Genomic DNA, 225547 nt, shown 5'->3' with positions numbered 1-225547 from the left:
CTTTGTCGAGAAGGCCCGGGCGATGTCGCCTTTCGCCGCAGGACAGCGCGGGCGGCTGGTGTTCGCGCTTGACGCCACCATGAGCCGGCAGCCGACCTGGGACATGGCGTGCACCCTGCAAGCCGATATGTTCCGCGAGGCGGCCTCGCTCGGCCGCCTCGACATCCGCCTGGTCTATTATCGCGGGTTCAACGAATGCCGCGCCAGCAAGTGGATCTCCGATTCAGCCGAGCTCGCCCGCCTGATGGGCAAGATCGATTGCCGTGGCGGCAATACCCAGATCGGGCGCGTATTGTCAGAGGCGCGGCGCGAGGCGGCGGGTGCAGGCGTGCGCGCAGTCGTATTCGTCGGCGACGCCATGGAAGAAAGCGTCGACGATCTCTGCGCCAGGGCGGGCGAGCTCGGCATGCTCAAGGTGCCGGTGTTCATGTTCCAGGAAGGCCATGATCCCACGGCCGAGCAGGCGTTCCGCGAGATCGCACGCCTCTCTGGCGGGGCGTGGTGCCGCTTCGATCCGGGCGCAGCCGCGCAATTGCGTGAATTGCTACGGGCGGCGGCCGCCTATGCCGCCGGCGGGCGCGAAGCGCTGAAGCGGCTCTCGGCGCGCGACGGTGGCGCGGCCAGGCTGCTCGCCCAGATCAAGTGAAGCGGCTGCAACTGATCCCTCAAACTGGTTCTGCCTTTTTGCCACCGATCTCATTATATTGTCAGTCATGCCGACCCTGATCGCGGGCGCCGTCGCCGTCCTGGTTCTTTATTTGCTGCTGCAGATGTTCCGCGCTGCCAATCCGACCATGCTGGCGCGGGCGCTCAAGATTACGGGCGGCATCCTGGCGCTGGCGGTCGCAGCCTTTCTCGGCCTGCGCGGCGGGTTGGCGGTTGCCATTCCGCTCGGCGTGTTCGGCGCGGGCCTGTTGGGCTGGTCGCCGTTCGGCGGGCAAACCGGCTTTGGCAATTTCGGCAGGATCGGCGAAATGTTCGGCGCGAGATCGCGCTCGTCGGGTCAGAGCTCGCAGGTGCGCTCACAATTCCTGGACATGATGCTCGATCATGACAGCGGCGAGCTGAAGGGCACGATCATCGCCGGGCCCTATGCCGGGCGTGCGCTCGATTCCTTCGACCTGTCGCAGCTCACCGCGATGATGGCCAATTTCGATGCGGAGAGCATTCCCTTACTTGAAAGCTATCTGGACCGCCGGTTTCCCGCTTGGCGACAGAACGCGCAGGGCAACGGGGCAGGGCGGCAGGGCCGCGCGCCTGCGAGCGGAAAAATGACGGAGGAGGAGGCCTATCAGATCCTTGGCCTGCAGCCTGGCGCGGGGCGGGACGAAATCAGTCGCGCTCACCGTGCGCTCATGAAGAAACTGCATCCCGACCAGGGGGGCTCGACGTACCTCGCCGCCCGTGTAAACGAGGCCAAGGATACTTTGCTTCGCACGCATAACGGCTAACTCCGGCAACGCCTACAAACGCAACGAACCGATGAGCCTGCTTCTCTGGATGACGCCGACGTCGTCCGCCGCCAGGCGGCGCGGTCGTGATTTGTTGCAGAAAGTTTTAACCGCAAATTCTTGACGAGAGGTTTGCAGGCCGTGCTGCGCCTGCAACACCCGCCCGCGAAAAAAGCCCGCGGCCAGTTGTGGCGCGGGCTTTTGGGCGTGTCTCTAAAGTATGATCCGGAAAAGTGTTTAGCGGTTTTCCGAAAAGATCATGCTCAATCAAAGACCTGAAGCGCGATGACGCTTCAACCAAATCTCATCGCGCTTTAGGTGGGTCTCAGATCAGTTGCGCATGGTGATGCAAGAGATTTCGGAGCGCTTGAGCGCCTTGCAGACGGCTTCGGCCTGGTCGCGATCAAGGCCGGCAAAGCGGGCGCGGTAGAGCTTGCGGTCGCCCTTGGCGATGACAGTCTCCGTGAAGGGATCGGCCTTGGCGAGCAGCCCGTGGGCGCCGTTGCGCGCCGCCTCGATGCGCGCCTGCGCTTCGTTCTCGCTCTCGAGCGCGCCGACCTGGACGATCCAGCCGGTGTGCACCGCAGGTTTGCTGCTGGCGGTGCTCTGGATGGCGGGCTGCGGTGCCGGTGTCAGCGCGGCCATGGCCTGCTGGGCGGCCGGCGAAGCGGCGGCCTGGCTCGGTGGCAGGCTCGAGGCTGGAAGCACGCCCAAGATGCCGTTGCCGGTGCCGTGGCCGGGCGGCTGCCGCGGCAAATCGTTGCGCGCCACGTCGGGCGACGGTTCGCTCTTGCTGGTTTCGGCCCGGGCGACGACCGCGTTGGAGGTTTCGGCGACTTCAGGCCGCGCGGAGGGAATCGCGCTGGTGACGGGCGGCGCCGGCTGGGAGGGCCCGGCGGAGGCAAGCTTCATCGGGCCGGCCTTGACCTGGACCGTCTTCACCCTCACCGGCTTCATCGGCTCGGTCGAGCCGGGGATGCTGGCGAGCGCCTGGGTCTGGATCACGCCTGATGTGAGGGGAGCGGGGTCGGACTTGGGCTGCGCCGGCGGCACGGCCGCCGTGGCCTGGGCGAGGACGGACATACGCGGCGCCGGCATCGGCACCGGTGCAGGCGCCTGCGCGGCCGCAGCCGGCTCGGAGGTGGCGGCCTGTGCCACGGTCGGACGCGCATCGTCGGTGTCAGCAGTCATATCCTGCCCTGCATTCTCGGTGATCGCCGCAGCCGTGCGGGTGGTGGAGGCTTTTTCAAGGTTTTCTGCCAGCAGGCTGCGCATGGTGGCGTCGCGCGAGCCGCCGCTGCGGCCGCCCATGACCACGCCGATCAGGAAGCGATTGCCGCGATGCATCGAGGTCACGAGGTTGAAGCCGGAGGCGCGGGTATAGCCGGTCTTGATCCCGTCGACGCCCTCGACGCTGCCGAGTAGGTGATTGTGCCCGGTGATGGTGTGGCCGCGAAAATTGAAGGCGGTGGTTGAGAAGTAACGATAGTAGCGCGGGAAGCGGTCCTGCAGCGCCCGGCCCAGGATCGACTGATCGCGCGCGGTTGTGACCTGTTCGTCATTCGGCAGACCGGAGGCGTTGCGATAGATGGTACGGCTCATGCCGAGTCCATGCGCCTTGTGCGTCATCATCTTCGCGAAATTGTCCTCACTGCCTCCGAGCGCCTCGGCGATCACGACGGCCGCGTCGTTGGCGGAACGCGTAATCAAGCCCTTGATCGCGTCCTCAACGCGGATGGTCTGGCCGGCACGCAGGCCGAGCTTGGTCGGGTCCTGGTCGGAGGCGTGCTCCGAAACCTGCATCTCGGTGTCGAGCTTGATCTTGCCGGCGTCGAGACGCTCGAACAGGAGATAAAGCGTCATCATCTTGGTGAGCGAAGCCGGGTGGCGCAGGCCGTCGGGGCTGTTTGCGGTCAACACCGAGCCGGAATTGCCGTCCACGATGATGGACGAGAATTTCGGGCTGTAATCGTCGTCCGAATCGTGGCTGTGGGAGACTTGGTGGTGGCGAGAGTGCCGACGCGCCTGCGCATCGGTCGTGCAAATCGCCGCGGAAGTGACTGCAACCAGCCCGAAAACGCCAACCCGCACCAAGCGCGAGGACGCCAAGTTTTTGCGAAGCATGAAATCCCCGTCCCAGTTTCCGACTTGATCACCGGCTCGTGAGGCGAAATTGTGCCCAATCTCCGCCGATCATTCCCCTGCGCGGAACCCGCAAAACCACTGCTTGGCCGTCGAGTGGTTCGGCAAGTCCAGGCCGCCTTTCTAGCTAAGGCTCTGTTCACAAACAGTTTTTTGACTGCCTGCGGAAGGATGAACAGGTCCAGGAATCAGGGTAGGTGGCGAGTCTTGCCAAAACATTAAGGAACCCTTGCGGGAACCCCCAGTATTCGGTCGAAAACTGACGATGTTTGTGCGGCGCACAAGATTCCTTGACATATTTGTGCATTGCACTATGTCTATTTTGCGTCAGGGAGCCGGGACTCTCCCGGCACTTCAAGCAGTCTGGGAAAAAGGGATTCCATGATGTTCAAGGTTGAGGACTTTCAGAACTACGGCAAAGAGCAGTTCGAGAATGCGGTGGCCTCGGCCACTACCGTTCAGAACGGCCTGAGTGCGATCGCGACCGCCTATGGCGACTACAGTAAGAAGTCGTATGAGGACACCAAGTCCTTCGTCGAGAAGCTCTCCGGCGTGAAGTCGCTGGACAAGGCCCTCGAGGCGCAGAGCGAATACGCCAAGACGGCTTACGAGACCTTCGTCGCGGACTCGCAGAAGATCGCGGGCCTCTATGGCGATCTCGCCAAGCAGGTGTTCAAGCCGCTCGAATCGATGGTCGCGAAGTACGCGCCGCAGGCGCAGTAACGGCCGCGAACAGCGCCTGTTATCGCAGAAAGCCCGGCCGATTCGCCGGGCTTTTATTTTGTGCTCCTCTTGCTCGTTCGTCCGCCCGGCGGTCTCCGTGGTTCTACGGTGGACGCGTGCCGCCATTGTTCCGCCCGGTCGCAGCTTTTTGTCACCGGGGCTCGCGCGATTTGCTTTTGTCAAACCGCGCCGGATTGATTAACCTTCGATGTTGATCGCCGGGTTCGGGAATCGGCCCTGCGGCATGCGCGTGGCGTCCTGCCGGCGCTTGCGGCGAGCCGGCGACCGACCCATATGTGCAACGTTCGGACCGGCCGGCCCGAGCGCAGCAGCGATTTTCGAAAGTTTGAGTGGGTTACCGGGATAGCTTCGGCTGCGCCACGCGGATCCGCTATCCGGCCTCGCCGTCTGCCTCCTGTGGGGATTTTTTGAACGCTTGTGCCATGTCGCGACCAACTCCCAGCCCTGATCCGCAACCAAAGCCTCCAATCGTTCTCCATGCTGTCTGCATGAGCAATGACGAGAACCGTCCGCCGAACACCAGCGGCCCCTCCACCTCCGTCATCACCAAGGTCAAGCCCAAAACCAAGCGGCCCAATCTCTACCGCGTCCTGATCCTCAACGACGACTACACGCCGATGGAGTTCGTCGTTCATGTGCTGGAGAAGTTCTTCAACAAGGACGCGGAAGCGGCGACCAAGATCATGCTCCATGTCCACCACCACGGGATCGGCGAGTGCGGCGTTTTTACCTATGAGATTGCCGAGACCAAAGTGACCCAGGTAATGGATTTTGCGCGTAAGCATCAGCACCCCCTGCAGTGCGTGATGGAAAAAAAATGAAAACATAACGCCGGCGGTCGCGCGACACGGGCGGACATGGCTGGCGGAACGGGATTTGCATCGTCCCTTTGTGCAGGGATAGCTATTTCCGGGAAGATTTGGGGTACGCTGCGCGGGTGGCGGAACAGGCCTTTTTGCCGAGACTTGAATAACTATATGGTGACGAAGGTTGTTGTTGCCTCGACAGGCAACGGCGATCATGATGGCGGGGGGCCACAGGAGCGCGAATGCCGACTTTTTCCCAGAGCCTTGAGCAGTCCTTGCACCGAGCGCTGGCGATTGCGAATGAGCGACACCACCAATACGCGACGCTCGAGCATTTGCTGCTCTCGCTGATCGACGACTCCGATGCGGCAGCGGTGATGCGCGCCTGCAGCGTCGATCTCGACAAGCTGCGTACGAGCCTCGTCAATTATCTCGAAACCGAATTCGAAAACCTGGTCACCGATGGCGCCGATGACGCCAAGCCGACCGCGGGCTTCCAGCGCGTGATCCAGCGCGCGGTGATCCATGTGCAGTCGTCGGGCCGCGAAGAGGTGACCGGCGCCAATGTGCTGATCGCAATCTTCGCCGAGCGCGAGAGCCATGCCGCGTATTTCCTGCAGGAGCAGGACATGACGCGCTATGACGCGGTCAACTATATCAGCCACGGGATCGCCAAGCGCCCCGGCGTGTCCGAAGCGCGTCCCGTGCGCGGCGTCGACGAGGAGACCGAGACCAAGGGCAACGAAGACTCCAAGAAAAAGGGCGAAGCGCTCGACACCTATTGCGTCAACCTCAACAAGAAGGCGCGCGAGGGCAAGATCGATCCCGTCATCGGCCGCAACTCAGAGATCAACCGCGCGATTCAGGTGCTCTGCCGCCGGCAGAAGAACAATCCCTTGTTCGTCGGTGAGGCCGGCGTCGGCAAGACCGCGATCGCGGAAGGTCTGGCAAAGCGCATCGTCGACAGCGAGGTGCCGGAAGTGCTGGCGGCCGCCACTGTGTTCTCACTCGACATGGGCACGCTGCTTGCCGGCACGCGCTATCGCGGCGACTTCGAGGAGCGTCTGAAGCAGGTCTTGAAGGAGCTGGAGGCCCATCCGAACGCCATCCTGTTCATCGACGAGATCCACACCGTGATCGGCGCCGGCGCCACCTCCGGCGGTGCCATGGACGCGTCCAATCTTTTGAAGCCGGCACTCGCCTCGGGCACCATCCGCTGCATGGGCTCGACGACCTACAAGGAATACCGCCAGCATTTCGAGAAGGACCGCGCGCTGGTGCGCCGCTTCCAGAAGATCGACATCAACGAGCCGTCGGTCGATGATGCAATCGCGATCCTCAAGGGTTTGAAGCCCTATTTCGAGGACTATCACCGGCTGAAATACACCAACGAGGCGATCGAGGCCGCAGTGCAGCTGTCCTCGCGCTACATCCATGACCGCAAGCTGCCGGACAAGGCGATCGACGTGATCGACGAGTCGGGCGCGGCGCAGATGCTGGTGGCCGAGAACAAGCGCAAGAAGACCATCGGCATCAAGGAGATCGAGACCACGATCGCCACCATGGCGCGCATTCCACCGAAGAGCGTGTCCAAGGACGACGCCGAGGTGCTCAAGCACCTCGAGCAGACGTTGAAGCGCGTGGTGTTCGGCCAGGACCGGGCGATCGAGTCACTCTCCGCCTCGATCAAGCTGGCGCGCGCCGGCTTGCGCGAGCCGGAGAAGCCGATCGGCTGCTACCTGTTCTCGGGTCCCACCGGCGTCGGCAAGACCGAAGTTGCAAAGCAGCTCGCGGCGACGCTCGGCGTGGAGCTCCTGCGCTTCGATATGTCCGAGTACATGGAGCGGCACACGGTGTCGCGCCTGATCGGCGCGCCTCCGGGCTATGTCGGCTTCGACCAGGGCGGCCTGCTCACCGACGGCGTCGACCAGCATCCGCACTGCGTGGTGTTGCTCGACGAAATCGAGAAGGCGCATCCCGATCTCTACAACGTGCTGTTGCAGATCATGGATCATGGCCGGCTCACCGACCACAACGGCAAGCAGGTCAATTTCCGCAACGTGATCCTGATCATGACCACGAACGCGGGCGCGGCGGATCTTGCGAAGCAGGCCTTCGGCTTCACCCGCTCGAAGCGGGAAGGCGACGACCACGAGGCGATCAACCGGCAGTTCGCGCCGGAATTCCGCAACCGCCTCGATGCCGTCATCTCCTTCGCGCATCTCAATGTCGACGTGATCGGCATGGTGGTGGAGAAGTTCGTGCTGCAGCTGGAAGCCCAGCTCGCCGACCGCGACGTCACCATCGAGCTGTCGGAGCCCGCCAAGGCCTGGTTGATCGAGCACGGCTACGACCAGCAGATGGGCGCACGCCCGATGGCGCGCGTGATCCAGGAACACATCAAGAAGCCTCTGGCCGACGAGGTGCTGTTCGGCAAGCTCAAGGGCGGCGGCCATGTCCGCGTGGTCCTTGTCAAGGACGAGGCCACCGCGCTCGACAAGATCGGCTTCGAGTTCGTCGAAGGCCCGGTCACGCCCAAGCCGGAGAAGCTGCCCGGCGCGCGCAAGCGCAAGCCGCCGAAGTCCGGCGGTGGCGGCGGTACCAAGGGCCCGACCTCGAAGGGGCCGCTGGTCAAGGCGTGACGAGAAATCCAAGAATGAGAGACTAAAAGAGGCCGGCTTCAGCGCCGGCCTCTTTGCTGTCCGCAGTTGGAGGCGAGCCCGCTCACTCGCCCTTGAGCCGTTGGCCCTCCTGCACCTGTACATGCTCGGCGCCGCGGGCGCCGGCTTCCGACAGCCGCAGCATGCTCAGCATGGCGCCGACCAGCGCTGCGCCGACAGCGGCAAGCAGGGAGATGTGGGTGCCGTCGTCCGGATAACGCGCCAGGAACAGTGCGACCAGCGCTGCGCCCGTGGTCTGTCCCAATAGCCGCGCTGTGCCGAGCATGCCGCTGGCGCCACCCGAGCGTTCGCGCGGCGCGGCCGCCAGCATGGTGCGGTTGTTGGGCGTCTGGAACAGGCCGAAGCCGAAGCCCGCGAGCGCCATGCGCCAGATCACATCGCTCGGGGTCGGACGATCTGGAAGAAACGCCAGTGCCGCGAGTCCCAGCGCAAATATGAGCAGGCCGATACCGCCGAGCAGGCCGGCCGGGTAGCGCTCCACGAGCCGGCCGGCCAATGGGGCAGCGACGCCGACCGCAAGCGGCCAGGGCGTGATCAGAAGGCCCATCTGCACCGCCGAGTAGCCGAAACGGTGTTGCAGGTAGAAGGGCAGCGCGGTGAACGCCAGCATCTGGCCGCAGAAGGAGGCAATCGAGGTCGCAATCGACAGCGCAAAGATCGGGATGCGCAAGAGATCCACCGGCAACAGCGGCGGGGTCGTCATATGCGTCCCGCGATAGAGCAGCGCGCCGCCGGCACAGGCTGCGATGGCAAATTGCAGCAGGCACGTGGCGAGCGCCTCGCCATGGCCGACGCTATCGATCGCGGCGATGCCAACCCCGAAGGTCACGGCGCTGAGCGCGGCACTTTGCCAATCGAAGGCGTGCTCGGCGGGCCGCGTATGCGGCAGCGAACGCCACGCCAGGACGAAGGTGACGAGGCCGATCGGCACATTGATAGCGAACAGGTAGGGCCAGCTCAGAAACGCAAGAATGCCGGCCGCGATCGTCGGGCCGACTGCGGCTGAAGTGGCGACCACCATGGCATTGATGCCGATGCCGCGGCCGAGCTGGTCGTGCGGATAGGTGTAACGTACCAGCGCCGAGTTGACGCTCAGGATGCCGGCGGCGCCGAAGCCCTGCAGGATGCGCGCGACCGTCAACAGCAGCAGCGTATGTGCCAGCGCGCAGAACAGCGACGCCAGCGTGAACAGCACGAGCCCCGCGAGATAGACGCGCCGATAGCCGATGATCTCGCCAAGCGAGGCCAGCGGCAAAAGCGAGATCGTGACGGCGAGCTGATAGCCGTTGACGATCCAGATCGAGAAGGCAGGAGATGCATCAAGATCGGTCGCAATGGTCGGCAGCGCGACGTTGGCGATGGAGCCGTCGACCACCGCCATGACGATGCCGAGAGCAATGGTGAGGATCGCCCAATACCGCTGCGGCAGCGGCAGGCCATCCGCGTGTTCAACTGCTGTAATTGACATTCTCTCTTGGAAACGGGCTTCTTCGATTTGATTGCGGCAAGATAGCCGCCCAGTGGCCAACCGGGCAGGGTGGCCATGGTTCCTCAGCCATGCGCGCTCCCTATTGCTTGATCGCCCAATCCGCGATCTCGATCGCTTCCGCCGAGGTTTTGGCCTTTCAGGCGGCGATGGGCTGCGGGGCGGCCTCGCGCCGCGCCGCGATCAGGCCTGGTGGCGCCGGTTCGATGATGCTGACGCCGTTGGCGCGCATCCGCGCATAATTTCCGCCGTGCGGTTGATCTTTGCCTCGTTGTCGAACGCGATCGTGGCCGTCACCTGGCCGCCGGTATGTGCGGTCACCAACCTCGCGAAAGTCGAATTGAAGCTACGCCTCAGCCTTCGCCGATCAATTGCTTGATGCGGCGCTGCAGCTCGCGCTTCTTCTTTTCGCTGGCGCGGAGCCGGGCGTCGAGATCGGAGGAGCCGGGGTCGGTGATCATCGCGCGGAAGGCAAGCCCGAGCCGATTGGCTTCGCGCCAGACCACCTGTGCAAGGTAGGAGCGGCCCTTGCGGGCGATGGTGAGGTTGATCTCTTGGGGCACGCGGGCGTCGCCATCGACCTCGACGCATGCGCCGTTCTCGCTGAGATTGCGCACCACGCAGTTCATGCTCGAACGCGCGTCGACAGCGGCACGCCCGCCGAAAAGCACTTTGTCGCGCGCGTTTGCCCGCCGATCCTGCATCTCTCTCCTCCGGAAAAATACGGTGAAGTCTACGCAGAGAGCGATCTCGATGAGAAGGCCGGCCCGGCGGCTTCCTTGCGTTAACGTAAATCCCTTGGCTGCAAGTTTAACCGTATCCGGGCGCAATGCCGCCGCAATTCGACCCAACGCGGCTCAGTGGGCGAGCTTATTCTGCCGCCATTCGCGCGGCGAGGCGCCGTAATGCTCGCGGAAGACCCGCCCGAAATGGGAGAGGTCATTGAAGCCCCAGGCAAAGGCAATTTCACCGACCTGGCGGTGGGCGAGCATCGGCGACGCAAGATCGCGTGCACATCGCGAAAGCCGCTCTTTCAGCACATGGCGCTGGAATGAGGTCGCCTCATCGGAGAGAAGATCGTTGACATAGCGCGGCGAGATGCCGAGCGCCCCGGCGGTCTCGGCCAGCGAGAGGTCGGGATCGGAAAGATGCGCGCGGATATAGGCCTTGAGCCGGTAGAGCAGCGCCGCGCGATGGGTCGAGGCCGCAGGCTGCGCCGGAAGCCGCTCGGCAAGCGCCATCGCAACCAGATCGACCGCCTGCTCGGACAGCCGCGTCGCCTGCGCGGGCGCAATTCGGTCGGCGCTCTGGCAGAGCTGACAGACAAAGTCATGGGCAAGCTTCGACAGCGGACGGTCGGAGCCGAAGCTGATCGCGGTCAGGGCTTCGGTGCCGGCGATGCAGCGGTTTAGCATGTCGCGTGGCACCTGCAGGATCGTCTGCGTGAAGGCGTCGTCGAAGCGCAGTTCGTAAGGGCGGGTGGTGTCGTAGATCGCGAACTCGCCGGGATGGATCACCGTCTCGCGGCCGTCCTGCGCGACGCTTCCGACACCATGCTTGCCGAGTGCGATCAGGACGTACTCCTCGTGCGAGCGGGCGATCCGCGCCGGCGTGCGGCGGACGCGCTGCTGGTCCGAGGAGACTTCCGAGCAGGCAGCCCGGCCGAGCGGCGTGCGCGTCACCGCGCCGTGAAAATCGCTGCCGCGCGACGAGGTGCAGTCGAGCCCGACATAGACGTCGCAGACGATGTCCTGCCAGAGCGCCAACCGCCGGTATCCCGGCGCGGCATCGGTGGTGAAATGGACCGACATCAGGCCCGTCTCCCTTCACGTCGGCTGCAGGCAATGCCCTCTTGCTTCGCCGCCGCCACGAGCCGCTGCCTCCGCAGTCGAATTCTTGTTCCCGGGCAGACGAGCGAGCGGCCGCGCCCGCAGGCAAAACAGACTGCAACGGACGCAGGCTTCGATCAACGGGAAACCGCCCGTCGGTGGGGCCGGCTCTTAGCGATGGAGGCAGCGATGGGCATTTCGCATCCCAGATACAAGGTGGCCGTGGTGCAGGCGGCGCCAGCCTTTCTCGATCTCGACGGTTCGATCGGGAAGACTATCGCGCTGATCGAGGAGGCGGCCGAAAAGGGTGCCAAGCTGATCGCTTTCCCGGAGGTCTTCATTCCCGGCTATCCTTGGCACATCTGGCTGGATTCGCCCGCCTGGGCGATCGGCCGCGGCTTTGTGCAGCGCTATTTCGACAATTCGCTGGCCTATGACAGCCCAGAGGCCGAGACGCTGCGCGCCGCGGTGAAAAAGGCAAAGCTCACCGCCGTCATCGGCCTGTCCGAGCGGGACGGCGGCAGCCTCTACATCGCGCAATGGCTGATCGGGCCCGATGGCGAGACCATCGCCAAGCGGCGCAAGCTGCGGCCGACCCATGCCGAGCGCACGGTCTATGGCGAGGGCGACGGCAGCGACCTCGCGGTGCATGACCGCCCGGGCATCGGGCGGCTCGGTGCCTTGTGCTGCTGGGAGCATCTGCAGCCGCTGTCGAAATACGCCATGTACGCCCAGAACGAGCAGGTTCACGTCGCCTCATGGCCGAGCTTCTCGCTCTACGATCCCTTTGCGCCGGCGCTGGGCGCGGAGGTGAACAATGCCGCCTCCCGCGTCTATGCGGTGGAGGGCTCCTGCTTCGTGCTGGCACCGTGTGCGACCGTCTCGCAAGCCATGATCGAGGAGCTTTGCGACCGCCCCGACAAGCATGGCCTGTTGCACGCCGGCGGCGGACATGCCGCGATCTATGGCCCCGATGGCAGCTCGCTCGCGGAGAAGCTGGCGCCGGACGCGGAGGGCCTCCTGATGGCCGAGATCGATCTCGGCGCTATCGGTGTCGCCAAGAACGCGGCCGATCCGGCCGGGCATTATTCGCGACCCGACGTGACGCGGCTGCTCCTGAACAAGACGCCGCTGAACCGGGTTGAGCCGTTCGCGCTGCCGCTCGATACGACGGCACCGGAAGAGGCTGAGCCTGCGCCCGCGAGGTCCACCCAGGCCGCGTGAGGAGGGCGCCATGGAATCCGCTATTCCCGCGCATCTGAAGACCGCTCGCTCTCGCCATCGCCGCGTCCCCGATGACTACCATCCGCCATATCCGTCTTTCGTGGCGCGGCACAAACCTGATGTCACCCGGGTCGTGATGGCTTATTTCGGCCTGCAATATCGCGGTCAGGCACCGGCAGGTGCGTCAAGCTCGCTCGGCGATATCGCTGCGCGCTTTGCGGGCGCACATGCGCCTTCGCATTGGGATCGCGCGCACTACGTCGACCAGGCCGGATTCTCGAACGTGGTTTCGGTCGCCTATTGGGATGATGTCGCGAAGTTCGACGCCTGGTTTGCGCCGGCGCGGGAGGCTTGGACCGGCGACGGCGAAGAGGGCGTCGGCCGCTACATCGAGGTGCTGCGGCCGGCCGTGGCACGCTACGAGACTCTGTTCTCCTCGCCGGATCGCGCCGAAGGTGTTGCGGTCATTGCCGAGGGTATGAGCGACGAGGTGCAGGAGCACGCTTATTGGGGCGGCATGCGCGATCGCATCCCGCTGTCGCAGACGGACGAGATGGCGCCCGGCGGAAATCCGACGCTAAGGCGCGATGGCGCGCGCCTGCGCGTGGTCGCCCATGACAATCTCTGCCTGATCCGCTCCGGCCAGGACTGGAGCGACACGGAAGCTGCCGAGCGCAAACTCTATCTCGAAGAGGTCGAGCCGGTGTTGCGCGAAGGCATGGATTTCCTGCGTGACGATGGCCGTGGCATCGGGTGCTATGCCAACCGCTATATGCGCGTGCTTGGTGCTGACGGTGTGCCGACCGAAAAATCCTACGGGCAGAGCTGGTGGCGCAGCCTCGCGGCACTGGAGCGCTGGGCGGAATCGCACCCGACCCATGTCAGGATCTTTGGTGCGGCGATGAAGTATCTCTCGACCCTCGGGCCCGCGGCGAAGCTCAGGCTCTATCACGAGGTCACGGTCGCGGCTGCGGGCGAACAGTTTTTTGAATATCGCGACTGTCATCCGAGAACCGGCATGCTGGCGGCGGTGGCGGCCACCTGATCAAGGTCTGGTACGATTTCCCGGGATGGGTAGACTGCCGTTCTCTCGAACGGGCTCTCGGGAACCAGCATGGGCTTGCCGACTTCTGTCCGGATGCGTGCCGCGCCCTGTCTCGTTGTTGCGCTGCTGCTGCCGCTCTTTGGCGCGGCGGCGGCCGATGATGCTTCGACACAGACACGTGACAGGACCGGCGTCGCGGTTCCGAGCGTCGAGGAACTGGCGACCCCGAGCCAGCCGCCAAAGCCATCCGAGACGGAGAGCGCGACCCGCGAGGCGATCTGCCTGATGGTGGAATCGGCTGCGCGTGCCAACGATCTGCCGCTGGAGTTTTTCGCCCGTGTGATCTGGCAGGAGAGCCGCTTTCAATCCGATGCCGTCGGACCCATGACCCGCAGCGGCCAGCGCGCGCAGGGCATTGCGCAGTTCATGCCGGGCACGGCGAGCGAGCGGCGGCTGCTTGATCCCTTCGATCCGGTGCAGGCGCTGCCGAAGTCGGCCGAGTTCTTGAACGAGCTGCGCAATCAGTTCGGCAATCTCGGGCTCGCTGCAGCCGCTTACAACGCCGGCCCGCGCCGGGTGCAGGATTGGCTCGCCGGGACAGGCCCTATGCCGCAGGAAACTCGCAACTATGTTTCGGCGATCACGGGCTCGTCGATCGACGAATGGGCGAAGGCGGGTAAGGGCGGTGTCAAGCCGCCGCCGAGCGCGCCGCCGACGAGCTGTCATGATCTGATCGCGCTCTTGAAGCGCGCACCGAATCCGTTTGTCGCCCAGCTCGAGCAGCATGTAGAACTGGCGGCCGCAAAACTTTGGGGCGTGCAGCTTGCCGCCGGCTTTGACCGCAACAAGGCGCTCGCGATGTACGCCCGCGCCATCAAGGGCCTGTCTGCCGTCATCGGCGACCGCGATCCGAGCCTCTTGTCCTCGGTGATGCGCAACCGCGGCACGCGCGCCTTCTACCAGGTACGCATCGGCGCCGACACGAGGCCTGAGGCGGATGACCTCTGCAACCGCATCCGCCGCGCCGGGGGCGCGTGCTTTGTGTTGAGGAATATGGGAGTGAGGGGGTGAAGGAGGCGCGTCATTCCGGGTCTGGTCCTGTCGGACGCCCCGGATAACTGGACTCTGCGCATAACAGCCCCACCCCCGCGTTGCTTGACGCAGCTCTCGTTCATCCGCCTTATCGCGGCACGATTCACTCCGTCCCATTTCGCCGTGCCGTTTCCGCCGCTCGATTCACCCCAATGGCATCCGCCCCTGCGCGCCTTCGCGATCGGGATGGGCGCGGTTCGCTCGACCATTCTCTCGCTGGTGCTGTTCGTCACCTATGTTGGGATCGGCGCGCTCGCCCATGACACGCATTTTTCGCTCGCCTGGGCGATGATGGGCACGCTGCTGGTGTGGGCGGGGCCGGCGCAGATCATTCTCATCTCCACGCTCGCCTCCGGTGCTTCCATCGTGCAGTCGGCGATCGCGGTGACCGTGAGCGCGATCAGGCTGTTTCCGATGGTGGTTGCGGTGCTGCCGATGATGCGCGCGCCGGAGACGAAACGGCGGCAGCTGGTGCTGGTTGCGCATTTCACGGCGGTGACGCTGTGGGTCGAATGCTATCGCTTCCTGCCGCATGTGCCGCGCGACAAGCGCATCGCCTTCGTCCATGGGCTCGGATGCGGGCTTGTCCTGATCGGTCTGGTCGCCACCGTGATCGGCTATGAGCTTGCCGCCAACCTGACGCAGACCTTCGGCTCGGCGATCCTCTTGCTGACGCCGCTGTCTTTTCTGTTCTCCACCGCGCGCAACTCGAAGGAGCTTGCGGACGTGCTGGCGCTGGGACTCGGACTTGCCTTCTATCCGCTGGCGTCGTTGCTCAACAGCGGTCTCGATATCCTGGTCAGTGGCGTCGCCGCCGGTACCATCGCCTTTGCCGTCCACAAATGGCGGGAGGGGCCATGAGCACGACATGAGCGGTACCATGAGCGAATTCTTCGGCGACTGGCACGCGCTACTGGTCCTGCTGCTGGCAGGTGTAATCCCGAACCAGATCTGGCGTATGCTTGGCCTGTGGCTCGGCGGCGGGCTGGACGAGGGATCGGACCTCCTGATGTGGGTGAAGGCGGTGGCGACCGCTATCCTCGCCGGCGTGATTGCGCAGATCCTTGTGCAGCCGCCGGGAGCTTTGGCCAGCGTGCCCGGCTTCTTGCGCTACGGCGCGCTGGTGGTGGGTTTTGCCGCCTTCATGCTGACGCGGCGCTCGATCTTTGCCGGCGTCCTCTGCGGCGAAATCTTCATGCTGACGGGCAGATGGTTCCTTGGCTAGAGAGCGTTTTCGAGCGAAGTGGACACCGGTTCGCGTGAAGAAAACGCGTCAAAACAAGAATCCGGAGCTTCGGTTCTGATTCAATCAGAACCGGAAATGCTCTAAGGTCCGCAATTTGCAGTGTCGCCATAATTCGCTAGACTCGCTGGCGGACTTACGGGACTGATCGAGATGGTACGAGAAAACGAAATTCGCGAGGGCGAGCGCGCGGTTGATATGCCCGAGACGACCGATGCGGGGCTCGTCTTCATCGGCCGCATCCGTACGCCCTGGACCTCGCGGCTGGAGACGCCGCGGCAAGGCCGGCATGACGGGCCGATCTGCCGGCTGGAGATCTTCGAGCCCTGGGTGCCCGCCATCAAGGGCGTCGACTTCTATTCCAACCTCGAGGTGATCTATTGGCTCGACCAGTCGCGCCGTGACCTCGTGCTGCAGAGCCCGAAGAACAACAAATCGACCCGCGGCACCTTCTCGCTACGCTCGCCGGTGCGTCCCAACCCGATCGGGACGTCAATCGTGAAACTGGAGCGCATCGAAGGCAACATGATCCTGGTGCGAGGGCTCGATTGCCTCGACGGCACCCCGCTCCTGGACGTGAAGCCCGACCGTTGCGAGTTCACCCCGCTGGCCGCACCGCAACCGGGCGATTTTCAGACGGAGTAGCCGCCGTCATTGCGAGGAGCGGAGCGACGAAGCAATCCAGAGTCGTGGCGTGGCCCTGGATTGCTTTGCGTCGCTCGCAATGACGGTGAAGACGGCGAGGACCTACATCCCCTCCAACGCAGCCATGAGCTTCGTCGCGTTGTCTTCCAGGACCTTCACATCTTCCTTTCGAGATGCCGGCGGCAACAGCGCGATGCCGTCGTAGCGGGGCATGACGTGAACATGGAGGTGAAACACCACCTGGCCTCCGGCTGGCTCGTTGAACTGCTGGATGGTGATGCCGTCGGCGTCGAATGCGTCCTTGGCCGCACGCGCGATGAGGCGGGTGGCGCGGCCGACATGGAGGTAGTCCTCCTCCGTGATGTCGAGGATGTTACGGGCAGGGGCCTTGGGGATCACCAGCGTATGGCCGGGTACGCGCGGCATGATGTCGAGGAAGGCGAGCACATGCTCGTTCTCATAGACCTTGTGGCAGGGAAACTCACCGCGCAGGATTTTGGCGAACGCGTTGTTGTTGTCGTAGGCAGTCATAGCGGCTCTCCCGGCGGCTTCTCAGAAAATTGGCGGCAATTTCGCCGTGCGCTGGCGCGCGGTCAAGACGCTTCGTCGGAGCTTTTGCGGAACGGTACGGCTTCCGCAAGCTCGCGGCCGGCCTCGGCCACATAGGCGCGCTCGCGCCTGAGATATTCGTCGATCGCGCGGTGCAGGCCGGCGTCTGCAATGTAATGCGCCGAATAGGTCGTGCGCGGTTCATAGCCGCGGGCAAGCTTGTGCTCGCCTTGCGCGCCGGCCTCGACGACCTTCAGGCCATGCTTGATGGCGTAGTCGATCGCCTGGTAGTAGCAGACCTCGAAATGCAGGAACGGGTGATGCTCGATCGCGCCCCAATGCCGGCCGAACAGCGTGTCCGAGCCGATGAAATTGATCGCGCCCGCGATCCAGCGATGATTGCGGCGGACCATTACGAGCAACACGTCCTTCGCCATGCTGCTGCCGATCAGCGAATAGAATGAGCGGGTGAGATAGGGCCGGCCCCATTTACGCGAGCCGGTCTCCATGTAGAATTGAAAGAACGCATCCCACGCGTCCTCGGTGATGGCGGCACCGGTCAGCCAATGAATGCTGACGCCGGCGGCGACCGCCTCGCGCCGCTCGCGCTTGATCGCCTTGCGGTGGCGCGAGTTGAGCGTGGCGAGAAAGTCGTCGAAGCTGGCAAAGCCCTGGTTCTGCCAGTGGAATTGCTGGTCGGTCCGCTGCAGGAAACCGTGCTTTGCGAGCAGCCTCCATTCTTCCTCGCGCGCAAAGGTCACGTGCGCCGACGACGCCTTGCTCACACCCGTCAGCGCGATCAGGCCGCTCGCAAGGGCCGACGCAATCTCGTCGCGGTTCACACCGTCGCGGATCAGAAGGCGCGGGCCGGTCGCGGGCGTGAAGGGAACCGAGGCTTGCAGCTTCGGATAATAGCGCCCGCCGGCTCGCTCATAGGCATCGGCCCAACCGCGGTCGAAGACATATTCGCCTTGCGAATGCGATTTCAGATAGCAGGGGACGATGCCGGCGGCCTTGCCGTCGATCTTGGCGATCAGATGCCGCGCTCCCCAGCCGGTGCGCGGTGCGGCCGAGCCGGAGGCTTCCAGCGCCGAGAAAAACGCGTGGGAAACGAAGGGGTTGTAGGCGCGTTTTGTGGTCGCGCAAGAGCCGGCGAGAGGATCGGCGCCGTTGCCGTGGCTGTTGCTCACGTCCGGATTGGCGCACGCATTCCATTCCTCCGCCGGGACTTCGGCGACCGAGGGAACTGCTTCAAGGGTGATTTCAGACGACGCCATCTGCTTCAAAGATCGTGCATTGCAGCAGCGAGTTCAAGGGGGCGCTCTGTCGACCGTTCAGGGCACAAACCCCTCAAAAATCATCTGGTCCGCATATTGCCGGGCATGGGCACGCTGGGCCGGCGTACGCACCGTCCAGGTAAGCAGCGGACAGCGGAAGACATTGCGCGCAAGCCAGGGTGCGAACGCGGGCAGCTCGTCGACGTAATAGGCGACGAAATCCGGCCTGGTGCGGAGGACATGCCGCAAATGTGTCATGTCGCGGCGTTGTGCGGGCGAGGCTTCCGGCCAATCTTTGGCCGTGTAGTGCCGCTCAGCGACGATGCCGCGCGGGCGCGATGGGATCAGCTCGCGCAGCGCCATCACCTGGTCGGGATCGAAGGACATGCCGACCGCCGGGCCCCGATAGGATGACAACACCTGCGACATCCGCGCCACCAGCTTGCGGTCGCCGTCAAAAACGCTCTTCACCTCGATCACCAGCGGTACGCGGCCGGCGACGAGTTCGCAGAGCTCAGAGAGCGTCATCATCCGCTCGGCGGTCCCCTTGAAGGGCACGGATTTCAGCTCCGCCGCGGTCTTCTCGCGCAGCCGCCCGCTGCCCTCGGTGAGACGACCGAGCGCGCCATCATGATGCACCATGGCTTCGCCATCGGCCGATAACTGGATGTCGCACTCGATGGCGAAGTTGCCGTCGATGGCGGCTTGTGCCGCCGCCGGCATGTTCTCGATGATGCCGCGCGCGGCATTGTGCAGGCCGCGGTGAGCGACGGGACGCGCCGTCAGCCAATCGGGGGCGCTCAAGGTTTAAGCAACCTCGAACAGGCCCTCGACTTCAACCGACGCATCCGCCGGCAGCGAAGCGACGCCGACCGTGGTGCGGGCATGGCGGCCCTTGTCGCCGAACACCTCGACCATCAGGTCCGAGGCGCCGTTGAGCACCTTCGGCCCATCGAGGAAGTCCGGCGCCGAATTGACGAAGCCGCCGAGGCGCACCACGCGCACCACCTTGTCCAGATCGCCGATCGCGGCCTTGACCTGGGCCAACAGGTTGATGCCGCAGCCACGCGCCGCCGCAGCGCCTTGCTCGACGGTGACGCCGCCCCCCAGCTTGCCCTTGGCGATCAGCTTGCCGGCGCCATCGAAGCAGACCTGGCCCGACACGAACAGGAGATTGCCGGTGCGGACGAAGCCGACATAGTTCGCCACCGGCGCCGCAGGCGCGTGCAGGGTGATACCCAGGGATGCCAATTTCTGTTCGATCGTGCCCGCCATCTGAACGTCCTCGCTTTTTTTATACCATCATCCGGCCGGGATGCGGTCGGGTGCGGCCCTGTTTCGCCGATTGCGCTATGACATGCAAGCCGCCCCGGGGCGCGCGCTCGCTTGCGATTTCACGCCGGAAAACAAAGCCATGCGCGCCAAATTTGCACTTTTCCGTGAGGGCGCCCCAGTTGCGACGCAATAGGGCGGCCATTAGAGTGCCGAATCTTCGCTTGCAAGGATCAGCCAGCCATGGGTTTTGCGCTTCCTCGGTTCAGGACTTCGCTCGGTGTGCTGGCAGTCGCTGCCATGGCTTGCGGACCGGCGGTCGCGGCTGCCACCGTGCCGTTTCTGCCGCATCAGGCGCTGTATGATTTGAGCCTCGTCAAGTCGCGCGGCTCCAACCCCGTCAACAGCGCGCGCGGCCGCATCCTCTATAATTTCTCCGGCAATGCCTGCGAGGGCTACACCTCCGAATTTCGCCAGGTCTCCGAGCTCGAGATCGGCGAGGGCAAGATGATGCTGTCCGATCTGCGCTCGACGTCCTGGGAGGATGGCGCTGGCAAGAGCTACCGCTTCAAGATCGAGACGCGCACCAATGATTCCGATCCCGCGCCGGTCGACGGCATTGCCGAGCGCACCGGCGATCACATCACGGTCAAGCTGAAGCAGCCGGAGAACAAGACGTTTACGATCGACGGCGCGACCGTTTTCCCAACCGAGCAGATCCAGCGCATCATCGCAGCCGCCAAGGAAGGCAAGTCGCTGCTGGAATTGACCGTCTATGACGGCTCCGACAATGGCGAGAAGATCTACAACACGCTGACCGTGATCGGGCAGCAGGTGCCCGCCGACAAGACCGTGGCTTCGCCCGATCCTTCGACCGAGAACGACCAGATGAAGTCGCTGGCGCGATGGCCTGTCACGGTGAGCTATTACGACCGCGACGCCAAGGCCAAGGAAGGCGAGCAGACGCCGGTCTATGCAATGTCGTTCGAATTGTACGAGAACGGCGTTTCGCGCGCGCTGGTGCTCGACTACAACGATTTCGTGATCTCGGGCACGATGGGCAAATTCGACATCAAGGACGCCAAGCCCTGTAATTGATGCGTATTCGATGCGCCTTTTTGAATGACGCATGTCAGTTAAATGACGCATCGGAACTGAATCTAGCTCGCGCGTCCTTGAAATAACGTGAGCGGCTGTCCTCTTTAAATGGTGTGCTCGCTTTCTCATCTCTCTCGATGGGGCTGAACTTTGTGTCGGCTTCCTCAACGGAGAAACAAGATGGCCAACCTGAAATTGCTATCGGCTGCGCTGTTCGCTGCGGCCGTGATCGCTGCCCCCGCCTTGGCGCGCGAGCACCATGCGAGTTCGCGGTCTGTCGCCCAGGATACCTATGCCGCCGCTGCGCCTGATGCCGCCTATGCCGGCCCGGTCTACGGCAACGGCTATCGTTGCATCCCGGCACCGCGCGTCGGCGCATTCGCGGGTGCGCCCTGGACCAACAGCGTGCCCTGTGAGCCGGCCTTCGTGTCGCCGCAGGCCTACTACTGAGCGCTCTTCGTTCGTCATTGCGAGCGTAAGCGAAGCAATCCAGGGCCACGACGAGGACCCTGGATTGCGTCGTCGCGTTGTTTCAGGTCGCGTTGTTTCTCACAATGACGCAGATCGCTGTCAATCCGCCTTTTCCGGCCCGTCATAGGCGATGCCGCGGATCACTGCGGTTTGCCCGAATTTCTTGCGCAAATTGTCCATTGCACGCTCGGCATGCGCGGCGCGGCGGTCCAGCATGTCGGTATCGTCGCCTCGCGAGCCCGCGCGCAGCGCACTGACCCCGGTGCCCATCAGGCGAAAGGCGGTGCCGTCGATCTCTTTCGAGAGCAGCTCGCGCGATATCGCGAATATCTTGGACGCCAGCTGCGTCGGCGCGTTGATCGATTGCGAGCGCGTGCGCTGGCGGAAGTCGGCGGTCTTCAGCTTCAGCGTGACGGTCGAGCCCGCCAGCTCGGCGTTTTTCAGCCGCGAGGAGAGCTTCTCCGACAGCCGCCACAACAGTTTTTCCAGCGTGGCAAAATCGCGGATGTCGGTCTCGAAGGTGGTTTCGCTGGAGATCGTCTTGGCGCCGCGATCGGCCTCCACCTTGCGCTGGTCGATGCCGCGCGCGAGCCGCCAGAGCCTGCGGCCGTCGGACGGAAACTGCTTCATCATCTCGATCTCGTCGGCGCGCTGCAGATCGGCGATGGTGCGGAAGCCGCGGTTGACGAGCTTCTCCTGGGTCGCAGGTCCGACGCCGAAGATGAAGCCGACGGGCTTGTCCGCGAGCAGGTTACGCGCCTGCTCCTGGTCGAGCGCGGCAAAGCCGCGCGGCTTGTCGAGGTCGGAGGCGATCTTGGCCAGGAACTTGTTGCAGGACAGCCCGACCGAGACCGTGATGCCGATATTGCGCTCGACGTCTCGGGCAAAACGCGCCAGCACCTTTGCCGGGATCATGCCATGCACGCGTTCGGTGCCGGCAAGGTCGAGAAAAGCCTCGTCGATCGAGAGCGGCTCGACCAGCGGCGTCAGCGCCTGCATGGCCTCACGCACCTCGCGTCCGACCCGGACGTATTTGGCCATGTCGGGCCGCACCACCGTCGCGTCAGGGCAAAGCTCCAACGCTTTGAACATCGGCATCGCCGAGCGCACGCCATAGGTGCGTGCGACATAGCAGGCCGCCGACACCACGCCGCGCTTGCCTCCACCGATGATCACGGGTCTGTCGGCAATATCGGGGTTGTCGCGCTTCTCGACGGTCGCATAGAACGCGTCGCAGTCGATATGGGCGAGCGACAGGGTCGGCAACGCACGATGACGCACGAGGCGAGGGGAGCCGCACGCGCTGCAGCGCCGGGCCCGCGCGTCCAGGTCGGCGAGGCAGTCCCGGCAGAAGCAGGTCGGCCCGCTCGACGCTGGCGCAATGTCGCTCACGGCACGTCGCGCTCCCATTTGGGATCGCCGAGCACCTGGCGGGCGGCTGCGATGTTGGTCGGATGCAGCTCGGAGGCCTCGGCGAATGCCTTCACGGTTGCGTCATCGCGCAGCACGAAATCGAGCACACTGGCCAGGAACCGTGGATCGGCGGCGGATTTGCGCAGGGTGTCCGGGCCGATTCCGGTCTCGGCCAGGAACCCGCCCAGCCGCTCGGGATCGCCCGCAATGAAGCTCAACGCCTGAATCGCAACGATTTCAGCCACTTCTCGGGGGTTTTGAACAGGCTTTTTCAATTGAATGGTTTGCCTTTCTGTTAACTTATGGTCTCTAATTCCAAAACGATCATGCCCGAGTCTTCCGAAGCTGTTCAAGCAAGTGGAAACCAAGACCAAGAAGAAGGCGCGCGGACTTAACGGGTTAGAGCGAATCTGCGGCTATTTTGAATTAGATTTCGAGATGGCGCGTGAGCGTGGTCGAGTGTGCTTGAAGACCGGATGTGCTCTTTGAGATGGATTGGGAGGACGGGATGGCCAAGACCGTCCTGATCGTCGAAGACAACGAGCTCAACATGAAGCTCTTCCGTGACCTCCTGGAGGCGCACGGCTATCAAACCTCGGGAACCAGCAACGGTTTCGAGGCGCTCAATCTCGTACGCAAGATGCGCCCCGACTTGATCCTGATGGACATTCAATTGCCGCAGGTGTCGGGTCTCGAAGTCACGCGCTGGATCAAGGACGATCCGGAGCTGCGCGCGATTCCCGTCGTGGCCGTCACTGCTTTTGCCATGAAGGGCGATGAAGAACGCATCCGCGAAGGCGGCTGCGAGGCCTATCTTTCCAAGCCGATCTCGGTCGGCAAATTCATTGAGACAGTCCGGCGTTTTATCGGGTAGGAGTGAGTTTCGGTGTCTGCGCGTATCCTGGTGGTCGACGACGTCCCCGCCAACGTCAAGCTTTTGGAAGCCCGCCTGTCGGCCGAATATTTCGATGTGCTGACGGCAAGCAACGGTACCGAAGCGCTGAAGATGTGCCAGCGCGCGGAATGCGACATCATCCTGCTCGACGTGATGATGCCTGACATCGACGGTTTTGAAGTCTGCCGCCGGCTGAAATCCGATCCGTTGACCCACCACATTCCCGTCGTCATGGTCACCGCGCTCGACAGTCCCGCCGACCGCGTGCGCGGGCTCGAGGCCGGCGCCGACGATTTTCTCACCAAGCCGGTCTCCGACATCGTGTTGCTGACGCGCGTGCGCTCGCTGACGCGGCTGAAGATGATGACAGATGAATTGCGCATGCGCGCGCTCACGTCGCTGGAGATCGGCGTGCAGACGCCGGAGCGCAGCGCAGTGGCCGACACGGGCAAGGGCGGGCGCGTCCTGCTGGTCGACGATCGCCAGTCTTCCTATGAGCGGATTGCGCCGCTGCTGTCCAGAGAGCACACGGTGGATGTCGAGACCAACCCGGCCGAGGCGCTGTTTCACGCCGCCGAGGGCAATTACGACCTCCTGATCGTCTCGCTCGACCTCGACAATTTCGATGGCCTGAGGCTCGCGAGCCAGGCGCGTTCGCTGGAGCGCACCCGCCATGTGCCGATTCTCGCGATCGCCGACCCCGAGAGTAACACGCGCCTGCTGCGCGGGCTCGAGATCGGGGTCAACGACTATCTGTTGCGTCCGATCGACAAGAACGAGTTGCTGGCGCGCGCCCGCACGCAGGTCCGCCGCCGCCGCTACACCGATCATCTGCGCGACAATGTGCAGAACTCGATCGAGATGGCGATCACGGACGCGCTGACCGGCCTGCATAACCGCCGCTACATGGAGAGCCATCTGGCGACGCTCGCCGAGCAGGCCGCATCCCGCGGCAAGCCGCTGGCGCTGATGATGCTCGACATCGACTATTTCAAGTCGATCAACGACACCTATGGCCACGACGCCGGCGACGACGTGCTGCGCGAATTCGCCGTGCGCATCCGCAAGTCGATCCGCGGCATCGATCTCGCCTGCCGCTATGGCGGCGAGGAGTTCGTGATCGTGATGCCGGAAACGGACTTGCACGTCGCGGGCATGGTGGCCGAGCGGCTGCGCCGCGCCATCGCCGGCGAGCCCTTCGCCGTCAACAAGGGCGGCAAGCGCATCGAGGTCACGATTTCGGTCGGGCTCGCGACCCTCGAAAGCAAGGGCGAACCCATCGCCGACGTGCTCAAGCGCGCCGACAAGGCTCTCTACCGCGCCAAGCACGACGGCCGCAACCGCGTGGTCTCGCAGGCGGCATAGGCCTTCCTTTGGTGTCTTCCCGGTGCCTCTTGCTCGGTGCGGAAACGGAAGAGCAAGAGTTCGATAAAAACGAAATAAAAATATTCTAGCGCAAGGAGCTGGACGCGATTTTCGTAGCGGTGCCGCCCGTCCGGGCAAATCAGTTACTGGGCCGTTTGCCCATAAACGCGTTGGCACGACGCGACGAGGCTACGTCGCTTTGCCCAGTTGGCGGCCAAGTTAACGTGTCGGCGCAATATTTCGCGAAGGACCACTAACCGACTCAGGCGCCGCAGCAGTTGTCGGCCTTTTCGATTATGATGTATCGCGGAAGAGTGCAGCGGAAAATCGGTACGCCGAACACATCAAAAAGGCCCGCCAACCGTGGGACCGTAGTAGCCGCCCCAGTGGCCCCACACGTCGCGGTCCCCGTAACCGCAGAATTCACCGCGCAAGCCGCTAGCGCGGTTACCGTAGCAAGAACTCCAGTCGTTATGACCCGCGCCGATAGTGGTATTTCCGTCGGCGTGCCGCGAGGTCATATGGTTCTCGCGAGCCAGAGCGGGAGTTGCGAGCATGGCTACGGTGATCAATGCGGCCGAGAGAAGTTCAAGCTTTCTCATTCAATTTCTCCATCGGATAGGAAGCCTGTGTTCTCTATCAAAATGGAGAGGCGATCGACCGATTAAAGGAACCTATCGTCACATCGTTTCAACTATACGCGACTCGACGCGCCGTATGATGTCGATATCACTCCGACCACGGCGCACGCCAGCTTCGGGTCACACGCGAAGAACTCAGGTTGAGCATATCGGGTCTGCTTCCAGTTATTGGGCCGTTTGCTCATAAGGTCGGTTCGGCGCGACGAGGCTACGTCGCTTTGCTCAGTCAGCGACCAAGTCAGCGCGGCGGCGCGACATGTCGCGAAAGGCCATTTGCAGACATCGCTCATTGGGGAATTCGTCAGGAGCTCGCACATACGGCTTTGGCGTTTGATCAACGCAATTGTCGATGCGCATCCCATGCCTTCGAAGGCACGATCATCTTCAAATCAAAAGGGTTGGTGTGAGCCAGCTCACACATCTACCGCGAGAAATTCGTGCAGTATGCACCTGCGAACCATGGAAGGTCTTAAATATCGATCCCGTTCCTTCGAGAGACAATTGGGAAGATATCTCGAACCGAGGTATTTGTCATGTCTGCGACGCGAACCACCATCGCCTTTGCCATGCTGTCTGTGATTTGCGCGACGCCAGTAAGCGCACAAGACATCTATTTGAGCCGTCAAAAACAGGCTTTAGGTGTGATCCTGGAGACAGCTAATTCGTTGTGTTATACGCTGAACCAGCAAGGACGTATGGTCGAAGGCGACGTTTCGGGGACCACCAAAGCCACGCTGGACGATGCAGTTTCACGTATAAAGAGTTTGGATCTCATTGGTACCGGTAAGCTCACCGAGAGGGACTATCAGGGAGTACAGCAGGACGCCCTGCCAGACGCGCTAGAAAGTTCGCAGGCCTGTAAACGCGCGATCTTCGACAGGCTAGTCGTTGTAATGGTTCCTGGCGTGGCAGATACCGGGCTTCCTATCTCTAGAAGCGTCCACCTGAATCCGCGCCGGCCCGAACATAAGCCAAGCATTGACTGCTCAAATACCAATGAGCCTCTTGAGGAACTGCTGTGTGCAGATGACGATTTGGCTCAATGGGACGGACGAATGGGCCAACTTTATTGGACCCAGATGCGACAGCTGTCTTCTGATGGACGGCGAGCGCTAAAGCAACAGCAGGTTAGTTGGATACGGAGCAGAAATCTCACCTGCAACTATACCCCATATGAAAGCTATTCGCTCGATCAGCTTTCCCCGGCAAAGCCGTGTATCTTGCAAATGACCAGACGGCGGGTAGAGGAATTGGGCAACTAAGCAACTAAAAAGGATTGCAAAGCCATCTCTGGAGGCAAGCCGATGAGGGCTCTTGGAACGCTAGGGCGGCTATCCGCAATGGGATTCTTCCTGCTGCTCATACAACCGCTAAAAGCTCAGGATCTTGAGGGGCAGACAAAGGCGTTGAGAGCCATCAGCGCTTTCGCGGCGGAAACCTGCGGCAATCCTCTCGCGTTGGAAGGAAACGCGACTAATTTGGAGCTTTCGGGTGACGTAAAGGCCCAATTGCAAGGATTGGTTGCGCGAGTCGCCGACCTTGGAATGACTGGAGCTGGAAAATACAGAAGCGACACTTTTAAGAATGTGCTGCATGATCAGCTAGCGAATGCTCTCAAGGATAACGCGACGTGTAAGCTCAAGGTATTTGAGCTCTTACAGGAAAAGATGGTCCCTCAACGTTAGAATGGTCACTCCAGAGGAGAGGGCTGGTCCACTGCCGAGAGAGCGATATCAGCGGGCGATGCTGGCTGTTGTGCTCGCAGCTCTGAGTATTTCTTGCGCGCCGGCGGGCGCCATCGCAGCCCCCGACATCGCGCCTAGCCCTGACACAGGAGTTGATCGAAATCCCAGCTGCCGACGCGAGGACTTCAGAATTGCGATTGACGTCGGCCACACACCCGACGCGCCGGGCGCATTGAGCGCCCGGGGTAGGCCGGAGTATGAATTTAATCACCAGCTTGCGCAGGAGATGAACGACACTTTTCGTCGGGCCGGCTTTGCAAAAACGTTGCTAATTCTAATGCGAGGTGAAGGTAAGACACAGTTGCGAGAACGCTCGGTCCTGGCAAGCTCATTTAAGGCCGACCTGTTCCTCTCCATACACCACGACGATGTGCAACCAATCTTCTATGACGAATGGACGTACAATGGTAGATTTCATCACTTCAGTGACAAGTACGCCGGGTTTTCCATTTTCGTGTCAAGACGAAATCGATTCGCGGATCAAAGCGTCCAGTTCGCCACGTTACTTGGAGCAGAATTGAAGAAGAGAGGTATGACATTCACTGCGCACCACGCAGAGGATATCCGCGGAGAGCGCCGTCAAATCTTGGATCACGAGCGAGGGGTGTACCGATACGACCAGCTCATGGTTCTGAAAAATACCGAAGCTCCCGCTGTGCTGCTCGAGGCCGGAGTCATCGTGAACAGGGACGAGGAGTCCGTGTTGAGTTCTCCGAACCGACGGAAACAGATCAGTGAGGCAGCACTTGCGGCTGCGGTTCGATTTTGCAGCGAAGCACAGGACGCGCAACCTCGCGAGAAGCGGTAGTTTCCAAACTGAGGAAAGACCCCTTTAAGGTCAAAGGCGGCGGTCGCGGTCCGTTCGCTAGATCTCTAGATCTTTGCCTATCCGCTGAGAGCGACGGCATAGCAGACATCCCTTCACCAGCCCTTGGGCTAGTTTCGGGCGTTGCTGACCACACGAAAAAGTCAGTCAGAAAATCGCAACCAATCGAAACGTGTCCAATAGCACGCCGAGTCGTTGACGGGTTTCACACATCGGAAGAACTGATATCGCCGGGCTCAACCGGGGACGACAAGTGGTAGGCGCACCCTCATTCAACATCGGCTCCCGCATTCCGCAGCAACACCGTCGCGGCCGCCTTCGCCGCGCGTGCCATGGCGGGATCGTCACGCACCAGGTCCTGCGCGATCGCGCCGTCGACCAGCACCACGAGCTGCGTGGCTAGTGCTTCCTTGTCTTCCACATCGAGCAACGCCAGCAGATCGCGAAACCACAGCCTGCGTGCTTCCTTGAACGCCGCCGCGATCTTCTTCACCGAACGATCCTCGGGGCCGAGTTCGGCCACCGCGTTGACGAAGGGGCAGCCGCGGAAATCCTTGGCGGAGAAGCGGCGTTCCAGTGCGTCGAAATAGCCGAGGATCTGGTCTGTGGCCGGCCTTTCGGTCGGGCTTGCCACCACGAAGCGTCGCTTCAGGTAGGCCGCGATCAATTCGTCCTTGGAGGGGAAGTGGTTGTAGAGCGTGCGTTTGGAAATGCCGATCTCGGCCGCGATGGTGTCGACGCCGATGGCGCGGATGCCCTTGAGATAGAACAGCCGGTCGGCGGTCTGCAATATCCGCTCTTTCATGTCGCGTTTGTTCGCGGCCGTCTTGTCCGCGCCAGGCTTGTCGATACGGGGCTTGGAAACGCGCGTCTTGTAAAGGCGAGACTTGGCGGCGGCGAGCATATTACACAGACCTGTTTACTTTGTCCTTGACAAGCGGTGGCGCTTCGCATGTTAATTACACAGACTTGTGTAATCAAGCGGCGCCTCGGCTGAGAAGCAGGCCAGTGCGCTCCGTCATTCCGGGTTCGATGCTTCGCGTTGCCCCCGGAACAACGGAGCGACAGGCACAAAAGCGGAGAAGAACAACCATGCCCCTCGCCAGGAGCCTGCCCAAGGCCTCGTTCGCCAAGACCCTTGGTCCCGCGCTGCCCATCCTGATCGGAACCTCGCTGATGCTGACGCTCAGCATGGGCCTGAGGCAATCGCTCGGCATTTTCATGCAGCCACTCACGCATGATGTCGGCATTTCCATCTCCGAGTTCACGCTCGCGATCGCCGTGCAGAACCTCGCCTGGGGCTTCCTGCAGCCACTCGCCGGCGCGCTCACCGTGCGCTACGGGTTCCGCGCCATCATGGTTGGCGGTGCGGTGCTCTATATCGCAGGGCTCGTGCTGCTGGCGTCCGCCCATGGCCTCATCAGCGTGCTGATCGGAGCAGGGGTCCTGATCGGGACGTCGCTCGCCTGCACCGCGGCGGCGATTGCGATGTCGGTCGCGGCGCGCGCCGTGCCTGAAACCGTGCGCTCGACGGTGCTCGGCATCGTCTCGGCGGCGGGATCGCTGGGGGCGCTGCTGTCGGCGCCGATCGGGCAGGTGCTCAGCGAAGATTTCGGCTGGCGCTTTGGCCTGGCAAGCTTTGTGGTGCTGGCGCTGGTCATGCTGCCGGCCGCCTGGCTTGCGGGCCGTGTCGACAGGATCGAGCTGCCGAAGCCGTCATCCGACCAGATCGGCAACATCTCCGCCGGTGCCGCGGTGGGCATGGCCTTTTCCAACGCCTCATTCGTGGTGATGACGCTGGCCTACTTCGTCTGCGGCATGCAACTGGTGTTCATCACCACGCATCTGCCGTCCTATCTGCTGATCTGCGGTATGGATCCGATGCTTAGCGCACAGACGCTTGGCGTGATCGGCGGCTTCAACGTGCTGGGCAGTCTCTTTTTCGGTTGGGCCGGCGGTCGGTGGAACAAGCTCGCGCTGCTCGGCGGCATCTATGTTTGCCGCTCGCTGGTGCTCGCCTGGTACTTCATGCTGCCGCCGACCCCTGCGACCACGCTGGTATTCGGCGCGCTGATGGGTTTCCTCTGGCTTGGCGTCGGTCCGCTGGTGGCGGGCGCGGTCGCCGAAATGTTTGGCCTGCAATGGCAGGCAATGATCCAGGGGCTTGCCTTCATGAGCCACCAGATCGGCAGCTTTGTCGGCGCCTATGGCGGCGGGCTGATCTACGATGCGCTGGGCTCCTACGGGCTCGCCTGGCGGATCGGCGTCGCAGTGGGGCTGGCCGCCGGCCTTATCCAGGTGGCGTTCGCGCTGATCCGTCCCACGGCGCCGCCCATGCTGCGCACAGCCTGAGGCTGTGGCGCATTTTTGAACGGCAGTCTGCTTACGAAATCGGCAGTATCGGCCTAATCCCTGTGCGATTGTTGCCAAATCCGCGACGGATCAAGCCGTTAGTTTGATCCTTGGTATGGCACGAATCTTGACTGACCTTGGCTAAGAATTGGTTCGGGAACCGTCATCGACGTGTCCCGGCTTTGGGAGATTCCCAGGGAAGAACCAAGGGAAAGGCCGGTCAGCCATGGGGCTCGTCGCCGCCAATCCTGGGCTGGTTCAGCTCGACCGCCGCGTCGCGGCGCCGGGCACGGTGGTATCTGTGCCAGATCGGCTGCGGCACGGCCCTGGCCGCCAGACAACAGAAATCCAGACAACACACGGCTCGAGACGACGGCGCGATGGCCTGTTTGGGCCAGACGCGGCGGTCGCTCGCCTTTGCTTCGGACAATGAAGGAGCTCGAAGAAGCCTGCACTGAAGACGCAACTGGACAAGCTACTTGGGACAAGGAGGACGACAATGGACTCGGGGAAATTCACGCGCAGTCAGCTCATGACGTGGCTGGTGGCGCTCGCAGGGATCGCGTTCGTCTGGCTCGCGCTGTCAGGTGCAGCGCTGGCCGACGATGCGCCGCCGGCCTGCGGCGGCAAGATCCTGGAGAAATGCACGCCCAATTCCGGCGATACCGCGTGGATGCTGACATCCGTTGCGCTGGTCCTGATGATGACCATCCCCGGCCTCGGCCTGTTCTACGGCGGCATGGTGCGCAAGAAGAATGTCGGCGACACCGTGATGACGAGCTTCGCGGTGACCTGCCTCGTCACCATCCTGTTTGCGGTTCTCACCTACAGCATGGCCTTCCGCGCCGGCTCGCCCTTTATCGGCGGGCTCGACCGCATGTTCCTGAAGGACATCCTGAGCGACATCGGCGCCGGCGGCATCGGCAATCCCAATCCGCTCGCGGCGACCATCCCTGAAAGCGTCTACATCTGCTTCCAGATGACGTTCGCCATCATCACACCGGCGCTGATTGCCGGCGCCTTTGCCGAGCGCATGAAATTCTCGGCCATGCTGTGGTTCATCGGGCTGTGGGCGATCTTCGTCTATGCGCCGATCGCGCACTGGGTCTGGGGACCGGATGGCATCTTCTCCTCCGGCAATGACGACGCCTGGGTCAAGGTGCTCGATTTCGCCGGCGGCACGGTGGTGCATATCAATGCAGGCGTGGCGGGGCTGATGTGCGCCATCATGCTTGGCAGGCGAGTCGACACGGCGCCGGCACACAACATGGTGCTCACCTTCATCGGCGCCTCGCTGCTGTGGGTCGGCTGGTTCGGCTTCAATGCCGGTTCCGCCGTCACCGCAGGCATGCAGGCTGGCATGGCCATGCTGGTGACCCAGATCGCGACCGCCGTTGCCGGTTTCACCTGGATGCTGGTGGAGTGGGCGCTGAAGGGCAAGCCGACCGTGGTCGGCATCTGCTCCGGCGCGGTCGCAGGTCTTGTCGCCATTACGCCGGCCTCGGGCTTTGTCGGGCCGGTCGGCGCCTTTGCCATCGGCGTCGCCGCTGGTATCGCTTGCTACTGGGGCTGCACGGGCTTGAAGCACATGTTCAGCTATGACGACGCGTTGGACTGCTTCGGCGTGCATGCACTGGGCGGCATCGTTGGCGCGTTGCTGACCGGCATTTTTGCAGTGAAGCAATATGGCGGCACCGCGGGACTGCTGGAGGGCAATCCCGGCCAGTTCGTCAACCAGTGCATCGGCGTTGCCACGGTGTTCGTCTATGACGCGGTGGTCAGCCTGATCATCCTGTTCGTAATCAAGATCTTCGTGGGCCTGCGCGTCTCCGAGGATGCCGAGCGGGAAGGTCTCGATCTCTCCCTGCATGGTGAGGTGGTGCACTGAAGCCTTGCTTGAGATCACGCGCAATCAAAAGGCCTGAAGCGCGACGATGATTCAAACCTAATCTCGTCGCGCTTCAGAGAGACGTGCTATACTGTCGCGATCCAAGGACAGGCCTCGCACGGAAACGTAAGAAGACCTGTCCGAAAACAAGAATTGGGTGGAACAGAGAGCACCCAGCACATCGCCGGGTGCTATTTGCGCACAAGGAGATGGCGATGGCAGAGATCTTCGCACAAGGCGACCTGTTGCTCGAGCGGGTCGCCGATGTTCCGGCGTCGGGAAGAATCGCGGAAAATCTCGACGGTGTGGCGATGGTGCTGGCCGAGGGCGAGGAAACCGGCCACCGCCATGCGATCAAGGAACGGGTCACTCTGTTTCACGATGAAGCGCTGGCAACCGATATCCCGAAGGGACTTTATATCGGGCATGTGAAGGTCGCCTCCGACTATGCGCGGGTGACGCATGAGGAGCATGCGCCGGTCACGCTGCCGCGTGGAACCTACCGCGTGCGCCGGCAGCGCGAGCTCGGCCCGCTGGATGCGCGCGTCCTTGCCGACTAGAGCGGCGTTGACGGCGGAGCAGACGGCTGCGCTCGACCGCTACCGCGCGCGCTGGCTTGCGATCCGGCGTTCGACCGAGCCGGCCGATCGTGGCGCGGCAGAGGAGGGCGTGCGCCAGGCCTATCGGGCGGTGGGGTTGCCGCATCCCGACCGCTTCGTCTGGTGCGAAAGCCCAATCGCGCTCTCGCATCGCGCCTGCGCGGCGTCGCCCGCGGACGGGGCGAATGTCAGGTCGCAGCTCCTCGATCGCACGCGCAGGCGTGCCGCGCGGCTGGTGCGAAAGCGCCTCGGCCGGCGATTGCTGGCCGAGGTCGCAGATGCGGTGAATCCGGCCGACGGACTCATCGCCTCGGTCTCCGAGATGGTGCTGCAGCACGCCAACCAGGACGAGGTTTCGCTCGCGGCACGGCTGCGCCGGTCGCGCCCGCTGTCGCTGCGGCGGATCCTCACTGCGCTGCTCGCGCCACAGAATTTCAGCGAAAGCGTGGCTGGTCCCGCCGAACTGTCCTGGCTCGGTCCCTATGAATTTGTCCGCGGCGTGCTTGGCCTGAAGGCCGAGACCGCGCCGCTGCTCGGCCTCATGCAGGTCGCGGCGAATGTCGGCTGGCTGCAGCCGCATGAGCGCACCTGCTGGCTGTCCGAACGGCCGCGCCTGTTGCGTGGCGATATCGAGGGACGGCTGCATGAGGCGCGCGGGCCCGCGCTTTGCTTTGGCGACGGCTGGTCGGCCTTTGCCTGGAAGGGCGTCGAGATCCCCGCCTGGCTGATCGAGCAGAGAGGGGCTATCACACTCGCCACTGTTGACGCGGAGTCCAATGTGCAGGTGCGACGCTGCATGATCGAGATCATGACGCCCGCGCGCTATGTGGCGCTTGGCGGCGCGCGAAAGGTCGCCCAGGACGAGACCGGCGTGCTCTGGCGCAAGATCTGGCTCAATTACGACATCTGGACCGCGGTCGAGGTGATCAACGCCACGCCGGAGCCTGACGGCACGCACAGGCACTATTTCCTGCAGGTGCCCGCCAATATCAACTCCGCACGCGAAGCCGTGGCCTGGACCTACGGCATGCAGCCGGACGACTATTCAAAGCTCGTGGTGCGGACGTGAGCGCCGTCTCTTAGCTCGCCCCGCTTGCGGGGAGAGGTCGGATCGCATCGAAGATGCGATCCGGGTGAGGGGGAGTTTCCGTGCGCTCATCTGTTTCCGAATTTGCGGAGATTGCCGCTCAAGCCAGTCCTCTCGCCGCGAAGTGCGGGGAGAGGGAGGGACAGCACCTAACTCCGATAAAACCGCCACATCCGCAGGAACGTGCGGTGGATCGCGTCGGGCGGCTGGTCGAACGGCTCGATATCGATGCGTACCATGTTGTTGTGTGTCATCCGCCAGGGCAGCCGCATGAAGCGGCGCCAGTTGGGCTGCTTGCGCCAGTCGGCGACGAGTGCGCTGGAGAGTGGCGCGTTCAGCGTGATCTGCAGCTCATGCACGGTCATGGCGCGTTCGGCGATCTCGACCAGGTCGATGCGCTCGACGGCACGCCAGCGCAACAGCCCGAAGGCCTGGATGAAGATGCCGTATTGGTTGGCGCCGATGGTGGGCCGGCCCGTCTCGAGCAGGGGGATGTTGTAATAGGTGAAGGCGGCGGCGGCGAACGCCAGCGGAAGCCAATAGAGCGCGCCGGTGATCCAGCCGGCGGCGAGGAAGATCAGCGCAAGCGCCGCGGTGATGTAGACAGGAAAATAGCTGTCATCGCGGCCATAGGCGACCGAGTAGCCCCCGACATTGCTTTCGTCCGAGATTGCGACCATTCCGAACCCTTGCGGCCTTCAGGCAGGATATTGACGCAAGGATTGTGCCCGAACGCGGTGGGCGAAGACCGCAAAATAAGAACGGGGCCACAAGGGCCCCGTCGAAGTCTATAGCATTCCCGCGATGTTACTTGATCTTGGCTTCGCGGAACTCGACGTGCTTGCGCGCGACGGGATCGTACTTCTTCTTTACCAGCTTGTCGGTCATCGTGCGCGAATTCTTCTTGGCGACGTAGTAGTAGCCGGTGTCGGCCGTGGACACGAGCTTGATCTTTATGGTGACCGCTTTGGCCATTGTCTTGAGACCTTCGATAGTTCGATTTTGGGGGCAGGGCGCCCGCCAAACCGGACGCGTGTTTGGTGCGCAACGTAGCCAGAAAAGCCCTGATGTCAAGGTTTTCGCACCCGAAAACGGACCAATTCGGGGTGATTATGCCTCGAAAAACCGGTTTTTCGGCCGCGGCAGCCCCAGATTCTCCCGCAGCGTCTTGCCCTCATATTCGCGGCGGAAGATCTCCCGCCGTTGCAGCTCCGGGACCACCTTGTCGACGAAGTCGCTCAGGCCCTGCGGCAGGTAGGGGAACATGATGTTGAATCCATCGGAGCCGCGGGTCGTGAGCCACTCCTCCATCTGGTCGGCGATGGATTTCGGTGTGCCGACGAACGACAGTCCCCCATAGCCGCCGACCCGCTGCGCGAGCTGACGCACGGTGAGTTTTTCGCGCGCGGCAAGATCGACCAGCCGCTGGCGACCGCTTTTCGACGCATTGGTCTCGGGGATTTCAGGCAGCTGACCGTCGGGATCGAAGCCGGAGGCATCAGTGCCGAGGATCACGGAGAGGGAAGCAATCGCACTGTCGTAATGCACGCGGCTGTCGAGCAGCGCTCGTTTCTCCTTGGCTTCCTCGACGCTGTCGCCGACCACGACAAAGGCGCCGGGCAGGATCTTCAGATGCTCGGGGTCGCGGCCGATCTTCTCCATGCGGCCCTTGATGTCGGCATAGAGCTTTTGTCCATCGGCGAGGCTGCCGCCGCCGGTGAACACGGCTTCCGCCGTCTCGGCCGCGAGCTGCCTGCCGTCCTCGGAGGCGCCGGCCTGCACGATGACCGGCCAGCCCTGCACAGGGCGGCCGATATTGAGCGGCCCGCGCACCTTCAGAAATTCGCCTTTGTGATCGAGCACATGCATGCGCTCCGGATCGAAATAGAGGCCGCTTTCGACATCGCGCACAAAGGCGTCGTCGGCGAAGGAGTCCCACAGGCCGGTGACGACATCATAGAACTCGCGGGCGCGGCGATAGCGCTCGGCATGCTCCATGTGGTCATCGAGGCCGAAATTGAGCGCGGCATCCGGATTGGACGTGGTGACGATATTCCAGCCCGCACGGCCGCCCGAGATGTGGTCGAGCGAGGCAAAGCGGCGGGCGACGTGATAGGGCGCATCGAACGTGGTCGAGCCGGTCGCGATCAGGCCGATATGCTCGGTGACGGCCGACAGCGCCGAGAGCAAGGTGAATGGTTCGAACGAGGTCACCGTGTGGCTGCGCTTGAGCGCATTGACCGGCATGTTGAGCACGGCGAGGTGATCGGCCATGAAGAAGGCGTCGAACTTGCCGGCTTCCAGCTTGCGGATCAGGTCTTTCAAATGGGCGAAGTTGAAATTGGCGTCGGGCCACGCCCCGGGATAGCGCCAGGCGCCGGTGTGAATGCTGACCGGGCGCATGAACGCGCCAAGCTTGAGTTGACGTTTTGCCATGAGCCCGTTGGTCCCCGGAAAGTTGCTGGTCCAACTGAGATAGGCATGGCGTGGGGCGGCGCCATCGTGGGGCAGTGGAAGATTATTCTGTTTTGGGCCTGCCCTCCGACATGCCCATCATTCCGGGCCGCTCTAGGTTGTCCATTCGGTCCGTGCGGCGAACGCTGATGTCGCCAAACATACAGTCGTCCGCGGCAGACCGAATGGACACTCACAAGGATACGAGAGGGGCGCTCGATGCTGACTTCGAGAAGCCTCAGCGCGTCACAGGCAACGCCGTGCTGCCGCCAAATTTGGACGGATCGTTGTAGCTCGGGGTCGAGTCGTATTGGACCGGCGGTCGAGGCGCTGCGTAGGACCATCGCGGAATGGCGTAGCCTTGGCTGGGACGAACGATGTTGATGTAACGCGGCGCTTTATGGGCGTGGCGATGCTCCTTGGCGAAGACCATCGGGGTCGCCGTCAGCGCCGACAGAACGACAGCGGCGGCGAAAATTAAGCGGGACATTCGGACACTCCTTCATTTGAATCGAGCAACGATTGCGGAGTGAACGTAACGTCCTGAGATCAGACCCTGAATGCTAGCGAGTGTCGTCTACATGCTGGATGGTCTCGACCTTGAGTTCGTGCAGCGTATTCGAAACGGGGTCGGCAGCTTCGAGTGGGACGCTCGGCGTCGTCACGCTCGCCCAAATTACCAAGCGTTCAGTGTCGCGTTAGAACGATTAATTCGAACGATCGACCGCGGCTGACGCGACCAGCGTCGGAACGCGCGACTGAATAAAGCCGAATGGGCGTGCTACCGCGAGATCTTCAGCGCGGCGAGTGAGCGGCTATGCTACTGCAGGTTTGATCTTCCGATTGGCTTCGAGCCTTCGATCGACCAACGCCACGATCTCATCGAGAGCCGGATGGCTCATGCCCTTCTGCTTGGCTACAAGCTGGACGAGTCTGTCCGCGCGCTCGATGTTCGGGGCACCGTTGTTCAAAGCGCGAGCGGCGGAGGCGGGACGTGACAGGCTCTCCGCAGCGGCGGCGTACTTTTCGAAAGGCACCAGGTCGTTGCGCGAGGCCCCTATCTTGATGCAAACATCGAGAACAAAATCGTAAATCGAACGCGACGCTGCCAGATCCGAGTGAACCGCCTCTCGTGCGGTCCGCATACCCTGCTCGGTTATGCACCGGTAGTTGCCGGCCATCAGCATGGCCCATTTCGCCAGCGGCACGAAGATAGAGTTGTAGAATCGCAGCTTTACCGGCAACTCGATCTCGGCTTCGGGCGTATTGAAGCGCGCAACATCGATCTCCTTCTCCAGCTGCCGGACGATTTCGCTCCCCTTTTCGAGGTCGAAGCGCGCCACTTTGAAGTTCGTTGGCAGAGTCACCTGCAGCACGTTGGCCTTCTCGTCTGCCGGCCTTATTGCTTGGGGATCTGGACTGCAAAGCGTCATTGTCGCGGGGTCGAAGTCTTCCCAAACCTCGGGCGCGGTGTAAGCAGGCTTGAGCAGCTCGGCATCGATCCCCGGAATGCGCCTCATATACGGAAGCGGCGGCATGTTCATGATCGACATGCACGGCACTCGCGACTTGGCCACAGCGCTCATAAGCTCCCGCACCCCGGGCGATCCGTACTGGGGTTCCTGCATCGCAAGTCCGATGAGGTCATAATCCTTCGGATCGACGCCCGCCGCTCCTGTTGCCGACACGCGGCCGTGCAGCTTGCGTGAATCAAGCTCGACAGGTTCGCTCCGCCCGCGGACCGGAATCCGAACACGAAAGCCCTCGGAATTGATGAGGTCTGCCTCGGCCGGAAGGCAGACGAGCTTTACCGAATGACCTCCAAGAAGAATTTTCGACGCAAGCAACGAGCCGTACGAAGCGCCCAGGATCAAGATGTTGTACTTCAGCATCGGCAGCTATCCTCCAATGAGATTGATTTGGGTTCGGCGCGATCTCCCTTATGTCCTCCACGAGTCCGACACCCATAGTTACGTAGGCGCCGGCGAGGTCTGCACCGGCCCGGACAACAGCCTTTTTGCAAACGCCGAGAGTCCGTGCACACGGTAATCCGGCGCCAAACCGAGTTCGTCCATTTGCATGCGAAGTGCTTTGAACATCGTCAGCGGCGGGATGAGATCGCTGTTCCGGGAGCTCTCCGCCATCGCCTCCGGCGTGACGCGTTCGATCCACGCGCTGTTGAACCCAACCGCCTTTGCTCCGATCGCATCCCACGGGTTTGATGAAACGAAGATAACTTCAGCAGGCGCAATCCCGAGGCGCGCCTCGACCAATGAATACGCCTCGGGGCTCGGCTTGAAGACTCGTTTCGAGTCGATGCTGATCGTGGCATGGAGGACCTTGTCCAGGCCGGTATTGCGGACCAGCGCGGCCAGCATATCGGTGCTGCCGTTGGAAAGGATCGCCAGCTTATAGTCCTTCAGGTCGGCAAGCACCTGTCTCGCGTCGGGATAAAGATCGAGGTGGACGTATTTGTCCATGATCCGCTCGAGAACCCTGGTGTCGTACTTCAGGCCCAGCGCCCGAAGCGTGTAGACCAGCGCGTCGCGCGTAATCACGGAAAAATCCTCGTACCGGCGCATCAGCGAACGGTGCCAGGTATATTCTAGCTGCTTGAGCCGCCAGATCTGCGTGATCATTTCACCGTAGCCAGGGAACGCCTCGTCCGTAACCGTTGCGACGGACTGAGTGTCGTACAGGGTGCCGTAGGCGTCGAAGACAACTGCCTTGATGGTCATTGACGGTCCTCGTTCGGATTAGGATCTACTTTTCGCAATGGTTCGCCTGTCGAGGGACTCCGGTTCGATGCCGGTATGAACCTGGAAGAGGAACGCGTCGAAGCGCTTTTCGTTGGCGAGGTCGCGCCCCGCGACCAAGGTCCCGAGCACGCCGCCGAGGAAACCCAGGGGCAGTGACACGATGGTCGGATTGACGAGCGGCCAGAGCGCATCCGTACCCCGCATCGCAGGTCCTATCATCGCCAGCACGACGGAAGACGTCAGACCAAGCACCATTCCGCCGACCACGCCGCCGGTGTTAAAGCGACGCCAGAACAGCGAAAGGACCAAGACCGGGAAATTTGCGCTTGCGGCGACGCAGATTGCGAGGATGACCAGCACCGCGACGTTGACGCCTTGTGCGAGAATTCCGAGCGCGATGGCCAAAGCTCCGATAAGGACCGCGACTGTGCGCGCAACCCATACCTCCTGCCTGCTATCGACCTGCCCCCGCTTGATCCAGTTGGCGTAGAAGTCGTGCGCGATCGCGGTTGATGTTGAAAGCGTCAGGCCCGAAACCACGGCCAGGATCGAAGCCGTCGCGACTGCGGCGACGAGGCCGAGCATCAAGTCACCACCAAAGCTTCCCTTGCCTCCACCGAGGTGCTGCGCCAACAAGGGCAGCGTGAGATTGCCGCCGCTGTCCGCGGCCCGAATCGCGTCCTGCCCCACAAAGTCCGCCGCGGCCAAGCCGAACAATGTCGTACTCGCAAAGAAGGCCCCTGCCAGAAACATCACCCACACGACGGAACGTCGGGCCGTCTTGGCGTCGGGCACTGTAAAAAATCGCGTCATCACATGCGGCAGACCGGCGAGACCCAAGACGTAACCCAATCCCAGCGAAATCTGGTCGAAGGGATTCTTCAGGTAATTGCCGGGTAGGAGATAAGCGGCGCCGTATCTCTTTTCTGCCTCTGAGAACAAGACGAGCGGATCGAAGTGCACCACCAGAAGGACCATCAGCAAGATGATCGCGCCGGCACTCAGCATGAGGACCGCCTTCACGATCTGGACCCAAGTAGTGGCAAGCATTCCACCGAAAGCGACATAAACGATCATGCTGGCGCCAACAAAGACCACGGCCCGATCGTAGGAAATCCCCGTTAGCAGGCGCACCAGAACTCCCGCCCCGGCCATTTGTGGCATGAGGTAAGCGAAATTGACGACGACGGTCCCCGCAATGACGGCGAGAAGCGATGTCCGGGTCTGCATCCGGCCGCGCACGATATCACCGATGGTGTACTTTCCGGCATTTCGCATCGGCTCCGCGATCAGAAAGAGCACCGTGCAAAAGGCGACCAGAGGACCGAGCGCGTAAAATCCTCCATCCATGCCGTAGAGCGCGGTTAATCCGCTGAAGCCGAGGAATGCCGCGGCGCTGGCCCAGTCGCCGGCCAAAGCGAGGCCGTTCTGTGCGGCCGTAAGTGCGCCGTCAGCCGCGTAGAAACCGCTGGTGGTCATGGTGCGCCGCGCAGCCCAATACGTTATCCCGAGCGTAATCAGCAGGATCACGGCGAATATCGCGAGCGTCGTGCTCATTTCCGTACTCCCTCAGAAGCGGCCGATGCGGCACGTGCGGCTAACGGATCGAACTTGGACTGCGCGATGTGGCCATAAAGGATCGCAAGCAGCCAGGACAGCAGGTAGTTGAGGGCGATAAGCACGAACCCGAGATTGACCGAGCCGATGACCTTCATTCCGACCAGGCCCTTCGCGAAGCCCGCAAGCGCCGTCAAGCCGACGTAACACGTCATGAAAACGACGGTCATCGGCACCAGGTATTTGAGCTTCTCTGCTATCAGAGCCCTGACCGAGGCATGCGCAGCCTCGAGCGATGCTCTGTTGGAGGCCATCGACCTCCCCTGACTGCGATCGCAAGCACTTCGACACGCGAGGCTTCGATTACGATATCGTGACAGCATTGCGCAGGCGCCATTTTGATTGCGGGATGGCTGATGATTATTCAGCCGAGTTGTTTCGAGTACGGGTCCCTTTGGTTGATAGGCTTTGGCGTTTCTCGGGTCGTCAACCAAGGAGTGCGTCGGCAAACTCGCGGTTCTGAACGCGACCGTTGGTAGAGAAGCGGCAATACTTATGCTGATGCTCGCTCGCTTCTGCTGAGTTCTAATGGGCGCGCGCCCCAGCCGAGGTCTTGCTTAGAAAAGCGAATGCGATTAACGCGGGAAACGCGAGTGCGATTAATCTGGAAAGCGCGTGTGTGTGTTTCGGCTCCGAACGTTGACCCCTTTCGGCGTCCAACATTGGCTCCAGCGTGCAATGGGTTTCGACGGCTGTTCGAACGCTTGAGTGATCTGCAAAGCGGACATTCAGACTCTCCTTGGGTCGCTCTTTTTTGTTTGCGCTAAGCAACGCTTGCGGAGCGACTCTATGAGCCCGACACGAGAGTCTGAATGTCAGTCGGGATCATCTATGTGCTGGATCGTCTCAACTTGGAGGTCTGCTTCTCGAGGCCACGGCGGGCTGAATGCACGCAACCGGCGGCGGGCAATTCTCGATCGCACTCGATCAGCAGGCTTGGCTTGGTCGGGAAAAACCTCTTGAGGCTCCAGCGAGCCGCGCTGTCATTGCGAGCGCAGGGAAGCAATCCAGACTGCTTCCGCGGAGGCGGTCGGGATTGCCGCGTCGCTTCGCTCCTCGTAATGACGGGGAGCGAGCCTGCACCCCTTAGTGCCCCCTGGCGTGGCGGTCGAACGCGCTCAAGACCGCCAGCGTCATTGCCTCGACGCCGGTCTCGATGGTCGGCTTCGGCACCGGCGCGAACAAAGGCGAGTGGTTGGCGGGCAGTTGCGGGCCAGTGTCATTGCGGGCGGCGGCGACGCGCTCGGGCTCGTAGACGCCGATGTTGAAGAACATCGAGGGCACGCCCGCGTTGATGAACTCCGAATAGTCCTCGCTCGGCGTGCCCGGCGGCGAGGTGCGGAATTTGTCGCCGAATGCGGTTTTCAACACCTTCTCGGCAGTCCCGACCACCTCTGCATCATTGACCACGGCCTTGGCGCCTTCGGTGATCTTGATCTCGGGCTCCGGAGCGTTCGACATCGCGGCCACCGCCTTTGCGGTGCGCGCGATGCCTTCGAGCATCTTGGCGCGCACCTCCGGCTTGAAGGTTCTGATCGTGCCGAACAGGACGACATCGTCGGGGATGATGTTCTCCGCGGTGCCGCCATGGATCGCGCCGATGCTGACCACGCCGAATTCGGTCGGGTCCTTTTCGCGGCTGATCACGCTCTGCACATCCACGACAAAGCGCGAAGCCATCATCACGGGATCGATGGTCGCCTGCGGCACCGCGCCATGCCCGCCGCGGCCGCGGAATTTGACGTAAAGGCTGTCGGAATTCGAGGAGCCGACGCCGACCCGATAGAGCACGGTGCCGTAGGCGAAGGGCCCGTCATGCAGCGCGAAGCCGAAATCGGGCTTTGGAAAGCGCGTGAACAGGCCATCCTCCAGCATCGCCTTGGCGCCTGAGCCGATCTCTTCGGCAGGCTGGCCGATGAACATCAGCGTGCCCTTCCACTGGTCCTTCAGGCCGACCAGCGTCTTTGCAGCGCCGATCCAGCTCGCCATGTGGATGTCGTGGCCGCAGCTATGGTCCACGAAGGTTTCGCGGCCCTGCCAGATGGTCTTGTCGTGGCTCGCATAGGGCAGGCCGGTTTTCTCCTCCATCGGCAGCGCGTCGAGCTCGGTGCGCACCATGATGGTTGGGCCGTCGCCGTTCTTGTAGATCGCGACCAAACCGGTCTTGCCCACATGCTCGGTGACCTCGAAGCCCAGCGCGCGCATTTCGGCGGCAAGCTTGGCGGCGGTCTTTTCCTCCTGGAAGGCGATCTCGGGGTGGGCGTGGATGTCCTTGTAGAGCGCGTCGAGCTTCGGGTAGTCGCTCTCGAGCGACTTCTCGATTTTCGTCTTCAGGGCGGGGCCGTCGAGCTCCGCATGGGCATATTGGGGCAACGACGCGCTTAGCGCCGCCGAGGCGAGCAACGCCGCAAAGTACCTGCTCATAATAAAAACCCTAGACTAAGTCTCGGGCGTTTCCGCCCAAAACATCCCGGTGCATTCGGCCGCCATAAAAATGGAAGAACGGCACGTCAGCATCGTGCCGGAGGGGCCCGGTGGCAAGCCGCTTCTGCAATTCGCCCAGGACATTCTTGGTCATTGCATGCAGATCGGCCAGCGGCTGCGAGCCGAGCTCGACCCAAACGAGTTCCACCAGCTCGGCATCAGCATGCACCACGCCCTCGACGCGGTGGGTGATGGCCGACGCATCGGCGGTAAAAAAGCGGGTGTCGAAGCGGCGCACACGGCCGGGCGGGGTGATCGCGCGCGCGATCAGGAACAACCCGGATGGATCGGGCAGCAGGCCCGCATCCGCAAACGGCTTCCAGGCACCCTCAAGCTTAGGTAGCGCGCTCTCGGTCTTGCGTCCAAGGCACAGGCCGGTCTCCTCGCAGGCCTCGCGGATCGCAGCGATCGCAAGCGATTTGGCGCGCGCCGCATTGATCTTCGGGCTGCCCTTGAGGAGATTCGTCTCCAGCTCGTTCGAAATGGGTGCAGCCACTGGCACGCGGTTGTCGGTCTTGTCGACGCGGCCGCCCGGGAAGACGAACTTGCCGGGCATGAACACGACCTTGTCGTGACGCTTGCCGACCAGCACTTTCGGAATGGGACCCGCGCGATCGACCAGGATCAGGGTCGCGGCGTCCTTCGGCCGGTAATAGGGATGGTGGTCGGCCTCTTTCTCTTCCGGCTTTTCCGCTTGTTGTGCTTTCGCTGTATCAGTCATTTCCATCCCGCGAAATTCTTTCTCTTATCGTTGGATTTGGCCACGCTGGCGGATCATCATTATAGCCTTCTTCGCTGTCATCGAAGCCGTGCATACGCAGAGCCCATTGCAGACCGACAACGGCTCCTTTAACCGGCTGCAGCAGCAAGAGCGAGAGGATCAGCGTCACCGGCAGGTAAATCGATAATTGGAGCGCGACCGGCGGCGAATATTCGGTTTCGATCATCAACGCCAGCGGCACCACGAGATGGCCGACAATGACGATGACGAGATAAGCCGGCAAGTCGTCGGCGCGATGCGGGGTGAAGTCGAGGCCACAGGCCGAGCAATTATTGGCAACCTTCAGGTACGCGCGAAACAGCTTGCCCTCGCCGCAGCGCGGACAGCGGCCACGGAAGCCGCGCTTCATCGCAAGCCAGAGGTCGCGCTTTTCGACAGGAGCGGCTGCGATGCCGTCGCGGGTCCACACTTCCGTGGTGTGCTTGGTGCCTTCCATGGCTAGCCTCTGTTGCTCTTGCCCCGCTTGCCGCCGCCTTTCTTGTTCCTGCCGGGCTTCGTCCGGTCCTGCTTGCGATCCTTCTTGCGCGCGGCGCGGCGCAGTTGCGCCTCGCGCATTCTGCCGGCATCGCGCCTTCGTTCGCGGGGCGCAACCTCGCCCTCGGAGAGCAGTTCAAAGCGCAAGGCGCCTGCAATCGGCTGAGCTTCGACCAGACGGACGTCGACGACATCCCCCAACCGGTGCGTGGCACCGCTGCGCGAGCCGATCAAGGCGTGGCGGGTCTCGTCGTAATTGTAGTACTCGCTGCCAAGTGAGCGGATCGGGATGAAACCGTCGGCGCCGGTATCACTGAGCTTCACGAACAGGCCGGCGCGGGTGACGCCGGAAATCCGGCCCTGGAAGGTCGCCCCGATCCGGTCGGCGAGGTGATGGGCGATCAGCCGGTCGGCGGTCTCGCGCTCGGCCTTCATGGCGCGGCGTTCGGTTGCGGAAATCTGGGCTGCGATCTCGCTCAATGTTTCCAGCGACTCGCCGTCGGGGAGGGCGCCTTCGCCAAGACCAAGGCCGCGGATCAGCGCGCGGTGCACGATCAGGTCGGCATAACGGCGGATCGGCGAGGTGAAATGCGCATAACGGCGCAGGTTCAGGCCGAAATGGCCGTAATTCTCGGCCGAATATTCCGCCTGCGCCTGCGAGCGCAGCACGACCTCGTTGACGAGCTGCTCATAGTCCTGGCCCTGGACCTGCGCGAGCACGCCGTTGAACAGCGAAGGCCGCAGCGAGCCGCCTTTGGCGAAGGGAAGATCGAGCGTGCGCAGGAACTCCTGCAACGCCTGCACCTTCTCCACGCTCGGTTCGTCATGCACGCGATAGATCAAAGGCAGCGCCTTCTTCTCCAGCATCTCGGCGGCTGCGACATTGGCGAGGATCATGAACTCCTCGATCAATTTGTGCGCATCGAGCCGTTGCGGCACGACCACCCGATCGACCGTGCCGTCGGGCTTCAGAAGGATCTTGCGCTCGGGAATGTCGAGATCGAGCGGATCGCGCTCCTCGCGCGCACGCTTGGCCGCCGCATAGGCCGCATAAAGCGGCTTCAGGATGGGATCGAGCAGGGGACCCGTGGTGTCATCGGGGCGTCCGTCGATCGCGGCTTGCGCCTGTGCGTAATGCAGCTTCGCGGCCGAGCGCATCAGGATGCGGTGAAAACTGTGCGAGCGCTTGCGCCCATCAGCGCCGATCACCATGCGCACGGCGAGCGCGCCGCGCGGCTCGCCCGGCACCAGCGAGCAGAGATTGTTGGAGATGCGCTCCGGCAGCATCGGCACCACGCGGTCAGGGAAATAGACCGAGTTGCCGCGAACGAGTGCGTCGCGGTCGAGCGCCGAGCCGGGGCGGACATAGAAGGCGACGTCGGCGATGGCGACATTGACGATGAAGCCGCCCTGGTTCTTGGGGTCGGGATCGGCTTCTGCATGCACCGCGTCGTCATGGTCCTTGGCGTCGGGCGGATCGATGGTGACGAGCGGCACCTCGCGCCAATCCTCGCGGCCCTTCAGCGTCGCTGGCCTGGCCTCTTCGGCCTCCGCCAGCGCCGCCTTCGAAAACGCAAGCGGGATTTCGTGGGCGTGGATCGCGATCAGGCTGATCGCCTTTTCCGACTTGATCGGGCCGAGCCTCTCCTTCACCCGTGCTGAGCCGAGGCCGAAAATACGGGTACGGACTAGGTCGACGCTGACGAGGTCACCGTCCTGCGCACCATGTTTGTCCGCTTCCGCAATGTTCAGCTCGCGTCCGGCCTGCTTGCGGTCGATGGGGACGAGCCGGCCGCCGCCGTCGGGCAGGCTTCGGAAGATGCCGAGCGTCCGGCCCTTGGCATGATCCAGCACCTTGATGATGCGGCCACGATAGGCGGCGCCATCGGCCTCATCCGAGAGCTCGACGCGGAGCAGCACGCGGTCGCCGACACCGCCCGTGGCGGCCGGCCGTGCCTTGCGAGCGAGATGAATGCGGATCTTGGGCGGTTCGCCGTTTTCGACCTCGTCCCATTCGGTGGGCGTCGCGATCAACTCGCCGTCGCGGTCGCGGCCGGTGACGTCGGCGACCAAGGTCGGCGGCAGCGCCGAGGTCTCGCTGATCTTCCGTCCCTGCTTCCGGATAGTGCCGTCGTCGGCGAGCTCGCGTAAGAGGCGTTTCAGTTCGACGCGATCGGCGTTCTTCAGGCCGAATTCGCGGGCGATCTCCTTGGTCCCGACCTTGCTGGGATTGTTGCTGATGAAGGCGACAATGGCCTTTCGGTCTGGAAAGCCATTGTCAGGGGTTTTCTTCACCTGTTTCAGCGTGCCTTTCCGGCGCTCTTCTTCGCCTCGGTCTTAGGAGTGGCTGCAGGCTTGGCTGCGGACGTCTTGGCCGCCTTTGCCACCGGCGCGCGCGCCTTGCTGGCGGCGTCGGACTTCGGCTTGGCAGTCGTCTTCTTCGCCGCCTTCTTAGGCGGCTTCGCCGCATCTGCCTCGTCCGAGGCGGCTGCCTTCGAGGCCTTCGCTGATTTGGTCTTCGCAGCCTTGGTCTTCCCCGGCTTGGTCTTCTCGGGCTTGGTCTTCGCAACCTTGCCCTTACCGCCGCCCTTGGCCGCGCGCTCGTCGATCAGCGCGATTGCCTGTTCGAGGGTGAGGCTGTCCTTCTCGAACTCAGCCGGAATGGTGGCATTAACGCCGCCGGCCGTGACATAGGCCCCGTAGCGGCCGTTCTTCAGCGCGACCGCGCCGAGGCTCGGATGATCACCCAGCGCCTTGCCGGGATCCGAACCGAAGCGCCGGCTCGGCCCCTTCGCAGCCTTCTCGGCGATCAGGGTCACGGCACGGTTGAGACCGATGTCAAAGACCTCGTCGCCCGCTTCCAGGCTCGCATAGGTCTTGTCATGGCGCACGAACGGCCCGAAGCGGCCGATACCGGCCGTGATCGGCTGTCCGGTCTCCGGATGCTTGCCGATCTCGCGCGGCAGCGACAACAGTTTCAGCGCGAGCTCAAGTTCGACATCCGCGGGCGAGGTGCCCTTGGGGATGCCGGCGCGCCGGGGCTTTTCACCCTCCGCATAATCCTTCTGCTCGCCGAGCTGGATGTAGGGGCCGAATCGCCCAGCCTTGACGGTGACATCGAGCCCGGAATCGGGGTCCTGGCCCAGCACGCGATCGGCGCTGGCCTCGCTGTCGGCGGCGAGCGGGCGGGTGTAGCGGCACTCCGGATAGTTCGAGCAGCCGACAAAGGCCCCGAACTTGCCGGCCTTCAGATGCAACTTGCCATTGCCGCAGGTCGGGCACTGGCGCGGGTCGCCGCCATCCGCGCGCGGTGGATAGATGTGCGGGCCCAGCATTTCGTCCAGCGCCGACAGCACTTCGGCGACGCGCAGCTCCTTGATGTCGTCGACGGCGCCGATGAAGTCGCGCCAGAAATCCTTCAGCACCTGCTGCCAGGAAATCTCATTGTTGGAGATGCGGTCGAGCTGCTCCTCGAGATCAGCCGTGAAGTCGTACTCGACATAGCGGCGGAAGAAGTTTTCCAGGAACGCAATGACGACGCGGCCCTTATCGTCGCCATAGAGCCGCTTCTTCTCCAGCCGCACATAGCCGCGATCCTTCAGAACCTGCAGGATCGAGGCATAGGTCGAGGGTCGGCCGATGCCGAGCTCTTCCATGCGCTTGACGAGCGAGGCTTCCGAGAAGCGCGGCGGCGGCTCGGTAAAATGCTGGGTGACGGCAAGGTCCTTGCGTTTGAGGTTCTCGCCCTGGCTCATGGCGGGCAGGCGGCCGTCCTCCTCGTCGCCGTCGTCGTCATGGCCTTCCTGATAGAGCGCGAGAAAGCCGTCGAACTTGATGACCTGGCCGGTGGCACGCAGCTCCAGCATGCGCGAGCCGGCCTTTGCGGTGATGTCGACGGTGGTGCGCTCGAGCTCGGCGGATTCCATCTGGCTCGCAATGGTGCGCTTCCAGATCAGCTCGTAGAGCCGCGCCTGGTCGTTATCGAGCTTGCGGCGCATGGCGTCCGGCCGCCGCGTCATGTCGGTCGGACGGATCGCTTCGTGCGCTTCCTGCGCGTTCTTGGCGCGGGTCTGATACTGGCGCGGGGCATCCGGCACATAGGCATTGCCGTAGTCCTCGCCGACCACCTTGCGCGCCTGGGTGATGGCCTCGTTCGCAATCTGCACGCCGTCGGTACGCATATAAGTAATGAGACCGGTGGTCTCGCCGCCGATATCGATACCTTCATAGAGGCGCTGGGCGATGCGCATGGTGTGCGCCGGGGCAAAGCCGAGCTTGCGGCTTGCTTCCTGCTGCAGGGTCGAGGTCGTGAAGGGTGCCTGCGGGTTGCGCCGCGCGGGCTTGGCATCGACCGTGGTGACGGTGTAACCGGCCGTTTCCAGCGCTTTCTTGAACTCCTCGGCCTCGGCACCCGAGCCGATGTCGAGTCTCTGGATCTTCTTGCCGTCGGCGCCGACCAGTCGCGCCTCGAAGGCCTCGCCGCGCGGAGTCAACAGCGTCGCGACCAGCGACCAGTATTCGCGGGCAACGAACTTCTCGATCTCCATCTCGCGGTCGCAAACCAGCCGTAGCGCCACCGACTGCACGCGGCCGGCCGAGCGCGCGCCCGGCAGCTTGCGCCACAGCACGGGGGAGAGGGTGAAGCCGACCAGATAATCCAGCGCGCGGCGCGCCATATAGGCATCGACCAGCGCGCCGTCGATCTGGCGCGGGCTCTTCATGGCGTCGGTGATCGCTTGTTTGGTGATCGCGTTGAAGACCACGCGCTCGATCTTCTGGTCCTTCAGCGCGCGCTTTTCCTTGAGAACCTCCAGCACGTGCCAGGAGATCGCCTCGCCCTCGCGGTCAGGGTCGGTCGCCAGGATCAGGCGGTCGGCGCCCTTCAGGGATTTGGCAATGTCATTGAGCCGGCCGGCCGCCTTGGCGTCGACCTCCCAAATCATTTTGAAATTGTCCTCCGGATCGACCGATCCGTTCTTTGCTGGGAGGTCGCGGACATGGCCAAACGAGGCCAGAACCTCATAGGACGAGCCCAAATATTTGTTGATCGTCTTGGCTTTCGCCGGCGACTCCACAATGACGATATTCATGTAATTCCAGTGACTTACGGGAGAACATGGGGCGATTTCCTGAAGATTCGAACCGCACCCTTCCGGCCCGAACATGGGTGCAGCGGGCCCCTCTGTCAAATCGCCAGATGTTGAAAGTAGGGCGGGGCAATGGAACCCCACCTCATGTCGGTTGTAAAATGCGCCCTATAAGTTGCGCTCTCAATGGGAGTATCTGCAAAGAAATGCACGCAACGAAAGCTCTTCACGCCGCCGGGCGCCGCGCGCGCTTCGCGGAGGGCCGTGGCTTTAGGTCGATATCACCGACTTTCAACAGCCGGCCATCCTCGGCTCGGAGTTCAAGCGTCCTGACCGGCGCGCCGGTCTTCCGATCGACCATGATGGTCGCTATCTGGTCCGGATGGGCGTCGAATGCCTCGCTCCACTGCCGCAGCGCGACCAGGATCGGAAACACGCCGCGCCCTTTATCGGTCAGGACATATTCCTGATAGGCGCTGCCGTCGGCGGCGGGCACGGTAGACAGGATTCCTTCATCCACCAGCATCCGCAGCCGCGTGGACAGGATGTTCTTGGCGAGCCCCAGGCTCTTCTGAAACTCGCCAAACCGCCGCAGGCCCATCAGGGCGTCGCGGATGATCAGCATCGACCACCAGTCGCCGATCACGTCAAGCGCGCGTGCAACCGGGCAGCCATCGCCTGCAAAACTCGTTCGTTTCACCATGGCCCTTAAATATGCGCTTTCCGGCCCGTCTCGGCGGCCATCACGGGCTTGTGTAGTTGCATTATAGGACTGGATACCCTAGATCGCAAGCATCGAGTTTAATGATTAAACCATATATCGGATGGAGGCAGCTATGAGGCTCGCTAACAAGACGGCATTGATCACTGGCGGCAACAGCGGCATCGGGCTTGCGACCGCGAAGCTGTTCGTGGCCGAGGGCGCCAAGGTGACGGTCACCGGTCGCAACAGGGACACGCTCGAGGAAGCGGCAAGGGAACTGGGGCCGAACGCGCTCGCGGTGGTGGCCGATGCCACCGATATCGCGGCCACCGAGGCCGCGATCAAGAAGGCGGCGGAGAAATTCGGCAAGCTCGACATCGTATTCGCCAATGCCGGCATTCCCGGCGATACGCCACTTGGCGCCACCTCGCTGGAAGCCTTCGAGAAAGTGTTGAGGACCAACATCACCTCGGTGTTCTTCACCGTGCAGTCGGCGCTGCCTTATCTGAATGACAACGCCTCGATCATCCTCAATGGCTCGGTGATCTCGGTGCTCGGCAATCCCGGCTATTCCGCCTATGCGGCCAGCAAGGCCGGCGTGCGCGCGATGGCGCGGGTGATGGCTTCCGAACTGTCGCCGCGCGGCATCAGGGTGAATGTCGTGGCACCGGGCGGCGCGCGCACACCGATCTGGAACGGCCGGGCCCCGACTGCGGACGCTTTTGCCGTGCTGGAAAAGCGTATTTCGATGACGACGCCGCTCGGGCGGATGGCCGACGCCGATCATATCGCCAAGACGGTGCTATTCCTCGCCTCTGACGATGCGGCCCACGTGCAGAGCGCGGAGATCTTTGTCGACGGCGGCGCCACCGGCTCGCCGGCCGGCGCACCGATCTTCCGCGGTTGAGCTCGGGAATCCGGTTTTGAAACGTATCATCGGCCGGTGCGCGCATGGAAGCTCCAGCGGGCCGCGCCGGCCGATGTTGTTTTGTCGACGAGATTTCGCGGGCCAACCTTGAGCGTCGCTGCAAAGACAATTTTTACGGTCGGGGATTTTTAAGAAGAAGAATTGGAGTGTCCGGCGATGCCGAAGGCCATTCATTCATTCCCATCGCTAGCCGTTCCACCCGTTGCGATTGACCAAACCGACAAGCAGTCCTCTCATTTCGGCAGTTACGAGTTTGTCTCGGTTGCGCTGTTTTCTATTGTTGGATTTCTCATCTCGCTCGTTGCGATCATCCTCGGCATGAAGATCGGCTGGTACTGATCCCGCTGCCGCCCAGTCGCAAGCGGCAGCGGGTTCGTTCGCACCTATGCCGCGCGTAGCGCGGTCACGGCCTCAAGCGCGCCTGCGAGCGCCTTTTCGCGTTGTCCCGGCCCAGCCTGGATGCCGTCAGCCGAGATGAACTCGGGCGCCGTCACGCCGATGAAGCGGAACACGCCGCGCAAATAGGATTCGAGATGCTCTAGCGCCGCCGCGGGCATGCCGGGGCCGTAGAAGCCGCCGCGCGAGATCGCCACGATCACACGCTTGTTGCCGACCAGTCCCTCAGGTCCGTTCTCGTCGTATTTGAAGGTCTTGCCGACGATGACGATGCGATCGATCCAGGCCTTGAGCTGGCTTGAAACGGTAAAATTGTACATCGGGGCGCCGAGCACCAAGGTGTCTGCGGCCAGGAACTCTTCGAGGACGGCCTGGCTCGTGGCGACGTCTTGCTGCACGGACAGGTCCGAGTTGCCGGCGCCTTGCGCCGCCGCAAGGTGTGCTCCGGAAAGGTGTGCCAAAGGAGTAGCACTGAGGTCACGATAGGTGAGCTCGAGATCGGGGGTCGCCTGGCGTAGCCTCTCGACAATGGCGGCGGACAGTTGCCGGCTGACGGAGTGGGGGCCGAGCACGCTGGAATCGATGTGAAGGAGTTTTTTCATCTGGACGGTCACCTTGGTGTAGGATTGTAACTGGCGCTATATGAGTGACCGTCCAGAAATCACGCAAGAACGCACTTTTTTGAAACACAGGCACATTCTTGAAACCTGAGCACAGCAGAGTTCCTTCTCTCCCACCGCCTCCGGATCCGCAGCATGCGGATTGCCGCGGCGTCGCTTCCATTCTCGCACGGGTCGGCGACAAGTGGAGCGTCTTCGTCATCATGATGTTGTTCGACGGGCCGAAGCGTTTCAACGAGATCAAGCGCATGATCTCCGGCATCTCCCAGCGCATGCTGACGTTGACGCTGCGCGGTCTGGAGCGCGATGGCTTGGTGACGCGCACCGTCTTCCCGACCATTCCGCCACGGGTCGATTATGAGCTGACCGATCTCGGGCGCGGCCTGAGCCAGCCAGTGATTGCGCTCGGCATGTGGGCCCAACAGCATCAGGCCGAGATCGAATCCGCACGAGCCCGCTTCGATGGACGCAAGGACGCGGCCGAATAGTCAGATAAGCGACACTAGGCCGCCGCCGTGACGCTCGAGCTTGCCGGCAAGCTCGAGCTCGAGCAGCACGGTGCGCACCACGGCGGGCGACAGCTCCGCCATCCGGATCAGATCGTCGATCGACACCGGTGTCGGCCCGAGCAGGCCGACGATGCGCATCCGCTCGACGCTTTCCGGTTCGTCGGCGAGGTCATCGCTGTCGTCCTCGCGCAGCTGCAGCGGTGGCGGCCGCTCCATGATCGGCGCCACCGCCTGGATGATGTCGTTAGCCTCGGTGACCAGCGTCGCGCCCTGCTTGATCAGCCCGTTGGTGCCGGCCGCGCGCGGATCAAGCGGGGAACCCGGCACGGCAAACACTTCGCGGCCCTGTTCGGCCGCCATGCGCGCCGTGATCAGCGAGCCCGAGCGCTGCGCGGCTTCGACAATGACCACGCCTAGCGAGGCGCCGGAGATCAGGCGGTTGCGGCGGGGGAAATCCCGCGCCCGCGGCTCGTGGCCGAGCGGCATTTCCGAGATCGCCGCGCCCCCGGCCTCGATGATCGCGGCGAGAAGGCTCTCATGCTCGCTTGGATAGATGCAGTCGTGCCCGCCGGCCAGCACCGCGACCGTCCCGCTTGCGATGCTTGCGCGATGCGCCGCCCGGTCGATGCCGCGTGCGAGTCCGGAAATGACGATGAAGCCGGCTTCGCCGAGGTCATGGGCGAGGGCTTGCGCGAATTTCAGCCCGGCGGCTGAGGCGTTGCGCGAGCCGACGATCCCGATCATGGGCTGCATCAATGTATCAGCCGCTCCGCGCACGGCGAGCAGGGGAGGCGCATCGTCGATCGTGCCGAGCCGCGCCGGATAGCCTGCTTCGCCCGGTACCAGCAGGCTGATGCCGTGCCTTGCACAGGCCAAAAGCTCGGCGCGTGCCTCGTCCTCGCCGCAGATCCGCAGGCGGCCCGCGCCGCCCCGGCGCGCCAGCCCCGGCAGCCGTTGCAGCGCCTCCTGCGCGCTGCTGCAATGGGCCAGCAGCGAGCGAAAGGTGCGCGGCCCGACATTCTCCGAGCGGATCAGCCTGAGACGGTCGAGCCGCTCGGCGTCGGTGATTTCGATCTCAGTGTTGGTGGCGTCCACGCGAGCTCTCCTTGCGTCGCCACCATGACGCAACCTGAGCGCGCAGGGAAGGGGATTGTGCTTCGTTCGAAAGCTTAAGGCGCCACCTTTGCATTCGTGGACCCGCCGGCGTCGAGGGCATGGCGCACCGTGCCGTCGGCCTTGGCGTCGTTCAGGAATTGAGCGGCCCACGCTCCGGCCGCAGCGTGACCTTTGGGTACGACGACGACAACACCGGTCGATTGCACGATGTCGTCCAGCACGCGCGTGCCGGGAAGTTTCCGCGACAGGTCTTCCACCGCTTCGGTGCCCATGGCGAGCGCATCGAGCTCGCTTTTGCCAATCAATTCCGCCGCGGCTTCGGGCTTTGCAAAGGTCGTGACGGTGGCGTGTTTCAATGATTTCGCGACCGTGCGCGACGTCGATGTGCCCTCGATGCAGCCGACCCGGATGCCGTCGCGATCGACATCCGCGCCCACGCGAATGTCGGAGCCGGCGCGCACCAGGTAACTGCTGGTGTAGGCCACATAGGCAGGCCCCTGGTCCACGAACTGCGCGCGCCGGGCCTCGGCCGGCATGAACGAGATATCCCATGCATCCTTGCTGCCGGCGGCTGCGATGTCGTCGGAGCTCAGATACTCCACGAGCTGCAGCGGCACGTGCAGCCTGTCGGCGGCGGCCTTGGCGAGCTCGACGGTTACGCCACGGGGCTTGCCGCTCGCCGGATCGCGTGTGGCCCAAAAGGCCGAGGCCGCGGGACCGACCGCGACCGCCACGCGGAGCGCGCCCGTGGGCGCGATATCGTGCGCGTTCTGCGCTGCCGCCTTGAAGGCGCAGGTCGCGACGAGCAGCGAGGTGACGGCAATCAAACTGGTTCGCAACATCATCGCATCTCCCGAGGTCCGCGATCTTAACCCGGTCGAGGGGTTCTTCAACGTTGTGATCAGCCGGATGACGGAGTTTTGGGTTGCTAGCGCCGCGCCGACGTGATCGCTAACATCCGGCATTATCGCAAGGAGCACGCGCCATGATCTCTCTGTCCGACCTCACGCGCCGCATCGATCGTGGCGAGCTGTCGCCGGAGGCGGCGCTGGCGGAGTCGCTTGGGGTCATCGAGGCACAGGAGCCGACCATCGGCGCCTTTGTCCACCGTGCGAGGAATCCGCGCGCTGCAGGCGAGGGGCCTCTGCGCGGCATTGCCGTCGCCATCAAGGATATCATCGACACCTCGGACCTTCCGACCGAGATGGGCTCTTCGATCTACAAAGGCTGGCAGCCGCGCGCTGACGCGTCCGTCGTGATTATGCTCAAGCGCGCTGGTGCCACTGTCGTGGGCAAGACCACGACCACCGCCTTTGCCGCGCTCGATCCGACCGCCACGCTCAATCCGCGCAACCATGGCCACACGCCGGGCGGCTCCTCCGCAGGCTCGGCGGCGGCGGTGGCGGCCGGCATGGTGCCGCTGGCGCTCGGCACGCAGACTGCGGGCTCGGTGATCCGGCCCGCTTCGTTCTGCGGCGTAGCGGCCATAAAGCCGTCCTACCGGCTGCTGCCGTCGGTCGGCGTCAAATGCTACTCGTGGACGCTGGACACGGTTGGCCTGTTCGCCGCCGGCGTCGAGGACCTCGCGGTTGCGCTCGCGGCCATGACCGAACGGCCGGAGCTCGCGCGTTACCCGCTGACAGAGCCGTTGCGGATTGGTGTGGTCACGCAGGATTTCGCCGGCTCCGTCGAGGCAGCGAGCGATGCCGCCTTGCGCATCGCCGCCGCAGCCGCCGACAAGGCTGGCGCCGGTGTCCGCGTGCTCGAGCTTGCCGAGGTTTTCGCCGAGGCTTGGGACGCCCAGGCCATCATCCAGGATTTCGAGGCGCATCGCGCGCTGGCCTGGGAATACCAGACCCACCACGACGAGATCGCGCCCAAGCTGCGGGCCAAGATGGACGAGACCGCGGGCATCGCACCGTCCGCGCATGTCCAGGCGCTGGCGGTGGCAAACCGCGCCCGCGCTGCCTTCGATGGCGCGCTGGCCGATGCCGACGTCATCCTCACTTATTCTGCGCCTGGCGTGGCGCCGAAGGGCCTCGCCTCGACCGGCGAGCCGCGCTTCAACCGGCTCTGGACCTTGCTGGGCGTGCCCTGTGTCAACGTCACGGCCGATATCGCCGATGGCGGCCTGTCGGTCGGCGTCCAGATCGTCGCCCGCTTCGGCGAAGATGCAAAGGCGCTCGCCGCAGCACGCTTTCTTGAGGACGCGCTGCGGAAGTAACGGCTCGCCTACACCAATTCGGGTGCGAGCGAAGTCTGCACCGGAACGGACTCCTGCGGCGCCGGGGCCGGCTTTGAGCCCCCCCGCAACCAGCGATCGGCGGCGGTTCGTCCGCTCCGGTGCAAGGCCATGACGAAGGCGCGCCCGAGATCGACGGCGCTGCGCTGGGCGAGCCCCTCGATCTCGTCCTCCGCCGCGATCCGCGCAATCCGCGGGACGAGCGCGCCGAGGCTTTCCGCCCATTGCAAGGCCGCGAGCTCGGCGTTCAGCGCGGTGGCGGCGGTGATCTGGTCGAGCCGGCGGTCGATCGCGGCGCCTGTGATCGGCACGTAACTGTCGCGCGATGGCGTTGCCTGGACGACCAGGAGATTGGCAGCGGAAGACTCCTGGACCAAGGCGACCAGCGGCGGGTTGGCCGCATAGCCACCATCCCAATGGGCGTCGCCGTCGATATCGACAGCGCAATGCACCAGCGGCGGACAGGTCGAGGCCAGCACCACGTCGGCGGTCAGCTCCGAATTGCGGAACAGGCGCGCCGCGCCGTCGCGCACTCGGGTCGCCGCGATCAGGAGTTTTGGCGCGTCAGGTGCCCGCAGTGCATCGAAATTGATGTGCTTTGCCAGCACGCGTCGCAAGGGATCGAGGTCGAGCGGATCGAACTGGCCGGAGCGCAGCGCGGCGCCGAAAGCGACCGAGCTTCCCGCCGGCGAGAAGCCGCCAAGCAGCATCAGCGAGCGGAACGAGGCCTCGTTCACCATCCGGTTCCAGAATTGCGCAAGACGCGAGCGTGCGCGCTCGCGACCGCCTTCGGCGAGGCCGGAGGCGAGCAGCACGGCATTGACGCTGCCGGCGCTGGCGCCGCTGATCGCATCGAACGCGCAATTCGGCTCTTCCAGCAGCCGTTCCAGCACACCCCAGGTGAAAGCGGCAAACGAGCCGCCGCCCTGCAGGGCCAGAGACAACCTTTGCGGCGGCCAGCTTGACGGCGGCGCATCCCTGGTTTCAGGCACGACGGGCTTTGCAGGCGGCGGAGGCGCGGCAACGTGCTGCGTCACCACGCGTGCAGATTTGGCTTCTGCAACCGCGGGCGGCACTTGCACAACTTCCGCCGGCTGCTCCGGCGATTTTGCGGCGTCGGGCGTCTCGCTTGCGGCCGGCCGGCTGTCAGCCGTCGACCAGATATTGACCGCGGCGAGCAACGCGCTCGTTCCGCTGCGGAACACGGCAGCGCCCGTTTCAGGCGAAGCGGCGCGGTCTTGTTCAAACCCCCGATCCGCGCCTGATGAATCGTTCTGGTTCATCTTCGGCAACCAATTGACGCGAACTACCCCGCATCAAAATGACAGGCGCAAAATCGTTCCGCCAGCGTCTCACACGGTTTGCGAACAGGATTTGCGGCGGTGTGGTAACTTTGTCGCGGCGCTGATGTGGCGGCGTCATCCGCGGCGGTGCGCAGCCGAACCCGGAATGACGGCAGTGATTACTTCTGCCCGATCTTACCCTCAGTTCTCGCCCGCAGCCGCTGGATGTTGGCGCGGTGCATGTAGATCAGCAACAGCGTCAGCACGGCGAACAGAGCGGCGAGCGCGGGATGGCCCAACAACAACAGAAACAGCGGCGCGACGATGCTTGCGACCAGCGCGGCGAGCGAGGAGTAGCGCGTCAGCAAGGCGACGGCTAGCCAGATCACGCAGAAGACGATCGCGCCCGGCCAGAACAACCCAAGCAAGATGCCGATATAGACGGCCACCCCCTTGCCGCCCTTGAATTGCAGCCAGACCGGGAAAAGGTGGCCCAGAAAAGCGCCGAGCCCAGCCAGCATCGCCGCGTCAGGCCCGCCAATTGAGCCGGCGATGATCACGGCAGCCGTGCCCTTGAGCGCATCGAGCACGAGTGTCCCAACCGCCAACCCCTTGCGGCCGGTGCGCAGCACATTGGTGGCGCCGATATTGCCCGAGCCGATTGAGCGCAGGTCGGGCGTGCCCGCAAGCTTGGTCAGTATCAGTCCGAACGGGATCGAGCCGAGCAGATAGCCGATCACGATCGCGAGGGGCAGGGCAACTTCAGGTCCCATTGCAGCGGCTCCCGAAACCTATTTGCCGTGCGTCACACATGCTCATAGACCGTGCGGCCGCCGACGATGGTGCGCACCACGCGGCCCGAGAAGCGCGCTTCATCGAAGGGCGTATTCTTGCACAGCGACTTCAGATCGGCCGGATCGACGATCCAGGGCGTATCGGGATCGATCACGATCACGTCCGCTGGAGCACCCGGGCGAAGCGAGCCAGACGGCAGCCCCATGAGCTCGGCCGGGCGGGTCGACATGGCGCGGATCAGCGTCTTCCAGTCCATGTCGCCATTGTGGATCAGCCGCAAGGCAGCCGGCAACATGGTTTGCAGGCCGACCGCGCCGGAGGCGGCCTCCGCAAACGGCAGCCGCTTGACCTCGACATCCTGCGGATTGTGATCGGACATGATGACGTCGATCAACCCCGAAGCCACCGCCTGTACCAGCGCCTGCCGGTCGGTCTCCGTGCGCAGCGGCGGGGCAAGTTTCAGGAAGGTCCGGTAAGGGCCAATGTCGTTTTCGTTCAACGCGAGGTGATTGATCGAGACGGAGGCGCTGACGGAGAGGCCGGCATCGCGGGCGCGCTTCAGGATGTCGAGCGACGCGATGCAGGACAGTGACGCCGCGTGATAGCGACCGCCGGTCAGCGCGACGAGGCGCATGTCACGCTCCAGCATCACCGCTTCCGCCGCATCCGGAATGCCCATCAGCCCTAGCCGCGCGGCGAACTCGCCCTCGTTCATCACGCCTTCGCCGACGAGATCGGGATCCTCGGTGTGATGCACGATCAGGGCGTCGAAATCGCGGGCGTAGGTCAGGGCGCGGCGCATGACCTGCGCATTCGTCACGCTCTTCGCGCCATCGCTGAAGGCGACAGCGCCGGCCGCTTTCAACAGCCCGATCTCGGTCATCTCATGGCCGGCGAGGCCTTTTGTCAGCGCCGCCATGGGATGGATATTGACGATCGCGGTGTCGCGGGCGCGGCGCAACACGAAATCGACCGTGGCCGAATTGTCGATCACGGGCTCGGTGTCGGGCTGGCAGATGATGGTGGTGATGCCGCCGCTCGCAGCCGCCTGGCTCGCAGACGCAAACGTCTCGCGATGGCTGTAGCCGGGCTCACCGACGAAGGCGCGCATGTCGACGAGGCCGGGCGCGACGATCTTGCCGCCGCAATTGACGATGTCGGTGCCTTCGGGCACGCCGGCCGCGCCGATGCCGCGTCGCATCTCGCGGACCAGGCCGTCCGCAATCAGCACGTCTCCGGGGCCGTCGAAATCGCGCGACGGATCGACCACGCGTGCATTCGCGAGCAGGATCGGGCGGCGGTCGGTCAGCATCGGCATGGGGTAGTCTTTTGTTGCTGCATGTTCTTGTCGGAAAACCGGTGTCCACTTTTCGCTGACGCGGCCGTGTCGGTCCGGATCATGCGCTACGCGTTAGGTAAGTTGCGGGCGAGCGCTTCGAGAACCGCCATGCGCACGGCGACGCCCATCTCAACCTGCTCGCGGATTAACGACTGCGCGCCGTCGGCCACGATGGAGTCGATCTCGACGCCGCGGTTCATCGGTCCCGGATGCATCACGAGCGCATCGGGCTTGGCGTAGGCGAGCTTCTTCTGGTCGAGCCCGAAATAGTGGAAATATTCGCTGGAGGACGGCACGAAGGAGCCGTTCATGCGTTCGCGCTGCAGGCGCAGCATCATCACAATATCGGCGCCTTCCAGCCCCTCGCGCATGTCGCGCGCGACCTCGACGCCCATCCGCTCGATGCCCATAGGCAGGAGCGTGGAGGGCGCCACCACGCGCACCCGCGCGCCCATGGTGTTGAGCAGGAGGATGTTGGAGCGCGCCACGCGTGAGTGCAGCACGTCGCCGCAGATCGCGACCTTGAGCCCCTCGATCCGGCCCTTGTTGCGGCGGATGGTGAGCGCATCGAGCAGCGCCTGGGTCGGGTGCTCGTGCGCGCCATCGCCGGCATTGATCACGGAACCGTCAACCTTGCGCGCCAAAAGTTCCACCGCGCCCGACGCATGGTGCCGTACCACCAGGATATCAGGGTGCATGGCGTTCAGCGTCACGGCGGTGTCAATCAGCGTCTCGCCCTTGCGCATGGAGGAGGAGGAGACCGACATGTTCATGACGTCGGCGCCCAGGCGTTTGCCCGCGATTTCGAACGACGATTGCGTGCGGGTCGAGGCCTCGAAGAAGAGGTTGACCTGCGTGCGCCCCCGTAAGGACGTGCGCTTCTTGTCGATCTGGCGGTTGAGCTCGACATATTCTTCTGAAAGGTCGAGCAGGCCGGTAATGTCGGCAGCGGAAAGGCCCTCGATTCCCAGCAAATGCCGGTGACCGAGGACAAAGGTCGATTTCGTTGGCGATGTCATTAAAGCGAGAGCTATAGGCGGGGATGGGGGGTAGGGCAAGGGCCAATGGCAGTCACAAGAGTTATCCCCCGATCAGTCGCGGACAGCGTGAACGAGGATTTGCCGGTGCGGCCGCAATCAGGCTCGTGCCATTCCGCCGTCATTCCGGGGCGATGCGCAGCATCGAACCCGGAATCTCGGGATTCCGGGTCTGGTCCTTCGGACCATCCCGGAATGACGGAGCAACTGACGATCACACGAGCTAACCTCGCCATGCAAGCTGCTATCCTTATCAGCTTGATCGGCCAGGTGACGTCGCTCCACGCCCAGCCGCTACCAGGCGATTTCGTCTATCTTCGCGACATCGACCCGACCATCATCCAGGACATCCGCTACGCCACATCTAACAATTTCACCGGCCACCGCCTTGCGGGCTACGATGCTCCTGAATGCGTGGTGAAGCGCGAGGTGGGGCTTAGGCTCAAAGCCGTTCAGCAAGAGCTGGCCAAGCAAAATCTCTCCCTGAAAATGTTCGATTGCTACCGGCCGACCCGCGCAGTTGCCGACATGGTCACCTGGTCGAAGAACGGCAAGGAAACGGCAGCGGAACACCGCTACAATCCGTCATTTGCCAAGGCCGACCTGTTCCGTCGCGGCTTTATCGCCCACCATTCCGGCCATTCCACGGGTGCCGCGCTGGACTTGACCCTGGTCGACCTCAAAGTCGACAATTCGGCCGTCTTTGATCCGAACAAGGACTATGCCGATTGCACGGCGCCGGAGGCTGCGCGGGCGCCGGAGGGCAGTGTTGACATGGGCACGGGTTACGACTGTGCGGATCCCAGGGGGTATACGGCGGCAACCTCGATCACGCCGGCCCAGCGGCGCTGGCGCGGCCTCCTTGTCGCCGCCATGGGGCGGCAAGGCTTTGTGAACTATGCCAAGGAGTGGTGGCACTTTTCGCTGCCGGGCGTGGGCAGGGCAGCCTATGATTTCCCGATTTCGCCGCGCCGGCAGTGACTCCCGGACAGGAAAACGGCCATGACCAAGCCCGCCTTTGCCACGCATGAGGTGTTCAACCAGTCGCCGCCGTTCGAGGATGTGGATCTCTTCACCCTCGATGCGCCGCTGGTCGCAGCAGTCGCGGCCAATGGTGGCGCCGATGCCACCTCGGAACTCTCCGAGTTCGGCAAGCATTGGGGCTCGGCTGCGATGGCCGCGCGCGGTCGGCTCGCCAATGAGAACACGCCGAAGCTCAGGACGTTCGACTCGCGCGGCAACCGCCGCGACGAGATCGAGTTTCATCCATCCTATCACGAGTTGATGGCGCATTCGGCCCATGCCGGCGTGCATAATTCGACATGGACGGCCGACGGCCGCCCCGCGGGCGCGCCGAGCGAGGTGGTGCGCGCGACAAGGTTCTATATCGCGTCGCAAGTCGAAACCGGCCATCTCTGCCCGATCACCATGACGCGCGCCTCGATCGCGGCGCTGGCTACACAGCCGGACCTGCTCGCCAAGGTGATGCCTGTGATTTCGCAAGCCGCCTACGATCCGACCTTTGCGCCATACTGGACCAAGCGCGGCATGACGCTCGGCATGGGCATGACGGAGAAGCAGGGCGGCACCGACGTGCGCGCCAACATGACCCGCGCGGAGCGGACTGGTGACGGCTACCGCATCACCGGCCACAAATGGTTCATGTCGGCGCCGATGTGCGACGCGTTCCTGGTGTTGGCTCAGGCCGAGGGCGGGCTCACCTGCTTCTTCATGCCGCGCTTTGCGCCCGACGGCTCCGTCAACGCCATCCAGTTCCAGCGTCTCAAGGACAAGCTCGGCAACCGCTCCAATGCTTCGTCGGAAGTCGAATTCATCGGCGCCCATGCGACGCCGGTTGGGGAAGAAGGCAAGGGCATCCGCACCATCATCCAGATGGTGCAGCTGACGCGGCAGGATTGCGCGATTGCCTCCGCCGGCCTGATGCGCTCGGGGCTTGCGCATGCGCTGCATCACACACGCCATCGCAGCGTATTCCAGAAGCATCTCGCCGATCAGCCGCTGATGCGGGCGGTGCTTGCCGACATGGCGCTGCATGTGGAAGCGACGGTTGCGCTGGTCATGCGGCTCTGCCGCGCCTTCGACCGCACGCCATCGGATGCCCGCGAGGCCGCCTATATGCGGCTGCTGACGCCTGCCATCAAATACTGGGTCTGCAAGAGCGCACCGCCGTTTCTCTACGAGGCCATGGAGTGCCTCGGCGGCAACGGCTATGTGGAAGAGGGCATATTGGCGCGACATTATCGGGAATCCCCCGTTAATGCGATCTGGGAAGGCTCGGGCAATGTGATGTGTCTCGACGTCTTGCGTGCCTTGTCGCGCGAGGCGGATGCGGCGCTTGCGGTGCTGCGCGAGCTTGCCGAGGAAACGCAGGGCTTGCCGGGAGCAGGCGAGGCGGTCGCCTTCATCGGCCAGACCTTCCGCCGGCCGGACAGTGAGCGCGTCGCGCGCCTTGCGGTGGAGAAGCTGGCGCTGCTTGCCGCCGCCGCCGCGCTGAGCAAGGCCGCGCCGCGGAGTGCAGAGCTGTTCGCCGCAACGCGGCTTGCAGCCAATCACACCGCCATGTATGGCGCGGTCGATCTCGCCAATGACGATGTGCGCGTGCTTCTGGAACGGGCGCTGCCGTGAACCGAGAAATGAAAGCCGACTAATGGATTCCCTTACCCCCGAAACTTCACCCGAGCTTGCTGCCTCCGCGCCGCCCAGGCGGCATGTCTGGAAATTCTGGGGCACCGCGCTGTGGGGCGTGTTCGCCTTTGCCGCACTGTTCGCCGGCCAGGCCCTGGTGCTGGTCTATGAGGTTTTGCGCAACCGCGAAGCGACCGACATCGCCGAAACCGTGCGCGCCGCCGCCAGCAGCGGGCTGACCATCTCGCTGTCGGTCATCATGGGCCTGCCGGCGGTGGTTGCCGCGCTGTGGTTTGCGATCAGCTTCACTGACACGTCCTTCGCCAACTATCTCGCGCTGCGCCGGACATCCTGGAAGAATCTCGCAATCGGCATCGTCGGCCTCGTGGCCGTGATTGGGATCTGGGAGGTGTTGTCACGTGTGTCGGGTCACGAATCCGAGCCCGGATTCATGGTGGATGTGTTGAAGTCCGCGCGCGCCGACGGTGCAGTATTGCTTCTCACCGTGGCCTTCTGCGTCGCCGCGCCGATCTCGGAGGAGTTTTTTGCCCGCGGCTTTCTTTATCGCGGCTGGTCCGAGACGCGGCTCGGCCCTATCGGTGCCATCGTGCTGTCGTCGCTGGTGTGGACCGGACTGCATCTGCAATACAACTGGTTCTTCTTCGGCGAGGTGTTCACGCTCGGTCTGTGGTTCGGCTACCTGCGCTACCGCAGCGGCTCGATCTGGCTGACTATCGTGCTGCATGGCCTGAACAATCTTGCTGCGGTCGCGCAAACGATCTGGCTCGCGGGGCAGGGCTAGCTATCTGTTCAAATTCGCCAGCCGGTCGAGCGCGCCCTGCAGGATGAAGATCGCGGCGTGCTCGTCGATCACCTCGGCGCGCTTGGCGCGGCTGACGTCCATGCCGATCAATTCGCGCTCCACTGCCGCGGTCGAGAGACGCTCGTCCCACAGCGCGATTGCAAGCTCGGTCAGTTGCGCCAGGTTGCGGGCAAAGGCGCGGGTCGATTGCGCGCGGGGGCCTTCGCTGCCGTCCATGTTGATCGGCAATCCCAGCACGAAGCCGGCCGCCTTCCGCTCCGCGGCGACGGCGAGCAGGCGGGCGGCGTCAAGCTTGAACGCCTTGCGCTTGACCGTCTCGACCCCGATCGCGAGCCGGCGATCGGGATCGGATACGGCAACGCCGATGGTCTTGGTGCCGAGGTCGAGCCCAATCAGCGCACCGCGCGCGGGCCAATGCGTGATCGCTTCGGTCAGGGGAAGGATTGGAGCGGGCATGGCGCGGCATAACATGTGCCGGCAGGCCGAGGCAAAGCCGCAATGCGCGGGCGGTGCGTGCCTGACTTGTTCTCATTGCAGGATCGAGATCGGAACATTCTCAATTATTGAATTTCCGGCAGGCGCGGAGAGGGCTACTCTCTCGTCCGGGCGCGCAACGCTGCTCGCTTATTGCCTCAAAGCGAAAGAACAGAACATGTGGCCGGATCGCCGCCTCACGGACTTGTTGAAGATCGAACATCCGATCCTGCTCGCGCCGATGGCGAGCGCCATCGATGCCGAGATCGCGATTGCGGTGGCGCAAGGCGGCGGGCTCCCCTCGGTGCCGTGTGCCATGCTCTCGGTGGAGAAAGCGCGCGAACAGGTCAACATCATCCGCCAGCGTGTTGCGGCGCCGATTAATGTCAATTTTTTCTGTCATCGGCCGGTCGAAGCCGACGCTAGCCGGGAGGCCGGCTGGCGACAGCGGCTCGCACCGTATTACAGGGAGATGGGGCTCGACCCTGCCGCATCGGTCAATGCCGCCAGCCGCGCGCCGTTCGATGCGGCAATGTGTGAGCTGATGGAGGAATTGAAGCCCGAGGTCGTCAGCTTCCATTTCGGCCTGCCGGAGCCCGCGCTGCTCAAGCGCGTCAAGGCGGCCGGCTGCCTTGTGATGGGATCGGCGACCATCGTGAAGGAGGCCATCTGGCTCGAGGCCAACGGTTCCGACATCATCATCGCGCAAGGCGCCGAGGCCGGCGGTCATCGCGGCATGTTCCTGACCGATAATATCGCGCACCAGCCCGGCACGTTCGCGCTGGTGCCGCAGGTGGTCGATGCCGTGAAGGTGCCGGTTGTCGCTGCCGGCGGCATCGCCGACGGGCGGGGGATCGCGGCGGCCTTCGCGCTGGGCGCGGCCGGCGTCCAGATCGGCAGCGCATATCTGCGCTGCCCCGAATCCAAGGTCAGCGCTGTCGCACGGGGCGCGCTGGCGCAAGCCTCTGACGATTCGACCGTGATCACCAATGTGATGACCGGGCGGCCGGCACGCGGTGTCGCCAACCGTGCCATGCGCGAGGTGGGTCCGATTTCGCCCGATGCACCGGCTTTTCCCCATGCGGCAACCGCCTTCGTTCTGTTGCGGCAGGCCGCCGAGAAGCGAGGCAACGCCGATTTCACCAATCTTTGGGCAGGCCAGGCGGTGGCGATGGGGCGCGAACTGCCCGCCGCCGAGCTGACCCGTTCGCTCGCCGAGGCCGCGCAGGCGCAAATGCGTAAATTGGCCGGATAGGCGCCTCCAGCCGCGGTTGCGGTGCAAAAGCGGCCTCTGCTATACGGCAGGCTGAAACTGCCGTCCGAGGCCCTATATAATGTCAGTCGACGCCGATACCGTCCGCCGGATCGCGCATCTCGCGCGCATTGCGGTGAATGATGCCGAGGTTCCGCATCTGCAGGGCGAGCTCAATGCCATGCTGAGCTTTGTCGAGCAGTTATCGGAGGTGGATGTCTCCGGCGTCGAGCCGATGACGTCTGTCATGCCGATGGAGATGAAGAAGCGCGCCGACGTGGTCAATGATGGCGAGATCTCCGACGACATCGTGAAGAATGCGCCGGCGACCGAGAACCACTTCTTCCTGGTGCCGAAGGTCGTCGAATAACCCCTTCCTGGAATAGCGGGACGTTGCGATGTGTATGCTCTGCGACGATGAAAAGGCCTACCAAGCCTATATGAACTATCTCGACACGATGGAGCGCCAGGGCAAGGCAGCCGATCCCGAGGCCGCGGTCAATGCCGTGCTCGATGGGCTCGAGGCTGCGGACAAGGCCCGCGCCAAAACGCTTAACAACGACGATCCCAAAAACGACAAGACCCTGTCTCCGTTCTTTTGCAGCCCGATCAATAAATGACCGACTTTACATCGCTGACGATCGCCGAGGCCCGTGACGGCCTCGCGAACAAATCATTCACTTCGCTTGAGCTGACGGATGCGCATCTCAAGGCGATCGAGGACGCGCGCGCGCTCAACGCCTTCGTGCTTGAAACGCCGGACAAAGCCCGCGACATGGCGCGCGAGGCGGACGGCAAGATTGGCAAAGGCGAGGGCGGGCCGCTTGCCGGAATTCCGCTCGGGATCAAGGACCTGTTCGCGACCAAGGGCGTGCGCACCACGGCCTGCTCAAAGATCCTGGATGACTTCGTGCCGACCTATGAGTCGACCGTGACGTCCCAGCTTTGGCGCGATGGCGCCGTCATGCTCGGCAAGCTCAACAATGACGAGTTCGCCATGGGCTCGTCGAACGAGACCTCCTGCTTCGGCCCGGTCGCCAATCCCTGGCGGCGCGAGGGCTCGAACACCAACCTGGTGCCGGGCGGCTCGTCCGGCGGCTCGGCGTCGGCAGTGGCGGCTCTCCTTTGCATGGGCGCGACCGCGACCGACACCGGCGGCTCGATCCGCCAACCGGCCGCGTTCACCGCGACCGTCGGCATCAAGCCGACCTATGGCCGCTGCTCACGCTGGGGTATCGTGGCGTTCGCATCCTCGCTGGACCAGGCCGGTCCGATCGGGCGCACCGTGCGCGACAGCGCGATCCTGTTGCGCTCGATGGCCGGATACGATCCCAAGGACACCACCTCGGTGGACACGCCGGTGCCGGACTACGAGGCCGCGATCGGCAAGTCCGTGAAGGGGATGAAGATCGGCATCCCCAAAGAGTATCGCCTCGACGGCATGCCGACCGAGATCGAAAAGCTCTGGAGCGAGGGCGCGGCCTGGCTGAAGGCCGCCGGCGCCGAACTTGTCGAAGTGTCGCTGCCGTACACCAAATACGCGCTGCCGGCCTATTACATCGTGGCGCCGGCGGAGGCGTCGTCGAACCTCGCACGCTACGACGGCGTGCGTTACGGCCTGCGCGTGCCCGGCCGCTCGATCGGCGAGATGTATGAGGGTACCCGCGCCGCCGGCTTCGGTGCCGAGGTGCGCCGCCGCGTCATGATAGGCACCTATGTGCTTTCGGCCGGTTATTACGATGCCTATTATCTGCGGGCGCAGAAGGTGCGCACGCTGATCAAGAAGGACTTCGAGGACTGCTTTGCCAAGGGCGTGAACGCGATCCTGACGCCGGCGACGCCGTCGGCCGCCTTCGGCGTCGGCGAGAAGGGTGGCGCCGATCCGATCGAGATGTATCTCAACGACATCTTCACGGTGACCGTAAACATGGCGGGGCTGCCGGGCATCGCGGTGCCCGCGGGCAAGGATGCGCAGGGGTTGCCGCTGGCGCTGCAGCTGATCGGCAAGCCCTTTGACGAGGACACGCTGTTCTCGCTCGGCGAGGTGATCGAGCAGGCGGCGGGGCGCTTCACACCCGCGAGGTGGTGGTGAGGTTAGCCGACCTCAAGGCAAGCCTGTCGGGCGCAGCGCCCACGCCTTCACTTGCGCCGTCGCTCGCCGGGCTCTGGTGGGCGGCAAAAGGCGATTGGGACAAGGCGCACAGGATCGTGCAGGACGAGCCGACGCGCGAGGCGGCCTGGGTGCATGCCTATCTGCACCGCGTCGAGGGCGATCTCGGCAATGCGGCCTACTGGTATCGGCAGGCCGGCCAGCCGGTCGCGAAAGAGACTCTGGAAGCCGAATGGGAGCGGATCGCATTCGCCCTGATTGAGGATGACAAGGCATGACGGCAACGAGCGGCAAGCTTCTCAAGGGCGCAACCGGCGACTGGGAGGTCGTGATCGGCATGGAGGTGCATGCCCAGGTCACCTCGAAGTCGAAACTGTTTTCCGGTGCGTCCACCGCCTTCGGCGGCGAGCCGAACAGTCATGTCTCGCTGGTCGATGCGGCGATGCCAGGCATGCTGCCTGTTATCAACGAGGAGTGCGTCAAGCAGGCGGTGCGCACCGGGCTTGGCCTGAACGCGAAGATCAATCTGCGCTCGGTGTTCGACCGCAAGAATTATTTCTACCCCGACCTGCCGCAAGGCTACCAGATCAGCCAGCACAAGTCGCCGGTCGTGGGCGAGGGCGAGGTCACCGTCGAACTCGACGGCGGCAAGACGGCGACCATCGGCATCGAGCGGCTGCATCTGGAGCAGGACGCCGGCAAGTTGGTGCACGATCAGTCACCGACCATGTCCTTTGTCGATCTCAACCGTTCGGGCGTCGCGCTGATGGAGATCGTCTCCAAGCCTGACGTCCGTGACGCAGAGCAGGCCAAGGCGTACGTGACCAAGCTGCGCTCGATCCTGCGCTATCTCGGTACCTGCGACGGCGACATGGAGAAGGGCAACCTGCGCGCCGACGTCAACGTCTCCGTGCGCAAGGTGGGCGGCCCGCTCGGCACCCGCTGCGAGATCAAGAACATGAACTCGATCAACTTCATCGGCCAGGCGATCGAGTACGAGGCGCGCCGCCAGATCGAGATCATCGAGGACGGTGGCGCGATCGAGCAGGAGACCCGCCTGTTCGACCCCAACAAGGGCGAGACGCGTTCGATGCGCTCCAAGGAGGAGGCGCACGACTACCGTTACTTCCCCGATCCCGACCTCTTGCCGCTGGAGTTTTCGCAAAGCTTCGTCGACGAGCTGAAGGCGGGGCTGCCCGAGCTGCCGGACCAGAAGCGCGCGCGTTTCGTCGCTGACCTCGGTCTGTCGCCCTATGACGCCAGCGTGCTGGTGGCCGAGCGTGAGAGCGCCGACTTCTACGAAACCGTGCTGGGCAAGCTCGGCAGCGCCAAACGTGACGGCAAGGTCGCCGCCAACTGGGTGATCAACGAGCTGTTCGGCCGCCTCAACAAGGAAGGCAAGGACATCGCGACCTCGCCGGTCTCCGCCGCGCAATTGGCTGCCATTGTCGACCTGATCGGAGAGGGCACCATCTCCGGCAAGATCGCCAAGGACCTGTTCGAGATCGTCTGGCAGGACGGCGGCGACCCGAAGCGCCTGGTCGAAGAGCGCGGCATGAAGCAGGTCACCGACGTGAGCGCCATCGAGAAGGTGGTCGACGACATCGTTGCCGCCAATCCCGACAAGGTGGAGCAGGCAAAGGCCAAGCCCGCCGCGATCCAGTGGTTCGTCGGCCAGGTGATGAAGTCGACCGGCGGCAAGGCTGATCCGAAAGCTGTCAACGCGCTGCTGAAGTCCAAGCTCGGCGTCTGAGGCCGAAGACCGAAGACGGTCTTTCGTCATCGCGAGGAGCCTCGGCGACGACCGCTCACTCTGGCAATGACGACGGGCGGCCATGCGCCGATCCGAATCGGCGATCCACGATTCGGCTCGTCAGCCGCCGTCGGCACTCCCGGCGGAAGCCCCGGCGGCGTTAATCATGAAAATTTTTTCATTGCCAAAACGAGCGACTCAGAGTCCGCGCAACGGTGTTTTTCACATGCGTCGCGACAAACGGAGATGGCGCGACGATTTCGCAAGCATCAAACATCAATCCGAGAAAGTACTGCAGCGCAGGCATTTCCTGCATTCTTGAAAAGCGCGGACTGCGAAAATTCTCACACGCTTCGCCTGGTCTTGCGCGCGTCCTACACGATCGCGAGTCGAAGTGCTCTGCGCGGACACGTCTTTGCTCGTCAACACTTCTTTAAGCGGGACGCTGTTTTTTTCGGTGTGTTGGTGTATTCGGGATGTCGTGCATCTCGATTCCCGAGTGCACGCAGCATTGAACAGCCATCTCACTAATCGGAGGGCACTATGGCTAAGAAAGCGAAGAAGGCGAAGAAGGCGAAGAGCGCAGTGAAGAAGACTGCGAAGAAGACCCGCAAGGTCGCCAAGAAGAAGAAGTAAGTCTCGTCTGACTTACTAAAATGCCGGCAGGCTTCTTTGCCGGCACGTCATTGGAGCCGATGGGACAAACCAGAGCGCTCCGGTTGACGAAAGAGGGTGTCGGCGAGACATCAGGTCAAGCGGCTGGACCGTCGTTTTGAAAGCCTCGGCTCGAGAGCCGGTCCAGTAGAAGAGACAAGCTTTCTTCGTTCGGTGCGGATCCTTCCCTCTCAGGAGGGACCGCAGTTTCACCGGAAGCTCCTTCCGGTTCGAAATTTGGTCCTGACGTGTTCGCCGACGCCCTCGTTCCCAGCGAGCCGGGTCAAGCTGCCGGCACTTTCTCATTCCCCCGACATCGATGGCAGGTATCCCGGCGGCGCCAGCACGGCTCGGCCTTCGTCCGGCTTGCGACCAGCGGCGCGTTGCTCCGTCCCATTCAATGTCATCATCCCGCGCCTTCGCCGAGCCCGATCGCCGCCGTGAGCGCCTGATCCAGGTTCGACCCACCGTCGTCATGACCGAGTAGCCGCCTGTTGCCGGGTCGCAGGCACGCACATGGCGAGGGAGAGAAGGGCGGTTGAGCCCTGCGGTCCTCTCGCACCACGTCCAGCAATGGTTATCGCCAGCCCAACCAGCACGGTAAACCGAACGTCACGCGCCGGCACAAATCCTTGAAATACAGGCACTTCTTGCAACCGCCGGCTTATCGCGTTTACGTCTGGTTCATCGCACCTCTTAAACTGCCCTTCAAATTTGAACGGCCATGATCAGCGTCAACAGGCCCGAAGCGGCTTGGGGGATAGCAGGGATCAAGTGGACAGGAGCCGCGCTCGGCAAAAGGGCGGCGGCGCTAAGAAAAAGGGGAGCTACTTATGTTTCAGGGTATGATCGATCAGGGTCTGGCGATGCCGGTTGCCGAGACCGCGATCCCGGACGTGCTGTTTGACCGCGGGCTTTACTGGGCGAGCGGCCGCTCTGGCCTCGTCGATCTCGTCGCCGCGCATAAATGGTTCAACCTCGCCGCACTCAAGGGGCGGGCGGACGCGATTGCGCTACGCCGCGAGGTCGCCGAGCAGATGTCTGACGATGAGATCGCCCGCGCCCAGCGCGAGGCCCGCGCCTGGATCGCGACGCATTGAGCGGTGGCGCTCTTTCGATCGCGCGACCAAAAGCTTTATCCGGATCGCGATGGACTGCCATGGCGATCCGGATTTTTTGTCGGTGGCATGGCCGGCATGCAAGCCCGCCCGTCGTGGCCACGGCGCCGTCGGCTCATCGCCGACCGGGCGGAGTATGATGAAAGTCCGCCGGCGGCTGTGAAGGGCACGCCGTATCGATGAGGGCGTAACCGCATTGCTGCTACCGGTCGCGTCCTGCATATATCCGATCAGCGGACCAACTGTGCCGCCAGAGCGCCAGCGAAGCCCAGCACGAGAATGGCCGAGGCTGTTACAGCGACCAAGTCAATGGTCCATGGGGGATCGCCTTCGACTATGATGTCAAAATGTCTGGAGCAGCTTTCGTCCCGATATGTGTGAAGGCGCATTGCAGTGGCCTCCGTCTCCGCACGACAAGACCCCCCGTCTTGGCCACGCAGACTACCACATTCTCAGGCCGCATGGACGGATGTGATGAAAAATACCGACCCCTCCGCCCTCTGAAATTGCTGCCCCGCAGCCGCCGCTCCCACGCTGCGCTGCCCGCAGACCTGAAATGGTGCGTTCCGCTTGGCCAGAGGCTGGAAAATTCGCATTTCCGAGTGCATATTCCGGGCATGTCGACAATTGTTCAATGCAATTGCGGCGCTGAGTACCGGCGCACCGAAGAGAAGTTCTTGGTGCCGCATACGGGTGACGCGATCTGCGCGGTCTGCGGCGCTGCGCTAGAATCGTGGCATGAAAGTACCCACGTCCCCTCGTACGAGCTTGTCGAGCGTCCGGACAGAAAGCCGGAGTGACAAAGCTGTCCCGAACGCCCTCCGGGCTGGCTGTGGTGTTCAACAATCTCGTCGTCTTCGACCAGCACAAGCCGCAGGTCAGCCTCGAGACCACAGTCTCTGATCTGCCGACAAGCCGGCGCATGGAGGATGTCTGGCTAGACAAGTAGAGGGATCCGCTCATAAGGAAATGCCGGCGCGCTACCCCAGCCAATATTGTCGGGTCGACGCCTAGTTTACCTGGCCCGGCTCGTCCTGCCACACAACTGTGGTGCACTTACCGCAGCCGAAGACGCGAGTCGGTTTCCCGCTTTTGGTCACAAGGAGTACGCCACCCAGTTTTGTCCTGGCCCCACAGCGGGGACATAGTGGTGGCTCTTTTCGCCTCTGCTCGTCGCTCATTCTTCGCCTATTCCGCAGCCGGAGCGTTTGAGTTGTCTGACCAACGCCGCGAACGGTTCCGTGGTTCCATCCGGATCGTGGCCGCCCGGTGACCACCCGGGTGCGTCGGGCATCGGCGCTCTTGCTCACAAGCGCTACGTTTTGAGCAAACAAATGCCCGATTCGGCGCGCTGTGTTGCGCGTCTAGGTGCTTTTTCGTTTTTCTCGTACCTAGACTTTTTTGAGTGCGCATTATTTTCACATCCACTTATTTCGGAGCCGCACTGTGTCCGCCGTACCTTTTCAGCTCATAATTGCCAAGCTTGGCGATCGGGCCGCGCGCTGGGTCGTGAACCTCCTTCAGTCCGCATTGCCCATCGCATTGGTTCTTTACGTCGGCTTATTCGCGCGAATGACGAGTGTCGCGGAAGCCCTCTTGATCTTCTTCGTGTGCGGCGCCTTTGTCTGTTTCAGCATGTTTACCGCATCTGTCGTAGAACTATTCGAGCGCTCTTGATCGGGATCCCGGAAAGCCGTGCCGGTCGAAATCAAGGAACATGCGCCGGAGCGGCGGTAAGAACAGATTGGCCGCGGCCGGGCAGTTGCGACTGGTCGGAGGGTCACCTCGACAGCCAGGCTCGCAGTTGGTCACGTCCTTCGACCGTCCAGAGTATCATCTGCCCATCTACCAGTCGGGCTGAAATCTTCAGGCGCCTCTTCAGCAGCCTTCGGGCAATCACCTTCGCTTCAGTCTCATCGCGGCAGTCAACGATCTGATGCCCATACAAGACTTGCCAGCGGCCGACTTCGATGGAGCGTCTCGTCGGTGATTGTTTTCCGGGCGTCAGGAGTCGCGCGAGTGCCGCTTCGGCAGCATCGCGAGACAAACGAACGAGTTTTCGATCATCGAGGCTTGCCGCACCTCGCGTAACGCGATCCCAGATCATCCAATCGCCCTTGCCTCCTGCCCTGATGAGAAAACGCGGCATTTGTCATTGATTGCGAAGACGGACGACGTTGTTCTGGGAGGTGAGCGCGCGGACCTCTACCTCGGCATCGAGGTCAACCAGGACCTCTTCACAGGCCGTAATGACCTGCTGAAGTGCAGCGATCTGCATCAGTTGCCAACCGCTAATCGGCCCCCGTGTTCTTTGCAGGGAGACGATAAGGTCCCGCCTTTGTTCTTTGAGCCGCACGAGCGGGAGGCCGTGGTCGGCCAAGCTGTTCATCTAATTCCCCTTGCCGGAAGGTTCGGCATTCAAATCAAAAAATTCTGCGAACTTGGTTGCTGGTTTTGAGAAGATTTTAGCGACCCCGATAGATGCTGATCTCAGCCCAAGAAAAAGGTCGGCGGGCATTACGCCGCCGACCTCCTCTTGCAACTGCCGGCTCGGTCGACAGGCCGGTTCCGCTGCATTCCAGGCGCCTAAGCGTGCTACGGTGTGGTTAACCGGAATTTAATGAATTCGGGCTGCCTCTAGGCCTTTCGGGGGCGAAACGCAGGCCGTCCGTTCACCGGCCTCGCCACGCACCTCTGGTGCTGATCTTGAACCGCGGGAGATGCTTTGGAATGGTTTTGAGCACCCACGCTATCGTTGGCGGCGCGATAGCCAGCCTGTTCCCGTCTGATCCCATACTGGCGGCGGCGGCGGGCTTCGCCAGCCACTTTGCAATCGACGCTATTCCACATTGGGACTATCCGCTTCGATCCATCTCCGTCGGGAAGGGCGCCGATAACCGGCGCCTTAAGTTGACCCGAACCGTGATGATCGATCTGATTTGTATTGGACTTGACGCCTGTGCAGGCCTTGCGCTTGCGATCTGGTTGTTTGCCACGCCTGCTTCGGCGTGGGTTGTTTCGCTCGGCGCGATCGCTGCAATGCTGCCTGATCCGCTTCAGTTCTTACATAGCGTTCATCCGCGGGAGCCGCTTGTCTCACTCCAGCGCTTTCATGGGTGGATCCACTCCAAGCGTAAGTTGGCTTGGCGATTAGGCGTCGGCTCGCAGATAGCGTTCGCGGTTGCAGTGTCTGCGGCGGCTGGCGCCTTCCGCTGAGCGAAGGGCAGAGGTCGATCTTGGTGTTACGTCTGAAGCGATGGACAGCGCGGTGATCGCGATGAAAAGGCCGGCGGGTGATATGCCGCCGGCCTTCCGAACGCTGCCTTGGGGCTGGGGGGCGAATTAGGCAGCGTGGTCCTCGATCGAGTAAGCGTAAGACTGCCGCTTGCCGTTTAACAATCCGTTAAGCAATTTGGGCAGGCTCTCGACCTTTCGCAGGCGATAAAGCGGTCGCCTGTCTTGCAGCTCGCATTTTGGGTCAGGGCGAAGAGGCGCTCCAGCGCCTCGTCGTGCAAGATGTCGGGGGGAGGGGGGCCACGTGCAGCGCCGGTGGGGTTCTTTGAAACCTGGGTCGTCCGGCTGAAAAAGCACAGCGCCGCCCGAGCGGAATATATTCGCTTGGCGGCGCTGCGTTACGCACTGGATAACTGAAATTCCCCAGCCTTATCTTTGGTGCGTTCATGGCGGAAGAGAGTTCATCCACTTCAAGGGCCGCGGCGGCAATTTGGAGGTACCTCTTTCGCATGACTCAATTTCCCACGCGCAGTGCAATAAAAGTTAACGCGCCCGCTGGACCGATAGCCCCCCAGCCCTCGACAGTTCAGTGGGTGAGCGACCCTGCGGCGGCAGGGGCGTTCGGGGCTATTCCCAATCCTCTCGACGACGAAGCTCGCGGGCCTTTCGGGCAGCTCCGATTGCAGACCGGGCGGAGCTCGCCAGGTGCGCCGCAGCTGCGCTCCTATGATCGCCAGCCGTTCGCACCCGGCTCGACCGCTTCCGGCACGGTCTAGGTCGTGGAGCTTAGCACCAGCGGCAGCGTCCCCAGCGCGCGCAGCAGCCACCGCAGCCACCGCAACCACCGCACCGGCAGCCACGCCAAGCTCCGCAGGCACGGCAGCCACCGCAGCCTCGGCAGCCGCGAACAACGACGGCGAGCTGCACATCGCCGCCAGCCTGTTCCTTATCGAAGAGATGGAAGGTGGCGAGGCTGACGTCAGCCATTTCCTCCTCGTCAAGGACGAAGCGCTGATTGGGCGGCGGGAGATTCGATGACTGCGGATGAGCGGTTGGCATCGTCGATGCCGACGCGCTCCCCGCCAGCGAAAGACCCAGTCCCGTGGCGCCGAGTGCCGTGACGGCGGCGGCGTTAGTTGCAAATTTCTGCTGTTTCACCTGTGACATTAGCATTCTCCGCCTAGCTTGCCCCAACCTTAAGCGGTGAGCTCGCGCTTCGTTCCTGTTTATCTTCATGAATGAGATCAATGGCGGCGGGTGAGGGGGCATCGCCGATGATTCTGCCAGGCTGGCTCATTCAAAGCGCGACCATGGTTAAGCCGCGCTGCCGCCGCCGCGCCGCCCGTCAGGGCTTTTGAGCGCACTCGCGCAGCATCGCGGTGACTTCCTGTCCGGGCATCCCGATCATTCCATTTTTCCGAATCTTCGCCGATGCTCAGCGCGACCTCATCGAGGCGCGAGTGCATGGCTTGCTGTAGGCGCAGACGATCGCCGCAGCACCGACAAGGGATGAAGGCGCTTTTCCGACCTCGCATCCCACTCGGATTGTTCGTATGCAGCGCTGAGGCGGTCATCACTCAAGGCGAAGCGCGCGCCTGAGATACCGCCACGCTTTTCAAGAAAGCTGCAGCTTCGGCTCGGTTGCGGTGGTCGATAAATGCCTGTCCCGTGACGAGCAATACGGCCGCAAAGACAACCGTCAGCATCATCATGAAAAGCTCATCTTTCATCGCGACGTCCCGCAACGGCCTATCTAGCCAACAATGCAGGCACAGCCACGGTTGTTCCGGAGCGAGTGCAGTCATATGCAACGGAAAGACACCGAAGTTGAATTTGGAACTCTTCTAATTGGTTCTAGGATCATGGCCGAGGGTGCGTGCAGGATGGGCTCGGGGCGCATGTCAGTGTACAAGGTTTATGTTCTGGGCGGCGACGGGCGCGTCGACGCGCCACCGCATGTCATTGAATGTGACGACGATGGCGAAGCGATCCGCCAAGCGCGTCGGTACGCCGTTGGGACGGCGATCGAGGTCTGGCAAGACGCAACGCTCGTTGCCCGGCTTGACCCGAAGTAGCACTCACAATCAAGTCCACTGAAATGCCCAGCTCCCCGCCGTGGGGTTCAAAGTTCAGTTGTGAACAGACCTGCGCCGCGCTCGTGCGTAGTTTGGGGGAGCTCCGGTAAGGATCAGAGAACCAGAGTTACTCGCTTACTAACCCCGTTTGCGATCCCACAGCCGCGACGGGGATTTCTTGATTGGTTCAATTCGCCTGGTCTGCGGCCGCCGGAATGGGAGGCAGCTACGAAGGATGAAGCTGAGCCTTCTGGTTTCGCATTTCGTCGATCAGGAGCTTGATGCGATCAACGGTCCATTGATCGGTTATCCCCTGCGCGATGCGGTTATAGCGTTCGATCCTTTGGTCGAGATCCCTGCACTTCTCACACATGTTCAGTTCCGCGCGATCGGCGCCCTCTCAAGAAGTAGACTGCCGAACTGCGGATTGGTTCATAATCGAATTAGAACATCGCGGCGGGCATTAGTTGCGCGCTCGGGTCAATGCCCCATTATTGTCTGTGGTCATCGGTATGCGCCCTCCATTGACAGCGGAGAGAGTGCCGCAATGTTTCGGAGGATGTCCTCCCGCTCATATGACAATATCGAGCATGGACCTTCGGACTAAGCCACGAGTCGGAACCTTGTAGCCTCGCGCAAAGAGGCCGGCGCCGGCCTCGGTCAGCCGGACACAGGTGCCGCTCCCGTGCATCTTGAGCCAGTCTTTGGCGGTTAGCGGATCAGTTTGATTGCGGCGCGCGCGGGGTGGAACTTGCGCAACGACGTCGGTGCAGCGGCAGAAAAGGCGTTGTCTTTAATTTTGGGCGGCCTCAACTGCTCAGGCGCACTGCGTCTCTAGCTTTATGATCCCAGCGCCAGTCGGGCATTCCCGTTCCGATCTGCACGCCGCCAACCCAACGGCTCGGTGGTGTCAGCGACATGAAATCAAACCCGCCCTTCAGGACCGCGCGCCCGAGATCGGTGATGCTCAGTATATCCGTCCAGGGCGGCCGCGAGTTACCGTCGGGTCCGACGCCGGCGCGGCGCTCGAAAACGCGAGCACTCGCGCCTTCCATATTGAGCACGCGATCTCGCACATGAAGGTCGCCTTGCCCGGGAAGCGGATCGAGGTCCCAGTGCATCGCTGAATAGATCTTTGCGAGATTGACGTTGCCGCCCCAGCGCGGGAGCGGCTGCGCCATCAACGTTAGCGCCATCTCCTCTGTGAGCGACAGGCCATTGATGCTGGAGGGCAGCTCGCGCAGATGGCGATGGAGGGCACAAGCGAGCAACGGCAGCGCGGGGGTAGCGCTGCGCATGATCGCGGCGAGCGGAAGCGGGTCGGGGCTGGCTAATGCGCGCCAGGCGTCTAGGCCCAACCGCAACTGCGCCGCGCTGACGGGCTTGCGGGTCATCCACAGCAGGCGCAACGCTTCGGGCGGCAACTCTCCCAATCCGGTGAAGCGCCTGGCGCCCGGGAAGTCGCTGATGCTGACCAGTTCCAGTCGCGATGGACGCCGATGTGTTGCGTAATGTCCCAGCAGGTGGATCAGGGACAGCTGGTCGGTGACATCGTGTTCGAACCAGAGCACGACGCGCCCGTAATCGGCGGAATCGTGGAGCTCTCGCTCCTTGTCCTTAAGAGATCGAAGTTGCCCTTCGTATTCCAGTGGCGGATCGAATTGATCGCCGTAACAGTCGACAATGTGGCGCGCACGCTGCTCGAGGTACCCCGCGCCCTCGCGTACAGGCCCAATGATATAGGGGTAGATATCGACGTAGTAATCGCCGCCGAAGCCGGCTTCCTTCAGCTGCTCCTGCAGATCATGACCGCAACGGATATGGAGCGTTGGAAGATCGCTGTCGGGCGCCGAAGCATTCATTGCCTCGCGCGCCAGAGTCATTTCACTGATATGACGCTTCATTGAGGCCCAGTTGTCGAAGCGCAACTCCCGCGCAATCAGGTACTGGGCCTCGGCGAGCCTTGGGGGCGTCTTGAAGCGCGCGAGCGCTTCGGCCTCGCCGGCGCGCGCTGCCTTGAGCAAATCCTTGGCGCGTTTGCCCTGCTGTTCGAAATTGAGACGAAATTGCGGATAGGACCCGAGCGCGTCGGCCATAACTGCTTCCCTTATCGGTTACCTGCGTTCGCTCAGGCAGATAAGGGGGGACCGTAGACCTGCATCGGTAGGTCTTCTGTCGTGGGCGCAGCCCTTTCCGCGAACGTGGATGCTCCGACCGAGCGCAGACATGTTGAACCATTTCGGCCAAAAGGGTCAAGGTAGAGTTCAATTTTCACTTTGCTGGAATGAACCCTGACCCGTCCAGGATCGATCGTAGCCGTCGACCAAGGTCTGATGGAAGGAAAGGTTTCTCCACAATTGGGAACTCACCAAGCCCGTCGTGTCGTTCAAGTACGTTTGTCCCATAGCCGGAGGATAGAAGGACTTTAATATCTCTTCTCGTTCGCTTCGCTTCGCGAGCAAGCTCAACACCGTTCACTCCATTTGGCATTATTACATCGCTGAGCAGGAGTTCAAAAGGTTGACCGCTGTGGAGGATGCGAAGTGCCTCCGCGCCGTCGCGAGCACGAGAGACCCGATAGCCCAATGACGTCAATGTTTCTGACGTGACTTCGAGTAGATCATCATCGTCTTCAACGATTAAGATCCGCTCCGTGCCTGTCGGTACGCTTTGACATTGAAGGTATTCCGGTTCAGTTTCAGGGGCCTGCGTGGCCTTCGGTAGATACAGATCCACGGTGGTGCCTGCTCCGAGCGCACTTTTAACAGCAATATGGCCGCCAGACTGTCGAACAAAGCCATAGACCATGCTGAGACCAAGCCCGGTGCCCTTGCCGACATCCTTAGTCGTGAAGAATGGTTCAAACACCCGATCCCGCACCTCGGGAGTCATCCCGCAACCTGTGTCTGCGACCGAGAGTCTCACATATGAACCGGGGGGACACTCCGGTACCAAGCTCCCGTCTTCTACAACGTTCCGGGTCTCGATCTGGAGTACACCTCCATCTGGCATGGCGTCTCGCGCATTTAGCGCCAGGTTGAGGACAGCTGTCTCCAGCAGCGTCGGATCCACGTGGCACGGCCACAATCGATCATCGAACTGCAGTTTGACTTCACATACCTCTCCAACAGCTTGGTGAACCAGTTCCTTGAACTCCGAGAGAAGTTGGTTGGCGTCGATCAATTTTGGCTTTAGCGCTTGGCGACGGGAAAAAGCGAGAAGTTGTGCGGTGAGCTTGGTTCCGCGACTAATGGCGCGTCGTGCCGCGGCGGCGCATCGACGAACCCTGCCAATGTCAGCGTCATGCTCGATCAATTCAAGGTTCGCAGAGATCACAGTAAGCAAGTTGTTGAAATCGTGCGCGACGCCGCCGGTAAGTTGTCCGACCGATTCCATCTTTTGGCTCTGAAAGAGCTGCTCCTCGATCAGGCGACGTGCTTCCATGGCATGCTTGTGGTCGGTGATATCTCGGATGAAGATCGCCATCCCCTGGCTCGAGGGGAATGCGTTAATTGCGTACCAGATGTTTGTGCGTGGACAGAGAGTTTCGAGGAATGCCGGACGCTGTTCTGATGTGGCATTTTGAATTTGTTCTAAGGCCTCCATGCCGGCGGCGACGGGGAACGCTTCCGAAAGGGACATGCCCACGATGTCTCGTCCTTCGGCGAGTTGCACCCCGGCTGGACCGTTGAGGTAGCTAACGCGCCAGTTGCGGTCGACGATTAGCACACTGTCGGTGGTGCTCTCGAAGATCATCGTGATCCGAGCCGCTGCTTCCTCAGTTTTCTCCTTCGACAGGGACAACTCATGATCGCGACGTTCCAAACCATCGGCCATTGTGTTGAACGCATCGGCTACCCGCGTGATTTCTGACGGCCCGCGAATGTCCACACGTCCCGCGAACTTGCCGAGCCGCCACTGGTTCGCCCCTTTGACCAACTCGCCAAGCGGGCGATGGATGTATCGTCGAGCACCCAACAATGTCAGGACCAGCACGAGTACGGTGCTTAGGACCATTAGAAAGATGCCTCGGCGGGTTTCCGACTGAATCCCGGCGAACGCTCGCGCCTTGTCGAGGCCATAGCCGACAAGGAGTCCTGCATCCGGTAACGATGAATAGCCAATAATTCGGCTAGCACCGTCGAGGTCGACCCCCTCGACAGGGCCCCGAGCGGGTTTGCCGATCATCTTCTGGCCAACGAAAGTCGCGTTGTCCGGATAGCGGGCGAGGTAGGTTCCGTTGCGGTCAATGACAGCAAGAGCAGCCCCTGGAGGCACATTTTGCTGACCAAGTGTATCTGCGAGCCAATTCAAGCTCAAAGCGGCAATAACAACGCCGCCAAGACGGTCCCCGTCGTCGTAGAAAGGCAACGCAAAATGGAGGACTTTGCGGCCGGTTTTTCGACCGAACGCAAACTCTCCAACGGTAAATTCCTCGGTCTTCAGGACTGTGGCGAAGTAGGGTCTCCCCGCAGCGGTTGTTGGTTTATTATCGTCGCTCGCGTCGCAGATCGACGTGCCGTTGGTGTCGACAACAACAAAGCTGACGAAACCCGGATACCGCTTCTTGATCCTCGCAAGGTAGGAGTTGCACTCTTCCGCGTCCTTAGCCTTTATGGCGGGAAGCTCTGATAGTGCGATCAGTGCCTGATGAATTCCCTGAACGATTTCACGCTGCTCTGCCGCAGCAAGCCGAGCCATGTAGAGCGCTTGATTTTCGACCTCGACTCGACTTGCGTGGCGTAACGCGAGTTCGCTGTGTGCTTGAAAGGCGATGGCGGGCAGCAACGCGATTGCGACCAACACCAGTAGATATGATAAAAGAGAGGCTTCCTTCACAAAGGTGTTCTGGCGATCCTGCATTAGCGCCCTCGTACTCTACTTTCATCGAATATCGGCGAGCCCTGTTACCAGATCTCGCTACCTAATAAATGAAGGGTTACAATTGCCGCTCTATGCGTCGGCCTCCGGCTTGCACTCTGCCGATTTTTCGATTTCCAGGACAAGAACCTCGTGTGAATTCAGAGTTCACCGCACGACGAAATGTTCGCAGGGCAGGGAGTTTTCGAGCAAAGTGCTTTCGAGCACGCGTATTTGCGCGAGCCATTGCTCGGTGGTCGTCCGCCCGATGCCGGACAGGTCGCCAATCGCCCATGCAACGTTGCCGTCCAAGACGTCCGTTTTCGGCCGATACATAGTCCGAATGTACAGAACTAGGCGGTCGGCGCATGGATGAAAACGCCCTCATTTGCGGACTCGCGCGCACTCCTCGACATGCAGCGCAGGGCATCCGGGCGTCTGAAGCCGGCTCGGCCTCAGACGAACCGAAAGTCATGTCATCTGGTTGATCTCACGAAACAGCCGAGGGAAGCTTCCCTAATCGTCCGGCAATAACAATTGCCTCACAAACGAGATTGCAATCCATGTGTATCAAGTAACTTCGCGGACGCTTTGCAGCACGCAAGCAACAAAGGTGGCGAACGCGTTCGCGGTGGCCAGCGAGACAATTCTTTTCGAGGAGCGCGTGGTTTTCAGATCGCCAGACAGCTGTGAGACCAAGGGCCATTCGAGGAGCAATTGTTGGCGACCAGCGCTCGGCCGTTGGTCCAGAAGCTGACCCTGCCGGTCACATCGCCTCGTCGAGGGCCTTTCGACGTTGCCCAATGTCCGCGCGGGCTCGTGCGTTGTCGTTACCGGGGACGCCCTGCTCCGGCGGCGCCCGGCGCGGAGCCGAAACGGCGGCGGAATCCGCGCGCAAAATACGTGTAGTCGCGAAAGCCGCAGGCGTAGGCAATATCGCTGAGAGGCTGACCTGTCTTCATCAACGCGTGGCGTTCGATCAGGTGCGCCGCATGATCCAGACGAAGCGAAGATATGTACTTACTGTATGTCGACCCGCGGACCGTGAACAGCTTCTGCAAATAGCGCAGCGAAATTCCCGTCTCGGCAGCCACCTCGTGCGGAGAGATGTCCGGATCGGCAAACCGGTCCTTGATGATACCGCACACGCGCATGAACAGCTTGTCGTTGTGGCGGGAGCAAAGCGGGGTGGGGGGCGCAAACAGTGCGCCGAGAAGGTCATAGACCACAAGACCCATAAAATTATCGGCCGACGCGCACGCCGGTTCTGTATCGCTGACGGAGTCAGCAGCGAGTTGACAGAGCAGACGTGCCGCTTGCGCCTGCCGGCGACCGCATGCGCCACCTTGCGGTTCGAAGCCGAGATGCGACGCCAGGGTCTGGCGCGGCACTTGTAGACCAAGCCATTTCGCGCTGTCTTGGGCCGGCGAGATGAAAGTCACGGGTCTCGTGGAATCGAGCAAGATGACATCGCCAGCAGTGATATTTACGACTCGGTCGTTGTGAATGATGGTCGAGCCGCCGGTATCCTGAACTGTGACGTAATAGTACTCCATGTTATCACGGCGAATGTCCAGTTCCGTCCGATCAAGGCGGGTAGCGTTGCAGGTGAGATCCACTGCAGCGAATCCGTAAACGCGCCGCGTGCGCACCTTGCTGGCGAAGATGTTGGTTTCGCGAGCGGGAGTAAACCATCCCCAATCCTTACTCATTGCAGTTCGGAAACCGTCATAGTCCAATTCTTGAGCGCTGAGAAAATCGTCGTTCGGGTGCATCATCGCCTCCACGCGGAGATAATCTTGCAAGCCTATCGTATGGTTTGTAACGGCCCGCGCTAGAGCACGGGCAGACGTTGGTCAAGCTAGCGTGGCCCCGAGACAGGTGCCGCTCAATTCCGCGTCACGCCAAATCACGCCCCCGAGATTGTGTCAGCACCGCCGCGCGGCGCGTCAGGTGGTGCGCGCTAGTACGGAAGATCGGGCGCATCGCCTCACGACACCCGAGGTCCCGCCGCCTAGAATTGGGATCATGGCAGTCACGAGTTGCAAAGATCGGAGACAAGGAATGGAAGTTTCCAAGCGCGGTTGATCGAGGACTTAGACAATTCCGGTGTCAACTATTACAGAGGCGGAGATTTCAATGACGCTAACGGGAAAACGAGCTCTTGTGACAGGAGCAAGCAGAGGTATTGGCGCGGCGATCGCAAAGGCGCTTGCGAGCACGATGGCTCAATACATCACCCGTGCGACGCTCACCATCGACGGCGGCGCGAACGCCTAGATGCCGAAAGAGGCCAGGTGGACGTAGTACCGGCCGGCTGGCCCGTCGCAGTGCTCTTCAGCCTCTACGTTTTACAGACTTTATGTCGCAACCCAACGGAGATCGCTATGTCGATCCGTAGCATGCTTGTTGCCGCAGCATTTGCCTTGGCCTCTCTGGAGCCCGCCCGCGCCGATGGCCTGCGTCCGATTGATGCCATGGGCATCGACTTTGGTGAAGTGTCCGGTGTCGCCTACTACACCGTCGAGCGCGACGGTTTCCATATCGTCGCGACCCTTGCGCAGGGCATAACGGGTACGCCGATCCGTGTTGTGTGTGTTCTTGCACCGGGTCAGAGGGTGGCTTTCTCAACGCCGCATCAGTTAGGTGCACTCGAAATCAGCCGGAACGCCGACAGCGTGCTCGTCCGCAAGGTGAAATCGGTCGCGAACTAATTTCGAGCGCATTGTCACTGATTCGATGCCTCCAATGCGAGGACGCTTGGCTCACTCCAAGCCGATCGTGAACTAAACCCAGTGAAAGGACGATATCCATGAGTAAGGACGAGACTGCGGTGCCAACGGGAATCGCGCTGACCCACCTGGATGCTGTCTTCCGCGAGCGGCCGCACGAATATCTGGATATGCTGAGGTCGCGGGAGCCGGTGCACCGGGATCGGATGTTCGATCGGGTCGTGCTGACCCGTGCAGTCGATGTCGATGCCGTCATGAATAATCGCAAGCTGGCATCCGATCCACGGAAATCCCGCCCAGGTTCGTTCTCTCGGGTGCAACTGAAGGTCGATGAGACATTTCGGCCGCTCATACTGCATATGGACGACCCGGACCATAAGCGCCTGCGCAACCTCGTCGTCAAGGCGTTCAACCAGATCGCAGTCGATGCCATGCGCCCGCGTATCACTGAGGTCGCATGTGGCTTGCTGGATGATATCGACGATCCATCCTGCTTCGATATCATGGACGCTTATGCCCGACCGTTGCCGACGATAGCCATCGCGCTGATGTTGGGCGTCGATACCGCCCGCTGCCATGACTTCAAGCAGTGGTCTGACGGCAAAATGCTGATGTTCAACCCACAACGCACGCCAGAGCAGGAGGCCGTCCTGGCGTCGTGCGACGCCGCTCTCACCGGCTACTTCACCGAATTGATCCAAAAGCGTCGTAAGGAACGCCGGGCCGATCTGATCAGCAGCCTGATCGACGCCGAAGAGAACGGCGAGCAACTCGACGAAGCGGAGATCATTGGCGTTTGCATTGCTCTGCTCATTGCGGGCAACGTGACGACAACTGACCTTATCGGCAACGCCGTACTGGCACTGCTGCAGCATCCAAGTGAACTCAGCAAACTGCTCGCTGAGCCGAACCTGGTCCGTAGCACCGTCGAGGAGGTATTGCGCTATGACTCGCCAGTCATGCAAGGCACTCGGGTCGCAACCGAGGCGATGCAGATCGGCGGCTGCCCGGTCGCCGCGGGGCAGACGATCAATGCAATGCTTTATGCGGCGAATCATGATCCGGAGGCGCATCCCGATCCAAAGCGGTTTGACATCGAACGACCAGATAAGCGTCACAATTCATTTGGCGGGGGCGCTCATTTCTGCCTTGGCGCGCCATTGGCCCGGGCGGAGACACAGATCGCTCTTTCGATGCTTTTCGAGCATTTCCCGAAGCTGCGCCTGAGAACCGAACGCCCCGTGGAGCGCCGGGCGATGCTGAACTTCAATGGACTAGAAGCGCTTTGGGTGCGTGCGGACTAGTCCCGAGTCCCAGCGATGATGGCTGTTTGTCCTACCGCCGACCTGATCGCTAAGCGGGCGCGATACCGGCGGAAGAAGAGAATGCCAATCAGGAGGCAACTATGTCCGAGCGCGTAAAGCAAATCGTTCCTGACTTGATCGAAGCGGTCCGCAATGTTCTTCGTGACCACAAGGTCACCTTCGATGAATATCGAGCCGGTTTCGGCTATATGATCGGGGTGCAGGAAGCGAAGGAAATCCCGCTGCTACTGGACGCGTTGCTGAACTCAACCATTGTCGAAATCGAAAACCAGACCCGCGGCGGCACCAAGGCCGATATCCAAGGACCGTATTATCTGGACGAGAATTACCCGTTGGTCACAAAAGCGCTTGCGGTCCGTCCGGAGGATGCTGACGCCGAAGACATGATCATTCGCGGCTGCGTCACGGATCTAGCCGGCCAGCCCGTGTCTGGTGCCGAGATCGATATCTGGCATTCAACTCCCGACGGGCTCTATTCCGGCATTCATGACAACATCGACCGCAAATATTATCGTGGTCGCGTGTTAACCGATGCGGACGGACATTATTCAGTCACGTCCAAGACTCCCGTCGCCTATCAAATCCCTAATCAAGGGCCGACGGGCGAGTTACTCGAAAAGCATCTTGGTCGCCACTCATGGCGTCCGGCCCACATTCACTTCTGGGTTCGATGCGTAGGTAAGCGCGATCTCATCAACCAAGCTTATTTTGAAGGCGGAGACTATGTCGGGAACGATTGCTGCGAGACCGATCATTTGGATCTGGTCGTCCCCAAGATCTATGAGAACGGTAAGCGGGTCATGCAAGTGAACTTCGTGCTTGAGCCTGCCTACACGATCTCTGCCGGATAGGCCTTTGCTCGTCCTGGACGATTAGAAAACGGAGAGGCTCGTGCTCCTTGTTCTCATCGTTGTTCGTGAATGATCCGGGAGCGATTGAGTAAACGTTACTCTTGATCGTGGATCGGTGCGCTCCGGCTCGAATGTGAACTTGGCTAGTTCGTCGCTGCCGCTTCGGCAAAGCCGACGATAAACGAACCGCGTCGACGACTGAGACGGGAGGAGGGCTTGTAAGTAGCTCGGCTCTCCCAACTACGCGCCCTTCAGCTCGGCGCGCGGCCATCTTGTGCATGGCCGCGGAAAGCGTAATGCCCATCGGCATTCGGACCGATTAGTGCGCTTTGGTCTCGGCCCTGGTTAGCTTTCATGAGAAAGCAACTTTCCAAATCTTCCTTTGTGAAACATCAGCGGAGCTTTTTCGGGATCGACATGTATGTGGCTAACCCGACCCACAAAAATAACATGATCGCCCGCTGCAACCTCTTGCTCGACTTCAGCGGCGAGAACGGTACAAGCGTCCTTGACGCCCGGCAGATCGTCAAAATCGAAAAATGGCTCCGCGACCGATCCGTCGGGCCGCCCTGCGAAATGCAGCGCCAATGCTTCACAGCTCTCCTCTAGGATCGATACTGCGAACCGGCCGGACTGTCGGATTCGAACGAGCATATTGGTCGTATTGGCCACGGAGACGGCAATCAGTGGAGGCGCCAGTGATATCGACATGAAGGCATTTGCAGTCATGCCGTAGTCCACGCCGTCGCTACGCGTCGTGATCACGGTGACACCGGTGCCAAACATACCGCACGCATTACGGAATGCGCCGGGTCGAATTGAAGCCATAGAATGAACGGAGGAACTGGTCTGGCTTTGCATACTATTGACCGTCGATGTTATGTGTTTCCCCGTAGTTTCGGTCATTTCAACCACAGACCTTCCGACTCGCCTCCAAAACTACGTCGGTGCTGGCGGGCACTTCGGCGTGTGAGTTGATCATAAGCCTCAATCGGAAGCGGCCAGCAGCTCGCTTTCGAATCAAACCTGTCTTGGCAAGTCCATTGAGAAGTTCATGAGCGGATGAACGCGCCATTTCGAGACTCTCGGCTACTTCGGACGTGCTCGGCGTCGGCCGAAGCGCTGTAAACAGGCAAAGCAATTCTACGACTCTGTCCGTCGCTTTCATCGCACCTCCCCGCATGCCTGCCATTAGAGCGGTCCGAAATTTCATTTAGGTGTAGACGAAGTTGCCACATCGGTTGCGCTTTAGCATTCGAGAGTTACGAACACAGATCAAGGTATGACGCGATACCTTACAAAAACGCCAAATCGCGTTAACACTCCACCTGGGAATTGCGGGAAAACAACAAGCTTGAGCCCGGGAAATGCCGACGGGAAGGGGACCGAAAATCTCGCCATAGCGCGCCATTGGGATAGGAACAGAATAATGACTAGCAGCAAAGCCGCGGCCAAGAGCGCACCGATTTTGCCCTATACCGGTGCCGAGTACCTCTCCAGTCTCAACGATGGCCGCTGCGTTTATCTTCATGGCGAGCGTGTCAAGGACATCGTAAACCATCCCGCCTTCCGCAATTCAGCACGGATGATCGCCCGCTGGTACGACGCACTGCATGAAAAGAGGGAACAGATCTGTGTGCGAACTGATACCGGATCCAGCGGCTTTACGCATCCGTTCTTCCTCGGCAGTAAGTCTGTAGATGATTTGGCAAAGTCGCGCGACGCCATCGCCGAACTTCAGCGCACATCCTACGGTTGGATGGGGCGGACGCCGGACTACAAGGGATCGTTTCTAGGAACGCTCGGCGCCAATTGCGAGTTCTACGGTGACTACAAGCAGAACGCCCTAAACTGGTACGCCAAGGCGCAAGAGCGCCTGGATTATTGGAACCACGCCATCGTCCATCCGCCGATCGACCGTGGCAAGGCTATCGAAGACATTCGCGATGTAATCATCCACGTCGAAAAGGAAACGGACGCTGGTCTGATCGTTTCCGGTGCCAAGGTCGTCGCGACGGGTTCGGCCCTGACGCACTTCAACTTCATCGCCCATTATGGCGTGCCGGTAAAGGACAAAGCCTTCGCATTGATATTTACCACACCGACGGCCTCGAAGGGCGTTAAGCTGATTTCACGAAGCTCATATGAGCTAAATGCCGCGATCACCGGATCCCCGTTCGACTATCCGCTGTCGAGCCGGTTCGATGAAAATGACGCGATCCTTGTTTTCGACAAAGTGCTAGTGCCGTGGGAGAACGTCTTCGTTTACGGCGATCTGGACAAGGCCAACAATTTTTTTCCGATGAGCGGGTTCTTTCCGCGCTACACCATGCATGGTGCAACCCGGCTAGCGGTGAAACTCGAATTCATCGCTGGCCTTTTCAGCAAGGCCGTCGAAGCGACCGGCACCAAGGATTTTCGTGGCGTGCAGACCGCGGTCGGTGAAGTGATTGCTTGGGCCAACCTATTCAAGGGGCTAACTGACGCGATGGTTCTTAGCCCGGTGCCCTGGCGCGGAACGGATGGATATATACTTCCCAACATGTTCTCGGCCGCGGCCTATCGCGTATTCGCTCCGATGGCCTACCAGCGCATTAAGCTGTTAATCGAGCGTCATGTTGCATCAGGGCTGATCTACCTGCCTGGCTCGGTCCAGGACCTCCAGAGCCCCGAGGTCCGACCCTATATCGATCGTTTTGTTCGCGGTTCAAACGGATATGCCGCGATTGACCGGATCAAGCTCTTAAAACTGCTCTGGGACGCCATCGGTACGGAGTTCGGAGGTCGCCACGAACTTTATGAAATCAATTATGGCGGTAACCACGAGGCCATCAGGATCGAAACTTTGGCGATGTCGGAGGCAACCGGTCAGCTTGCCGGAATGCGAGCCTTCGCCGAAAAATGCATGTCGGAATACGATCTTGGCGGATGGACTAGCCACGGCCTGGTCAATCCCGATGACGTGAATATTCTCAAGCGCATCGCGAAATAAGCGGGCGGTACGCAGAAGCCAATAAGATGCAGGAGCTCCTCACATTGCGCGGGCTCGACAATGTTATGCCCGGCGGTTCTGCTTCTTGAAGGTCTTCAACAGGCCAAAGAAGTTTGACACGTGTCGGGACTGATTATCAAGACGGGCGTGAATCGAGAGCGACGTTCCCGGATTCTCGCCTATGTAGGGGCGGAAGGCGATACCCGAAATATTAGATTGCGAGACACTCTCGGGCACGACAGAGATACCAACGCCAACCGAGACCAAACTGATGGCCGTTTGAAAGTCTTGCGACATCACAGGCTGCTTCGGGGTGAACCCTTCCTTTTGGCAAGCCTCCAAAATGCGGTCGCAGTAGGCCGGTCTTGGCCGTCTAGGAAACAGCACGAACACTTCGTCATGCAAATCGGCCAGCGCGACTTTTTCGACCTCGCTCCATTTGGAGTCCTCTGGCAGCGCCAGGATGAACGGCTCAGAATTCAGAATATCCGTACGGAACTCATTGCCTGACAGCCACGGCCGCGCGACTGCGATATCGATTTCCCGCTGGACGAGCGCGCGCTCGGACTCGGCATTGTTCATTGTAAAAAGGGCGAGATCGACCGTCGGATAATTGGAACGAAAGGCCTTGATCAACCTGGGCAGGGGGCCATGGGTGGCTGAACCCACAAAGCCTATTCGGAGCATGCCTGCGCCCCCTTTGCCGATCAGCGTTGTCTCGCGACAGGTGCTATCGAGCAGTTCGAGAAGCTCCCGCGCGCGTTCAAAGAGAGCTTCGCCAGCCTGGGTCAGGCGGATCTGACTGCGCGAGCGGTCGAACAAAAGCACGTCGAGATCGCGCTCAAGCTGCGCGATCTGCCGCGAGAGCGGTGGTTGGGCTATTTCCAGGCGTTCCGCCGCTCTGCCAAAATGCAGTTCTTCCGCAACCGCGACAAAGTATTTGAGGTGCTTGAAATCCATACTCTTAGCCCCAGCGCGATGTCATCACCGGATGGCTTGACAGAGCCGGCAGGCGAACTGGAACGCTGACCGCCACGCGGGTCACTTTCGACGGCAGCGTGGACCCGCTTCCGCTGATGACCCGAGAGCGACACGCGCATGATTGAAGCAGGATAAGATCTCTCAAATACATGTTGGCGGCGGCAGCTCCAGGGGAGCCGCCGCACACTGCCAATGCTGACATCACCAGCCGTAAGCGTAGCCGGGATAGGAGTAGTAATAAGTCGGATGGCTCCAATATGAATTATAGGCCGGATAGCCCCAATACGAATTATAGCTCGGATAAACTCCATACGAATAATAGATGGGATAGCCCCCGTCCGGATAATCCCGACGTACCCGATAGCGCACGTCCGTCGTCGCAGCTGGTACCGCAGCCTTGATCGACATGCCATTGATCGGCGCAGCAAATGATTTGGCCGTGGTAGCCGAAGCGAGAGGACCGGCAATCGCGAGTGCAACCACGAGCCTGCGGACTTGAATCTTCATGGTAACTCCTGTTCGCGTTAGAGGTGACTATTCACCACGTGACGATGATGAGGCAGGATGGCTACAGAGAAGTTGCAACCATCGGGAAATTAGTTACCTGGGTAACGAGCGATCTGCTCGTTGCATGCTCAGGTGGATGGTGGCGCAAAGCCAAGTCCCGCGACCCGCCACTCGATCGGAACTGGCTGGGACACATCACATCGCCTCTCAACCCTGGCTCTGTGAAAAGTCGCGAGTGAGCCAGAATTCTTCCGTTGCCTGATGGGGAGATACGGATGGGCGCTTCGTTGAAGGCAAACCGCCGAGCTGTTTTCGCGAGTACTCAATCGCACCTCCGAGATCGTGTCAGCGGCGCGGCGCGCCAGGCAGTGCGCGCTAGTATGGACGATTGGGCGCGTCACCTGTCGACATCTGGGGCCAGCCGTCGAGATTCCGGTCTCGGCAGCACAAGTTGCAGAGATCGGAATGGAAAGTTTTCAAACTCGAAAGCAAGGTTTGGGGGCACGTTGTAGATCGTTACTCTCAAGCAGGCTCGTGAGGTCGGCGGCCAGATTATATGGGCTATGCGCGGGTGAGCCGTTCGATCGTTATCTGAACCGCATGATCGAGAGATCGGCATACAGAAGCGCGTTCGCCGATATAGATCGATTTGTGCTGCAGGTGCCTGAGGATTCGCCTGTAGTAACGATGTTCACGGGTTAACCAGCTAAGAGCGGCGCTGGGCATAACGAACTTCGGACGGCCTGGGCGGAGCTTTTCGGACGCGGCCGGCGCCACGACTTGAGGACCCGGCAAGCCATCGAGGCGCACCTCAAGCGCCGCGGTGGGTGGGTTTATGCGTGGGTAGAGAATCGAAACGCTTCGACTTCTCGGGGATTTTGCTCATATTCTGGCGGAGACGGAGGGATTCGAACCCTCGATAGGGCTTTACAACCCTATAACGGTTTAGCAAACCGCCGCCTTCAGCCACTCGGCCACGTCTCCGGCTGTCGCCGATATGCCCGACGCGGCCCCGCGCCGCAAGCACCAGATTTGCTGTATCCCGCCTGCGTGATCGTAAAGTTCGGCTACGCCGGCTCCGTTGGATTCCAGCCATCAGGAGGGGCCTGGTTGGCGGCTGTCTTGCGCTGCACGTCCCCGGCTCACCGACTCAATATTATGTAGGCGCGTGGACACGCGACTCTTTGCCGGTCTCGTTCGATTCGAGGTCACCACCGGTTGTTTGCAGAGGAAAACCGGATCGTCGGTTGCCTACGGGGCGATCGAGCCACAAAATGGAACCGTTTTTAAAAGTCATTTGATAACAATGACTTATTGAAGCCGCTCTATCACGTTTGCGTGTTGTTTGTGCAACACCCGTCTGAAAACGCGCTGCAGCAAGCCGTTTGACGCGGTTCCTTTGTTGCTTGTGCAAGGTGCTTCGGTAATTCTCAAGGTGCGACGGAGGGGGGCATCCCGATGTCGTCCCGTGTTTTGAGCTTTGTCGCTTAAGTCCCTCGCGTTCAGCGGGTGTGTCCGAAGGCGCGATGGAACTTAAGCGCGGGTCCCACGGGGACTAAGGAACCAGCCTTAAGGGTGTCAGCACCCAGCGGATCCGGAACCTTCCCTGATAGAGCAACTTGGAGGTTTAACATGAAGTTGGTTAAGAGCCTTATGCTCGGCTCAGCGGCGGGTCTTATCGCCATGAGCGGGGCACAGGCAGCCGACCTTCCCGTCAAGGCCAAAGCGGTCGAGTACGTGAGGATCTGCTCCCTGTATGGTGCTGGGTTCTGGTACATCCCTGGCACCGATACCTGCATCAAGATCGGCGGTTATCTGCGCGTTGACACCACGTTCAACGGCGGCATCTACGGCCAGCCAGCCTGGAACGGCGGCCTCGGCACCGGCGACCGGTTCACCGATCGCCTGAACAGCCGCTCCCGTATGGCGCTGACGGTTGATACCCGTACCGCCACTGAATATGGCGTCGTCCGCACCTTCGCTCAGGGCGACTTCCAGTTCAATAACTTCGGCACCACCAACCCGACCGTGCTTGGCGCGGCCCCGACTGCACTCGGCGGCAGCAACTCGTCGCTGCTCGACGGCGTGGGCGGCGGTTACGTCGCGGTTGAATACGTCTTCATCCAGTTCGCCGGCTTCACCTTCGGTAAGTCGTCCTCGGCCTACGCGACGCCTTGGAACGGTTATCCGGGCAACAACAACTCGTTCCTGATCGGTGGCAACGACTCCGTCACCGGCGTGAACAACATCCAGTACACCGCTCAGTTCGGCAACGGCGTGTCGGCCACCGTCGGTCTCGACGATCCGACGCTGTTCAACCGCACCACGCTGGCGAACCTCTCGGTGCCTCTCGGCACACCGCTTACGACCGGTTTCGCCCTCTCCAACGCCTATGGCGGCTTCGTCATGCCTGACGTGGTCGGCAACGTGCGCGTCGATCAGGCCTGGGGTCTGTTCCAGGCGTCAGGCGCGATACATATGGTCAACGCATCGTATAACCTCCTTGGCGCTGGCGGCGCTCCAGTGTCGGGCGCGACGGCTCTGACCGACTCGATCCTGTCGGGCCATCCGGAGACCAAGATCGGTGGTTCGGCGATGCTCGCGTTGCAGATCAAGAACATCCCAACCGGTCCCGGCGACGACTTCAAGATCGACGCCAGCTGGTCGAAGGGTGACACCAAGAACGTGGTCTCCACCTCGGGTGCTTCGCCGAGCTTCCTGATGATGGGCGGCGTTCCCAACCAGTTCGCTGGCAGCGGAACGATCGGCCTCGGTGCGACCACCGACGGTGTCTTCCTGCCGGTGGCTAACGGTGGCGATGGCAACATCCATCTGACCACGGCCTACGGTGTCCGCGGTGCCTTCAACCACAACTGGGACCCCTACTGGTCAACCAGCTTGTGGGGTGGCGCCGCTTGGGTGCGGTATGACGGCGTGGCTCGGGCCGAGATGTGCGCAGCCTTCGGCGCCTTGGTTCCCGGCTTGGGCGTGACCTACAGCTGTAACCCGAACTACACTGCCGCGATGGCGGGTGTGGTGACCCGCTGGACCCCGGTCAAGAACTTCACGTTCTCGGCCGAAGTCGGCTGGTTTGGCCTGCAGCAGAACTGGTCGGGTACTGCGACCTTCTCGCCTGGCGCGCCGCAGCCGATCCAGGCTTTGACGTTCGCCAACCAGAACACCATGTTCTTGAACGTCCGCGTTCAGCGCAACTTCTGACCGAGGCCTCCTAACGGAGGATCTCACCAGACCCCCGGCAGGCAACTGCCGGGGGTTTTGCTTTGTTAGCCTGGATTTACAGTGCACTGAGTGACATGTGGAGGAGCCGCTGGCCCCGCAAATCCGCTCAACTCTCCTGTTGTAGCGAAGCGAGCCCAGCCAGGTGCCGCCGGCCTTCCTCGGTCAGAGACACCATCGCGGCCCCGGGTTTTTCGCCGGATGCCTTCAGCCGAATGAGGCCCTTGTTCTCCAGAAACCTCGCATGCGAGGTCACGAAGGTCGGGTTGACCTGCAGCGCATCGGCGATCGCCTGTACGCTTGCGCCGTCGCCCTGGTCGAGCGGCCGCAAGGCCATCACGATCATCCATTGCGGGCCGGGGACGCCCAGCACCTGCGTCCAGAAGTTGCGAAACTCTTCCAACTGCACGGGCGATTCTCCGAACGCAAATCGCCAGACAAGGTCTTGGCTCGGCGGTGCGAATGGTCTCACGCCGATGTTGCCGCTTCAAGACCGCGATCACGAGCACCGCGCGCGATTGTGAGCGACCGGCGGATTGCTGGCGCGGATCTCGATCGCTAGCCTCCTGTTGCATACCCGCCAAACACGCTGTTGCGGGGCATAACAAGATTCTCGTTCAAGGGAGCAGTTAAGGCCGTGGCCGATCTCACACCGCCCGCCATGCTGGAATTCCGCTGCCCGGCCGAATTGCACGGCGTCATTCCTGCGCCTCAGCCTGCGAGCCTGGCGCTGCCGGATTGGCTGAAAGCAATGCCGGCGCAGGCCTTCCACACGCTGAACGCCCGGGAGGAAAGCACGGTCAAGCGCTGCCCGCCCTTTATCGATGCGATGACGTCCGGTTTCCTGATTCCCCTGATGTGCGATGTCAGAATCGAGAACGGCGAGTTCATCTGGGACAATGAGTTGCCGCCGGGCGGCTCGCTTTCATTCGTGCGCTCGCCGATCAGCTTCCACGATTCGAGCCAGGTGACCGGCTCGCCCCTGTTTGCCGACGATCGTTTCCTGATCAAGTTTCACAATCTTTGGACCATTCGGGCGCCGGAAGGCTATGCGATCCTGTTCACCCACCCGTTCAACCGCTTCGATCTGCCTTTCACGACCCTGACCGGCATGGTCGATTGCGACCGTTATAGCGACAACTGGATCCATTTCCCGGCGCACTGGCACGATCTGGATTTCACCGGCGTGCTGCCGAAAGGCACGCCGATCGCTCAATGCATGCCGGTCAAGAGGGAGACGTGGAAGGCAAGCTTTGCGGCCTTCACCGACGAGGATACCAGGAGCGTGCACGAATTGACGACAGCCGTCGGGCAGGAGCCCGGACTGTACCGCCGCAAGTTTCGCGCCTGACCTCATCGCGCTTTAGCGCAAGTCGGATGACTTGTTGAGGAAGTTCACCGCCGCGCTTCTACGCAGGAAGAAGCGCCCATGGCTTGGCGCGGCCAGCGAGTGAATGGCGCGCCCGATCATGTCGGGGCGCCCGCGCACAGCCTCGCGGAGCTTCATTTCTCCCTGGTCTCGCTCGCCCATCTCGAGCAGACACACCGCAAGATTGGCGCGGCTCATCGCATCGTCCGGCCGCAATGCGAGCGCCTGCTGATAGCGCGTTGCGGCCGCGTCATAGGCCCCGTCAAGACACAGCGCTCGCCCCAGTTCGGCAAGAATGTCGGGCCTGTTTGGCGCAAGCGCCGCGGCGCGCTCGAGCAGTGCCCGCGCGTGATGGCGGGCATTCTGCTGCAGCTGCAGCGAGCCAAGGTCGAGCAACAGCTCGACCACATCGGGAAGCAGGAGAAGGCCGCGCTCCAGCACCGCTACCGCCTGATCGAGCTCGCCCTTGTTTGAGAGCAGGCTCGCAAGCTCGCGGAAGGCCGGCGCGAACGGCGGCCGCTGCCTCGTGGTCCGTTCCAGCTGGCCGATCGCCTCGTCGCGATGTCCCGATTTCGCAAGCGCAATCGCCAGAAACGTTTCCAGGCGCGGGTCCTGGCTTCGCTTCGCGGCTTGACGGAGTGCCGCGGCGGCTTCCTCAAAGCGTGCCTGCTGCAGCAGCACTTGTGCCAGGATCGACGCGGCGGCGGAATTGGCCTTGTCCGCGCGCAAGACGGAAGAGGCAAGCCGCTCAGCCTCGTCCTGCCGCCCGGCGCGCAGCGCCCAGGATGCGCGCTCGACCTTCTCGTCCGCCGCGCTGCGCCGCGTCGTTGCGCCGGACGCCGGTTGCTTGGTCTTCATTCCCGCAGTCTTCTTGCTTTTGTCCGGCACACGGCATTGCCGCGCGGCGTCACCAAGGAATCGCAGTCACCGGGGATGACGACAACCTTCGCGTCCGCAACGGTGCGATGCGCCGCGCCCAGGAATAATCATTCAGGGAAGGGGTTTAGGCGCAGCGACGGCGTCCCGATCGCGCGGCAGAATAACCGTGGCTATTCCACCGCGCCGCGACGCAGGTCGGCCTCGATCTGCAGATGCATGCCGCCGCCGAAGCGGGCCCGGTAGACCTGCAGGTTTTCCATCACCCGCTGCACATAGTTGCGGGTCTCGGAGAAGGGGATCAATTCCACCCAGTCGACCGCGTCCACCTTCGGATCGCGCGGATCGCCATAGCGGTCGACCCATTTCTTGAGGCTGCCGCGGCCGGCATTGTAGGCGGCAAAGGTCATAATGTAGGAGCCGCGATAGTCCTCGATCAGCCCGCCAAGCTCGGCGGCGCCGAGCGCGGTGTTGTAGACGGAATCGCTCTTCATCCGCCTGAGGTCGAAGGTGACGCCGGCGCGCTTGCAGACATATTGGCCGGCATCAGGGGTCACCTGCATCAACCCATAGGCCTGTGCCGGCGACACCACGGCCGGATTGAAGGCGCTTTCCTGCCGCGCAATCGCGAAGATCACGCTGTGCTCGACCTCCGGTCCGATCGCGCGGTACTGCGGAATGCCGTTGAGCGGGTAGGCGTAATGATCGAACGGCAGGCCGCGGTTGAGCGCGGCCTTGCCGACCAGGAGCATGCCGCGCGCGTCGCCATAGTGCTCGGCGAGCTCGCCAAGCCCGACCAGCGCCTCGGGATCGCCGTTCTCGCCCTCGTCGGCAAGGACCGGCACCGCGAGCTCGCGCTCATCGAGCTCATAGAGCAGTTGCACGGCGCGCACGATCTCCAGCCGCTCAGCGGCGCGGCTATGCGGGGCGGGGCGCAAGCCAAGCTGCGGCAGGCCGAGCCTGGCGCGGGCCAATTGACCGTAGTAGCTGGTCGATTGCTCGGCAGCGGACTGATAGGCCGCGCGGGCCTCCTGCACGCGGCCTGCAGCATCCGCGGCGCGGCCCTGCCAATAGCCGGCCCGCGCCAGCGTGGTCGGATTGGCGCTGCCGATCCCGATGCGAGCGAAATGCTGAGCGGCGACGGTGGGATCGTTGAGGAAGCGCAGCGCGATCCAGCCCGCGGTGAACTCCTGCTCGGTCTTGTAGATGTCGCGGTTGGGAAGTGCGGAATCGCGGGCGATCAGGTAGGCGGTACGGTTCTCGCCGGCGTCGATCATCTTGCGTGCGAGCAGCCGTCGCTCGATCCACCATTCGTCGACATTGTAGAGGCGGCCCGGGTCGCGCGGCGCACTGAGCATCAGCTGCGCGGCTTCCGTAAATTTCTCCTCCCGCCGCAGCAGCTGGATCTTGGCAAAGAGGTAGCCGACATCGCCATGCAGCTCGTACGGCACGGCCTCCAGCAGCGCGCGCAGGTTGGGCGCCTTCCCGCTGGCTGCGATGCGCGCTTTGGCGAGCGCGACGTAACCCGCGCCGAGCCGCTTCGCCTCCCGCATGCCGCCTGCCTGCTGCTCGCTGCCGTAGAGCAGCGTGTCCATGCGCGCCTTGTGATCGGCGCCCGTGAGCAGGGCGCCGAACATGTCGAGCGCGGTGCTCTCGGTGTCCTCGCTCATCCCGTCATTGCGCCAGGCTTCGCGCACCAGCCGCTCGGCATTGGTTCGGTCACCGCGCGCGAGCATTGCCTTGGCGAGCGCCAGGCGGCCCTTCGCAGACAGCGGCGATTCATTCTCGAACCAGGACCAGACGACGGAATCCTCGCGCTTGTCGTCCCACATGGCGGCTTCGAGCCGCCGCCGCAGGAAGCTCTGCGAGGGCCAGCTCGGATTGGCCTCGATGAAGGCACGGTAGCGCTCCACGCTCGCGCCATTGTCATCGCTGCGCAGGATGATCCATTCGGCAAGTTTTCGGGCGACAGGATCGGAAATCGAGGCCTCGGCCTGGGTGGCGTCGCCCGGGTTGTGCTTGCGGAGGAGCTCGATGACGTTCTCCAGCGCGTTCTTGTCGCCTTGCGAGGTCGATGACGTCGCGGCGACCGCGGCAGGCGTGACCGGCTTGCGCGGCGGCGTCGCGGGCAAGCCTGGCCGCAGCCGCGGCGCCGGAGCCATCGGCACGGCCGAGGCAATGCTGGCCGTCATCTTGGGCGGCGCTGCGGGCACGGCGATGGCGGTCGCGGGCGCAGCGGCGGGAATCGGTTTCGGCACGACGCTGCGGGCGACCGGACGCGGCTTCGGCAGCGGAACCTTCTGGGCCATCAGCTCGTTTGCGGCAAAGGCCGTCACGGCGACCGAGACGGTCAGCGCGCCCGCCAACATGGCGGAGAGCGCGGCGCGACTTGTTGACCGCAGTGCGGCTGCGAGTGGAGAAGGGGGCACGGCGTTCCTTCGCGGCGAATCGTGGGGTCGCCTAAGGGTTAGCTGCAATTGACTGAATATTTCGGAAAGGAACAGTAAACGCTCGACCAGCCGCGGTTTTTCTGCTCCCGCACCGCGGCAAAATCGCGACCGAATGGCCCCGTCGCCTTACGGTGAACATCGGCCGCCGCTACGGTGCCGGGTCTTTCGCCTGGCAGCCAGACCCGATATGAAGGGCCTTTCGTACGAGCAGCGCGGCCTTTGGCCGGCGTTTCGGAGGAGTTCCATGGCAGCCAAGACGAAATTCCGGGGTTCCTTCACAGCCCTCGTGACACCGTTCAAGAACGGCTCTCTGGACGAGGCGGCGTTTCGCGCCCTGGTCGGCTGGCAGATCTCGGAAGGTACCCACGGCCTGGTCCCGGTCGGCACGACAGGCGAGAGCCCGACCTTGAGCCATGACGAGCACAAGCGCGTCGTGGAGTGGTGCATCGACGAGGCCAAGGGCCGCGTGCCCGTGATTGCGGGAGCCGGCTCGAACTCGACCAAGGAAGCCATCGAGCTCGCAGAGCATGCCGAGAAGGCGGGCGCCGCAGCCGTGCTGGTGGTGACGCCCTATTACAACAAGCCGACCCAGGAAGGGCTCTACCAGCACTTCAAGGCGATCAATGACGCGATCGGAATCCCGATCATCATCTACAACATCCCGCCGCGCTCGGTGATCGACATGTCCGTCGACACCATGAAGCGGCTGTTCGAGTTGAAGAACATCGCAGGCGTCAAGGACGCGACCGCGAGCATGGTGCGCGTGTCGCAGCAGCGCGCGGCAATGGGCGAGGAGTTCAACCAGCTCTCCGGCGAGGACGCCACCGTGCTCGGCTACATGGCGCATGGCGGCCATGGCTGCATTTCCGTCACCTCGAACGTCGCGCCGCGGCTGTGCTCGGAGTTCCACACCGCCTGGCAGCGCGGCGATCACGCTACCGCCTTGAAGCTGCACGATAAGCTGATGCCGCTGCACATGAACCTGTTCATTGAAAGCAATCCGGCGCCAGTGAAATATGCGCTGTCGTTGCTCGGCAAGCTCGAGGAGAAGCTGCGGCTGCCGATGGTGCCGGTGACCGAGCCGACCCGCGTCGCCGTGCGCAACGCCATGGTTCATGCCGGACTGATCAACTGACCAGTCGTTGCGCAGAAGCGCAGCAAGAAGGGGACAGGGGCGATGCTGAAGGAGTTCCGCGAATTTGCGATGAAGGGCAATGTCGTCGACCTCGCGGTTGGCGTCATCATCGGTGCGGCCTTCGGCGCTATCGTCAACTCGCTGGTTGGCGACATCATCATGCCGATCATCGGCGCGGTCACGGGTGGCCTGGATTTCTCGAACTACTACGTCCCGCTTGCGAAGTCGGTCACCGCCAGCAATTTGGCCGACGCGAAAAAGCAAGGCGCCGTATTGGCCTGGGGCAATTTCATCACGCTTACGCTGAACTTCCTGATCATCGCGGTCGTGTTGTTCGTGGTGGTTCGCGCCATGAACCAGCTCAAGCGGCACGAGGCCGCGGCCCCGGCCGCGCCGCCGAAGCCGTCGCGTGAGGAAGAGCTTTTGACCGAAATCCGGGATTTGCTGAAGAAGGCTTGATGTGGCCGAGAAAAACGAGCGAGCGATCAAGGTCGTCGCGGAAAACCGCAAGGCACGGTTCAACTACGCGATCGAGGATACTGTGGAGGCGGGGCTCGCGCTGACCGGTACCGAGGTGAAGTCGATCCGCTCCGGCAAGAGCACGATCGCTGAATCCTATGCGGACGCGCGGGACGGCGAGATCTGGCTGATCAACGCCAATATCCCCGAATATCTGCAGGCCAACCGTTTCAATCACCTGCCGAAGCGGCCACGCAAGCTGCTGCTGCACAGAAAGCAGATCAACAAGTTGATCGGCGCCGTCGACCGCGAAGGCATGACGCTGATCCCGTTGAAGCTTTACTTCAACGAACGTGGCCGCGCCAAGCTGCAACTCGCGCTCGCCAAGGGCAAGAAGCTGCACGACAAGCGCGAGACCGTGAAGAAGCGCGACTGGGGCCGGGAGAAGGGCCGCCTGATGCGGGCGAGGGGATGATCTTGGCGCCATGCGGATGCGCGCTTATCTAAGCGGTCGCGCCTTGTGCGCGGAGGAAACCACGCGATGAACCAGCGAAATCTACAAGAAGTCGATTGGAGCAAGATCCCGGCACCCGTCGATGACGGCGCCACCGCGCATCTGGTCGGCATGCGCCTGCCGCCAGTGTCCTTGCGCGCCACCGACGATACCATGGTGACGCTGTCGTCGCTTGCCGGCCGCACGGTCGTGTTCGGCTATCCGCGCACCGGCGAGCCGGGCAAGATCGCACTTGTGGACGATTGGGATATGATTCCGGGCGCCCGCGGCTGCACGCCGCAGACCTGCTCGTTTCGAGATCTCTTTGCCGAACTGAAGGCGGCGGGCGCTTCGCAGGTATTCGGCCTGTCGACGCAGGACAACATCTATCAGACCGAGATGGCTTCGCGGCTGCATCTGCCGTTTCCTGTGCTGTCAGACGAGAAGCTCGAACTGACCCGCGCTCTGCGACTGCCCGTCATGGAGGTGGCCGGGCTCACGCTGATCAAGCGGCTCGCGCTGATCATCGACGACGCCCGCATTGCGCACGTGTTCTATCCGGTGTTCCCGCCGGACCGGAACGCCGCCGAAGTGCTGGCCTGGCTGAAGCAAAATCAGGTCTGAGAGCGTTTTCGAGCGAAGTGGACACCGGTTCGCGTGAAGAAAACGCGTCAAAACAAGAATCTAGAGCTCCGGTTCTGATTCAATCAGAACCGGAAATGCTCTTGTGTCCCGAGTCTGAAGTTTGGCGGACTCCAAATCGACTCGATGATAGCGGAATCTTCTCATTTTGGAGAGGATTGGCTCATGGGTCGACGCTTCGCTCCGCTGCAACTGAATGAGATTGAGCTCGCCGAGCATCGTTCGTCGTCGTGGCTGTGATCGGCCGGCGCGCTATCATCGCAGGGCGCGCTATCATCGCAGATTGCTTACGGATGCAACACTTCGCAAGCGTACTTATACCTTTCAGATACCTTTTCTTTTTCGTTCGGATACGATCGGCAGTACCTTGAATGTGCCCCTGAGGTTAGCCGATGGTAGGTTCGATCCGCCCGAGTGTCGAGACTATTGGAAACGCTGATCCGGAGCTGGGCGGTCTCGATCCTGCCCTTGCCTCAGATGCAGCCGAAGAGGCTCAGGCGTGGCAACGGCAGTTGGCGGATGGCTCAAAAACCGTCCATCCGGAAGAAGCTGCAACTGTCCAGCCGGAAGAAGCTGCGCTCGAACCAGAGACCCTTCCGGCGGAAATTGCCAACCCGCTCGACCCGGATGTAAACGCTTCGCAAAATATTCGGCTCGAACCTCTGCGCAGGATCCCCACGCCAGTGGGCGACGGTGCCGGGGATCCGAAACCAGCCAGCTTTAACCTGTTCGACGGAAAGATAGGGAGTGAATTAAGCAACCTTTTAGCTGAAGTGGCGACCCTTGCCGGCGTTGACCAAGTGGGAATAGTCGGTGAGAGCCTGTTTGCGGTAGGAGGTGCATCGCAAGCCCAGAAAGTCACGAAGCTTCTGCAATCGGGCTCTCTTCAGCAGACCGAGGAGCTTCTCGATGCGGGTGTACAGTTTGTGAGGGGGATCGGAAACGTAGCTTCGGGAATAGCCGGCATTGCTGGTTTCAGCGGACATGTCGCGGCCGGTAAGGCATCTTCGGGTCTCTGGTCTTTCACAGAAGCACTGAATGCGTTGAAGCAGGCCTATCACTTAATCAAAGCAGGCAAGAAGCTTACACCTGATCAACAGGTCCGCGTCGGGGAGATAATCGGCAGTATTCTAAAATCCGTTGGAGCTGCTGCATCGACGCGAGTTCCGGGACCCGGGCCAACCATTACCCAGGTCGTCGGGACAGGAATCAGCATAGGCAGCGGTTTCCTCAATGCCCGCAACAAAAATATTGATGTGAGCCTTACCGCAAAAGAACTCTACGTTAACTTAAAAAATCTTTTGGGTGCCCTCCAGACGCCGCACGGCCAGAGTCGATCCGAACCGGTATCGGAGCAATTCAACCCCGATGCTCACGGGACGGTCTGACGCCGCCAGTACCGCCGGCGCACGTACGGTGCCTGCGGGATTGAGCCTCTCGAGCTCTTCCTGCGCTGTCGGCATCCCGCGATCGTCCCCAAGCATTGAGATCGGAAACAAGGTCCGCTGGCCGCTGTAGCCCGGTGCGGTTAGCACGGCGGAACACCGCCGATCCGGCATTATTTGGTTGCAAATGACATGGGCCGCACTTGCCGGTGAAATCGACATTCGCCGATGCCTGCGGCCGTTTGCGTAATTCACGAGCTGGTTGGAGATTGTTTCTTCGCCTTGGTCCCTTTGTCGACCATCACGACAGCCATGGAGTTCTTATGCCGAAGCTTGCACTAGCAGCCTCGCTCACACATGGTCCGACTTGTGGCTGGACGAGCGGGAGGAACGCGAGGTGAGGAGCAGCTGCTTCAGGGCTAATCCAGATCCGCCTTCACCTTCGCAAACACGCTGCGGAACATTTCCGGTGTCAGCACACCCGTATTCGTGTTGTAGCGCGAGCAGTGATAGCTGTCGTAAAGTTTGAAGCGGCCGGCCTGGTGCACGGCGCCATGCCCAAAGGGCACCGTCGAGCCGCGCAGCTTCAGGACCTTCGCAACCGTCTCATGCGCGATGCGCCCGAGCGCCACGATCGCGCGCACTCGGGGCAGGGCTTCGATAGTCAGTCCCAGGAAGCTGCGGCAGGTGTTGATCTCCGCCGGCAGCGGCTTGTTCTGCGGCGGCACGCAACGCACCGCGTTGCTGATCAGGCAGTCGACCAGCGTCATCCCGTCATCGGGGCGCGCCTCGTAACTGCCGCGCGCAAATCCGTAACTCAGCAGCGTCGCATAGAGCAGGTCGCCGGCATAGTCGCCGGTGAACGGCCGTCCCGTGCGATTCGCGCCCTGCATGCCCGGCGCAAGGCCGACGATCAGAAGTCGCGCCTGCGGATCGCCAAAGGACGACACCGGGGCGTTGTACCAGGCCGGCTCCTTCGCGCGCGCCTGCGCACGGAAATCGGCCAGCCGCGGGCACAGCTGGCAGTTGCGATCGGGCTCGGTCGAGAGCAACGTGGCAGGCGGGATCTGGCCGTTCGCCTGTCGCTTCTCAATCGTCGAAGTCTTCATCGGCACCGCCCCGAGGCGCCACGGTCGTCGCGCGCTGCAGGAATTGCGGCGCATGATGGCGTGGCTCGCGCGGCGCCGGACGCTCGGACGGATCGCGGCCGAGCTTCGACTGCAGCTCCACGAGATCGGTAAAGACGTCGGCCTGACGGCGCAGCTCGTCGGCGATCATCGGCGGCTGGCTGGAGATGGTCGAGATGACCGTCACCCGCACGCCGCGGCGCTGCACGGCTTCGACCAGCGAACGGAAATCGCCGTCGCCGGAGAACAGCACCATCTGGTCGATATGCTCGGCGAGTTCCATGGCATCGACCGCGAGCTCGATGTCCATGTTACCCTTGACCTTGCGGCGGCCCGAGGCGTCGATGAACTCCTTGGTCGCCTTGGTGACGACGGTGTAGCCGTTATAGTCGAGCCAATCGATCAGGGGGCGGATCGAGGAGTATTCCTGATCTTCGATGATCGCCGTGTAGTAGAACGCCCGCACCAGATTGCCGCGGCCCTGGAATTCCTTGAGCAGGCGCTTGTAGTCAATGTCGAAACCGAGCGTCTTGGCCGTCGCGTAAAGATTGGCGCCGTCGATAAAGAGCGCGATCTTATTGGTAGAAGATGACATCAGTGGGTTACTCGCTTGAGTTGGTATCCATTTTTGGCGCGATGGCAGCGACCGCGCTTTTCAAAGCACTGCCAAGACCGGGTACTGCCGAGACTCATCATGCCAAGACTTATACTGCCGACACCTAGCGGTCATTCCGGTAAGATTACCGCACATCCGGCGGGGTGGGGGCAATAAGGGTATGTTTATGACGACGCAAGAAAGCGCTTTTTTGTCCGAATCCGCCAAACGCGGCCTTCGCACTTTGCGTCTCGAGCGTCTACATATGGGGTTAGCAAACCGGCCGGCAGGGGCCAAATCACAAATTTGTCTTGCGAACTGGCACCAGCCTCTATAACTACCCGACAAAATCCGCATTTTGGGCCCTCAAAACAACGGAGCGACAAGCGATGGCGCGCGTCACGGTCGAAGATTGCATCGACAAAGTGGACAACCGGTTCGACCTGGTCCTGCTGGCGGCCCACCGGGCCCGCATGATCTCGTCCGGCTCACAACTAACAGTTGACCGAGATAACGACAAGAACCCTGTAGTATCGCTGCGCGAGATCGCAGACGCTACCATCTCGCCGGAAGATTTGCGCGAGGAACTGGTGCATTCCCTGCAGAAATTCGTCGAGGTTGACGAACCGGAGCCTGACACCGTTCCACTGATCGGCTCGGCCGGCGCCAGCGTCGATGCAGACGATACCGAGGTGGCGGTTGAGCGCATGACGGAAGAGGAACTCCTCAAAGGTCTGGAAGGCCTGGCGCCGCCGGAAGAGCAGCCGGAAGAGGACGAATAGGCAAGGCCCGTTTTGTTTCGTCCTGTTACGGCCTAACGGCTCGGCAGTTCTTGGAAGCCGCGACACGCGCTGCAACATGGCGCTAAAATTTAAGGCCCGGATGTCCATCCGGGCCTTTGCTTTTGTTGACCTTTTCGTGGTTACCATAGAGCCTTCACGGCTCCCGGACATCGGCAGTCTTATCTGTCCCCGATTTGATCGGCGGACAGGCTGTTCGGCGTTACACTGGAGGCGAAAACGAGCAGGGCCGCCGTCTCAGGAGGTCCCGCGACATGGTCAAGAGGCGGTTTTTCGATGGCGTATCGGCGCCAGAGCCCTCCCCAGATGCAGGCTGCAACCGAATCGGTTGCTGCGGCCCCGTCGTCGCCCGTGAGGGCGTCGCCCAAGGCGTCGCGGGCGCGCATGATGCGCCAATATGATCTGGTCGAGCGGGTCCGTTCCTACAACCCCGATACAAACGAGGATCTGCTCAACCGCGCCTATGTCTACGCCATGAAGGCGCACGGCTCGCAGACCCGCGCCTCCGGCGATCCCTATTTTTCCCATCCGCTCGAAGTCGCCGCCATCCTCACCGATTTGAAGCTCGACGACGCCACCATCGTGGCGGCGCTGCTGCACGATACCATCGAGGATACCGAAGCGACGCGCGCCGAGATCGACCAGATATTCGGCGCCGAGATCGGCGCCCTGGTCGAGGGCCTTACCAAGCTGAAGCGGCTGGAGCTGGTGTCGCGGGAGGCCAAGCAGGCGGAAAACCTGCGCAAGCTCCTGCTCGCGATCTCCGACGACGTGCGCGTGCTTCTGGTCAAGCTCGCCGACCGCCTGCACAACATGCGCACGCTGGAATTCGTGCCGCCGGAGTCGCGCAAGCGCATCGCCGAGGAGACGCTCGACATCTACGCCCCGCTCGCCGGTCGCATGGGCATGCAGGAACTGCGCGAGGAGCTCGAGGACCTGTCGTTCCGCACTCTCGATCCCGAGGCTCATGCGGTGGTGAAGCAGCGCCTCGATGCGCTGGCCGAGCGCAACCGCAACCTGATCGGCGAGATCGAGACCCAGCTCACCACCAATCTGCGCAAGAACGGGCTGAGCGCGAAGGTCTATGGAAGACGCAAGAAGCCGTTCTCGATCTGGACAAAGATGGAGCGCAAATCGGTCGGCTTCGAGCAGTTGTCCGACATCTTTGCATTCCGTGTCATCGTCAGCGATGTGGAGGCCTGCTATCGCGCGCTCGGCATCGTGCATACCACCTGGCCGGTCGTGCCGGGGCGTTTCAAGGATTACATCTCGACGCCCAAGCAGAACGATTATCGCTCGATCCACACCACCGTGATCGGCCCCGGCAACCAGCGCGTTGAACTCCAGATCCGCACCGAGGAGATGCACCGCATCGCCGAATTCGGTATCGCCGCGCATGTGCTTTACAAGGACGGGGCCGGCTCGCCGAACGAGCGGTTGAAGCACGAATCCAATGCATTTGCCTGGCTGCGCTCAACCATCGCCATCCTCTCCGAAGGCGCCAATCCGGAAGAGTTTCTGGAGCACACCAAGCTCGAGCTGTTCCACGACCAGGTGTTCTGCTTCACCCCGAAGGGCAAGCTGATCGCGCTACCGCGGCACGCCAATGTGATCGACTTTGCCTATGCCGTGCATACCGATGTCGGCAACAGCGCGGTGGGCTGCAAGATCAACGGCAAGTTCGCGCCATTGTCGTCCGAGTTGCAGAACGGCGACGAAGTCGAGGTCATGACCTCGGAGGCGCAATCCGCGCCGCCCTCGGCCTGGGAAGCGCTCGCACGCACCGGCAAGGCGCGCGCGGCGATCCGCCGTGCCACCCGCACGGCGGTGCGCGATCAATATGCCGGCCTCGGCCGGCGCATCGTCGAGCGCCTGTTCGAGCGCGCCAAGCTGGAATATGCCGACGACAAGCTGAAGGGGGCGCTGCCGCGCCTAGCGCGGAACTCGATCGACGACGTAATGGCCGCTGTCGGTCGCGGCGAGATGAAGGCCTCCAACGTCGCCCGGGCGATGTATCCCGACTACAAGGAAGAGCGCGGCGCTCGCTATGGCGGCAAGAAGAGCCTTTCAATTAAATCGCCTGCGGATCCGCACCGTAGCCCGTCGGCGATCCCGATCCGCGGCATCAATTCCGACCTGCCGGTGAAGTTCGCGCCCAATGGGGGCGCGGTGCCGGGCGACCGCATCGTCGGCATCGTCACGCCAGGGGAGGGCATCACGATCTATCCGATCCAGTCCCCGGCCCTGAAGGATTTCGAGGAGGAACCGGAGCGCTGGCTCGACGTACGCTGGGATGTCGACGACTCCACGCCGCAGCGCTTTCCGGCGCGCATTCTCATTCAGAACGTCAACGAGCCCGGCAGCCTTGCCCAGGTGGCGACCGTGATTGCCGAGCACGACGGCAATATCGACAATATCAGCATGCACCGCCGTTCGCCTGACTTCACGGAGCTGACCATCGATCTGGAGGTCTATGACCTCAAGCATCTCAGCGCTATTATCGCGCAGCTGCGCGCCAAATCCGTGGTCGCCCGGGTGGAGCGCGTGAACGGTTAGTTCTTTTAGAATTCTTGTGAGTGCCAATATGCCCGCTTCCCCGCTGCGCCTTGGCGTCAATGTCGATCATGTCGCGACCTTGCGTAACGCGCGGAGCGGCGCGCGGCCCGATCCGGTCCGCGCCGCGTTGCTTGCGATCGAGGCGGGCGCCGACGGCATCACTGCGCATCTGCGCGAAGACCGCCGCCATATCCGCGATGCCGACATGGCGCGGCTGAAGGCGGAGATTTCAAAGCCGCTGAATTTCGAGATGGCGGCGACCGAGGACATGCTGCGGATCTCGCTCGCGACCAGGCCGCATGCGGTCTGCCTGGTGCCGGAGCGGCGCGAGGAACTGACCACCGAGGGCGGGCTCGACGTGGTCGGCCAGCACAATGCGCTCGCCCCCTTCATCGCCAAACTGACCGACGGCGGCATCAGGGTGTCGCTGTTCATCGCCGCCGACGTCAGGCAGATCGAGATGGCGGCGAAGCTGCGCGCGCCGGTGGTGGAACTGCACACCGGGGCTTGGTGTGATGCCGTCGTCGATGGCCATGCCGAGAAGGCCGAGGCCGAGTGGCAGCGGATCGTGACCGGCGCCAGGCTTGCCAAAGCGGCCGGACTGGAGGTCCATGCCGGACACGGGCTGGATTATGCGACCGCCGAGACGATCTCCGCACTGCCGGAGCTTGCCGAACTCAACATCGGCTATTTCATGATCGGCGAGGCCATCTTCGTCGGCCTGGCCGAGACGGTGAAGGCCATGCGCGCTGCGATGAACCGGGGGCGGAGCAGGGCATGATCATCGGCATCGGTTCCGACCTGATCGACATCCGCCGCGTCGCCCAGGTCATCGAGCGCCATGGCGACCGCTTCCTGGAGCGCATCTTCACTGCCGAGGAGCGCGCCAAGGCCGCGCGCCGGGCCAAGAACGAGAAGATGCTGGTCGCGACCTACGCCAAGCGATTCGCCGCGAAGGAGGCCTGTTCCAAGGCGCTCGGCACCGGCATCCGGCTCGGCGTCTGGTGGCGCGACATGGGAGTCGTCAACCTGCCGGGCGGGCGCCCAACCATGCGCCTGACCGGCGGGGCGCTGGCGCGGCTTGAGAAGCTGACGCCGCCCGGCCTTCAGGCACGGATCGACCTCTCCATTACTGACGACTGGCCTTTGGCCCAGGCCTTTGTGGTCATTTCGGCCGCGGCCGCCGCGCCGTCCTAGCCAAAAGCCGTCAAAAACAAAAAGTCAAACAATTCCAATTGCTTGTAAGTTTCTAGTGCGGCTGTTGATTGCGAAGCAGCGCGCAACCGTCTAAAACCGGTACTCCAACGTGGGCGAATTCGGGTTTGCGCCGGAATTGGCCCTCACTATCAAAAAACCAGAACCAATTCCTCATGAACGCGAGGCGAAGCGCTGTTCGCGTGGGGATTTTCTGCTACCGCGAGCGGCGGTGGGCTGCGACGGAATCAGGATGCGATGAGCGTGACATCTCCGACCAAAACTGAGAGCGGCCTAGGCGAAACCATCCGCGTCATCATTCACGCTCTCCTGATCGCGCTTGTCATCCGTACCTTCCTGTTCCAGCCGTTCAACATCCCCTCGGGATCGATGAAGGCGACGCTGCTGGTCGGTGACTATCTGTTCGTCTCCAAATATTCTTACGGCTACAGCCATTATTCGATCCCGCTGTCGCCGCCCTTGTTCACCGGCCGCATCTTCGGCTCCGAGCCCAACCGCGGCGACGTCGTGGTGTTTCGGCTGCCGAAGGACGACTCCACCGACTTCATCAAGCGTGTGATCGGGCTGCCCGGCGACCGTATCCAGGTGAAGGAAGGGCTGCTCTACATCAACGATCAGCCGATCCAGCGCGAGCGCCTGAGCGACTTCATCGGCGAGGACCCTTGCGGCTCGGAAGCGACCGCGCGGGTCAAACGCTGGAAGGAGACGCTGCCGAATGGGGTAAGCTACGAGACGCTCGACTGCGTCGACAACGGTTTCTACGACAACACCAATATCTACACGGTGCCGCCCGGTCACTTCTTCATGATGGGCGACAACCGCGACAATTCGACCGACAGCCGCGTGCTGTCGGCAGTTGGCTACGTCCCGCTCGAAAACATCGTCGGCCGCGCCCAGATGATCTTCTTCTCGGTGTCTGAAAACGAGCATGCCTGGATGTTTTGGCGCTGGCCGTGGACCGTCCGCTGGAATCGTCTGTTCAAAATCGTGCGATGACCGACGACACGCCTGACATCAACACCGCCTCGATCGCTCCCGCCTTGAGCGAAGGGCCCGAGGCCGTGCCCGAAGGCAAGGTGGCGAAGAAGAGGCGCAGCAAGCCCCGCGCCAAGGGGCAGGCGAGCAAGGCGGCAGCGAAGTCCGCGCATGCCGAAATCGAGGCGCGGATCGGCCACAGCTTCAGCGACCCGAACCTCCTGATCACCGCCTTCACCCATGTCTCGGCCTTGAAGCCGCAGCGCAAGCGTGCCGACAGCTACCAGCGCCTGGAGTTTCTTGGCGACCACGTGCTCGGGCTCATCGTCTCCGACATGCTCTACCGCGCCTTTCCCAATGCGGACGAGGGCGAATTGTCCAAGCGTCTCGCCGAGCTCGTGCGCAAGGAGAGCTGCGCCGACGTTGCGCGCCTGCTTGGGCTGGCCGACGACATCAAGCTCGGCGCCGTCGGCGCGAGTGCGGGCGCGAGGTTGCGCAAATCCGTGCTCGGCGACGTCTGCGAGGCCGTGATCGGCGCGATCTATCTCGATGGCGGTTATGTTGCGGCCGCCGACTTTGTTGCGCGCAACTGGACCGAGCGGATGCAGAAGCCGCGACGGCCGTTGCGCGATCCCAAGACGGTCCTGCAGGAATGGGCGCAAGGCAAGGGCCTGCCGACCCCCGTCTATCGTGAAGTCGAGCGCACCGGTCCCCATCACGATCCGCAGTTCCGCGTTGCTGTGGACCTGCCTGGGCTCGCGCCGGCCGAGGGAATCGGCAGCTCCAAGCGCGCGGCCGAGAAGGTCGCGGCATCCGTCATGATCGAGCGCGAAGGCGTTGGCGGCGGCAATGACGGATGATGCACCCGCGGCTGGGGCACCAGACGCGACGCGCTGCGGCTTCGTCGCGCTGATCGGCGCGCCCAATGTCGGCAAATCCACCCTCGTCAATGGGCTGGTCGGCTCCAAGGTCACGATCGTCTCGCGCAAGGTGCAGACCACGCGCGCGCTGATCCGCGGCATCGTGGTCGAGGACAACGCCCAGATCATCCTGGTCGACACGCCCGGCATCTTCTCGCCCAAGCGCCGGCTCGACCGCGCCATGGTCAAGACAGCCTGGAGCGGTGCGCATGATGCCGACCTCGTCTGCGTGCTGCTCGACGCCAAAAGCGGGCTCGACGAGGAGGCCGACAGCATCCTGAGCAAACTGGCCTCCGTCGACCATGAGAAGATTCTGATCCTGAACAAGATCGATCTCGTCCCGCGGGAAAAGCTCCTGGCGCTGGCGCAGGCTGCCAACGAGCGTCTGAAGTTTGCCAACACCTTCATGATCTCGGCCCTGTCGGGCGACGGCGTCGACGATCTGCGCAAAGCGCTGGCCGCGGCGGTTCCGCCCGGCCCGTTCCTCTATCCCGAGGACCAGATGTCGGACGCGCCGCTGCGCAGCCTTGCGGCGGAAATCACCCGGGAGAAGATCTTCCAGCAGCTGCACCAGGAGCTGCCGTACCAATCCACCGTCGAGACCGACAGCTGGACCGAGCGCAAGGACAAGTCGGTTCGCATCGAGCAGACGGTTTTTGTCGAGCGGGAAGGACAGCGCAAGATCGTGCTCGGCAAGGGCGGTGCGACCATCAAGTCGATCGGCGCCGAGGCGCGCAAGGAGATCGCCGAGATCCTTGGCGTGCCGGTACACCTGTTCCTGTTCGTCAAAGTGCGCGAGAATTGGGGCGATGATCCCGATCGCTACCGGGAGATGGGGCTGGAGTTTCCCAAGGAATGACGTGAAGCAATGATTTGCCTGTTACGATGAACGTCCCGAACAATGTGCTGTGGTTCCAGCTTCTGCTCTATCTGTCCTTGATTCTGGACGCGGTGTCGGTTGCGTTTAACGACCGCACGCCGACCCCTGACGCGACCGATGCCATGATCGCGGCAAACACGCTTCTCAATGGCGGCCTGATCCTGCTCTTGGTCTACTTCGTCCATCTCGCCGCCCGCCGCCGCAAGAACTGGCCGCGCTGGGTGCTGGTCGCAGCGCTCGTGCTGTCGGTGATCTCGCTGGTCGACGTCATCGGCACGAGGGGCCTGGAACTCGACAGCGGCATCGAGATTGTCTCCTGCGTGCTGACGGCTTTGGGGCTGTATTTCTCCTTCACTGGCGATGCCAAAGGCTGGTTCAACGCGTGATGCTCGCTCCGTCAGTCCGGGTTCGATGCTCTGCATCGCCCCGGAATGACCGGTAAAAGCGGAGCCCACTGGACAGATCGGTTGAGCTCGCTTCGCTTAACGGACCCCACATGGTAGTTTCCCACCCATGGAATGGACCGACGAGGGCATTGTGCTGGGCGTGCGGCGGCACGGCGAGGCCTCCGCCATTGTCGAACTCCTGACCCGCAGCCATGGCCGCCATCTTGGGTTGGTCCGGGGCGCGGCCAGCGCGCGGATGCGGCCATGGCTGCAGCCTGGCAACAGCGTGAGCGCGGTGTGGCGGGCGCGGCTCGACGAACATCTCGGCACTTATGCCATCGAGGGGACGCGGTTGCGTGCCGCCGGCCTGCTTGCCTCATCGCATGCGGTCTACGGCGTGACCCATCTCGCGTCGCTCGCGCGGCTGTTGCCGGAGCGCGATCCACATGAGGATCTCTACGAGATGCTGGAGCGCACGCTCGACGATTTCGACGATGCCGGCGAGGCCGCGGTGCACCTGGTGCGTTTCGAGCTTGCGATGCTGACCGAGCTCGGCTTCGGCCTTGACCTCGCCAATTGCGCCGCGACCGGCGAGACCGAGGACCTCGTCTACGTCTCGCCGAAATCCGGCAGCGCGGTGTCGCGCTCCGCCGGTGAGCCCTGGCGCGACCGCCTGTTGCGATTGCCGTCCTTCCTGCGCGAGGAGGAGGGCGGCGAGGCCAGCTTCTCCGATCAGGATCTGCTCGACGGTTTCCAGCTCACCGGCCTGTTCCTGCTTCGCCATGTGCTGGAGCCGCGCGGCCAGCACCATTCCGACGCCCGCGAAGGCTTCATCGGCGCGGTGGCACGGCAGCGTGCGAAGCGGGCCATTTCGTCGTCCTGAGGCGTGGTCCCTGGCGCGACCGATGGCGAGGTCACCCGGTACTGCCGGAAGGACGGCCAGCCAACGATCCAGGCCGCGCATTTCGGCGGGTAGTCAACGGGCGGGTTGGAGTCTTCCGCCTCACGGCCTTGGCGAGATCTGCAGCTCCAGGAGCGCAATCCGCTGCAGCGCTGTGACGTCGCGCTCGCCCGCCTTGGCCGAGCGGAGGATTGATTGCGCGAGAAGGTTCACCTGGGTCGAGCTGACCGGCTCCGGCAGGGTGGCAACCGAGGCCTCGAGCGCTGCCGTCATGAGTTCAATGATTTCTGGAGCGAAAACGGCGTCCGAGAAGTCCTTCATCGCCATGAACTCCTCTCACGCGGTGCAACGCCAGGGGACGATGCGGGGTTCCACGACGGAGACATTGGCAAACAAGCTGAAATATCCTTGGCTTGGACGGGTAGTCTCGCACCTGCCGTGAGCGGTGAACAGCACTGATTCGAAGCCTTGCCGCCGGCTGCCGGAGCGTTTAACCAGCAGCCCATGGGAAAAACACTGATTCCGCCCGAGCCGGACCGGTCGAAGATCGACGAGATCCAGCTGCGGGACGCGCTGGAAGAGCGCTATCTCTCCTATGCGCTATCCACCATCATGCATCGTGCGCTGCCGGACGCCCGCGACGGGCTGAAGCCGGTGCACCGGCGCATCCTTTACGGTATGCGGTTGCTGCGGCTCGATCCGAGCTCGGCCTTCAAGAAATCGGCCAAGATCGTTGGCGACGTGATGGGTTCGTTCCATCCGCATGGCGACCAGGCGATCTACGACGCCATGGTCCGTCTCGCACAGGATTTCTCCTCGCGCTATCCCTTGGTCGACGGCCAGGGCAATTTCGGCAATATCGACGGCGACAATGCCGCCGCCTACCGCTACACCGAAGCCCGCATGACCGATGTTGCGCAGCTCCTGCTCGACGGCATCGACGAGGACGCGGTCGACTTCCGCCCGAACTATGACGGCCAGTCCAAGGAGCCTGTGGTTCTGCCGGGCGGATTCCCGAACCTGCTCGCCAACGGCGCGCAGGGCATCGCGGTCGGCATGGCAACCGCGATTCCGCCGCACAACGCCGCCGAGCTCTGCGAGGCCGCGCTGCATCTGATCGAGAAACCGACGGCGAAGTCGCGCGCTCTGATGCGCTGGGTCAAGGGCCCGGATTTCCCGACCGGCGGCATCATCGTCGATTCCAAGGAATCGATCGCGGAAGCCTATGCGACCGGGCGTGGCTCGTTCCGCACCCGCGCCAAGTGGGTGCAGGAGGAGGGGGCGCGCGGCACCTGGCAGATCGTCATCACCGAGATCCCCTGGCTGGTGCAGAAGTCGCGGCTGGTCGAGAAGATCGCCGAGCTTCTGAATGAGAAGAAGCTGCCGCTGGTTGGTGACGTTCGCGACGAATCCGCCGAGGACGTCCGCCTCGTCATCGAGCCAAAGTCGCGCACGGTCGATCCCGAACTGATGATGGAATCGCTGTTCCGGCTCACGGAGCTGGAAAGCCGCATTCCCTTGAACCTCAACGTGCTGGTGAAGGGCCGGGTGCCGAAGGTGCTCGGGCTCGCGGAATGCCTGCGCGAATGGCTCGACCATTTGCGCGACGTGCTGATCCGCCGCTCCAACTTCCGCAAAGGCCAGATCGAGCATCGGCTGGAGATCCTTGGCGGCTACCTGATCGCCTATCTGAACATCGACAAGGTGATCAAGATCATCCGCACCGAGGATGAGCCCAAGCCGGTGCTGATGAAGACCTTCAAGCTCAGTGAGGTACAGGCCGAAGCCATCCTCAACATGCGCCTGCGTTCGTTGCGCAAGCTGGAGGAGATGGAGATCCGCACCGAGGACAAGGAGCTTCGCAAGGAGCTGAAAGGCCTCGAGGCGCTGCTCGCCTCGGAGACCGAGCAATGGTCCAAGGTTGGCGAGCAGATCAGGAAGGTCCGCGACATCTTCGGACCCAAGACCCCGCTCGGCAAGCGCCGCACGCAATTCGCCGACGCACCCGAGCATGACCTTGCCGCGATCGAGGAAGCCTTCGTCGAGCGCGAGCCGGTCACCATCGTCGTGTCCGAAAAGGGCTGGGTGCGCACGCTGAAAGGCCATGTCGCCGATCTCTCGAGCCTTGCCTTCAAAACCGACGACAAGCTCGACCACGCCTTCTTCGCCGAGACGACGTCGAAGCTTTTGCTGTTTGCGACCAACGGCAAGTTCTATTCCCTCGACGTCGCGAAGCTGCCGGGCGGGCGCGGCCATGGCGAGCCGATCCGCATGTTCGTCGACATGGAGCAGGATGCGGCGATCGTCTCGCTGTTCGTCAACAAGGGCGAGCGCAAATTCCTGATCGCGAGCACTGAAGGTCAGGGTTTTGTCGTCAAGGAAGAGGACTGCGTCGGCACCACCCGCAAGGGCAAGCAGGTGCTCAATGTGCAGATGCCGGTCGAAGCGCGCGCGATTTCGACCGTCACTGGCGACACGGTCGCGGTGATCGGCTCCAACCACAAGATGGTGGTCTTCCCGCTCGACCAGATCCCGGAAATGGCGCGCGGCCGCGGCGTGCGGTTGCAGAAATACACCAGCGCTACGCTCTCCGACGTCACCACCTTCGATGCCAAGACCGGCCTTGCCTGGAAGGATTCGGCCGGCCGTGAGCAGGGCCTCTCCATGAAGGAATTGGCGGACTGGCGCGGCAACCGCGCCGACGCCGGCCGGCTCGCGCACGGCCTGCCCAAGTCGAACCGTTTCGGCAGGGGCGTGGAGTAAGCCCGAAACAAGAAGCGCGATGACGATCATATGGATCTCATCGCGCTCCGGCGCTGTAATAGTATTCATTTCCAGGCGCGCTATAACCCGAACCGTCGAACCGTCGGACCAGGGTTGTTTCCGCGATGGCGCATGCCCACGATCATGACCACGATCATGACCACGATCATTCGCGCGCCGGCCATTCCCACGACCACAGCCATTCCCATGATCATGCTCACGCGCATGATCATGCCGGCCACAGCCACGCGCCTGCCAGCTTCGGGTTCGCCTTCGCGGTCGGCGTGACGCTCAACGCAGGCTTTGTGGTTGCAGAGCTTTTCTTCGGCTATCTCGCCAATTCGCTCGCGCTGGTGTCCGACGCGCTGCACAATTTCGCCGACGTGATTGCGCTGCTGTTGGCCTGGGGGGCGGTGTTGCTTTCGCGTAAACTGCCGACCGAGCTGCATACCTATGGTTACCGCCGCGCCTCAATCCTGGCGGCGCTGGCGAATGCCGGCCTGCTCTTGCTTGGCGTCGGAGCCATCGTCGTGGAGGCCATCGACCGGCTGAGTGCTCCCGCACCCGTAGCCGGCTCGACGGTGATCTGGGTTGCGGCGCTCGGCATCCTCATCAACGGGGCGACTGCGCTGCTGTTCATGCGCGGCAGCGAGCACGACCTCAACATTCGCGGCGCCTATCTGCACATGGCGGCCGATGCCGCGGTGTCCTTCGGTGTCGTCGTCGCCGCCCTGGTGATCATGCTGACCGGCTGGTTGTGGGTCGACCCGGTGACCAGCCTCATCGTTGCCGCGCTCGTGCTGGTGAGCGGCTGGGGTCTGGCACGCGACAGCGTCAACCTCGCGCTCGATGCGGTGCCCCGCCATGTCGACTTCGCCGATGTGCGCGACTATCTCGCCGGTCTCGACGGCGTCTCCGACGTGCATGACCTGCACATCTGGGCCATGAGCACCAGCGAGACGGCGCTGACGGCACATCTGGTGCGGCCCGGCGGCTTCGACGATATCTTCCTGCATGGTGTCTGCGAGGATCTGTCGCACCGCTTCAGGATTCAGCACGCCACGCTTCAGGTGGAGGCGAGCCGCGAGACCTGTCGGCTCGCGCCGGCCGATGTGGTCTGACCACGCGACGCGGCCTATACAGTAGCGTCGGCAGCAACATCAAATAGCCGTCACTGCCGATCACGGCCGCCCGTAATGGTGTAGCTTCCGCCGCAATCAGGTGGAGGAGACGTGTCGCATGAGAAGAATGATCAGCGTTGTAGCGGTGCTGTTGTCGGCCGGCTGGTCGGCGGTCGCCGCGGCACAATCGGGCGTCGAGAAGCTCTACGTCCTCAATTGCGGGGAGGGCACCGCCGGCGACATTTCGCGCTGGTCGCCCGGCGTCAATGAGGGCCAGTCGATGGCCTTTGTCGACAATTGTTATCTCATCAAGCATGCGCAGGGCTGGTTCCTGTGGGACACCGGCATTCCCGACGCGGTGGCTGCGATGCCGGATGGGTTGCCCGCAGCGGACCCGAAGGCCGTGCACTGGTATCGCCCGAAGACGCTGGCCGCGCAGCTCGATCAGATCGGTGTCAAGCCGTCCGACATCAAGGCGATGGCGGTGTCGCACACCCACCCCGATCACATCGGGAATGTTGAGATGTTTCCGACCGCGATGCTCTATGTACAGAAGGCCGAGTATGAGTGGCCGGGTGCCAACAACCAGCCGCGCTTCAAGCCCGAGCATCCGGTCACCTTGTTGGAGGGCGATCGCGACTTGTTCGGCGACGGTAGTCTCGTGATCCTGTCGACCCCCGGCCACACACCGGGCCATCAGTCGCTGCTGGTGAAGTTGCCAAAGACCGGCGGGGTGGTGCTGTCAGGGGATGCCGTCCACTTCAAGAGCAATTGGGACAATCGCCGCGTGCCCGCGCTTAACTTCAGCAAGGAAGCGTCCGTGTTCTCGATGGAGAAGATCGACGCAATCCTGCAAAGGGACCACGCGCAGCTCTGGATCAACCACGACAAGGCCCAGCGCGACGGTCTCAAGCTCGCACCGGAGTTTTACGAGTAAAGTTATATTGCAGCGATCGCCTCGATCTCGATCAGGAAGTCCGGCCCATACAGCTTTGACACCTCGACCAATGTCACGGCTGGCGCCGCGGGCGGGGTGACCGAGGCGAAGAAGCGGTTGCGCGCCTCGCGATAGGCCGTGAGGTTCTCCATGTCGGTCAGGAACACGGTCAGCTTCACGAGGTTCGCAGCGGTGCAGCCGCTTGCCTGCAAGGCGTGAGTGAGGTTGACAAAGACTTGGCCGGCCTGGGCGGCGAAATCGCCTTTGCCGACCAAATTGCCATCGCGATCGAGCGCGGTCTGGCCGGCAATGAAAATGATCCTGTTGGCGCTGACGTCCACGATCTGGGAATAGCCGGGCGGGGAGCCGAGCTCTGGCGGGTTGAGGCGCCGAATCGAAAGTGTCGCATCAGACGTCATCGTGGCAAGCTCCTGCGAGGAGAGCGCGAAGGCTTCAGTTTTTCGACCCGGAGACCGGTGGCGCAACCGGTGCAGAAGCTGGCGCTGAGCCTGGCGGGGGGCCGAAACCTGTGCCGCGCTTCGGATTCAACGTGCCGGCATAGAACGACACCATCCAGACCAGGATCAGGCCGACCAGGTAGAACACATAGACCTGCGGCGGCGACTTGATCCATTGCCACAGCTGCGACATCTGACCTTGTTGCTCTGCGTCCTTTGTCATGGTCCTGGGTTGTGCGCCAAACCTGGCGCGAGGGGAAGCGCTATTTCCGCAGGCGCCGTCATTGCCGCGACGTTGGCTTCAGCAGCAGAAGGGCCGCGAATGCCGCAAGGCTGAGTGCGGAGGAGACGATCAGGATGCGGCTTCCCATGACATTGAGCAGCAGGCCGAAGGCGAGCGGCGCCACCGCCTGTGCCAGCCGCGCCGGCGCGCCAATGAGGCCGAGGCGGTAGGCGTAGTTCTGCGGCCCGAACATCGCGAGCGGCAGCGTGCCGCGCGCGATGGTCAATATGCCATTGCCGGAGCCGTGGCAGATCGCGAACACACTTGCCGCCGCGCCGCCTGTCATCGCGACAATCAGGGCCCCCAAGGGATGCGTCAGGCAAGCGAGCCGGGTCGAGACGATCGGGTGGTAGCGCTTGAGCACGCTGGCTTCCACGATGCGCGCGCCGACCTGCGCCGGGCCAATCAGCGCGCCGGCCGCGATCGCCTCGACCGGCGTAGCGCCGGCCGCTTCCAGGATGCGCGGGAAGTGCGCGGCCATGGCGCCGGTCACGGTCCAGGCGGCCGCGAATGCAAAGGCGATCAGGATCATGGTCCTGTCGATCGGGATCTGCGGTTTCGTGGCGGTGGCGGCCGCGATCTTCGCGCCGGGCACGGCCGGCAGCATGAAGAAGTTGAGCGGCAGCCCGATCAGCATGTGCGCCGCCGCCCAGGCAAAGCAGGTGTCGCGCCAGCCGATATGCGACAACCCCAGCGCCGTCAGCGGCCAGCCGACCGTGGAAGCAAAGCCCGCGATCAGGGTGATGCCGGTGATTGGCCCGCGCGCGGCCTCGCCATAGATGCGCCCCAGCGCGCCGAAGGCCGCATCATAGAGCCCATAGCCCATGCCGATCCCGAGTAGCAGCCAGGCTACAAACAGAAGCGGAAGCGTGTACGTCAGTCCGAGCAGCACGAGGCCGGCTGCCATCGTCAGGTTCGAGATGGTCAGCACCGGCCTGCCGCCGATCAGATCGATCTGGCGGCCGACCCGAGGGCCTAGCACGGCCGTAATCACCGCCGCGGCCGAGAAGGCCGCAAATACCCAGTTGGGAGATACGCCGAGATCATGCGCGATCGGATCGGCCAGGATCGCCGGCAGATAATAGCTGGAGGCCCAGGCGAGCGTCTGGGTGGTGCCGAGTGCCAGGATGAGTGGATAATGGCGCCCGTTCATGTCAACGGCGCCGTCGTTTCTTGTTGCATACGCATTTGACGCATTTGCGGTGTCACGGCTCGATACGTCAAGCGCGCAAGGCGGGTGGCTCACCTTCCGTCCGACATGATTGCGGGGCATAATCGGTCGCATGGAACTTGCCCCCCGTATCGAGCTGATGAGCTGGCTGGTCAGCCAGGGGCTCACCGGCCTTCCCGAACCAGATCTGATCCGCGGTTTCTGTGAGCGCTGCAGGGCCGCCGGGCTCGATCTGTCGCGCGGCCTCGCCTTCATCGACACGCTGCATCCGATCTATGAGGGCCGCGGTTTTCGCTGGAACGATCGCGGGAGCAACGAAGGCGAGACCTTCGAATACACATCGAGCGCCGAAGGCGATGCTGCCAAGAATTGGCGCCGCTCGGTCTTCCACCACATGCTCGAGAACGGCCACGACGAGTTCATCATCGATCTCGGCGACAGCGAGTCTCTCGACTTCTCAATGATCGGCGACCTCGCCGAGAAGGGCCACAAGCACTTCCTTGCTTTCGTGCACCGGTTCGGCGATGCCGGCACGCTCGGCCAGATGGACTGCTTCTATTCCTACTGGGCGACGCGCCGCGACGGCGGCTTCTCGCAAGGCGAGATCGCGGCGCTCCGCGACCTCGTGCCCGTGCTGGGCCTTGCAATCAAATCGGCGCAGCATGTCGATATCGTGCGCACCCTGGGGCGGGTCTATCTCGGGCGCGATGCCTCCGAGCAGGTGCTCCGCGGGCGCATCTCGCGCGGCGTCACCGAGCGCATCAAGGCGGTGTTGTGGTTCTCCGATCTGCGCGGCTCGACCCGGATTTCGGAAGGCATCGGCCCGGACGAGATCATCCCGTTCCTCAACGATTATGCCCAAGCCTCGATCGAAGCCATCCACGATGCCGGCGGCGACGTGTTGAAGCTGATCGGAGACGGGGTGCTCGCGATCTTCACCGGCGATGACATGGGCACTGCCCGCCGCGCTGCGCTGCGGGCCGAGCACAGATTCCGCCTCAACATGGCTGAGCTCAATGCGCGGCGCTCCGTCGCCGGCCGCCCCGTCACCACGGCCTATGTGGGCCTTCATATCGGCGAGGTGTTTTACGGCAATATCGGCAGTGAGGACCGGCTCGACTTCACCGTGGTGGGGCCTGCGGTCAACGAGGTCAGCCGCATCGCCTCGATGTGCAACTCGGTCGACCGCGAGCTGTTGGCGTCATCGGAGTTTCGCGGCGGGCTGGACGCAACCGGCCGACGCTATCTGGTCTCGACCGGCCGCTACGCGCTGCGCGGCATCGGCCGCGCCCAGGATCTCTACACACTCGACCCTGATATGGAAGGCAACGAGGCCATGACGGGCGGCTATGAGCGTTATTTGAAGAGTTAGACCGTTCATTCCGCAGCTCTCTCGTCATTCCGGGTTCGGTGCTAACGCGCCGCCCCGGAACAACGGAGTTCAACACGCCTGCGCCGCCTCATCCCCGACCATCTCCGGTTGCCGCGCGAGCGACACGGCCGGCGAGAGCAGGATCACCACGGCTTGCGCGCCGAAGATTGCAACCGCGAGATAGAGGCAGGTCTCCGCCCCGGCGAGTCCGCCGACGATGGCACCGATCGCCGAGCCCAGCGGCCGCGCACCATAGCTCAGGATGTTGATCGCGGAGACGCGGCCGAGCAGCCGCGGCGGCGTCACCGATTGCCGCAGGGTGGTGGTCGAGATCACCCACAGGATCGGGCCGACGCCGAGCAGGAAGAAGCTCAAGCCCGCGAGCAGCGGCGTTGCCACGACGGTTGTCAGCGCCATGACGCCGGCCGCGACGAAGCCGCACACCGGACCAAGCCCGATCACGGTGCCGAAGGCGAGCCGCCGCATCACCCGTGTTGCGACCAGCGCGCCGATCACCATCCCGACGCCATACATCGCAAGCGTGGTGCCGACGCCGGTTGCCGAGAGCGACAGATGCCTGACCGCATAGGGCACGAACACCGCCAGCACGAGGAACGAGCCGGTGTTGAAGATGAACTGGGTCACGAACACCGGCCGCAGCAGCGCGTGGTGCAGCACGAAGCCGAGGCCCTCGCGGATCTCCTGCAGCGGATGGCGACGCGAAGCCATCGGCCGCGCCGGTTCGTAAAGTCCGGCCAGCAGCACCACCGCGACTGCCGACAGCGCCGCGGCAAATCCGAAGGCCGGGCCGGCGCCGACCCAGCCGACAAGCGCGCCGCCGAGCGCAGGGCCGCTTGCGAAGGCAACGGTGCGCGCGAGCTCAATCCTGGCGTTGGCGGCCGGCAACAATTCCGGCGTCACCAGCGAGGGTACCAGCGCCGGCGCCGCGACGCTGTAGACGACCGTGCCGCACACTGCGGCAAAACCGAGCGTCGCGAGCCAGGGCAGAGTCAGGAACCCCAGCCAGGTCAGGATCAGGATCGTGGCCAGCGCCGCCGCGCGCAGCGCTTCGGCACCGGCCATCAGCAGGCGCCGCGGCAGGCGGTCGGTGAGCAGGCCGGCGGGAATGGCAAACAGCACGAAGGGGGCCGTCAGCGCGGTCTGCAACAGCCCGGTCTCGCCCTCCGCGAGGCCGAGCGTCAGCACGGCCACGATGGGCGCGGCCGCGAGCGCAATCTGCTCAGCCGATTGCGCCGTGAGGTTTGACCAGGCGAGACGGTTGAAGGTGGTCGGAAGAGAAGGATTGGGAAGGGAAGCGGTCTCTTTGAGCGAGGGCATAGCGTCGTTCCCGATTGCTGATTTGATCGCAATCTGGGGGACGATCGCCGCCAAACCCACCCGCTTACCGACAGGTTGGGAGCGGAAACCGGGTGGGGAACTCGTTGGCCACGCAAGGTGTTTCCAGATGCAGTTGCAAATGAGTTGCAATAAAAATCGAAATCGGCCATCCTCCGATCATGGACGCTAGATCCCCTGAATTTGCCTCCGAAACCGAGGCGGGCGCCGTCCGGGACATCTCACTGGACCGGGGCTGGCGGGGTGCGCGGGGCGAGCCAGCACTGTCGGATATGTTCGCCACGGTTCCCACCGCCCGACAGGGGTCGTTCTGGCGCAAGCTGCTGGCCTTCTTGGGGCCTGGCTATCTGGTCGCTGTCGGCTATATGGACCCCGGCAATTGGGCGACCTCGCTCGCCGGCGGCTCGAAATTTGGCTACTCGCTGCTGACGGTCGCACTGCTCTCCAACGTGATGGCGATCGTGCTGCAGTCGCTGTGCACGCGGCTTGGTGTCGGCGCGGGCCGCGACCTCGCGCAGGCCTGCCGCGACTCCTACCCTCGCTGGGTGGCTTGGCCGCTCTGGCTGTCGGCAGAGGTCGCGATTACCGCTACTGATCTTGCCGAGGTGATCGGGACTGCGATCGGCCTCAACCTGCTGTTCCATATTCCGCTTGCCATCGGCGTCGTCATCACGGCGCTGGATGTTTTTCTCATCCTCGCGCTACAGGCGTTCGGCTTCCGCTGGATCGAGGCCTTTGTGGTGGCGATGCTCGGCGTGATCGCCACCTGCTTTGCTGTGCAGATCGCGCTCGCCGATCCCGATTGGGGCGCGGTGATCCGCGGCTTCGTGCCGAGCCGCGAGCTCTTCGTCGACCACGACATGCTTTATCTTGCGCTCGGCATTCTTGGCGCCACCGTGATGCCGCATAATCTCTATCTGCATTCGGGACTGGTGCAGACCCGTGGCTATGGCGAGGCGGCGGCGGACAAGCACGAGGCGATCAAGTTTGCGACCATCGATTCAACGATCGCGCTGTGCTTTGCCTTCGTGATCAACGCCTCGATCCTGATCCTGGCAGCGGCAACCTTCTATCGCACGGGCCGCACCGATGTCGCCGAGCTCGACCAGGCCCATTCGTTCCTGGCGCCGCTGCTCGGCTCCACGCTCGCACCGACGTTGTTTGCCATTGCGCTCATCTGCTGCGGTCTGAATTCCACTATCACCGCGACCCTGTCCGGCCAGATCGTGATGGAGGGTTTTTTGAATTTCCGCGTCGCGCCGTGGCTGCGCCGGCTGGTGACGCGGATGATCGCGATCCTGCCCGCTGTCGTCGTCACCATCTGGGCCGGTGAGAAGGCGACAGGGCAGCTTCTGATCCTGAGCCAGGTCGTGCTCAGCCTGCAACTGCCGTTCGCCGTGGTGCCGCTGGTGATGTTTACCGCGAGCAAGAGCAAGATGGGCGCCTATGCCGCTCCGCGTTGGCTCACGTGGCTGGCGACCGTGACGGCCGCATTGATCATCGGCCTGAACGCGAAGCTGGTGGTGGATTATCTGAGCGGGTGAGACGTCTACGATTGTCATCGCCCGCGACTTATTTCGCGGGGCGCGCATGACGAGCGGAGTTGGTTCTAATCCTGCGGCTCGCTCGCCACGTCTCCCGTGGCATCCACCCGCAGCCAGCCCGAGGGCGCCAGCCGCTGCTGCGGCAGGAAGCGGCCCTTGTAGTCCATCTTCTTGGAGCCTTCGATCCAGTAGCCGAGATAGACGTAAGGCAGGCCCATGCGACGGGCGCGGGCGATGTGGTCGAGGATCATGAAGGTGCCGAGCGAGCGCTCCTGCTCGCCGGGATCGAAGAAGGAATAGACCATCGACAGCCCGTCGCTGAGTACGTCGGTCAGGGCGACCGCGATCAGCTCCTCGCCGCGTCCCGTGATGCCGCTGTCGATGTTACGGCGACGGTACTCGATGATGCGGGTTTCGACATGGCTGTCCTCCACCATCATGGCGTAGTCGAGCACGGTCATGTCGGCCATGCCGCCATGGCGATGGCGCTGGTCGAGATAGGCGCGGAAGATTGAATATTGCTCCGAGGTCGGTACCGCACTGCGCTGCTCGCCGATCAGGTCGGCATTGCGCGCCAGCACCCGGCGGAAGCCGCGGGAAGGGCGGAACTCGTTGGCGACGACCCGGATCGAGACGCAGGCGCGGCACTGGTCGCACGCCGGCCGATAGGCGATCGACTGGCTGCGGCGGAAGCCGCCATGGGTGAGCAGATCGTTGAGATCGGCTGCCTTGTCGCCGACAAGATGCGTGAACACCTTGCGTTCATGCCGGCCCGGCAAATAGGGGCAGGGCGAGGGCGCCGTCAGGTAGAATTGCGGAGTATCACGCGAGTGCTGGGTCACGGGGCTACTGATCTCTAAAGCAAATGAGCATCGCGCTGACGGAGCTTACGGTCAATCGGTTTGGGTGCAGTTAATTTGAACACCTCTCAATAGGTTCGGGCCGGCTGGCCGACGGGGGCGCGGACCGAATTGTTGATAATGACCGTTCCCAGCACGAAATCATGCAACAGCCGCCGGCGGGAATTGAACAGCCCGACCAGGAGGACAAAGGGCGACAGCACCGAGATCGAAATCCAGAACAAGACCGCGTGCATCGCGCCGAGCAGGAAATAGCCCGGTGCGCCGTACCAGGTGCGCAGTTCCAGATCCATCACCCGCATGCCGATGGTAGCCGAATGCGGGCCACCCAAGGTGGCGCCATAATACACCAGCGCCCAGATCACCGACGCCGGCGACACCAGCCAGAACAGCGCCCAGCCGAGCCCCAGCGTCACCAGGCCGAACACGGCGATGAACACGACCGCGAGCACCACTGGGATGGACAGCAGGATGACGTCGATGATGAAGGCAAACACGCGCCGGGTCAGCACGCCGCGAAACAATTCCGGCTCCGAATAAGGGTCGAAGGCGTGCGGCTGGACATTGGGGCCGCCGCTCCAGCCGCCACCCGTATTGGTTGAACCCGAATAGGAACCTGAGTTCGACATGGGGCCTCCCGACTGCGCAATAGCTAGGCAACCACATGGGAACGGGCCTGCCGCTTGCAAGCCCGATTCCCGTTAGTTCGGCAAGATTCCTTGATGACTGCGGCGCAGGTTAGGCGTGCTTCTGCACCCGTTCCGCCGCCTGGGGCGCAAAATAGGTCAGGATGCCGTCGGCGCCGGCCCGCTTGAATGCAAGCAGGCTTTCCATCATGGCGCGTTCGCCGTCGATCCAGCCATTGTTCGCAGCCGCGGCAATCATCGCATATTCGCCGGAGACCTGGTAGGCGAAGGTCGGCATGGCAAAGGTGTCTTTGACCCGGCGCAGCACGTCGAGATAGGGCATGCCCGGCTTGACCATGACCATGTCGGCGCCTTCCGCAATGTCGAGCTCGACCTCGCGCAATGCCTCGTCCGTATTGGCGCTGTCCATCTGGTAGGTGCGCTTGTCGCCGGTCAGCGTCTTGGCTGAGCCGATGGCGTCGCGGAACGGGCCGTAGAAGGCGGAGGCATATTTCGCCGCATAGGCCATGATCTGCACGTCGAGGAAGCCCGCCTGATCCAGCGCCTGCCGGATCGCGCCGACGCGGCCGTCCATCATGTCGGAGGGCGCGATGATGTCGCAGCCCGCTTCGGCCTGCACCAGCGCCTGCCGCACGAGGACCGCCACCGTCTCGTCGTTGAGGATCCTGCCGTCCTCGATCAGCCCGTCATGGCCGTGGCTGGTGAAGGGATCGAGCGCGACGTCGCAGAGGATGCCGAGGTCGGGAAACTCCTGTTTGACTGCGCGCACCGTCTTGCAGACGAGGTTGTCGGGGTTGACGGCCTCCGACCCTAGCGGATCGCGCAGGGACGGATCGGTATAGGGGAATAGCGCGACGCAGGGGATGTTGAGCTTCATCGCCCGCTCGGCGTCGCGCACGGCCTGGTCGACCGAGATCCGCTCCACGCCCGGCATCGAGGTGACCTGTGCGCGCGCATTGTGGCCGTCGACCACGAACAGCGGCCAGATCAGGTCGTCGGTGGTGAGGACATTCTCGCGCACCAGCCGCCGCGCCCATTCCGCTTTCCGGTTGCGGCGTGGGCGAACCGTCAGGTCGAGGGTAGAGGTCTGGGCCGTAGCCTGTTGCCGCGCCACCTCGCGCACTTCGATCGGACGGCCGAACTTGATCGCCATGCTTGTCATCTCCCGGCGGCGCGTTGATTTGTTCTAATTCTAGCATCCCGATTGGGTCGCGTCACTTGACCTGCCGCAAGGCTCCAATGCCTCGGAAGTGCCCGATTGATGATTGATTTTGCCGGGGTAAGCGGTCATGTCTTGGCCATGAACGCCCATTTTTTGATTGCAGGCGGCTAGAAGCGCATGTCCGATATTACCTCGCGCGAGCAGGCGCGGGACAGTGCAAGTTCCAGGGACAATGCCAGGGACATGGCGATGTCGGTCGCCGCCATCTCGTCCGAGCGGATCGAGAGCGACGAGAATGTCTGGACGCGGCGGCTGGTGCTGTTCCTGCGCATCATGGCCGTGCTGTCGCTCATCAAGGGCCTTTATCACTGGGCCCAGGTGACGGGCTTCGTCGGCGCGGAGGACGAGGCTTTCGAGAACCAGCCGACCGCCTGGCAGGCCGCGACCGTCTATTTCGCCGTGATCGAGCTCGTCGCCGCCGTCGGCCTCTGGCTTGCCACGCCCTGGGGCGCGGTGGTGTGGCTGACAACCGTGGTCTCGATGGCGGTGATCGAGCTGATGTTCCCGGGCATCTATGGTGGCAGTCTCTTTGTCGTGGGCAGCGAAGCCTTCATGCTCGCCGCCTATCTCGCGCTTGCCTGGATGGCCGCGCGCGAGCGGCCGCCGTAGCATCTCGGCGTTACGATCTGTTGTGGTCTATGGCGGCACGGATCAACGCCTTGAAGGCATCGGCATCGATCTCTTCGCCCTCATGGATATCGATGGCGCGCCTGACATTGCCTTCAAGGCTTGCGTTGAACAGACCCTTGGGATCCCCAAGCGCCGCCCCCTTTGCAAAAGTCAGCTTCACCGCGCCTTTATAGGTCTCGCCGGTGCAGATCATTCCATCGTGGTACCACACCGGAACGCCGCGCCATTTCCACTCCTCGACCACCTCGGGATCGGCCTGCTTGATGAGCGCGCGGACGTGAGCGAGCACCTTGCCCCGCCAGTCGCCCAGTTCCTTGATCCGCGCGTCGATCAGCCGGGAAGGGGACGCGTCCTTGGCGGCTGTCTTGACGGTCGTCTTGACGGTCGTCTTGGCGGTTGCGCTCTTTTTGGCTTGTTTCATCTGTTCGCGGCTCCTCCGGCTGTCTCTATGTTTCAGGTAGCACCGATAAAGTGCTGACCCGTAAAATTTGTCGATAATTGCAGGTTAAACGGATCTCGCCACAGCCGTTACGCGAACCTTTCCGCTTTCCGGGGGGTGTTTTGGAATGCGACAGGGGTGTGGAGACGAAGCGTGAACATCGGGGCCGGAGCGTCAATGGAAAGTTGAAAAAAGGCCTTTGTTCACAGGCTTAAACTACGATTCACTCTCTGAAATTCATTCTCTCTTTATTGTCTTATTTAAGCGGATGTTCAAACCGCCCCTTTAAGTTGCAGCTATCAGACGGGACTCAAGTTTCGTCGAATAAGTCGATAAAGCGACAACAGGGGAAGTGTCATGATGAAAGCCGTTGCCACGGCGGCGGAAGCCTCCGAGCGCGTGTCCGGCCAGCCGGCAGTGCAGCCTCTCTATCTCGAAGCCTTGACCTTGGTGGAGCGGCTGCATCGCCGCCTGCTCGACGTCATCAAGGATGAATTCGATCGCCGCGGCCGTTCCGATATCAACTCGGTGCAGGCGCTCCTGCTCTACAATATCGGCGACAAGGAGCTCACCGCGGGCGAGCTCCGCACGCGCGGTTACTATCTCGGCTCCAACGTCTCCTACAATCTGAAGAAGCTGGTCGAGCTCGGCTTCCTCGATCACCAGCGCTCGCGTGTCGACCGTCGCTCGGTGCGCATTCGCCTGACCCCGCAGGGCCAGGAGATCCGCCGTATCGTCGATACGCTGTATCAGAAGCACGTCAAGACAGTGGAGCAGGTCGGCGGCATCTCCAACGAGGAGTTCGCTACCCTGAACAAGTCGCTGCATCGGCTCGAGCGGTTCTGGACCGACCAGATCCTGTACCGCCTCTAATCGTTCCCCGCCAAGCCGGCCCTTTGGAGAAGACCGGCAGGCGAACTGGATGAGAACTTCCCCATCGCACACTGGGCTCTTGCAGGGACCCGGTGTGCTCTTGTCTTCTCTCGGTTGCTTCGCACTCGCGATAAATATTGCGCGAGCCCGAGGGAACTTGTTCCCGCCGTCTTGCTTATCCTTGTGACGCAAGCGGAGGAACGTGCGACATGCTCGTCGAGCGCGGAATGCGGGTGCTGAATACCGAGGTTGTAGGTGATGCCTACGCCATCGCATCCAACTATTTGCGGCGAAGCGGCCAGCTCCCCGACAATTTCGTGACCAGCGATCGCCTGCTAACCATCGTCGTACAGCTGTTTCACAGCGGTGAGGCCAACAAGCTGAAGCTCGCCAACAGGGCGATCGCGATCTTCGAGCAGGGGCAGGTCTAACTCATGCCGCAGGGCGCAACGCGGGCGGTGATCGACCGCATCATGCATACCTATAACCTCATGGCGAGCCGCTCGGCAGCCGCCAGCGCCGAGGCGCGCGACAAGGTGACCGATTACGTCAACATGCTGTTCGAAGGCGGCGAGAGAGACGACCAGCGTCTGGTCGTCTGCGGTCTCACCTATCTGCGCGAGCTTGACGGATCGAACGATCCGGTGAAGGCCGGCTATACCGGGCTGTGAGGGCCGGGCCCTCGCAGCGCGGAAGCGCCTGACTGCGCTATGCCGCGAGGCTCTCTAGGAGATCGCGTACCAGTCCCTCGAGCAGATCCAGTTTATAGGCCGTCATCGGCAGTGGCTTTGCGCCGATGGCGGCAAGCCGCGTGGCTTCTGCAATCGCTGCCTCGTTTGCAGCTTTGCCATGCAGCGCGCGTTCGCAAGCCGAGAGGCGAAGCGGTACCGCTGCAATGCCGCCGGCAACAAGCCGCACGACTTGGAATTTGCCATCCGCGATCGCCGCGCGCGCACAGACCTCGACCAGCGGCCATTCGGCATAGGTGCGGCTGATCGCGCGCTTGTAGGCGGCGCGCTCGCCGGCGAGCGGCGCCGGCAGCACGATTTTGGTGATCATCTCGCCGGGCGCGAGCGCATGGTCGGCGCGTCCATTGGAGCCGTCGCCAAGCAGATCGACGATGGTCAGGCCGTCGCGACGATTGGTGACAACATGCGCATCATAGGCTAGCAGCGCCGCCGCCATGGTCGAGGGATGCGGCGCGACGCAGTCGCCGAGGTCGAAGGCGACGCCGTAGAGATGATTGCCTGATCGGGCCGGGCATTCGCTGCCGCGCTTCTTCAGGCAATCGATATGCGGATTGCGAAAATACCAGCAGCGCGAACGCTGCGCGAGGTTGCCGCCGAGCGTTGCCAAATGCCGCACCTGCGGCGTGGCGAGACCTTGCGCGCTCGCCGCCATCCCCGGATAGGCCGCAGCGACGTGCGCATCCGCAGCGATCGCGGCAATCGTCGTCAAAGCGCCGATCGTGGCCGCGCCATCCACGCCCCATGCTATCCCGCTTTCGCCCGACGACAGGATATCGATCAGCGGTCCTGCTGAGACGCCGCTGCGGCGGCGTTCGGAGAGGTCGGTGCCGGCGGCGCGGAATTCCGCGGCGGACGCGATGACGGATGCGATGCTCATGCGGCGTCCCTCCCTTTCAGTGCGGCGGCCAGCCGATCCGGCCGGAACGGAATCTCGGTCAGGCGAACGCCGATCGCGGCACGGATGGCGTTTGCGATCGCGGGCGATGTCGGCACGGTCGCGACCTCGCCGACGCCGACGCTGCCGCCCGGCACGTGATCGAAGCCGGCCTCGTCGAAATGCACGTCGAGCCGCGGCATGTCGGCAATGCCGGGAATGCGGTAGTCCTCCATGCCGCTGCTCAGCACGTGGCCGGTCGAGGGATCGGTCTCGCGTGCCTCGTAGAGCGCATAGCCGATGCCTTGAATGACTGCGCCTGCGGCCTGGCTGCGCGCCAGCGACGGCGCAGCGAGCTTGCCGATCGCAAGCCCGGTATAGGCGTTGAGCACGCGCACATGGCCGAGCCAGGTGTCGACCTCGACCTCCATCACCTGCACCGAGCTCGGCACGCCCGCGCCGACCACCACGTGGTTGAAGGTCCGCAGTATCCACGAGAACACCAGGCCCATGAAGCCCGCCTGCCGCAGCGGCGATCGGACGCCGAGCGGCGGCTTGTTGTCATGCTGCCGCTTGGCGGACACCACAAGATCGGGCGAGGCTGCGACCAATTCGCGCCAGGGAGCGTTCGAGCCGGGTTGTGGTGGCCGCGCAGCGGTGCGCTCGATCTCTGCCTTAAGCTTTTCAATCGCAAGCAGTGTCGGTGGCACGACCGAGGCCGTGACGCGGCTGCCGCCCGAGCCCGGACCTCGCGGCAGGTTCGAATGACCGATGCGGACCTCGATGTCCTGCGGCTCCAGATCAAAGGCTTTTGCAATGGTGTTGGCGATCACGCTGCGCGTGCCGGTGCCGATATCCTGCACGGCGCAGCTTGCGATGATGCGGCCGCCCTTGATCGCGAGCTCGACCGAGGATCCAGTCTGCCATAGATAGAGCCAATAGCCCGAGGCCATGCCGACACCGCGCCGGTAACGACCGCTTTGCGATGAAGGGGCGCGGCGGTTCTTCCAGACATCGAGGCCGGCGGCCCAGTCGTAAAGTCGCTGCCGGTTCGGATCAGGATCCCAGCGCTTGCGCAGCTGGATCGGATCAATCTTCAACCGCAGCGCCGCCTCGTCGACCGCCTGCTCGAGCGCAAACGCCATCGGCGGTCCACCGGGGCCGCGGAACGGCGCGCCAGGAGGCAGGTTGCTCAGCACGTCGAAGTCGACCAGCTCCTTTGCCTCCGCCGGATAGATCAGTCGCGCAAGGCCGGCGATCAGAGAGTTGGTCGCCGCACCGGTGTCGGCATGGGCGGTGAGCGATAGCGCCTTGAGGTCGCCTTGCGCTGAAGGGAGCAGGGACAGTTTCAATTCCGCGGCCGGACGATAGCCGGTGACAGACAGTTCTTCCTCGCGATCGAACACGACGCGCACCGGAGCCTTCGCGGCGCGCGCGAGCTCAATAGCTGCGATGGTCTCGACTCCAAGGCTGCCCTTGGAGCCAAACCCGCCGCCGACGTGATCGGCAATCACCTGCACCTTGTCGTGGGCGAGGTTGTAGCGCTTGGCGATCTTCTCCATGGTTTCATGGACGGCTTGCGTCGAGATGTGCACCGTGAGCTGGTCGCCGGCGAACCGCGCCACCGCGGCATGGGGCTCGAGACAGGCATGTTGCTGGGTCGAGACCCGGAACGTCTCTTCCACGAGAAGGGGATCGTGTGCCGCGCGGGCGTCCGTGAGCCAGCCCTTCGCGCGCTTGGCTTTCTGCGAGAACGGTGCCGATGGCCCACGCACATTGCCGTTCCATGGCGCCGGACCGCCGCCGCCTTCGGACACATTGCCAGCACGCTTTCGATTGGCTCTGTCGAACACGACAGGCGCGTTTTCTTGCCGTGCCGCGTCGAGCCCGATCACCGCGGGCAGTTTCTCGCACGCGAACTTGATCGCGGCGAGCGCCTGAAGCGCAGTGCGGCGATCCTTTGCGGCGACCGCTGCAATCGGCGCGCCGACAAATCGTACCATGCCGTCATCAGCGAGCAGCGAGACGGCGGCGGCGACGCCGGCCATGGCGCGCGCCGCCGCAAGGTCGAGGCCGACAATCTTCGCATGAGCGACGCGCGAGCGCAGAATGACGCCCTCGAGCTGCCCGTCGTGGCGGATGTCGACCGTGTAGCGCGCAAGCCCCGTCACCTTGTCGCGCGCTTCGAGCCGCGGCGCGATGGGGGCGTTGCCATCGAAGCGGCCGGCGCAAGCCTCTGCCACCGCGCGAAAGATGCCGTCATAGGCGCCACAGCGGCAGAGATGTCCTGATAGCGCGGCAGCAATGTCCTCGCGCGATGGGATCCCTGAGCCGCGGGTCGCGCGCCAGCGGTCATGGAAGGCAGTCGCCTCCACCACAAATCCTGGCGTGCAGAAGCCGCATTGCAACGCGTCATGCGCCATGAACGCCTTCTGGATCGGGTGGAGCCCGGCACTGCCGATGGCCTCGATCGTTGTCAGCGTCTTTCCTGCAGCGGCTTGCGCCGGCAGCAGGCAACTCACGACCGGTTGGCCGTCGAGCAGGACCGTGCAGGCGCCGCAGACGCCGGAACCGCAGACGAGCTTGGTTCCGGTGAGGTTCAGACGGTCGCGGATCACATCTATCAGGAGCGCGTCGGGATCGTCAGGCAGGGCCGCAGGGCAGCCGTTGACCGTCATGGTGCTCATCTGCGATCTCCTGTGCTCACGCACACTTTGCGTTGGGATCTCTTTGCCGGCGGTGCGGTTTGCGGCGCCATCGCGCCGGCGATCAGCATCCGCAGCATCACGGCAAGCTGGTTCAGGAAGGCGTCGGCCGGCTGCATCGACGGGTAGGCGGATTTGGTGCCATGGATCGCCATCTCGCCGCAGCGCGCCAGTTCCTCGACGGTAACGCCGCTCGCGAGCTTCAGTCTCCGCGCGCGGCAGACCCGCGCGACCGTCTTCGCAACCTCGGCTTCGAAGCGCGCCGAATAGGTCTGGTAGGGATCCCGTGCCTGCGCGAGATGCTCGGAGAACAGCTCTTCCAGATGCGGCGAACCTTCGAGTGCCGCGAACAGCGTGCCGAGCCGGGCGCCGATCTCGGCAATGAGAATATCGGAAAGGGCGGCATCGGTCGCTTCCGCGGCCTTGGCCGCCGCGGTCTCGGCGAGAACCGCCCTTTCATAAAGGCGCTCGATAGCGGCGCAGAACAGCGCCTCCTTGGACGGGAAATGATGATAGAGCGCCTGCCGCGTCAGTCCCGCCTCATCGGCCGCCTGCTCGATCGAGGAGCGGCGGAAGCCGTGGCGGCGGAACACGCGCATAGCGGCGTCCAGGATGCGGTCATGGGGCGGTTGTCGGGCCTGCATTTGTCGAATTTTACAAATGAAGGAGAAATGTCCAATCACGGTTTGATGACGGCTGCGTTCGTCGGCCGCCGACGAGTCAGGCGGGATCATCCTGAACCGGTGAACGGGCTGTCGCTCTGTTGCCCCCGCATTCACCGCGCCGCGGTCTGCAGCGCGTCGAGGCGGCGCTGCATGACTTGGCGGAGGTCATATCCCGGCTGCCCGAAGCCCGCATTTGCGGCCGGCGACGAAGTCGCGCTGAGCCCGGCGCAGCGTATCAGCGGAGCGGCGGCCCGAATTGGTCATCAGCCGTTGCCGACAGCCGCGACGACGGCGCATCGATCTTTTGCGCCATCAGGCTCGCGCTCATGATCGTCGCGCTTTGGGTCGCGGCGTCAGGCCAGGGCGACGTCTCGGCGGCAATGTTTTGAACTACAGGAATAGGCGGCGAAGATCGTAGATCGGATGAGCGAAGCCATGTCCGGGAAATAGGCGGCCCGCATATCGCTTCGCTCGCGCCGCCAACTGGCTTACCCATCCTGCAACCGGTCGGCGCAATCACATGAACATCTTGTCGATTTCAATGGTCGAGCGGGTGCCGATATGCTCGAAATTCCGATCGAGCCAGTCGCTGGCCGTCTGCCGTCCTGCATCACGCAGCTTGCACAGGAGCCCCCATTCCGGGTGAAACTGCGTCGCGGTGCCGAGCTCCGACATCAGCGTGTCGTTGCCGATCCAGTGCATGAACATCCGCCGGTGCTTGGTGCTGTCCAGCTCGCCGCTGTCGATCAGTCGGGTGGCGAAGGCGATCGCGCGCATTTCCCGCATCAGGGACGAGTTGAAGCTGATCTCGTTGATCCGGTGCAGGATGTCAGCGGCGCTCGCCGGCAATTCGTTGCGCGTGATCGCCGTCACCTGCATGATGATGACGTCGCTCGTGCCTTGCCGGTAGATCAGCGGAAAGATCGCGGGATTTCCGAGGTAGCCGCCGTCCCAGTAATGCTCGCCATCGACCTCGACCGCCTGGAAATAGGGCGGCAGGCAGGCGGAGGCGAGCACGGCCTCGACGCTGATCGCGGGCGTCTCGAACACCTTGAGCTTGCCGGTGCGGATATTGGTTGCGTTGAGGAACAGCTTCGGCGCCCGTGGCGAGCGGTTGAGCTCGTCAAAATCGACCGCGCGCAACAGCAGCTCGCGGAGCGGATTGAAATTAAACGGATTGAGCAGGTTGGGGGGCAGGGTGTGGGTGAGGAAATGGAGCAGCGCATGAACCGGATGGTATTCGGGCGGCAGTTTCAAGGCCTGAATCCATTGATTCCAGCGCGAGAAGACGTCGAACGTCTGATCCATGCGCGAGACCTCGGCCCAGAAAAACTCCAGGTTTTGCCGCGCCCCCTCGGGCCCGCCAGCGGCCATGCCGGAGGCAAGCGCCACCGCATTCATGGCGCCTGCGCTTGTCGCACTGATCGCCTCGATTCCGAGCCGTCCGTCCTCCAGCACCTTGTCGACTACGCCCCAGACAAAGGCCCCATGCGCCCCGCCGCCCTGGAGTGCGAGCGTGACGTTTTTCAGTGGATGCATGTTCGCGCCTGTCGCACTTCCCAACCTCAGCGATGATGGATCTCGCCGCCCGTGAAGCGGCGATTGCTGTTCCCTGCAGCCTATGATGGCTTCGTACCGGTGGACAACTGGCGCCGATGTCGGAGGTGTTGCGATCTTGATGATTTGAAGTCGCTGAACTCACAACGGGTTTACCATCTAATGGTTGTAATGTAACAGAGTTGCGACTCATTGGGGACGAACTGGGCGCGCGCTGCGGTGCGCCAAATCTCCCTTTACAGCCTCATCATGCGGAACATGTCGCGACGGCACGAATGCCGCGGGGCTTCGTTTCCGTTGACGTTCGGCGCATTTGCTTGTCGTGTATCGTTCCGCTCGGGGCCGATGGCATCGAACGCCGCCTTCTGCTCGCCGGTGAGCGGGTTGTAGAAGTCATCGAGTGCCAGGCGCACTATCCCAACGAGTCATAGCCCCAGCCCTTCTAGGTGTAGCCATGATCTTCGTACGTGCATCGACCCGGGCGGCACCAGAGCAATGTGTTGTACGTTTAGATACGGGTTTGTGACCACGCGCCTTGCAAAGACTGCGCAAGCGGCGAGTTGAAGAGCCATGAGAACATTGTTTCTGTCACTTGCAATTCTGGGCGCTGAATTGACGGCCGCTTCCGGCGACAGCGTGCCCAGGATAAACATCGAGTCCTTGTGTAAGGCGAGGTCGGCTGAGGACAGGCTGATGAAACTCCCGGAGGCGCAGAGCGTCGCTGATTGCGTGCAGGAAGAAAAAGCATCCAAGGACAAACTTGGCGCGATATGGCCGGCCGCGGCGAACTCAATTCGTTCCCGCTGCCGGGCGGACGCCGCCGCATTGGGCACCTTGAGCTACGTCGATCTGCTCGTCTGCCTGCAAATGGCTGACGACATCAGGGGATTTTCGTCCGAGGCGAAAACAACCAGGAAATCGCGAAACAGGTAGTTGCGGGATGCCTGTTGTTGTCGCTCATGGGGTGAAGAAGCAACGCTGAGCAAACCGGACTCAACTGCCCGGATAGAATGGCAGGCCGACTAGTGGTTATGCTTGAGCAGCTTTCGTGCTTCCTCGATTTCAGGGAGATCTTGCGGCGTGTTGAAGTTGACGAGGATGGGTACAAGCACATCGGATACAGCCGCTGCGCGGCCATTTGTGCCATAGAGACGCGCAAGTCCAAGTGCGCAACGCAGTTCAAAGGTCTTTGTCTGCTGGCGTCGGGCGATTTCCAGGGCTCTATTGAAGGCCTGCTCGGCAGAGCAAGTGTTCGAGGGATCACAGAGCATCAAAAGCTCACCCTGGACACGATGCAGTTCGGCATCGAGCCAATGCTGGCCGGATTGCTCCACCCAGACGATCAACTCCCTCAAGATGTCCAGCGCCGTCCCGATTTGCCCAGTCTCCGCATTTGCCACGGCAACCTGCATTCCCCAGAATGGCTCACAGAGATAGCAATCATTTTCGTGAAGCAATGTCCACCCGCGCCGCATTTCCGAAAGTCCATCTGTTCGGTCGCCGGCACGCCACCGCGCCAAGCCACTCAGGTGTGTGCCGGCCGCTACATACAGGGGCATCGTGTGCTCGCGGGCCAGCGCAAGCACCGTCTCCGTTTCTTCCAACATGGTCCCGCACAATCCGTCGAAAACGGCCTTGTGAACAAGCGCGTTGGCTTGAGCAAGTGCACGCCTTTCACCAAGAGCCTTCATCGCTTCCGCGGCAAGCCAGCGCGATTGATCGATTTTACCAAGTGGCCAAAGAACCAGCGCAAGAAATCTCAGGATGACGGAGGGCAGGTCCAGCGTCGCGGCCTTGAAAGTTGCGGGATCAGGCTCATCATTATAAATCGCAAGCGCTCGCTCCAGATGCAGTCTCGCGTTCAAGTAATCGCCCCCGAACCAGCAGGTCACTCCGCTGGTCCAGTGTGCGACGACCGCGGCTACGGGTGATTCTGCTTGCCGACTGGCGGCGCCCATTATTGTTTCCGCCAACTCTCGCATCGGCGCGAGCTCGCCATGGGTCAAGCAGGCGTTGAACAAGCCCGAATGGATCGGCGCCCACTCAACCGGATCATTGATGTCGGCCGCGAGCTGCCGGGCGCGTCTCCATGCGGCCACCGTTTCGCTTGCGCTGTGCCCGAGGCTACCGCGCAGCGCGCGGCCATATTCGATTTGTAGATGGAGCCGGTCTATGGTTCGGCCTCTTCCATCAGCCAGCCCATCGGCGAGGGCGACCGCCTTGCCGAGGTGTGCAATCGCCTCGGAATAAGCCGATCGCTTCAACGCCCGTTGGCCTGCCTTGCGCCACCATTCCAAGGCAACTTCGCTCAGCCCAGCTTCAGTGAAATGGTGCGCCACGACTTCCGGTTCAGTCTCAGAAATGGCCGGAAATTTGCTGCGCAGAACGTCGCCGATGTTCCGGTGGAGCAATTGCCGGCGGCTCCTGAGGAGGCTTTCATAGGCTGCTTCCTGGATCAGCGCATGCTTGAAACTATAGCTCGCATCCGGCGGCGTCCCGTGGCGCAACAGAAGTTCCGCGTCCTCGAGCTGCGTAAGCGCCGTACTTAACGTCAGGTCGTCGCGTCCGGCCACGCCTCGCAGCAGCGTGTATGAGAAGTCGCGGCCGATGGCCGCACCGATCTGGGCGACCTCCTTCACCGGCGCCAGTCTGTCGAGCCGAGCCATCAGCGAATCGTGCAGTGTCGCAGGAATAGCAAGCGGCGGCAGCGGGCCATCGATGCGATAGCGCCCGGCATCTTCCACAAGCAGTCCCGACTCCAGCACCATCTTGGTCAATTCCTCGACGAAGAGGGGGATGCCATCCGTCTTGTTGACGATCTGTGCCATCATCTTGCGCGGCAGCTGTCGACCGGCCGCCACCTGCTCGACCAAAGCGCGTGTGTCTTGCCGATCAAGCCGATCGAGCTGCAACAGGCTGACATTGGCCAGACCCGTCCAAGGCGGCTCGAACTCGGGCCGAAATGTCATGAGTACGAGTATTGGCAGTCCCCTGATCCGATCTACGGCGAGGTCGTACAGCTCGAGTGTTGTGGCATCGGCCCAATGCATGTCTTCACAGACAATCAACAGAGGTTGCGTCCTCGCCAGCCCCTCAAGCTGGTCGAGAAGGGCCGCGAATGTTTGCCGCCGCTGCTGCACTGGACTCAAGCCGAGCGGCGGGTAGCGCTCACTTGTAGCCACCGAAAGAAGAGCGGCAATGATCGGTGTCGCCTTCGCCACGCGTTGCGTTCCAAGCGCAAGCATCGCCTCAAGCTTGTCCAGCTTCTGGTCGGACGTGTCCTGCGGCCTGATGCCGGCGGCGTGCTCCAACTGAGCAATGAAGGGATGAAGCGAGCTGTTCGTGTGGTAAGGCGAGCACTGATAACGCACCCGTCGGTGCGCCCCCAATGCGGGGCTTTCACAAAGCGCTGCCACATAGCGCGATTTGCCGATTCCGGGCTCGCCGGAAATCAGCACGACCTGTCCTTGGCCTCGCCACGCCAGCTGCTGGCGCGAGAGCACGAATTCGATTTCTGCCGTGCGGCCAATGAAGCCGATCGATCGCCCCGTTCGCACCGCCTCGAACCGGCTCTCCGATTCGGCTGCACCTTCGACCGCCCAGACTTCGATTGGTTCGGAAATGCCTTTTACTTCGCGGTGGCCGAGATTGCGAAACGTGAACAGATCGCCGAGCAGCCGGCGCGTCGACGCGGCAACGACAACGGCTCCTGGCTCCGCCAGACTCTGAAGCCGGGCAGCGACGTTCGGCGTATCACCGACCATGCCCTGCTCCTCTGACACGCCTTCGCTGATCAGGTCGCCTACCACCACAAGCCCGGTCGCGATGGCGATCCGGACCTCGACCTTTTCGTTCGCGCGCGTTGCGAGCGTTCCTACGGCGGCGATGATGTCGAGGCCCGCTCGGACTGCGCGCTCCGCATCATCCTCATGTGCGCGAGGGTAGCCGAAATAAGACAATATTCCGTCGCCGACGAACCTGGCGATGATGCTGTCGTAGGAGGTGATGACTCTCGCGCAGGCCGCGCGATAAGCGCGGAGCACCTCCCACATGTCCTCGGGATCGAGGCGCGAGGAGAGCGCAGTCGAGCCGACCAGATCGCAGAACATAACGGTGAGATGGCGTCGCTCGGCATCGTGCTGACAGGTCGGCTCAGCCCCCGATCCTGCTTGATCGATTTCGGCGATCGCACGCTGCATTTTACGGCGATGGCCGAGCAAGACTTCGAGCCTATCGAAGTCCTCGTCCTTCAGGTCAGGCAGAACACCGACATCGATCCCGTTCTCGGCAAAACGCTGCGCGTATTGCCCAAGCCCAAGCCTTTCGAGCCAGTCCGCAATCTGCTGCATTGCTGCATTCCAGCGACCGTTTCGTTGCGGCCAGCCGAATTTTGGACCACGGCAATGAAACGTTATCCTGATATCTCGGCGGATAGCATGCGTTAATTTGCGGCATTCAGCCGCGCTCTTCGTGCTCCATCCCTGCCCAAATGGTGCATGGGTACAGCTGTCCGCTACCAAGCAGCGCGGGAGATGAACAGAAGAACCGGATTGCAGCAAGCACGCGCGCTCCAGCGCAAAGCGGATTGCGGCACGTGCTCTCGGCGACATCGCACCGCAATCTGTTTCGCGAACATTATGTCGGTATTCTCAGGCGCAAGCATCCGTTCGTCGGCCGCAAGCTGACACTCAAGACGATGGAAACGCTTGACCATGTCGTCATCACCTCTCCTTTTGCCGGCCATCACGTGATTGAGTGGCGCTTGAGGGAAGCTTGCCTGTCGCGAAAGCCACGCCTCGCAATCCAGAGCTTCGCTGGCGTGCCCGAGGTGGTCGCGCATACCAATTTGCTTGCGATCGCACCGTCGCGGGTCGCCAAGGCTTATGAAAGGAGCCATGGCCTTCGCACGGTCGCGCTGCCCGTCGGCACGAGAAGGCGGTCCAGAGGAACCCGGTCGCGGCGGGCTGTTAATCCCCCAATCCCCACCATATCTGGCATAAACTGGCGGGTAGAACCGCAAAAGCTTGGCCGCCGGGGGCCAATGTGCTAATCGGACGGACCTGCTTCCGCTTTCTCGACCAAGACCGGCCGTGGCCCGCTAAGTGGTTGCGGTGATAGGGATATTTCGCCGATGACCTCAAGCGCCAAGACTGCATCCGCCCCCGATTCCTTCTTTGCCGCTGGTCTCGCGCAGGCCGATCCGGAGATCGCCGCTGCGATCCAGGGCGAGCTTGGCCGGCAGCGTCATGAGATCGAGCTGATCGCCTCCGAAAACATCGTCAGCCGCGCAGTGCTGGAAGCGCAGGGCTCGGTGATGACCAACAAATACGCCGAAGGCTATCCCGGCGCCCGCTATTACGGCGGCTGCGAATGGGTCGATGTCGCCGAGACTTTGGCAATCGAGCGGGCCAAGAAGCTGTTCGGTGCCAATTTCGCCAACGTGCAGCCGAACTCCGGCAGCCAGATGAACCAGGCCGTGTTCCTGGCGCTGATGCAGCCCGGCGACACTTTCATGGGCCTTGATCTTGCGGCTGGCGGCCACCTCACTCACGGCTCGCCTGTCAATATGTCCGGCAAGTGGTTCAAGGCCTCGCACTATACCGTGCGGCGCGAGGACCAGATCATCGACATGGACGCGGTGGCAAAGCAGGCCGAGCAGGTGAAACCGAAGCTGATCATCGCCGGCGGCTCCGCCTATTCGCGCGCCTGGGACTTCAAGCGTTTCCGCGAGATTGCTGACGGCGTCGGCGCGTATCTTCTGGTCGACATGGCCCATTTCGCCGGCCTCGTCGCCGGTGGCGTGCATGCCTCGCCCGTTCCGTATGCGCATGTCACGACCACGACCACACACAAGTCGCTGCGCGGCCCGCGCGGCGGCCTGATGCTGTGGAATGACGAGACGCTGACCAAGAAGCTCAACTCGGCAATCTTCCCGGGACTGCAGGGCGGTCCCTTGATGCATGTGATCGCGGCGAAGGCAGTGGCCTTCGGCGAGGCGCTGCGGCCGGACTTCAAGGTCTATGCCAAAAACGTGGTCGAGAACGCCAAGGCGCTGGCCGAAACACTGCGCGGCCACGGCCTCGACATCGTCTCCGGCGGCACCGACAACCATCTGATGCTGGTTGACCTCAGGCCGAAGGGGCTGAAGGGCAATCTCTCGGAGAAGGCGCTGGTTCGCGCAGGTATCACCTGCAACAAGAACGGCATTCCGTTCGATCCCGAGACGCCTTTCGTAACCTCGGGCTTGCGGCTCGGCACGCCGGCCACGACGACGCGCGGCTTTGGCGTTGCCGAGTTCAAGCAGGTCGGCGGCATGATCGCGGAAGTGCTGAACGCGATCGCGCAAGGCCAGGACGGCAAGGCGCCGCTGGTCGAAGCTGCGGTCAGGGAACGTGTCAAGTCGCTCACTGATCGTTTCCCGATCTACCAATAAGGCATTGCCCGGATGCGCTGTCCCAGCTGCAACAGTCTCGATACACAAGTGAAGGACTCGCGTCCGACCGAGGACTCCGCGGTGATCCGGCGGCGGCGCGTCTGCGTCGCCTGCAATTTCCGCTTCACCACCTTCGAGCGTGTGCAGCTGCGTGAACTCACCGTGATCAAACGCAACGGCCGCCGCGTGCCGTTCGACCGTGACAAGCTGGTGCGCTCGGTGCAGATCTCGCTGCGCAAGCGCCCCGTGGAGCCAGAGCGGGTGGAGAAGATGGTGTCGGCGATCGTGCGCGAGCTCGAGAGCGCCGGCGAGGCCGAGGTGTCCTCGGAAGCGATCGGCGAGATCGTGATGGAGCATCTGCGCGCGCTTGATGACGTTGCCTATGTCCGCTTCGCCTCGGTGTATCGCAATTTCCGCGAAGCCAAGGACTTTGAGGCCGTGCTCGGCGAGCTGTCTGGGGAGGACGAGGCACGGATCGTCCCGATCCGCAAATGATCTTTCGTATCCTTGAGGATCAGCTGGCGCAGAAGGCGCGCGACGCCGAAGCGACCGATCGCCGCTTCATGCAGCTTGCTCTGACACTCGGGCGGCGCGGCCTCGGGCGCACCTGGCCAAATCCGGCCGTCGGTGCCGTGGTGGTCAAGGATGGTATCATCGTCGGCCGCGGCTGGACCCAGCCCGGCGGGCGTCCGCATGCCGAGCCGGTCGCGTTGCGCGAGGCGGGCGAGGCCGCACGCGGCGCCACGCTTTATGTGACATTGGAGCCGTGCTCGCATTTCGGCAGATCGCCGCCTTGCAGCGATGCTGTGATTGCCTCCGGCATTGCCCGCGTGGTCGCGGCGATTGAGGACCCCAATCCGCTGGTGGCGGGCCAGGGTTTTGCAAAGCTGCGCGCCGTCGGCATTGCCGTCGATGTCGGCCTTGAGCGGGAGGAGGCGGCCTACGCCCATGCCGGCCATTTCCGCCGTATCCGCGATCAGCGGCCGCATGTCATCCTGAAGCTCGCCGTCTCCGCCGACGACAAGATCGGCGCTGCGGGGCGCAAGCCGGTCGCGATCACGGGCGAGGCGGCGCGGACGCGGGTGCACCTGCTGCGCGCCCAGTGCGACGCAATCCTGGTTGGTATCGGCACGGCGCTGGCGGATGATCCTGAACTCACCTGCCGATTGCCAGGCATGGAGGCGCGCTCGCCGGTGCGGGTGGTGCTGGACCGGGCCTTGCGCACACCGGGCGACAGCCGGCTTGTCCATTCCGCGCGGCAGACACCGCTTTGGGTGATGGCGTCGGAATTGGCAGAAGCGCCCGCCGCCGCAAAACTCGGCGCCGCGGGCGCCGTCGTGATCCGGATGCCGCCCAAGGCCGGCTCTGGCCTCGATCCGCATGCCGTGCTGCATGCATTGGCGGAAAAAGGTATCACGCGGCTGATTGTCGAGGGCGGCAGCCGCGTGGCGGCCTCCTTCGTCGCGGCCGACCTCGTCGACGAGGCCTGGCTGTTGCGCGCGCCGCAGGCGATCGGCGCCGACGCGATCAACGCGTTGGATGCATTGCCGCTCACGCAAATCACGCGGTCGTCGGCCTTCCGCGTCCGTGCTAGCGAGATGTTGGATCAGGACACTCTCACCATCTACGAGCGCGCTTGAATGTTTACCGGCATAGTCACCGACATCGGCGAGATCGTTGCGCTGAAGCCAGTGGCGCAGGGCCAGTTGCACCGTTTGCGCATTGCCTGCCGCTACGATCGCGCCACGATTGCGGACGGTGCCTCGATCGCATGCAACGGCGTCTGCCTGACTGTTGTTGCGGCAGGGGTTGAAAGCGGCAACACCTGGTTCGATGTCGACACCGCGGCCGAAACGCTTGCCATGACCACGGCCAGGCATTGGACGGTCGGAACCAGGCTCAACCTGGAGCGCGCTCTGAAGATCGGCGATGAGCTTGGCGGACACATCGTCGCCGGCCATGCCGACGGCATCGCCACCATCCTGAGCCGCGACGATCTTCCCGATATGGCACGCTTCGAGCTCAACACCGCGCGCGAACTCGCGCGCTTCATCGCGCCCAAGGGCTCGATCACGCTGGATGGGGTGTCGCTCACCGTCAATGCGGTGCGCGACACGGCATTTTCCGTGTTGATCATCCCGCACACGCTCAATGTAACGACATTGTCGTCCTGGCGTGCGGGCACCGAGATCAATATCGAGGTCGATTTGATGGCCCGTTACGCGGCGCGATTGACGGAAATGAAATGAGTGGTTGGTCTTGGCTTTGTCCAGGGCTACGCCTAAAAGCGGCTCAATGCGAAAAATTTCTCTGATTGGCAAAAGTGATGGCTGACGCACGACGCGCTCCGTTGAAGGACCAGACCGACATCCGAGGCGCCCGCGCCCTGATCGTCGAAGCGCGCTTCTACGACGATATCCAGGACGCGCTGCTTGAAGGCGCGCTCGCTGAGCTGAAGGCGGCGGGCGTGAGCCATGACGTGATCACGGTTCCCGGCGCGCTGGAAATTCCCGCTGCGGTCGCGATCGCGGTCGATGCGGCGGAAGCCGCGGGCATGCCTTATGACGCCGCAATCGCGCTCGGCTGCGTCATCAGGGGCGACACCATCCATTTCGAGATCGTGTCGATGGAATCCTCGCGCGCCCTGATGGATTTGGCGGTGGTGCGGAAGCTTCCGCTGGGCAACGGTATTCTGACCGTCAACACCGAAGCCCAGGCCTGGGCACGGGCTCGCGCGAGCGAACTCAACAAGGGCGGCGATGCGGCGCGGGCGGCGCTTGCGATGCTGCGCATCAAACGCCGTCTGGCTAAGTCCTAGATCATGGCTGACGCAAAGAAAAATCAGATCAGGGGACCTGAGAGCAAGGCGCCGGAGAAGAAGGCGAACCGGCGTGGTGCCGCGCGACTCGCTGCCGTGCAGGCGCTCTACCAGATGGATATCGCAGGCGCCGGCATCAACGACATCTTCGCCGAGTTCGAAAGCCATTGGCTCGGCGGCGAGGTCGAGGGTGAAAAATACCTTCCTGCGGAAGCGGCCTTCTTTCGCGATGTCGTCGCCGGCGTCGTGCGCGATCAGGCCAAGCTCGATCCCTTGATCGACGAGGCGCTGTCGAGGGGTTGGCCGCTGAAGCGGATCGACGCGATTTTGCGCGCGGTCTTGCGCGCCGGCGCCTATGAGCTCGAGCATCGCCGGGACGTGCCGGGCCGGGTCGTGGTATCCGAATATGTCGATGTCGCGCATGCTTTCGTCGAGCGGGAAGAGACCGGCATGGTGAACGCAGTGCTGGACCAGATCGCACGGCAGTTCCGTTCCGAGGAATTTACACGCGGCTAACATCCCGGAGGTCGCGACAAGCGCTGACGCATGACCAACCGCCCTGGCCCATCCGGCGAAGATTCCCTGATCGCGCGCTACTTCAAGCCGCTTGCGACCGACCCGGGCGCATTCGGACTCGTGGACGACGCGGCCATCCTCAAGGCTGCGGGTGAGGATATCGTCGTCACCACGGATGCGATCGTAGAGGGCGTGCATTTCCTTCCCGACGATCCGCCCGATACGGTCGCACGCAAGGCGCTGCGGGTCAACCTGTCCGATCTCGCTGCCAAGGGCGCAACGACCGCCGGTTTTGTGCTGACGCTGGCGCTCTGCCGGGCCGACGACGCCTGGCTCTCGGCGTTTGCGCATGGCCTGGGGGAGGACGCGCGCAGCTTCGGCTGCCCGTTGCTTGGCGGTGACACGGTTTCGACTCCGGGGCCGCTCACCGTCTCGATCACGGCCTTTGGGCGTGTGCCGGTGGGGCAGATGGTTCAGCGCACTGGTGCCAGGCCCGGCGATCAGGTGATGGTGACGGGGACGATCGGCGATGCCGCGATCGGACTCGACATTCTTACCGGCGGGCCAGCGGCTGCTGCGCTTGCAGGCAATGACGCGGCAAGACAGATGCTGATCGGCCGCTACCGCGTGCCGCAGCCGCGCAATGCGCTGGCTGACGTCATCCGCGTGCATGCGACTGGCGCGATGGATGTTTCCGACGGGCTGGCCGGCGACCTCACCAAGCTCTGCGCGGCCTCGCGCGTCTCGGCCGTGATCGATGTCGCGCGCATTCCGATCTCCGTAGCGGCGCAAAGCCTGCTCACACGCCGTGCCGTCGACATCGAGGCCCTGATCTCCGGCGGCGACGATTATGAGATCCTCTGCACGGTTCCGGAGGCCGGCACTGCGACGCTGGCCGCGGCCGCAGCACGTGCCGGCATCGCGCTGACGCCCATCGGCCGCATCGTCGAAGGCACCGACGCCCCGCGCTTCCTGGACGGCGAGGGCAGGGAGCTGCCGCTCGCACGCCGCTCCTACAGCCATTTCTAGGACCAAGCCGTAAAACCCACGATTTTTCACCGGGAAAGCCTGCGAAATTGGATCTATTTTGCCGTTCTCGGCGTTGCGCGGGCGCAGCAACTTTGGCAACCTCCCCGCCGATTTGCGGCCGCCCTTTGGGCAGGGCGGACCAGCATTCTGCGCCCGAGCAACGGGCGTGGGGGATAAATATAAGAATCTGAGGGAGTGCAATGACAGCTCTATGGTTGATCGTGCTCTGCGGAGCGCTTTCCATCGCCTACGCGATCTGGGCGACGTCGTCGGTTCTGAGTGCCGATGCCGGTAATCCGCGGATGCAGGAAATCGCGGGCGCCGTCCGCGAAGGCGCACAGGCCTATCTGCGGCGCCAATACACCACCATCGGCGTGGTCGGCATCGTTATCTTCGCGCTGCTTGCCTACTTCCTCGGTCTGCTCGTGTCCTTTGGCTTTGCGATCGGCGCCATCCTCTCGGGTGCGGCCGGCTTCATCGGCATGAACGTGTCGGTGCGTGCCAATGTCCGCACCGCGCAGGCCGCGACCACCTCGCTCGCCGGCGGCCTTGAGCTCGCCTTCAAGGCCGGCGCCATCACCGGCCTTCTGGTCGCGGGCCTGGCGCTGCTCGGCGTCACCCTTTATTTCGGCTTCCTGACCTACTCGCTGAAGCTCGCGCCTGACAGCCGCACCGTGATCGATGCGATGGTTGCGCTCGGCTTCGGCGCCTCGCTGATCTCGATCTTCGCCCGTCTCGGCGGCGGCATCTTTACCAAGGGCGCCGATGTCGGCGGCGACCTCGTCGGCAAGGTCGAGGCCGGTATCCCCGAGGACGATCCGCGCAACCCCGCGACCATCGCCGACAACGTCGGTGACAACGTCGGCGACTGCGCCGGCATGGCCGCCGACCTGTTCGAGACCTATGCGGTGACCGCGGTCGCGACCATGGTCTTGGCCGCGATCTTCTTCGCCAAGACGCCGATCCTTGCCAACATGATGACCCTGCCGCTTGCGATCGGCGGCATCTGCATCATCACCTCGATCATCGGCACCTTCTTCGTCAAGCTCGGCCCGAGCCAGTCCATCATGGGCGCGCTCTACAAGGGCTTGATTGCGACCGGGGTGCTGTCGCTCGCAGGCGTTGCCCTCGTCATCTATTGGCTGATCGGCTTCGGCAAGCTTGATGGCGTGGACTACACCGGCGCATCGCTGTTCGCCTGCGGCGTAGTCGGCCTTGCGGTGACCGGCCTGATCATCTGGATCACCGAATACTATACCGGCACCGATTTTCGCCCGGTGAAGTCGATCGCCTCGGCCTCCGTCACCGGTCACGGCACCAACGTGATCCAGGGCCTGGCGATATCGATGGAAGCGACCGCGCTGCCCGCGCTCGTTATCATTGCCGGCATTCTCATCACCTATAACTTCGCCGGACTGTTCGGGATCGCGATCGCCACCGCGACCATGCTGTCGCTGGCCGGCATGATCGTCGCGCTGGACGCTTTCGGCCCCGTTACCGACAACGCCGGCGGTATCGCCGAGATGGCGGGCCTGCCGAAGGAGGTGCGCAAGTCGACCGACGCGCTGGATGCGGTCGGCAACACCACCAAGGCGGTGACCAAGGGCTACGCGATCGGCTCCGCCGGTCTCGGCGCGCTGGTGCTGTTTGCGGCCTATAACCAGGACCTCAAATTCTTCATCGCCGATTCCGCGAACCATCCTTACTTCGCTGGCATCAACCCCGACTTCTCGCTGAACAACCCGTATGTGGTGGTCGGCCTGTTGTTCGGCGGCCTGCTGCCCTATCTGTTCGGCGCGATGGGCATGACGGCGGTCGGACGCGCGGCCGGCGCCATCGTGGAAGAGGTGCGGCGGCAGTTCCGCGAAAAGCCCGGCATCATGCAGGGCAGCGACAAGCCCGACTACGGCAAGGCCGTCGACCTCCTCACCAAGGCCGCGATCAAGGAAATGATCATTCCCTCGTTGCTGCCGGTGCTGTCGCCGATCGTGGTCTACTTCGTGATCTACGCCATCGCTGGCAAGTCGGCGGCGTTCTCGGCGGTCGGCGCCATGCTGCTCGGCGTGATCGTCACCGGCCTGTTCGTCGCGATCTCGATGACCTCGGGCGGCGGCGCCTGGGACAACGCCAAGAAGTACATCGAGGATGGCCATTACGGCGGCAAGGGCTCGGATGCGCACAAGTCGGCTGTGACCGGCGACACCGTCGGCGATCCCTACAAGGACACGGCCGGTCCCGCCGTGAACCCGATGATCAAGATCACCAACATCGTGGCGCTCCTGCTGCTGGCGGTACTGGCGCATTAAGCGAGTAGCGTAGAGCAGGGATAATGAACCCCGCCGGTGCGAGCCGGCGGGGTTTTGCTTGATTCTGAAGCTCGTCGTCCGGCCTTGGCGGTTCGCTTGGCTGGGAGGACGTGCGGATATTTCCTGATTCAAATTTTCAAACAGCGCCGTCATTGCGAACGTACAAAGCCTTCGCGCAAACGCGATCGTCGCTTTGCTCCTCTCAATGACCGCGGCGAGACATACGTCTAGAACCTCGCCCTTGTGCCGGCAGCGGAACGGGGCGGACCATACGACTGTTTCCGTCTACTGAAAAACAGAAATATTTTTTTGTGAGCGGCTTGACAGGATTTTTGCGACCGCGCCCGTCAGGCAAATCAGTTTGTCTGCCGATGCCGTGGTGCTAGGCTCGATCCTGGCAGGGAGTACCTGCTTCCTGCCCATACCGAACGGGAGGACCACATGCCTGAGAGCGTCTACAAGGTTATTGAACTGGTCGGTACCAGCGGCGAATCCTGGGAAAAGGCAGCCAGCAACGCGGTCGAGCAGGCCGCGAAATCTTTGCGTGACCTTCGCGTCGCGGAGATCGTCAAGCTCGATATGCAACTCGACGCCAAGGGGAAGATCGAGGCCTATCGCGCCAAGGTGAACGTGTCGTTCAAGTTTGAAGGCACCTGAGCCTGTTGAGTTCTCCCCGCAGGCGCCGCTTGCGGGGAGCATTTTTGATTTGCCGCGCAACAATCGGAGCGCCGTTACGTTCTTTCATCACCTGCAGGTTCCCCGATCTTGTCCTGGGTCCTGGTCTCGAAATCGCTCGCCGCATGACGTTCGCGCAATTGGCTTGCGGGGTCGCCCGAGACGCGATTGACCATGCGGCCGCGCTTCACGGCCGGGCGCTTGGCGATCTGGTTGGTCCAGCGCTGCACGTGCTTATAGTCCTGCACGGAGAGGAATTCGCCGCCGCCATAGAGTAGCCCCTTGGCGAGCGCGCCGTACCAGGGCCACACCGCGATATCGGCGATCGAATAATCTCCGCCGGAGAGGTACTCGTTGTCGGCAAGCCGCCGGTCGAGCACGTCAAGCTGGCGTTTGATCTCCATCGCAAAACGATCGATCGCATACTCCATCTTGCTCGGGGCATAGGCGTAGAAATGGCCGAAGCCGCCACCAAGATAGGGCGCGCTGCCCATCTGCCAGAACAGCCATGACAGGCACTCGGTGCGCGTCTTGAGGTCCTTCGGCAGGAACGCGCCGAATTTCTCGGCTAAGTAAAGCAGGATCGATCCCGACTCGAACACCCGGATAGGCTCGGGCCCGGCGCGATCCATCAGGGCCGGGATCTTGGAGTTCGGGTTGATCGCGACGAAGCCGCTGCCAAATTGATCGCCTTTGTTGATGTCGATCAGCCAGGCGTCGTACTCAGCACCGCTATGGCCGAGTGCCAAAAGCTCCTCCAGCATTACGGTGACCTTCACGCCGTTGGGCGTCGCCAGAGAATATAGTTGCAGCGGATGGCGACCGATCGGCAGTTCGTGTTCATGCGTAGGCCCCGCGATAGGACGATTGATGCTGGCAAAGCGCCCGCCACTCTCTTTATTCCAGGTCCAGACGTTCGGCGGCTCGTAGGCGGGGGCGTCGGTCATGTATGGCTCCAGAGCGGAAAACACGTGGCGTAGTAGCTAACGTCGAATGCACGGTTGACAAGGGTGGCAAGGGGGAGATTGGCGCATTCCGTGCAACGCCTTCATTCCGTCGTTGGCCTTCCTTTATCCTCGCGGGGATTGCAGATCGGCGGCGTTGAGCCGCAACAGGCGCACGAACTCGTTCGCCGCTGGCGACAGCGAGCGATCCTCCCGGTGCGCCACGTCGATCTCGCGCGTCACGTTCGGATCGACCAACGCTCGCGCGACGAGGGACTGCGTCGGCAGCGCGGATAGTGCGTAGAGCGGCAGCACCGTGATGCCGAAGCCGGCCTCCACCATCGCGAAGATGGTGGTGAGCTGATCGAGCTCGAAGGCAGGCTGCGCATCCAGTCCAGCGGCGGCGTAACCCTGCTCGATCTGCTCGCGGATGCCGTTGCCGCGCCGAAGTGCGATGAGTGGCACGCCGGCGAGATCGCCCCAGCGCGGACGCGCAATGGCGGCGAGCGGATGGTCGGCATGGCACAGCAGCGCGAACAGATAGGACACCAGCGGAAGACGCACGATGCCGGCCTCGTTGCGGCGGAAGGTCCCGACCGCGAGATCGATATCGCCTGACGTCAAGAGCTCCTGGACTGCCGCCAGCGAGCGGTCCACCACGCTGACCGCGACGCCGGGCGATGACTGAGCGAAAGCGCGGATCGCCTTCGGCAACAGCGCCGCAGCCAGGAGCGGCGGCGCGCCGACCTTGATCTGGCCGCGCCGGCGCGCTCCCACATCGCGGGCGCGGCGGAGCGCGCTCTCCATGTCGCGGCTCAGCCGCCGCGCATCGTTCAGGAATTCCGTCGCCGCACCAGTGAGCTGGACTTTCCGCGTGGTGCGATCGAACAGGCGAAAGCCGAGCTCGGTTTCGAGCTCCCGCACCAGGCCCGACACCATGGGCTGGGCCATCCGCAGCCGCGCCGAGGCGCGGGTGAAATTGCTGGTCTCGGCAACCGCAATGAATGCCTCGAGTTGTCGAAAGGTGATGGCCATGTTCAGCGCTTAAGTTGATTTATACTGTTTTCATATAACTCGATAAACGAACGCCGTGTTGTAAAATAATTCCGACGTCCCTACGGTCTGGTCAAAAGCTGCCCCGGCGAGAGCGCCGCGAAATGGCAGCACACCGGGGAAGATGAATGAGAGAAACCGCCTACCAGGGAGAACTCGCCGTGCCGCTTGCCGGCGAGAAGGTGTCGACGGGCTGGCTCGTGGTGTTGGGCTCGACGCTGGCGCTGGTCGTGGGCAATGGCCCGATCATCCTCTTCACCTTCGGCGTGCTGCTACAGCCGATCAGCGCCGAGTTCGGCTGGCAGCGCAGCGTGCTCGCCACCGCCGTCGTGACATCCCATGTTACCGGCGCGCTGATGATGCCGTTCGTCGGCACTGTGGTGGACCGCGTCGGCGTGCGCCGGATTGCGCTGCCCGCCATCGTCATCTTCGCGATCGCCACCGCTTCGGGCGGATTTCTCGGCGCGAGCCCGATGGCCTTCATCCTGCTCTACGGCTTTCTCGGGCTTGTCGGCGCCGGCCACTCCACGCTGACCTACGGGCGGGTGGTGTCGACCTGGTTCGACGCGCGGCGCGGTCTTGCGCTTGGCGTCACGCTATCGGGGATCGGCATCGGGGCCGCCCTGATGCCGAAATACACGCATTACTTTGTCGCCCAGTATGATTGGCGCCACGCTTATTTCGCACTCGGTGCGGCGTTGCTCTTCATTGGGTTTCCGGCGGTGGCCTTGTTCGTACGCGAGAAGCCGCGCCAGGCGCGCGTCGAAAGCGTGCTGACCGAAGGGCTGACGCTGTCCGAGGCGCTGCGCGGCTATCGCTTCTGGTTTGCGTCGGCCGCAATGTTGCTTGCGGCCGCGGCCATCAACGGCACCATCGCCCATATCGTGCCGATCCTGACCGATCGCGGCATTGCCACCGACACTGCGACCACGGCGGTCGCAGCCGCGGGACTGTCGTTGATCATCGGCCGCGTGCTGTCCGGACTTGCGCTTGACCGCTTCTATGGTCCCTACGTTGCCGCGTTCTTCTTCCTGGTCCCGCTTGTCGGCATGACCATGCTCGGCGCCGGCGTCACCGGGCCGCTCGCGGTCGTGGCGGCCGTGCTGCTTGGTCTCGGCATCGGCGCCGAGGGCGACATCATGGCCTATCTCACCAGTCGCTATTTCGGCATTGCCCATTACGGGCTGGTCTATGGCTGCATCCTCGCCTTCTTCACGCTCGGCTCCGGGCTTGGCCCATGGATCATGGCGCATGCCTTCGACGCCAATCGTAACTATACGGCGGGGCTGATCGGGCTCGGGCTGGCGCTGCTTGCAGCGATCGTGCTGGTCGTCTCGCTCGGCGCCTATCGCTATCCACCGCGCAAGGATTTGCTCGCGCCTGCGCCGCAAACCTGACCGCGCAATTCCGCTCACAACGAAACTACAGAGACGAACACCCATGAACATGATGACATCGACGCGATGCCTGCGCGCGGCCATCGTCGGCGGCGGCATCGGAGGCCTGTCCGCAGCCAATGCGCTGCGCCGGCGCGGCATCGAGGTGACCGTGTTCGAGCAGGCGAGGGCGCTTGGAGAGGTCGGCGCCGGCGTCTTCATCTATCCCAACAGTCTGCGCCAACTCGAGCGCATGGGGTTTCGCGATGCGCTCGCCGCGGTCGGCGCCAAGGTTGGGCGTGGCTCGGAATATTGCCGGATGGATGGCACGGTGGTCGGGCCGATCCTGACCACCGATTCAAGCGGCTGGAACGGTATGTATGGCATGCACCGGGCGGATTTGCTCAATGTGCTCGCGAGCGCATTGCCCGCAAGTTCGATCTGCACGGATCATCGCTGCATCGGCTTCGAGCAGGACGAGGCCGGCGCACGGCTGCACTTTGCCAATGGCGCGAGTGCTGAGGCCGATGTCGTGATTGCCGCCGACGGTATCCAATCAGCGCTGCAGCACCAGGTCGTCGTACCGCAGCCGCCGGAATATTCCGGCGTGCGCGCTTATCGCGGTCTGATCGCGCGCGAGAAGCTGCCGCAGTGGCGCAACGAGGCGCATCAGGTGTGGATGGGTGACGGCAAGCACTTCATGGTGTTTCCCGTGCGCAGCGGCACGCTGCTCAATTACGTCGGCTTTGTTCCGACCAAGACAGAGACCGTGGAGTCCTGGTCAGCGCCCGGCGACCGAAACGAACTGGCGTCGTCGTTCCAGGGCTGGGACCCCAATGTGACGGCGCTGCTCGAGAAGGTCGAGACCTGTTTCTGGTGGGGTCTCTACGATCGCCGGCCGCTCGCATCCTGGACCAATGGAAGGCTGGCGCTGCTGGGCGACGCGGCGCATGCGATGCTGCCGCATCTCGGCCAGGGCGCCAATCAGGCGATCGAGGACGGTGTTGCGCTGGCGGTGTTGCTCGAGAACTGCGATCAGGCCGAGGTGCCCGCGACGTTGAAGCTCTACGAAGAATTGCGTCGGGTCCGAACCGACGTGGTCCAGGCGGAGGCCCGACAGAACGGCCTGCGCTACGATTCAAAGTACGCGAGCCTCGAGCAGCGCGACCGCGAGATCAAGAATGCGGCGGAGTTTCGCAAGTGGCTCTACGACTACGATGTCGAGAAAGCCACCATCGCCGCACTCGAGGTGAGCGCTAGTTGAAGCTCAACAGCTTGAACAGAGGCTGCAGGTAGCTCATCTCCTGGCCCGAGGTCGCCGTGGTGCGGCTGATGAAGTCGAAGATCTTGCCGTCTTTCAGGCCGTAATTGGCGAGACGGCGGACTTGGCGGTTTTTGTCGAAATAGATCGCGATCACGCGCTGGTCGGTGACCTTCTGGTTCATGAAGGCGACCGAGCGCTCCGCGCGCTGCGAGATGTAGTAGAACACTTCACCGTCGAGGGTGGCGACGGTCGAGGGCGTGCCCATCACGATCAGGACCTGGTCCTGGCTCGCGCCGATCGGAATCTGCTCCAGCGCGCCGGGCGGCAGGATGTAGCCCTTCTGGAACTGCTCGCTGGTGCAGGCGGCAAGCATGGTGCAGGTCAGCGCCACGGCGGCCGCGAGGCGCCAGCGCACAAGAGGACGGCGGCGCGCGGGCGCGCCAGACATTTTCATCATCGCATCAATCATTGCGCAACGGGGCCGGTCCCCTTAGAACCGGCCACCCCAAGCCGTCAACCGGCAACAGGGCTCGCTTGCGGAACCCACAATGCTTTGGCCGTTCAATCACTTCAGGAAACCCCGGCTAGCCCCGCGCGGCACCATCGAAGCCATCTATGGCATGATCGTGACGCAAGCGCGAGAACCCGTGTTTTATCAGGGCCTGGGCGTGCCGGATACCGTTAATGGCCGTTTTGACCTGCTTCTGGTGCACTTGTGGATGATTCTGCGCCGGTTGCGGCAGGTCGAGGGTGGCGCAGAGGCCGCACAAGCGCTGTTCGACCATTTCTGCAACGATATGGACGCGAACTTGCGGGAGATGGGGGTAGGCGACCTCGCGGTCCCCAAGCGGATGCTGGCTTTTGGCGAGGCCTTCTACGGCCGGAGCGCGGCGTACGACCTCGCGCTCACCGATAGCGGTGAGGCGCTGGCTCAGGCGTTTTGCAAGAATGTCCTGGGGGGCGACAACATCGACCACGCTCGACGCCTGGCCAGCTATGCGCAGGCGGCGATTGCGGGGCTGGATGGGATCGACGATGCGGCCTTGCTGGCGGCATCCTGGAGATTCCCGTCACCGCTGAGTTTGACGGAGCAGGGTCATGACTAAAGCTCCCACCGCACCGGCCGATCCCTGGCGCGTCGTTGTCAACGTGGCGCAGATCCCGAAGAGCGGGCTGCATCGGGACATCGAGGCGGATGCGGCGACGCGCGCGGCAATGGCGGAGATGGCGGGCCTGCGCGACGTCTCTGCAGCGCGCGCCTCCTTCGAGTTGAGCCTGGAGAGCGGCGGGCGCGTCCATGTCGCCGGCCACCTGACGGCGCGGATCGGGCAGACCTGCGTCGTGACACTCGATCCGATCGAGAGCGACATCGACGAGGACATCGATCTGGTCTTCGCGCCCGCCGACGAGGTCGAGCAGTTGATCGATGATCTCGACGAGGGGGTCGAGGAGGGCGACATGCCCGAGCCGCCGGAGCCGATCGTGAACGGCATGATCGATCTCGGGCGTCTCGCCACCGACGTGCTGTTCCTGGCGGTCGATCCCTATCCCCGTAAGGAGGGAGCGGTGTTCGAAGCCCCGGTCTTAGCGGCCGACCCCGAGGACCATCCCTTTGCGGCCCTGAAGACGCTGAAGAGCGGACCGAAGAAGCCCAAGTCCGGTGCGCACGAAGAGGACTAGTCTAGCAGGGCAAAAGGGCTGCATTGCCTCATACTTCGCACGATACGTTCGCAGCTCGCTTCGAGATGAAGTTATAAGTCATTGAAATATAAAATGTTTGGCGATGGGTTGATTCCGTGGCCGTGCGGAGTCAAGCCAAAAAGGCTGAGGTCAAGAGGTTGTGTCAGAGCCGGGACAGGCTATTGTCGCGGCCCGGCCGGGCAGCTTCCGTTGCGCCTGGCCGCTCCGCCGCAAGGAAAGCGGCGCCATGAAAATGGTTTCCGGGACGTTCATGCCGCAAAAGGTTAGAATCGCGCTTGACGCCATGGGCGGCGATGTCGGCGCAGCTGTCGTCATTCCCGGTGCCGCGATTTCGCTCAGACGCCATCCCGACACCGAGTTTCTCCTGGTCGGCGATCGCGCCCGGATCGAGCCGGAGCTGGCGAAACAACCGAACCTCAAGGCGGCCTCGCGCATCATCCACACCGATGTGGCGGTCAGTTCGAACGACAAGCCGAGCCAGGCGCTGCGGCGCGGGCGCAAGACCTCCTCGATGTGGCTTGCGATCGACGCGGTGAAAAAAGGCGAGGCGGACGTTGCGGTCTCCGCCGGCAATACCGGCGCGCTGATGGCGATGGCTCGCTTCAACCTCCACACCTTGCCGGGAATCGATCGCCCGGCGATCGCGGGGATCTGGCCGACCATGCGTGGCGATTCGGTCGTACTTGATCTCGGCGCCACCATCGGCGGCGGTGCGCAGCATCTGGTTGCGCTCGCGGTGATGGGCAGCGCCATGGCCAGCGTGCTGTTCAATCTCAAGCGGCCGACGGTGGGCCTGCTCAATATCGGCGTCGAGGAAATGAAGGGCCATGAGGATATCCGCGAGGCGGCAGAGCAGTTGCGTGCAATGAACCTGCCGCAGCTCGACTATATCGGCTTTGTCGAAGGCGACAGCATCGGCCGCGGCGTCGCCGACGTGGTGGTCACGGAAGGCTTCAGCGGTAACATCGCCCTGAAGGCAGCCGAGGGAACCGCTCGCCAGATCTCGGAATATCTGCGTAATGCCATCGGACGATCCTGGCTCTCGCAGATCGGCTATCTGTTCGCACGCCCCGCTTTCCGCGCGCTGCGCGACAAGATGAATCCCAGCAAATCCAATGGCGGCGTAATGCTTGGACTGAACGGAGTCGTGGTCAAGAGCCATGGCGGCGCGGACGCAGAGGGCTTTGCCTATGCCGTCGAATACGGCTATGAGATGGTCCACTTCGATCTCCTGACCAAGATCAATCAAATGCTCAATCGTGATGGCGGGGCGCTTGTGTCAGCGCCGGCCGCGCAGGAGGCTGTCTCGTGACTGTTCGTTCGGTGGTGCTCGGCTGCGGTTCGTATCTGCCGCGCCAGATACTGACCAATGCCGAACTGGCAACGCGCGTCGACACGTCCGACGAATGGATCGTGCAGCGCACCGGCATCCGGCAGCGCCATATCGCAGCCGAAGGCGAGTTCACCTCGCATCTGGCGATCAATGCTGCGCGCGCCGCGCTGGCCGATGCCGGCCTCGATGCGCAGGCGATCGACCTGATCGTGCTTGCGACCTCGACGCCCGACAACACCTTTCCGGCCACGGCCGTTGCCGTCCAGCACGGGCTCGGCATCAACCATGGCGCGGCCTTCGACCTGCAGGCGGTGTGCTCCGGCTTCGTCTTTGCACTGGCGACCGCCGATAATTTCCTGCGCACCGGCGCCTACAAGCGTGCGCTCGTGATCGGCGCCGAGACCTTTTCGCGCATCCTCGACTGGAATGATCGCGGCACCTGTGTGCTGTTCGGCGACGGCGCGGGCGCGGTCGTGCTGGAGGCACAGGACCAGCCCGGCAAGTCCGGCGACCGCGGCGTACTCACCACGCATCTGCGCTCCGACGGTCGCCACAAGTCAAAACTCTATGTTGATGGCGGTCCGTCATCGACCCAGACGGTCGGCCATCTGCGCATGGAAGGCCGCGAGGTGTTCAAGCACGCGGTCGGCATGATCACCGACGTCATCGTCGATGCATTCAATGCCACGGGGCTGTCGGCCGAAGACATCAACTGGTTCGTTCCGCACCAGGCGAACAAGCGAATCATCGATGCTTCAGCGCACAAGCTCCATATTGCGCCGCAGAAAGTGGTGCTGACGGTCGATCGGCACGGCAACACCTCGGCGGCGTCCATTCCGCTTGCACTTTCGGTCGCGGTGAGGGACGGCCGCATCAAGAGGGGCGATCTGGTGCTGCTGGAAGCCATGGGCGGCGGCTTCACCTGGGGCTCGGCGGTCCTGCGCTGGTAGGATTAGACTAAAAAGATCGCCTGCGCCTTTGCACTGTTTTAGATACTTTGCTGTCATGGCGCAGTTGACCGATGCTGCGTAACCTCATAATTTCATGCCAGAAATTGTTCGCCGTGAGTTGGGGCAGGCGATGACCGGAACCGGAAAGACAGTTACCCGAGTTGATTTGTGCGAAGCCGTGTACCAGAAGGTGGGGTTGTCTCGTACCGAATCCTCAGCGTTCGTTGAGTTGGTTTTGAAAGAGATCACGGACTGCCTGGAGAAGGGCGAGACGGTAAAACTATCTTCGTTCGGCTCCTTCATGGTCAGGAAGAAGGGCCAGCGGATTGGCCGCAATCCAAAGACCGGAACCGAGGTTCCCATCTCGCCGCGGCGGGTCATGGTGTTCAAGCCGTCGGCGATCCTGAAGCAGCGGATCAACAATGGTCACGCGAACTTCAAGCTCAACGGCGAGGACAATCCCGCGTAAACTGGCGCGCGATTCGTCGTGCGTTAGGTTTCGATCGGGTGTGATCCTCCAGGAGAGCCGCTCGTCGGTGTTCCGGATCATGCCGTAGGCCCATTCACAAGCCTCGAAGGGAAGCGAGCCTTTGGACAAGGCGCCGGACGCATTCCGAACGATCAGCGAGGTCGCACAGGATCTCGACATTCCCCAGCATGTGCTGCGCTTCTGGGAAACCCGCTTCAGCCAGATCAAGCCGATGAAGCGCAGCGGCGGCCGCCGCTACTACCGCCCCGATGACGTCGACCTGCTCAAGGGCATCCGCCGCCTGCTCTATGGCGAGGGCTACACCATCCGCGGGGTGCAGCGCATCCTCAAAGAGCACGGCATCAAATCCGTGCAGAACCTTGCCGACAATTCCGCCGCCGTGTCCTTCGGCGCAATCGAGGAGGCGATCGGCCAGAGCCTGATGGAAGACGACCTCAGCGAGCCCGGCTCACCGGTCGAGCCGGCGGAGGAGGAGTATGAGGGCTCTGACGAGGACGGGATCGATTTCCGCTTTGTCGAGACCGAGGAGGACATCCTGGCGACCTTCCGCGGCAACGGCCCGTCCGCGCGGGGCGCAGGGGCGGATGGCGGCGGCGAGCTCGACCGCGAGCGGCTCGAGGGCGTGCTGAAAGACCTCATCGACTGCCGCCAGCTGCTCGACCGGGCCATGAAGGACGGTTGAGGCGCGGCGGCAGGCCCTGAGCCGAGGGCTGACAGTGATGTCCCAAGCCTTGCGCCGGGACGGGATCGCAGCTATGGGAACGGCATCGGAGCGTGGCGCAGCCCGGTTAGCGCACTAGTCTGGGAGACTAGGGGTCGGAGGTTCAAATCCTCTCGCTCCGACCAATAAAAACAAAGACTTGGAGCTAAATCCGGAGGCTCAAACTTCCCAGAAATTTTAATTGGGAAGATCATGGGAAGACAATTTGTCGCAGGCCGCAGGAGCCCCATGACCGTCGAGAACGATACCGAAGTCTTTCATGAGGTTCGCGTTGAGCCTCTCACAGGCGAGCACATCTACACCGATCGAACGGGCACGCGCGAAGCGATTCACAAAAGCGGCAGGAAGCTTGATCCGATGTCGCAAGCCTTTTGCCCGCGCCAGTGGCTCGACGCCGACGGCTTCGTGAGCCAGGAACTGGCAAACCAATATCCCCGTACAAAATAAGAGCGCGGGACCGAAGCCCCGCTCGCGCGGTTTTGCACCGGCCGTTCACAGCGTGGTCCACATGTTATGAACATCGGCGGCCCGGCGCACTTTCCCCGCCGAAGGTGTGCCGGGCCTAACCTGTCAGTGCACTGGTCGATGCCGACCGGCTAAATTGAAGTATGACAGCGACGCGACATCGTGAGAATGGCGCGGCGGCAACAGTGCTGAACTAAAAACCCGCGCTTGATCCTGATCGATGCGATCATGTCGCCGGTCGACGACGCGCGGGATAACGCGCCTGTTCAGGGAGCTTTGGGTACCAATCGATCCATCCCATGACATGGAGGTTCTGATGCGTATTCTGGCCTTGGCGATTTTGACCAGCGCGGCGATTTTAACAGCACCACCGATGCGGGCTCAGACATACGGTGGGACTTTTCCGTATTGCTTGCGGTGGGCTCATTCTTACGATTGCAGCTACACGTCGTTGCCTCAGTGCAACGCGTCGGCATCGGGCCGTACGGCACAGTGCTTCATCAATCCATATTTTTCGAGCGCGCAAGTGCCCTCGGAATATTGGCGGCATCGGCGCGCCTACTAAAGCTTACCGAACGCACGCAATGGCGCACCATCCGGATGGCATTCGCGCCGGCCGGGCAGGATTTCAATGATTTGCTGGTGGCAACTTGAGGCAATCAATTAAGGTCGCGTTGCAGTTTATCGATCTCGCTCTTGAGGGAAGCTTCCAGTCTGGCGCAGGCCTCACCGAGGGCCGAGGCGTTCTCCTTAAAAAATTTACCCAGTTCTATGAGTCCTTTCCGCGCGGTCTCGTCCGCCTCGTCGGACAGTTCCGGTAGCGACGCGCCCATCGGCGACGGAGAATGGCAACATCGCCGAAGACTGTGAGCGATGGGTTTTGCAGCGCCGTGGATCACCCAACGAGCCGCGTACGGACGATTTGCACGGTCGCAGCTAACTGATCTACGAAAGCTACCAACAAGGCAAATTCGCCATTGCTCAGCGAGACTTGTGTTACATCTGCCACCGTACCATAAGTTGATCTTGGGAGTGTCTAAAACCGTCTATAGTCAGCGGAGGTCATCAATAGGAGCTGCCGCGTGTCCTCCTCTTTGATCATCTTTGTCATGCTTGCCGTCGTTCTCGCAGTAGCATTGTGGTCTGGACGCCTGACCGCGAAATACGCGGCAAAGAGGGGGCGCTCTGAACGCGCTTGGTTCCTCGTGGGCGCCTTACTGTTTCCGCTCTTTCCCATTCCGTGGATGGCCTTGGCATTGCTGCCAAAGAAATAATAAGGGCCGCCTCAGATCGACCAGGGTGGAGGGCCGGACGGTCCTCCACCTTCGCGCCTGTCCCGCGCGGACGAACTGATCGAATAACCGTCGATGTCGCATGTCGGCACATCAGCGAAGTGGCGGCGCGTTTCATTGAGGTCTGCTCAGTGGGACATGGCGGACTAGATTTGCTCACGTTGAGTTCTTCGCTATTTGACTCAAACTCGGACGTCATGGACTGTCACCTGTCGCCCGATTGTTTCCCCGCCCTAGTTTGACCGGCTGCGCGGCCCGTCGGTAGATTAGCTCGCTTGAGCGTATTGGCGGCGCGCTGCCGAAGTAATAGAGTTGTCAGGCGGCAACTAAATCGCGGAAGCGTAGCGAGTGGGGCGGAGCCGCAGCTACACAAGGGAGGATCGCAATGTTCTTCTTTCAAGAAGGCTTCACCTATCGAAATTTCCTGATGGATATGATTGCGATATTCGCGTTCGTCGTATGGTTCTGGCTTCTCGTCGTAATCTACGGCGACCTGTTCAGGCGTCACGACATCTCCGGTTGGGGTAAAGCGCTATGGGTGCTGGCGCTGGTTCTAACCTCCTATTTCGGCATCCTTGCCTACCTGATCACCCAAGGAAGAGGCATGGCCGAGCGTAACGCTCAGCAGGCTCAACAGGCTCGCGACGAGTTGCGACGCGTTGTTGGCTTTAGTGTCGCAGACGAAATTACCAAGCTTGATCAGCTAAAGAAGTCCGGATCAATCACTGACGTCGAGTACGGACGTCTTCGCACCAAGCTGGTCCAGTAGGGGGGAGTTGGTCGTTTAGCAATCGGCGCAGACGGGTTGGTGATCAACCTCAAGACCGTGAAGGCGCTCGGCCACGCCGTGCCGCCTTCGCTGCTCGACCGCACCGACGAGGTGATCGAATGGGGCCAGCCTCGAGCGACCGACGACCGATCCGTCATTCGCCGATTTTCCGGACCGACATAGCTCGGTGCTTGGCGGCCATCGCAATCTACCTCTGCTTCGATGACCTCTAGTGGCGACCGGCACCGATCCCATGATGCTGGCGACGATAGGCCTGCTCAATTCTCCCATCGGCCCGACGCGGACCTTCCGACGCGTCACCTCTTAGGTCGGCTGTTCGGCGTGCAGCCGACGCCTTATGCTCACGCGTGCCATTTCCGTTTGTGACCTGACTGAGACGTCGAGGTCCAGCAATGCTTTCAGCGCCGGACACGGCGTTAGCGGGACTTGGCGCGCATCGCATCCCACCACGGACAGGTGCCAGCCATGCGTTCGTAGTTGCCTTCCATCACCTGAACAGGGGCTCGGCGCGTCTCGGCAGGTGGGGCAGGCGCGCCAAGGTCCTCGAACAGGCCCTTGTGACCCCAGAAGCTGCCGAGGTTGGTCATCTCCACGGGCGCCGTCACGTCGTCGACCTCCCTGCCGCCCCAGCCGCATTCCACGTAGATATCCGACGGAGTGCGCATGTAATACGACGTTATGAGGTCATTGGGGTGGCGGCCGAGTGTGGCGACGACTTGCTCCGGGGTGCTCTGCAATAGATCGTAGCCCTGGCCGACATCGTCGAGCTGATAGTACTCGACCATGAGGTGATGCATGCTGCGCACCGGCGCGGCCACGAGAGCCACGCTGTGGTGGCGTGCGTTGACATGCATGAAGTAGGCCTTCACCGGGGCAACCATGAAGTCGCTGATGCGAAACCCCAGCAGGTCCTTGTAGAAGGCGAGGGCGGCATCGATGTCGGGGAATGTCAGAAGAGTGTGCCCCATGCCTTGTGGGCCGGTACGGAAACCGGAGACGTCGCGACCAGGCTTAAAGGCAGTGTCAGCTACCTGGGCGCCGTGGAAGGCTTCCAAACGATTGCCGGCGGGATCGGCAAAGGAAATCAGGTCGGTCACACGGCGCTGGTCGGCCAGCGCTGCGGGTTCGCGCTTCACGGCGACGCTGGCGGCCTCGAGGCGGGCAGCGAGCGAGTCAAGAGCCGCTGCATTGGCGACTTCCCAGCCGAAGACTTGAGCGCCCTGCTCAATCGCTCGGTCGATGAACAGGCGCTGTTTGCGGTCGTCCATACGGAAGGCACGCATCGAACTGGCGCGGTCCACGGCCTGCATGCCAACGTTTGATGTGGCGAACGCGGCCCAATCATCGAGGTTCGTCGCGCCGACGCCGAGATAACCGAAGGCCTGGATTTCCATGTCGATCCTCCCCGGCTGTTTTCTCGACAAGGCTAAGCGGCGGCAAGCGTCATTGCAATCGGTGTATTGGGGCGTTCACTCGTCAACCGACAGCCAAATACCGCTGTGGTTGCGATAGACCGAAGCGGAAGCGGGCACGTCTTATGTCAATATAGAAGTGTGGCACCGTAAAATGCGGGAATGAGGGCCACGATGAAGTGCGTCACTTGCACTGATCACGTGCGGAATGGGTTCTTTTGCAGAGCCCAACGCGGCTCTTGGATTGTCGACTTGTGCCGGAAGCGGTCAGCTGCTCGTTTAGGCGGCGGCCTGACCAAAGCAGCGTCCCAGGGAGCCACAGCGTCATCGTAATAGTTTTAGCCGAAGCAGACGACGCTACCGCCGGCAAATTCCGAAGAATGTGACACCGCGCTATGCTATAAAAGCTGATCTCTCCATGTTGCACCAGGGTCTGTCTTCACAGCACGCCGATAACCGCCGCATTGCCGGAAGGGAGTTTCCCATGTCTCATCATCTCGATACGCCTCTTGCCGCGCAGAACGGCCAGCTCTTTATCGACGACATGTACGTGTTTTCAGGCAATGACAGCACGGTGTTCATCATGGATGTCAACTCGAACATCACGGGCGTACACGTACAGCCCGGCTTTCATCACGAGGCACGCTATGAGTTCAAGGTCCACTTCGATGGGGCTGAATTCGAAACCTTGACCTATCGGGTGTCGTTCGAACAGGCCGATGCTCAGGGCCGACAGGTGATGAAATTGCACGCTCTCACAGGCAAGGAGGCTCGCGAGGACTCTCCGGCTGGCGAACTGGTACTGGAAGGCCGGACTGGCGAAGCGGCGAGCGCGGGTGGCGTTCGGCTATGGGCTGGACGTATCGCGGACCCGTTCTACATCGATCTGTCGCTGCTTGCGAAGGTCAACGGACCGGTGAATAGCGGGACCGCGATAGACCTCTCGGATTGGCAGCCCGAAAACGCGAAGAACAGCTTCGCCGGCACTAAAGTTGAGTCGATCGTGCTTGAGGTCTCTCACCAGCATCCTCAACTAAAGCCTGGAACGCGCATCGGTGTTTGGTGCGCCACGAAACTGGCCACAGACGCGGGCGGCTGGAGGCAGATCAACCGGGGCGGCTATCCCATGATGTGGCCGATCTTCTGGCCTGATGACACTCACTTTACAAATTCCGCCAACACGAGACACCCGTCCAAAGATTTTGAGGCGGAAGGCAAGCATATCGCGGAGCATGTTGCTGCCGTTGTCGCAGCCAGCGGGACCTCCGACGATCCGAAAGGCTACGGCCTTACTGTGGTCCGTCAGTTATTCCCCGATATTCTGCCCTACGTCGTAGGAACGCCGGCGACATTTGGCTTCGCCGCACGCAACGGTCGCACGCTGGCGGACAACGCTCCTGAAGTAATGCTGTCTCTTGTCGCCGGCACGGGCGTGAACTCGGGGCTAAAACCCTCCATCGCCGAAGGCCAACGAGGGAAGAACTTCCCGTACGTTGTGCCGATGTGACCTGAGCCGGTCTCAGCTGCCATGCACGCACGAACCTGAAGGCGCTGCGGGACAGCGGCACGATATCCGTCGAGACAAACGTGATCTACGCCGTGGCGCAGAAGGTGTAGCGTCGATGCGGCTCCGTGGGCTGAAAATCGCGAATGACGTTGTCGGTATCACCTCTGAGGTGCGGCGCGACACGCCGTCGAACCGACCGGGCGACCGCTCCAATTTCCTGCGGATGTCGGCTGTTGGCCGGTTGTGTTGAAAAAGTCCTCGCCACCGCCGGGCCAAATTTTTTAAGAGCCGCAGGTGCGCTTTATGCCGTCGCGCACGGTGGACCACATCAGAACGCAATCTCAAGAGAAATCAGAAGCGAGCAAGCCTTCAGCATTGGCAGTATCTCCGACTTTTTCAACAGAATCGACCCCGAGCTGACGTCGCCTGCGGATGCGAAGATGTGGTTAGGCCTGGTACTGGAAGCGCTTCACGGCATCTTCATTCCATTCGATGCCAGCACCCGGTCGATTCGGAATTTGAAGCGTGCCGGAATCGAGGCTAAACGGCTCCTGCAAGATAGGATCAGCCCAATCCTGCCATTCCAGCCAGTGCCCAGTTTCTGTCACACGCATTAGATGCGCAGCAAACTCAGGATACAGATGAGTAGATATCTCTATCCCGGCGGCGCCTGCAATCGCAGCGGCACGTAGCCAGCCGGTGACTCCACCAATCCGCATGAGGTCTGGCATGACAAGGTCGCCGGCACCCGCCGCGATGGCTTGCGAGACCGCGCGCGGTCCGTAGAAGTTTTCGCCGAGTTGCACGGGTGTTCTTAGTTCGCGCGACAACTGAGCGTAACCCGCAAGGTTGTTGTACGTAATCGGCTCCTCGAACCAATAGATGCCCTGGTCGTCGAGCGCGTGACAGCGATGTAACGCCTGTCCCAGCGTAAGGCCTTGATTGAAGTCCACCATTAGCTTGATCTCGGCACCCACGCGCTTGCGCACCTTATCGATCGCGGCGAGGTCGTCAGCCAGGCGCTCGCGGCCCAGACGTATCTTCAATCCCTTAAATCCTCCTTCCGCGACCAATGCTTCGGCTTCATCGGCGAGTGTGTCGACGTCCGCGAGCCAAAGACCGTTGCTATTGTAGGCGGGCACGGAGCCGATCGTCCCGCCAAGCAATGCAGCGAGCGGTAAATTGGCGGCCTTCGCCAGCGCGTCCCACGCGGCCATATCGAGACCGGAGACCGCGATCAGGGACATGCCTTCATAGCCAACGAGGCTGAGGGATTGGTGATCGATCCGGAAGCCGTCGATCGGCGCGACACATTTGTTCAGTCGCGCGGTCGCTAAATCGCGAATTGCCGGGACCAAATAGCGCAGAGACTGTCGCAGATACGGCTCAAGATAGCTGTGACCTGTGATGCCCTGTTCGGTGTGCAGGTCGATTAGGATCATCGGCCATTGGTCGAAGCAACCGACCTTGGATACGATCTTGCGGCGCAACGGCACCAACACTGCGCGCACCTCGACCGATCGAAGGGTTAGCTTCTCTAAGGTCACGCTGTGCTCCGTTCGCTATCGGAGTTTTGCCGGAACCAATGCAAGTGAGCCTAATTCCCATTTCAGGCGAGGTTGGAATCGTTGTAAACTCACTGTGTAGTATACAAACGAAGGTGGTCATGCCGCGATCAGGCCAGCAGACACGAGAGCGGATCCTGGAAAACGCTTACCGTCAGTTTCGGCGGAAGGGATATACACGCGTGAGCATGGATTCGATTGCTGCCGCGTCCAGAGTGACGAAGCGTACACTGTACTACCACTTTGAGAGCAAGGACACGTTGCTGGCCTCGGTCCTGGAAGCCCAGCACCAATTGGCCTTGGCTGCGTTCAAAACCTTTGGCGACCAGTTGTCCGGATCCCCACTTGGGATTATCGAGGGATTGTTTCACGATCTTGTGGCGTGGGCCGATACGCCGCGCTGGGCGGGATCCGGTTTTACGCGTCTCGTCGTTGAGCTTGCCGATCTCCCGGGACATCCCGCGCGCCGAATCGCCCGCCGCCACAAGGCGATGTTGGAGGCGCATTTTGCTGACGTCTTGGAGCGCGCAGGCGTCGCTCTGCCGCTCGAACGGGCCCGCGAAATCTGGTTGTTATCCGAAGGCGCGATCTCACTGATGCTGGTGCATGGTGATCGGCGCTACGCACTCGCCGCCGCTGTCGCGGCAAAGAAACTGCTGAAAGCGTCAATTAGCTAGGATGCTGCTGGCTCAATTTTGTGCTTGCCCGTACCGTCGGACACTAGAAACGTCTGCTCATTGGGGTAGTCGGCCGACAGCCAGAACGGCTCTTTTGCCCTCTTGCGGAAGTCGGCAGGCTCTGTACTCTCGACGACATGACGACGGGAGACGCATCGGCTCTAACCTCCAAGCTGTCGGTGTTTCCGCGCATGGGGCTCGCGAGCCTGCCCACACCTCTTGAGGCAATGAGGCGACTGACCGCGTATTTGGGTGGGCCACGCCTATGGGTCAAGCGCGAGGACGCGACAGGTCTTGGCTTTGGTGGCAACAAGCTGCGAAAGCTCGATTACGTGCTTCACGACGCCGTGGCATCCAGGGCTGATGTGCTGGTCTCCGGTGGCGTCGTCCAGTCCAATAGTCAGCGCCAGGTCGCTGCCGCGGCAGCCAAGCTCGGGATGGAGTGCCATCTTGCTGTCTACCACGGTCGTGTAGCTCCGCCGACCCCTGAGTACGAAACTTCGGGAAATGCGCTGCTCAATCGATTGTTCGGCGCGCATCTCCATGATGTGCCGTGGACAGGAAATCGTAATGCTGCGATTGAGGAACTGGGAAACCGGCTCAGGGCAGAAGGTCGTCGGCCATACTTCGTGCCGTACGGTGTTTCCAATCCACTCGGCGCGATTGCCTACGCGTCGACAATTGTGGAGATCGCGGAGCAGTCGCGGGGACTCGGCATGCGCCCCGCTGCGATCGTACATTGCACCGGTAGCGCGGGAACACAGGCCGGTCTTGTCGTCGGGGCATCGGTTGCGATGCCTGAGACGCGGATCATCGGTATCGACATCGACGCCGAACCCGAGCGCGTACGTTCTGACGTCATCGCCTACGCAAGAGCGGCAGCCGATTTGATAAGCACCGATTTCGACGAGGACGATGTCGAGGTCGTCGCCGGGCACGCTGGTCCGGCTTACGGCGTGCCGCATGCAGCAACTATCGAGGCCATCAAGCTTGCGGGAGCGCTCGAAGCCTTGCTCGTAGACCCGGTCTACTCCGGGAAGGGATTGGCTGGCCTGATCGCGCTTGTTCGGGCGAGGCGATGGCAGCCGGACACGGATGTTGTTTTCATTCATACTGGCGGAGCGCCGGCTCTGTTCGCCTACCAGAGTTTGCTTGGCATTTGATCGGTCTATTTGCTTGTCCGCTCACGGCCCAAGCAGGGTTTGGGGATGTCGGCTATTCCGCTGTGTCAGGGGACTGTCGTGGAATAGGATTACCTTGTCGGTCCGATCGCGAGGCCAAGATGGAGCGGCGAGCGTTTGTTCTGGGGTTGAGTACGGTCGTTGCTGCATGGCCGCCGCGCACTCGGGCTGAAGCTGCGATTCGCACCATCGGGCTCTGGTGGTCCCCGTCGCAACTCAATGACGGACTGTTTCGTTACAAGCAGCGGCTTGCACAGCTTGGCTGGTCAGAAGATCGTAACCTGCGTATTCAAGTCCGCGCCTGGCAAGGCGATATGGGGACAATGCGCGAACAGGCCAGTGAATTGCTGGCGATGCATCCCGACGTGATTGTCGCGTCCAGCAACCCGGCGCTTGCGATCCTGAAGCCGCTCAGCGGAGGCGTTCCAGTCGTATTTGTTTTTGTGGCTGATCCGGTCGGAAGCGGCTTCGTCGAGAGTTTGGCCCATCCCGGTGGAAACATCACCGGCTTCACCAACTTCGAGCCAGCAATGGGAGGCAAATGGCTCGAGCTATTGAGAGAAGCGGTGCCGGCGATGAAAAGCGTCCTCGTCTTGATGCATCCAGAGACAACCGCGCACAAGGAGTTCTCGCGAAGCATCGAGGCGGTGGCCGGGTCCCTGCAGGTCGAGATCGTACCAGCCGGCGTTCACAATGCGGTAGAGATCGAGCGTGCCATCGCGGACTTCGCTGCAAATCACAACGGGGGCGTCATTGCACTGCCACACCCTGTTACTGAGGTTCATAGCGACCTCATCATCCAGCAGGCAACTTCACACTCGCTGCCAACGATCTTCGCTTCCGCGACACACGCCTCCGCTGGCGCACTTATCACCTACGGGATCGTTCTTGCTGCCGCTCTCCTGCAGACGACCGAATATGTCGACCGTATCTTGCGCGGCACCAAACCTGCCGACCTGCCGGTTCAGGCACCGCAAACGTTCGAATTGGCTGTGAATTTGAAAACAGCGAAATCGCTCGGCCTCACTATCGCGCCCACGCTGCTTGCCCGTGCCGACGAGGTGATCGAGTAGCTTTTTTTGCCGCGGCGCATAAGTCCGCTGTTGGCCGTCCCGAGCGGCTGCCGCTGCATGTCCGCTAGATGCCAGCTCTTGCGGGGTGAAGCAGACTCGATAAGCTAACCTGAGTTCTTCCGGGTCTGACCCGAGCCGGACCAAGCACTCCCCTTGCATCCCGGATCGGCGAGCGCACCGCGCGGTTCTATCTTGCCGTCGAAGGTGCGCTCTGCCTCGCCCGTGCCGAACGAGACTCGAGACTCGCCACGGCATCCAGTGCGGGATAGCATGCGTCAAATCCTCGGTGTGCGGGCTGCCAGACGTTGGTGTGTTCGGCACCCCAACGCCTCCGCCCTGGTTGGAGTGCGTTTCCGCGCGGCGCCCTGCGGTAGCAAAGGGCGCGCCAAGGGAGGATTGGATTATGTTAATTTGCCAGTGTAACGCAATTGATCGGCGCGACGTGGTGTGTGGCGGCGGGGCAGCTCTGTTCGGCGCCGTTGTGGCGTCGTTGATCGGCAGCGCGAAGCCGGTACGCGCGGAAACGATCGCCGGCAAGGTTCCCGAGATAGATCGCGCGGCAGTGCGCGTCGTGGTCGACAGCTATCAATTCGCGGTGGCGCCGAGCCGAAAGAATGCTGATGTCGAGATCGAACACTTCGGCTGGGGCATCGGTGCCGGCAAGCCGCCCGGTAAAACGCTGATCAGTGAATTTGGTCTGTCGATGCACATCGAGACGCGACGCGGCACCGAGACACGAAATGTTCTGATGGATTTCGGCTTCACACCGGATGCGCTGGTAAACAACGCCAATCTCGTAGGCATCGATCCGGCTGCGCTTGATGCCCTTGTCTTAAGCCACGGTCACTACGATCATTTTGGCGGTCTCGCCGGCTTCCTGAAGCAAAACAGTGGCAAGCTGAAAGCCAAACTACCGATTTACATCGGCGGCGAGGAGGTATTCTGCTCGCGCGAATGGACGGCTCCGCCGGTGCGTGGCGACTTCGGAGCCTTGGATCGCAAAGCACTCGAAGATGCCAATGTTGCGGTGACCTATGCAGAAGGACCCGCACTGGTCGCCGATCACGGCTTCACTACCGGGCACATCGGCCAGACGAGCTTTGAGAAGCTGCTGTCCCCCAGCGCCATGAAGATTGGCGTGGACCACGGCATTGGATGCTATGGCGACAAGCTTCCGGAGGACGAACGCACAAGTGCTGTTATACCGGATCAGTTCCGGCACGAGATTGCCACTGCGTTCAATCTAAGGGGCCGTGGATTGATCGTATTGACCTCTTGCAGTCATCGCGGGGTGATCAACGCAATCAAACAGGCCCAAGCGGCCTCGGGCGTCAACAAGGTTCATGCGGTGATCGGCGGCTTCCACCTCGCGCCCTATAAGGAAGATTATGTGCGCGACACGATCACAGCGCTCAAGAATATGGACATCGACTACATCATTCCACTGCACTGCACTGGTGAGCCGTTCTACGACATGGCAAAGGCCGAGATACCGAACAAGCTCCTGCGTTCCTACACGGGCACACGCTTGATTTTCGCTGCCTGAGAAGGACACATGCAATCCTTGCGCCCACGGGCCGAGAACGGGAGCAATTTTTGGCCGCGGCCGATCCTGGGGTGCTGAATCACAGCGCCACGGCGATCGAGTGCGAAATTTGTCGGATGACCTATTCCACATACACGACGAAACCTGTCTCGGCTGCTCGCCGGCCAAATTGGATTCAGCGAGATGCGAACTCACGACGCCTGCCCCGGAGAGACCTCTGCGTCCGAGGGCGCCTCGTCTCGTTGCGGTGCAGGAGTCAGCTCTTGATCCATCGCGTCGCTTTGCTGCTATGCAGCAATACGTCGGCCACCAGGGCACAGCGGACTCTGACGGGCCGTTCGCCCGGCGCGTTCATGTGCTAACGGCCCAGCTAGCCCGATCGCTGTTCTGCGGCCGAGGGAAACACACGGCTAAGGCCGCTCGGCGGCTCAGATCAGCTACCGCCGACACCGTTGAAGTCACGATTGCGGGAGCTTGAGGCGACAAGCCGTGGCGGTCTGCTTGGTCGGAACCATTTATCCTTAACATGCTTGCCTTGTGGGCTGTCGGGTTGGTTGGTTCCAACAAGCGATCGAAGTCATGACGAAAAGCCGCTTGGTCCTGTTCGTCACTTTGGCTCTTCTGCCTGCCGGGCTTGTTACGGCACGGGACGATGGCCGATACGCAAACTCGCCCCTCAAGCCCTGGTTCGACAGTCTGCGGAGCAGCAGGGGACTGTGCTGTTCGGATGCCGACGGATTTGCCGTGTCCGATCCGGACTGGGATTCGAAGGATGGACATTATCGGGTTCGCCTCGAGGGCGAGTGGATCGTGGTGCCTGACGATGCCGTCATCACCGAGCCCAATCGTGCAGGCCGTACCATGGTGTGGCCGGTGAAGAGCTCGCTCGGAATCTCCATTCGATGCTTCCTGCCGGGAAGCTTGAGCTGACACGACGGGCCTCGCGGCGCGGTCGATGTGAAGCTGATCACGCTGCCGCGCCCTTGCGCCACTGATGAAGACCTCTCGTCTTATTCGGCGGCGTCGGCCAGGGATCTCATCTCCTCGTGGTGCTGGACCTGCCTGGGCTTGCCCATCAGCACCGGCTGGAACAATACGGCCGCTGCCATCGTGCAGAGGAGGGCGAGCGCCATCATCTTGCCCATGCTCGACATGCCCGGATAGTTCGATACCCACATGCTGCCGAATGCCACCGCATTGGTCATGGCACTGAAGATCACCGCGCGCGTAAGGGTCGACTGCAACAGCCCGGTTTTGCCGGCGCGCCAGGCCATTATGTAATAGATCTTGAAAGCAACACCCACGCCAAGCAGCAGCGGGAGTGCGACGATATTGGCAAAATTGAGCGGAAGTCCCCATAGGACAGAAATTTCCAGCGTCACCGCGCCCGCAAGCAGCAGCGGGATGAGCGTAAGGAGAACATCGATCGTTCGCCGCAGTGCGATGAAGAGCAGGATTGCGATGGCAATGAGCGCCAGGATGCCCGCTTCAATGAAGGCTCTCGTGACGGTTTGCGCGGACTCATAGTAGCTGACCGCAGCACCCGCCGCCGAAGGCTCGGCATGAAGGACGGCAATGGCGAAATCGCGCAGCACGGTGAGATCGTTGGGATCGCCCTTCGGCAGTGCCTGCACCCGCGCGCGCCCGTCGGACAGCATCCAGTCGCGCACCAGATTTGCCGGCAGATTCTGCAGCGTGATCGTTTGCGGATCGAGGCTCTTGTCAAGGCGCGCCAGATCGTAATGCAGGGGCGACAGGATCGCACTGGCGGCTCGGGCGCGGGTATCGGAATTGGAGTTCGCAAGCTGCTTGAGCAAGGCGGCCAGCTCTCGCGCATCGTCGGCCGCGCTCCCTGTTGCGCCGGCCGCAGCCCGATCGAGCGCGTCTGCGGCGTGCCGAATGGCTGCCACATCGTCCTGATCGCTCGGGGCGTCAGCTCGTCGCCGCGGGTGCAATGCCGGACCGAGCGCCTGCGCGGCCGCGTGCAGCGCCGCGATCTTCTGGTCTTGATCGCCTGGTATGAAATTCGTCAATGTCAGCGCCCGCTTGACCTCGGGAACCGAGGCCAGGCGTTTGGCGATTTGATCGGCCTGCTCGAGTGACGGCGCCAGCACCTCCGCGTCATTGCCGCTGGTCTCGGGCTCGGACTGCAATTGTCGATATGTCACGACAGACGGCGAATTCGGATTCTGCAGGTCGATCGGGTTGAAATCGAAGCTCAGATGGAACAGCAGCGGAGCGCCGGCCAGCACCGCGAGGAACGTGCCTGCGATCACGGCGATGCGATGGCGTTGCAGGAAGTCGTCAACGGGGGCGAGGACCTTAAAGCCGACCGCAGCGGGCTCCCCCGGCGGATTGAGCGCAGTCAGCATGGCCGGCACCAGCGTGATGCTGCAAAGAAAGGCGATCAGCATGCCGCATCCGGCAATCAGACCAAGTTCGGAAAGACCTCGGTAGCTCGTCGGCAGGAAGGCGAAAAAGCCAACGGAAGTCGCAGCCGCCGCCAGCGACAGCGGCTTTCCGGCCTTGTGGGCCGCGCTGCAGAGCGCATGTCGCAGGCTGCCCAGCTCATGCCGCTCGGTGCGGTAACGTACACTGAATTGAATCCCGAAGTCGACGCCAAGCCCGACGAACAGCACAAAGAACGCAATCGAGATCAGATTGAAGGACCCGACCATCACAAGGCCCAGCGCGGCGGTCGCAGCCAAGCCGACAATGAGGCTGAAGAACACTGCGGCAATCAGCTTGAACGAGCGCAGTGCGAGCCACAGGACGATCAGCACGCCGAGCGTGGCCGTCAGCGTGTCGCGCAGCGCGCTGTATCGAATCACGGAGAACTGATCATCGTTCATAGGCACCTGGCCGGTCAGGCGAACATCGACTCCCGGCGTCTTGAGATCGGCCGCTGTCCTGTGGATACCGTCGGTCGCCGCGCGCCCCGGCTGCAGCGCGCTGAAGTCAAGCCTGGGGGCGACCTCGACAAAATGCCTCAACTGGCTGGCCGGCAACGCATGGCCCTCCAACAGCTCCTGCCAGGAAAAGAATGCAGGCCTGCCGGCGAGCACATCGGTCAGGGTCGTCCTGGCGAGCGAGAGCGGCCACGCCAGCTGCTCCAGCTTGAGTCGACCGTCATGAACGCCGTCCGCCGCGGAGGCGAGCACATTGGCGACGCCGCGCAGGCTTGGATCGGCTGCCAGCTCCGCCAGAAAGGGTTGCGCACGGCTCAGCCCCTCGGCCGTGGTCCTGACGTCGGACAAGGAGCCGTACAGCAATCCGTTGCGGTCGAAGAAATCGCCGCTGTAGGGCTGCGTGACCTCGCGATAAAGGTCGGGATTCTTGGCCAGCTTTTCGGCGAGGGCGCTGGTGGCAATCGCGGCGTTTTCCGGCGTCGGTGCCGTCACAACGGCGGTGATGCCCTTTTGCGGAAAGGCTTGCGTCAGCTGCACCTGCCGTTGGTGCCAGGGCAATTTCGACGAGACGAGCGTCTCGATATCAGTGTTGATGGAGAAGCGAACGACATCGTAGACCGTCGTTCCAAGCAGCAGGATGACCCCGGCCGCGATGACGGCCCGCCAGTGGCGCACACAGACGTCCACAATGCCGACAATGGCCTTGTTCATATTCATAATGGAGACGCGTCCGGATAATGCTTTTCCGGACAAGCCTCATGGGGCTGCGGCAGTTCCCTGGTCCGCGCTACGACGTCTATCTCTTTTCCGCGAGCACTCGAACCAAAGCCGCTGCGAGAACGAAGTTCCGCAGCGGCCCGGCTTTGCAGCGCGTGAGGCGTGGTCCGGTTTCGAAACTGACCTGGACGACATCCGCGCGCCGATTGCGCTCAGCCTTTCAGCACCTTGACCCATCGTGTGCCGCGCTGGCCGCCCCCGCAGCGCAGGGTGACGATGGGACCGTCTTCGAGCGCGAGTTTGACGGCTTTCGCTTTCTTCACCCGCCGCAGCAGAGGTTCCGGTCCGCAGATCGAGCCTTCCGCGACCACGCGCCCCGGTTCGCTGGCCAGAATCAGTGAATAGGGGACCAGCGCCACGTCGCGCCCTTCGATGATGATCATGCCGTCGCCGCGGAGCTCACTGGCGACCTCGCCGTGGATCTCCATCGCAAACCTCCACACAAAAATGGAAAGGCCCGACGCGGCCGATTGGTTCCAACTCGCGACGCCAGCGCCGTGAAGCCTGCAGCCGGCAGTGATGCAAGGATGAAACAGTCGGCTCGTGGACAGTGGGGAATTCGGTGCTTAGGCGCAGGTTTAATTTGCCGCGCTTGAGCGAGTCTGATTCTCTGCTGGTGGGGTAGATTCAGGGGGCGTTATGTTGACGCGTGCCGTCGGCGCGATCGCGCTGACTTTTTCTCTTTCGTCCACCGCGCTGGCCGGACATCATCCGGGTATCGTGCAGCGCGTGTCCTGCTCGGTGGTTCGCTACTACGTCGCGAAATATTCGGCGTCGGCCGCTGAAATGTGGGCGCGCAGCCATGGCGCGACTGATGCCGAGATCGCGGCTGGCCGGCGCTGCCTGAACGATCAGCCGACGCAAAATGTCGAAGCGACACGCTGGTCCGGGCAGTAGGCCCGCCCGCGAGCATCAGCCTGACTTGCCGACGAAGGTGACGGGGATGCCCTTGCTCACCTCCATAGCCAGTTGTTGCGCATCCCAGTTGGTCAGGCGGACGCAACCGTGCGAGGCCGCTTTGCTGACCTTGCCGGGATTGGGTGTGCCATGAATGCCATAACCCTCGGCTGAAAGGCTGATCCAGACCGTACCGACCGGATTGTTCGGCCCAGGCCTGATGATGAAGGGCGATCTCGCGTGGACGCCCTTGAAGTGATAGGCGGGATTGTAGCGGTAGGTCGGGTCACGATCGATGCTCGTGACTTGCAGGGTGCCAATCGGCGAGGGCTTTTCCTCGCTGCCCACGGTTGCCGGATAGAAGTCGATGAGCTGGTTGGAGGCGCCGAATACCTTCACGGTTTGGCTGATCTTGTCGACCTCGATGTGATCCGCTTTGCCAGGCCCGTTTGCCACCGCCGCGTCGGTCACGACGATGGTAGCGCCAGCCCGGCGAAATTGCCGTCCCGGATTAAGCGCTGCCAACAAGTCCTCGCTCATGTGGAATTTCTCGGCCAGCTCTTCGTGTGGGCTCGTATAGGCCAGCCGGCCGAGACGTTTCATCTCCTCCATCCTGTGTGGCAGCTTTGCCAGGAAGGGCCCGGCGACATCCTTGGTCGTGACCTGATAGGTCGAGAGCACGGCGCGGCTATCGGCCGTAAGCTTCTGCCAGATCTCCGGCGTCAGCTGGTCGCCGCCGCCAAGCTGCTGCGCGGCGGCATAGGCTCGCAGCGCCTTTCTGGCATTGTCGCCGAACTTGCCGTCGATCTCGCCGGGTGAAAAACGAGCCCGCGCCAGCAGCACCTGGAGCCGCACTGCGAGCGGCGAGATATCGTGCACCGCTGGCTGCTTGCCGGAAAACTCCGCCGCGTTGACCCGCTCGAGCGTCAGCTCAGCGGCGTTGATGGGCGCAGAGGAGCCGATGAGGGCGCAGCAAACCGACGCAACCAGGGCAACCACGCGCACGCGGCCTCGGACCGGGCGGGCTGCCTCGCTGAGCCTATGTCGTGTCGCCCTGGTCATGGGACGCCTCGCCTGGATAACGCCTTACCAACGCGTTGCGCCGGTTTTATTTCCCGGCGAAAACTGCGCCCCTACGAACGCCATGATGGTGACTGAGGTCTGCTAGGCCGTCGGGCGGCTGGATCGCTCCGCCCGCAGCCGGTAATCTCTCCCTCGATCCGAACAGCGCCGGCAGAACGTCGCGCGCACCGATGCCGGAAGCGTCAAGTTCGCAACAGGCGGCGATCGAGAAGGCGCTGGATGGTCTGGGCGCGCTTGCGAGCCGGCGGATCGAGGCGGCGGACTAACGCAAGACCGTGGCAGTCTTTTCGCCGATGCCGTAAGACTTGCGCGGCATCGGCGCGGCACGTTTTGCAGGCCAATAACAACCATCGCGAACAACACGCAGGGAAAGGTCGATCATGAAGGATTTCGCCGGGAAGATCGCCGTCGTCACCGGGGGCGGCACGGGCATGGGGCGGGAGCTCGCGCGCCAGCTCGTGGCGGAGGGCTGCAATGTCGCGATGTGCGACGTCTCGGCAGAGGCCATGGCGGAGACGAAACGGCTGTGCGAGGTGGAGGAGCTGCCGCAGGGCCTGCGCGTCACGACCCATATTGCGGATGTCTCGATCGAGGATCAGCTCAAGCGCTTCCGCGACGAGCTCGCCGAGCAGCAAAAGACCGACCGCATCCATCTCTTGTTCAACAATGCCGGCATCGGCGGGGGCGGCAGCCTGTTCACCAACAGCCGCGAGCAGTGGGAGCGCACCTTCAACATCTGCTGGGGCGGGGTGTATCTCGGTGTGCGTACCTTCCTGCCGATGCTGATGAAGGCGGACGAGGCCCACATCGTCAATACCTCCAGTGTCAACGGCTTCTGGGCCTCGGTCGGCATGGGCGTGGCGCACACGGCCTACAGCGCCGCCAAATTCGCGGTGAAGGGATTTACCGAGGCTCTGATCAACGATCTCAGGCTCAACGCGCCGCATATCAGATGCTCGGTGGTGATGCCCGGCCACATCGGCACGTCCATGATCTCGAACTCGCGCCTCGTATTGAACGGCAGCGAGCGCCTGAGCGAGACCGATATTGCGCAGGCGCGCGTGCGCCTCAAGACCGCGGGTGTCGATGGCGCCGACGAGATGTCGGATGAGGAGATCCAGGTCCGCGCCGCCGAGCGCGCCCGCAGCTTCCTCGAGGAAGCCCCGACCACGGCGGTGCAAGCCGCGAAAATCATCCTTGACGGCGTCAAGCGCGACCAATGGCGCATCCTGGTCGGCGACGACGCGCACAATCTCGATGCGCGCGTGCGGCAGCGCCCGGAGGACGCCTACACGACGGAGTTCTACAAGAGCTTCGCCGAGGAGGTCGGCTGGCGGCTGGGCTGAAGTCGCCGTCGACAGGGGCCGATAGCGGTAGGCTAGAGCATTTCCGGTTCTGATTGAATCAGAACCGCAGCTCTAGATTCTTGTTTTGACGCGTTTTCTTCACGCGAACCGGTCCCCACTTCGCTCGAAAACACTCTAAGGAGTGCTTGCTGCCGCAGCGGAGACCTTGCTTCGATTTGAGTCAATGCGCTTGGCCTCGGCGATGTCGGCAAAGGCGTGCTTCAGATCACCCATGCGATGGTAGACAATGGCGCGATCGATATACGCGTCCGAGGCGGTGGGATTGTGAGAGATCGCCAGATCGAAGTCGACGAGCGCGAGAAAGAGGTCGCCACTGCGATACGCCGAGATGCCTCGCTCCTGGTAATATTTGGCGTCGTCGGTTTCAGAGTAGCGTACCAGCGGGGTGTTCGGACTTGATGCTGCGCTGGCTGCATCCTCTGAAGACGCAATGGCGTCCTGTGTGGTCTGCTTGGGGCTTTCCGCGTTCGCTTGCGCCTTGGGTGCTGCGATCTCATAGGGCTGGTCGCGGGCGCTGGCTTGTCCAATTGTGTCGGACGATCCAGTCGATGGCGCGGGCGCGGTCGGCGCCGATTTGGGTGTCGACACTGCGAACACATGTGCCGGAGCGAAAAGGATATTGGGTGAGGGCGCGAGAAGCAGGTAGCCCGCGCCGAACACGCCCATCGTGAGAGAAGCGCCGGTAATGGTGTCGAGGACTGCCCTCCGGATCGTGTCGAACATGGCGCGCCTTGGCTTCGAACCTTGCTGCCGAAGGGCGGTTTCGAGCAGTTGGTCGTAAGTCGCGCGCTGACGCTCGTCGCGGAGAATGGCGTTGGCGCGCACGATCCGCCGGAATCTCTGTGGAGCATCCGGGTCGTCGGGATTTGTGTCAGGATGGTTGGCTTTGACGGCCTTACGGAATGCAGCTCTGAGACTTTCGGCGTCGTCGTCCGGAAGTGCACCAAGCAAATCGTAAAGGGTTTTCATAATTGCTCACGCAGCTATTACTCGTCCTCAGGCAATTCCTCATTCCAATGCACTGCTGTCTTGGGCCCACGATCGATGGGCGAAATCAAAGAAACCGTATGACCAAGAGCGTGATACCTCGGTGCGGCAAAAAAAAGACTGGATTTCGGAGCCGCCGCCTTACTGCTGTCATCAAGGAGTCACGCGGGTCCCGATCGCCTTGCTGGGGCTATGGATGTGCACGACGATCGTTGTGGGCCCCGAGCGGACTCAATCTCGTGTGTGCTGGACGGATGCCTGGAGCACGCCAAGACGCTCACGCGCTGCCTTCTCGGCGTCCTGGTAACATTGCCGCTCGTATTCGGCTTTCAGGCGGGCCCACTCGTCAGGGTCCACTGTCTTGAGGTCCGATCTCTTGTAGTCGCAATCGGGGGCGGGCTGTGGCGTGAGCAGCGCCGGGTCGAGCCGGCGGACCGGCGGCTGCGCATGCTGGTGCTGTTCGGGGGATCGACGGGGGGGCGGCCTGACCCGGACAGCGGTCACTTTCAACTCATGGAGCGCCAGATTGGGTTCGTGCTGCGCGGAATCGCGCGCGCAATTCGTGACTAACAGCGCGCATGAAATGGCGCAGAGGATCGCAACTCCTCGAGCAACGCGGGTACGACCGGCAGTACGCGGCCGTGCTGTTTCGAACTCATGGAAGGGGAGAGCCGAAGCCGCTTGATCCGCAAGCGTCATGCTTTTGGTTCCGGTTCGGCGCGAGACTGATTGGAGCGCCCATCACAATGTCAATTCACCCAATGCGGTGATCATGGATGGAAAATTTGAATCGCATTCTAACAAGCACGATGAATCAAAGGTAAATCGGCTTACCCTTCAGCGGGAGCCCGAGGTCACGCGCAAAAGGCGCGACCCCGGTTCGCCCAATCCCGCGATCGTCAGCGTGCGCTGACGCGATAGGCCATCCGGCTGTGGCCGGGGCAATAGGGCAGGCCTTCGACCGGCGGGTTGCCGCAGAAGCAGAAATCGTCGGCGCCCGGTGTCGAGATCGGCCAACGGCAGGTCTGGGCGCTGAGTTCGAACAGCGTGCAGGTGTGTCCGTTGTGGACCGGTGCCTCCAGTGTCGCTGTATCGTCGGCGGCTGTGACCGCACGCAGGAACTGTCGCCTGAATCGCAGGGTGGGCCGTCCGCGGGGATCGCGCGCGGCGTCCTTGCGCACGGGACCGGTGGCCCTTTCGCGCTTCAGATTGAGCCGTGAGATCTTGCCGATCACCGCGTTGCGGCTCACCCCGATACGATCGGCGATTTCGCGGCAACTCAGCCCGGCATCAAAACAGGATTTCAAAAGTTCGAGGCGTTCTTCGGTCCAGGTCGGCTGTAAGGCGGGCATGTTGTCTTATCCAAGCTTGATCCTTGATTGGATCGTCCTGGCCAACGCGCCGCGCCCGCCGCGCTACGCAGAACAACATCCCCGTTCACGGCTTGCCATTGTCGCGGATGGACAAGAGCCCGTCCTTGATGGCGTTACGGACGCCTTCCTCGATCAATGTCCTTGCTACGCCTGGAACGCTGGTGCCGTGGGTGCCCTGTCGCACCAGTTTCTCAAGATAAGCAATGGTTGAAAGCGCTAACGTAACGGGGATGCGGTCAGTCTCGGCTTTTTCGGTGGCCATGCAAAAAGCTATGCTCTAACGCAGATACATAAAAGTAACGATTAAGAGTCTATTTAGAAGTAGCGTTTTTGTACAGTGCCAAGGTAAGCCATTGAAATTTCTAGCAAAGAACGAAAGGCGCCCGCCCGCCCGGCGCTCGCGCGCGCGCCCCGGGCAGTTCGCAGGTCAAAAGATAGGGAATCGGCTGTCTTACGGCTCGCTCGCGACGGATCGCCCGCTGGCCTACTGGCCGGCCGCTGCATCGGATCGGATTGGCCTGATGGACCTGCGCAGAAGGTGAGGGCGCTGTCAGCCGTGGACGATGTCCTTGGCGAGCATGCAGTGGATACCTTTGGAGCCGTTTACGGTCTGCGTCACCCGCAGGTCGGCGGCGAGGCTGCACAGCGTGTAGGCGTCCTCGCGGGAGAGATTTCGCTTCTCGCCGATCAGCGCGATCATGTCGCGCAACGCCCGCACCACGCATTGGTCGAGGTCGGGATCCATCGCCATGGTCATGTAGTGTGTTGCCGTCTCGGCACGGGGATAATCGAGCTTGAGGTCCTTGCGCAGCGTCAAGCGGAAGCGGCCTTGCAGCGCGGTCTCGATCGCGGTGACACAGACTTCGCCGTCGCCCTGCACGCCGTGGCCGTCGCCGCAGGAAAACAATGCGCCCGGCACGAACACCGGCAGATAGAGTTTCGCGCCCGCGCCCAATTCCTTGTTGTCGAGATTGCCGCCCATGGCGCGCGGGATCAGCGAGGTGATGCGGCCCCAGGCCGGCGGCGGCGCCACGCCCATCACGCCGAAGAACGGCCTTAACGGCAGTTCGAGCCCCCAGGGCAGCTGGCCGACCATTCGCTTGCGATCAAGCGGGATGTTGAGGAGCCGCGGCTCGTGGAAATCGTCGGGCAGGGTGCCCGCGAGCGGCCGGATCAGATTGTAGCCCCAGTCCTGCCGGAGCGTGACGTCGAGAATATCGACCTCCAGCACATCACCGGGCTCCGCACCCTTGACTGCAACCGGGCCGGTGAGGATATGCCCCGGCACCATCCGCTCGCTCCTGGCGTGCACCTCGAACAATTCGGGCGGCACATGGAATTTGCTCTTGTCCGGCACCACATCGGGCCCGCCGCTGATGGTATCGATCGTGATCTCGTCGCCGCTGTCGACGGTGAGCACCGGCTTGAGCCGCGCCTCAAAAAACCCCCAATGGCAGGTTTCGGGACTGGATTTGAGATGATGGTGGGTCATGTCAGGACTTTGTGTTTTGGACGACGACAATTTATGACGCTGTAGCAGAAATCGCGAAGAGGTTTGTGTGTTTTTCGTTCTGTCCAAAACGCTCGGCGTCATCATTCTGCCGACGCACTTTCTGCTCATCATTGGCCTGCTCGGTGCGCTGTTGCTGCTCACGCGCTTTCGTGCGCTCGGCCGCAAATGCCTGGTGCTTTCGATCGTCCTGCTTGCGATCTGTGCCTTTTCGCCGCTCGGCAATGTCCTGATCTATTCGCTGGAGAGCCGGTTTCCGCCCTGGGACGCAAGCCGCGGCGCGCCTGACGGCATCATCGTTCTCGGTGGCCCGATCGATGCCGATATTTCGGTGGCGCATGACGCGCCAGTCATCCGGAGCGCCGCCGATCGCATCGTGGCGGGCGCGGCACTGGCCCGCAAATATCCGAACGCCCGCGTCATCTTCACCGGCGGCAGCCCGAACCTGATCTCGAACGATGCGCGCGAGGCTGATTATGCCGCGATGGTTTTCGACAGCCTCGGGATCGATCGCTCGCGGCTGATCGTCGAGCGGAGATCGCGCAATACGTTGGAGAATGCGGAATTTTCCAAAGCGCTCGCCGATCCCAGACCCGGCGAGCGCTGGCTCCTCGTCACCTCCGCCTTCCACATGCCACGCGCGGTCGGCCTATTCCGCAGGGCGGGCTTTCCGGTAGAACCCTATCCCGTGGATTGGCGGACCGGTGACAAGTCGGACCTGTTATCGTTCTCGAACACGGCGACAGACGGGCTGCTTAGGACCGATATTGCCATTCGCGAATGGATCGGGCTGATTGCTTATCGTCTCGCCGGCAAGACGGATGATTTGCTTCCCGGCCCCTCCCAGGACTAGAACGTTGGTGGACGAAAAGGGAGTAAGGCCATGCAACAGCAAACGCTGACCGAGGAGCTGGACCTACCCGGCATGGTGGCCGATCTCAACAGCCTGTTGCGGCTGAAGACCACCGTGATCGGCATGAAGCTGTTCGCGCGTGTCGAAGACATGGAAGCGATCCCGAAAATCAGGCGACCCAACGCCGTGCATACCACCGACCAGATCGTGAGCATGGCCTCGCGGCTCGGCTGGACGGTCGGCATCACCGGCGACGATCTTGTCGGCGCGCAATGCCGCGCGGTAATCGGGCTCGGTCCGCAGGACGACAAGTGGCTGGCAGGCGAGAATTATGTCGGCGTCTGGCACGGCACGGCGGACGACGCACGCAAGCGCCAGGAGGCGCTTGACGTGGTTCCATCAGGGCAATACCAGGCGCTCGCGGTCAGCCCGCTCGCAAGCGGCCGGCTCAATCCGCCCGATATTTGTCTTGTCTATGCCACGCCCGGTCAGATGATCATCCTGATCAACGGGCTGCAATATACCGGCTACCGCAAGTTCGAATGGAGCGTGGTCGGCGAGACGGCCTGCGCGGATTCCTGGGGGCGGGCGCTGAAGACCGGCGAGCCGAGCCTGTCGCTGCCATGTTTTGCGGAACGGCGCTATGGCGGCGTGCCCGATGAGGAGATGCTGATGGCGCTGCCGCCTTCCCATCTTGCCAAGGCCATCGCGGGCATGAAACAGCTTGCCAAGAACGGCCTGCGCTATCCGATCGCGCCCTACGGCATCCAGAACGACGTCCGCGCCGGCATGAACGTGTCTTATGGGAAGAAGTGAGGCTGCTTCAACATACACCATCGTCATTGCGAGGAGCGCAGCGACGAAGCAATCCAGAGCCTCACGCTCGGCTCTGGATTGCTTCGCTTCGCTCGCAATGACCGAAAAATAGGATCTTAGAATGAACTCGTCGAAATTCGACATCGTCGTGTATGGCGCGACCGGTTTCACCGGCCAGCTCGTCGCCGAATATCTTGCCACACACTACCGCAATGACAAGCAGCTGAAATGGGCGATGGCCGGGCGCAGTCTCGACAAGCTCGCGAAAGTGCGCGATGCGATCGGCGCTCCGGCCGACACGCCGCTGATCGTCGCCGATTCCGCCGATCGCGCCTCGCTGAAGGCGATGATCGACCAGACCAAATGCGTCATCTCGACCGTCGGACCGTACCAGCTTTACGGCTCCGAGCTCGTCGCGGCCTGCGCGGCCTCCGGCACGGATTACATCGATCTCTGCGGCGAGCCGATCTGGATGCGGCAGATGATCGATGCTCATGAGGCGGCCGCGAAAGCAAGCGGCGCGCGCATCGTCTTTTCATGCGGCTTCGATTCGGTGCCGTTCGAGCTCGGCGCCTATTTCGTGCAGCAGGAAGCCAGGCGCGCGTTCGGTGCACCGGCACCTCGCGTCAAGGGCCGCGTGCGGGAGATGCGTGGCACGCTTTCGGGCGGCACGGCGGCGAGTGCCAAGGCGACATTCGAGGCGGTCGCCAGGGATCTCAGCCTGGTTGCGATCCTCAAGGACGCGTTCGCGCTGAATCCCGGTTTCAAGGGACCCAAACAGCCGCCGGGTAGCAGGCCGGTCTATGAAGAAGACCTGAAGTCCTGGACCGCGCCCTTCATGATGGCCGCCGTCAACACGCGCAATGTCCATCGCTCCAACATGCTGATGGGCTATCCTTATGGCCAGGATTTTGTCTACGACGAGATGGTGCTGACCGGTCCCGGCGAGACGGGCGAGGCCAACGCGAAGAAGGTGATGGCGGCGAACACGGAAAAGACCGGGCCCAATGCGCCCAAGCCGGGCGAGGGGCCGTCGAAGGAAGAGCGCGAGAACGGGCGTTATGATCTGCTCTATGTCGCGATCGCCCCCGACGGTCGCCAGGTTCGCGCCGCGGTGAAGGGCGACCGCGATCCCGGCTACGGCTCGACCTCGAAGATGATCTCCGAATGCGCGATCTGCCTGTTGCGCGATACGCCCGAGGTCCCCGCCGGTTTCTGGACGCCGGGCGCTGCGATGCGCGAGGCCCTGATCAAGCGGCTTGTCGACAATGCCGGGCTGACGTTCCAGCTGGAGAGCTGACTGCTTCGGCTGGATTGTAGGCGTACATCCAGTCCATACCCTTCGAGGTCAGGGGGATCAGCAGCTTCATCATCCGATCGCGGATCCAGGCGCCGGTCGGGCTGAACTCGCGCTTGCTGTTGCCATTGCGGCGGGCGATCGCCACGACTCGCTCGGCGCGGGGCCGCCGCTCCGCTTCGAACTGCGCGAAGGTCTCGCACAGCTCGCCGCCCTCCTGGATCCGCCGCACCAGCCGCAGTGCGTCTTCAAGCGCAATCGAGGCGCCCTGGCCGGCATGCGGGCTGGTGGCATGCGCCGCGTCGCCAATCAGCACGGTGCGCCCGCGCGACCAGGTCGGCAAGCTCGCGACGTCGAGCGTGTCTGTGACCACGATGTTCTCGGCCGCATCGATGATCTCTGGAATAGGATCGTGCCAGCCGGCGTGGAAGTCGCGCACATGCTGCTTGAGCGGGTCGCGGCCCATCGCGCGGAAGGTCGCGGCATCGACGCCGTTGGACGGCTGGGTGCTCCACCACATCGCGCCCTGGTCCGGGTCGGAACCGCAATAGCCGCAACCGAAGAAGCCTGCCTTACCGAAGGTCGCCTCGATCCGCGGTCCAATGCCGGCGTCCTCGAGCAGAGAACGGCGGATGAAGCCACCAAAGCTGACGAGGCCGGTGTCGAAAGGCCTGGGGCCATCCGGCGCGACATGTTGTCGTACCAGCGAATGAACGCCATCGGCGCCAATCACGAAATCGCCTTCGGCGGTCGAACCGTCGGTGAAGGTTGCGACGATCTGTCGGTCGGCGCGATCCTCGATCTTCGCCAGCCGCTTCTCGAAGTAGAGCTCGACGCCCTCGCACCAGGCGCGGTCGACCAGCACCTCGTTCAGGGCGGCGCGGCGCATATTCACGGCGGGCTGGCCGAAGCGCGCCTTCATGTTGCGGTTGATCGAGCCGATTCGGGCGCCGTTCTGCGAATAGAAGTCGAAGGATTCCGCGACCTCGCCGCGGCTGATCATCTCCTCGGCCAGGCCGAGCTCGGCCAGCACATGCATGCCGTTCGGCGCGATCTGCAGGCCGCCGCCGATGCCGGTGGCGTAGGGCCAGGCCTCATAGACGGCGGCATCGATGCCGGCGCGCTTGAGGAAGAGGGCTGCGACGGGGCCGGCGATGCCGGCGCCGATGATCAGGGCCTTGCGGGGAAGATTTCTCATCTCTTGCTCCTTGTGCCGTGTCGATGTTAGGAAAGTCAGTAGCTAAATATCTTATATTCTAAGATATTAATCTACTAAGAGATAGGATTGGCCTTGTCAAGAGCGAAGGCGCGGGTGGCGCTGCTGCAGGAACTGGAAGAAGCAATGCGACGGACCTCGGCGCAGGGCGTGCTGTTCGGTCAGGCCGTCGCCAATGTCGCGGGAATCTCCGGCTCCGACCTCGACTGCATGGATTTTCTCAATCTCGAGGGGCGGATGACCGCGGGCCGGCTCGCTGAGCTCACCGGGTTGACCACGGGCGCCATCACCGGCGTGGTCGATCGGCTCGAGAAAGCGGGCTTCGTGCGCCGCGAGCGCGACGAGACCGACCGGCGCAAGGTCTTCATCGCGACCGTGCCGGAAAACATCGCCCGGATCGGACGGCTCTACGTGCCGATGCAACAGGCCATGCAGAAGCTGTGGAGCACTTATTCGGATGCCGAGCTGCAACTGTTGTTGCGCTTCGCGCGCGAAGGCTACAAGGCCGGTCTGGAGGCGACCGAAGCGCTCAAGGGGCTGGTTGAGACCGAGACGGGCAAGGCGGATGCGCCGAAGAGAAAGGGGCGGCCGCGGCGATAGGCTGGCGCGAGCCTGAGATGCGGGCCGGGTGCTTGCCGGTCCGGTCCTGGTCGCTCACTGGCATATCCTGCGCCACTCGTATTGTTGCGTTGTGGGGTTCAGAACCTGTTGCCGTTCGCAATGGAATGTACCGAGCGGTGGCAGGTGCGTCCGTTCGATCGGTTTGATCGCGGCGGGAGGAATTCCGCACACCGCTACCGGGCATGCCGGGGCGATATCGATGGCGTTGCTGCACAGGGCGCGCATCTTGCCGTCGACGCAGCGGCATACGCAGGAGGCGTGAGCCTGCGCAGTCAATCCAAGCCCGAGCATGATCGCCAGAATAATGATGCGGTAACACATCCCGATCTCCAAAACAGCTTCGTCGAGTCGCGCTGATATCAGGTTTGCGTCTGCACTGCAGCAACCGGCGGCGCAACGGTCTTATGGCGCTGCGCGGCTGCGATCATGCCCCACATCGCACCCAGCATCATCCAGAAATGCCGCCAGTGGTCGGTGTCGATCACGAAGCTCTCGCCGACGGTGCCAAGAAAGGCGGAAAACATCGCGAGGTAAGCGCGCTGCCAGGGTACGCGAACGAAGAGATGGCTGAATCCGAGAATGACAGTCGTGAAGATCAGCGCGGGATAGCAGATGCCGGAGAGCCAGCCGCCCGACATGAAGGCATTGAGATAGGAGTTGTGGGTGTCTTCCGGGAAGTAATGGTGGAACTGCAAGGGGCCGATGCCGAAGGGAAGGTCGAGCGCCATGTCGGCGCCGAGGATGTGGCGGCCGAAGCGCCCGAAGCGGCCTTCGTCATAGCTCTGGTCGAAGCTCGCGCGCTGGCGGAACATCTCCGAAATCGAGTCGAAGGACAACAGCACCGCGATCAGGAGCACGCCGATGAGGACAGCAACCATCGTGATGACGATGATGCGCGAGCGCTCGGCGCGCGATTTGCCGGTCAGGACCATCAGCGTCAACATGAATGCCGCGGTCAGGATCAGGCCGCCCCAGGCGGCGCGCGAGAATGCGAGCAGAATGGCGAGCGATATGATGCCGAACGCAATTGCATTGCAAAACGCCTTGGCGAAGCGCTCGGTGACAACGCTCTGCAGCGCGAACAACGCCGGCAGGATCAGGAAGGCGCCCAAAACGTTCGGATCCTTGAACGTGCCACGCGCGCGGTCATACAGCGTCAGCAGGTCATGCCCGCCGGGCACCAGGTTGAAGTAGCCGCCGATTGCGGCCAGCGACGCGATCATGGCGCCGACGATAAGCCCCCGGCGCAGCATGTCGAGGCGGGCAAGCGTGTCCTCACTCAGCACCATGGCAAGCAAGACCACGGTAATCCCCATGTACCAGGAGGTCATGATCCAGCTGAACACGTCGGATTGCGCGTAGAGCGGAATCGCGCCGATGCTGTAGCCGATGTTGAGCAGCACCAGCAGCAGGATCAGCGGCATGAACACCAGCCGCAGCCGTAAGCCCGTCGCGAAGAACAATGCGGCCGCCGTGAGCGTCATGATCTCATACGGGCTCGGTTCGATGAAGACGATGGCGACGGATGCGCCTATCAGCCAGACCAGCGCGCGCTGCAGAGCAAGCGTGACGGGCGCTGCCGCGGCTTCGGAAAAGTCTGATGTTGTGGCATACGCCATCAAACGCTGTACCTGCTCAACGCATACGCGACGCTTACGCCACTGCCGCTACGTCATGCCCAGTCAGACCGGCGATGACGTCGGGGGAAAACCTCAATACGCATTCTCGTTCTTGGTCATCAGCGCGATCGGCGTCTTGAGTAGGATGTAGGCGTCGAACAGCGCCGACCAATTCTCGATATAATAGAGATCGAACTCGACGCGCTTCTGGATTTTTTCCTCATTGTCTATCTCGCCGCGCCAGCCGTTGATCTGGGCCCAGCCGGTGATGCCGGGCTTGACGCGGTGGCGGGCGAAATAGCCGTCGACGGCCTCGTCGAACAGCTGGCTTTGCAGCTTGCCCAGCACCGCATGGGGGCGCGGACCGACCAGCGAGAGATTGCTCTTGAAGACCACGTTGAAAAGCTGCGGCAGCTCGTCAAGGCTGGTCTTGCGGATGAAGCGGCCGACGCAGGTGACGCGCGGATCGTTCTTGGTCACGACCTTGGAGGCGGTCGGATCAGCCTGGTGGTGGTAGAGCGAGCGGAACTTGAAGACGTCGATACGCTCATTGTTGAAACCGAAGCGTTTCTGGCGGAACAGCACCGGACCCGGACTGTCGAGTTTGATGGCAAGCGCGACCAGCGCCATGACCGGCAGTGCGGCGAGCAGCACGACCCCCCCGACGATGTGGTCGAAAAGCCATTTCATCACCAGGTCCCAATCGGTGATCGGCGCCTCGAACACGTCAAGCGTCGGCACCTCGCCGAGATAGGAATAAGAGCGGGGGCGGAAGCGCAGCTTGTTGGTGTGGGCGGAGAGGCGGATGTCGACCGGCAGCACCCACAACTTCTTCAGCATTTCGAGGATGCGCGTCTCCGCCGAGATCGGCAGTGCGAACAGCACGAGGTCGACGCGGGTGCGGCGGGCGAATTCGACGATGTCGTTGATCTTGCCGAGCTTGGGACTGCCGGCGCAGGTGTCCATCGCGCGATCGTCATTGCGGTCGTCAAACACGCCGAGCACATGAATGTCTGTGTCGTCCTGCTCGCCGAGCGCCTCGACCAGCCGCTCGCCGTTCTCGTCGGCGCCGACGATCACGGTGCGGCGGTCGAGCCGGCCTTCGCGGGCCCAGCGGCGCACCAGGGTGCGCACGACGAGGCGCTCGCAGACCAGCGCAGCAAGGCCGAGAAAGAAGAAGGCGGAAAGCCACAGCCGGGAGAACTCGCCGCCCACCTTGGCGAAGAAGGACACGCCGATAAAGAGCAGGAACACGAACGCCCAGGACGAGAGCATCCGTGTCATCTGGCCAAGGTGACCGCGAAACACCTGGATATCGTAGATGTCGGCGGCCTGGAAACAGATCACCGCGGCTAAGGTCATGCCGAAGATCGCCGCGATATATTCCCAGACGAAGCCGTCGAGAGGAACCACATAGGCGAAATAGACCGCGATGCCGACGGCGCTGAGCACCAGGAAATCGGCGAGACGGACTGCGCCAGCAATTACAATCGGCGAATAGGCGCGGGCCACTTTCTGGTTGGTGACTGCGAGTGCGGCCGGCGAGAGCCGTCGCCGCCGTTCAACCTGCGGGCGGCCGGACGTCATCGTTGCTGCCGCGGAAGCCGCGGCATCCACCATCGAGCGTGCGTTGATCTGTTCCACTGTCGTCCACGTCCCGTTATTGCGCGCCACATAACTCCTCGCGCGCAGTTGCGGTATGCCCCCGAAGTCGGGCTTAGCGGACAAATCGGAAGAAACTGTTAGCTTGGTAAATAAGGGTAAATGAACTATTTCGCTTGCGCTGCGAGCGCGGCGAAAGCGTCCTGGTAGCCGGCAAGCACGCCATCGACCATCGCGTTTTGCGAGAAATGCAGGAAGATGCGCTCGCGCAGCGTCTTGGCGCGTACCTGCGCTGCGGCGGGATCGGCAAGGGCGGCTTGAATGGCGCCGGCCATTGCGTCGACCGAGCTCGAGGCGAACAGCGACTCCGCCCGGGGCCCGAAGATTTCGGGAATCCCGCCGACATCTGCGGCAACCATCGGGATACCCGCGGCACCCGCCTCGATCACCACATACGGCATGGAATCGCCGCGCGAGGGCACGACCAGGAGCCGGCCCTTGGAGAAGCCGTAGCGCGCTTTCACATGGCCGATGAAGCGTATCGAGTTGGAAAGACCGAGCCGTTCTATTTGTGCTCTCAGCGCCGGCATTTCTTCGCCATCCCCGGCAAGCGTCAGCGTCAGCTTGTTGCCGCCGGCATGCAAACGGGCAAGCGCTTCGATCAGGAGATCGGCACCCTTGATGCGCCTGAATTCGCCGACATAAACGATATCCGTGGCATCATCGGCCTTGGGGACGGGATCGAATTCGTCGGCCGTGACGCCGTTGAAGACCCAACGCACCACGCCCTGCTGCGGTGTGCCGATCATGCGCTGATAGGTGTCGCGGGCAAACTTGCTTTCGAAAAGGAAAAGCTCGGTGGCATCCATCAGCCGGCGTTCGAGGCGGCCATAGAACTGGCCCTTGAACGTGTCGGACGCATAGTGCAGCGAGCCGCCATGGGGTGTGTAGACCCGGATCACCCGTCGCGAGCGCGACCTCAGGCGGATATAGGCGCCGGCCTTGGCGCCGTGCCCATGCAGCACATCCGGCTTGATGGCACGGATCATGCGCATGAACTGAGACCAGACCCAGAAATCGCTCGGCCATGGTTCGCGGCGGATTGGAAGCCGGTGCACCCCGAGCTTCAAGCGCGGTGCGATTTCGGCGAATGCTGTGTCGGCGCGCTCGCCGCCGGTGAGGCTGTCGGCGATGATGCCGACCTGGTGTCCGCGATCGGCCTGCCCGTTGGCGAGGTCGAGGATATGACGAAAAATGCCGCCGACCGGCGGGCGCACGGCATGGAGGATGCGAAGCGGCTGATCGGCGGGCGGGGGCATATCAGAACCGGCTTGCGCGCGTGGGTACAGCGATCATGTGGCAGATGGCGGCGCGCAGGCCTCGCATGGCGCCACCCAAGGCAGGATTACCAAGGCAAAATCTCGATTCGGATTAAGGACTTTCGTGGTTAACAAAGCATAATGGCAAGCGTCCCCATAGTCATCTCTGGCCGCAAAGCGCGCAAGGGCCCGTCCGGGCTTAACCCAGCCTCAACCTTAATGGAGTGTAATCAGGCGAAGTTTGGGTGGAGTCGTGGCGTTCGCGGGAGTTTGCAATGCATTTGGCGTTCTGGCGTAGGGGCGGGGACAAGGCTGAGGCCGTCGAGGTCGCCGCAAAGCCCGTACAGGCCGCGATCGCGAGACCTGCCGTCTCCGTCCACTCCGCCGCCCACCCCGGCGCTGAGGCCGCCGACATCGATCTGCGCGCGTTGCGCGAGGCGATCGCACGCAATCGGCGATGGATCGTCCTGCCGACCCTGTTGGCCGCTGTGCTTTCGGTCGCGTCGGTCAATCTCATCACGCCCCGCTACAAGTCAGAAGCGCGCATCCTGATCGACGGCCGCGAGAACGTATTCCTGCGTCCCAATGGCGAGCGCAACGAGGAGCGGGCGACCGTCGATGCCGAGGCGGTGACGAGCCAGGTTCAGCTCGTGCTGTCGCGCGACCTTGCCCGCGAGATCATCAAGAAGAACAGGCTTGCCGAGCTGCCGGAATTCGATCCGGTGCTGCACGGCCTGTCGCCGTTGAAGTCGCTGCTGGCGCTGTTCGGGATCGGACGCGACCCGTTCACGATGACGCCGGAGGAGCGGGTGCTGGACGCCTATTTCGACCGGTTGACGGCCTACGCCGTAGACAAGTCGCGCGTCATCGTCGTTGAATTCCAGTCGCGCGATCCGGATCTTGCCGCGCGCGTCGCCAACTCGATCGCCGACGGTTACCTCGTGCTGCAGCAGAATTCGCGGCGGGAGCAGGCGAAGTCGGCAAGCCAGTGGCTGTCGGGCGAGATAGACAATCTGCGCCAGAAGGTCGCCGAGGACGAGGCGAAAGTGGAGGATTTCCGCTCCAGGTCGAGCCTGTTCGTCGGCACCAACAACACCACGCTGTCGAACCAGCAACTCGGCGAGCTCAACACCCAATTGAACAATGCGCGTGCGCTGAAGTCCGACGCCGAGGCCAAGGCACGGCTGATCCGCGAGATGATCCAGAGCGGCAAGCCGATCGAAGCTTCGGAAGTGCTCAATTCCGAGCTGATCCGCAGGCTCTCCGAGCAGCGGGTCACGCTGCGGGCGCAGCTTGCCGAGCAGTCCTCGACCCTGCTCGACAACCATCCCCGCATCAAGGAGCTCAAGGCGCAACTCGCCGATCTCGACCAGCAGATCCGCGACGAGGCCGCCAAGCTGTCGCGCTCGCTGGAAAATGACGCGCGCATCGCCGGCGGCCGCGTCGAGAGTCTGACCGCGAGCCTTGATCAGTTGAAGAAGCAGGCCTCCTCGACCAACGGCCAGGACGTCCAGCTGCGTGCCCTGGAGCGTGAGGCCAAGGCACAACGCGATTTGCTCGAATCCTATCTCGCCAAATATCGCGAGGCGAATACGCGCGAGAGCATCGATGCAGCGCCCCCCGACGGCCGCATCATTTCCCGAGCCATCGTCTCCAACACCCCGGCCTATCCGAAGAAGCTGCCGGTCGTTCTGATTGCTACGCTGGCGACGCTGCTCCTGAGCACCGGCCTGGTCGTCACGGGCGAGCTCCTGCGCATGACCGCGCCGCGCGCGATGGCTGCGCTTGGCGCGGCAATGCCTGCGGCGACTGCGCCTGAGATTGCGGATGCCGCCGTTGCCGCGTCGATGCCGGCTGCGGTGCCTCGGGTCGAGCCCACATTGGCTGTCCTGGAGGAGGCGGCGCCTCCGCTGAGCCCGCCGATCGACGCGGTCGTAACGGAGACCCTGGAGGGGACCGCCGAAAACCTCAGCGAAATCGATCAGCTGGCCGAGAAGCTGCACCGCGCGGACGCAGCCGCGCGCAAGATCACCGTGCTCGGCACCGCCGGCGGCAACGCCATCACGCTGACCGCGCTGACGCTGGCGCGGCGCCTTGCGTTGAGGGCGCGCGTGGCCGTTGTCGACCTCGAGGCGTCCTCGCCCGCGATCCAGGCCGTCTCGGTCGATCCAGTCGCGCCGGGCATTGCTGAATTGGTGCAAGGCGAGGCGTCCTTCTCGCAGGTGATCACCCGCGATCGGCTGTCGCGCGTGCAGCTGGTCAGCGCCGGGCGTCCGGGATTCGACCGCGGCCTCCTGCAGTCGCCGCGGCTATCGCTCGCCATCGATGCGCTGCTGCGGGTCTACGACCACGTGCTGCTTAATGCCGGCCTTGCCTCGGATCTGCCCGCGGAGCTGCTCACCGCCGAGGCCCGCGCCGTCGTGGTGCCGGATGCCGCGATGGAGGAGGATGCGCGCCATCTGATGTGCGAGCAGCTGAAGGCAGTGGGTTTTTCCGAGGTGACGATGCTGAGCAAGCCGGTACAGCCGTCCGATCCGACCGACGCCGCACCGACGGTCGTTGCGGCCTGAGAGGTAGCGAAAACATGTACGGTGGGTAGAGCGCCGCGAAACCCGCCATCTTTCGGACGGCGGAATGACGGGTTTGGCGAAGCCCGTCACGGGGCGCGCATTCGCGCGACCCGTCGGCTCAAGCCATCCTACGAGCTGCTGAGTGCTGGCGGAACGCCTTTCGCAGGCCGTCCGCGACCCAAAGCAGCGCGCGGTTGTGCTTCACCAGATACTTGGCGCGGGCAGACAAAGACATCGCCAGCGCAGCAACTCGGCCGCGCGCACTGAGTGCGATAAAACTGTCGAAGATCGGCTCCTCGCGCTTGCAGAACATCTGCTTGTAACTGTCCGAGCCGACGCCGAGGTCGAGCGCGCGATAGCCCCGCGCGGCGCAGTGGTCGATAATGTTGCGGATCAGCAGCAGCCCGGGGCTGAAGCGCGAATGATCCGACAGCGTGTAGCTGTTGAACATCATCGAGAAGCGTTGGCCGTCGGCGACGCCGGCATAGAGCGCGATGATTTCTTCGTCGCACTCCAGCGCGTGAATATCGATCAGGCGGCCGCCGCCCGGCCGTCGTGCCAGGCAGGCCCTGTGGATGAAGTCGGCCACGCCGGCTTCAGCGAACACATTCGGCAGCCGCTGCTGCGCCATGCGCATGGGCTTGACACGAAGGAACCAGCTGAGCAAGCGCATGATATCAGCATCGTCGGTCGCGACATAATGGCGATAGCCGGGGAGCTCCTTGAGCTTGCGCTCCTTGGCCTTGAGACGGCGGCGCAGCGAGTTGGAGATCAGCGCCTGTGGCGTGGCGCCGACCTCCATGCTCAAAACCGGGCAATCATTCGCCGAAGGCTGATGTGACAATAGAGCGAGTGGATTTACCACATCGTTCCAGCGCAGCGGCTGCTGGCTGAGCCCGACCACGTCGACCGCACGATGCTGCCGCAGCTCGCCGAGCACGGTTTCGATATCGGCGCGCTGCGCCATCGCGGCAAAATCGCGGTCCCACAGCGCCATGTTGAAGGTGGTATGCTTGCCGCCCATGAAGGACGCCACGCCAAAGCCATAGATGTTTTTCAATGTCAGCGGCAGCAGCAGCAGCGGGCGGCGCTCGACATCGTAGGCGATCACGATCAGCGGCGTTGCATCATCGCGCGCGCCGACGTCATTCTGCCAGCATTGCAGGAAATCGAAGCGCTGGTAGGCGGTGAGAAGCTGCCCCGACTTTTCCAGCTTCCGCCAAGCGCGTTCCGCGGAACTGAAGTCGGTGACGATGTCGACCTGCGCGATGTGGCCCGGCTTCGCCCGCGGCGCCGCTTCGGCCGTCCGGCTATCGATCGCGGCAGCCATGCTCATCGCCAAATCCGATTCGACCGGGAAATATTTACGCTTTTCACCTTCGGCCGACCTTTGCAAAGAAGTGTCAACAAAGGGTAAGGAGGGGGTGGCGAGGGGCAGGCATATCGGTTTGCCGGGGGCGGGACATTGGAATCCGACATCAGATGGCTGACGAGCCTCAAGCTTGAGCTCGCCTATTTCTCAGGCCGTGCCTGGTGGGGCGAGATCGAGAACCGCGGGGCTGGCGCCATCCTGCGCTTCCAGCGGGTGCGGCCGTCGCGCCGCGCCGCGTTCCAGCCGCTCAAAGCCGACGAAATCACGCCGCGCTTTCTCGACCGCACCATCCGCGCGTTGAAGCGCTGGCGCTACGACATCGTCAGCATTGATGAGGCGTGCCGGCGCGCGGTGATCATGCCAGAGCGAAAACGCTTCGTTTGCCTGAGTTTTGACGGCGCGGCAAAGGATCTTGTCAGCAATGCCTATCCGGTGCTCGCGCGTCACCGCGTTCCCTTCACCGTCTATGTGCCGACGGCGTTTCCGGATGGCGTGGGGGAAGCCTGGTGGCTTGCGCTTGAGGCGATCATCGCCAAGGAAAGCCGGCTGAGCCTGGTGATCGAGCGGAACGAGCGGCATTTTTCGACCCGGACGAACGGGGAGAAATACGACGTCTTTGCGTTTCTGTCGGGATGGCTGCGCCTTCTGTCGCCATCCGAGCTTTCCGCTGCCATCAATGATCTCTGCTCGCGCTACGGCGTCGATATCAGGCAATTGTCGCGCGAGGCCTCGATCGATTGGGCCGATCTCGCAACGCTTGCATCCGACCCGAATGTGACCTTGGGCAGCGCGACGGTGAACTATCCTGTGCTGTCGAACCTGAAGGATGCGGTTGCGCGGCGCGAGATGAGCATGGGAAAGGTGGTGGCGGAAGCGGCGTTGCACCGCGAGGTCAGGCATTTTGCCTATCCGTTCGGTGACCGCAATTCCTGGCGGCGTGCGCATGTCGTGATGACGGAGGCGGCCGGCTTCACCAGCGCCGTCTCCACGATATCCGGCATCATAGAGACGGAAGGGCGCACCAATCTGCACGCGCTGCCGCGTATCAGCTGGGATGGGCGGCGGCGCTCGCTGCGGGCCATGCGCGCGCTTCTGTCGGGTGTCACGTTTCCGCCGGTGCAGCCGACGCGGGCGAAGTCGGCGGGATAATCCGACTGGGCTACGGCCAATCGATTTGAGCTGTCCGCTTGCGAGGATCAAGCGCACACGACATAAGACTGTAGCCGCAAAGACCAATTTGTAAGCGTGGCGTTTAGCTCACCCGTGGCCGCGACATCCAGCTCACGATCGGCATCGCCGGCAGCACCCAACCCATGCCGGCCACCACATAGAAGATCGCCTGAAGCCAGCCGGAATTGGCGAGCACCGGCAGTTGCGCCACCACCATGCCAGTCAACGCCCAGACCAGCGCCAGCAGGAGCAGCGCGATGGTTCCGAGGAATTTGCGGGTGCGAATGGTCATGACGGAATTGCAGGGTTTTGGGCCTGGTGGAGCGGCTTGCGCGCGAGCCGTGCGGGACTATAAGGGGCGCGCCAGTTCATTCAAGCGAGCCGTCCGCCTTTCTGATGACAATTGCGGTAAAATCAGCCTCGGCCAACCGCGCCGTCCGTATTTGGCTGCTCACGGTCGCCGCCATGATCGCACTCATGGTGGTGGTCGGTGGTGCCACGCGGCTGACTGAATCAGGACTTTCGATCGTCGAGTGGAAACCAGTCACCGGCGCTCTGCCGCCGCTTAGCGAAGCGCAATGGACCGCGGCGTTCGAGGCCTACAAGAAGATCCCGCAATATGACGCGCTCAATGCGGGGATGAATCTTGCGCAGTTCAAGACCATCTTCTGGTGGGAATGGAGCCACCGGCTAATCGGCCGCGTGATCGGCATGGTCTATCTGCTGCCGTTCCTGTTTTTCCTATGGCGCGGTGCTTTCGGCGCGGAATTGAAGCGACGGCTGTGGGCGATCTTCGGGCTCGGCGCGCTCCAGGGCGCGGTCGGCTGGTGGATGGTGGCCTCGGGACTCTCGGAGCGCATCGAGGTCTCGCATTATCGGCTCGCCACCCATCTCGTGCTTGCACTTTTGATCTATGCGGCGATTGTCTGGACCTTGCGGCGGCTTGGCGAGCGCGAGCCACTTGTGGTTCCCGCGCGCATGAGGATCGCGAGCTTCGTGCTGGTCGCCGTCACTTTCGTGCAGCTCTATCTCGGGGCGCTGGTTGCAGGCTTGCGCGCGGGCCTTGTCTACAACACCTGGCCCTTGATCGACGGCGAGTTCATTCCGGCAAGCGCGCGGCTATGGTTCGATGTGCCCTGGTGGCGCAATCTGTTCGACAATACGCTCACCGTTCAGTTCGAGCATCGCATGACCGCCTATGCGCTATTCGTACTCGCGGTCCTGCATGCTTTCGACGCGCTACGCGCGCACGCGCCGCGCGCCGCGGTTCAGGGGGCGCTCTGGCTGGTTGCGGCGATCACATTGCAGGCGACGCTCGGCATTCTCACTTTGCTCAACCAGGTTCCACTGGGGCTCGCACTGTCGCACCAGGCGGTTGCCATCGCGGTGCTGACGCTTGCGGTGATGCAGGCCGAGCGGCTGGCGGCGCGGCGCACGGAAGCCGCCTCACATAGGCTGGCCGCTCAGGCCGGCTAGAGCATTTCCGGTTCTGATTGAATCAGAACCGCAACTCTAGATTCTTGTTTTGACGCGTTTTCTTCACGCGAACCGGTCCCCACTTCGCTCGAAAACACTCTAGCAATAGCCGTAGACGCCGCAAGCGTAGGGCAGGCGCCAAAAATAGCTCGGATAGGGGCCGCCCCCGTAATACGGGCCCTGGTAGTCATAGTCGAAGGCGCGGCCGTAATAGCCTGGCAGCGTGGTCGATCCCGGCAGCAGCGGCGTCGACGGCCACGATGAAATCAGCACGTCGGGATTGTTCTCGACCACCACGATCGGCGGCGGCGCCGGCTGATAGACGACCGTCGTCCGGGCCTTGTAGTGCACGCGGGGAAGCCCTGGTGGCAGCGCCCCGCGCGCCTCGCGCCTGACATGAGATGTTGCGATCTGGTCGGCAGCGAAGGATGGGGTGGTCGCCGCAACCAGGAGAGACGTCAATATCGCAGCCCGCAGCATCGCTCGCTCCCGAATCATGCCGAATGGTTCCAGGCGAATTTATGCCTGAATATCCGTTAACGGGAGACCACCAGCGCAAACGAGGTTAACGACCTACGCGGTCAGCGCCTGCTCGAGGTCCGCAATCAGGTCCTCCTTGTCCTCGATGCCGATCGAGAGCCGCACCACGTCGGGGCCGGCGCCGGCCTTGACCTTGGCGGCATCGTCCAGCTGACTGTGGGTGGTCGAGGCCGGATGGATGACCAGTGAGCGGGTGTCGCCGACATTGGCGAGGTGCGAGAACAGTTTCAGGTTCGACACCAGGTTCACGCCGGCCTGGTACCCGCCCTTGAGGTTGAAGGTGAACACCGCGCCGGCGCCCTTGGGCGCATATTTGCGGGCGAGGTTGTTGTATTTGTCGCCGGGCAGGCCCGCATAGCTGACCGCGGCGACCGCCGGATGTCCCGCCAGGAACTCCGCCACCGCCTTGGCATTGTCGCAGTGCTTTTGCATGCGCAGCGGCAGCGTCTCGATGCCGGTGAGAATGAGGAAGGCGTTGAACGGCGACAGCGCAGGCCCGAGGTCGCGCAGCCCCAGCACGCGGCAGGCGATCGCAAAGGCGAAATTGCCGAATGTCTCCTGGATTCTGATGCCGTGATATTCGGGCCGGGGCTCGCTCAGCATGGGATATTTGTCGCCCTTCGACCAGTCGAAGGTGCCAGCATCGACGATGATGCCGCCGAGCGAATTGCCATGGCCGCCGAGAAACTTGGTCAGCGAATGCACGACGATGTCGGCGCCATGGTCGATCGGGCGGATCAGATAGGGCGTCGCGAGCGTGTTGTCGACGATCAAGGGCACACCGGCGTTGCGCGCCACCGAAGCGATCGCCTCGATGTCGGTGATGGTGCCGCCGGGATTGGCGACGGATTCGATGAAGACCGCCTTGGTGCGCGGGCTCACCGCACGCTCAAAACTCGAGGGCTCGTCGGTGTCGGCCCACACCACGTTCCAGCCAAAGCTCTTGAAGGCATGCGTGAACTGGTTGATCGAGCCGCCATACAGCTTTCGCGCGGCGACGAATTCATCGCCCGGCTTCAGCAGCTGCTGCAGCACGATGACTTGCGCGGCGTGGCCGGATGCAACCGCAAGCGCCGCCGTACCACCCTCGAGCGCCGCAACGCGCTCCTCGAGCACCGCATTGGTCGGATTTCCGATGCGCGTATAGATGTTGCCGAACGCCTGCAGTCCGAACAGCGAGGCAGCGTGATCCGCATCATTGAACACGAACGACGTGGTTTGATAGATCGGCGTTGCGCGCGCGCCCGTGGTCGGATCGGGCTGGGCGCCGGCATGCACGGCGAGGGTCGAAAATCCGGGAATACGATCGTTCATCCTGACGGTCCTGCTGTTCGCGCGTGAAATCGCGCGGCGCATGCTTAAGCCCCGCGCTTTCCTCGTCAAGGCACGCTGGGCGGCTGCGACAAATTCGCAAGGATTATGCCTGGGGGGAAACCGCCGCCGACACAATCTTCTCGCAACTGCGTCAGGATTGCTCTGTCTTGTTCTTCGCCGCGCGATCGGACGCAGCGGTCGTGCCGCCGCCGACGCTCATTCGGTTGAGCGAGAGGCGCATGCCCTGTGTCGGTATCGGCGCACGCTTGGCGCTGATGGTGCGCGAATTGACGCCCATCCAGGAGATCTCGGAGGACAGGCGGCCGTATTCGATCTTGGGACAGCGGTTCATCACGACCTTGAGGCCTGCGGCTTCAGCCTTCGCCGCCGCTTCGTCATCGCGTCCGCCGAGCTGCATCCAGATCACCTTAGGCGGCGGCGCGAGCTTCAAGGCCTCTTCGACGATTGGCATGATGTGGTTCGAACTCCTGAAGATCTCCACCATGTCGATTGGCTTGCCGATCTCGGCGAGCGACGCCACGAACGGCCGGCCCATGAGGCTCTTTCCGATATGACCGGGATTGACCGGAATCATGTCGTAGCCTCGCTGCACCAGGTATTTGAACGCAAAATAGCTCGGCCGTACCTCGACCGGCGAAGCGCCGACCATCGCGATGGTCTTCACGCTGTTGAGGATGCCGCGGATGTAATCGTCGGAGTAGGTATCGTGATTCATTTTTGTACGTTCGGCTCAGTATGAAAATCCTGCGCCGTCATTCCGGGGCGATACGAAAGCATCGAACCCGGAATCTCGAGTCCGGGTCTGGTGCTTGCGCACCATCCCGAAAATGACGGCGCGAGCGTTTAGCGGTCCTGCCATTTCGGCGCGCGCTTTTCGATGAAAGCGCAGATGCCTTCCTCGGCGTCAAGCGCCATCATGTTTTCGGTCATCACCTCGGCTGCGTAGGCATAGGCATCGGCGAGGCTCATCTCGGCCTGGCGATAGAAGGCGGACTTGCCGAGCTTGACGGTGTGGGCGGACTTGAGTGCGACCTTTTGCGCGAGCTCGATCGCGGCGCTGCGCTCGGCGCCGGCCGGGACGACGCGATTGACGAGGCCGATGCTTTGCGCCGTTGCAGCCGAGACAGGCTCGCCGGTGAGCAACATCTCCATCGCCTGCTTGCGCGGTACGTTGCGCGACAGCGCCACCATCGGGGTCGAGCAGAACAGGCCAATATCGACGCCGGGCGTTGCGAAGCCTGCAAGCTCCGAAGCCACCGCAAGGTCGCAGCTCGCGACGAGCTGGCAGCCGGCCGCGGTGGCCATCCCCTGCACCGCGGCAACCACGGGCTTCGGCAAATGGACGATCGCCTGCATCATGGCGCTGCAGGCATTCATCAGCTCTGCGAAATAGGCGCGCCCGCCATCGGCATCGCTGCGGCGCGCGGTGAGCTCTTTCAAATCGTGGCCTGCCGAGAAAGCCGGGCCGTTGGCAGCAATCACGACCGCTCGGGCGTTATTGTCCGTGCTGATCTCATCCAATGCCGCATGAAGCTCGGCAATCAACGCGTCCGACAGGCTGTTGCGTGCGGCAGGGCGATTGAGGGTGAGCACAGCGACTGCTCCCGCCATCTCGCGCAGCAGGATCGGAACATCAGGTACGGAAGCGCGAAGCGGCTCGGCGGGCATATTCGAAATTCCATTTGGGTTACAATCGTAACCTAGTGTAACTGACAGCCCAAATCGAGGGCAGGGAACACATGCCAGTTACGAAAATGAGCGTGCCGGAACTGGAGCAATTCCTCCACGAGATATTTCCGCAGGTGTTCCGCACCGGGGGCGACATCAGGATCGAGCACGCTGACGGCAACGCCTGCCGCGTGCGCCAGCGCTATAGCGAGACGATGCTGCGCCCGGGCGGCACGATCTCGGGGCCGACGCTGATGGCGCTCGCGGATTGCGCGATGTATGTGGTGCTGCTGTCCGCGATCGGCCCGGTCGGGCTTGCGGTCACCACCAACCTCAACATCAATTTCCTGCGCAAGGGTGTCGCCGGCCAGGACGTCGTGGCCGAAGCACGACTGTTGAAGCTCGGAAAGCGGCTGGCGGTTGGCGAGGTGACGCTGCTTTCCGCCGATTCACCCGATCCGATCGCCCATGTCACGGCAACCTATTCCATTCCAAATAAATAGGGATTCTCGTGGTAATATGACACCTTAATTGTAAGTCATTGTTTTGTAAGGTATAAATTTTGCCTTCTAGCGTTGACGGACGAGGCGCCAATCTCTAGAAGAGCGCCAGTTCGGCCGTGCAATTTCGGCGCGCCGGTTTCCCTTTCCAGGATACAGCAGATGAAAACCTTTTCGGCAAAGCCTGCCGAGGTGACGAAGAAGTGGGTGCTGATCGACGCCAAGGGCGTCGTGGTCGGCCGTCTCGCTTCGCTGGTCGCCATGCGGCTGCGCGGCAAGCATCTCCCGATCTACACCCCTCACGTGGATTGCGGTGACAATGTCATCATCATCAACGCGGCGCATGCCGTGCTGACGGGTCGCAAGCGCGAGCAGAAGACCTATTACAAGCACACCGGCTATGTCGGCCACGTCAAGGAGCGGACAGCGCGCCAGATCCTCGAGGGACGTTTCCCCGAGCGCGTGGTGGAGAAAGCGATCGAGCGCATGATCCCGCGCGGGCCGCTCGGCCGCGTGCAGATGGGCAATCTGCGGGTCTATCCGGGTGCCGAGCATCCGCACGAGGCCCAGCAGCCTGAGAAGGTTGATATCGCCAAGATGAACCGCAAGAACATGAGGGCCGCATAAGATGGCCGAAAGCATTCAGTCGCTCGATCAACTGTCGCAGTTGAAGCCGGCCGCACCCGACGCGCCGAAATACATCAAGAAGGTCGACAAGCAGGGTCGCGCCTACGCCACCGGCAAGCGCAAGGACGCGGTCGCCCGCGTCTGGATCAAGCCGGGCGCCGGCAAGATCACCGTCAACGCCCGCGAGCTCGATATCTATTTCGCCCGTCCGGTGCTGCGGATGATGATCGAGCAGCCGCTGGTTGTTGCCGCCCGCAACGGCCAGTATGACGTGATCTGCACGGTCGCCGGCGGCGGCCTGTCGGGCCAGGCCGGTGCGGTGCGTCACGGCATCTCGAAGGCGCTGACCAACTTCGAGCCGGATCTGCGCTCCGTGCTCAAGAAGGGCGGCTTCCTGACCCGCGACTCGCGCGTGGTCGAGCGCAAGAAGTACGGCCGCGCCAAGGCGCGCAAGTCGTTCCAGTTCTCGAAGCGGTAATCGCTTCGATTCAATTTGCCGCGAATGCGGCCTGTCTCTGCGAAAGGGCGCCCTTGCACGGCGCCCTTTTTGTTTTGGTTTGTGTTTGCTTTTTGCGTTTGTTTGTCGCGGTATGGCGCTGAACGTGTCGCAGTTTTTCCTGAAAACTGAGACATGGTCGGGCTTTGTTCGATCGGCTACCCGGAAATCGGCACGGTGCGAGACGCAGATTGGCTGCTCGCGGCATGAGCACGATCCTCGAAACCACCAAAGCCGCCCTCTAGCCGGTGTTTGATCACGAAAGACTTCCTGAGCTTCAGCGATGGATACTCAAACAAGTGCCACGAGATCACGGCTGCCGTCAGCGCGAGTGGAAACCCAGCAAAAAACAATGTCCACCATCGGTCACCGATCCAAGCCTCAGGGAAATAGTGGATCAGCAATTGGAGGAAGGGCGTATGGTAGAGATATAGGCCGTATGAATAATCACCGGTCCCAAATCCGGGAAGGCGAGGCATCGGCGACAGCCCAATCATCACGGTCAAATATCCGAGCAGCGGAAGTATGATCGAGAAGACTGCGGGATGGCTCAACAGGACCGCGGGATCGCCAAACGTGCTCACAAGCATCGCCACACACACCAGGCCAATCGCAATCGCTTTGGAGAAAGGCACGTAGTACCGCAGCTGATAAAGGACAATTCCGATCAAAAAAGAGGGCCAAAGTAACGATCCGACGGAAAAGAAGACGTGCACCGCCAGGTTTTCAAGAAACGATGCATGATCGCTTAGCAGGTGCGCCGTTAGCAGCCGGAGCGGAATCCCGACGATCAAAGCGGCGTATGTGAGCACTAGTACCAATCCGGGGCGTTTGATCGCTCCAGAAATCATCAGTCCAGCAAGAATGGCGTAACAGCCGATCTCGAAGGGGATCGTCCAAAGTGCCCCATTCACCTCTGGCGATGGGTTGTTCTCAAACACGCCCGGAAGGGAGTACTGCATCCAGCCCGTGATATTGAGGAAGTAAGTAAAGAAAGTTGCGTCAGTAAAATACTCCTTTGCAGGCAGCCTCGTCACAAGCGGACCAATTAGAAGCGCCGCGAAAACGATGTCGGCGACGAGTGCAGGCAAGATACGCGCAGCGCGGTTCAACAGGAAGTTTTTCGTAGAGAGCCGCATACTGCTTCCCGCTACGAGAAATCCGCTTAAAGCAAAAAACATGGGCACGAGCATGTATTGGGAAAGCCAAAAGGCGGAGGACTTTACCGTCTCCACATGCCCGCTCAGCCACGCGGTGTGCCAGCCGATAATGCCTGCTGCCAAAAATACGCGCAGGAAATCGAAGCCTCGGCCGAACCCCTTTTGGTCGTCCAAGGCGGAGCCTAAGGTTTGCATCCAGTACTTCCCAAGGGACGTGAAGGCCCCTGGTGGGACCCATACGCTACAACCTAAGCGCGACGGTAATATGGGAGTCCTAAACCCCTGTTAATTGTTGTGATATGCATTGCACTATAGGTTGTGTTGCATGAGTGCACGACGCCTAGGGCAAAGCGAGCAAACGCCGTGCCCGAAAAGCGTCCTACGATTTGCGGCTAACCTATTGAACTGGTTAGAGGCACTTAGAGGCGTTTTTACAGCTAAGTGTCTGAAAGTGTTAATATCCGCAATATTTCCTGAAAACTTGCCTGTGAACGCAAACCGAATGCGAACTCGCCGTCGCTCACAGTGTGAGCTGCAATGGGCGCGCAACGTCATTTCGGAAATCCAACCGAAAGCGTTGCCAGCATTCGGAGTGAGCGATGTCGCTCGATAGCATCACGCTTTATATCATGGCCACGATGGTCGCCGCACTGCTCGGCACCATGCTGCTGTTCTTCGGCAGCCAGGAGAAAAATCCCGCATTGAAATGGTGGGGCACTGCCTATCTGCTCGGCGCGGCCTCGGTCGCGCTGTGGAGCATGGCGAGCCACATTCTGGGCGAGACGCTCTCGCTCGCGCTCAACGCGGTTGGCTTCGTCGCCTGCGGCATGGTCTGGAACGCCGCCCGCGTGTTCCACGGTAGAAAGCCCAACCTGCCGGGTCTCGTGCTCGGAGCGATCGCCTGGGTGACCACGGTCACGACGCTCAATCCGCAGGCGCATGAGCTGCGGCTCACCATCGGCGCCGCGATTGTCGCAGTCTACGCCGCGCTGACCGCGACCGAGCTGTGGTCGGAGCGTCGCAAGCAACTGCAGCGGCGCTGGCCGGCGCTGACGGTGCCGGTGCTGCATGGCTTTGTGCTGATGCTGCCGATCCTGCTCGGCGACACCCTGCGGCCTGGCGACGAGAAATTCGCCACCAGCATCTGGGTCACGATTTTCTCGATCGAGCTAGTGCTCTATGCGGTGGGCACCGTGTTCGTCATATTCATGCTGGTGTCCGAACGCACGGTGAGCGCGCACAAGACCGCGGCCTCGGTCGACCCCTTGACCGGTCTGTTCAACCGTCGCGGCTTCGCCGAGGCCTGCACACGGGTGATCGATCGCGAGGCCAAAGCCGGGCGGCCGGTGAGCGCCCTGATTTTCGACATCGATCATTTTAAGGGCATCAACGACCGCTTCGGCCATCCGGCGGGCGACGAGATCCTGAAGCTGTTCTCCACCATCGTGGTCAACAATCTGCGCATCAGCGATCTGTCCGGCCGCATCGGCGGTGAGGAGTTTGCCGCGCTGCTGCCCTGCTCGCTGGAGGAAGGCGTGCTGGTCGCCGAGCGGGTGCGCGAGGCCTTCGAGGCCTCCGATATCGTGGTCGAGGAGGGCAAGGTCGACACCACGGTCAGCATCGGCGTCGCCGGTGGTCCGGCCGGCACCGAGCTCGAAGTGCTGCTTGCCGCCGCCGACACCGCGCTGTACCAGGCCAAGCGTGGCGGTCGTAACCGGGTCGAAACCGCGGAGGAGTTGCCGCTGTCGCTGGAGAACTGGCGGCGAAAGACGGCGGGCCTGCCGCCGCCGGCGCGAAGCTCGCCTGCGATCGCCTGAGGGCTTTTGCTGCGCCTGCTCTGGTCGGAAAGCCGCTACACAATTTTCCGGATCAGGCTGTAACGGTGCGTTTACCATTCGGTCTCATCCTTGAACGATGAGGATCAGCCGGAATCACGCACCGAAAGCCCTGCTGCTGGCGCTGGAAGCAGATGCGGCATCCGCCCGCGGCGGCTTTGCCTGCCTGTTCTCGTCGTCCGACGAATATGAGGCCGCGCTGATCATGGCGCGGCGTGCACGGGGATACTATCAGCGCCGTCACAATGCCTGGCCGGTCGTCGCCCTCATCGCCTGCGCAATCGCAATCGTCGGCGCGGTGCTGCTCGCCGGTTGAACGCGGGGCCGCTTAGGCTTACGAGGCGCCATGCGGCGCCTTTTTCTTTTGTCCCGTTTGAGCTAGACACGCGCTCTCAAAAAACACGGAGACAAGCCTCATGGTCACCGAAATCGCGCAAATCGACGTCAAGCCTGGCACCGAGAAGGAATTCGAGGCTGCGGTTGCCAAGGCGCGCGCCGCCTTCGGCCGCTCCAAAGGCTTTCACGGCTTCGAGCTGCACAAGTCGATCGAGAAGCCGCAGCGCTACCGGCTGATGGTGAAATGGGCGACGCTGGAAAACCACACTGTCGATTTCCGCGGCTCGGAGAATTTTGCCGAATGGCGCGGACTGGTCGGGCAGTATTTTGCGGCACCGCCCGAGGTCGAGCACACCGAGACGGTGCTGACCTCGGCGGGTTAGGTGGTCAGGCCGCTGCCGGCGCGGCCGCGGTCTCGTTTGACTTGAAATAGTCGATGATGACCTTGGCTATGGCCATCATCGGCAGCGCCAGCGCCAATCCCCAGATCCCGAACACCACGCCAAGCAGGATCTGGAAGGCGAACAGCGTTGCAGGCGGGATATCGAGCGCCTGCCGCTGCAGCAGTGGCGTCAGCACATAGCTTTCCATCGCGTGCACGCCGAGGAATAGCAGGAACGCGCTCAGTGTCGCGATCCAGCCCGAGGACAGGCTCGCCAGGACGACGATCAGGCCCGCGATCAGCGCACCGACAGTCGGGATGAAGCCGAGCAATCCGGCCTGAACGCCCAGAATGAACGAGCCGGGAATGCCGATGATGGCGAGCCCGATCCAGGTGACCACGAAGATCGCAAACATGGTGGCGATCTGGGCGATCAACCAGCGCTCCAGTGTTTCGCCGATGCGATCGACGATGACGGTGGTGCGAGCGCGCTGCTTCGCCGGGACCAGGAACAAAAGCCCGTTGCGGTAGACGGAAGGCTGGGCGGCAAAGGCGAGCCCGAGGAACAGAACAATGAAGAGATTGCCGACGGCGCCGACCGTACCCAGCAGCAATTTGAAGGTCTGGCTGACGATCGCCCCACCGCTCGAGGCGATCGTTCCGGCGCTCGGAAGATGCGAGCTCGCACCGGCCCCGGTTGGTGTGCCCGACGGTCCGCCCTTGTCGCCGCTGTTGCCGAGGTCGAAATAGCTGGTATCGATGCCGTTCTTGTCGAGGAAGCTTTTGAAGTGGACGAGCTGACCCTTAATGGTGTCGCTGAGCGCCGAGGCCTGCTGGGCGATCGTGGCGCCCCCGAGATAGCTCACGCCAGAGGCCAGCACCGCCAGCACCACGCAGACCATGGCTAGCCGCAGCGGGTGGGGCAGGGGGATCAGCCGACCAAGCCGGTTAGTCATGGCGTTGAGCGCCACCGCCAGCAGCACGCCGGTGAAGATCAAGAACAGCGTCGCGGCGAAATACCAGGCAAACATCAGGACGGCCGCGAACAGCACGACGCCGATGCCGCCGATGGCGATTGCCCAGGCCAGATCAATGCGCGCCTGCAGGCGCTCGTCGTTCGACACCGCCAATTTTGTCCCCACGTTCAGAGAGCCCTTACCGCACTGTTCAGCCAAAAGCTGCCGGGATCAAGCCGTGTGCAGCCGGGCGCGCATTTTGGCCGAGGGATGAACCCACCGCAGAGCAGCGCGGCCGTGGAAAGGGGTTCTAAAATATTGATCCGGCGCAGGACGGAGGGCATGATTAGGGTTTCGAACAGGGAGGGCTGGAAGAGGCATGAGGAGAAAGCCGGTCGTCGGCGTGATCGGGAACGCCCACCGCATCGAAAGTCGCTTCGACGTGCAGGTGGTCGGCGAACGCAATATGCGCGCCGTGGCTGAGGTCGCCGGCGCGCTGCCTCTGATGTTTGCCGGGTGCCCTGAGATCACCGATGTCGGCGCCTTGCTCGACGTGGTCGACGGTATTGTGCTGACGGGCGCTCGCGCCAACGTCCATCCGACCCGCTTCAATATCGAGCCCCATGTCAGGCACGAGCCCTATGACATCAAGCGCGACGAGGTCGCGTTGGCGCTGGCGGAGGCCTGCGTTGCCCGTGGTATTCCACTGTTCGGCATCTGCCGCGGCCTGCAGGAGATGAATGTCGCCTTCGGCGGCTCGCTGCATCCGGAGATCCGCGAGATCCCGGGGCGGATCAACCATCGCATGCCCCGGCTCGAGAACGGCGAAATCCATCCCGACCCGCGGGTCGTGTTCGCCGATCGTCACGAGGTCTCCCTGGCGCCGGACGGGGCCTTTGCCAAAATCCTCGGCTGCGAGAAGATCCGGGTCAATTCGCTGCACGGGCAGGGCATTCTCGAGCCCGGCAAGCGCGTGGTGATCGAAGGCATCGCGGAAGACGGCACGATCGAGGCTATCAGGATTGCGGACGCGCCCGGCTTTGCGCTCGGGGTGCAATGGCACGCCGAGTACGACCCGCAGAGGAATCCGATCAACCGCAAGCTATTCCAGGCCTTTGGCGTGGCGCTCAGCACGCACGTCAAAGTGGGGGCCAGCGCGTAGGGGCGATACACGCAGCCAAAAAGCAAAGGCGCTCCGCGAGGGAGCGCCTTTTTCGTTGTCGGATGTGAGCGGCGCTCAACCCGAATAGTACATGTCGAACTCGACCGGGTGCGGGGTCATTTCGAAGCGCTCGACCTCGGTCATCTTCAGCTCGATGTAGCTGTCGATGAAGTCGTCGTCGAACACGCCGCCAGCCTTCAGGAAGGCGCGGTCCTTGTCGAGATTCTCCAGCGCCTCGCGGAGCGAACCGCACACGGTCGGGATCTGCTTCAGCTCTTCTTTCGGCAGGTCGTAGAGGTCCTTGTCCATCGCCGGGCCCGGATCGAGCTTGTTCTTCACGCCGTCGAGACCCGCCATCAGCATCGCGGCAAAGCCGAGATAGGGATTGGCGAGCGGATCGGGGAAGCGCACCTCGACGCGCTTGGCCTTGGGCGAAGCGGTGTAGGGGATGCGACAGGAGGCGGAGCGGTTGCGCGCCGAATAGGCGAGCAGCACCGGCGCTTCATAACCCGGGACCAGACGCTTGTAGGAGTTGGTCGAGGGGTTGGTGAAGGCGTTGATCGCCTTGGCGTGCTTGATGACGCCGGCGATGTAGGACAGGCAGATTTCCGACAGGTCGGAATATTTGTTGCCGGCGAATACCGGCTTGCCGTCCTTCCAGATCGACTGGTGGCAGTGCATGCCTGAGCCGTTGTCGCCATAGACCGGCTTCGGCATGAAGGTGGCGGTCTTGCCATAGATATGCGCGACCTGCTGGATGCAGTATTTGTAGATCTGCATCTGGTCGGCCATCAGCGTCATGGTGTCGAACTTCATGCCGAGCTCGTGTTGGGCGGACGCGACTTCATGATGGTGCTTCTCGACCTTGACGCCCATCTTGGCCATGGCGCCGAGCATTTCGGAACGCATGTCCTGCACCGAGTCCTGCGGCGGCACCGGGAAGTAGCCGGCCTTGGTGCGGATGCGGTGACCGAGATTGCCGCCCTCATATTCAGTGCCGGAATTGATCGGCAGCTCCGAGGAATCCAGCCTGAAGCCGGTGTTGTAGGGGTCCGTCGAATAGCGAACGTCGTCGAACACGAAGAATTCGGCCTCGGGGCCGAACATGACGGTGTCGCCGATACCCATCGACTTCACCATCGCCTCCGCCTTCTTGGCGATGCCGCGGGGGTCGCGGTTGTAGGGCTCGCCGGTGGTCGGCTCCAGCACGTCGCAGACCAGGATCAGGGTGGTTTCCGCAAAGAACGGATCGATCGTCGCCGTCACGGGATCGGGCATCAGGCACATGTCGGATTCATTGATCGCCTTCCAGCCGGCGATCGACGAGCCGTCGAACATCAGGCCTTCGGCAAACGTGTCCTCTTCGATCATGCTGACGTCGAAAGTGACGTGCTGCCACTTGCCGCGCGGATCGGTGAAACGCAGGTCGACATATTTGACGTCGTTATCTTTGATCGATTTGAGGACGTCCTTGGCGGTCTTCATGAATCCCCCTCTAGGCTTTTGAGGCTACAGGTCGAGTTAATCCGTCCGCGGACCATCGACCGCGGGTGGATGGTCAATAGCCGGGGGGACGGCCCAAGACAACACAAAGGCAAACGCAAACTGCCGGAAATACCGGCACCTGTCGCCGATTTGACTTCTTGCGCGCCGGAAAAAGGAACTAAATTGCATCCAGACCGGATTCACCGGTGCGGATGCGGATAGCCTCCTCGATATTCGAAACGAAAATCTTGCCGTCGCCGATGCGCCCCGTCTGGGCGGCACGGCGGATCGCATCGATCGCTCGCTCGACCAGATCGTCGCCGATCACGATCTCGATTTTGACCTTGGGCAGGAAGTCGACAATGTATTCGGCGCCGCGATAGAGCTCGGCATGTCCCTTCTGCCGGCCGAAGCCCTTGGCCTCGGTCACGGTGATACCCTGGAGACCGACCTCCTGAAGCGCTTCCTTCACCTCGTCGAGCTTGAACGGCTTGATGATGGCTTCGATCTTCTTCACGTGAGCGCCTCCCGGGCCTTTCCCAAATTGCAATAACGTCATCAGGCTGCGCATAAGACGCAAAGATGAGATTCCTGACGTTTCGGACCACGCCCGACCCTCCAGCAGCGCCAACCATTGGTTTCAGGGCCAGTGAGCGCGGGCGAACCGAAGCGGCTTCCTCAAAAGCAGGGTCTATGCCAAGTTGTTAATCGGCCTGATTTTGGAACGTTATCAGACTTTTAACGGGCATTTCGCTTGCTAATGTGCGAACCGGCCCAGAATAGCGAAGCCTACGGAATAGGCAAATAGATGAGCAAGTGTGCAGTCATCGGCTGCGCCCGCCCGGCACGATGGCTGGATGCCTCAGGATAAGGCGTTTGAGTTAGGAATTCGGCATGGACGTATTGACCACCGCTGAGATGGAACGGGCCGACCGGCTCACGATCGCGGCCGGCACGCCGGGCTTTGCGTTGATGCTCAGTGCTGGCCAGGCTGTCGCCGAGGCCGCAGGAGACCTGGTGGAGGAGGGGCCGATCCTGGTGGTTGCCGGTCCGGGCAACAATGGCGGCGACGGTTTTGTGGCGGCAGCCGAGCTGGCTGCGCAGGGACGCGAGGTCTCGGTGAGCCTGATGGGCGAGCGCGACGCGCTCAAGGGGGACTCGGCCTCGGCGGCGAAGGGATGGAAGCATCCGCTGCTGCCGTTCACGCCGCAGGCGATCGGCAAGCCGGCCCTCATCATCGATGCGCTGTTCGGTGCCGGCCTCAACCGCAGCATCGCTGGAGAAGCCCATGACATGATCGCGGCGATCAATGCCAATGGAGCGCCGGTGATGGCAGTCGATCTGCCGAGCGGAATCAACGGCAACTCGGCGGCCGTGATGGGGATTGCGGTGCGCGCGACGGAGACGATCACTTTCTTCCGCAAGAAGCCGGCGCATCTGTTGCTGCCGGGGCGCCTCTATTGCGGCCGCGTGCGCGTCGCCGATATCGGCATCGGGGCAGGCGTGCTCGACGAGATCAAGCCGCAGACCTTCGAAAACACCCCGCAGGTTTGGCGCAACGCCTTCCCGGTGCCGCGTACCGAGGCCCACAAATATGCGCGCGGTCACGTGCTCGCGGTTTCCGGCGACATGGCGGCAACCGGCGCCGCACGAATGGCGGCGCGCGGCGCGCTGCGAGCCGGTGCGGGACTCGTGACGTTGGCCTCGCCGCGCGACGCGCTTGCCATCAATGCGACTGCGCTCACCGCTGTCATGGTCCGCCCCGTGGATACTGCAATCGAATTTGGCGAGCTGCTTGCCGACAAGCGGTTCAATGCCTGCATAATCGGCCCCGGCGCAGGGTTCGGCGAGCGCACCCGCGACTTCGTTCACACGGCACTATCCGCAAAACGCGCGGTGGTGCTCGACGCCGATGCGCTGACCAGCTTTGCCGATGCGCCGGAGCGCCTGTTCGAGTCGATCAAGGCGGCCGCTGAGAGCCAGGTCGTCCTCACCCCGCATGAGGGCGAGTTTCCACGTCTGTTCAGCGACATCAGCAACAAGAATCCCGGGCGTTCCAAGCTCGAGCGCGTGCGCGCCGCGGCTGTGCGCTCCGGCGCCGTCGTGCTGTTGAAAGGGCCTGATACCACGGTCGCCGCACCCGATGGCCGCGCCGCCATCGCCGCCAACGCACCGCCCTGGTTGGCGACCGCCGGTGCCGGCGATGTGCTCGCTGGCATCATCGCCGGCCTCATGGCGCAGGGCGTTCCTGCTTTCGAAGCCGCAAGCATCGGGGTCTGGATGCATGGCGAGGCCGGGCGGGAAGCGGGGCCGGGCCTGATCGCCGAAGACCTGCCGGAAGTGATGCCGGCGGTGCATCGGCACATCTATGACGAGTTCGGCATCGATTACTGACGCAACAATCCGGCGGCTCGTCAGATCAGATATTTTGCGACCGCTGTCTCGTTCCACTCGAGGCCGAGGCCCGGGCCACGCGCGGTGAGAGTACCGTCAACAATCTGAATCGGATTGGCGAGGATCGCAGCGGCGAGATCGAGCACCTCCAGCCAATGCGCGGTCGGCGTCACCGAGAGCATGTGGGCACTTGCTTCGGCAAACAGATGGCTCGACATCGGGATCGAGGCTGCATCAGCTTGCCCCGCGACATTGAGCCAACCGGTGATGCCGCCGACCTTCATCAGGTCTGGCATGATGAAGTCGCTGGCGCGGGCCGCGATGGCCTCGGCAAAGCCGCGTGGAAACCACCAGTTCTCGCCGGCCTGGATCGGGATCGGCGACCCTTCACGCACGCGGGCGTGGCCGATCAGATTTTCCTGCGGCACCGGCTCTTCGACCCAGGTGAGATCGTAAGGCGCAAGACGGGCGATGCGGCGCTTGGCTTCAGCCGGATCGAGCGATTGGTTGAAGTCGATCATCAGCGCGACGTCGGGGCCGAGCAGCGCGCGTACGCCCTTGACCACCCGCTCGTCGTTGGCGGCATCGCCGTCGCCGCCCTTGATCTTGATGCCGCGAAAACCCTGGTCCAGCGAACGCCGCAGCGCCCTTTCGTCGGCGACCGGATCGACCGCGCCATAGCTGTCATAGGCTCGCATGGGCCGCGCGGCGCCGCCGAGCAGTTCAACGAGCGGTTTGCCGGCGATGCGGCCAAGCGCATCCCAGAACGCCATGTCGAGGCCAGAGACGGCCATGCCGACCAGGCCCTGCCAGCCGAGCAGGCGAAACCTGGCGTCCATCGCCTTCATCAGCTCGAACGGCGTCAGCGATTTGCCTTCGAGATCGCGCCCGATCTCCTCGATCAGCAGCACCAGAGGTTTCAGCGTGACCCTCGAGTAGCCAAAAATATACGAGCGTCCGGTCACGCCTTGATCGGTTGCGATGTCGATCAGGACCAGCGGCGCGGCTTCGATCACACCGAAGGCGTTTCTGACCGGCCGCGCGATCGGCGCGACGACGGCGCGGGCATTGACGCTGCGAATAGCGGGGATTGTCTTGTTCATTGCCGATTCCCTTGATCTGCTGTTTCGGCCGTTCCCTCAGTCGACACTGTACCACCTGACCAGGCGTGGCGCGCCCCAGCGCGTCGCCGTGGACTCGATCAGCCAGCGGCCTGAAAACGTAGCGGCAAAGGCAATGCGCTGGGTCTGGCCCGGCTCGATCACCAGCGTATCCAGCCAGAACGGTTTCCAGCCGTCATCGAGCCGGTCGAGCAGCCGGAAATGATGGCCATGGAAGTGAAAGCTGGTCGCGAGTGCGACGCGATTGCTCAGCGCGAGAACAATGACGCGGTCCCTCCTGACCTTGAAGGCGGGAGCAGCCGCGGCCGACAAACCGGCCGGGGTCACCCATTCGGCGCCATCGAGTGCGAGCTCGGCCCGTAAGGCGCTTTTCAGGTCCAGCTGCGCTGGCAGGCCGTCCGCCGGCAGCGCGGGAGGCAGCGGCAGCGGGCTTGGGCGGATCGACGCCTCGCCGGAGGCGACGACCCGGCCGATGGGGCGGGCCTGCTGGCCGTCGTGCAACAGAATTTGGGAAACGCTGCCCGGCGGCACGGTCGCGTCGATCAGGGCGTCCACGCGGCCGCCGGGGGCCAGCACCAGCGCGCTGTTGCGGGCTGGAAAGGGCTCCGCAGGGGCACTGTCCATGGCGATGACGCGAACCTCCAGCCCCTCGATTTTGACTGCGAAGACCTGCTGTTGGCTGCCATTGATGAAGCGCAGCCAGAGGCGCTCGCCGGAACGCACGGGAATATCTGGTAAAACCTGCCCGTTGACGGTGAAAAGCGGCTCGCCCGCGGTCTCAGGGCGGGATGCCGTCGCTCCCGCCCGCCAATCCTCGATCAGCACGATCTCGTCGCGATCGACCGCGATCGGGACGCTCTCCTCGACGATGAACGGCAGCGGCCGCGAGGGCGGTGCCCCAGGAGCGGCAAGGAGCCGGAGATCAGCAAAGAACGTCCCGGCGCGGCGCAGCGGCAATGGGAAGGTCGCCTCGGCGCCGGGTGGGACCGCGGGGCGGGCGATCAAAGGCTCGGCCAGAGCCGCGCCATCGATCCCCCGCCAGTCGGGCACGGCCGCCACCGGCAAACGATTCCGAAAAGTCACCTCGACCTGACCGCCCTTGAGCCGAAGGGGTGAGATGGATGGGACCAGCCCCCATATTGTGGTCGGCGCCTGACCGGGACCCAACGGAATCGTCGCTAGTTGCGCCTCAAGCCTGAGGCTTTGGTCCGCCTGCGCAGGCGATGCCGGTGACAGGCTGGCGCTCAAGGCAGCCGCGCCTAATCCGGCCATGAAGTGGCGCCGGTCAGGGGCAAAAAACCTATTTGCTATGAGGCAGGTGGGGGCCATTCTTAGTCTATGGTATCGACGGGCTTGGATGGTTGCAAAAAGGTGCCATTTTTTTGCTGCGGATGGACAGGCTCATGTTATAAGCCCGCCCGCCCGCGGTATCGCGGCCTGACTTGCTAGTCACGCGGGCGTGGCGGAACTGGTAGACGCGCTGGATTTAGGTTCCAGTGACGAAAGTTGTGGGGGTTCGAGTCCCTCCGCCCGCACCAAGCGCTGTTTTGGCGTTTGCACCAGGGATCACTGGAGAACCTTCTTCCCCGTCCGGGGATTCGGTTCGCCGACAACACCGGCGCAAGGCTTTGGCTGCGCGCCGAACAGATGGACAATTTTCGGGGCAAAACCCCGACGAAGCGGAAGAAGATTTTTTGCCATGCAGGTCACCGAAACCCTCGCTCAGGGATTGAAGCACGAGTTCCAGATCAGCGTTCCCGCTTCCGACCTCGATGCCAAGGCGGATGCGCGTCTGGTCGATATGAAGGACAAGGTCCGCCTCAACGGCTTTCGTCCTGGCAAGGTGCCGGTCGCTCATTTGAAGAAGGTCTATGGTCGCTCGGTGATGGCCGAGACCATCGACCAGACCATCCGCGACACCAATACCCAGATCTTTACCGAGCGCGGCTTCCGCCTGGCGACCGAGCCGAAGATCACCATGCCCACCGAGAAGCAGGAGGTCGATGATATTCTCGCCGGCAAGTCGGACCTCAAATATACGGTTGCAATCGAGGTGGTGCCCGCGATCCAGCTCGCCGACTTCAAGAGCTTCGATGTCGAGAAACTCGTCGCCGACGTCAGCGACGCCGACATCGATGAGGCGATCAAGCGCATCGCCGACCAGAACCGCAGCTATGCGGCGAAGGGCGAGGGCGCCAAGGCTGAGTCCGGCGACCGCGTCACCATCAGCTTCAAGGGAAGCATCAACGGCACGCCGTTCGAGGGCGGCACCGGCGAGAACATTCCGGTCGTGATCGGTTCGAACACCTTCATTCCCGGCTTCGAGGAGCAACTGACCGGCGTCGGCAGCGGCGAGACGCGCACGCTGAAGGTCACCTTCCCGAAGAACTACGGCAATGCCACGCTCGCGGGCCAGCCGGCGGAGTTCGAGACCACGGCAACGCTGGTCGAGGCGCCCCAGCCGGTCGAGATCAATGACGAGTTCGCCAAGACACTCGGCCTTGAGTCGCTCGACAAGTTGAAGGATGCCATGCGCGAGCGCCTGACAGCGGAGTTCTCCGGCGCGACGCGCCAGCGCGTCAAGCGCGCGCTGCTCGACCGTCTCGACGAGACCCACAAGTTCGAGGCGCCGCCCTCGCTGATCGAGGAAGAGTTCAACCTGATGTGGAACTCGGTCAAGGCCGAGATGGATTCCGGCGGCAAGACTTTTGCCGATGAGAACACCACCGAGGAAGCGGCGAAGGAGGAGTACCACAAGATTGCCGACCGCCGCGTCCGCCTCGGGCTGGTGCTGTCCGAAATCGGGGAGAAGAACAAGATCACGGTGACCGATGACGAGGTCAGTCGCGCGGTCATCGAGCGGGCGCGCTCGATGCCGGGCCGCGAGAAGGAAGTCTGGGATTTTTACCGCAACAACGCCAATGCGCTGGCCCAGCTTCGTGCACCGATCTATGAGGACAAGGTCGTCGACTTCATCCTCGAGCTCGCCAACGTGACCGAGAAGAAGGTCTCGCGCGAAGAGCTGTTCAAGGACGACGACGAGAAGGCCGCGGCCTGATTTTTACCAGTCAGGCCTGCGTTAATGATGAATGGCGAAGGCCGCCGCAAAAGCTGGCGGCGGCATCGCGAATCGGTTTGAACAGCAGCCGCCGAGGCGGTCGCGGCCGGCGGTTTGTCGCAGGTCTTGCCGCTGCGAATTTGGCTCATATCTCTGCCTTCCGTCCAGCATCACGGGACGGGCGTCAGGCCAGTCACGTCCTTGATTCCAAGGCATGCTGTCGGACGTTCGGCCCCAGCAGTTAGGGTGACTCATGCGCGATCCCGTTGAAACCTACATGAACCTCGTGCCGATGGTCGTCGAGCAGACCAACCGCGGTGAACGCGCCTACGACATTTTCTCGCGGCTTCTGAAGGAGCGCATCATCTTCGTGACCGGTCCGGTCGAGGACGGCATGTCGACGCTGATCGTCGCACAGCTGCTGTTCCTCGAGGCGGAAAATCCGAAGAAAGAAATTTCGATGTACATCAACTCGCCGGGTGGCGTGGTTACGTCGGGACTTGCGATCTACGACACCATGCAATTCATCCGCCCGCCAGTGTCGACGTTGTGCACGGGCCAGGCGGCCTCGATGGGCTCGCTGTTGCTCGCCGCCGGCGAGAAGGACATGCGCTTCTCGTTGCCGAACTCGCGCATCATGGTGCACCAGCCCTCCGGCGGCTTCCAGGGCCAGGCCACCGACATCATGCTGCATGCTCAGGAGATCTTGAACCTGAAGAAGCGGCTCAATGAAATCTACGTCAAGCACACCGGGCAGACCTACAAGGCGATCGAGGACGCGCTGGAGCGCGACAAATTCCTCACCGCCGACCAGGCCAAGGATTTCGGGCTTGTGGACAAGGTGATCGACAGGCGTCCTGAGGATCCGCAGGCAGCCAAGGCGGCGTGATTGGGCGGCATGGATTCCGTCAAGGGTAACGGTTTGCAACTCCTGCGGCAGGCAGGCATGTGCGGCACTGCGGCAACGCGCCCGCGCAGGCAGAAAGTTCCCCTTTCGTGCTGATTTTGGCGTGGCAAAGGCGCCACGCCGGGCGGATTTCGAGGATTTCCGCTCGTGCGAAGGTCACAAATCACGGTATTGTCACGGATTGAGGCAGACGCCCGTTTAGCGAATTCTTGATAGTCGGGTGTCAGCATGGTTGGCTACGAAAAGATCGGTCAGGATCATGGGATTCGTAAGTCAACCGTGATCTGCACGGTGAACAAGGCTAGGGTCTTTTTTGGTACGGAATTTGCTCTATCTAGTTTCCATGACGGACCTTCCCGAAGTGGAGCGATCGAGCGGACGAGGTCGAACGGCGGACGGAGACAGGAATGAGTAAGGTCGGCACGAGCGACTCCAAGAACACGCTGTATTGCTCGTTCTGCGGCAAGAGCCAGCACGAGGTCCGCAAGCTGATCGCGGGACCGACGGTCTTCATCTGCGACGAATGCGTCGAACTCTGCATGGATATCATTCGCGAGGAGAACAAGTCTTCGCTGGTGAAGTCGCGCGACGGCATCCCGACGCCGAAGGAAATCTGCAAGGTCCTCGACGACTACGTGATCGGCCAGAGCCACGCCAAGAAGGTGCTCTCGGTTGCGGTCCACAATCACTACAAGCGGCTCAATCACCAGACCAAGCACAACGACGTCGAGCTTGCGAAGTCGAACATCCTGCTGATCGGTCCGACCGGCTCGGGCAAGACGCTGCTGGCGCAGACGCTGGCGCGGATTCTCGACGTGCCCTTCACCATGGCGGATGCGACGACACTGACCGAAGCCGGCTATGTCGGCGAGGACGTCGAGAACATCATCCTGAAGCTGCTGCAGGCGGCCGACTACAATGTCGAGCGCGCGCAGCGCGGCATCGTCTATATCGACGAAATCGACAAGATCAGCCGCAAGTCCGACAACCCCTCGATCACCCGGGACGTCTCGGGCGAGGGCGTGCAGCAGGCGCTGTTGAAGATCATGGAAGGCACGGTGGCTTCGGTCCCGCCGCAGGGCGGCCGCAAGCACCCGCAGCAGGAGTTCCTGCAGGTCGATACGACCAACATCCTCTTCATCTGCGGTGGCGCGTTCTCTGGGCTCGAGAAGATCATCTCGGCGCGGGGGCGTTCAACCTCGATCGGCTTTGCCGCTCAGGTGCTGGCGCCGGAGGACCGGCGTACCGGCGAAATTTTCCGCCATGTCGAGCCCGAGGATCTCCTGAAGTACGGCCTGATCCCCGAATTTGTTGGACGTCTGCCTGTCGTGGCGACGCTGGAGGATCTGGACGAGGCCTCGCTGAAGAAGATCCTGACCGATCCGAAGAACGCGCTGGTCAAGCAGTATCAGCGCCTGTTCGAGATGGAGAACATCGAGCTCACCTTCGCCGACGAGGCGCTGGGCGCGGTCGCCCGCAAGGCAATCGAGCGCAAGACCGGTGCGCGCGGCCTGCGTTCGATCCTGGAGAGCATCCTGCTCGAAACCATGTTCGACCTGCCTGGCCTCGAAGGCGTCGAAGAGGTAGTCATCTCGCGCGAGGTCGTGGAAGGTACGGCGCGACCGCTGTACATCTATGCCGACCGTTCGGACCGCGCGGTCGAGAGCAGCGCGAGCGCCTGATCCCGTCAGGTTTCGTGCTTGGAAGAGTAGTCGAAAGACGGCTGCGGAGCATTTTCCCGCAGCCGTGTTTGCGTGAGCGTTATGCTGCGCTGGACGGCAATTTTACGGGCAATTTCACGGACTTGACACCTCCCTACCCGATAGCCACCTAATAGCGTCGGGCGATGAAGAATCTGCTTTAGATTCGCCTCTCATCGATCCTGAAACTGAACCGGTCTTCCCTCCAAAAAGGCCGTTTCGTTCGGATCAATTCGGCACCTTGTGGCGGTTGCGCAAAGACGCGGGCTGCGTGCAAGGGGGCACAGCAAAAGGAACAGGCCATGACTACCCCGAAAACTCGGCCAACCATCATCCACGGCGAATCGCATTCCTATCCGGTGCTGCCGCTGCGCGATATCGTCGTTTTCCCGCACAACATCGTGCCGCTGTTCGTCGGCCGCGAGAAGTCGATTCGCGCGCTTGAAGAGGTGATGCGCAACGACGCGCTGGTGATGCTGGCGACGCAGAAGAACGCCTCCGATGACGATCCTGCGCCCGACGCGATCTACGAGACCGGTACGCTCGCAAGCGTGCTGCAGCTCCTGAAATTGCCCGACGGCACCGTGAAGGTGCTGGTCGAAGGGCTGGAGCGCGCGCATGTCGAGAAATATTCCGATCGCAGCGAATTCTATGAGGCGACTGCCGTTGCGCTCGCCGACACCGACGCCAAGTCCGTCGAGGCCGAAGCCTTGTCGCGTTCGGTCGTGTCCGATTTCGAAAGCTATGTGAAGCTGAACAAGAAGATCTCCGCCGAAGTGGTCGGCGTGGTCCAGGCCATCACCGATTTCGGCAAGCTCGCCGACACCGTGGCCTCGCATCTTGCCGTGAAGATCGCCGATCGCCAGGGCATCCTGGAGACGCTGTCGGTCACCACGCGCCTGGAGAAGGTGCTTGGTCTGATGGAGAGCGAGATCTCGGTGCTGCAGGTCGAGAAGCGCATCCGTTCGCGCGTCAAGCGCCAGATGGAGAAGACCCAGCGCGAGTATTACCTGAACGAGCAAATGAAGGCGATCCAGAAGGAGCTGGGCGACGAGGACGGTCGCGACGAACTCGCCGATCTGGAAGAGAAAATCAACAAGACCAAGCTCTCCAAGGAGGCGCGGGAGAAGGCGCAGCATGAGCTGAAGAAGCTGCGCCAGATGTCGCCGATGTCCGCGGAAGCGACCGTCGTGCGCAACTATCTCGACTGGCTGTTGTCGATCCCGTGGAACAAGAAGTCGAAGGTCAAGAAGGACCTGGAGCAGGCGCAGGCAATCCTGGACGCCGATCACTACGGGCTTGAGAAGGTCAAGGACCGCATCGTCGAGTATCTCGCGGTGCAGTCGCGCGCCAACAAGTTGACCGGACCGATCCTGTGCCTGGTCGGGCCTCCCGGCGTCGGCAAGACCTCGCTCGGCAAGTCGATCGCCAAGGCCACGGGCCGCGAATTCGTGCGCGTCTCGCTCGGCGGCGTGCGCGACGAGGCGGAGATCCGCGGTCACCGCCGCACCTATATCGGCTCGATGCCCGGCAAGATCATCCAGTCGATGCGCAAGGCCAAGACCTCGAATCCGCTGTTCCTGCTGGACGAGATCGACAAGATGGGCGCCGATTTCCGCGGCGATCCGTCGTCGGCGCTGCTTGAGGTCCTCGACCCCGAGCAGAACTCGACCTTCAACGATCACTATCTCGAGGTCGACTATGATCTCTCCAACGTCATGTTCATCACGACCGCGAATACCCTGAATATTCCCGGCCCGCTGATGGATCGCATGGAGATCATCCGCATCGCCGGCTACACCGAGAACGAGAAGGTCGAGATCGCGCGCAAGCACCTGATCCCGAACGCGGTCTCGAAGCACGGGCTGGACTCGAAGGAGTGGTCGATCGACGACGACGCGCTGCTCCTGATGATCCGCCGCTACACCCGTGAAGCGGGCGTGCGTAATTTGGAGCGTGAGCTCTCGACGCTGGCCCGCAAGGCCGTCAAGGAGCTGATGATCTCGAAGAAGAAGTCGGTGAAGGTGACCGAGAAGACACTGGAAGAGTTCTTGGGCGTGCCGAAGTACCGCTTCGGCGAGATCGAGAGCGACGACCAGGTCGGCATCGTCACCGGTCTTGCTTGGACTGACGTCGGTGGTGAGCTGCTCACCATCGAAGGCGTCATGATGCCCGGCAAGGGCAAGATGACCGTCACCGGCAACCTGCGCGACGTCATGAAGGAATCGATCTCGGCCGCGGCGTCGTACGTCCGCTCCCGCGCGATCACCTATGGCATCGAGCCGCCGATGTTCGACAGGCGCGACATCCACGTCCATGTGCCGGAGGGGGCGACCCCGAAGGATGGGCCTTCCGCCGGTGTTGCGATGGCGACCGCGATCATCTCGGTCATGACGGGCATCCCGGTCCGTCACGACGTGGCGATGACCGGCGAGATCACGCTACGCGGTCGAGTGCTGCCGATCGGCGGCTTGAAGGAGAAGCTGCTCGCGGCCGCCCGCGGCGGCATCAAGACGGTCCTGATCCCCGAGGACAATGCCAAGGATCTCACGGAAATTTCCGATGCGATCAAGGGCGGCATGGAGATCATTCCCGTCGCCCGTCTCGACGACGTCGTCTCGCGGGCGCTTGTCCGCCCGCCGGTGCCGATCGTCTGGGAGGAGGATACCAAGGTTCCCGTTGCCTCCGAAACGGGCGACGAAGCCTCCGGCGGCCTGACCGCTCACTGACAAAAAAACAACCATCAAAAAACGGCGCCTTCGGGCGCCGTTTCTTTTTTTGATCTCATTTTTCGCGCGAGATGGAGGGCGGTGCGCCAAGAAAATCGCGTCAAACAAGAATGAGAGTTCATGCGCCATGCATATCGACGGGCAATGCCACTGCGGCCGAATCGTTTTTGAGGCCGATATCGATCAAGAAGCCGTCTGGATCTGCAACTGTACGGATTGCCAGACCCTGACGGGCTCACCCTACCGGGTGACGGTGATCTGCTCAGGTAGCCAGATCCACAGCAGAGGTGAGACGAAAATCTACGCCAAGACCGGAGACAACGGCGGCGTCCGCTATCAGCATTTCTGCGGCGATTGCGGTTCGCCGCTGTTTACCAGCGGCGAGGGCGAGCACACCGACGACTGGGGCATTCGCTGGGGCGCGATCCGCCAGCGCGCCGCGCTCAAGCCCACCCGTCAGATCTGGTGCCGCTCGGCCGTGCCATGGCGCAGCGAGGTGTCGGACTTACCTGGACGGCCAACGGACTGATCCTGGGACCAGCCTTGCGCATCGGGGTGGGTCAGGGTTAAACAGCGCCTTGTAAAGGGCGGTTAGCTCAGCGGTAGAGCACTGGTTTTACACACCATTGGTCGGGAGTTCGATCCTCTCACCGCCCACCATTCATGCTTCGTGCGAAAGCGACGCACCGTAAGGCTCGTGTCAGCATTTGGCTAACCCAAGCTGGAGCCTCGCTCGGTGGTTTTCGTCGGGCCAGGCTTTTTCTCGCCTCGTGTCGCTCGTTCTCCTAGGCAGGCCTTTGGTCGACGGCTCAGAACGATACGCCGACTCGCATGGCCCGTTTCCAGACCAGCCGGCAGCGCTTTCTGGTGGTGCCGTAGATCAGCTCGAAGCGCGGGGGCAGGTCGGCAAATTTCTGCAACTGCAGGCAAGCGCCGCCAGCCGAGTAGTCGATCAGGGTGCACTCGATGACCGGCGCATTCGGAGCCGACAGGATCTTGGCGGCCTTGGAAAGCCGGCCATCGGGCCTTTGTCGCGGATACAATCGCTGTTGAGACATGAGCGGATCCTACGTTTCATCGACAAGTTCGGCAGAGCGAATACATTCCAGTGGCAACCGGACACCTCACATTCTGCACAGGACGCGCTTCGTTAGGGTTTAGCCGAATGATCAATTTTGATGGTTTGGCCGCTTGATTCCCCGGGGCGATCGGACCGCCGTGCGTTTTGCGCACCGGGCCTCGCGTGGTTAACCGGCATTGAATGGGGCCGGTCAAGTGCCCGGGGCCGCGGCTGTCTGCGGTCGGTGGCGTCGCAAAACTTTCGCGCAGGGGCCCTTGGGTCCATTACCGCGTTCCAGTACGATTCATTGATTCGTATCCGACCAGCATGTCGTCGCCTTCCGAAATCGAGATGAGAGGAGTTTTCCGTCCGCCGGCGCCCGTGCCGCCAGCGGACATGCCCGGCCTGTTGCGGCTTCTGGCAACGCTGAAGCGAAACCCCCTGGAGTGCTGGAGCGCGGGATTTTTCGAACAGCCGATTGTACGGGTGAGGCTGCCATTCCTCGACCCTGTCCTGGTTCATGATCCCGCCGCGATCAAGCGCGTGCTGGTCGACAATTCGGCGAATTATCGCAAGGACCCGATCCAGCGCCGCATCCTCGCGACCGGGCTTGCTGATGGCCTCTTGAGCGTCGAAGGGCAGCGATGGGACGTGCAGCGCCGGACGCTTGCGCCGTTGTTTGCGCGCCGCACGGTGACGTCCTTCACTGATGCCATGCTCAGGGCTGCCGATAATCTCGGCAATCACTGGGGCAAGCTCAAGCCTGGAAGCATTGTCGATGTCGCCGCCGAGTTCACCCTGCTGACGTTGCACGTGCTCGCGCTCACCATCTTCTCGGACGGCATCGGTAGCAATTTCGATGCCTTTCGCGTTGCCATGAACGACTATTTTGGCGCGATTGGCAGGATCAGCGTGCTGGACCTGATCGGCGCACCCGATTACGTGCCGCGGCGCGGTCGCAGGCGCTTGCGGCAAACCATGGCCTATTTCGAGGGTGTCATCGACGAGGTTATCGCGGCCAGGCGTCGCCGGCTTGATCATTCGACGGATACCGGTGCACCCGATGATCTCCTGGCGCTGCTCCTGCGCGCGCTCGATCCGGCGACGGGGCGGCCGATGAGCCTCGCCGAGGTGCGCGCGAATGTCCTGACCTTTCTTTCGGCGGGGCATGAGACCACAGCGAATGCCTTGGCCTGGGCGGCATTCCTGCTGTCGCAATCGCCATATTGGTCTGCGCGGGTGCGGGCAGAGGCGGATGCGGAACTCGATGGCGATCGCAACGGGCTCCTCGAGCGGTTGGTCGTGACCAAAGCCGTGGTCGAGGAGGCGTTGCGGCTCTACCCATCCATCGCCGCGCTGAGCCGCGTGCCGGAACGCGCCGAGGTGATCGGCGAGATCAGCCTGCAGCCGCAATCGCTGATCGTGATCGCGCCCTACATCCTGCATCGGCACCGTCGCTTGTGGGAGCAGCCCGATCTGTTCGATCCGACGCGGTTTCTTGGCGCCGCAAAAGCCAAAATTCCTCGCTTTGCCTATTTGCCGTTCGGTGCCGGTCCTCGCACCTGCATCGGCTCGTCCTTCGCCTTGCAGGAAGCCACACTTGTGCTGGCGAGGCTGGTGCAGCGGTTCGACATGCAGCTGGTACCTGGTGCGAAAGTGTGGCCGTTGCAGAAGATCACCCTGCGGCCTGGCTATGGCTTGCCGATGCGGATCACGCCCCGATCAAATGCCCGACATCCGCCGTGCTGCGATTGCCAACCTGGGTGATTTCATCAACACTCGTGCAGCACGGCCCGCAACGTATTGCGAGGTGATGATGGAAACGCCCGTAGGTCATGATCGTAACGCCGACCAGATCGCCTATTGGAATGGTCCGGGCGGTCAGCACTGGACGGATCGGCAGGCGGTGCAGGACATTCTGCTGGCGCCGATCTCGGATATCTTGATCGCCTCCGCCGCGCCCAAGGCTGGCAACCGTGTCATCGATGTCGGCTGTGGCTGCGGCGCGACCAGCATTGCGCTGGCTGGACGTGTTGCACCCGGCGGCTTTGTGCTCGGCGTCGATATCTCTGCGCCGATGCTTGCGCGGGGGCGTGAGCTCGCGCCCAAAGACTTACCGCTGGATTTCGCGCTCGCGGATGCGACCGTCTATCCCTTCGATCCCCAGAGCTTCGATCTCGTGACCTCGCGCTTTGGCGTGATGTTCTTCGCTGAGCCTGCCGTCTCTTTTGCGAATTTGCGCAAGGCGCTGAAGCGTGACGGGCGCGTGGCCTTCATCTGCTGGCGCGAGCCGAAGCATAATCCGTGGATGATGACCCCCTTGCAAGCGGTCTACAAGCACGTCCCCAAGCTGCCGCAGGTCGGCCCCGAGGATCCCGGGCCGTTCTCATTTGCCTCCGAAGAACGGGTACACCGGATTCTCGGCGAGGCCGGCTACACCGGGATTACGATGCGGCCGCACGATCTGTCGCTCGATATCGCGATCGGGCGCGGGCTCGATGCTGCCGTTCAAGGCGCGCTCGAAATCGGCCCGGCCAGCCGCGCGCTGCAGGATCAGCCGGAGGAGGTGCGCGAAGCGGCGCGCGCCTCGATCCGCGATGCGCTCGCGCAATTCGTGCAGGGCGAGAGCGTGGTGCTGCCG

218 protein-coding genes and 4 tRNA genes (2 of these 222 cut by a window edge) are annotated in these 225547 nt (G+C 62.5%); 127 read left to right on the top strand and 95 right to left on the bottom strand.

All coding sequences use genetic code 11. The features are described from left to right. Positions 1–646, top strand: partial view of a vWA domain-containing protein gene (locus tag A3AI_RS0110935; RefSeq protein WP_024515613.1) — the 3' portion only. 107 nt of this gene lie to the left of the window's left edge; 646 of the gene's 753 nt are visible here — the last part of the coding sequence; its start codon lies off the left edge, out of view; it ends in the stop codon at positions 644–646. A gap of 67 nt (positions 647–713) precedes the next feature. Next, the gene (locus A3AI_RS0110930) at positions 714–1451 is read left to right on the top strand and encodes a DnaJ domain-containing protein (RefSeq protein ID WP_024515612.1); all 738 of its coding nucleotides are present in this window, start codon (positions 714–716) and stop codon (positions 1449–1451) included. A gap of 330 nt (positions 1452–1781) precedes the next feature. Here A3AI_RS0110930 and A3AI_RS0110925 read toward each other — a convergent pair whose 3' ends face one another. Continuing rightward, on the bottom strand, positions 1782–3575 hold the full coding sequence (locus A3AI_RS0110925; protein ID WP_024515611.1) for a D-alanyl-D-alanine carboxypeptidase: 1794 nt from the start codon (positions 3573–3575) through the stop codon (positions 1782–1784). A gap of 402 nt (positions 3576–3977) precedes the next feature. Between A3AI_RS0110925 and A3AI_RS0110920 the strand changes: the two genes are divergently transcribed. The 3 genes from A3AI_RS0110920 to clpA all read left to right on the top strand — a co-directional run bounded on the left by A3AI_RS0110920 (position 3978) and on the right by clpA (position 7785). Then, positions 3978–4316 (top strand): phasin family protein, encoded by a 339-nt coding sequence (locus A3AI_RS0110920; protein ID WP_024515610.1) that lies wholly within the window; start codon positions 3978–3980, stop codon positions 4314–4316. Positions 4317–4825: 509 nt separating this feature from the next. Beyond that, positions 4826–5158, top strand: a complete 333-nt coding sequence (gene clpS / locus A3AI_RS0110910) for an ATP-dependent Clp protease adapter ClpS (protein WP_024515609.1) — start codon at positions 4826–4828, stop codon at positions 5156–5158. 227 nt (positions 5159–5385) lie between these two features. Then, positions 5386–7785 carry an ATP-dependent Clp protease ATP-binding subunit ClpA gene (gene clpA, locus A3AI_RS0110905; protein ID WP_024515608.1) on the top strand — a complete coding sequence of 800 codons (2400 nt, stop codon included), beginning with the start codon at positions 5386–5388 and terminating at the stop codon, positions 7783–7785. A gap of 82 nt (positions 7786–7867) precedes the next feature. Here the strand turns inward: clpA and A3AI_RS0110900 are convergent, their stop codons facing one another. After that, positions 7868–9292 (bottom strand): MFS transporter, encoded by a 1425-nt coding sequence (locus A3AI_RS0110900; protein ID WP_051382350.1) that lies wholly within the window; start codon positions 9290–9292, stop codon positions 7868–7870. Between the two features lie 89 nt (positions 9293–9381). Between A3AI_RS0110900 and A3AI_RS47410 the strand changes: the two genes are divergently transcribed. Further along, positions 9382–9552, top strand: coding sequence for a hypothetical protein (locus tag A3AI_RS47410; protein WP_156927718.1), 171 nt, complete (start codon positions 9382–9384; stop codon positions 9550–9552). A 111-nt stretch (positions 9553–9663) separates the two neighbouring features. On the opposite strand, the gene A3AI_RS0110890 is transcribed toward A3AI_RS47410, so the two are convergent. After that, entirely contained in the window at positions 9664–10014 is a 351-nt protein-coding gene (locus A3AI_RS0110890) for a PilZ domain-containing protein (RefSeq protein ID WP_024515606.1), read from the bottom strand. Between the two features lie 153 nt (positions 10015–10167). Beyond that, positions 10168–11121, bottom strand: coding sequence for an AraC-like ligand-binding domain-containing protein (locus A3AI_RS0110885; protein ID WP_024515605.1), 954 nt, complete (start codon positions 11119–11121; stop codon positions 10168–10170). 207 nt (positions 11122–11328) lie between these two features. On the opposite strand from A3AI_RS0110885, the gene A3AI_RS0110880 reads away from it, so the two are divergent. The 6 genes from A3AI_RS0110880 (at position 11329) to tsaA (ending at position 16388) form a co-directional block, all read left to right on the top strand. Then, entirely contained in the window at positions 11329–12363 is a 1035-nt protein-coding gene (locus tag A3AI_RS0110880; protein ID WP_024515604.1) for a carbon-nitrogen hydrolase family protein, read from the top strand. Between the two features lie 10 nt (positions 12364–12373). Then, a complete protein-coding gene (locus tag A3AI_RS0110875) occupies positions 12374–13408 on the top strand; it encodes a phenylacetaldoxime dehydratase family protein (RefSeq protein ID WP_024515603.1) in 1035 nt (344 codons plus the stop codon). A gap of 69 nt (positions 13409–13477) precedes the next feature. Next, the gene (locus A3AI_RS0110870) at positions 13478–14479 is read left to right on the top strand and encodes a lytic transglycosylase domain-containing protein (RefSeq protein WP_051382349.1); all 1002 of its coding nucleotides are present in this window, start codon (positions 13478–13480) and stop codon (positions 14477–14479) included. Between the two features lie 144 nt (positions 14480–14623). Then, complete coding sequence (locus A3AI_RS0110865; protein WP_024515601.1) at positions 14624–15361, top strand: AzlC family ABC transporter permease; 738 nt, start codon at positions 14624–14626, stop codon at positions 15359–15361. Positions 15362–15380: 19 nt separating this feature from the next. Then, the gene (locus A3AI_RS0110860) at positions 15381–15725 is read left to right on the top strand and encodes an AzlD domain-containing protein (protein WP_024515600.1); all 345 of its coding nucleotides are present in this window, start codon (positions 15381–15383) and stop codon (positions 15723–15725) included. Between the two features lie 171 nt (positions 15726–15896). Beyond that, entirely contained in the window at positions 15897–16388 is a 492-nt protein-coding gene (gene tsaA / locus A3AI_RS0110855; protein ID WP_024515599.1) for a tRNA (N6-threonylcarbamoyladenosine(37)-N6)-methyltransferase TrmO, read from the top strand. Positions 16389–16490: 102 nt separating this feature from the next. On the opposite strand, the gene A3AI_RS0110850 is transcribed toward tsaA, so the two are convergent. From A3AI_RS0110850 to A3AI_RS0110835, 4 genes are all read right to left on the bottom strand, one after another. Continuing rightward, entirely contained in the window at positions 16491–16919 is a 429-nt protein-coding gene (locus A3AI_RS0110850; RefSeq protein ID WP_024515598.1) for an HIT family protein, read from the bottom strand. Between the two features lie 62 nt (positions 16920–16981). Then, positions 16982–18214 carry a GNAT family N-acetyltransferase gene (locus A3AI_RS0110845; RefSeq protein WP_024515597.1) on the bottom strand — a complete coding sequence of 411 codons (1233 nt, stop codon included), beginning with the start codon at positions 18212–18214 and terminating at the stop codon, positions 16982–16984. A gap of 57 nt (positions 18215–18271) precedes the next feature. After that, the gene (locus A3AI_RS0110840) at positions 18272–19018 is read right to left on the bottom strand and encodes a glycerophosphodiester phosphodiesterase (RefSeq protein ID WP_024515596.1); all 747 of its coding nucleotides are present in this window, start codon (positions 19016–19018) and stop codon (positions 18272–18274) included. A 3-nt stretch (positions 19019–19021) separates the two neighbouring features. Beyond that, positions 19022–19489 (bottom strand): RidA family protein, encoded by a 468-nt coding sequence (locus A3AI_RS0110835; RefSeq protein ID WP_024515595.1) that lies wholly within the window; start codon positions 19487–19489, stop codon positions 19022–19024. A 240-nt stretch (positions 19490–19729) separates the two neighbouring features. Between A3AI_RS0110835 and A3AI_RS0110825 the strand changes: the two genes are divergently transcribed. After that, a complete protein-coding gene (locus A3AI_RS0110825; RefSeq protein ID WP_024515594.1) occupies positions 19730–20584 on the top strand; it encodes a cell envelope integrity EipB family protein in 855 nt (284 codons plus the stop codon). A gap of 180 nt (positions 20585–20764) precedes the next feature. Continuing rightward, a complete protein-coding gene (locus A3AI_RS0110820) occupies positions 20765–21034 on the top strand; it encodes a hypothetical protein (protein ID WP_024515593.1) in 270 nt (89 codons plus the stop codon). A 120-nt stretch (positions 21035–21154) separates the two neighbouring features. Here A3AI_RS0110820 and A3AI_RS0110815 read toward each other — a convergent pair whose 3' ends face one another. After that, the gene (locus tag A3AI_RS0110815; protein ID WP_024515592.1) at positions 21155–22465 is read right to left on the bottom strand and encodes a DNA polymerase IV; all 1311 of its coding nucleotides are present in this window, start codon (positions 22463–22465) and stop codon (positions 21155–21157) included. Beyond that, entirely contained in the window at positions 22444–22743 is a 300-nt protein-coding gene (locus tag A3AI_RS0110810; protein ID WP_024515591.1) for a DUF3572 domain-containing protein, read from the bottom strand. The genes A3AI_RS0110815 and A3AI_RS0110810 overlap by 22 nt, the downstream gene beginning before the upstream one ends. A 233-nt stretch (positions 22744–22976) precedes the next feature. Here A3AI_RS0110810 and A3AI_RS0110805 point away from each other — a divergent pair, with 233 nt between their 5' ends. After that, complete coding sequence (locus tag A3AI_RS0110805) at positions 22977–23342, top strand: response regulator (RefSeq protein ID WP_024508686.1); 366 nt, start codon at positions 22977–22979, stop codon at positions 23340–23342. Between the two features lie 12 nt (positions 23343–23354). Then, on the top strand, positions 23355–24728 hold the full coding sequence (locus A3AI_RS0110800; protein ID WP_024515590.1) for a PleD family two-component system response regulator: 1374 nt from the start codon (positions 23355–23357) through the stop codon (positions 24726–24728). Positions 24729–25072: 344 nt separating this feature from the next. On the opposite strand, the gene A3AI_RS42530 is transcribed toward A3AI_RS0110800, so the two are convergent. Then, positions 25073–25330, bottom strand: a complete 258-nt coding sequence (locus A3AI_RS42530) for a hypothetical protein (protein ID WP_036047870.1) — start codon at positions 25328–25330, stop codon at positions 25073–25075. A 572-nt stretch (positions 25331–25902) separates the two neighbouring features. On the opposite strand from A3AI_RS42530, the gene A3AI_RS0110795 reads away from it, so the two are divergent. The 3 genes from A3AI_RS0110795 (at position 25903) to A3AI_RS0110785 (ending at position 27922) form a co-directional block, all read left to right on the top strand. Next, positions 25903–26631, top strand: a complete 729-nt coding sequence (locus A3AI_RS0110795) for a lysozyme inhibitor LprI family protein (protein ID WP_024515589.1) — start codon at positions 25903–25905, stop codon at positions 26629–26631. A gap of 78 nt (positions 26632–26709) precedes the next feature. Beyond that, positions 26710–27054 carry a hypothetical protein gene (locus A3AI_RS48735; protein ID WP_198030092.1) on the top strand — a complete coding sequence of 115 codons (345 nt, stop codon included), beginning with the start codon at positions 26710–26712 and terminating at the stop codon, positions 27052–27054. Positions 27055–27112: 58 nt separating this feature from the next. Next, positions 27113–27922 carry an N-acetylmuramoyl-L-alanine amidase family protein gene (locus A3AI_RS0110785; RefSeq protein WP_198030091.1) on the top strand — a complete coding sequence of 270 codons (810 nt, stop codon included), beginning with the start codon at positions 27113–27115 and terminating at the stop codon, positions 27920–27922. 286 nt (positions 27923–28208) lie between these two features. Here the strand turns inward: A3AI_RS0110785 and A3AI_RS0110780 are convergent, their stop codons facing one another. Then, a complete protein-coding gene (locus tag A3AI_RS0110780) occupies positions 28209–28745 on the bottom strand; it encodes a TetR/AcrR family transcriptional regulator (RefSeq protein WP_024515586.1) in 537 nt (178 codons plus the stop codon). 287 nt (positions 28746–29032) lie between these two features. On the opposite strand from A3AI_RS0110780, the gene A3AI_RS0110775 reads away from it, so the two are divergent. From A3AI_RS0110775 to A3AI_RS0110755, 4 genes are all read left to right on the top strand, one after another. Continuing rightward, the gene (locus A3AI_RS0110775) at positions 29033–30292 is read left to right on the top strand and encodes an MFS transporter (RefSeq protein ID WP_024515585.1); all 1260 of its coding nucleotides are present in this window, start codon (positions 29033–29035) and stop codon (positions 30290–30292) included. A 532-nt stretch (positions 30293–30824) separates the two neighbouring features. Continuing rightward, the gene (locus tag A3AI_RS0110765; protein WP_084800887.1) at positions 30825–32180 is read left to right on the top strand and encodes an ammonium transporter; all 1356 of its coding nucleotides are present in this window, start codon (positions 30825–30827) and stop codon (positions 32178–32180) included. Positions 32181–32395: 215 nt separating this feature from the next. Further along, positions 32396–32740, top strand: coding sequence for a DUF8820 family protein (locus A3AI_RS0110760; protein WP_051382348.1), 345 nt, complete (start codon positions 32396–32398; stop codon positions 32738–32740). Then, positions 32730–33848: a DUF6745 domain-containing protein gene (locus tag A3AI_RS0110755; protein ID WP_156927717.1), complete on the top strand. Its 1119-nt coding sequence runs from the start codon at positions 32730–32732 to the stop codon at positions 33846–33848. Before A3AI_RS0110760 ends, A3AI_RS0110755 begins: the two co-directional genes overlap by 11 nt. Before the next feature lie 167 nt (positions 33849–34015). Here A3AI_RS0110755 and A3AI_RS0110750 read toward each other — a convergent pair whose 3' ends face one another. The 14 genes from A3AI_RS0110750 to A3AI_RS0110680 all read right to left on the bottom strand — a co-directional run bounded on the left by A3AI_RS0110750 (position 34016) and on the right by A3AI_RS0110680 (position 50225). Beyond that, entirely contained in the window at positions 34016–34546 is a 531-nt protein-coding gene (locus A3AI_RS0110750; RefSeq protein ID WP_024515581.1) for a hypothetical protein, read from the bottom strand. A gap of 127 nt (positions 34547–34673) precedes the next feature. Then, on the bottom strand, positions 34674–34841 hold the full coding sequence (gene rpmG, locus A3AI_RS0110745) for a 50S ribosomal protein L33 (RefSeq protein WP_024515580.1): 168 nt from the start codon (positions 34839–34841) through the stop codon (positions 34674–34676). A gap of 135 nt (positions 34842–34976) precedes the next feature. Beyond that, positions 34977–36302 (bottom strand): LLM class flavin-dependent oxidoreductase, encoded by a 1326-nt coding sequence (locus A3AI_RS0110740; protein WP_024515579.1) that lies wholly within the window; start codon positions 36300–36302, stop codon positions 34977–34979. A 256-nt stretch (positions 36303–36558) separates the two neighbouring features. Beyond that, complete coding sequence (locus A3AI_RS0110735) at positions 36559–36810, bottom strand: hypothetical protein (protein WP_024515578.1); 252 nt, start codon at positions 36808–36810, stop codon at positions 36559–36561. Between the two features lie 325 nt (positions 36811–37135). Continuing rightward, positions 37136–38212: a Rossmann-fold NAD(P)-binding domain-containing protein gene (locus A3AI_RS0110725; protein ID WP_024515577.1), complete on the bottom strand. Its 1077-nt coding sequence runs from the start codon at positions 38210–38212 to the stop codon at positions 37136–37138. Positions 38213–38290: 78 nt separating this feature from the next. Beyond that, entirely contained in the window at positions 38291–39058 is a 768-nt protein-coding gene (locus A3AI_RS0110720; RefSeq protein ID WP_024515576.1) for a haloacid dehalogenase type II, read from the bottom strand. A gap of 18 nt (positions 39059–39076) precedes the next feature. Next, positions 39077–40636, bottom strand: coding sequence for a solute symporter family protein (locus tag A3AI_RS0110715; RefSeq protein WP_024515575.1), 1560 nt, complete (start codon positions 40634–40636; stop codon positions 39077–39079). Continuing rightward, the gene (locus tag A3AI_RS0110710) at positions 40633–40950 is read right to left on the bottom strand and encodes a DUF485 domain-containing protein (protein ID WP_024515574.1); all 318 of its coding nucleotides are present in this window, start codon (positions 40948–40950) and stop codon (positions 40633–40635) included. Before A3AI_RS0110710 ends, A3AI_RS0110715 begins: the two co-directional genes overlap by 4 nt. Positions 40951–41782: 832 nt before the next feature. Next, entirely contained in the window at positions 41783–43120 is a 1338-nt protein-coding gene (locus A3AI_RS0110705; protein ID WP_024515573.1) for an amidohydrolase, read from the bottom strand. A gap of 10 nt (positions 43121–43130) precedes the next feature. After that, complete coding sequence (locus A3AI_RS0110700; RefSeq protein ID WP_024515572.1) at positions 43131–43901, bottom strand: NUDIX hydrolase; 771 nt, start codon at positions 43899–43901, stop codon at positions 43131–43133. Next, a complete protein-coding gene (locus tag A3AI_RS0110695) occupies positions 43894–44397 on the bottom strand; it encodes a DUF983 domain-containing protein (protein ID WP_024515571.1) in 504 nt (167 codons plus the stop codon). The genes A3AI_RS0110700 and A3AI_RS0110695 overlap by 8 nt, the downstream gene beginning before the upstream one ends. A gap of 2 nt (positions 44398–44399) precedes the next feature. Next, positions 44400–46730: a ribonuclease R gene (rnr, locus tag A3AI_RS0110690; RefSeq protein ID WP_024515570.1), complete on the bottom strand. Its 2331-nt coding sequence runs from the start codon at positions 46728–46730 to the stop codon at positions 44400–44402. A gap of 5 nt (positions 46731–46735) precedes the next feature. Beyond that, the gene (topA, locus tag A3AI_RS0110685; RefSeq protein ID WP_024515569.1) at positions 46736–49525 is read right to left on the bottom strand and encodes a type I DNA topoisomerase; all 2790 of its coding nucleotides are present in this window, start codon (positions 49523–49525) and stop codon (positions 46736–46738) included. A gap of 223 nt (positions 49526–49748) precedes the next feature. Next, positions 49749–50225, bottom strand: coding sequence for a winged helix-turn-helix transcriptional regulator (locus A3AI_RS0110680; protein WP_024515568.1), 477 nt, complete (start codon positions 50223–50225; stop codon positions 49749–49751). 133 nt (positions 50226–50358) lie between these two features. Here A3AI_RS0110680 and A3AI_RS0110675 point away from each other — a divergent pair, with 133 nt between their 5' ends. Together A3AI_RS0110675 and A3AI_RS0110670 are read left to right on the top strand one after the other, a co-directional pair. Then, entirely contained in the window at positions 50359–51132 is a 774-nt protein-coding gene (locus A3AI_RS0110675; protein ID WP_024515567.1) for an SDR family oxidoreductase, read from the top strand. Positions 51133–51309: 177 nt separating this feature from the next. Continuing rightward, a complete protein-coding gene (locus A3AI_RS0110670) occupies positions 51310–51492 on the top strand; it encodes a hypothetical protein (RefSeq protein WP_024515566.1) in 183 nt (60 codons plus the stop codon). A 44-nt stretch (positions 51493–51536) separates the two neighbouring features. On the opposite strand, the gene A3AI_RS0110665 is transcribed toward A3AI_RS0110670, so the two are convergent. Next, positions 51537–52151 (bottom strand): FMN-dependent NADH-azoreductase, encoded by a 615-nt coding sequence (locus A3AI_RS0110665; RefSeq protein ID WP_024515565.1) that lies wholly within the window; start codon positions 52149–52151, stop codon positions 51537–51539. Positions 52152–52249: 98 nt separating this feature from the next. On the opposite strand from A3AI_RS0110665, the gene A3AI_RS0110660 reads away from it, so the two are divergent. Beyond that, entirely contained in the window at positions 52250–52657 is a 408-nt protein-coding gene (locus tag A3AI_RS0110660; protein WP_024515564.1) for a winged helix-turn-helix transcriptional regulator, read from the top strand. On the opposite strand, the gene dprA is transcribed toward A3AI_RS0110660, so the two are convergent. Together dprA and A3AI_RS0110650 are read right to left on the bottom strand one after the other, a co-directional pair. Next, positions 52658–53773: a DNA-processing protein DprA gene (gene dprA / locus A3AI_RS0110655; protein ID WP_024515563.1), complete on the bottom strand. Its 1116-nt coding sequence runs from the start codon at positions 53771–53773 to the stop codon at positions 52658–52660. A 74-nt stretch (positions 53774–53847) separates the two neighbouring features. Beyond that, entirely contained in the window at positions 53848–54639 is a 792-nt protein-coding gene (locus A3AI_RS0110650; RefSeq protein ID WP_245286865.1) for a transporter substrate-binding domain-containing protein, read from the bottom strand. 140 nt (positions 54640–54779) lie between these two features. On the opposite strand from A3AI_RS0110650, the gene A3AI_RS0110645 reads away from it, so the two are divergent. Beyond that, the gene (locus tag A3AI_RS0110645; protein WP_024515561.1) at positions 54780–56018 is read left to right on the top strand and encodes an amidase; all 1239 of its coding nucleotides are present in this window, start codon (positions 54780–54782) and stop codon (positions 56016–56018) included. Between the two features lie 8 nt (positions 56019–56026). On the opposite strand, the gene A3AI_RS0110640 is transcribed toward A3AI_RS0110645, so the two are convergent. From A3AI_RS0110640 to A3AI_RS0110625, 4 genes are all read right to left on the bottom strand, one after another. After that, positions 56027–57319, bottom strand: coding sequence for a patatin-like phospholipase family protein (locus A3AI_RS0110640; RefSeq protein ID WP_024515560.1), 1293 nt, complete (start codon positions 57317–57319; stop codon positions 56027–56029). Between the two features lie 179 nt (positions 57320–57498). Continuing rightward, the gene (gene plsY, locus A3AI_RS0110635) at positions 57499–58092 is read right to left on the bottom strand and encodes a glycerol-3-phosphate 1-O-acyltransferase PlsY (protein WP_024515559.1); all 594 of its coding nucleotides are present in this window, start codon (positions 58090–58092) and stop codon (positions 57499–57501) included. Between the two features lie 32 nt (positions 58093–58124). Then, entirely contained in the window at positions 58125–59426 is a 1302-nt protein-coding gene (locus tag A3AI_RS0110630; protein WP_024515558.1) for a dihydroorotase, read from the bottom strand. A 92-nt stretch (positions 59427–59518) separates the two neighbouring features. After that, positions 59519–60472, bottom strand: coding sequence for an aspartate carbamoyltransferase catalytic subunit (locus A3AI_RS0110625; protein ID WP_024515557.1), 954 nt, complete (start codon positions 60470–60472; stop codon positions 59519–59521). Between the two features lie 252 nt (positions 60473–60724). On the opposite strand from A3AI_RS0110625, the gene A3AI_RS0110620 reads away from it, so the two are divergent. Genes A3AI_RS0110620 through A3AI_RS0110610 form a run of 3 tightly spaced genes read left to right on the top strand, consistent with a single transcriptional unit; the run spans position 60725 to position 63938 of the window. Next, on the top strand, positions 60725–61471 hold the full coding sequence (locus A3AI_RS0110620) for a M15 family metallopeptidase (protein ID WP_024515556.1): 747 nt from the start codon (positions 60725–60727) through the stop codon (positions 61469–61471). A 21-nt stretch (positions 61472–61492) separates the two neighbouring features. Continuing rightward, entirely contained in the window at positions 61493–63136 is a 1644-nt protein-coding gene (locus A3AI_RS0110615; protein ID WP_024515555.1) for an acyl-CoA dehydrogenase family protein, read from the top strand. Between the two features lie 22 nt (positions 63137–63158). Next, on the top strand, positions 63159–63938 hold the full coding sequence (locus A3AI_RS0110610; protein ID WP_024515554.1) for a CPBP family intramembrane glutamic endopeptidase: 780 nt from the start codon (positions 63159–63161) through the stop codon (positions 63936–63938). Here the strand turns inward: A3AI_RS0110610 and ruvX are convergent, their stop codons facing one another. After that, positions 63939–64415 (bottom strand): Holliday junction resolvase RuvX, encoded by a 477-nt coding sequence (ruvX, locus tag A3AI_RS0110605; protein ID WP_024515553.1) that lies wholly within the window; start codon positions 64413–64415, stop codon positions 63939–63941. A gap of 196 nt (positions 64416–64611) precedes the next feature. On the opposite strand from ruvX, the gene A3AI_RS0110600 reads away from it, so the two are divergent. The 11 genes from A3AI_RS0110600 (at position 64612) to A3AI_RS0110530 (ending at position 74536) form a co-directional block, all read left to right on the top strand. Continuing rightward, entirely contained in the window at positions 64612–65688 is a 1077-nt protein-coding gene (locus tag A3AI_RS0110600) for an NAD(P)H-dependent flavin oxidoreductase (RefSeq protein WP_024515552.1), read from the top strand. Between the two features lie 79 nt (positions 65689–65767). Further along, positions 65768–66055, top strand: coding sequence for an Asp-tRNA(Asn)/Glu-tRNA(Gln) amidotransferase subunit GatC (gene gatC, locus A3AI_RS0110595; protein ID WP_024515551.1), 288 nt, complete (start codon positions 65768–65770; stop codon positions 66053–66055). A 28-nt stretch (positions 66056–66083) separates the two neighbouring features. After that, a complete protein-coding gene (locus tag A3AI_RS0110590; RefSeq protein ID WP_024515550.1) occupies positions 66084–66305 on the top strand; it encodes a hypothetical protein in 222 nt (73 codons plus the stop codon). Beyond that, entirely contained in the window at positions 66302–67777 is a 1476-nt protein-coding gene (gene gatA, locus A3AI_RS0110585) for an Asp-tRNA(Asn)/Glu-tRNA(Gln) amidotransferase subunit GatA (RefSeq protein WP_024515549.1), read from the top strand. Before A3AI_RS0110590 ends, gatA begins: the two co-directional genes overlap by 4 nt. Next, the gene (locus A3AI_RS0110580) at positions 67768–68073 is read left to right on the top strand and encodes a hypothetical protein (RefSeq protein ID WP_024515548.1); all 306 of its coding nucleotides are present in this window, start codon (positions 67768–67770) and stop codon (positions 68071–68073) included. Before gatA ends, A3AI_RS0110580 begins: the two co-directional genes overlap by 10 nt. After that, a complete protein-coding gene (gene gatB / locus A3AI_RS0110575) occupies positions 68070–69548 on the top strand; it encodes an Asp-tRNA(Asn)/Glu-tRNA(Gln) amidotransferase subunit GatB (protein WP_024515547.1) in 1479 nt (492 codons plus the stop codon). Before A3AI_RS0110580 ends, gatB begins: the two co-directional genes overlap by 4 nt. An 82-nt stretch (positions 69549–69630) precedes the next feature. Then, positions 69631–69870, top strand: a complete 240-nt coding sequence (locus A3AI_RS48730; protein ID WP_198030090.1) for a hypothetical protein — start codon at positions 69631–69633, stop codon at positions 69868–69870. A 1165-nt stretch (positions 69871–71035) separates the two neighbouring features. Then, on the top strand, positions 71036–71302 hold the full coding sequence (locus A3AI_RS0110565; RefSeq protein ID WP_024515546.1) for a hypothetical protein: 267 nt from the start codon (positions 71036–71038) through the stop codon (positions 71300–71302). An 814-nt stretch (positions 71303–72116) separates the two neighbouring features. Then, positions 72117–72269 (top strand): hypothetical protein, encoded by a 153-nt coding sequence (locus A3AI_RS47405; protein WP_156927714.1) that lies wholly within the window; start codon positions 72117–72119, stop codon positions 72267–72269. 1041 nt (positions 72270–73310) lie between these two features. After that, positions 73311–73778: a hypothetical protein gene (locus A3AI_RS47400; RefSeq protein WP_156927713.1), complete on the top strand. Its 468-nt coding sequence runs from the start codon at positions 73311–73313 to the stop codon at positions 73776–73778. A gap of 272 nt (positions 73779–74050) precedes the next feature. Continuing rightward, positions 74051–74536, top strand: a complete 486-nt coding sequence (locus A3AI_RS0110530) for a hypothetical protein (protein WP_024515541.1) — start codon at positions 74051–74053, stop codon at positions 74534–74536. 1595 nt (positions 74537–76131) lie between these two features. Here the strand turns inward: A3AI_RS0110530 and A3AI_RS42515 are convergent. Then, on the bottom strand, positions 76132–76284 hold the full coding sequence (locus A3AI_RS42515; protein WP_156927712.1) for a hypothetical protein: 153 nt from the start codon (positions 76282–76284) through the stop codon (positions 76132–76134). A 174-nt stretch (positions 76285–76458) separates the two neighbouring features. On the opposite strand from A3AI_RS42515, the gene A3AI_RS47395 reads away from it, so the two are divergent. Continuing rightward, positions 76459–76629, top strand: a complete 171-nt coding sequence (locus tag A3AI_RS47395) for a hypothetical protein (RefSeq protein ID WP_156927711.1) — start codon at positions 76459–76461, stop codon at positions 76627–76629. An 809-nt stretch (positions 76630–77438) separates the two neighbouring features. On the opposite strand, the gene A3AI_RS0110505 is transcribed toward A3AI_RS47395, so the two are convergent. The 4 genes from A3AI_RS0110505 to A3AI_RS0110485 form a co-directional block, all read right to left on the bottom strand. Beyond that, positions 77439–78725 (bottom strand): DUF1835 domain-containing protein, encoded by a 1287-nt coding sequence (locus A3AI_RS0110505; RefSeq protein WP_024515539.1) that lies wholly within the window; start codon positions 78723–78725, stop codon positions 77439–77441. Between the two features lie 175 nt (positions 78726–78900). Then, the gene (locus A3AI_RS0110500; protein WP_024515538.1) at positions 78901–81492 is read right to left on the bottom strand and encodes an ATP-binding protein; all 2592 of its coding nucleotides are present in this window, start codon (positions 81490–81492) and stop codon (positions 78901–78903) included. Between the two features lie 165 nt (positions 81493–81657). Further along, entirely contained in the window at positions 81658–81801 is a 144-nt protein-coding gene (locus A3AI_RS47390) for a hypothetical protein (RefSeq protein WP_156927710.1), read from the bottom strand. A 518-nt stretch (positions 81802–82319) separates the two neighbouring features. After that, on the bottom strand, positions 82320–83267 hold the full coding sequence (locus A3AI_RS0110485; RefSeq protein ID WP_036047850.1) for a helix-turn-helix domain-containing protein: 948 nt from the start codon (positions 83265–83267) through the stop codon (positions 82320–82322). 609 nt (positions 83268–83876) lie between these two features. Between A3AI_RS0110485 and A3AI_RS0110475 the strand changes: the two genes are divergently transcribed. The 3 genes from A3AI_RS0110475 to A3AI_RS0110465 all read left to right on the top strand — a co-directional run bounded on the left by A3AI_RS0110475 (position 83877) and on the right by A3AI_RS0110465 (position 86397). Beyond that, positions 83877–84203, top strand: coding sequence for a hypothetical protein (locus A3AI_RS0110475; protein ID WP_024515536.1), 327 nt, complete (start codon positions 83877–83879; stop codon positions 84201–84203). Positions 84204–84301: 98 nt separating this feature from the next. Further along, positions 84302–85525, top strand: coding sequence for a cytochrome P450 (locus tag A3AI_RS0110470; RefSeq protein WP_024515535.1), 1224 nt, complete (start codon positions 84302–84304; stop codon positions 85523–85525). Positions 85526–85626: 101 nt separating this feature from the next. Next, complete coding sequence (locus tag A3AI_RS0110465) at positions 85627–86397, top strand: dioxygenase family protein (protein WP_024515534.1); 771 nt, start codon at positions 85627–85629, stop codon at positions 86395–86397. A 345-nt stretch (positions 86398–86742) separates the two neighbouring features. Here A3AI_RS0110465 and A3AI_RS0110460 read toward each other — a convergent pair whose 3' ends face one another. After that, on the bottom strand, positions 86743–87303 hold the full coding sequence (locus A3AI_RS0110460; protein WP_245286864.1) for a flavin reductase family protein: 561 nt from the start codon (positions 87301–87303) through the stop codon (positions 86743–86745). Between the two features lies 1 nt (position 87304). Further along, on the bottom strand, positions 87305–87565 hold the full coding sequence (locus A3AI_RS50205) for a helix-turn-helix domain-containing protein (protein WP_198030089.1): 261 nt from the start codon (positions 87563–87565) through the stop codon (positions 87305–87307). 261 nt (positions 87566–87826) lie between these two features. On the opposite strand from A3AI_RS50205, the gene A3AI_RS0110455 reads away from it, so the two are divergent. Continuing rightward, complete coding sequence (locus A3AI_RS0110455; protein WP_024515532.1) at positions 87827–89389, top strand: 4-hydroxyphenylacetate 3-hydroxylase N-terminal domain-containing protein; 1563 nt, start codon at positions 87827–87829, stop codon at positions 89387–89389. Between the two features lie 63 nt (positions 89390–89452). Here A3AI_RS0110455 and A3AI_RS0110450 read toward each other — a convergent pair whose 3' ends face one another. From A3AI_RS0110450 to A3AI_RS0110440, 3 genes are all read right to left on the bottom strand, one after another. Further along, positions 89453–90349 carry a LysR family transcriptional regulator gene (locus A3AI_RS0110450; protein WP_024515531.1) on the bottom strand — a complete coding sequence of 299 codons (897 nt, stop codon included), beginning with the start codon at positions 90347–90349 and terminating at the stop codon, positions 89453–89455. Between the two features lie 222 nt (positions 90350–90571). Continuing rightward, positions 90572–90877 (bottom strand): hypothetical protein, encoded by a 306-nt coding sequence (locus A3AI_RS0110445; protein WP_024515530.1) that lies wholly within the window; start codon positions 90875–90877, stop codon positions 90572–90574. 890 nt (positions 90878–91767) lie between these two features. Further along, a tRNA-Ser gene (locus A3AI_RS0110440) sits at positions 91768–91861 on the bottom strand. Positions 91862–92509: 648 nt separating this feature from the next. Between A3AI_RS0110440 and A3AI_RS0110435 the strand changes: the two genes are divergently transcribed. Further along, positions 92510–94096, top strand: coding sequence for a porin (locus A3AI_RS0110435; protein WP_024515529.1), 1587 nt, complete (start codon positions 92510–92512; stop codon positions 94094–94096). Between the two features lie 127 nt (positions 94097–94223). Here A3AI_RS0110435 and A3AI_RS0110430 read toward each other — a convergent pair whose 3' ends face one another. Next, on the bottom strand, positions 94224–94523 hold the full coding sequence (locus tag A3AI_RS0110430) for a helix-turn-helix domain-containing protein (RefSeq protein ID WP_051382345.1): 300 nt from the start codon (positions 94521–94523) through the stop codon (positions 94224–94226). Between the two features lie 252 nt (positions 94524–94775). On the opposite strand from A3AI_RS0110430, the gene A3AI_RS0110425 reads away from it, so the two are divergent. Next, entirely contained in the window at positions 94776–95465 is a 690-nt protein-coding gene (locus tag A3AI_RS0110425) for a hypothetical protein (protein ID WP_036047988.1), read from the top strand. 12 nt (positions 95466–95477) lie between these two features. Here the strand turns inward: A3AI_RS0110425 and A3AI_RS0110420 are convergent, their stop codons facing one another. Then, a complete protein-coding gene (locus tag A3AI_RS0110420) occupies positions 95478–96341 on the bottom strand; it encodes a tetratricopeptide repeat protein (protein WP_084800886.1) in 864 nt (287 codons plus the stop codon). A 191-nt stretch (positions 96342–96532) separates the two neighbouring features. Next, positions 96533–98728: a lytic transglycosylase domain-containing protein gene (locus A3AI_RS0110415; protein ID WP_051382344.1), complete on the bottom strand. Its 2196-nt coding sequence runs from the start codon at positions 98726–98728 to the stop codon at positions 96533–96535. A gap of 325 nt (positions 98729–99053) precedes the next feature. On the opposite strand from A3AI_RS0110415, the gene dapA reads away from it, so the two are divergent. From dapA to A3AI_RS0110390, 5 genes are all read left to right on the top strand, one after another. Continuing rightward, positions 99054–99944, top strand: a complete 891-nt coding sequence (gene dapA / locus A3AI_RS0110410; protein WP_024515524.1) for a 4-hydroxy-tetrahydrodipicolinate synthase — start codon at positions 99054–99056, stop codon at positions 99942–99944. A gap of 42 nt (positions 99945–99986) precedes the next feature. Then, the gene (mscL, locus tag A3AI_RS0110405) at positions 99987–100403 is read left to right on the top strand and encodes a large conductance mechanosensitive channel protein MscL (protein WP_024515523.1); all 417 of its coding nucleotides are present in this window, start codon (positions 99987–99989) and stop codon (positions 100401–100403) included. Position 100404: 1 nt separating this feature from the next. Then, the gene (smpB, locus tag A3AI_RS0110400) at positions 100405–100878 is read left to right on the top strand and encodes an SsrA-binding protein SmpB (RefSeq protein WP_024515522.1); all 474 of its coding nucleotides are present in this window, start codon (positions 100405–100407) and stop codon (positions 100876–100878) included. A 66-nt stretch (positions 100879–100944) separates the two neighbouring features. Continuing rightward, positions 100945–101520, top strand: a complete 576-nt coding sequence (locus A3AI_RS0110395; RefSeq protein ID WP_024515521.1) for a peroxiredoxin — start codon at positions 100945–100947, stop codon at positions 101518–101520. Positions 101521–101930: 410 nt separating this feature from the next. Next, positions 101931–102926, top strand: coding sequence for a hypothetical protein (locus A3AI_RS0110390; RefSeq protein WP_024515520.1), 996 nt, complete (start codon positions 101931–101933; stop codon positions 102924–102926). Positions 102927–103342: 416 nt separating this feature from the next. Here A3AI_RS0110390 and A3AI_RS0110385 read toward each other — a convergent pair whose 3' ends face one another. Continuing rightward, a complete protein-coding gene (locus A3AI_RS0110385; protein WP_024515519.1) occupies positions 103343–104032 on the bottom strand; it encodes a uracil-DNA glycosylase in 690 nt (229 codons plus the stop codon). Beyond that, positions 104013–104645, bottom strand: a complete 633-nt coding sequence (locus tag A3AI_RS0110380) for a LabA-like NYN domain-containing protein (RefSeq protein WP_024515518.1) — start codon at positions 104643–104645, stop codon at positions 104013–104015. The genes A3AI_RS0110385 and A3AI_RS0110380 overlap by 20 nt, the downstream gene beginning before the upstream one ends. A 389-nt stretch (positions 104646–105034) precedes the next feature. Here A3AI_RS0110380 and rpoZ point away from each other — a divergent pair, with 389 nt between their 5' ends. The 9 genes from rpoZ to recO all read left to right on the top strand — a co-directional run bounded on the left by rpoZ (position 105035) and on the right by recO (position 113260). Further along, a complete protein-coding gene (gene rpoZ / locus A3AI_RS0110375; protein ID WP_024515517.1) occupies positions 105035–105427 on the top strand; it encodes a DNA-directed RNA polymerase subunit omega in 393 nt (130 codons plus the stop codon). A gap of 294 nt (positions 105428–105721) precedes the next feature. After that, positions 105722–108001 carry a RelA/SpoT family protein gene (locus A3AI_RS0110370; RefSeq protein ID WP_024515516.1) on the top strand — a complete coding sequence of 760 codons (2280 nt, stop codon included), beginning with the start codon at positions 105722–105724 and terminating at the stop codon, positions 107999–108001. Between the two features lie 28 nt (positions 108002–108029). Further along, complete coding sequence (locus A3AI_RS0110365; protein WP_024515515.1) at positions 108030–108782, top strand: pyridoxine 5'-phosphate synthase; 753 nt, start codon at positions 108030–108032, stop codon at positions 108780–108782. Next, the gene (gene acpS, locus A3AI_RS0110360; protein WP_024515514.1) at positions 108779–109198 is read left to right on the top strand and encodes a holo-ACP synthase; all 420 of its coding nucleotides are present in this window, start codon (positions 108779–108781) and stop codon (positions 109196–109198) included. Before A3AI_RS0110365 ends, acpS begins: the two co-directional genes overlap by 4 nt. A 255-nt stretch (positions 109199–109453) precedes the next feature. Further along, positions 109454–110212, top strand: a complete 759-nt coding sequence (gene lepB, locus A3AI_RS0110355; protein WP_024515513.1) for a signal peptidase I — start codon at positions 109454–109456, stop codon at positions 110210–110212. After that, on the top strand, positions 110209–111051 hold the full coding sequence (gene rnc, locus A3AI_RS0110350; RefSeq protein ID WP_024515512.1) for a ribonuclease III: 843 nt from the start codon (positions 110209–110211) through the stop codon (positions 111049–111051). The genes lepB and rnc overlap by 4 nt, the downstream gene beginning before the upstream one ends. Then, positions 111041–111970 carry a GTPase Era gene (gene era, locus A3AI_RS0110345; protein WP_024515511.1) on the top strand — a complete coding sequence of 310 codons (930 nt, stop codon included), beginning with the start codon at positions 111041–111043 and terminating at the stop codon, positions 111968–111970. The genes rnc and era overlap by 11 nt, the downstream gene beginning before the upstream one ends. Positions 111971–111996: 26 nt before the next feature. Further along, positions 111997–112377 carry a hypothetical protein gene (locus A3AI_RS0110340; RefSeq protein WP_024515510.1) on the top strand — a complete coding sequence of 127 codons (381 nt, stop codon included), beginning with the start codon at positions 111997–111999 and terminating at the stop codon, positions 112375–112377. A 127-nt stretch (positions 112378–112504) separates the two neighbouring features. Continuing rightward, positions 112505–113260: a DNA repair protein RecO gene (gene recO, locus A3AI_RS0110335; RefSeq protein ID WP_024515509.1), complete on the top strand. Its 756-nt coding sequence runs from the start codon at positions 112505–112507 to the stop codon at positions 113258–113260. Positions 113261–113380: 120 nt separating this feature from the next. Here recO and A3AI_RS0110330 read toward each other — a convergent pair whose 3' ends face one another. Continuing rightward, positions 113381–113599 (bottom strand): hypothetical protein, encoded by a 219-nt coding sequence (locus A3AI_RS0110330; protein WP_024515508.1) that lies wholly within the window; start codon positions 113597–113599, stop codon positions 113381–113383. Between the two features lie 183 nt (positions 113600–113782). Between A3AI_RS0110330 and parC the strand changes: the two genes are divergently transcribed. The 3 genes from parC to A3AI_RS0110315 all read left to right on the top strand — a co-directional run bounded on the left by parC (position 113783) and on the right by A3AI_RS0110315 (position 118099). Then, positions 113783–116041: a DNA topoisomerase IV subunit A gene (gene parC / locus A3AI_RS0110325; RefSeq protein WP_024515507.1), complete on the top strand. Its 2259-nt coding sequence runs from the start codon at positions 113783–113785 to the stop codon at positions 116039–116041. A 125-nt stretch (positions 116042–116166) separates the two neighbouring features. Continuing rightward, entirely contained in the window at positions 116167–117162 is a 996-nt protein-coding gene (locus tag A3AI_RS0110320; protein WP_024515506.1) for a cation diffusion facilitator family transporter, read from the top strand. A 127-nt stretch (positions 117163–117289) separates the two neighbouring features. Further along, the gene (locus tag A3AI_RS0110315) at positions 117290–118099 is read left to right on the top strand and encodes an N-acyl homoserine lactonase family protein (protein ID WP_245286866.1); all 810 of its coding nucleotides are present in this window, start codon (positions 117290–117292) and stop codon (positions 118097–118099) included. A 2-nt stretch (positions 118100–118101) separates the two neighbouring features. Here the strand turns inward: A3AI_RS0110315 and A3AI_RS0110310 are convergent, their stop codons facing one another. The 3 genes from A3AI_RS0110310 to A3AI_RS0110300 are packed head-to-tail and all read right to left on the bottom strand — an operon-like array spanning position 118102 to position 119993. Beyond that, complete coding sequence (locus A3AI_RS0110310) at positions 118102–118518, bottom strand: RidA family protein (RefSeq protein WP_024515504.1); 417 nt, start codon at positions 118516–118518, stop codon at positions 118102–118104. 34 nt (positions 118519–118552) lie between these two features. Continuing rightward, a complete protein-coding gene (locus A3AI_RS0110305; RefSeq protein WP_024515503.1) occupies positions 118553–118780 on the bottom strand; it encodes a hypothetical protein in 228 nt (75 codons plus the stop codon). Between the two features lie 58 nt (positions 118781–118838). Continuing rightward, positions 118839–119993 (bottom strand): MFS transporter, encoded by a 1155-nt coding sequence (locus A3AI_RS0110300; RefSeq protein WP_024515502.1) that lies wholly within the window; start codon positions 119991–119993, stop codon positions 118839–118841. A 130-nt stretch (positions 119994–120123) separates the two neighbouring features. Here A3AI_RS0110300 and A3AI_RS0110295 point away from each other — a divergent pair, with 130 nt between their 5' ends. Next, positions 120124–121383 (top strand): adenylate/guanylate cyclase domain-containing protein, encoded by a 1260-nt coding sequence (locus tag A3AI_RS0110295; RefSeq protein WP_024515501.1) that lies wholly within the window; start codon positions 120124–120126, stop codon positions 121381–121383. 69 nt (positions 121384–121452) lie between these two features. Here A3AI_RS0110295 and A3AI_RS0110290 read toward each other — a convergent pair whose 3' ends face one another. After that, positions 121453–122721: an MFS transporter gene (locus A3AI_RS0110290; RefSeq protein ID WP_036047844.1), complete on the bottom strand. Its 1269-nt coding sequence runs from the start codon at positions 122719–122721 to the stop codon at positions 121453–121455. 179 nt (positions 122722–122900) lie between these two features. Here A3AI_RS0110290 and A3AI_RS0110285 point away from each other — a divergent pair, with 179 nt between their 5' ends. Next, the gene (locus tag A3AI_RS0110285; protein WP_024515499.1) at positions 122901–124283 is read left to right on the top strand and encodes an Nramp family divalent metal transporter; all 1383 of its coding nucleotides are present in this window, start codon (positions 122901–122903) and stop codon (positions 124281–124283) included. A 65-nt stretch (positions 124284–124348) separates the two neighbouring features. Here A3AI_RS0110285 and A3AI_RS0110280 read toward each other — a convergent pair whose 3' ends face one another. From A3AI_RS0110280 to hemB, 3 genes are all read right to left on the bottom strand, one after another. Beyond that, a complete protein-coding gene (locus A3AI_RS0110280) occupies positions 124349–125125 on the bottom strand; it encodes an arginyltransferase (protein WP_024515498.1) in 777 nt (258 codons plus the stop codon). An 86-nt stretch (positions 125126–125211) separates the two neighbouring features. After that, positions 125212–125772, bottom strand: coding sequence for an RDD family protein (locus A3AI_RS0110275; protein ID WP_024515497.1), 561 nt, complete (start codon positions 125770–125772; stop codon positions 125212–125214). A 109-nt stretch (positions 125773–125881) separates the two neighbouring features. Further along, positions 125882–126943 carry a porphobilinogen synthase gene (gene hemB / locus A3AI_RS0110270; protein WP_024515496.1) on the bottom strand — a complete coding sequence of 354 codons (1062 nt, stop codon included), beginning with the start codon at positions 126941–126943 and terminating at the stop codon, positions 125882–125884. Between the two features lie 186 nt (positions 126944–127129). On the opposite strand from hemB, the gene A3AI_RS0110265 reads away from it, so the two are divergent. Beyond that, positions 127130–127621, top strand: a complete 492-nt coding sequence (locus tag A3AI_RS0110265) for a DUF6163 family protein (protein WP_024515495.1) — start codon at positions 127130–127132, stop codon at positions 127619–127621. Between the two features lie 10 nt (positions 127622–127631). On the opposite strand, the gene A3AI_RS0110260 is transcribed toward A3AI_RS0110265, so the two are convergent. After that, positions 127632–128063: a DUF1801 domain-containing protein gene (locus tag A3AI_RS0110260; RefSeq protein WP_024515494.1), complete on the bottom strand. Its 432-nt coding sequence runs from the start codon at positions 128061–128063 to the stop codon at positions 127632–127634. A 375-nt stretch (positions 128064–128438) separates the two neighbouring features. Here A3AI_RS0110260 and ldtR point away from each other — a divergent pair, with 375 nt between their 5' ends. From ldtR to A3AI_RS0110245, 3 genes are all read left to right on the top strand, one after another. After that, positions 128439–128954: a transcriptional regulator LdtR gene (gene ldtR, locus A3AI_RS0110255; RefSeq protein ID WP_024515493.1), complete on the top strand. Its 516-nt coding sequence runs from the start codon at positions 128439–128441 to the stop codon at positions 128952–128954. Positions 128955–129163: 209 nt separating this feature from the next. Continuing rightward, on the top strand, positions 129164–129385 hold the full coding sequence (locus A3AI_RS0110250; protein WP_024515492.1) for a hypothetical protein: 222 nt from the start codon (positions 129164–129166) through the stop codon (positions 129383–129385). A 3-nt stretch (positions 129386–129388) separates the two neighbouring features. Then, a complete protein-coding gene (locus A3AI_RS0110245; protein ID WP_024515491.1) occupies positions 129389–129625 on the top strand; it encodes a hypothetical protein in 237 nt (78 codons plus the stop codon). Positions 129626–129662: 37 nt separating this feature from the next. On the opposite strand, the gene A3AI_RS0110240 is transcribed toward A3AI_RS0110245, so the two are convergent. The 5 genes from A3AI_RS0110240 to A3AI_RS47375 all read right to left on the bottom strand — a co-directional run bounded on the left by A3AI_RS0110240 (position 129663) and on the right by A3AI_RS47375 (position 135917). After that, positions 129663–130580 carry an FAD binding domain-containing protein gene (locus A3AI_RS0110240; protein ID WP_024515490.1) on the bottom strand — a complete coding sequence of 306 codons (918 nt, stop codon included), beginning with the start codon at positions 130578–130580 and terminating at the stop codon, positions 129663–129665. Further along, on the bottom strand, positions 130577–133264 hold the full coding sequence (locus A3AI_RS0110235) for a molybdopterin-dependent oxidoreductase (RefSeq protein WP_024515489.1): 2688 nt from the start codon (positions 133262–133264) through the stop codon (positions 130577–130579). Before A3AI_RS0110235 ends, A3AI_RS0110240 begins: the two co-directional genes overlap by 4 nt. Further along, a complete protein-coding gene (locus A3AI_RS0110230) occupies positions 133261–133926 on the bottom strand; it encodes a TetR/AcrR family transcriptional regulator (protein ID WP_024515488.1) in 666 nt (221 codons plus the stop codon). The genes A3AI_RS0110235 and A3AI_RS0110230 overlap by 4 nt, the downstream gene beginning before the upstream one ends. Before the next feature lie 537 nt (positions 133927–134463). Beyond that, complete coding sequence (locus tag A3AI_RS0110220) at positions 134464–135486, bottom strand: patatin-like phospholipase family protein (protein WP_024515486.1); 1023 nt, start codon at positions 135484–135486, stop codon at positions 134464–134466. Positions 135487–135740: 254 nt separating this feature from the next. Then, positions 135741–135917 (bottom strand): hypothetical protein, encoded by a 177-nt coding sequence (locus A3AI_RS47375; protein ID WP_156927708.1) that lies wholly within the window; start codon positions 135915–135917, stop codon positions 135741–135743. Between the two features lie 157 nt (positions 135918–136074). On the opposite strand from A3AI_RS47375, the gene A3AI_RS0110210 reads away from it, so the two are divergent. Continuing rightward, positions 136075–136437 (top strand): hypothetical protein, encoded by a 363-nt coding sequence (locus A3AI_RS0110210; protein ID WP_024515485.1) that lies wholly within the window; start codon positions 136075–136077, stop codon positions 136435–136437. Between the two features lie 89 nt (positions 136438–136526). Here the strand turns inward: A3AI_RS0110210 and A3AI_RS0110205 are convergent, their stop codons facing one another. Continuing rightward, positions 136527–139853 carry an adenylate/guanylate cyclase domain-containing protein gene (locus tag A3AI_RS0110205; RefSeq protein WP_024515484.1) on the bottom strand — a complete coding sequence of 1109 codons (3327 nt, stop codon included), beginning with the start codon at positions 139851–139853 and terminating at the stop codon, positions 136527–136529. 140 nt (positions 139854–139993) lie between these two features. On the opposite strand from A3AI_RS0110205, the gene A3AI_RS50200 reads away from it, so the two are divergent. The 10 genes from A3AI_RS50200 (at position 139994) to A3AI_RS0110155 (ending at position 149263) form a co-directional block, all read left to right on the top strand. Further along, the gene (locus A3AI_RS50200) at positions 139994–140554 is read left to right on the top strand and encodes a LysR substrate-binding domain-containing protein (protein WP_084800875.1); all 561 of its coding nucleotides are present in this window, start codon (positions 139994–139996) and stop codon (positions 140552–140554) included. A gap of 81 nt (positions 140555–140635) precedes the next feature. Next, positions 140636–141937: a serine hydroxymethyltransferase gene (glyA, locus tag A3AI_RS0110195; protein WP_024515482.1), complete on the top strand. Its 1302-nt coding sequence runs from the start codon at positions 140636–140638 to the stop codon at positions 141935–141937. Between the two features lie 12 nt (positions 141938–141949). Further along, complete coding sequence (gene nrdR / locus A3AI_RS0110190) at positions 141950–142432, top strand: transcriptional regulator NrdR (RefSeq protein ID WP_024515481.1); 483 nt, start codon at positions 141950–141952, stop codon at positions 142430–142432. Further along, positions 142429–143577 (top strand): bifunctional diaminohydroxyphosphoribosylaminopyrimidine deaminase/5-amino-6-(5-phosphoribosylamino)uracil reductase RibD, encoded by a 1149-nt coding sequence (gene ribD, locus A3AI_RS0110185; RefSeq protein WP_024515480.1) that lies wholly within the window; start codon positions 142429–142431, stop codon positions 143575–143577. Before nrdR ends, ribD begins: the two co-directional genes overlap by 4 nt. Next, complete coding sequence (locus A3AI_RS0110180; protein WP_024515479.1) at positions 143578–144186, top strand: riboflavin synthase; 609 nt, start codon at positions 143578–143580, stop codon at positions 144184–144186. It abuts the gene before it with no gap. A gap of 77 nt (positions 144187–144263) precedes the next feature. Continuing rightward, positions 144264–144755, top strand: coding sequence for a 6,7-dimethyl-8-ribityllumazine synthase (gene ribH, locus A3AI_RS0110175; protein WP_024515478.1), 492 nt, complete (start codon positions 144264–144266; stop codon positions 144753–144755). A 3-nt stretch (positions 144756–144758) separates the two neighbouring features. Continuing rightward, positions 144759–145271, top strand: coding sequence for a transcription antitermination factor NusB (gene nusB, locus A3AI_RS0110170; protein WP_024515477.1), 513 nt, complete (start codon positions 144759–144761; stop codon positions 145269–145271). 30 nt (positions 145272–145301) lie between these two features. Beyond that, complete coding sequence (thiL, locus tag A3AI_RS0110165; protein ID WP_024515476.1) at positions 145302–146300, top strand: thiamine-phosphate kinase; 999 nt, start codon at positions 145302–145304, stop codon at positions 146298–146300. A 200-nt stretch (positions 146301–146500) separates the two neighbouring features. Next, positions 146501–148606, top strand: a complete 2106-nt coding sequence (locus A3AI_RS0110160; RefSeq protein ID WP_024515475.1) for a sodium-translocating pyrophosphatase — start codon at positions 146501–146503, stop codon at positions 148604–148606. Between the two features lie 441 nt (positions 148607–149047). Continuing rightward, positions 149048–149263 (top strand): dodecin family protein, encoded by a 216-nt coding sequence (locus A3AI_RS0110155; protein ID WP_024515474.1) that lies wholly within the window; start codon positions 149048–149050, stop codon positions 149261–149263. Between the two features lie 74 nt (positions 149264–149337). On the opposite strand, the gene yghU is transcribed toward A3AI_RS0110155, so the two are convergent. Together yghU and A3AI_RS0110145 are read right to left on the bottom strand one after the other, a co-directional pair. Beyond that, entirely contained in the window at positions 149338–150228 is an 891-nt protein-coding gene (gene yghU / locus A3AI_RS0110150) for a glutathione-dependent disulfide-bond oxidoreductase (RefSeq protein WP_024515473.1), read from the bottom strand. 123 nt (positions 150229–150351) lie between these two features. Next, complete coding sequence (locus tag A3AI_RS0110145) at positions 150352–151260, bottom strand: LysR family transcriptional regulator (RefSeq protein WP_024515472.1); 909 nt, start codon at positions 151258–151260, stop codon at positions 150352–150354. A gap of 146 nt (positions 151261–151406) precedes the next feature. On the opposite strand from A3AI_RS0110145, the gene A3AI_RS0110140 reads away from it, so the two are divergent. Both A3AI_RS0110140 and A3AI_RS0110135 read left to right on the top strand, forming a co-directional pair. Further along, positions 151407–152675 (top strand): MFS transporter, encoded by a 1269-nt coding sequence (locus A3AI_RS0110140; protein ID WP_024515471.1) that lies wholly within the window; start codon positions 151407–151409, stop codon positions 152673–152675. A 43-nt stretch (positions 152676–152718) separates the two neighbouring features. Next, entirely contained in the window at positions 152719–153918 is a 1200-nt protein-coding gene (locus tag A3AI_RS0110135; RefSeq protein ID WP_063615456.1) for an FAD-dependent monooxygenase, read from the top strand. On the opposite strand, the gene A3AI_RS0110130 is transcribed toward A3AI_RS0110135, so the two are convergent. Beyond that, positions 153911–154372 carry an outer membrane protein assembly factor BamE gene (locus tag A3AI_RS0110130; protein ID WP_024515469.1) on the bottom strand — a complete coding sequence of 154 codons (462 nt, stop codon included), beginning with the start codon at positions 154370–154372 and terminating at the stop codon, positions 153911–153913. The two genes, A3AI_RS0110135 and A3AI_RS0110130, sit on opposite strands and share 8 nt — an antisense overlap. 94 nt (positions 154373–154466) lie before the next feature. Between A3AI_RS0110130 and A3AI_RS0110125 the strand changes: the two genes are divergently transcribed. The 11 genes from A3AI_RS0110125 to A3AI_RS47370 all read left to right on the top strand — a co-directional run bounded on the left by A3AI_RS0110125 (position 154467) and on the right by A3AI_RS47370 (position 161822). Continuing rightward, entirely contained in the window at positions 154467–155024 is a 558-nt protein-coding gene (locus tag A3AI_RS0110125; RefSeq protein ID WP_024515468.1) for a ubiquinol-cytochrome C chaperone family protein, read from the top strand. Then, the gene (locus A3AI_RS0110120) at positions 155017–155598 is read left to right on the top strand and encodes a YceD family protein (protein ID WP_024515467.1); all 582 of its coding nucleotides are present in this window, start codon (positions 155017–155019) and stop codon (positions 155596–155598) included. The genes A3AI_RS0110125 and A3AI_RS0110120 overlap by 8 nt, the downstream gene beginning before the upstream one ends. Before the next feature lie 271 nt (positions 155599–155869). After that, positions 155870–156931 (top strand): phosphate acyltransferase PlsX, encoded by a 1062-nt coding sequence (plsX, locus tag A3AI_RS0110115; protein WP_024515466.1) that lies wholly within the window; start codon positions 155870–155872, stop codon positions 156929–156931. Next, positions 156928–157902 carry a beta-ketoacyl-ACP synthase III gene (locus A3AI_RS0110110; RefSeq protein ID WP_024515465.1) on the top strand — a complete coding sequence of 325 codons (975 nt, stop codon included), beginning with the start codon at positions 156928–156930 and terminating at the stop codon, positions 157900–157902. Before plsX ends, A3AI_RS0110110 begins: the two co-directional genes overlap by 4 nt. 130 nt (positions 157903–158032) lie before the next feature. Next, the gene (locus tag A3AI_RS0110105; protein WP_024515464.1) at positions 158033–158371 is read left to right on the top strand and encodes an integration host factor subunit alpha; all 339 of its coding nucleotides are present in this window, start codon (positions 158033–158035) and stop codon (positions 158369–158371) included. Between the two features lie 121 nt (positions 158372–158492). Beyond that, positions 158493–159074 (top strand): MerR family transcriptional regulator, encoded by a 582-nt coding sequence (locus A3AI_RS0110100; RefSeq protein WP_024515463.1) that lies wholly within the window; start codon positions 158493–158495, stop codon positions 159072–159074. An 86-nt stretch (positions 159075–159160) separates the two neighbouring features. Further along, positions 159161–159238: transfer RNA gene (locus A3AI_RS0110095), tRNA-Pro, on the top strand. A 103-nt stretch (positions 159239–159341) separates the two neighbouring features. Beyond that, the gene (locus tag A3AI_RS0110090; RefSeq protein WP_024515462.1) at positions 159342–159560 is read left to right on the top strand and encodes a hypothetical protein; all 219 of its coding nucleotides are present in this window, start codon (positions 159342–159344) and stop codon (positions 159558–159560) included. Between the two features lie 238 nt (positions 159561–159798). Continuing rightward, positions 159799–160143 (top strand): DUF3551 domain-containing protein, encoded by a 345-nt coding sequence (locus A3AI_RS46130; protein WP_349509687.1) that lies wholly within the window; start codon positions 159799–159801, stop codon positions 160141–160143. 1112 nt (positions 160144–161255) lie between these two features. Beyond that, positions 161256–161639 (top strand): PLD nuclease N-terminal domain-containing protein, encoded by a 384-nt coding sequence (locus tag A3AI_RS0110070; RefSeq protein ID WP_024515459.1) that lies wholly within the window; start codon positions 161256–161258, stop codon positions 161637–161639. A gap of 39 nt (positions 161640–161678) precedes the next feature. Beyond that, complete coding sequence (locus A3AI_RS47370; RefSeq protein WP_198030101.1) at positions 161679–161822, top strand: hypothetical protein; 144 nt, start codon at positions 161679–161681, stop codon at positions 161820–161822. A gap of 254 nt (positions 161823–162076) precedes the next feature. Here the strand turns inward: A3AI_RS47370 and A3AI_RS0110055 are convergent, their stop codons facing one another. Further along, positions 162077–163054 carry a VOC family protein gene (locus A3AI_RS0110055; protein WP_024515458.1) on the bottom strand — a complete coding sequence of 326 codons (978 nt, stop codon included), beginning with the start codon at positions 163052–163054 and terminating at the stop codon, positions 162077–162079. Between the two features lie 502 nt (positions 163055–163556). On the opposite strand from A3AI_RS0110055, the gene A3AI_RS0110050 reads away from it, so the two are divergent. Further along, the gene (locus tag A3AI_RS0110050; protein WP_024515457.1) at positions 163557–164579 is read left to right on the top strand and encodes a DUF4331 family protein; all 1023 of its coding nucleotides are present in this window, start codon (positions 163557–163559) and stop codon (positions 164577–164579) included. A gap of 446 nt (positions 164580–165025) precedes the next feature. Here A3AI_RS0110050 and A3AI_RS0110045 read toward each other — a convergent pair whose 3' ends face one another. Further along, positions 165026–166126 (bottom strand): enolase C-terminal domain-like protein, encoded by a 1101-nt coding sequence (locus A3AI_RS0110045; protein WP_024515456.1) that lies wholly within the window; start codon positions 166124–166126, stop codon positions 165026–165028. Between the two features lie 38 nt (positions 166127–166164). Between A3AI_RS0110045 and A3AI_RS0110040 the strand changes: the two genes are divergently transcribed. The 5 genes from A3AI_RS0110040 to A3AI_RS0110020 all read left to right on the top strand — a co-directional run bounded on the left by A3AI_RS0110040 (position 166165) and on the right by A3AI_RS0110020 (position 171551). Next, positions 166165–166821: a TetR/AcrR family transcriptional regulator gene (locus tag A3AI_RS0110040; protein WP_084800874.1), complete on the top strand. Its 657-nt coding sequence runs from the start codon at positions 166165–166167 to the stop codon at positions 166819–166821. Positions 166822–166958: 137 nt separating this feature from the next. Further along, positions 166959–167984 (top strand): D-cysteine desulfhydrase family protein, encoded by a 1026-nt coding sequence (locus A3AI_RS0110035; protein ID WP_051382342.1) that lies wholly within the window; start codon positions 166959–166961, stop codon positions 167982–167984. A 119-nt stretch (positions 167985–168103) separates the two neighbouring features. Further along, entirely contained in the window at positions 168104–169075 is a 972-nt protein-coding gene (locus A3AI_RS0110030; protein WP_024515453.1) for an ABC transporter substrate-binding protein, read from the top strand. A 403-nt stretch (positions 169076–169478) separates the two neighbouring features. Continuing rightward, on the top strand, positions 169479–170621 hold the full coding sequence (locus A3AI_RS0110025; protein ID WP_024515452.1) for an MBL fold metallo-hydrolase: 1143 nt from the start codon (positions 169479–169481) through the stop codon (positions 170619–170621). Positions 170622–171200: 579 nt separating this feature from the next. Beyond that, on the top strand, positions 171201–171551 hold the full coding sequence (locus tag A3AI_RS0110020) for a hypothetical protein (protein ID WP_024515451.1): 351 nt from the start codon (positions 171201–171203) through the stop codon (positions 171549–171551). 80 nt (positions 171552–171631) lie between these two features. Here the strand turns inward: A3AI_RS0110020 and hpnN are convergent, their stop codons facing one another. Then, positions 171632–174247: a hopanoid transporter HpnN gene (hpnN, locus tag A3AI_RS0110015; protein WP_024515450.1), complete on the bottom strand. Its 2616-nt coding sequence runs from the start codon at positions 174245–174247 to the stop codon at positions 171632–171634. A 212-nt stretch (positions 174248–174459) separates the two neighbouring features. Then, the gene (locus A3AI_RS0110010; protein ID WP_024515449.1) at positions 174460–174735 is read right to left on the bottom strand and encodes a hypothetical protein; all 276 of its coding nucleotides are present in this window, start codon (positions 174733–174735) and stop codon (positions 174460–174462) included. Between the two features lie 211 nt (positions 174736–174946). Here A3AI_RS0110010 and A3AI_RS0110005 point away from each other — a divergent pair, with 211 nt between their 5' ends. Then, positions 174947–175204 (top strand): hypothetical protein, encoded by a 258-nt coding sequence (locus A3AI_RS0110005; RefSeq protein ID WP_024515448.1) that lies wholly within the window; start codon positions 174947–174949, stop codon positions 175202–175204. A 15-nt stretch (positions 175205–175219) separates the two neighbouring features. Here A3AI_RS0110005 and A3AI_RS0110000 read toward each other — a convergent pair whose 3' ends face one another. Further along, positions 175220–176266, bottom strand: coding sequence for a L,D-transpeptidase family protein (locus tag A3AI_RS0110000; RefSeq protein WP_084800872.1), 1047 nt, complete (start codon positions 176264–176266; stop codon positions 175220–175222). A gap of 401 nt (positions 176267–176667) precedes the next feature. On the opposite strand from A3AI_RS0110000, the gene A3AI_RS0109985 reads away from it, so the two are divergent. Next, a complete protein-coding gene (locus A3AI_RS0109985; protein ID WP_024515446.1) occupies positions 176668–177633 on the top strand; it encodes an SDR family NAD(P)-dependent oxidoreductase in 966 nt (321 codons plus the stop codon). 135 nt (positions 177634–177768) lie between these two features. Here A3AI_RS0109985 and A3AI_RS0109980 read toward each other — a convergent pair whose 3' ends face one another. From A3AI_RS0109980 to A3AI_RS0109955, 5 genes are all read right to left on the bottom strand, one after another. Next, positions 177769–178623: a DnaJ domain-containing protein gene (locus tag A3AI_RS0109980; RefSeq protein WP_024515445.1), complete on the bottom strand. Its 855-nt coding sequence runs from the start codon at positions 178621–178623 to the stop codon at positions 177769–177771. Between the two features lie 249 nt (positions 178624–178872). Further along, complete coding sequence (locus A3AI_RS47360) at positions 178873–179340, bottom strand: hypothetical protein (protein WP_156927706.1); 468 nt, start codon at positions 179338–179340, stop codon at positions 178873–178875. Positions 179341–179540: 200 nt separating this feature from the next. Further along, positions 179541–179993 (bottom strand): GcrA family cell cycle regulator, encoded by a 453-nt coding sequence (locus A3AI_RS0109965; RefSeq protein WP_024515442.1) that lies wholly within the window; start codon positions 179991–179993, stop codon positions 179541–179543. 85 nt (positions 179994–180078) lie between these two features. Beyond that, on the bottom strand, positions 180079–180276 hold the full coding sequence (locus A3AI_RS0109960; protein WP_024515441.1) for a hypothetical protein: 198 nt from the start codon (positions 180274–180276) through the stop codon (positions 180079–180081). Positions 180277–180564: 288 nt separating this feature from the next. Then, a complete protein-coding gene (locus A3AI_RS0109955) occupies positions 180565–181506 on the bottom strand; it encodes an acetamidase/formamidase family protein (protein ID WP_024515440.1) in 942 nt (313 codons plus the stop codon). A gap of 67 nt (positions 181507–181573) precedes the next feature. Here A3AI_RS0109955 and A3AI_RS0109950 point away from each other — a divergent pair, with 67 nt between their 5' ends. The 3 genes from A3AI_RS0109950 to A3AI_RS0109940 all read left to right on the top strand — a co-directional run bounded on the left by A3AI_RS0109950 (position 181574) and on the right by A3AI_RS0109940 (position 184493). Beyond that, complete coding sequence (locus A3AI_RS0109950) at positions 181574–182377, top strand: YdcF family protein (protein ID WP_024515439.1); 804 nt, start codon at positions 181574–181576, stop codon at positions 182375–182377. Between the two features lie 30 nt (positions 182378–182407). Beyond that, positions 182408–183193: a DUF169 domain-containing protein gene (locus A3AI_RS0109945; RefSeq protein WP_024515438.1), complete on the top strand. Its 786-nt coding sequence runs from the start codon at positions 182408–182410 to the stop codon at positions 183191–183193. Between the two features lie 121 nt (positions 183194–183314). Beyond that, positions 183315–184493: a saccharopine dehydrogenase family protein gene (locus A3AI_RS0109940; RefSeq protein WP_024515437.1), complete on the top strand. Its 1179-nt coding sequence runs from the start codon at positions 183315–183317 to the stop codon at positions 184491–184493. On the opposite strand, the gene A3AI_RS0109935 is transcribed toward A3AI_RS0109940, so the two are convergent. Then, positions 184444–185688, bottom strand: a complete 1245-nt coding sequence (locus A3AI_RS0109935) for an FAD-dependent oxidoreductase (RefSeq protein WP_024515436.1) — start codon at positions 185686–185688, stop codon at positions 184444–184446. The two genes, A3AI_RS0109940 and A3AI_RS0109935, sit on opposite strands and share 50 nt — an antisense overlap. A 144-nt stretch (positions 185689–185832) precedes the next feature. On the opposite strand from A3AI_RS0109935, the gene A3AI_RS0109930 reads away from it, so the two are divergent. Then, positions 185833–186306: a MarR family winged helix-turn-helix transcriptional regulator gene (locus A3AI_RS0109930; protein WP_051382364.1), complete on the top strand. Its 474-nt coding sequence runs from the start codon at positions 185833–185835 to the stop codon at positions 186304–186306. 54 nt (positions 186307–186360) lie between these two features. On the opposite strand, the gene A3AI_RS47355 is transcribed toward A3AI_RS0109930, so the two are convergent. From A3AI_RS47355 to A3AI_RS0109910, 4 genes are all read right to left on the bottom strand, one after another. Further along, positions 186361–186648, bottom strand: coding sequence for a hypothetical protein (locus A3AI_RS47355; RefSeq protein WP_156927704.1), 288 nt, complete (start codon positions 186646–186648; stop codon positions 186361–186363). 38 nt (positions 186649–186686) lie between these two features. Beyond that, the gene (locus A3AI_RS0109920; protein WP_024515433.1) at positions 186687–187946 is read right to left on the bottom strand and encodes an O-antigen ligase family protein; all 1260 of its coding nucleotides are present in this window, start codon (positions 187944–187946) and stop codon (positions 186687–186689) included. Between the two features lie 93 nt (positions 187947–188039). Next, positions 188040–189590 carry an undecaprenyl-phosphate glucose phosphotransferase gene (locus A3AI_RS0109915; RefSeq protein ID WP_024515432.1) on the bottom strand — a complete coding sequence of 517 codons (1551 nt, stop codon included), beginning with the start codon at positions 189588–189590 and terminating at the stop codon, positions 188040–188042. A 125-nt stretch (positions 189591–189715) separates the two neighbouring features. Next, positions 189716–190867: a glycosyltransferase family 4 protein gene (locus A3AI_RS0109910; protein WP_024515431.1), complete on the bottom strand. Its 1152-nt coding sequence runs from the start codon at positions 190865–190867 to the stop codon at positions 189716–189718. Between the two features lie 275 nt (positions 190868–191142). On the opposite strand from A3AI_RS0109910, the gene A3AI_RS0109905 reads away from it, so the two are divergent. After that, complete coding sequence (locus A3AI_RS0109905) at positions 191143–193437, top strand: GumC family protein (RefSeq protein WP_024515430.1); 2295 nt, start codon at positions 191143–191145, stop codon at positions 193435–193437. A 118-nt stretch (positions 193438–193555) separates the two neighbouring features. Here A3AI_RS0109905 and A3AI_RS0109900 read toward each other — a convergent pair whose 3' ends face one another. After that, positions 193556–194773, bottom strand: coding sequence for a GNAT family N-acetyltransferase (locus tag A3AI_RS0109900; RefSeq protein ID WP_024515429.1), 1218 nt, complete (start codon positions 194771–194773; stop codon positions 193556–193558). 129 nt (positions 194774–194902) lie between these two features. On the opposite strand from A3AI_RS0109900, the gene A3AI_RS0109895 reads away from it, so the two are divergent. Next, positions 194903–195958: a polysaccharide deacetylase family protein gene (locus tag A3AI_RS0109895; protein ID WP_024515428.1), complete on the top strand. Its 1056-nt coding sequence runs from the start codon at positions 194903–194905 to the stop codon at positions 195956–195958. 103 nt (positions 195959–196061) lie between these two features. Here A3AI_RS0109895 and A3AI_RS42505 read toward each other — a convergent pair whose 3' ends face one another. Further along, positions 196062–196271: a DUF2842 domain-containing protein gene (locus A3AI_RS42505; protein ID WP_036047832.1), complete on the bottom strand. Its 210-nt coding sequence runs from the start codon at positions 196269–196271 to the stop codon at positions 196062–196064. Between the two features lie 104 nt (positions 196272–196375). Here A3AI_RS42505 and A3AI_RS0109885 point away from each other — a divergent pair, with 104 nt between their 5' ends. Beyond that, entirely contained in the window at positions 196376–197455 is a 1080-nt protein-coding gene (locus A3AI_RS0109885) for a COX15/CtaA family protein (RefSeq protein ID WP_024515427.1), read from the top strand. 99 nt (positions 197456–197554) lie between these two features. Here the strand turns inward: A3AI_RS0109885 and A3AI_RS49260 are convergent, their stop codons facing one another. The 4 genes from A3AI_RS49260 to A3AI_RS0109865 form a co-directional block, all read right to left on the bottom strand. Beyond that, positions 197555–197935, bottom strand: a complete 381-nt coding sequence (locus tag A3AI_RS49260; protein WP_024515426.1) for a hypothetical protein — start codon at positions 197933–197935, stop codon at positions 197555–197557. A 93-nt stretch (positions 197936–198028) separates the two neighbouring features. Next, the gene (locus A3AI_RS0109875) at positions 198029–199309 is read right to left on the bottom strand and encodes an O-acetylhomoserine aminocarboxypropyltransferase (RefSeq protein WP_024515425.1); all 1281 of its coding nucleotides are present in this window, start codon (positions 199307–199309) and stop codon (positions 198029–198031) included. Between the two features lie 151 nt (positions 199310–199460). After that, complete coding sequence (locus A3AI_RS0109870) at positions 199461–200045, bottom strand: CoA-binding protein (RefSeq protein ID WP_024515424.1); 585 nt, start codon at positions 200043–200045, stop codon at positions 199461–199463. 128 nt (positions 200046–200173) lie between these two features. Then, positions 200174–200998, bottom strand: coding sequence for an enoyl-CoA hydratase (locus A3AI_RS0109865; protein ID WP_024515423.1), 825 nt, complete (start codon positions 200996–200998; stop codon positions 200174–200176). 71 nt (positions 200999–201069) lie between these two features. On the opposite strand from A3AI_RS0109865, the gene A3AI_RS0109860 reads away from it, so the two are divergent. The 3 genes from A3AI_RS0109860 to rpsI all read left to right on the top strand — a co-directional run bounded on the left by A3AI_RS0109860 (position 201070) and on the right by rpsI (position 202603). After that, positions 201070–201501 carry a PaaI family thioesterase gene (locus tag A3AI_RS0109860; protein ID WP_024515422.1) on the top strand — a complete coding sequence of 144 codons (432 nt, stop codon included), beginning with the start codon at positions 201070–201072 and terminating at the stop codon, positions 201499–201501. A 159-nt stretch (positions 201502–201660) separates the two neighbouring features. Then, the gene (gene rplM / locus A3AI_RS0109855; protein WP_024515421.1) at positions 201661–202125 is read left to right on the top strand and encodes a 50S ribosomal protein L13; all 465 of its coding nucleotides are present in this window, start codon (positions 201661–201663) and stop codon (positions 202123–202125) included. Position 202126: 1 nt separating this feature from the next. Continuing rightward, positions 202127–202603 (top strand): 30S ribosomal protein S9, encoded by a 477-nt coding sequence (rpsI, locus tag A3AI_RS0109850; RefSeq protein ID WP_024515420.1) that lies wholly within the window; start codon positions 202127–202129, stop codon positions 202601–202603. A 176-nt stretch (positions 202604–202779) separates the two neighbouring features. On the opposite strand, the gene A3AI_RS0109845 is transcribed toward rpsI, so the two are convergent. After that, positions 202780–203976: an acyltransferase family protein gene (locus A3AI_RS0109845; protein WP_024515419.1), complete on the bottom strand. Its 1197-nt coding sequence runs from the start codon at positions 203974–203976 to the stop codon at positions 202780–202782. A 404-nt stretch (positions 203977–204380) separates the two neighbouring features. Here A3AI_RS0109845 and A3AI_RS0109840 point away from each other — a divergent pair, with 404 nt between their 5' ends. The 3 genes from A3AI_RS0109840 to A3AI_RS0109830 all read left to right on the top strand — a co-directional run bounded on the left by A3AI_RS0109840 (position 204381) and on the right by A3AI_RS0109830 (position 206335). Then, positions 204381–205598 carry a GGDEF domain-containing protein gene (locus A3AI_RS0109840; RefSeq protein ID WP_024515418.1) on the top strand — a complete coding sequence of 406 codons (1218 nt, stop codon included), beginning with the start codon at positions 204381–204383 and terminating at the stop codon, positions 205596–205598. 97 nt (positions 205599–205695) lie between these two features. Further along, positions 205696–205932 (top strand): hypothetical protein, encoded by a 237-nt coding sequence (locus A3AI_RS0109835; protein ID WP_024515417.1) that lies wholly within the window; start codon positions 205696–205698, stop codon positions 205930–205932. Between the two features lie 100 nt (positions 205933–206032). Further along, entirely contained in the window at positions 206033–206335 is a 303-nt protein-coding gene (locus tag A3AI_RS0109830; RefSeq protein ID WP_024515416.1) for an antibiotic biosynthesis monooxygenase family protein, read from the top strand. 4 nt (positions 206336–206339) lie between these two features. Here A3AI_RS0109830 and A3AI_RS0109825 read toward each other — a convergent pair whose 3' ends face one another. Next, positions 206340–207464 carry an AI-2E family transporter gene (locus A3AI_RS0109825; RefSeq protein WP_024515415.1) on the bottom strand — a complete coding sequence of 375 codons (1125 nt, stop codon included), beginning with the start codon at positions 207462–207464 and terminating at the stop codon, positions 206340–206342. A 205-nt stretch (positions 207465–207669) separates the two neighbouring features. On the opposite strand from A3AI_RS0109825, the gene A3AI_RS0109820 reads away from it, so the two are divergent. Next, positions 207670–208452: a gamma-glutamyl-gamma-aminobutyrate hydrolase family protein gene (locus tag A3AI_RS0109820; RefSeq protein WP_024515414.1), complete on the top strand. Its 783-nt coding sequence runs from the start codon at positions 207670–207672 to the stop codon at positions 208450–208452. A 75-nt stretch (positions 208453–208527) separates the two neighbouring features. Here A3AI_RS0109820 and glnA read toward each other — a convergent pair whose 3' ends face one another. Together glnA and A3AI_RS0109810 are read right to left on the bottom strand one after the other, a co-directional pair. Continuing rightward, entirely contained in the window at positions 208528–209937 is a 1410-nt protein-coding gene (glnA, locus tag A3AI_RS0109815) for a type I glutamate--ammonia ligase (RefSeq protein ID WP_024515413.1), read from the bottom strand. 178 nt (positions 209938–210115) lie between these two features. Next, positions 210116–210454, bottom strand: a complete 339-nt coding sequence (locus A3AI_RS0109810) for a P-II family nitrogen regulator (protein WP_007603495.1) — start codon at positions 210452–210454, stop codon at positions 210116–210118. Positions 210455–210831: 377 nt separating this feature from the next. On the opposite strand from A3AI_RS0109810, the gene A3AI_RS0109805 reads away from it, so the two are divergent. Beyond that, on the top strand, positions 210832–212331 hold the full coding sequence (locus A3AI_RS0109805; protein ID WP_024515412.1) for an NAD(P)H-hydrate dehydratase: 1500 nt from the start codon (positions 210832–210834) through the stop codon (positions 212329–212331). 20 nt (positions 212332–212351) lie between these two features. On the opposite strand, the gene A3AI_RS0109800 is transcribed toward A3AI_RS0109805, so the two are convergent. Both A3AI_RS0109800 and A3AI_RS0109795 read right to left on the bottom strand, forming a co-directional pair. Next, positions 212352–213434: an enolase C-terminal domain-like protein gene (locus A3AI_RS0109800; RefSeq protein WP_024515411.1), complete on the bottom strand. Its 1083-nt coding sequence runs from the start codon at positions 213432–213434 to the stop codon at positions 212352–212354. 36 nt (positions 213435–213470) lie between these two features. Then, positions 213471–214700, bottom strand: coding sequence for a multicopper oxidase family protein (locus tag A3AI_RS0109795; protein WP_245286863.1), 1230 nt, complete (start codon positions 214698–214700; stop codon positions 213471–213473). A 205-nt stretch (positions 214701–214905) separates the two neighbouring features. On the opposite strand from A3AI_RS0109795, the gene A3AI_RS0109790 reads away from it, so the two are divergent. The 7 genes from A3AI_RS0109790 to A3AI_RS0109755 all read left to right on the top strand — a co-directional run bounded on the left by A3AI_RS0109790 (position 214906) and on the right by A3AI_RS0109755 (position 222506). Further along, positions 214906–214990 (top strand) — tRNA-Leu (locus A3AI_RS0109790). Between the two features lie 161 nt (positions 214991–215151). Then, positions 215152–216510 carry a trigger factor gene (tig, locus tag A3AI_RS0109785; RefSeq protein WP_024515409.1) on the top strand — a complete coding sequence of 453 codons (1359 nt, stop codon included), beginning with the start codon at positions 215152–215154 and terminating at the stop codon, positions 216508–216510. 253 nt (positions 216511–216763) lie between these two features. Further along, on the top strand, positions 216764–217399 hold the full coding sequence (locus A3AI_RS0109775; protein ID WP_024515408.1) for an ATP-dependent Clp protease proteolytic subunit: 636 nt from the start codon (positions 216764–216766) through the stop codon (positions 217397–217399). A 425-nt stretch (positions 217400–217824) separates the two neighbouring features. Then, complete coding sequence (clpX, locus tag A3AI_RS0109770; protein WP_024515407.1) at positions 217825–219099, top strand: ATP-dependent Clp protease ATP-binding subunit ClpX; 1275 nt, start codon at positions 217825–217827, stop codon at positions 219097–219099. A 320-nt stretch (positions 219100–219419) separates the two neighbouring features. Then, the gene (gene lon / locus A3AI_RS0109765) at positions 219420–221846 is read left to right on the top strand and encodes an endopeptidase La (protein ID WP_024515406.1); all 2427 of its coding nucleotides are present in this window, start codon (positions 219420–219422) and stop codon (positions 221844–221846) included. A 127-nt stretch (positions 221847–221973) separates the two neighbouring features. Further along, entirely contained in the window at positions 221974–222375 is a 402-nt protein-coding gene (locus A3AI_RS0109760; RefSeq protein WP_024515405.1) for a GFA family protein, read from the top strand. Between the two features lie 56 nt (positions 222376–222431). Beyond that, positions 222432–222506 (top strand) — tRNA-Val (locus A3AI_RS0109755). 149 nt (positions 222507–222655) lie between these two features. On the opposite strand, the gene A3AI_RS0109750 is transcribed toward A3AI_RS0109755, so the two are convergent. Further along, the gene (locus tag A3AI_RS0109750; protein WP_024515404.1) at positions 222656–222904 is read right to left on the bottom strand and encodes a pilus assembly protein PilZ; all 249 of its coding nucleotides are present in this window, start codon (positions 222902–222904) and stop codon (positions 222656–222658) included. Positions 222905–223257: 353 nt separating this feature from the next. Here A3AI_RS0109750 and A3AI_RS0109745 point away from each other — a divergent pair, with 353 nt between their 5' ends. Together A3AI_RS0109745 and A3AI_RS0109740 are read left to right on the top strand one after the other, a co-directional pair. Next, positions 223258–224673, top strand: a complete 1416-nt coding sequence (locus A3AI_RS0109745; RefSeq protein ID WP_084800884.1) for a cytochrome P450 — start codon at positions 223258–223260, stop codon at positions 224671–224673. Positions 224674–224722: 49 nt separating this feature from the next. Further along, positions 224723–225547: the 5' portion of a class I SAM-dependent methyltransferase gene (locus A3AI_RS0109740; RefSeq protein ID WP_024515402.1), read on the top strand. Its footprint extends 36 nt past the window's final position; 825 of the gene's 861 nt are visible here — the first part of the coding sequence; the start codon lies at positions 224723–224725; the stop codon falls past the right edge of the window.

This window comes from Bradyrhizobium sp. Tv2a-2 (assembly GCF_000472425.1).
Lineage (GTDB): Bacteria > Pseudomonadota > Alphaproteobacteria > Rhizobiales > Xanthobacteraceae > Bradyrhizobium.
The sequence above is the reverse complement of the archived record's forward strand: the minus strand, read 5'-3'. Positions and strand labels throughout refer to the sequence as shown.

Bases quoted from the DNA above. Each gene is read 5' to 3' on its own strand.
- A3AI_RS0110900 (WP_051382350.1), bottom strand. From the start codon at position 9,292: ATGTCAATTACAGCAGTTGAACACGCGGATGGCCTGCCGCTGCCGCAG.
- A3AI_RS42505 (WP_036047832.1), bottom strand. From the start codon at position 196,271: ATGACCATTCGCACCCGCAAATTCCTCGGAACCATCGCGCTGCTCCTG.
- A3AI_RS0109955 (WP_024515440.1), bottom strand. From the start codon at position 181,506: ATGACCCACCATCATCTCAAATCCAGTCCCGAAACCTGCCATTGGGGG.
- ldtR (WP_024515493.1), top strand. From the start codon at position 128,439: ATGATGAAAGCCGTTGCCACGGCGGCGGAAGCCTCCGAGCGCGTGTCC.
- plsX (WP_024515466.1), top strand. From the start codon at position 155,870: ATGCCGCAAAAGGTTAGAATCGCGCTTGACGCCATGGGCGGCGATGTC.
- tig (WP_024515409.1), top strand. From the start codon at position 215,152: ATGCAGGTCACCGAAACCCTCGCTCAGGGATTGAAGCACGAGTTCCAG.
- A3AI_RS0110300 (WP_024515502.1), bottom strand. From the start codon at position 119,993: ATGAACGGGCGCCATTATCCACTCATCCTGGCACTCGGCACCACCCAG.
- A3AI_RS0110240 (WP_024515490.1), bottom strand. From the start codon at position 130,580: ATGAGCATCGCATCCGTCATCGCGTCCGCCGCGGAATTCCGCGCCGCC.
- A3AI_RS50205 (WP_198030089.1), bottom strand. From the start codon at position 87,565: ATGAAAGCGACGGACAGAGTCGTAGAATTGCTTTGCCTGTTTACAGCG.
- A3AI_RS0110130 (WP_024515469.1), bottom strand. From the start codon at position 154,372: ATGAAAATGTCTGGCGCGCCCGCGCGCCGCCGTCCTCTTGTGCGCTGG.
- A3AI_RS0109760 (WP_024515405.1), top strand. From the start codon at position 221,974: ATGCATATCGACGGGCAATGCCACTGCGGCCGAATCGTTTTTGAGGCC.
- A3AI_RS0109835 (WP_024515417.1), top strand. From the start codon at position 205,696: ATGAGGATCAGCCGGAATCACGCACCGAAAGCCCTGCTGCTGGCGCTG.
- A3AI_RS0110330 (WP_024515508.1), bottom strand. From the start codon at position 113,599: ATGAAGGACTTCTCGGACGCCGTTTTCGCTCCAGAAATCATTGAACTC.
- A3AI_RS0110485 (WP_036047850.1), bottom strand. From the start codon at position 83,267: ATGATGCACCCGAACGACGATTTTCTCAGCGCTCAAGAATTGGACTAT.
- A3AI_RS47360 (WP_156927706.1), bottom strand. From the start codon at position 179,340: ATGACGCTTGCGGATCAAGCGGCTTCGGCTCTCCCCTTCCATGAGTTC.
- plsY (WP_024515559.1), bottom strand. From the start codon at position 58,092: ATGGGACCTGAAGTTGCCCTGCCCCTCGCGATCGTGATCGGCTATCTG.
- A3AI_RS0110820 (WP_024515593.1), top strand. From the start codon at position 20,765: ATGGCCAACCTGAAATTGCTATCGGCTGCGCTGTTCGCTGCGGCCGTG.
- A3AI_RS0110205 (WP_024515484.1), bottom strand. From the start codon at position 139,853: ATGCAGCAGATTGCGGACTGGCTCGAAAGGCTTGGGCTTGGGCAATAC.
- A3AI_RS0110780 (WP_024515586.1), bottom strand. From the start codon at position 28,745: ATGAAAGAGCGGATATTGCAGACCGCCGACCGGCTGTTCTATCTCAAG.
- A3AI_RS0110740 (WP_024515579.1), bottom strand. From the start codon at position 36,302: ATGGCAAAACGTCAACTCAAGCTTGGCGCGTTCATGCGCCCGGTCAGC.
- A3AI_RS0110470 (WP_024515535.1), top strand. From the start codon at position 84,302: ATGAGTAAGGACGAGACTGCGGTGCCAACGGGAATCGCGCTGACCCAC.
- A3AI_RS0110675 (WP_024515567.1), top strand. From the start codon at position 50,359: ATGAGGCTCGCTAACAAGACGGCATTGATCACTGGCGGCAACAGCGGC.
- glnA (WP_024515413.1), bottom strand. From the start codon at position 209,937: ATGAAGACCGCCAAGGACGTCCTCAAATCGATCAAAGATAACGACGTC.
- A3AI_RS0110455 (WP_024515532.1), top strand. From the start codon at position 87,827: ATGACTAGCAGCAAAGCCGCGGCCAAGAGCGCACCGATTTTGCCCTAT.
- A3AI_RS0110245 (WP_024515491.1), top strand. From the start codon at position 129,389: ATGCCGCAGGGCGCAACGCGGGCGGTGATCGACCGCATCATGCATACC.
- clpX (WP_024515407.1), top strand. From the start codon at position 217,825: ATGAGTAAGGTCGGCACGAGCGACTCCAAGAACACGCTGTATTGCTCG.
- A3AI_RS0110365 (WP_024515515.1), top strand. From the start codon at position 108,030: ATGCCCGCTTCCCCGCTGCGCCTTGGCGTCAATGTCGATCATGTCGCG.
- A3AI_RS0110815 (WP_024515592.1), bottom strand. From the start codon at position 22,465: ATGGGAGCGCGACGTGCCGTGAGCGACATTGCGCCAGCGTCGAGCGGG.
- A3AI_RS0110155 (WP_024515474.1), top strand. From the start codon at position 149,048: ATGCCTGAGAGCGTCTACAAGGTTATTGAACTGGTCGGTACCAGCGGC.
- A3AI_RS0110260 (WP_024515494.1), bottom strand. From the start codon at position 128,063: ATGAAACAAGCCAAAAAGAGCGCAACCGCCAAGACGACCGTCAAGACG.
- A3AI_RS0109910 (WP_024515431.1), bottom strand. From the start codon at position 190,867: ATGCCCCCGCCCGCCGATCAGCCGCTTCGCATCCTCCATGCCGTGCGC.
- gatA (WP_024515549.1), top strand. From the start codon at position 66,302: ATGACCGACTTTACATCGCTGACGATCGCCGAGGCCCGTGACGGCCTC.
- A3AI_RS0110845 (WP_024515597.1), bottom strand. From the start codon at position 18,214: ATGGCGTCGTCTGAAATCACCCTTGAAGCAGTTCCCTCGGTCGCCGAA.
- A3AI_RS0110460 (WP_245286864.1), bottom strand. From the start codon at position 87,303: ATGACCGAAACTACGGGGAAACACATAACATCGACGGTCAATAGTATG.
- A3AI_RS0109875 (WP_024515425.1), bottom strand. From the start codon at position 199,309: ATGAACGATCGTATTCCCGGATTTTCGACCCTCGCCGTGCATGCCGGC.
- A3AI_RS0110505 (WP_024515539.1), bottom strand. From the start codon at position 78,725: ATGGCCGACGCGCTCGGGTCCTATCCGCAATTTCGTCTCAATTTCGAA.
- mscL (WP_024515523.1), top strand. From the start codon at position 99,987: ATGCTGAAGGAGTTCCGCGAATTTGCGATGAAGGGCAATGTCGTCGAC.
- A3AI_RS0110860 (WP_024515600.1), top strand. From the start codon at position 15,381: ATGAGCGAATTCTTCGGCGACTGGCACGCGCTACTGGTCCTGCTGCTG.
- A3AI_RS0110380 (WP_024515518.1), bottom strand. From the start codon at position 104,645: ATGTCATCTTCTACCAATAAGATCGCGCTCTTTATCGACGGCGCCAAT.
- A3AI_RS0110680 (WP_024515568.1), bottom strand. From the start codon at position 50,225: ATGGTGAAACGAACGAGTTTTGCAGGCGATGGCTGCCCGGTTGCACGC.
- A3AI_RS0109960 (WP_024515441.1), bottom strand. From the start codon at position 180,276: ATGGCCACCGAAAAAGCCGAGACTGACCGCATCCCCGTTACGTTAGCG.
- A3AI_RS0109965 (WP_024515442.1), bottom strand. From the start codon at position 179,993: ATGCCCGCCTTACAGCCGACCTGGACCGAAGAACGCCTCGAACTTTTG.
- A3AI_RS0109920 (WP_024515433.1), bottom strand. From the start codon at position 187,946: ATGGCGTATGCCACAACATCAGACTTTTCCGAAGCCGCGGCAGCGCCC.
- lepB (WP_024515513.1), top strand. From the start codon at position 109,454: ATGAGCGTGACATCTCCGACCAAAACTGAGAGCGGCCTAGGCGAAACC.
- A3AI_RS0110930 (WP_024515612.1), top strand. From the start codon at position 714: ATGCCGACCCTGATCGCGGGCGCCGTCGCCGTCCTGGTTCTTTATTTG.
- glyA (WP_024515482.1), top strand. From the start codon at position 140,636: ATGACCTCAAGCGCCAAGACTGCATCCGCCCCCGATTCCTTCTTTGCC.
- A3AI_RS0110880 (WP_024515604.1), top strand. From the start codon at position 11,329: ATGGGCATTTCGCATCCCAGATACAAGGTGGCCGTGGTGCAGGCGGCG.
- rpoZ (WP_024515517.1), top strand. From the start codon at position 105,035: ATGGCGCGCGTCACGGTCGAAGATTGCATCGACAAAGTGGACAACCGG.
- A3AI_RS0110795 (WP_024515589.1), top strand. From the start codon at position 25,903: ATGTCTGCGACGCGAACCACCATCGCCTTTGCCATGCTGTCTGTGATT.
- A3AI_RS0109865 (WP_024515423.1), bottom strand. From the start codon at position 200,998: ATGCCCGCCGAGCCGCTTCGCGCTTCCGTACCTGATGTTCCGATCCTG.
- A3AI_RS0110475 (WP_024515536.1), top strand. From the start codon at position 83,877: ATGTCGATCCGTAGCATGCTTGTTGCCGCAGCATTTGCCTTGGCCTCT.
- rpmG (WP_024515580.1), bottom strand. From the start codon at position 34,841: ATGGCCAAAGCGGTCACCATAAAGATCAAGCTCGTGTCCACGGCCGAC.
- A3AI_RS0110450 (WP_024515531.1), bottom strand. From the start codon at position 90,349: ATGGATTTCAAGCACCTCAAATACTTTGTCGCGGTTGCGGAAGAACTG.
- A3AI_RS0109830 (WP_024515416.1), top strand. From the start codon at position 206,033: ATGGTCACCGAAATCGCGCAAATCGACGTCAAGCCTGGCACCGAGAAG.
- dapA (WP_024515524.1), top strand. From the start codon at position 99,054: ATGGCAGCCAAGACGAAATTCCGGGGTTCCTTCACAGCCCTCGTGACA.
- A3AI_RS0110285 (WP_024515499.1), top strand. From the start codon at position 122,901: ATGGACGCTAGATCCCCTGAATTTGCCTCCGAAACCGAGGCGGGCGCC.
- A3AI_RS0110020 (WP_024515451.1), top strand. From the start codon at position 171,201: ATGACGAAAAGCCGCTTGGTCCTGTTCGTCACTTTGGCTCTTCTGCCT.
- A3AI_RS0110420 (WP_084800886.1), bottom strand. From the start codon at position 96,341: ATGAAGACCAAGCAACCGGCGTCCGGCGCAACGACGCGGCGCAGCGCG.
- gatB (WP_024515547.1), top strand. From the start codon at position 68,070: ATGACGGCAACGAGCGGCAAGCTTCTCAAGGGCGCAACCGGCGACTGG.
- A3AI_RS0110785 (WP_198030091.1), top strand. From the start codon at position 27,113: ATGCTGGCTGTTGTGCTCGCAGCTCTGAGTATTTCTTGCGCGCCGGCG.
- A3AI_RS0110710 (WP_024515574.1), bottom strand. From the start codon at position 40,950: ATGGCCTCCAACAGAGCATCGCTCGAGGCTGCGCATGCCTCGGTCAGG.
- A3AI_RS0109860 (WP_024515422.1), top strand. From the start codon at position 201,070: ATGCCAGTTACGAAAATGAGCGTGCCGGAACTGGAGCAATTCCTCCAC.
- A3AI_RS46130 (WP_349509687.1), top strand. From the start codon at position 159,799: ATGCGATCATGTCGCCGGTCGACGACGCGCGGGATAACGCGCCTGTTC.
- tsaA (WP_024515599.1), top strand. From the start codon at position 15,897: ATGGTACGAGAAAACGAAATTCGCGAGGGCGAGCGCGCGGTTGATATG.
- hpnN (WP_024515450.1), bottom strand. From the start codon at position 174,247: ATGAATATGAACAAGGCCATTGTCGGCATTGTGGACGTCTGTGTGCGC.
- A3AI_RS0110340 (WP_024515510.1), top strand. From the start codon at position 111,997: ATGAACGTCCCGAACAATGTGCTGTGGTTCCAGCTTCTGCTCTATCTG.
- nusB (WP_024515477.1), top strand. From the start codon at position 144,759: ATGGCTGACGCAAAGAAAAATCAGATCAGGGGACCTGAGAGCAAGGCG.
- A3AI_RS49260 (WP_024515426.1), bottom strand. From the start codon at position 197,935: ATGCTGCGGGCTGCGATATTGACGTCTCTCCTGGTTGCGGCGACCACC.
- A3AI_RS0110210 (WP_024515485.1), top strand. From the start codon at position 136,075: ATGAGAACATTGTTTCTGTCACTTGCAATTCTGGGCGCTGAATTGACG.
- A3AI_RS48735 (WP_198030092.1), top strand. From the start codon at position 26,710: ATGGGATTCTTCCTGCTGCTCATACAACCGCTAAAAGCTCAGGATCTT.
- A3AI_RS0110235 (WP_024515489.1), bottom strand. From the start codon at position 133,264: ATGAGCACCATGACGGTCAACGGCTGCCCTGCGGCCCTGCCTGACGAT.
- A3AI_RS0110885 (WP_024515605.1), bottom strand. From the start codon at position 11,121: ATGTCGGTCCATTTCACCACCGATGCCGCGCCGGGATACCGGCGGTTG.
- A3AI_RS0109900 (WP_024515429.1), bottom strand. From the start codon at position 194,773: ATGAGCATGGCTGCCGCGATCGATAGCCGGACGGCCGAAGCGGCGCCG.
- hemB (WP_024515496.1), bottom strand. From the start codon at position 126,943: ATGGCGATCAAGTTCGGCCGTCCGATCGAAGTGCGCGAGGTGGCGCGG.
- A3AI_RS0110395 (WP_024515521.1), top strand. From the start codon at position 100,945: ATGAACCAGCGAAATCTACAAGAAGTCGATTGGAGCAAGATCCCGGCA.
- recO (WP_024515509.1), top strand. From the start codon at position 112,505: ATGGAATGGACCGACGAGGGCATTGTGCTGGGCGTGCGGCGGCACGGC.
- A3AI_RS0110875 (WP_024515603.1), top strand. From the start codon at position 12,374: ATGGAATCCGCTATTCCCGCGCATCTGAAGACCGCTCGCTCTCGCCAT.
- A3AI_RS0110920 (WP_024515610.1), top strand. From the start codon at position 3,978: ATGTTCAAGGTTGAGGACTTTCAGAACTACGGCAAAGAGCAGTTCGAG.
- rnc (WP_024515512.1), top strand. From the start codon at position 110,209: ATGACCGACGACACGCCTGACATCAACACCGCCTCGATCGCTCCCGCC.
- A3AI_RS0110750 (WP_024515581.1), bottom strand. From the start codon at position 34,546: ATGGTCGCAATCTCGGACGAAAGCAATGTCGGGGGCTACTCGGTCGCC.
- A3AI_RS0110050 (WP_024515457.1), top strand. From the start codon at position 163,557: ATGTCTCATCATCTCGATACGCCTCTTGCCGCGCAGAACGGCCAGCTC.
- A3AI_RS0109845 (WP_024515419.1), bottom strand. From the start codon at position 203,976: ATGCAAACCTTAGGCTCCGCCTTGGACGACCAAAAGGGGTTCGGCCGA.
- A3AI_RS0109840 (WP_024515418.1), top strand. From the start codon at position 204,381: ATGTCGCTCGATAGCATCACGCTTTATATCATGGCCACGATGGTCGCC.
- A3AI_RS0110665 (WP_024515565.1), bottom strand. From the start codon at position 52,151: ATGAAAAAACTCCTTCACATCGATTCCAGCGTGCTCGGCCCCCACTCC.
- A3AI_RS42530 (WP_036047870.1), bottom strand. From the start codon at position 25,330: ATGAGAAAGCTTGAACTTCTCTCGGCCGCATTGATCACCGTAGCCATG.
- A3AI_RS0110735 (WP_024515578.1), bottom strand. From the start codon at position 36,810: ATGTCCCGCTTAATTTTCGCCGCCGCTGTCGTTCTGTCGGCGCTGACG.
- A3AI_RS0110835 (WP_024515595.1), bottom strand. From the start codon at position 19,489: ATGGCGGGCACGATCGAACAGAAATTGGCATCCCTGGGTATCACCCTG.
- A3AI_RS0110700 (WP_024515572.1), bottom strand. From the start codon at position 43,901: ATGACTGATACAGCGAAAGCACAACAAGCGGAAAAGCCGGAAGAGAAA.
- yghU (WP_024515473.1), bottom strand. From the start codon at position 150,228: ATGACCGACGCCCCCGCCTACGAGCCGCCGAACGTCTGGACCTGGAAT.
- A3AI_RS0109935 (WP_024515436.1), bottom strand. From the start codon at position 185,688: ATGAGAAATCTTCCCCGCAAGGCCCTGATCATCGGCGCCGGCATCGCC.
- A3AI_RS0110105 (WP_024515464.1), top strand. From the start codon at position 158,033: ATGACCGGAACCGGAAAGACAGTTACCCGAGTTGATTTGTGCGAAGCC.
- A3AI_RS0110180 (WP_024515479.1), top strand. From the start codon at position 143,578: ATGTTTACCGGCATAGTCACCGACATCGGCGAGATCGTTGCGCTGAAG.
- A3AI_RS0110070 (WP_024515459.1), top strand. From the start codon at position 161,256: ATGTTCTTCTTTCAAGAAGGCTTCACCTATCGAAATTTCCTGATGGAT.
- A3AI_RS0110715 (WP_024515575.1), bottom strand. From the start codon at position 40,636: ATGAGCACGACGCTCGCGATATTCGCCGTGATCCTGCTGATTACGCTC.
- nrdR (WP_024515481.1), top strand. From the start codon at position 141,950: ATGCGCTGTCCCAGCTGCAACAGTCTCGATACACAAGTGAAGGACTCG.
- A3AI_RS0110650 (WP_245286865.1), bottom strand. From the start codon at position 54,639: ATGATGTTGCGAACCAGTTTGATTGCCGTCACCTCGCTGCTCGTCGCG.
- A3AI_RS0110035 (WP_051382342.1), top strand. From the start codon at position 166,959: ATGACGACGGGAGACGCATCGGCTCTAACCTCCAAGCTGTCGGTGTTT.
- A3AI_RS0110640 (WP_024515560.1), bottom strand. From the start codon at position 57,319: ATGAACCAGAACGATTCATCAGGCGCGGATCGGGGGTTTGAACAAGAC.
- A3AI_RS0110590 (WP_024515550.1), top strand. From the start codon at position 66,084: ATGTGTATGCTCTGCGACGATGAAAAGGCCTACCAAGCCTATATGAAC.
- A3AI_RS0110530 (WP_024515541.1), top strand. From the start codon at position 74,051: ATGGTTTTGAGCACCCACGCTATCGTTGGCGGCGCGATAGCCAGCCTG.
- A3AI_RS0110250 (WP_024515492.1), top strand. From the start codon at position 129,164: ATGCTCGTCGAGCGCGGAATGCGGGTGCTGAATACCGAGGTTGTAGGT.
- A3AI_RS0110805 (WP_024508686.1), top strand. From the start codon at position 22,977: ATGGCCAAGACCGTCCTGATCGTCGAAGACAACGAGCTCAACATGAAG.
- A3AI_RS0110760 (WP_051382348.1), top strand. From the start codon at position 32,396: ATGGCAGAGATCTTCGCACAAGGCGACCTGTTGCTCGAGCGGGTCGCC.
- A3AI_RS0110040 (WP_084800874.1), top strand. From the start codon at position 166,165: ATGCAAGTGAGCCTAATTCCCATTTCAGGCGAGGTTGGAATCGTTGTA.
- A3AI_RS0110385 (WP_024515519.1), bottom strand. From the start codon at position 104,032: ATGAAGACTTCGACGATTGAGAAGCGACAGGCGAACGGCCAGATCCCG.
- A3AI_RS0110630 (WP_024515558.1), bottom strand. From the start codon at position 59,426: ATGCTGACCGACCGCCGCCCGATCCTGCTCGCGAATGCACGCGTGGTC.
- A3AI_RS0110145 (WP_024515472.1), bottom strand. From the start codon at position 151,260: ATGGCCATCACCTTTCGACAACTCGAGGCATTCATTGCGGTTGCCGAG.
- A3AI_RS0110720 (WP_024515576.1), bottom strand. From the start codon at position 39,058: ATGACCATCAAGGCAGTTGTCTTCGACGCCTACGGCACCCTGTACGAC.
- A3AI_RS0109820 (WP_024515414.1), top strand. From the start codon at position 207,670: ATGAGGAGAAAGCCGGTCGTCGGCGTGATCGGGAACGCCCACCGCATC.
- A3AI_RS0109870 (WP_024515424.1), bottom strand. From the start codon at position 200,045: ATGAATCACGATACCTACTCCGACGATTACATCCGCGGCATCCTCAAC.
- A3AI_RS0110825 (WP_024515594.1), top strand. From the start codon at position 19,730: ATGGGTTTTGCGCTTCCTCGGTTCAGGACTTCGCTCGGTGTGCTGGCA.
- A3AI_RS0110465 (WP_024515534.1), top strand. From the start codon at position 85,627: ATGTCCGAGCGCGTAAAGCAAATCGTTCCTGACTTGATCGAAGCGGTC.
- A3AI_RS0109980 (WP_024515445.1), bottom strand. From the start codon at position 178,623: ATGAAAACCCTTTACGATTTGCTTGGTGCACTTCCGGACGACGACGCC.
- A3AI_RS0110415 (WP_051382344.1), bottom strand. From the start codon at position 98,728: ATGTTGGCGGGCGCGCTGACCGTCTCGGTCGCCGTGACGGCCTTTGCC.
- A3AI_RS0110135 (WP_063615456.1), top strand. From the start codon at position 152,719: ATGAACATGATGACATCGACGCGATGCCTGCGCGCGGCCATCGTCGGC.
- A3AI_RS0110445 (WP_024515530.1), bottom strand. From the start codon at position 90,877: ATGAAGATTCAAGTCCGCAGGCTCGTGGTTGCACTCGCGATTGCCGGT.
- A3AI_RS0109940 (WP_024515437.1), top strand. From the start codon at position 183,315: ATGAACTCGTCGAAATTCGACATCGTCGTGTATGGCGCGACCGGTTTC.
- A3AI_RS0110320 (WP_024515506.1), top strand. From the start codon at position 116,167: ATGGCGCATGCCCACGATCATGACCACGATCATGACCACGATCATTCG.
- A3AI_RS0110265 (WP_024515495.1), top strand. From the start codon at position 127,130: ATGTCCGATATTACCTCGCGCGAGCAGGCGCGGGACAGTGCAAGTTCC.
- A3AI_RS0109775 (WP_024515408.1), top strand. From the start codon at position 216,764: ATGCGCGATCCCGTTGAAACCTACATGAACCTCGTGCCGATGGTCGTC.
- A3AI_RS0110870 (WP_051382349.1), top strand. From the start codon at position 13,478: ATGGGCTTGCCGACTTCTGTCCGGATGCGTGCCGCGCCCTGTCTCGTT.
- A3AI_RS0110775 (WP_024515585.1), top strand. From the start codon at position 29,033: ATGCCCCTCGCCAGGAGCCTGCCCAAGGCCTCGTTCGCCAAGACCCTT.
- A3AI_RS0110765 (WP_084800887.1), top strand. From the start codon at position 30,825: ATGACGTGGCTGGTGGCGCTCGCAGGGATCGCGTTCGTCTGGCTCGCG.
- A3AI_RS0109805 (WP_024515412.1), top strand. From the start codon at position 210,832: ATGGACGTATTGACCACCGCTGAGATGGAACGGGCCGACCGGCTCACG.
- A3AI_RS0110500 (WP_024515538.1), bottom strand. From the start codon at position 81,492: ATGCAGGATCGCCAGAACACCTTTGTGAAGGAAGCCTCTCTTTTATCA.
- A3AI_RS0110140 (WP_024515471.1), top strand. From the start codon at position 151,407: ATGAGAGAAACCGCCTACCAGGGAGAACTCGCCGTGCCGCTTGCCGGC.
- A3AI_RS0110625 (WP_024515557.1), bottom strand. From the start codon at position 60,472: ATGACATCGCCAACGAAATCGACCTTTGTCCTCGGTCACCGGCATTTG.
- A3AI_RS42515 (WP_156927712.1), bottom strand. From the start codon at position 76,284: ATGAAAGATGAGCTTTTCATGATGATGCTGACGGTTGTCTTTGCGGCC.
- A3AI_RS0110925 (WP_024515611.1), bottom strand. From the start codon at position 3,575: ATGCTTCGCAAAAACTTGGCGTCCTCGCGCTTGGTGCGGGTTGGCGTT.
- A3AI_RS0110370 (WP_024515516.1), top strand. From the start codon at position 105,722: ATGGCGTATCGGCGCCAGAGCCCTCCCCAGATGCAGGCTGCAACCGAA.
- A3AI_RS0109905 (WP_024515430.1), top strand. From the start codon at position 191,143: ATGCATTTGGCGTTCTGGCGTAGGGGCGGGGACAAGGCTGAGGCCGTC.
- A3AI_RS0110425 (WP_036047988.1), top strand. From the start codon at position 94,776: ATGCTGGAATTCCGCTGCCCGGCCGAATTGCACGGCGTCATTCCTGCG.
- A3AI_RS0109800 (WP_024515411.1), bottom strand. From the start codon at position 213,434: ATGAACAAGACAATCCCCGCTATTCGCAGCGTCAATGCCCGCGCCGTC.
- A3AI_RS0110695 (WP_024515571.1), bottom strand. From the start codon at position 44,397: ATGGAAGGCACCAAGCACACCACGGAAGTGTGGACCCGCGACGGCATC.
- A3AI_RS0110000 (WP_084800872.1), bottom strand. From the start codon at position 176,266: ATGACCAGGGCGACACGACATAGGCTCAGCGAGGCAGCCCGCCCGGTC.
- A3AI_RS0110705 (WP_024515573.1), bottom strand. From the start codon at position 43,120: ATGAGCAGGTACTTTGCGGCGTTGCTCGCCTCGGCGGCGCTAAGCGCG.
- A3AI_RS0110315 (WP_245286866.1), top strand. From the start codon at position 117,290: ATGATCAGCGTTGTAGCGGTGCTGTTGTCGGCCGGCTGGTCGGCGGTC.
- thiL (WP_024515476.1), top strand. From the start codon at position 145,302: ATGACCAACCGCCCTGGCCCATCCGGCGAAGATTCCCTGATCGCGCGC.
- A3AI_RS50200 (WP_084800875.1), top strand. From the start codon at position 139,994: ATGGTGCATGGGTACAGCTGTCCGCTACCAAGCAGCGCGGGAGATGAA.
- A3AI_RS0109930 (WP_051382364.1), top strand. From the start codon at position 185,833: ATGCGACGGACCTCGGCGCAGGGCGTGCTGTTCGGTCAGGCCGTCGCC.
- A3AI_RS0110230 (WP_024515488.1), bottom strand. From the start codon at position 133,926: ATGCAGGCCCGACAACCGCCCCATGACCGCATCCTGGACGCCGCTATG.
- A3AI_RS0110295 (WP_024515501.1), top strand. From the start codon at position 120,124: ATGGAACTTGCCCCCCGTATCGAGCTGATGAGCTGGCTGGTCAGCCAG.
- A3AI_RS0109945 (WP_024515438.1), top strand. From the start codon at position 182,408: ATGCAACAGCAAACGCTGACCGAGGAGCTGGACCTACCCGGCATGGTG.
- A3AI_RS0110005 (WP_024515448.1), top strand. From the start codon at position 174,947: ATGTTGACGCGTGCCGTCGGCGCGATCGCGCTGACTTTTTCTCTTTCG.
- A3AI_RS0110310 (WP_024515504.1), bottom strand. From the start codon at position 118,518: ATGACGTCTGATGCGACACTTTCGATTCGGCGCCTCAACCCGCCAGAG.
- A3AI_RS0109750 (WP_024515404.1), bottom strand. From the start codon at position 222,904: ATGTCTCAACAGCGATTGTATCCGCGACAAAGGCCCGATGGCCGGCTT.
- acpS (WP_024515514.1), top strand. From the start codon at position 108,779: ATGATCATCGGCATCGGTTCCGACCTGATCGACATCCGCCGCGTCGCC.
- A3AI_RS48730 (WP_198030090.1), top strand. From the start codon at position 69,631: ATGCGCCGATCCGAATCGGCGATCCACGATTCGGCTCGTCAGCCGCCG.
- A3AI_RS0110610 (WP_024515554.1), top strand. From the start codon at position 63,159: ATGGATTCCCTTACCCCCGAAACTTCACCCGAGCTTGCTGCCTCCGCG.
- A3AI_RS0110305 (WP_024515503.1), bottom strand. From the start codon at position 118,780: ATGACAAAGGACGCAGAGCAACAAGGTCAGATGTCGCAGCTGTGGCAA.
- A3AI_RS0110010 (WP_024515449.1), bottom strand. From the start codon at position 174,735: ATGGAGATCCACGGCGAGGTCGCCAGTGAGCTCCGCGGCGACGGCATG.
- A3AI_RS0110160 (WP_024515475.1), top strand. From the start codon at position 146,501: ATGACAGCTCTATGGTTGATCGTGCTCTGCGGAGCGCTTTCCATCGCC.
- ribH (WP_024515478.1), top strand. From the start codon at position 144,264: ATGGCTGACGCACGACGCGCTCCGTTGAAGGACCAGACCGACATCCGA.
- era (WP_024515511.1), top strand. From the start codon at position 111,041: ATGACGGATGATGCACCCGCGGCTGGGGCACCAGACGCGACGCGCTGC.
- A3AI_RS0110615 (WP_024515555.1), top strand. From the start codon at position 61,493: ATGACCAAGCCCGCCTTTGCCACGCATGAGGTGTTCAACCAGTCGCCG.
- A3AI_RS0110850 (WP_024515598.1), bottom strand. From the start codon at position 16,919: ATGACTGCCTACGACAACAACAACGCGTTCGCCAAAATCCTGCGCGGT.
- A3AI_RS0110025 (WP_024515452.1), top strand. From the start codon at position 169,479: ATGTTAATTTGCCAGTGTAACGCAATTGATCGGCGCGACGTGGTGTGT.
- lon (WP_024515406.1), top strand. From the start codon at position 219,420: ATGACTACCCCGAAAACTCGGCCAACCATCATCCACGGCGAATCGCAT.
- ribD (WP_024515480.1), top strand. From the start codon at position 142,429: ATGATCTTTCGTATCCTTGAGGATCAGCTGGCGCAGAAGGCGCGCGAC.
- rpsI (WP_024515420.1), top strand. From the start codon at position 202,127: ATGGCCGAAAGCATTCAGTCGCTCGATCAACTGTCGCAGTTGAAGCCG.
- A3AI_RS0110030 (WP_024515453.1), top strand. From the start codon at position 168,104: ATGGAGCGGCGAGCGTTTGTTCTGGGGTTGAGTACGGTCGTTGCTGCA.
- A3AI_RS0110890 (WP_024515606.1), bottom strand. From the start codon at position 10,014: ATGCAGGATCGGCGGGCAAACGCGCGCGACAAAGTGCTTTTCGGCGGG.
- gatC (WP_024515551.1), top strand. From the start codon at position 65,768: ATGTCAGTCGACGCCGATACCGTCCGCCGGATCGCGCATCTCGCGCGC.
- topA (WP_024515569.1), bottom strand. From the start codon at position 49,525: ATGAATATCGTCATTGTGGAGTCGCCGGCGAAAGCCAAGACGATCAAC.
- parC (WP_024515507.1), top strand. From the start codon at position 113,783: ATGGGAAAAACACTGATTCCGCCCGAGCCGGACCGGTCGAAGATCGAC.
- A3AI_RS0110565 (WP_024515546.1), top strand. From the start codon at position 71,036: ATGTTTCAGGGTATGATCGATCAGGGTCTGGCGATGCCGGTTGCCGAG.
- A3AI_RS0110120 (WP_024515467.1), top strand. From the start codon at position 155,017: ATGACTAAAGCTCCCACCGCACCGGCCGATCCCTGGCGCGTCGTTGTC.
- clpS (WP_024515609.1), top strand. From the start codon at position 4,826: ATGAGCAATGACGAGAACCGTCCGCCGAACACCAGCGGCCCCTCCACC.
- A3AI_RS0110220 (WP_024515486.1), bottom strand. From the start codon at position 135,486: ATGCATCCACTGAAAAACGTCACGCTCGCACTCCAGGGCGGCGGGGCG.
- A3AI_RS0110620 (WP_024515556.1), top strand. From the start codon at position 60,725: ATGCAAGCTGCTATCCTTATCAGCTTGATCGGCCAGGTGACGTCGCTC.
- A3AI_RS0109985 (WP_024515446.1), top strand. From the start codon at position 176,668: ATGAAGGATTTCGCCGGGAAGATCGCCGTCGTCACCGGGGGCGGCACG.
- A3AI_RS0110600 (WP_024515552.1), top strand. From the start codon at position 64,612: ATGTGGCCGGATCGCCGCCTCACGGACTTGTTGAAGATCGAACATCCG.
- A3AI_RS0110435 (WP_024515529.1), top strand. From the start codon at position 92,510: ATGAAGTTGGTTAAGAGCCTTATGCTCGGCTCAGCGGCGGGTCTTATC.
- A3AI_RS0110275 (WP_024515497.1), bottom strand. From the start codon at position 125,772: ATGTCGAACTCAGGTTCCTATTCGGGTTCAACCAATACGGGTGGCGGC.
- A3AI_RS0109885 (WP_024515427.1), top strand. From the start codon at position 196,376: ATGACAATTGCGGTAAAATCAGCCTCGGCCAACCGCGCCGTCCGTATT.
- A3AI_RS0110670 (WP_024515566.1), top strand. From the start codon at position 51,310: ATGCCGAAGGCCATTCATTCATTCCCATCGCTAGCCGTTCCACCCGTT.
- A3AI_RS0110725 (WP_024515577.1), bottom strand. From the start codon at position 38,212: ATGCTGAAGTACAACATCTTGATCCTGGGCGCTTCGTACGGCTCGTTG.
- A3AI_RS0109745 (WP_084800884.1), top strand. From the start codon at position 223,258: ATGAGAGGAGTTTTCCGTCCGCCGGCGCCCGTGCCGCCAGCGGACATG.
- A3AI_RS0110645 (WP_024515561.1), top strand. From the start codon at position 54,780: ATGATCTCTCTGTCCGACCTCACGCGCCGCATCGATCGTGGCGAGCTG.
- A3AI_RS0110390 (WP_024515520.1), top strand. From the start codon at position 101,931: ATGGTAGGTTCGATCCGCCCGAGTGTCGAGACTATTGGAAACGCTGAT.
- ruvX (WP_024515553.1), bottom strand. From the start codon at position 64,415: ATGCCCGCTCCAATCCTTCCCCTGACCGAAGCGATCACGCATTGGCCC.
- A3AI_RS0110290 (WP_036047844.1), bottom strand. From the start codon at position 122,721: ATGCCCTCGCTCAAAGAGACCGCTTCCCTTCCCAATCCTTCTCTTCCG.
- A3AI_RS0110055 (WP_024515458.1), bottom strand. From the start codon at position 163,054: ATGGAAATCCAGGCCTTCGGTTATCTCGGCGTCGGCGCGACGAACCTC.
- rplM (WP_024515421.1), top strand. From the start codon at position 201,661: ATGAAAACCTTTTCGGCAAAGCCTGCCGAGGTGACGAAGAAGTGGGTG.
- A3AI_RS47355 (WP_156927704.1), bottom strand. From the start codon at position 186,648: ATGTGTTACCGCATCATTATTCTGGCGATCATGCTCGGGCTTGGATTG.
- A3AI_RS0110125 (WP_024515468.1), top strand. From the start codon at position 154,467: ATGCTTTGGCCGTTCAATCACTTCAGGAAACCCCGGCTAGCCCCGCGC.
- clpA (WP_024515608.1), top strand. From the start codon at position 5,386: ATGCCGACTTTTTCCCAGAGCCTTGAGCAGTCCTTGCACCGAGCGCTG.
- A3AI_RS0110090 (WP_024515462.1), top strand. From the start codon at position 159,342: ATGACCGTCGAGAACGATACCGAAGTCTTTCATGAGGTTCGCGTTGAG.
- A3AI_RS47410 (WP_156927718.1), top strand. From the start codon at position 9,382: ATGCGCGCTCCCTATTGCTTGATCGCCCAATCCGCGATCTCGATCGCT.